198 protein-coding genes, 11 tRNA genes, 1 pseudogene and 2 riboswitches (1 of these 212 cut by a window edge) are annotated in these 230686 nt (G+C 43.9%); of the genes and pseudogenes, 90 read left to right on the top strand and 120 right to left on the bottom strand.

From position 1 onward, the window contains the following. Both ligA and dapA read left to right on the top strand, forming a co-directional pair. Positions 1-1837, top strand: partial view of an NAD-dependent DNA ligase LigA gene (ligA, locus tag QK890_RS01050; RefSeq protein ID WP_005777859.1) — the 3' portion only. Its footprint begins 161 nt before the window's first position; 1837 of the gene's 1998 nt are visible here — the last part of the coding sequence; its start codon lies off the left edge, out of view; the stop codon is at positions 1835-1837. A 103-nt stretch (positions 1838-1940) separates the two neighbouring features. After that, positions 1941-2834, top strand: coding sequence for a 4-hydroxy-tetrahydrodipicolinate synthase (gene dapA, locus QK890_RS01045; RefSeq protein ID WP_005806263.1), 894 nt, complete (start codon positions 1941-1943; stop codon positions 2832-2834). A gap of 217 nt (positions 2835-3051) precedes the next feature. Here the strand turns inward: dapA and QK890_RS01040 are convergent. From QK890_RS01040 to QK890_RS01015, 6 genes are all read right to left on the bottom strand, one after another. Then, positions 3052-3125 (bottom strand) — tRNA-Arg (locus QK890_RS01040). A 17-nt stretch (positions 3126-3142) separates the two neighbouring features. Then, a tRNA-Arg gene (locus QK890_RS01035) sits at positions 3143-3216 on the bottom strand. An 18-nt stretch (positions 3217-3234) separates the two neighbouring features. Further along, a tRNA-Arg gene (locus tag QK890_RS01030) sits at positions 3235-3308 on the bottom strand. Between the two features lie 79 nt (positions 3309-3387). Next, positions 3388-5640, bottom strand: coding sequence for a patatin-like phospholipase family protein (locus QK890_RS01025; protein WP_233481297.1), 2253 nt, complete (start codon positions 5638-5640; stop codon positions 3388-3390). 219 nt (positions 5641-5859) lie between these two features. Continuing rightward, positions 5860-7905, bottom strand: a complete 2046-nt coding sequence (htpG, locus tag QK890_RS01020; protein ID WP_005806267.1) for a molecular chaperone HtpG — start codon at positions 7903-7905, stop codon at positions 5860-5862. 124 nt (positions 7906-8029) lie between these two features. Further along, positions 8030-10564 (bottom strand): ATP-dependent Clp protease ATP-binding subunit, encoded by a 2535-nt coding sequence (locus tag QK890_RS01015; protein ID WP_367627120.1) that lies wholly within the window; start codon positions 10562-10564, stop codon positions 8030-8032. Positions 10565-10909: 345 nt separating this feature from the next. Between QK890_RS01015 and gyrA the strand changes: the two genes are divergently transcribed. Together gyrA and QK890_RS01005 are read left to right on the top strand one after the other, a co-directional pair. Then, positions 10910-13447 carry a DNA gyrase subunit A gene (gene gyrA / locus QK890_RS01010; RefSeq protein ID WP_005806271.1) on the top strand — a complete coding sequence of 846 codons (2538 nt, stop codon included), beginning with the start codon at positions 10910-10912 and terminating at the stop codon, positions 13445-13447. Between the two features lie 32 nt (positions 13448-13479). Then, entirely contained in the window at positions 13480-14694 is a 1215-nt protein-coding gene (locus QK890_RS01005; RefSeq protein WP_005777869.1) for a tetratricopeptide repeat protein, read from the top strand. 223 nt (positions 14695-14917) lie between these two features. Here the strand turns inward: QK890_RS01005 and QK890_RS01000 are convergent, their stop codons facing one another. From QK890_RS01000 to tsaD, 19 genes are all read right to left on the bottom strand, one after another. Further along, positions 14918-16039, bottom strand: a complete 1122-nt coding sequence (locus tag QK890_RS01000; RefSeq protein ID WP_022011368.1) for a universal stress protein — start codon at positions 16037-16039, stop codon at positions 14918-14920. Between the two features lie 80 nt (positions 16040-16119). Next, positions 16120-16404, bottom strand: coding sequence for a hypothetical protein (locus QK890_RS00995; RefSeq protein WP_005777873.1), 285 nt, complete (start codon positions 16402-16404; stop codon positions 16120-16122). 210 nt (positions 16405-16614) lie between these two features. Then, on the bottom strand, positions 16615-17451 hold the full coding sequence (locus QK890_RS00990; RefSeq protein ID WP_032539273.1) for a tetratricopeptide repeat protein: 837 nt from the start codon (positions 17449-17451) through the stop codon (positions 16615-16617). Between the two features lie 18 nt (positions 17452-17469). Beyond that, positions 17470-19293, bottom strand: coding sequence for a BatD family protein (locus tag QK890_RS00985; RefSeq protein ID WP_032539373.1), 1824 nt, complete (start codon positions 19291-19293; stop codon positions 17470-17472). A 35-nt stretch (positions 19294-19328) separates the two neighbouring features. After that, entirely contained in the window at positions 19329-20039 is a 711-nt protein-coding gene (locus QK890_RS00980) for a tetratricopeptide repeat protein (protein ID WP_175413947.1), read from the bottom strand. A gap of 8 nt (positions 20040-20047) precedes the next feature. Further along, entirely contained in the window at positions 20048-21073 is a 1026-nt protein-coding gene (locus tag QK890_RS00975) for a VWA domain-containing protein (RefSeq protein ID WP_005777880.1), read from the bottom strand. 13 nt (positions 21074-21086) lie between these two features. After that, on the bottom strand, positions 21087-22070 hold the full coding sequence (locus QK890_RS00970; protein WP_032531023.1) for a VWA domain-containing protein: 984 nt from the start codon (positions 22068-22070) through the stop codon (positions 21087-21089). A 51-nt stretch (positions 22071-22121) separates the two neighbouring features. Further along, positions 22122-23195 (bottom strand): membrane exported protein, encoded by a 1074-nt coding sequence (locus tag QK890_RS00965; protein WP_032539271.1) that lies wholly within the window; start codon positions 23193-23195, stop codon positions 22122-22124. An 8-nt stretch (positions 23196-23203) separates the two neighbouring features. Continuing rightward, on the bottom strand, positions 23204-24073 hold the full coding sequence (locus tag QK890_RS00960; RefSeq protein WP_005806284.1) for a DUF58 domain-containing protein: 870 nt from the start codon (positions 24071-24073) through the stop codon (positions 23204-23206). A gap of 56 nt (positions 24074-24129) precedes the next feature. Then, entirely contained in the window at positions 24130-25125 is a 996-nt protein-coding gene (locus QK890_RS00955; protein WP_005777888.1) for a MoxR family ATPase, read from the bottom strand. Positions 25126-25366: 241 nt separating this feature from the next. Beyond that, on the bottom strand, positions 25367-26770 hold the full coding sequence (locus QK890_RS00950; RefSeq protein WP_032539270.1) for an HU family DNA-binding protein: 1404 nt from the start codon (positions 26768-26770) through the stop codon (positions 25367-25369). Then, positions 26763-27053 (bottom strand): HU family DNA-binding protein, encoded by a 291-nt coding sequence (locus QK890_RS00945; protein WP_005777892.1) that lies wholly within the window; start codon positions 27051-27053, stop codon positions 26763-26765. Before QK890_RS00945 ends, QK890_RS00950 begins: the two co-directional genes overlap by 8 nt. 75 nt (positions 27054-27128) lie before the next feature. Continuing rightward, complete coding sequence (gene rimO / locus QK890_RS00940; RefSeq protein WP_032539269.1) at positions 27129-28427, bottom strand: 30S ribosomal protein S12 methylthiotransferase RimO; 1299 nt, start codon at positions 28425-28427, stop codon at positions 27129-27131. Continuing rightward, positions 28424-29383: a signal recognition particle-docking protein FtsY gene (gene ftsY, locus QK890_RS00935; protein ID WP_022011375.1), complete on the bottom strand. Its 960-nt coding sequence runs from the start codon at positions 29381-29383 to the stop codon at positions 28424-28426. The genes rimO and ftsY overlap by 4 nt, the downstream gene beginning before the upstream one ends. 150 nt (positions 29384-29533) lie before the next feature. Further along, positions 29534-29692, bottom strand: a complete 159-nt coding sequence (locus QK890_RS00930) for a DUF4295 domain-containing protein (protein WP_005777897.1) — start codon at positions 29690-29692, stop codon at positions 29534-29536. A gap of 19 nt (positions 29693-29711) precedes the next feature. Then, positions 29712-29900, bottom strand: coding sequence for a 50S ribosomal protein L33 (rpmG, locus tag QK890_RS00925; RefSeq protein ID WP_002560155.1), 189 nt, complete (start codon positions 29898-29900; stop codon positions 29712-29714). Positions 29901-29922: 22 nt separating this feature from the next. Beyond that, positions 29923-30183: a 50S ribosomal protein L28 gene (gene rpmB / locus QK890_RS00920; RefSeq protein ID WP_002560154.1), complete on the bottom strand. Its 261-nt coding sequence runs from the start codon at positions 30181-30183 to the stop codon at positions 29923-29925. Between the two features lie 121 nt (positions 30184-30304). Further along, complete coding sequence (locus QK890_RS00915) at positions 30305-31537, bottom strand: CinA family nicotinamide mononucleotide deamidase-related protein (protein ID WP_032539267.1); 1233 nt, start codon at positions 31535-31537, stop codon at positions 30305-30307. Between the two features lie 68 nt (positions 31538-31605). Continuing rightward, complete coding sequence (gene tsaD / locus QK890_RS00910; RefSeq protein WP_005777909.1) at positions 31606-32625, bottom strand: tRNA (adenosine(37)-N6)-threonylcarbamoyltransferase complex transferase subunit TsaD; 1020 nt, start codon at positions 32623-32625, stop codon at positions 31606-31608. Between the two features lie 200 nt (positions 32626-32825). On the opposite strand from tsaD, the gene QK890_RS00905 reads away from it, so the two are divergent. Next, positions 32826-37262, top strand: coding sequence for a translocation/assembly module TamB domain-containing protein (locus QK890_RS00905; protein WP_032539266.1), 4437 nt, complete (start codon positions 32826-32828; stop codon positions 37260-37262). Positions 37263-37370: 108 nt separating this feature from the next. On the opposite strand, the gene QK890_RS00900 is transcribed toward QK890_RS00905, so the two are convergent. From QK890_RS00900 to QK890_RS00875, 6 genes are all read right to left on the bottom strand, one after another. Further along, on the bottom strand, positions 37371-37751 hold the full coding sequence (locus QK890_RS00900; RefSeq protein ID WP_005820355.1) for a YccF domain-containing protein: 381 nt from the start codon (positions 37749-37751) through the stop codon (positions 37371-37373). An 88-nt stretch (positions 37752-37839) separates the two neighbouring features. Continuing rightward, entirely contained in the window at positions 37840-39333 is a 1494-nt protein-coding gene (gene proS / locus QK890_RS00895) for a proline--tRNA ligase (RefSeq protein WP_032531019.1), read from the bottom strand. A 179-nt stretch (positions 39334-39512) separates the two neighbouring features. Continuing rightward, a complete protein-coding gene (locus QK890_RS00890; RefSeq protein WP_005806300.1) occupies positions 39513-40277 on the bottom strand; it encodes a CDGSH iron-sulfur domain-containing protein in 765 nt (254 codons plus the stop codon). A gap of 84 nt (positions 40278-40361) precedes the next feature. Then, positions 40362-41096 carry a TIGR02757 family protein gene (locus QK890_RS00885; RefSeq protein WP_022011379.1) on the bottom strand — a complete coding sequence of 245 codons (735 nt, stop codon included), beginning with the start codon at positions 41094-41096 and terminating at the stop codon, positions 40362-40364. 132 nt (positions 41097-41228) lie between these two features. Then, the gene (locus tag QK890_RS00880; RefSeq protein WP_269096504.1) at positions 41229-44462 is read right to left on the bottom strand and encodes a S41 family peptidase; all 3234 of its coding nucleotides are present in this window, start codon (positions 44460-44462) and stop codon (positions 41229-41231) included. A 153-nt stretch (positions 44463-44615) separates the two neighbouring features. Beyond that, a tRNA-Gly gene (locus QK890_RS00875) sits at positions 44616-44688 on the bottom strand. Positions 44689-44754: 66 nt separating this feature from the next. On the opposite strand from QK890_RS00875, the gene cobU reads away from it, so the two are divergent. From cobU to cobC, 4 genes are all read left to right on the top strand, one after another. Next, the gene (gene cobU, locus QK890_RS00870) at positions 44755-45366 is read left to right on the top strand and encodes a bifunctional adenosylcobinamide kinase/adenosylcobinamide-phosphate guanylyltransferase (RefSeq protein WP_080546236.1); all 612 of its coding nucleotides are present in this window, start codon (positions 44755-44757) and stop codon (positions 45364-45366) included. 11 nt (positions 45367-45377) lie between these two features. After that, a complete protein-coding gene (gene cobT, locus QK890_RS00865; protein ID WP_367627119.1) occupies positions 45378-46415 on the top strand; it encodes a nicotinate-nucleotide--dimethylbenzimidazole phosphoribosyltransferase in 1038 nt (345 codons plus the stop codon). Positions 46416-46426: 11 nt separating this feature from the next. After that, positions 46427-47170 carry an adenosylcobinamide-GDP ribazoletransferase gene (gene cobS / locus QK890_RS00860; RefSeq protein ID WP_005806312.1) on the top strand — a complete coding sequence of 248 codons (744 nt, stop codon included), beginning with the start codon at positions 46427-46429 and terminating at the stop codon, positions 47168-47170. Positions 47171-47298: 128 nt separating this feature from the next. After that, on the top strand, positions 47299-47889 hold the full coding sequence (gene cobC, locus QK890_RS00855) for an alpha-ribazole phosphatase (RefSeq protein ID WP_005806314.1): 591 nt from the start codon (positions 47299-47301) through the stop codon (positions 47887-47889). Here the strand turns inward: cobC and cbiB are convergent. From cbiB to QK890_RS00840, 3 genes are read right to left on the bottom strand one after another with little or no spacing between them, the layout of a single operon-like run. Next, on the bottom strand, positions 47822-48778 hold the full coding sequence (gene cbiB, locus QK890_RS00850; protein WP_175413793.1) for an adenosylcobinamide-phosphate synthase CbiB: 957 nt from the start codon (positions 48776-48778) through the stop codon (positions 47822-47824). The two genes, cobC and cbiB, sit on opposite strands and share 68 nt — an antisense overlap. 31 nt (positions 48779-48809) lie before the next feature. Continuing rightward, positions 48810-49823 (bottom strand): threonine-phosphate decarboxylase CobD, encoded by a 1014-nt coding sequence (cobD, locus tag QK890_RS00845; RefSeq protein WP_044300207.1) that lies wholly within the window; start codon positions 49821-49823, stop codon positions 48810-48812. Then, positions 49816-51303 carry a cobyric acid synthase gene (locus tag QK890_RS00840; RefSeq protein WP_044300206.1) on the bottom strand — a complete coding sequence of 496 codons (1488 nt, stop codon included), beginning with the start codon at positions 51301-51303 and terminating at the stop codon, positions 49816-49818. The genes cobD and QK890_RS00840 overlap by 8 nt, the downstream gene beginning before the upstream one ends. Positions 51304-52434: 1131 nt before the next feature. Between QK890_RS00840 and QK890_RS00835 the strand changes: the two genes are divergently transcribed. The 7 genes from QK890_RS00835 to QK890_RS00805 all read left to right on the top strand — a co-directional run bounded on the left by QK890_RS00835 (position 52435) and on the right by QK890_RS00805 (position 59604). Then, complete coding sequence (locus tag QK890_RS00835; protein WP_005806323.1) at positions 52435-53226, top strand: hypothetical protein; 792 nt, start codon at positions 52435-52437, stop codon at positions 53224-53226. A gap of 680 nt (positions 53227-53906) precedes the next feature. Beyond that, positions 53907-54254 (top strand): hypothetical protein, encoded by a 348-nt coding sequence (locus QK890_RS00830; RefSeq protein ID WP_250727628.1) that lies wholly within the window; start codon positions 53907-53909, stop codon positions 54252-54254. After that, positions 54251-54574: a type II toxin-antitoxin system RelE/ParE family toxin gene (locus QK890_RS00825; protein WP_005777957.1), complete on the top strand. Its 324-nt coding sequence runs from the start codon at positions 54251-54253 to the stop codon at positions 54572-54574. The genes QK890_RS00830 and QK890_RS00825 overlap by 4 nt, the downstream gene beginning before the upstream one ends. A gap of 83 nt (positions 54575-54657) precedes the next feature. Continuing rightward, the gene (locus QK890_RS00820; protein WP_250712364.1) at positions 54658-56106 is read left to right on the top strand and encodes a TolC family protein; all 1449 of its coding nucleotides are present in this window, start codon (positions 54658-54660) and stop codon (positions 56104-56106) included. A gap of 15 nt (positions 56107-56121) precedes the next feature. Continuing rightward, a complete protein-coding gene (locus QK890_RS00815) occupies positions 56122-57120 on the top strand; it encodes an HlyD family secretion protein (protein WP_367627118.1) in 999 nt (332 codons plus the stop codon). Between the two features lie 137 nt (positions 57121-57257). Further along, positions 57258-58430 (top strand): ABC transporter permease, encoded by a 1173-nt coding sequence (locus QK890_RS00810; protein ID WP_005806333.1) that lies wholly within the window; start codon positions 57258-57260, stop codon positions 58428-58430. Further along, entirely contained in the window at positions 58414-59604 is a 1191-nt protein-coding gene (locus QK890_RS00805; RefSeq protein ID WP_005777963.1) for an ABC transporter permease, read from the top strand. Before QK890_RS00810 ends, QK890_RS00805 begins: the two co-directional genes overlap by 17 nt. Here the strand turns inward: QK890_RS00805 and QK890_RS00800 are convergent. The 6 genes from QK890_RS00800 to QK890_RS00775 form a co-directional block, all read right to left on the bottom strand. Then, positions 59567-61471 (bottom strand): PAS domain-containing sensor histidine kinase, encoded by a 1905-nt coding sequence (locus QK890_RS00800; RefSeq protein WP_367627258.1) that lies wholly within the window; start codon positions 61469-61471, stop codon positions 59567-59569. The two genes, QK890_RS00805 and QK890_RS00800, sit on opposite strands and share 38 nt — an antisense overlap. Before the next feature lie 36 nt (positions 61472-61507). Further along, positions 61508-62080, bottom strand: a complete 573-nt coding sequence (locus QK890_RS00795) for a cob(I)yrinic acid a,c-diamide adenosyltransferase (RefSeq protein WP_005777966.1) — start codon at positions 62078-62080, stop codon at positions 61508-61510. Beyond that, positions 62080-63414, bottom strand: a complete 1335-nt coding sequence (locus tag QK890_RS00790; RefSeq protein ID WP_044300202.1) for a cobyrinate a,c-diamide synthase — start codon at positions 63412-63414, stop codon at positions 62080-62082. Before QK890_RS00790 ends, QK890_RS00795 begins: the two co-directional genes overlap by 1 nt. Positions 63415-63485: 71 nt before the next feature. Continuing rightward, a complete protein-coding gene (locus QK890_RS00785) occupies positions 63486-64220 on the bottom strand; it encodes a DUF6064 family protein (RefSeq protein WP_367627117.1) in 735 nt (244 codons plus the stop codon). Positions 64221-64253: 33 nt separating this feature from the next. Then, on the bottom strand, positions 64254-64739 hold the full coding sequence (locus tag QK890_RS00780) for a threonine/serine exporter family protein (RefSeq protein ID WP_005777972.1): 486 nt from the start codon (positions 64737-64739) through the stop codon (positions 64254-64256). Beyond that, complete coding sequence (locus QK890_RS00775; protein WP_005806347.1) at positions 64736-65503, bottom strand: threonine/serine exporter family protein; 768 nt, start codon at positions 65501-65503, stop codon at positions 64736-64738. Before QK890_RS00775 ends, QK890_RS00780 begins: the two co-directional genes overlap by 4 nt. A gap of 810 nt (positions 65504-66313) precedes the next feature. Continuing rightward, positions 66314-66552: riboswitch (cobalamin riboswitch) on the top strand. 54 nt (positions 66553-66606) lie between these two features. On the opposite strand from QK890_RS00775, the gene QK890_RS00770 reads away from it, so the two are divergent. From QK890_RS00770 to cbiD, 12 genes are all read left to right on the top strand, one after another. Beyond that, positions 66607-68682, top strand: a complete 2076-nt coding sequence (locus tag QK890_RS00770) for a TonB-dependent receptor (RefSeq protein ID WP_250717686.1) — start codon at positions 66607-66609, stop codon at positions 68680-68682. Between the two features lie 3 nt (positions 68683-68685). Continuing rightward, a complete protein-coding gene (locus QK890_RS00765) occupies positions 68686-69603 on the top strand; it encodes a sirohydrochlorin cobaltochelatase (RefSeq protein WP_367627116.1) in 918 nt (305 codons plus the stop codon). Then, the gene (locus tag QK890_RS00760) at positions 69600-71954 is read left to right on the top strand and encodes a TonB-dependent receptor (RefSeq protein ID WP_367627115.1); all 2355 of its coding nucleotides are present in this window, start codon (positions 69600-69602) and stop codon (positions 71952-71954) included. Before QK890_RS00765 ends, QK890_RS00760 begins: the two co-directional genes overlap by 4 nt. Next, positions 71954-73426, top strand: coding sequence for a PepSY domain-containing protein (locus QK890_RS00755; RefSeq protein WP_367627114.1), 1473 nt, complete (start codon positions 71954-71956; stop codon positions 73424-73426). The genes QK890_RS00760 and QK890_RS00755 overlap by 1 nt, the downstream gene beginning before the upstream one ends. A 1-nt stretch (position 73427) precedes the next feature. Continuing rightward, entirely contained in the window at positions 73428-77366 is a 3939-nt protein-coding gene (locus tag QK890_RS00750; protein WP_250717692.1) for a cobaltochelatase subunit CobN, read from the top strand. A gap of 2 nt (positions 77367-77368) precedes the next feature. After that, positions 77369-77929: a hypothetical protein gene (locus tag QK890_RS00745; RefSeq protein ID WP_235330928.1), complete on the top strand. Its 561-nt coding sequence runs from the start codon at positions 77369-77371 to the stop codon at positions 77927-77929. 16 nt (positions 77930-77945) lie between these two features. Further along, positions 77946-78560, top strand: a complete 615-nt coding sequence (locus QK890_RS00740) for a MotA/TolQ/ExbB proton channel family protein (RefSeq protein WP_220576282.1) — start codon at positions 77946-77948, stop codon at positions 78558-78560. After that, positions 78529-78852 carry a DUF2149 domain-containing protein gene (locus QK890_RS00735; RefSeq protein WP_122142161.1) on the top strand — a complete coding sequence of 108 codons (324 nt, stop codon included), beginning with the start codon at positions 78529-78531 and terminating at the stop codon, positions 78850-78852. The genes QK890_RS00740 and QK890_RS00735 overlap by 32 nt, the downstream gene beginning before the upstream one ends. A gap of 196 nt (positions 78853-79048) precedes the next feature. Further along, a complete protein-coding gene (cobJ, locus tag QK890_RS00730; protein WP_250717694.1) occupies positions 79049-80458 on the top strand; it encodes a precorrin-3B C(17)-methyltransferase in 1410 nt (469 codons plus the stop codon). 32 nt (positions 80459-80490) lie between these two features. After that, on the top strand, positions 80491-81753 hold the full coding sequence (gene cbiE / locus QK890_RS00725) for a precorrin-6y C5,15-methyltransferase (decarboxylating) subunit CbiE (RefSeq protein WP_250717696.1): 1263 nt from the start codon (positions 80491-80493) through the stop codon (positions 81751-81753). After that, a complete protein-coding gene (gene cobM, locus QK890_RS00720; protein ID WP_250717697.1) occupies positions 81750-83549 on the top strand; it encodes a precorrin-4 C(11)-methyltransferase in 1800 nt (599 codons plus the stop codon). Before cbiE ends, cobM begins: the two co-directional genes overlap by 4 nt. A 1-nt stretch (position 83550) precedes the next feature. Continuing rightward, positions 83551-85452: a cobalt-precorrin-5B (C(1))-methyltransferase CbiD gene (cbiD, locus tag QK890_RS00715; RefSeq protein ID WP_367627113.1), complete on the top strand. Its 1902-nt coding sequence runs from the start codon at positions 83551-83553 to the stop codon at positions 85450-85452. A 134-nt stretch (positions 85453-85586) separates the two neighbouring features. Here the strand turns inward: cbiD and QK890_RS00710 are convergent, their stop codons facing one another. The 12 genes from QK890_RS00710 to QK890_RS00655 all read right to left on the bottom strand — a co-directional run bounded on the left by QK890_RS00710 (position 85587) and on the right by QK890_RS00655 (position 100980). Then, a complete protein-coding gene (locus tag QK890_RS00710; protein ID WP_220575640.1) occupies positions 85587-87146 on the bottom strand; it encodes an ATP-binding protein in 1560 nt (519 codons plus the stop codon). Positions 87147-87356: 210 nt separating this feature from the next. Further along, positions 87357-88256: a DUF4906 domain-containing protein gene (locus QK890_RS00705; RefSeq protein WP_122142166.1), complete on the bottom strand. Its 900-nt coding sequence runs from the start codon at positions 88254-88256 to the stop codon at positions 87357-87359. A gap of 117 nt (positions 88257-88373) precedes the next feature. Beyond that, a complete protein-coding gene (locus tag QK890_RS00700) occupies positions 88374-89423 on the bottom strand; it encodes a BF2992 family fimbrillin-A clan protein (RefSeq protein ID WP_032531028.1) in 1050 nt (349 codons plus the stop codon). A 10-nt stretch (positions 89424-89433) separates the two neighbouring features. Beyond that, positions 89434-91542 (bottom strand): fimbrillin family protein, encoded by a 2109-nt coding sequence (locus QK890_RS00695; protein ID WP_367627112.1) that lies wholly within the window; start codon positions 91540-91542, stop codon positions 89434-89436. A 111-nt stretch (positions 91543-91653) separates the two neighbouring features. Further along, complete coding sequence (locus QK890_RS00690) at positions 91654-92679, bottom strand: hypothetical protein (RefSeq protein WP_367627111.1); 1026 nt, start codon at positions 92677-92679, stop codon at positions 91654-91656. Between the two features lie 137 nt (positions 92680-92816). Then, positions 92817-94370, bottom strand: coding sequence for an Mfa1 family fimbria major subunit (locus QK890_RS00685; protein WP_367627257.1), 1554 nt, complete (start codon positions 94368-94370; stop codon positions 92817-92819). Beyond that, the gene (locus QK890_RS00680) at positions 94357-95409 is read right to left on the bottom strand and encodes a FimB/Mfa2 family fimbrial subunit (protein WP_122296037.1); all 1053 of its coding nucleotides are present in this window, start codon (positions 95407-95409) and stop codon (positions 94357-94359) included. The genes QK890_RS00685 and QK890_RS00680 overlap by 14 nt, the downstream gene beginning before the upstream one ends. Positions 95410-95585: 176 nt before the next feature. After that, on the bottom strand, positions 95586-97241 hold the full coding sequence (locus QK890_RS00675) for an Mfa1 family fimbria major subunit (protein ID WP_122296038.1): 1656 nt from the start codon (positions 97239-97241) through the stop codon (positions 95586-95588). Between the two features lie 24 nt (positions 97242-97265). Further along, positions 97266-98666, bottom strand: coding sequence for a hypothetical protein (locus tag QK890_RS00670; RefSeq protein ID WP_367627110.1), 1401 nt, complete (start codon positions 98664-98666; stop codon positions 97266-97268). Between the two features lie 8 nt (positions 98667-98674). Further along, on the bottom strand, positions 98675-99232 hold the full coding sequence (locus QK890_RS00665) for a DUF3575 domain-containing protein (RefSeq protein ID WP_032539246.1): 558 nt from the start codon (positions 99230-99232) through the stop codon (positions 98675-98677). Positions 99233-99267: 35 nt separating this feature from the next. Beyond that, positions 99268-99642, bottom strand: coding sequence for a hypothetical protein (locus tag QK890_RS00660; RefSeq protein ID WP_032544044.1), 375 nt, complete (start codon positions 99640-99642; stop codon positions 99268-99270). Positions 99643-100032: 390 nt separating this feature from the next. Continuing rightward, positions 100033-100980 carry a Tsr25 family tyrosine-type DNA invertase gene (locus QK890_RS00655; protein ID WP_186992650.1) on the bottom strand — a complete coding sequence of 316 codons (948 nt, stop codon included), beginning with the start codon at positions 100978-100980 and terminating at the stop codon, positions 100033-100035. A 206-nt stretch (positions 100981-101186) separates the two neighbouring features. Between QK890_RS00655 and QK890_RS00650 the strand changes: the two genes are divergently transcribed. Then, on the top strand, positions 101187-101561 hold the full coding sequence (locus QK890_RS00650) for a hypothetical protein (RefSeq protein ID WP_005806391.1): 375 nt from the start codon (positions 101187-101189) through the stop codon (positions 101559-101561). Positions 101562-101636: 75 nt separating this feature from the next. Here the strand turns inward: QK890_RS00650 and QK890_RS00645 are convergent, their stop codons facing one another. The 3 genes from QK890_RS00645 to QK890_RS00635 form a co-directional block, all read right to left on the bottom strand. Next, positions 101637-103214: an ATP-binding protein gene (locus QK890_RS00645; protein ID WP_367627109.1), complete on the bottom strand. Its 1578-nt coding sequence runs from the start codon at positions 103212-103214 to the stop codon at positions 101637-101639. Positions 103215-103375: 161 nt separating this feature from the next. Then, positions 103376-104929 carry an ATP-binding protein gene (locus tag QK890_RS00640; RefSeq protein ID WP_005778021.1) on the bottom strand — a complete coding sequence of 518 codons (1554 nt, stop codon included), beginning with the start codon at positions 104927-104929 and terminating at the stop codon, positions 103376-103378. A gap of 234 nt (positions 104930-105163) precedes the next feature. Next, the gene (locus QK890_RS00635; protein ID WP_367627108.1) at positions 105164-106372 is read right to left on the bottom strand and encodes a hexokinase; all 1209 of its coding nucleotides are present in this window, start codon (positions 106370-106372) and stop codon (positions 105164-105166) included. Positions 106373-106788: 416 nt separating this feature from the next. Here QK890_RS00635 and QK890_RS00630 point away from each other — a divergent pair, with 416 nt between their 5' ends. The 7 genes from QK890_RS00630 (at position 106789) to QK890_RS00600 (ending at position 111723) form a co-directional block, all read left to right on the top strand. Beyond that, positions 106789-107379: a hypothetical protein gene (locus QK890_RS00630; RefSeq protein ID WP_101604322.1), complete on the top strand. Its 591-nt coding sequence runs from the start codon at positions 106789-106791 to the stop codon at positions 107377-107379. 216 nt (positions 107380-107595) lie between these two features. After that, positions 107596-107907, top strand: a complete 312-nt coding sequence (locus QK890_RS00625) for a DUF4248 domain-containing protein (RefSeq protein WP_005778027.1) — start codon at positions 107596-107598, stop codon at positions 107905-107907. Positions 107908-107926: 19 nt separating this feature from the next. After that, positions 107927-108127, top strand: a complete 201-nt coding sequence (locus tag QK890_RS00620) for a hypothetical protein (RefSeq protein ID WP_250708844.1) — start codon at positions 107927-107929, stop codon at positions 108125-108127. A gap of 144 nt (positions 108128-108271) precedes the next feature. Continuing rightward, entirely contained in the window at positions 108272-108892 is a 621-nt protein-coding gene (locus QK890_RS00615; RefSeq protein WP_367627107.1) for a hypothetical protein, read from the top strand. 130 nt (positions 108893-109022) lie between these two features. Further along, the gene (gene dnaB, locus QK890_RS00610) at positions 109023-110387 is read left to right on the top strand and encodes a replicative DNA helicase (protein WP_367627106.1); all 1365 of its coding nucleotides are present in this window, start codon (positions 109023-109025) and stop codon (positions 110385-110387) included. A gap of 129 nt (positions 110388-110516) precedes the next feature. Further along, positions 110517-110996: an HU family DNA-binding protein gene (locus QK890_RS00605; RefSeq protein WP_367627105.1), complete on the top strand. Its 480-nt coding sequence runs from the start codon at positions 110517-110519 to the stop codon at positions 110994-110996. Positions 110997-111279: 283 nt separating this feature from the next. Then, positions 111280-111723 carry an N-acetylmuramoyl-L-alanine amidase gene (locus tag QK890_RS00600; protein WP_032539239.1) on the top strand — a complete coding sequence of 148 codons (444 nt, stop codon included), beginning with the start codon at positions 111280-111282 and terminating at the stop codon, positions 111721-111723. Between the two features lie 227 nt (positions 111724-111950). Here QK890_RS00600 and QK890_RS00595 read toward each other — a convergent pair. The 8 genes from QK890_RS00595 to QK890_RS00560 all read right to left on the bottom strand — a co-directional run bounded on the left by QK890_RS00595 (position 111951) and on the right by QK890_RS00560 (position 116318). Then, positions 111951-112023: transfer RNA gene (locus tag QK890_RS00595), tRNA-Gly, on the bottom strand. A 7-nt stretch (positions 112024-112030) separates the two neighbouring features. Further along, positions 112031-112112 (bottom strand) — tRNA-Leu (locus tag QK890_RS00590). A gap of 61 nt (positions 112113-112173) precedes the next feature. Beyond that, a tRNA-Gly gene (locus QK890_RS00585) sits at positions 112174-112246 on the bottom strand. Positions 112247-112268: 22 nt separating this feature from the next. After that, a tRNA-Leu gene (locus QK890_RS00580) sits at positions 112269-112352 on the bottom strand. A 37-nt stretch (positions 112353-112389) separates the two neighbouring features. Then, a tRNA-Leu gene (locus QK890_RS00575) sits at positions 112390-112471 on the bottom strand. A gap of 25 nt (positions 112472-112496) precedes the next feature. Continuing rightward, positions 112497-112569 (bottom strand) — tRNA-Gly (locus tag QK890_RS00570). A gap of 130 nt (positions 112570-112699) precedes the next feature. Next, the gene (nspC, locus tag QK890_RS00565) at positions 112700-113839 is read right to left on the bottom strand and encodes a carboxynorspermidine decarboxylase (RefSeq protein ID WP_032537980.1); all 1140 of its coding nucleotides are present in this window, start codon (positions 113837-113839) and stop codon (positions 112700-112702) included. A gap of 118 nt (positions 113840-113957) precedes the next feature. Further along, entirely contained in the window at positions 113958-116318 is a 2361-nt protein-coding gene (locus QK890_RS00560) for an ATP-dependent helicase (RefSeq protein WP_367627104.1), read from the bottom strand. A gap of 121 nt (positions 116319-116439) precedes the next feature. Between QK890_RS00560 and QK890_RS00555 the strand changes: the two genes are divergently transcribed. The 9 genes from QK890_RS00555 to QK890_RS00515 all read left to right on the top strand — a co-directional run bounded on the left by QK890_RS00555 (position 116440) and on the right by QK890_RS00515 (position 123913). Next, positions 116440-117057, top strand: coding sequence for a superoxide dismutase (locus QK890_RS00555; RefSeq protein WP_005778049.1), 618 nt, complete (start codon positions 116440-116442; stop codon positions 117055-117057). Between the two features lie 182 nt (positions 117058-117239). Beyond that, positions 117240-117332: riboswitch (TPP riboswitch) on the top strand. A 65-nt stretch (positions 117333-117397) separates the two neighbouring features. Continuing rightward, positions 117398-117595, top strand: coding sequence for a sulfur carrier protein ThiS (gene thiS, locus QK890_RS00550; protein WP_005806415.1), 198 nt, complete (start codon positions 117398-117400; stop codon positions 117593-117595). Positions 117596-117598: 3 nt separating this feature from the next. Beyond that, entirely contained in the window at positions 117599-118213 is a 615-nt protein-coding gene (locus tag QK890_RS00545; RefSeq protein ID WP_005778053.1) for a thiamine phosphate synthase, read from the top strand. Between the two features lie 128 nt (positions 118214-118341). Next, the gene (locus QK890_RS00540) at positions 118342-119118 is read left to right on the top strand and encodes a thiazole synthase (protein ID WP_367627103.1); all 777 of its coding nucleotides are present in this window, start codon (positions 118342-118344) and stop codon (positions 119116-119118) included. Between the two features lie 30 nt (positions 119119-119148). Next, positions 119149-120843, top strand: a complete 1695-nt coding sequence (thiC, locus tag QK890_RS00535) for a phosphomethylpyrimidine synthase ThiC (RefSeq protein ID WP_367627102.1) — start codon at positions 119149-119151, stop codon at positions 120841-120843. A gap of 11 nt (positions 120844-120854) precedes the next feature. Beyond that, positions 120855-121400, top strand: coding sequence for a hypothetical protein (locus QK890_RS00530; RefSeq protein ID WP_005820455.1), 546 nt, complete (start codon positions 120855-120857; stop codon positions 121398-121400). A gap of 1 nt (position 121401) precedes the next feature. After that, positions 121402-122526: a 2-iminoacetate synthase ThiH gene (gene thiH / locus QK890_RS00525; RefSeq protein WP_044300181.1), complete on the top strand. Its 1125-nt coding sequence runs from the start codon at positions 121402-121404 to the stop codon at positions 122524-122526. 15 nt (positions 122527-122541) lie between these two features. Then, on the top strand, positions 122542-123243 hold the full coding sequence (locus QK890_RS00520; RefSeq protein ID WP_195317667.1) for a HesA/MoeB/ThiF family protein: 702 nt from the start codon (positions 122542-122544) through the stop codon (positions 123241-123243). A 61-nt stretch (positions 123244-123304) separates the two neighbouring features. After that, positions 123305-123913, top strand: coding sequence for a thiamine phosphate synthase (locus tag QK890_RS00515; RefSeq protein WP_005778065.1), 609 nt, complete (start codon positions 123305-123307; stop codon positions 123911-123913). 80 nt (positions 123914-123993) lie between these two features. On the opposite strand, the gene QK890_RS00510 is transcribed toward QK890_RS00515, so the two are convergent. The 5 genes from QK890_RS00510 to QK890_RS00490 form a co-directional block, all read right to left on the bottom strand. After that, positions 123994-124509, bottom strand: coding sequence for an outer membrane beta-barrel protein (locus QK890_RS00510; RefSeq protein ID WP_005778068.1), 516 nt, complete (start codon positions 124507-124509; stop codon positions 123994-123996). A gap of 199 nt (positions 124510-124708) precedes the next feature. Beyond that, positions 124709-125278, bottom strand: coding sequence for a porin family protein (locus tag QK890_RS00505; RefSeq protein WP_005806429.1), 570 nt, complete (start codon positions 125276-125278; stop codon positions 124709-124711). A gap of 462 nt (positions 125279-125740) precedes the next feature. After that, on the bottom strand, positions 125741-126040 hold the full coding sequence (locus tag QK890_RS00500; protein ID WP_005938076.1) for a hypothetical protein: 300 nt from the start codon (positions 126038-126040) through the stop codon (positions 125741-125743). A 35-nt stretch (positions 126041-126075) separates the two neighbouring features. Then, complete coding sequence (locus QK890_RS00495) at positions 126076-126723, bottom strand: hypothetical protein (RefSeq protein WP_117694732.1); 648 nt, start codon at positions 126721-126723, stop codon at positions 126076-126078. Beyond that, a complete protein-coding gene (locus QK890_RS00490; RefSeq protein ID WP_005938081.1) occupies positions 126720-127094 on the bottom strand; it encodes a hypothetical protein in 375 nt (124 codons plus the stop codon). The genes QK890_RS00495 and QK890_RS00490 overlap by 4 nt, the downstream gene beginning before the upstream one ends. Positions 127095-127235: 141 nt before the next feature. On the opposite strand from QK890_RS00490, the gene QK890_RS00485 reads away from it, so the two are divergent. From QK890_RS00485 to QK890_RS00330, 32 genes and pseudogenes are all read left to right on the top strand, one after another. Continuing rightward, positions 127236-127427 carry a hypothetical protein gene (locus tag QK890_RS00485; protein ID WP_005938084.1) on the top strand — a complete coding sequence of 64 codons (192 nt, stop codon included), beginning with the start codon at positions 127236-127238 and terminating at the stop codon, positions 127425-127427. 12 nt (positions 127428-127439) lie between these two features. Then, positions 127440-127637 (top strand): hypothetical protein, encoded by a 198-nt coding sequence (locus QK890_RS00480; RefSeq protein WP_005938087.1) that lies wholly within the window; start codon positions 127440-127442, stop codon positions 127635-127637. 19 nt (positions 127638-127656) lie between these two features. Then, positions 127657-127869, top strand: coding sequence for a hypothetical protein (locus QK890_RS00475; protein WP_254883948.1), 213 nt, complete (start codon positions 127657-127659; stop codon positions 127867-127869). A gap of 11 nt (positions 127870-127880) precedes the next feature. Further along, entirely contained in the window at positions 127881-128150 is a 270-nt protein-coding gene (locus QK890_RS00470) for a hypothetical protein (protein ID WP_005938093.1), read from the top strand. Positions 128151-128153: 3 nt separating this feature from the next. After that, a tRNA-OTHER gene (locus tag QK890_RS00465) sits at positions 128154-128240 on the top strand. Positions 128241-128270: 30 nt separating this feature from the next. Further along, positions 128271-130241, top strand: a complete 1971-nt coding sequence (locus QK890_RS00460; protein WP_005938096.1) for an ATP-binding protein — start codon at positions 128271-128273, stop codon at positions 130239-130241. A gap of 27 nt (positions 130242-130268) precedes the next feature. Then, the gene (locus QK890_RS00455; protein WP_032945520.1) at positions 130269-131159 is read left to right on the top strand and encodes a hypothetical protein; all 891 of its coding nucleotides are present in this window, start codon (positions 130269-130271) and stop codon (positions 131157-131159) included. Between the two features lie 11 nt (positions 131160-131170). Then, a complete protein-coding gene (locus tag QK890_RS00450) occupies positions 131171-131920 on the top strand; it encodes an MBL fold metallo-hydrolase (protein WP_005938104.1) in 750 nt (249 codons plus the stop codon). Positions 131921-131971: 51 nt separating this feature from the next. After that, the gene (locus tag QK890_RS00445) at positions 131972-132151 is read left to right on the top strand and encodes a hypothetical protein (protein ID WP_005938107.1); all 180 of its coding nucleotides are present in this window, start codon (positions 131972-131974) and stop codon (positions 132149-132151) included. A gap of 88 nt (positions 132152-132239) precedes the next feature. Continuing rightward, the gene (locus QK890_RS00440) at positions 132240-132515 is read left to right on the top strand and encodes an HU family DNA-binding protein (protein ID WP_005938110.1); all 276 of its coding nucleotides are present in this window, start codon (positions 132240-132242) and stop codon (positions 132513-132515) included. After that, positions 132512-133129: a DUF4494 domain-containing protein gene (locus QK890_RS00435; RefSeq protein ID WP_032945517.1), complete on the top strand. Its 618-nt coding sequence runs from the start codon at positions 132512-132514 to the stop codon at positions 133127-133129. Before QK890_RS00440 ends, QK890_RS00435 begins: the two co-directional genes overlap by 4 nt. Further along, on the top strand, positions 133119-133532 hold the full coding sequence (locus QK890_RS00430) for a VRR-NUC domain-containing protein (protein ID WP_005938117.1): 414 nt from the start codon (positions 133119-133121) through the stop codon (positions 133530-133532). Before QK890_RS00435 ends, QK890_RS00430 begins: the two co-directional genes overlap by 11 nt. A gap of 11 nt (positions 133533-133543) precedes the next feature. Continuing rightward, complete coding sequence (locus tag QK890_RS00425; RefSeq protein ID WP_005938120.1) at positions 133544-134344, top strand: DUF4373 domain-containing protein; 801 nt, start codon at positions 133544-133546, stop codon at positions 134342-134344. Next, the gene (locus QK890_RS00420) at positions 134313-134978 is read left to right on the top strand and encodes a hypothetical protein (RefSeq protein ID WP_005938123.1); all 666 of its coding nucleotides are present in this window, start codon (positions 134313-134315) and stop codon (positions 134976-134978) included. The genes QK890_RS00425 and QK890_RS00420 overlap by 32 nt, the downstream gene beginning before the upstream one ends. Positions 134979-135000: 22 nt before the next feature. Next, positions 135001-135180, top strand: coding sequence for a hypothetical protein (locus QK890_RS00415; protein ID WP_117694728.1), 180 nt, complete (start codon positions 135001-135003; stop codon positions 135178-135180). Between the two features lie 2 nt (positions 135181-135182). After that, positions 135183-136507, top strand: a pseudogene (locus QK890_RS00410) (DNA cytosine methyltransferase). A 122-nt stretch (positions 136508-136629) separates the two neighbouring features. Next, positions 136630-136950 (top strand): hypothetical protein, encoded by a 321-nt coding sequence (locus tag QK890_RS00405; protein WP_175324222.1) that lies wholly within the window; start codon positions 136630-136632, stop codon positions 136948-136950. Next, entirely contained in the window at positions 136947-137819 is an 873-nt protein-coding gene (locus QK890_RS00400; protein ID WP_005938131.1) for a phosphoadenosine phosphosulfate reductase family protein, read from the top strand. Before QK890_RS00405 ends, QK890_RS00400 begins: the two co-directional genes overlap by 4 nt. Before the next feature lie 12 nt (positions 137820-137831). Then, positions 137832-138101: a demethylase gene (locus QK890_RS00395; RefSeq protein WP_117694721.1), complete on the top strand. Its 270-nt coding sequence runs from the start codon at positions 137832-137834 to the stop codon at positions 138099-138101. Beyond that, a complete protein-coding gene (locus QK890_RS00390; RefSeq protein WP_117694719.1) occupies positions 138098-138568 on the top strand; it encodes a hypothetical protein in 471 nt (156 codons plus the stop codon). The genes QK890_RS00395 and QK890_RS00390 overlap by 4 nt, the downstream gene beginning before the upstream one ends. Then, positions 138565-138966 (top strand): DUF551 domain-containing protein, encoded by a 402-nt coding sequence (locus QK890_RS00385; RefSeq protein ID WP_117694717.1) that lies wholly within the window; start codon positions 138565-138567, stop codon positions 138964-138966. The genes QK890_RS00390 and QK890_RS00385 overlap by 4 nt, the downstream gene beginning before the upstream one ends. A 2-nt stretch (positions 138967-138968) precedes the next feature. Next, positions 138969-139160, top strand: a complete 192-nt coding sequence (locus QK890_RS00380) for a hypothetical protein (RefSeq protein ID WP_117694715.1) — start codon at positions 138969-138971, stop codon at positions 139158-139160. Between the two features lie 2 nt (positions 139161-139162). Next, positions 139163-139573, top strand: coding sequence for a hypothetical protein (locus tag QK890_RS00375; RefSeq protein WP_117694713.1), 411 nt, complete (start codon positions 139163-139165; stop codon positions 139571-139573). Between the two features lie 2 nt (positions 139574-139575). After that, positions 139576-140016, top strand: a complete 441-nt coding sequence (locus QK890_RS00370; protein ID WP_117694711.1) for a hypothetical protein — start codon at positions 139576-139578, stop codon at positions 140014-140016. 2 nt (positions 140017-140018) lie between these two features. After that, a complete protein-coding gene (locus QK890_RS00365; RefSeq protein WP_117694709.1) occupies positions 140019-140369 on the top strand; it encodes a hypothetical protein in 351 nt (116 codons plus the stop codon). 2 nt (positions 140370-140371) lie between these two features. Further along, a complete protein-coding gene (locus QK890_RS00360) occupies positions 140372-140746 on the top strand; it encodes a hypothetical protein (protein ID WP_117694707.1) in 375 nt (124 codons plus the stop codon). Between the two features lie 2 nt (positions 140747-140748). Beyond that, positions 140749-141405 (top strand): hypothetical protein, encoded by a 657-nt coding sequence (locus QK890_RS00355; protein ID WP_117694705.1) that lies wholly within the window; start codon positions 140749-140751, stop codon positions 141403-141405. A gap of 2 nt (positions 141406-141407) precedes the next feature. Continuing rightward, positions 141408-141569: a hypothetical protein gene (locus QK890_RS00350; protein WP_178285460.1), complete on the top strand. Its 162-nt coding sequence runs from the start codon at positions 141408-141410 to the stop codon at positions 141567-141569. Positions 141570-141581: 12 nt separating this feature from the next. After that, the gene (locus QK890_RS00345) at positions 141582-141785 is read left to right on the top strand and encodes a hypothetical protein (RefSeq protein WP_117694703.1); all 204 of its coding nucleotides are present in this window, start codon (positions 141582-141584) and stop codon (positions 141783-141785) included. A 10-nt stretch (positions 141786-141795) separates the two neighbouring features. Beyond that, positions 141796-142032 carry a hypothetical protein gene (locus QK890_RS00340; protein WP_005938177.1) on the top strand — a complete coding sequence of 79 codons (237 nt, stop codon included), beginning with the start codon at positions 141796-141798 and terminating at the stop codon, positions 142030-142032. Positions 142033-142068: 36 nt separating this feature from the next. Further along, complete coding sequence (locus QK890_RS00335) at positions 142069-142494, top strand: hypothetical protein (RefSeq protein WP_005938179.1); 426 nt, start codon at positions 142069-142071, stop codon at positions 142492-142494. Between the two features lie 341 nt (positions 142495-142835). Then, complete coding sequence (locus QK890_RS00330; RefSeq protein ID WP_005938183.1) at positions 142836-145532, top strand: hypothetical protein; 2697 nt, start codon at positions 142836-142838, stop codon at positions 145530-145532. Positions 145533-145626: 94 nt separating this feature from the next. Here the strand turns inward: QK890_RS00330 and QK890_RS00325 are convergent, their stop codons facing one another. The 16 genes from QK890_RS00325 to QK890_RS00250 form a co-directional block, all read right to left on the bottom strand. Then, complete coding sequence (locus QK890_RS00325) at positions 145627-146157, bottom strand: hypothetical protein (RefSeq protein ID WP_117694736.1); 531 nt, start codon at positions 146155-146157, stop codon at positions 145627-145629. Positions 146158-146172: 15 nt separating this feature from the next. Continuing rightward, the gene (locus QK890_RS00320; protein ID WP_005938189.1) at positions 146173-146685 is read right to left on the bottom strand and encodes a hypothetical protein; all 513 of its coding nucleotides are present in this window, start codon (positions 146683-146685) and stop codon (positions 146173-146175) included. Positions 146686-146703: 18 nt separating this feature from the next. Continuing rightward, complete coding sequence (locus QK890_RS00315; protein WP_005938192.1) at positions 146704-147153, bottom strand: hypothetical protein; 450 nt, start codon at positions 147151-147153, stop codon at positions 146704-146706. Between the two features lie 2 nt (positions 147154-147155). After that, a complete protein-coding gene (locus QK890_RS00310) occupies positions 147156-147704 on the bottom strand; it encodes a DUF6808 domain-containing protein (RefSeq protein ID WP_032945481.1) in 549 nt (182 codons plus the stop codon). Continuing rightward, positions 147688-148293 carry an N-acetylmuramoyl-L-alanine amidase gene (locus tag QK890_RS00305; RefSeq protein WP_117694700.1) on the bottom strand — a complete coding sequence of 202 codons (606 nt, stop codon included), beginning with the start codon at positions 148291-148293 and terminating at the stop codon, positions 147688-147690. The genes QK890_RS00310 and QK890_RS00305 overlap by 17 nt, the downstream gene beginning before the upstream one ends. A 14-nt stretch (positions 148294-148307) precedes the next feature. Further along, a complete protein-coding gene (locus QK890_RS00300; RefSeq protein WP_032945476.1) occupies positions 148308-148667 on the bottom strand; it encodes a hypothetical protein in 360 nt (119 codons plus the stop codon). Continuing rightward, complete coding sequence (locus QK890_RS00295) at positions 148655-148900, bottom strand: hypothetical protein (RefSeq protein WP_032945474.1); 246 nt, start codon at positions 148898-148900, stop codon at positions 148655-148657. Before QK890_RS00295 ends, QK890_RS00300 begins: the two co-directional genes overlap by 13 nt. Further along, positions 148884-149390, bottom strand: a complete 507-nt coding sequence (locus QK890_RS00290; RefSeq protein ID WP_032945472.1) for a hypothetical protein — start codon at positions 149388-149390, stop codon at positions 148884-148886. Before QK890_RS00290 ends, QK890_RS00295 begins: the two co-directional genes overlap by 17 nt. Before the next feature lie 67 nt (positions 149391-149457). Beyond that, entirely contained in the window at positions 149458-150753 is a 1296-nt protein-coding gene (locus QK890_RS00285; protein ID WP_254455631.1) for an RNA-directed DNA polymerase, read from the bottom strand. Positions 150754-151194: 441 nt separating this feature from the next. Next, a complete protein-coding gene (locus tag QK890_RS00280; protein WP_005938215.1) occupies positions 151195-151506 on the bottom strand; it encodes a helix-turn-helix transcriptional regulator in 312 nt (103 codons plus the stop codon). A 4-nt stretch (positions 151507-151510) separates the two neighbouring features. After that, positions 151511-151855: a type II toxin-antitoxin system RelE/ParE family toxin gene (locus QK890_RS00275; RefSeq protein ID WP_005938219.1), complete on the bottom strand. Its 345-nt coding sequence runs from the start codon at positions 151853-151855 to the stop codon at positions 151511-151513. A 181-nt stretch (positions 151856-152036) separates the two neighbouring features. Continuing rightward, complete coding sequence (locus QK890_RS00270) at positions 152037-159974, bottom strand: hypothetical protein (RefSeq protein WP_367627101.1); 7938 nt, start codon at positions 159972-159974, stop codon at positions 152037-152039. After that, complete coding sequence (locus QK890_RS00265; RefSeq protein ID WP_005938225.1) at positions 159971-160609, bottom strand: hypothetical protein; 639 nt, start codon at positions 160607-160609, stop codon at positions 159971-159973. Before QK890_RS00265 ends, QK890_RS00270 begins: the two co-directional genes overlap by 4 nt. Positions 160610-160621: 12 nt before the next feature. Further along, a complete protein-coding gene (locus tag QK890_RS00260; protein ID WP_117572467.1) occupies positions 160622-161125 on the bottom strand; it encodes a hypothetical protein in 504 nt (167 codons plus the stop codon). A gap of 74 nt (positions 161126-161199) precedes the next feature. Further along, the gene (locus tag QK890_RS00255) at positions 161200-162642 is read right to left on the bottom strand and encodes a hypothetical protein (protein ID WP_005938229.1); all 1443 of its coding nucleotides are present in this window, start codon (positions 162640-162642) and stop codon (positions 161200-161202) included. Positions 162643-162683: 41 nt separating this feature from the next. After that, positions 162684-163475, bottom strand: coding sequence for a hypothetical protein (locus QK890_RS00250; RefSeq protein WP_117694696.1), 792 nt, complete (start codon positions 163473-163475; stop codon positions 162684-162686). A 120-nt stretch (positions 163476-163595) separates the two neighbouring features. On the opposite strand from QK890_RS00250, the gene QK890_RS00245 reads away from it, so the two are divergent. The 5 genes from QK890_RS00245 to QK890_RS00225 are packed head-to-tail and all read left to right on the top strand — an operon-like array spanning position 163596 to position 167175. Then, positions 163596-164030 (top strand): hypothetical protein, encoded by a 435-nt coding sequence (locus QK890_RS00245; RefSeq protein ID WP_117572600.1) that lies wholly within the window; start codon positions 163596-163598, stop codon positions 164028-164030. Further along, positions 163991-164509: a rhomboid family intramembrane serine protease gene (locus tag QK890_RS00240; RefSeq protein WP_117694694.1), complete on the top strand. Its 519-nt coding sequence runs from the start codon at positions 163991-163993 to the stop codon at positions 164507-164509. The genes QK890_RS00245 and QK890_RS00240 overlap by 40 nt, the downstream gene beginning before the upstream one ends. Beyond that, the gene (locus QK890_RS00235; RefSeq protein WP_117572462.1) at positions 164499-166595 is read left to right on the top strand and encodes a terminase; all 2097 of its coding nucleotides are present in this window, start codon (positions 164499-164501) and stop codon (positions 166593-166595) included. The genes QK890_RS00240 and QK890_RS00235 overlap by 11 nt, the downstream gene beginning before the upstream one ends. 24 nt (positions 166596-166619) lie before the next feature. Next, positions 166620-166973: a hypothetical protein gene (locus tag QK890_RS00230; RefSeq protein WP_117572460.1), complete on the top strand. Its 354-nt coding sequence runs from the start codon at positions 166620-166622 to the stop codon at positions 166971-166973. After that, on the top strand, positions 166951-167175 hold the full coding sequence (locus tag QK890_RS00225; protein ID WP_117572458.1) for a hypothetical protein: 225 nt from the start codon (positions 166951-166953) through the stop codon (positions 167173-167175). Before QK890_RS00230 ends, QK890_RS00225 begins: the two co-directional genes overlap by 23 nt. A gap of 62 nt (positions 167176-167237) precedes the next feature. Here QK890_RS00225 and QK890_RS00220 read toward each other — a convergent pair whose 3' ends face one another. From QK890_RS00220 to QK890_RS00200, 5 genes are all read right to left on the bottom strand, one after another. Next, a complete protein-coding gene (locus QK890_RS00220) occupies positions 167238-167702 on the bottom strand; it encodes a hypothetical protein (RefSeq protein ID WP_117572456.1) in 465 nt (154 codons plus the stop codon). Between the two features lie 21 nt (positions 167703-167723). Then, entirely contained in the window at positions 167724-169694 is a 1971-nt protein-coding gene (locus QK890_RS00215; RefSeq protein ID WP_367627100.1) for a hypothetical protein, read from the bottom strand. A gap of 65 nt (positions 169695-169759) precedes the next feature. Further along, the gene (locus QK890_RS00210; RefSeq protein ID WP_117740069.1) at positions 169760-186400 is read right to left on the bottom strand and encodes an LPD38 domain-containing protein; all 16641 of its coding nucleotides are present in this window, start codon (positions 186398-186400) and stop codon (positions 169760-169762) included. Positions 186401-186410: 10 nt separating this feature from the next. Beyond that, positions 186411-187490 carry a hypothetical protein gene (locus tag QK890_RS00205; RefSeq protein WP_117572450.1) on the bottom strand — a complete coding sequence of 360 codons (1080 nt, stop codon included), beginning with the start codon at positions 187488-187490 and terminating at the stop codon, positions 186411-186413. An 11-nt stretch (positions 187491-187501) separates the two neighbouring features. Further along, positions 187502-187981: a hypothetical protein gene (locus tag QK890_RS00200; RefSeq protein ID WP_117572448.1), complete on the bottom strand. Its 480-nt coding sequence runs from the start codon at positions 187979-187981 to the stop codon at positions 187502-187504. A 94-nt stretch (positions 187982-188075) separates the two neighbouring features. On the opposite strand from QK890_RS00200, the gene QK890_RS00195 reads away from it, so the two are divergent. Beyond that, positions 188076-188375, top strand: coding sequence for a hypothetical protein (locus QK890_RS00195; RefSeq protein WP_005938259.1), 300 nt, complete (start codon positions 188076-188078; stop codon positions 188373-188375). 706 nt (positions 188376-189081) lie between these two features. On the opposite strand, the gene QK890_RS00190 is transcribed toward QK890_RS00195, so the two are convergent. After that, positions 189082-190563: a phage integrase SAM-like domain-containing protein gene (locus tag QK890_RS00190; protein ID WP_117572443.1), complete on the bottom strand. Its 1482-nt coding sequence runs from the start codon at positions 190561-190563 to the stop codon at positions 189082-189084. Positions 190564-190826: 263 nt separating this feature from the next. Continuing rightward, positions 190827-193547 carry a pyruvate, phosphate dikinase gene (gene ppdK / locus QK890_RS00185; RefSeq protein ID WP_195341539.1) on the bottom strand — a complete coding sequence of 907 codons (2721 nt, stop codon included), beginning with the start codon at positions 193545-193547 and terminating at the stop codon, positions 190827-190829. A gap of 266 nt (positions 193548-193813) precedes the next feature. Between ppdK and rlmD the strand changes: the two genes are divergently transcribed. Together rlmD and QK890_RS00175 are read left to right on the top strand one after the other, a co-directional pair. Further along, positions 193814-195232: a 23S rRNA (uracil(1939)-C(5))-methyltransferase RlmD gene (gene rlmD / locus QK890_RS00180; RefSeq protein ID WP_032539960.1), complete on the top strand. Its 1419-nt coding sequence runs from the start codon at positions 193814-193816 to the stop codon at positions 195230-195232. Between the two features lie 10 nt (positions 195233-195242). Continuing rightward, the gene (locus QK890_RS00175; protein ID WP_005778080.1) at positions 195243-196160 is read left to right on the top strand and encodes an RluA family pseudouridine synthase; all 918 of its coding nucleotides are present in this window, start codon (positions 195243-195245) and stop codon (positions 196158-196160) included. A gap of 68 nt (positions 196161-196228) precedes the next feature. Here the strand turns inward: QK890_RS00175 and QK890_RS00170 are convergent, their stop codons facing one another. After that, on the bottom strand, positions 196229-196633 hold the full coding sequence (locus QK890_RS00170; RefSeq protein ID WP_005778083.1) for a hypothetical protein: 405 nt from the start codon (positions 196631-196633) through the stop codon (positions 196229-196231). 21 nt (positions 196634-196654) lie between these two features. Continuing rightward, complete coding sequence (locus tag QK890_RS00165; protein WP_005806437.1) at positions 196655-197098, bottom strand: hypothetical protein; 444 nt, start codon at positions 197096-197098, stop codon at positions 196655-196657. Positions 197099-197927: 829 nt separating this feature from the next. Here QK890_RS00165 and map point away from each other — a divergent pair. The 3 genes from map to QK890_RS00150 are packed head-to-tail and all read left to right on the top strand — an operon-like array spanning position 197928 to position 200791. After that, complete coding sequence (gene map / locus QK890_RS00160; protein ID WP_005806458.1) at positions 197928-198782, top strand: type I methionyl aminopeptidase; 855 nt, start codon at positions 197928-197930, stop codon at positions 198780-198782. Continuing rightward, positions 198783-200009 carry a DNA recombination protein RmuC gene (locus QK890_RS00155; RefSeq protein WP_032539963.1) on the top strand — a complete coding sequence of 409 codons (1227 nt, stop codon included), beginning with the start codon at positions 198783-198785 and terminating at the stop codon, positions 200007-200009. Positions 200010-200035: 26 nt separating this feature from the next. Next, a complete protein-coding gene (locus tag QK890_RS00150; protein ID WP_032539965.1) occupies positions 200036-200791 on the top strand; it encodes a DUF169 domain-containing protein in 756 nt (251 codons plus the stop codon). A 70-nt stretch (positions 200792-200861) separates the two neighbouring features. Here QK890_RS00150 and QK890_RS00145 read toward each other — a convergent pair whose 3' ends face one another. The 7 genes from QK890_RS00145 to QK890_RS00115 form a co-directional block, all read right to left on the bottom strand. Continuing rightward, entirely contained in the window at positions 200862-202508 is a 1647-nt protein-coding gene (locus QK890_RS00145) for a M56 family metallopeptidase (RefSeq protein WP_367627099.1), read from the bottom strand. Positions 202509-202512: 4 nt separating this feature from the next. Next, complete coding sequence (locus QK890_RS00140) at positions 202513-202878, bottom strand: BlaI/MecI/CopY family transcriptional regulator (RefSeq protein WP_005778094.1); 366 nt, start codon at positions 202876-202878, stop codon at positions 202513-202515. A gap of 149 nt (positions 202879-203027) precedes the next feature. Next, the gene (gene nhaA / locus QK890_RS00135; RefSeq protein WP_367627098.1) at positions 203028-204341 is read right to left on the bottom strand and encodes a Na+/H+ antiporter NhaA; all 1314 of its coding nucleotides are present in this window, start codon (positions 204339-204341) and stop codon (positions 203028-203030) included. Positions 204342-204385: 44 nt separating this feature from the next. Beyond that, positions 204386-205564, bottom strand: a complete 1179-nt coding sequence (locus QK890_RS00130) for a sodium:proton antiporter (RefSeq protein WP_005806466.1) — start codon at positions 205562-205564, stop codon at positions 204386-204388. A 144-nt stretch (positions 205565-205708) separates the two neighbouring features. Beyond that, the gene (gene lepA / locus QK890_RS00125) at positions 205709-207490 is read right to left on the bottom strand and encodes a translation elongation factor 4 (RefSeq protein WP_005806468.1); all 1782 of its coding nucleotides are present in this window, start codon (positions 207488-207490) and stop codon (positions 205709-205711) included. 125 nt (positions 207491-207615) lie between these two features. After that, positions 207616-207816 carry a winged helix-turn-helix domain-containing protein gene (locus QK890_RS00120; RefSeq protein ID WP_005778103.1) on the bottom strand — a complete coding sequence of 67 codons (201 nt, stop codon included), beginning with the start codon at positions 207814-207816 and terminating at the stop codon, positions 207616-207618. A gap of 146 nt (positions 207817-207962) precedes the next feature. After that, the gene (locus QK890_RS00115; protein WP_005806471.1) at positions 207963-208427 is read right to left on the bottom strand and encodes a C-GCAxxG-C-C family protein; all 465 of its coding nucleotides are present in this window, start codon (positions 208425-208427) and stop codon (positions 207963-207965) included. A 70-nt stretch (positions 208428-208497) separates the two neighbouring features. Here QK890_RS00115 and QK890_RS00110 point away from each other — a divergent pair, with 70 nt between their 5' ends. Further along, on the top strand, positions 208498-208908 hold the full coding sequence (locus tag QK890_RS00110; protein WP_005806473.1) for a secondary thiamine-phosphate synthase enzyme YjbQ: 411 nt from the start codon (positions 208498-208500) through the stop codon (positions 208906-208908). A gap of 1 nt (position 208909) precedes the next feature. Here QK890_RS00110 and QK890_RS00105 read toward each other — a convergent pair whose 3' ends face one another. Both QK890_RS00105 and QK890_RS00100 read right to left on the bottom strand, forming a co-directional pair. After that, on the bottom strand, positions 208910-209671 hold the full coding sequence (locus QK890_RS00105) for an exodeoxyribonuclease III (RefSeq protein WP_005778108.1): 762 nt from the start codon (positions 209669-209671) through the stop codon (positions 208910-208912). Positions 209672-209681: 10 nt separating this feature from the next. After that, a complete protein-coding gene (locus QK890_RS00100) occupies positions 209682-210935 on the bottom strand; it encodes an Nramp family divalent metal transporter (RefSeq protein ID WP_005806476.1) in 1254 nt (417 codons plus the stop codon). Between the two features lie 142 nt (positions 210936-211077). On the opposite strand from QK890_RS00100, the gene QK890_RS00095 reads away from it, so the two are divergent. Then, complete coding sequence (locus tag QK890_RS00095; RefSeq protein ID WP_005778111.1) at positions 211078-211470, top strand: hypothetical protein; 393 nt, start codon at positions 211078-211080, stop codon at positions 211468-211470. Positions 211471-211620: 150 nt separating this feature from the next. Here QK890_RS00095 and QK890_RS00090 read toward each other — a convergent pair whose 3' ends face one another. The 18 genes from QK890_RS00090 to QK890_RS00005 all read right to left on the bottom strand — a co-directional run. Then, positions 211621-211866: a TIGR03905 family TSCPD domain-containing protein gene (locus tag QK890_RS00090; RefSeq protein ID WP_005778113.1), complete on the bottom strand. Its 246-nt coding sequence runs from the start codon at positions 211864-211866 to the stop codon at positions 211621-211623. Then, entirely contained in the window at positions 211866-212603 is a 738-nt protein-coding gene (locus QK890_RS00085; protein ID WP_005778114.1) for a YebC/PmpR family DNA-binding transcriptional regulator, read from the bottom strand. The genes QK890_RS00090 and QK890_RS00085 overlap by 1 nt, the downstream gene beginning before the upstream one ends. Positions 212604-212701: 98 nt before the next feature. Beyond that, a complete protein-coding gene (gene pheT, locus QK890_RS00080) occupies positions 212702-215164 on the bottom strand; it encodes a phenylalanine--tRNA ligase subunit beta (protein WP_367627097.1) in 2463 nt (820 codons plus the stop codon). Between the two features lie 150 nt (positions 215165-215314). Continuing rightward, the gene (locus QK890_RS00075) at positions 215315-216268 is read right to left on the bottom strand and encodes a glycosyltransferase family 4 protein (protein ID WP_223126462.1); all 954 of its coding nucleotides are present in this window, start codon (positions 216266-216268) and stop codon (positions 215315-215317) included. Positions 216269-216384: 116 nt separating this feature from the next. Next, entirely contained in the window at positions 216385-217281 is an 897-nt protein-coding gene (locus QK890_RS00070) for an NAD(P)-dependent oxidoreductase (protein WP_220575651.1), read from the bottom strand. Between the two features lie 6 nt (positions 217282-217287). Further along, complete coding sequence (locus QK890_RS00065; protein WP_032540021.1) at positions 217288-218487, bottom strand: glycosyltransferase family 4 protein; 1200 nt, start codon at positions 218485-218487, stop codon at positions 217288-217290. Between the two features lie 11 nt (positions 218488-218498). After that, positions 218499-219356 (bottom strand): SDR family oxidoreductase, encoded by an 858-nt coding sequence (locus tag QK890_RS00060; RefSeq protein ID WP_220575652.1) that lies wholly within the window; start codon positions 219354-219356, stop codon positions 218499-218501. Positions 219357-219375: 19 nt separating this feature from the next. Continuing rightward, complete coding sequence (gene wecB / locus QK890_RS00055) at positions 219376-220506, bottom strand: non-hydrolyzing UDP-N-acetylglucosamine 2-epimerase (protein WP_234191728.1); 1131 nt, start codon at positions 220504-220506, stop codon at positions 219376-219378. Then, positions 220494-221516 (bottom strand): polysaccharide biosynthesis protein, encoded by a 1023-nt coding sequence (locus QK890_RS00050; RefSeq protein WP_005778130.1) that lies wholly within the window; start codon positions 221514-221516, stop codon positions 220494-220496. Before QK890_RS00050 ends, wecB begins: the two co-directional genes overlap by 13 nt. Beyond that, entirely contained in the window at positions 221486-222490 is a 1005-nt protein-coding gene (locus QK890_RS00045; protein WP_005778132.1) for a glycosyltransferase family 2 protein, read from the bottom strand. Before QK890_RS00045 ends, QK890_RS00050 begins: the two co-directional genes overlap by 31 nt. 11 nt (positions 222491-222501) lie before the next feature. Further along, positions 222502-223557, bottom strand: a complete 1056-nt coding sequence (locus QK890_RS00040; RefSeq protein WP_220576254.1) for a glycosyltransferase family 2 protein — start codon at positions 223555-223557, stop codon at positions 222502-222504. Between the two features lie 18 nt (positions 223558-223575). Continuing rightward, a complete protein-coding gene (locus QK890_RS00035) occupies positions 223576-224391 on the bottom strand; it encodes an alpha-1,2-fucosyltransferase (RefSeq protein WP_005778161.1) in 816 nt (271 codons plus the stop codon). Continuing rightward, entirely contained in the window at positions 224357-225679 is a 1323-nt protein-coding gene (locus tag QK890_RS00030) for a hypothetical protein (protein WP_220576253.1), read from the bottom strand. The genes QK890_RS00035 and QK890_RS00030 overlap by 35 nt, the downstream gene beginning before the upstream one ends. A 13-nt stretch (positions 225680-225692) precedes the next feature. Continuing rightward, a complete protein-coding gene (locus tag QK890_RS00025) occupies positions 225693-226607 on the bottom strand; it encodes a glycosyltransferase (RefSeq protein WP_234211168.1) in 915 nt (304 codons plus the stop codon). Next, entirely contained in the window at positions 226594-227769 is a 1176-nt protein-coding gene (locus QK890_RS00020) for an acetyl-CoA carboxylase biotin carboxylase subunit family protein (protein ID WP_005808190.1), read from the bottom strand. The genes QK890_RS00025 and QK890_RS00020 overlap by 14 nt, the downstream gene beginning before the upstream one ends. Further along, a complete protein-coding gene (locus QK890_RS00015; protein ID WP_005788126.1) occupies positions 227766-228803 on the bottom strand; it encodes a 3-deoxy-7-phosphoheptulonate synthase in 1038 nt (345 codons plus the stop codon). The genes QK890_RS00020 and QK890_RS00015 overlap by 4 nt, the downstream gene beginning before the upstream one ends. A 21-nt stretch (positions 228804-228824) precedes the next feature. After that, complete coding sequence (locus tag QK890_RS00010) at positions 228825-230009, bottom strand: Gfo/Idh/MocA family protein (protein WP_005788128.1); 1185 nt, start codon at positions 230007-230009, stop codon at positions 228825-228827. Positions 230010-230027: 18 nt separating this feature from the next. Continuing rightward, positions 230028-230686: DegT/DnrJ/EryC1/StrS family aminotransferase (locus QK890_RS00005; protein WP_367627096.1), on the bottom strand; the 659-nt coding region annotated here is incomplete at its 5' end.

The raw sequence follows: 230686 nt of genomic DNA, 5'->3' as shown, positions 1-230686 counted from the left end.
AAACTCACCTACTATGCGTGTAGGTAGCGATATCAATAAAAACTTTACTCAAGTAGCTCATAAATACCCAATGCTTTCATTGTCAAACACCTATTCTGAGAATGAAGTAACCGATTTCTATGACAGAGTACGAAAAGCATTGAATGAAGATTTTGAGATCTGTTGCGAGATGAAGTATGACGGTACCTCGATCTCTTTGACCTACGAAAATGGTAAACTTATCCGTGCCGTAACCCGTGGTGATGGTGAAAAAGGAGACGATGTAACAGACAACGTAAAAACCATTCGGAGTATCCCTCTTGTTCTGCATGGAAATAATTATCCGGATGTTTTCGAAATCCGTGGAGAAATCCTAATGCCATGGGAAGTTTTCGAAGAGCTAAACCGGGAAAAAGAGGCCCGTGAAGAGCCTCTTTTCGCTAATCCCAGAAATGCCGCTTCAGGAACTTTAAAATTACAAAACTCAGCAATCGTGGCTTCCCGAAAACTGGATGCCTACCTCTACTACTTGCTTGGCGATAATTTGCCTACTGACGGACATTATGAAAACTTGCAAGAAGCGGCTAAATGGGGCTTCAAGATTTCTCCTCTAATGCGTAAATGCCAAACATTACAGGAGGTATTCGATTTTATTAATTATTGGAACGTAGAACGTAAAAACTTAAATGTTGCTACAGACGGAATCGTACTGAAAGTTAACAGTCTCAAACAACAAAAAAATCTTGGATTCACTGCCAAATCTCCACGCTGGGCAATAGCCTATAAATTTCAGGCTGAACGGGCACTCACTCGCCTGAATACAGTATCTTACCAGGTAGGAAGAACCGGAGCTGTTACACCTGTAGCCAACCTTGATCCGGTACAGCTTTCCGGAACAGTCGTAAAACGCGCATCTCTACACAATGCAGATATCATCGAAGGACTCGATCTACATATAGGTGATATGGTTTATGTAGAGAAAGGAGGAGAAATCATTCCTAAAATCACAGGCGTAGATGTTGCTGCCCGTTTTATGATCGGTGAAAAAGTAAAATTCATCACTCATTGTCCGGAATGTGGCAGCAAGTTAATAAGATATGAAGGAGAAGCTGCCCACTATTGCCCGAACGAAACTGCCTGTCCACCGCAGATCAAAGGAAAAATAGAACATTTCATCAGCCGGAAAGCAATGAATATAGACGGATTAGGCCCTGAAACTGTTGATATGTTCTATCGTTTAGATCTAATTCATAATACAGCCGATCTTTATCAATTGACGACTGATGACATTAAGAATCTCGATCGTATGGGAGACAAATCTGCGGAAAACATCATCAGAGGAATTATGCAAAGTAAGGAAATTCCTTTTGAAAGAGTTATTTTTGCATTAGGCATTCGTTTTGTAGGTGAGACAGTAGCTAAAAAAATAGCTAAATCATTCAAAGACATAGTAGAATTGGAAAATGCAGATTTGGAAACTTTAGTCAGCATCGATGAAATCGGCGAAAAAATTGCCCAGAGTATTCTTAACTATTTTGCAAACGATTCAAACCGTAAATTAATTGACCGATTGAAAATAGCAGGATTACAGTTATACAGACCGGAAGAAGATCTAAGTGAGCATACTGACAAATTGGCCGGGCAATCCATCGTTATTAGTGGTGTGTTTACCCATCATTCAAGAGACGAATACAAAGATCTTATTGAAAAGCATGGAGGAAAAAATGTGGGAAGTATTTCCGCCAAAACCAGTTTTATCTTGGCCGGAGATAATATGGGACCTGCTAAATTAGAAAAAGCCAATAAACTGGGGATTAAAATTATGAACGAAGAGGAATTTCTAAAGCTAATATTGTAACATTTTTCTGCTATATTCTTATTTTATATATTATTATTGCTGTAAAAAAAGAAAATATTCGTACTTTTGCGAGCAAATTATTTAGAGATTATTATTAATACTCATGATACAGACTAGATTGAAAGGAATGGGGGTAGCGCTGATTACTCCTTTCAAAGAGGATGAAAGCGTTGATTACGATGCATTAATGCGATTAGTAGACTATCTGCTTCAAAATAATGCAGATTTTCTGTGTGTGCTGGGAACGACAGCCGAAACTCCAACTCTGAGCGAAGACGAGAAAAAGAAAATCAAAAAAATGGTAATCGACCGTGTCAACGGAAGAATTCCCATTCTATTAGGAGTCGGTGGAAACAATACACGAGCTATCGTAGAAACACTCAAAAATGATGATTTCACCGGAGTGGATGCCATCTTATCCGTGGTTCCTTACTATAATAAGCCCTCACAGGAAGGAATCTATCAACATTATAAGGCAATTGCAGGCGCTACAGAGCTTCCAATTGTATTGTATAATGTTCCCGGCCGGACAGGGGTTAATATGACCGCAGAAACGACTTTACGCATTGCTAAAGACTTCAAAAATGTCATAGCAATTAAAGAAGCATCAGGCAATATCACTCAGATGGACGATATTATCAAAAACAAACCGGCCAATTTTGATGTCATTTCCGGAGATGATGGCATTACTTTCCCTTTAATCACATTAGGAGCTGTAGGGGTTATTTCAGTTATTGGAAATGCTTTTCCACGTGAATTCAGCAGGATGACACGCCTGGCATTGCAAGGTGACTTTGCCAACGCCCTGACCATACACCATAAATTTACAGAGTTATTTAACCTGTTATTCGTAGACGGAAACCCTGCCGGAGTAAAATCAATGTTGAATGCAATGGGAATGATCGAGAATAAACTTCGTTTGCCACTGGTACCAACACGTATCACAACATTTGAAGCCATTCGAAACGTACTTAACGAGTTAAATATAAAATGCTAATAACTAAATCATTATAAGAAAGCAAAGAGTAAAGTTACATAAAAATTGACTTTACTCTTTTTTTGTATATCCAGACCTTTCCTCTGTCACACAGCCTTCTTCGTATTGATGTTTTTCTTGAAGAGAAAGACAGTCCATCAACTTACGTTGATCCCGGTATGATCCTAATGGCGGCATAACAAAAAAAGAAGGTACCCTTTTAAGACACCTTCTTTTGTGATCGCGACAGGATTCAAACCTGTAACCGGCTGATCCGTAGTCAGCTACTCTATTCAGTTGAGCTACGCGACCGTTTGTTATTTTTAGAGTGACCGCGACAGGATTCAAACCTGTAACCGGCTGATCCGTAGTCAGCTACTCTATTCAGTTGAGCTACGCGGCCATTAGTTAAACTTTAAAGTGATCGCGACAGGATTCAAACCTGTAACCGGCTGATCCGTAGTCAGCTACTCTATTCAGTTGAGCTACGCGACCATTGTTTTTGTTTAACGGGTGCAAAGATACGGACTTTTCTTGAATTTGCAAGCTTTCAGCAAACTTTTTTGCAAATAAATTATTCGATGAAACGATAGTTAAACAATTGCCAACCGAGCGTCAAACCGACATTCCACTCCCTTTTCGGTGAGCTATAATGATTTACATATGCCGAGATTGCACCAAACGGCAACTGACATACCACTGAAACTTCTCCCAAATATTCGAAACGAGAGAAAGCTTTTCCATAGTAAGCCTTATTAATTGGATTTCTTTCTATAGGAAAAATCGGTAAAAAGCCATAAAACTCTCCACGAACGTGAAACATCTGATTTAAACGATAAATAGGCCGTATCCCGGCTGCCAGATATTGATTGGCACGAAAAGCTTCATTATATGTTAATTTACTATGTGCAGTAGGTGCAAATTCACTGGCCTGCATCATTGTAGCTGTATAATTCTCTGAGAAGTTTTTAGACGCATATAATGCATCCAGATACCATCCTAATGTCCAATTTGCTCCCATTTTATGGTATTTCTCCTTCATATAGGATAACTGTAACCATGAATGTTTCTCTTCGGTAGATTTCCTGCTCTCAGAATTCACCCCAGGGCGAAAGCGTTCTTTCCCTGTAAATATCTGTGCAACGAGTGCCTCTCGTGCTCCTTGAGTAGGAAATTGTCTAAAATTCAATGTACTACCATTAAAACTTACTGAACCGCCAAACAAACGATATTCACTTTTATCATATTTGTCTTTATCGAAGTCGATTACATTATTTTGGAAATACCGGTCTTCTATTTGTGCAATTCCAAACCCAAGCTCCACTCGTTTACTTGAAAGAAAAGGAAGAGCAACTTTGAGTTTCAGAAAACGCTCATCTTTTTGATTAAAAGCCGGTTTATCATTTTTAGAGAAAAGCTTATCCTTCTTAAAATAATCGAAAGTACTGATCGAAGCAATAAAGCGATAAGAAGTAGGAATAGTAGTGGCAAAGTCTACTTTTGCCATAAACTGAGCATTATTATATATTTTTCCCAATTGTCCATCGAATGTAAACTCCTTCGAATAATAGTTAAGATTCTGATATGTAAGTCCCAGATAAATTTGGTTAGAACTGGTAGTGGACACATTTCCGCCCAAACGAACAGAAAATTCATTTTCCATCTTTATCTTCAAATGCAAATCGTAAGTATCATCTTCGGGGTTAAAAACTGCATGAGGAATAATCTCTGAGATCATATTATCAGATAATAGACGAAAATATCCCCGTTTTAAATCCTCATAGGTAAACTCTTTATCATCTGAAGTATGGAATTCTTTCTTTATGTAAACCTGTTGATGAGAATTAGCACCATCGATATATATATTTTTGAAACGGAGTTCCGGATAATTACTTTTATAAACCAACCGCCTCAGTCGTATATTATCCATATTTACTCTACGATGAACACGACTTTTGATAGAATCCATTAAGCCCATGGCCCGATCATATCCTATTTTCACCAGTTCATCCATTCGTTGAAAATCCATCAGATTAACATCGTTGTACTTAAATGTCATCAATATTCCAGCCGAATCCGGAAGAGAATAATCAGTCTTTTGCATTACCATATTCTCAATCTGACTCATCAAATCATTTTCTTTCGGTTTTCCCGGGTTGGTAGAAACAACACTACCTATAATTATATCCGGATGAAAATCCTCTCGCATGACATCTGTAGGAAAGTTATTATAAATTCCACCGTCATATGCCAATAAACTATCTATTTCAATGGGCTTAAACATAAAAGGAAAACTCATAGAGGCTCGTACTGCATCTCCAAGATCACCACGCTTTAAGACAAGTTGTTTTTTATTATACACATCGGAAGCTATACATCGAAAAGGCACAAACAACTTATCAAAATCGCCTTCACAAGTAGCAGTTGCCCGTGCGTAAAGATCGATAAAGACAAGGTTCATCTGAATTGGATTAACCACACTGGTTGGCAAAAACTGTGGCTTTAAATTAAGTGAATCTTTGAACGAAAAGCGTATATTGAAAAGTTCAGGAGTCGGAAGATTCTTTTTGAAATAATACATATATTTTTCTTCCACTTCACCAGAATACCAACGTTTAAAGTCATCTGACTTCAGCAATGTCTCCATATCATCAGGTGAATATCCCATGGCATAAAGAGACCCTATAATAGCTCCCATAGAAGTACCTGTAATATAATCAATTGGGATATTATTCTCTTCCAGGGCACGAATTATTCCTATGTGTGTCAGCCCCTTTGCACCGCCACCACTCAATACTAACCCAACTTTCTGAGCGTGGACAAGCATTGGTAAGAACTGTAAAAAGAGAAATAACAATAAAAAAACTTTCTTCATAAGGCTCAACAAAACATCGTGTAAATGGTTGATTTAACGTTCAAATATATACAATAGTTTCTAATCTATCGACTCTGACCGCACATTTATTAATAAAAAAAGAGCATTACGGACACTTTTATCGTGCGCAATGCTCTTTTAATTTATGTTATATGAATTAAATGTGATAGACTAAATCAACTCAATACTTCTTTTTACAAAATTATTCAAGGCTTCACCTTTCAGCATGTTGTTCTGTAATAATGCCAGGTCAATCAGCTGACGAACAACCTTATTCTTACCTGCGTATCCTGCAAATATCGATTCTTTTTGTTGTTTCAAATTATCCCATTTCTTATCCAAATCGTTAAGTTCATCTTTTTCAGCAACAGGAATATCTTCGTCTTTTTTACCTTCTTGTTTTTTCTTGAGTGCATCACGGCGTTTTGTCACTTCATCCAATTCAGCTTGTACCGGTGCAATAGCTGCGCTACATTCTTTCTCCTCGTCAGACAGCACTTCTTTTACCAGTTTGTGATCAGAATTCAATACCAGATTAAACATATCCGGCATTTCGCCATAAAAACTCATTCCAGCCTGAATATTTGCCATCTCCTTCATGCGACGCATATATTCACTTTGTGTAATCATTACAGGAGCACCATTTTCGCCTAATGCCTGAGTCATCACATTAAACTCAACCTTTTCCATCTTTGGCAACTGGCTCTTGAAAGCTGCAGTCAGAGCTTCTTGCTTAGTGGCTTCAAGCACTTCGCTTTTCTTATCTTCTTTCACAATCAGATTGTCAATAACATCACTGTCTACACGAGTAAAGCGAGATTTCTCCAGTTTTTGTTCGAGCATGCTCACCATTGCCACATCCAACTGCCCATCCATCAACAACACATTATATCCTTTATTTTTGGCAGCTTCAATATAAGCAAACTGTTCATCTTTATTATTGGCATATAAATAAACCAGATTCTTATCTTTATCTGTCTGATTATCTTTAATAAGAGCCTGATATTCTTCGAAAGTGTAATGCTTTCCATCCGTATCTGTGAATAGGGCAAATTTCTGTGCTTTATCATAGAAATCTTCTTGGGTAAGCATTCCATAATTAATAAAGATCTTTAAATCATTCCACTTTTCTTCAAACTGTGTACGATCATTCTTAAAGATAGACTGCAAACGATCTGAAACTTTTTTTGAAATATAAGTCGAGATCTTCTTTACATTTGAATCACTTTGTAAATATGAACGGGACACATTCAACGGAATATCCGGTGAATCAAGTACTCCATGAAGTAAAGTAAGGAAATCCGGAACAATACCTTCTACCGAATCGGTCACATAAACCTGGTTGCTATATAACTGAATCTTATTCTTATTTAAGTCAATATTGCTTTTTACTTTCGGGAAATAGAGGATACCTGTCAGATGGAACGGATAATCCACATTCAAATGAATCCAAAACAATGGTTCATCAGACATTGGATACAACTCACGATAGAACTTCTTATAATCTTCATCAGAAAGTTCACTCGGTTTTTTAGTCCACAAAGGAGTAGTATCGTTGACTACATTATCTTCAGTGGTTTCAACCTGCTTGCCATCTTTCCACTCTTTTTTCTTACCAAAGGCAATAGGTACAGGTAAGAAGCTACAATATTTTTTCAAGAGTGCAGAGATACGAGCTTCTTCAAGGAACTCTTTGCAATCATCATCGATATACAATACAATATCTGTTCCACGATCGGCCTTTTCTATCTCTTCAAGAGTAAATTCCGGGCTACCATCACAAGTCCATTTTACCGCTTGTGCACCTTCTTTATAAGATTTGGTAATGATTTCTACCTTTTTAGAAACCATAAAGGCGGAATAGAAACCTAAACCGAAATGCCCGATAATGGCATTAGCATCATTTTTATACTTTTCCAGAAAGTCATTTGCCCCCGAGAAAGCAATTTGGTTGATATATTTATCAATCTCCTCAGCTGTCAAACCGATGCCTCGATCGGAAATGGTAATAGTATCCTTGCCCAATGAAACATGTACGGTCAAATCACCCAATTCACCTTTGAACTCACTGATAGAAGCCAGTGTATTCAACTTCTGTGTAGCATCAACAGCATTGGAGACTAATTCCCGAAGGAAAATCTCATGATCACTGTACAAAAACTTTTTAATGATAGGGAAAATGTTCTCTGTTGTAACTCCAATATTACCTTTTTGCATAATAACGTGTATTTTTTAATTATCTGGTTATTAAATCGAATTATTTTTTGTAGAGATACAGACAAAAAAAATGCCAGACCCGAAGGTCTGACATTTTGACGTATACTCAAAGGAAATAACTTAGCTATTCAGTCGTTTTGGCTTCATGATTCATTTCCAACTCTCCTTTTTCTTCGTTCAAAGAAACAGTTATTGTATCTCCTTCTTTCAAAGAAGCCGAAATGATCAGTTCAGATAAACCATCTTCCAGATAAGCCTGAATTGCGCGCTTCAACGGACGGGCTCCATATTGTACATCGTAGCCCTTAGAAGCAATGAATTGCTTAGCCTTATCCTCGATAACCAGCTTATAACCAATCGAATCTATTCTATCATATAAGCCTTTTAACTCGATATCGATAATCTTCGTAATAGCTTCCAATGATAATTGATCGAAGATGATAATTTCATCCACTCGATTTAAAAACTCAGGCGCGAATGATTTATTCAAAGCCTTCTGAATTACACTTCGCGAGAATTCTTTATCGTCTAAGCGACTTTGTGTAGCAAATCCGACTCCACGGCCAAACTCCTTTAGTTGACGAGTACCAACGTTTGATGTCATGATGATTACCGTATTCTTAAAATCAACCATTCTGCCATAACTGTCAGTCAAACGTCCTTCATCCATTACCTGAAGCAGGAGATTAAACACATCAGGATGTGCCTTTTCTATCTCATCAAGCAAAACAATGGAATAGGGCTTACGACGTACTTTCTCTGTCAGCTGACCGCCTTCCTCGTATCCTACATATCCCGGAGGAGCACCAACTAAACGCGAAACTGTGAATTTCTCCATATATTCACTCATATCAATGCGAATCAACGCATCCGAAGAGCCAAACATATATTTAGCCAATTCTTTAGCTAAGTGGGTTTTACCGACACCTGTCGGTCCCAGAAACATAAAAGTACCAATTGGTTTATTGGGGTCTTTCAGTCCGACGCGGCTACGCAAAATAGCTCTTACCAACTTCTCGATAGCAGCATCTTGAGCAATCACTTTCGACTGTAAGTCTTCTTTCATACCGGCCAATTTTATACCTTCAGCCTGCGCCATCCTCTGTACAGGTATGCCCGACATCATAGATACAACATTAGCAATTTCTTCTGCATCAACCGTTTCGCGATTATCTTTCAAACGCTCTTCCCACTCTTTTTTCATCACATCCAATTGAGTGGTAAGTTCTTTCTCTTTATCCCGGAAACTGGCAGCCAACTCAAAGTTCTGCGATTTCACTGCATCATTTTTCTTGTTCTTAGCCTCCTCAATCAGTTTCTCCTGATCTTCAATCTCTTTCGGAACACTGACATTTGTAAGATGTACACGTGAACCGGCTTCATCCAATGCATCAATAGCCTTATCAGGGAAGTTACGATCAGTTATATAACGATCTGTCAACTTGACACAAGCTTCCAGTGCAGCATCTGTATAATTTACATTGTGGTGATCTTCGTATTTATCTTTAATATTACGAAGAATCTGCAAAGTCTCCTCAGCCGTAGTAGGTTCTACCATCACTTTTTGAAAACGGCGCTCTAAAGCACCATCCTTTTCTATATTTTTCCGGTACTCATCAAGAGTAGTAGCTCCGATGCATTGTATCTCACCACGTGCCAAAGCTGGTTTCAACATATTGGCAGCATCCATCGATCCGGCAGCTGATCCGGCTCCGACAATAGTATGGATTTCATCTATAAACAAAATCACATTCGGATTCTTCTGCAATTCATTCAAAATAGAACGTATTCGCTCTTCAAACTGCCCACGGTATTTAGTTCCGGCCACAACAGCAGTCATGTCAAGCGCTACCACACGTTTATCAAACAGAATGCGGGACACTTTTTTCTGAATAATACGAAGCGCCAATCCTTCCACAATAGCCGATTTACCAACACCCGGCTCACCAATCAGGATAGGATTATTCTTTTTACGACGACTAAGTATCTGTGCTAAACGTTCTATTTCACGTTCACGTCCTACAACAGGATCTAATCGACCTTCTTCGGCCGCTTTAGTCATATCCGTACCGAAGTTGTCAAGCACAGGAGTATCATTTGTCGGCTTTCTGGAAGCTGTCTGTGCTTGTTGCTGATGTTCACCCGCTCCATGAGCGGACCGAGACTGATTCATCTCATCTTCATCGTCATCATCCTCTGTGAATCCCATACCTGCACTGATATCAGGTTGTAATGACAATTGTTCAAACACCTGCTGATAGTCTACATGGTTGGCTTCAAGAACTGTAGCTGCCAAATTATCCTTATCTTTAAGAATAGCCAGCAAAACATGTTCTGTATCTGCAACTTGACTTTTCATCACACGTGCTTCTAAAATACATAATTTTAATATCTTTGCAGCCCCATTTGACAATGGAACGTCAGCATCAGGCAGCAGCATGTCATCTGCATGTTCTTTCAGTATGGCCTCAATCTGCTTCTTTATGTCGGTCAGGTTTGTTTTGAGCTTAGACAATATCTCGATTGCTTTTCCCTCACCATCGCGAAGCATGCCGAGCAATAAGTGCTCAGGGCCTATATAGCTACTTCTCAGGCGGTTGGCCTCTTCCTTGCTATATACGATAATATCGGAAACTTTTTGTGAGAATTGATTATTCATACTTTTCTTCCTTCTTCTAAGAGATTATTTACTTGCAAATATACGCATTTCATATCGTTTGCTTATGCATCATTTGCTTTATTTGTTATATAACAAATGTCGTGCCATTATTTCTTTCATTTCTATACATTATAATATAATAGAGCAATAAAACACACAAAAACTACTAAAGAAAAGAAATTGATACAGCCAGTATACAAGCATCATCATATTATAAGAACTAACTTCGGACCCTTTTAAAAAGCCTAAAAACTTTCTTCGTTAAAACTTTCGTATATCAAGGAAAAGTAGTACTTTAGCGTGGTTTTTCATAAGCCACAAATGTATAATTAATAATCTTTTTAAATGCTTGAACAAGACAGAATTATAAAGATTAACATTGAGGAGGAAATGAAGTCATCTTACATTGACTACTCCATGTCGGTCATCGTTTCACGTGCCCTTCCTGATGTTAGAGATGGATTTAAGCCCGTTCACCGTAGAATTCTTTACGGAATGATGGAACTGGGAAATACGTCAGATAAACCTTATAAAAAATCAGCTAGAATCGTAGGTGAAGTACTTGGTAAATATCACCCGCATGGAGATTCTTCCGTATATTTTGCTATGGTACGTATGGCTCAAGAATGGGCAATGCGTTATCCGTTGGTAGACGGACAAGGAAACTTCGGTTCTGTAGACGGTGACAGTCCTGCTGCCATGCGTTATACTGAAGCACGCTTGAATAAATTAGGTGAAGAAATGATGCAGGACCTCTACAAAGAAACTGTAGACTTTGAGCCTAATTTTGACAACACACTGATGGAACCCAAAGTGATGCCAACACGCATTCCTAACTTACTGGTCAACGGGGCTTCGGGTATCGCTGTAGGTATGGCCACGAACATGCCACCTCATAATCTGTCTGAAGTCATCGATGCCTGTGAAGCTTATCTTGACAATAAAGATGTTACTGTAGAGGAATTGATGGAATACGTAAAGGCACCCGATTTTCCGACAGGAGGATATATATATGGTATAAGTGGTGTACGTGAAGCCTACCTTACAGGACGTGGGCGTGTTGTCATGCGTGCAAAAGCCGAAATAGAGTCTGGACAAACACATGACAAGATCGTTGTTACAGAGATTCCGTACAACGTTAATAAGGCAGAATTGATCAAAGCAATCGCTGACCTTGTTAATGAAAAGAGGATAGAAGGCATCTCCAATGCTAATGACGAGTCCGACCGTGAAGGTATGCGTATTGTTATCGATATCAAGCGTGATGCTAACGCAAGTGTAGTGCTGAACAAACTTTATAAAATGACAGCATTGCAGACTTCGTTTGGTGTAAACAACGTAGCATTAGTCAACGGACGTCCTAAGATGCTGAATTTACGTGACTTAATCGTATATTTTGTAGAGCATAGACACGATGTGGTCATTCGCCGTACCCAGTTTGATCTACGTAAAGCTAAAGAACGTGCACACATATTAGAGGGGTTAATTATTGCTTCGGATAATATTGATGAAGTAATCCGTATTATTCGTGCAGCAAAAACACCTAACGACGCAATCTCCGGGCTGATGGAACGTTTCAAACTGAGCGAAATTCAAGCACGTGCTATTGTTGAAATGCGTCTGCGCCAATTAACCGGCTTGATGCAGGATCAGCTTCATGCTGAATACGACGAGGTTATGAAGCAAATAGCTTATTTGGAAAGTATCTTGGCTGATGATGAAGTATGCCGTAAGGTGATTAAAGATGAACTATTGGAAGTAAGAGCTAAATACGGTGACGAACGACGTTCCGAAATCGTATATTCTTCAGAAGAATTTAATCCGGAAGACTTCTATGCAGACGACCAAATGATCATCACCATTTCGCATATGGGATATATCAAACGTACACCATTAACTGAGTTCCGTGCCCAGAACCGTGGCGGAGTAGGCTCCAAAGGCACTGAAACCCGTGACGAAGACTTTATTGAGCATATTTATCCGGCAACAATGCACAACACTATGATGTTCTTCACTCAAAAAGGTAAGTGCTATTGGTTGAAAGTATACGAAATTCCCGAAGGTACCAAAAACTCAAAAGGACGTGCAATACAGAATTTACTGAACATAGATTCAGACGATGCTGTTAATGCATACCTGCGTGTAAAGAGCTTGAATGATCAGAAATATATTAATAGTCATTACGTACTGTTCTGTACCAAGAATGGTGTTATAAAGAAAACATCATTAGAACAATATTCGCGTCCACGTCAGAATGGTGTAAATGCCATAACTATTCGTGAAGACGACCGTGTAATTGAAGTACGTATGACAAACGGAAACAATGAAATCATTATCGCTAATCGTAATGGACGTGCAATACGCTTCCATGAAGCAGCAGTACGCGTTATGGGACGTACAGCAACTGGAGTTCGAGGAATCACATTGGATGATGACGGACAGGACGAAGTGATAGGTATGATTTGCATCAAGGATCTTGAAACAGAATCTGTAATGGTTGTTTCAGAACAAGGATATGGTAAACGTTCCGATATTGAAGACTATCGCAAAACGAATCGCGGTGGTAAAGGTGTAAAAACAATGAATATCACCGAAAAAACAGGCAAATTGGTTACAATTAAGTCTGTAACAGATGACAATGACTTGATGATTATCAATAAGTCAGGTATCACGATTCGTCTGAAAGTAGCTGATGTTCGTATTATGGGACGTGCAACTCAAGGAGTTCGTCTGATAAATCTTGAGAAACGTAATGACCAGATTGGCTCGGTATGTAAAGTAACGTCAGAGAGTTTGGAAGATGAAATTCCTGCAGAAGAGGGAGAGGGAAATATTCCAAGTAATCCAGAAACTGACACGTTGGTAAATGAAACAGAAGAATAGACATAATATTAATAATTAATCAAACAACAATCATGAAAAGAGTATTATTTTCAATGGTCTTACTGATGGCTGTAAGTTTTGCTTTCGCTCAAGAAAAGAATGTGAAAGAAGCGAAAAGTATTGCCGGTGAAGTAAAACCAGACTTCGCAAAAGCTGAACAGCTGATTAATGAAGCACTAACCAATCCTGAAACAAAGGATAATGCAGCTACTTGGGATGTAGCTGGTTATATCCAAAAAAGAATCAATGAAAAGGAGATGGAAAATGCTTATCTGAGAAAACCCTATGATACATTGAAGGTATACAACAGTGTACTGAACATGTATAATTATTTTGTTAAATGTGACGAATTGGCACAGATTCCCAATGAAAAGGGTAAGATTAAAAACAAATATAGAAGTGCCAACTCAAAAACGATTCTGGCAGAACGCCCCAATTTAATTAATGGTGGTATTCAGTATTTTAACCTAAACCAAAACGAAGAAGCATTAAAATTCTTTGCTGCTTACGTAGATGCAGCTACACTGCCTATGTTAGAAAAAGAAAATCTACTGGAAAAAGACACTATCTTACCGCAAGTAGCATATTATGCAACTTTGGCTGCCGATAGAGTAGGCGATAAGGATGCTGTCATGAAATATGCTCAATATGCCTTGAAAGATAAAGAAAATGGCCAATTCGCAATGCAGTTGTTAACAGACGCTTATAAAGCTAAAGGCGATACTGCCAAATGGGTAGAGAAGTTGCAGGAAGGTATTGTTAAATTCCCAGAAAATCAATATTTCTTTGCTAATCTGGTTGATTATTATAGTAGCTCTAACCAGAATGACAAAGCAATGCAATTTGCTAATGACATGTTGGCTAAAGATCCTAACAACAAATTATATTTGTATGTAAAAGCGTATTTGTATCATAATATGAAAGATTATGAGAAAGCAATTGAATTCTATAAGAAGACTCTTGATGTAGACCCTACATATGCAGAAGCATGCTCAAACTTGGGATTAGTCTATCTGCTACAGGCACAAGACTATGCTGATAAAGCACCAACAGATATTAATGATCCGAATTATGCTACAGCACAAGCCAACATCAAAAAGTTCTACGAGGAAGCTAAACCGTATTACGAAAAAGCAAGAGAACTAAAACCTGATCAGAAAGATTTGTGGCTGCAAGGTCTTTATAGAGTTTATTATAACTTAAATATGGGACCGGAATTTGAAGCTATAGAGAAACTGATGAATTAATCTCACTGATGGATTAATCAGAGATATAAATTACAAAACTTGTCTTTAAAAAGAGGTATCACAAGCTAAAGTGATACCTCTTTATTTTTCCAGAAAAATATAAGAAATAGTGTATTTATCATTATCAAAAAGGCAACTTACTATACTTAAGTAAGTTGCCTTTTTCTATTAAACATAATGTGGATTATTCCATTATTTTAAATCGTGCATTTTGAGAGCTTGATCATCCATTAATAACTAAGAGCGGTGTATCAGAATGAAATATCATCTTACGAGCTATGCCTGGATTAAATAAACGAGAAAATATATTCCGCTTATAAGAAGTTAATGTAATAATATCAATCTGATTTGTTTTAATGTAATTTTCTAAACTATTCAGAAAATCATTACTCATTACCACATCATAATGAATTTCAAGATCCGGGTATTGCTTCTGGAAATAGTCTTTAATGCCTGCCAGTTTTATCTCATTCCATGTATCTTTTACATCTGATAAGTGAATAAGAGAAACAGAAAAATGAAATGGATCAAGTCCATTGATAAATGAATCAAAAGCAATCAAATCACGCTGATCAAAGTTTGTCATAAAAGCTATCCGTTTCACTTCATTAAAACTATTAAATGGAGTATTCTCAGGGATAGCCAATACTGTAGTATGACTACGTTCTATCACTTCAGCGGTTACACTACCAATAAGATCAATATCTTTTTGATTTTTACCACGTGTACCCATTATAATGATTCTAGGACGATGTTCTTTATTATACCGTAATATTTCTTCCTCAGGAATGCCTTCTCGTAACACACAGGTATATTTCACATCAGGGAATTCGCCTGACGCTACCTTTTGTTTTATTTTCTCTGATAAAGCATTCAAATCATCATGAACTTTATGCAACACATTCTTTACGGTCTCTTCATCGCTAATCTGATAATTAAATACATCACCATATGGCAGTGATGAAGCATAAATTGGTGTAAAGTAAACATGTAATAATATTACCTCCGCATCATAAGATTTCGCGAAATTAAAGCCAAATTCACAAGCCTTCATCGAATAATTAGAGAAATCGACTGGAATAAGTACCTTTTTAGTACGGTGTTCTACTTTAGGCGCCTTCTCTCCCACTATACTTTCAGCAAGCCAAGCTGAACTTTCTGTGATTTTTAAAGCACGAGGCAAGTCGCTTTCTTTAATACGCAAACGCACACCAGATGACACAACCGGCTGTATTTGGTTAACATTGTGAATATACGTCTCTATACCCTCATTTTCAAGAACATTCTTCAATATCTGAGCTTTTGTATAAGTCAGAATAGCTAAAGTTACTAATTTGTCTTCCATAATTCGTTTGTTTTATTGAATTCAACAAATAAGAAATCCCAATTGTTTTTGCCAATTGGGATTCTGACTTTATCTTTTATTTAAGCCTGCATAGCTTCGGTAGCTTCTTCTTTTCTCATATTCAATTCATCCAATATCCTTAATGCCCGATCAAGCACAGTGGTATCATCAATCATAACCAATCCACCATCCGGACCAGGCTCAAGATGTATTCCGACACTTTTCCCCTCCTTAAAGTTATGACCACCAAAAAAATTTCTCACCGTGTCGACGTTTAAATTTAGTTCGTCGGCTATTCTATGCATGCTACCGCTAGGCAATGAATCTTTAATTTTACGAAGTTCATTAAATGTTATTGTTCTCATGTCTCATAAATTTAATGGTTAATACTACGTGACTATATTATCACGCTATAAACTTAAGAAAAAAAAAAGATAAAACAAAAAAAAGTGCCTCTTTTTTTTGCTAAAACAATCTAAATCAATAGTAACTTCTTATAATACAATAAAGTCCCTCTTCAATAGATCCAATACTATTAAAGAGGGACTTTGATAAAATATTTATAGATTCTATTCTCAAATAATTTCAATCGAACTAACCGGTACCCATCCTACCTTTCCATCTTCAAGACGAATTTCTTTCCAGTCTTTCATAGAGCTATCTTTAATATCAACTTTATGCCCTTCATGAAGAATAAACAAACTAGTACCATTCTCACTGGGTGTACTCCTAACCGTAACACTAGGATTCATTATGATTGCACTGTCCCGATTCAATAATTCTTTTTTTTGCTTAAAAGCAAAAACATTGGTCATTACAACAACTATTAGAAAGACTATACCTGTAATAAACCCCACTTTCTTCAATACCACTTGTTTTGAGAATATAAAGAAATAGAGAGATACGATTAGCAACAGGAAGCTCACAACACCGCATACAGCCCATGCATCTACGCTCATACTATTAATCAATGCTTTGGTCCACGTCACAAAGAACACCTCAGGCACAGTTTCCACCTTATCAACAGTCTTACTACGAGCTATCTCTAAATTAGCACGAATATCTCCGTTACCAGGTTGAAGTAATAATGCTCTTTCATAATTTAAAATAGCCTTTGCTATCTCATTGACTTTATAATAGCTATTTCCAAGATTATAGTATACATCAGCTGCTTCTCCTTTACGTAACAGTGATTCATAAATTTGAATTGCAGATGCAAAATCATTTCTTATATAAGCACTGTCGCCTTCAGATTTTGTAGCATCCTCTAATTTAGAACTGGAAAACTCCGTATTACGAATAATGACAGAATCTCCTTCCATCCTCTGAGTAGAATCTGTTACTAATGAATCCTGCCCGAAAGAAATCACTGCCACTAACAAGCCCAAAGTAAAAAACAATATTTTTTTCATGACTTTATCTTCTCTAATTTAGCGTTTTATTGAATTCTCCATCTTACTAACCACTTCCAACGATGATGAATAAACCTTATCCATGGCTTGGCTTTCATCTCCCGGTGCAAAACGTGCAAACTCACACTCATTCAGAGCAGCCAAGAAATCTTTTATCAACTCGTCACTGACTCCATGATTTCTAAGTTTATCTTCCACATTATCTTTTGACAAACGAGAAACCGGAATATTGAGTTTATCACTAATATACCCCCATAAAGCTTTAAGTACTTCATCATAAAATGCTTCTTTCTTATTCTCTGCAAGTAATTTTCCAGCCAACTTCATTCGTCTTGCAGCTACTTTATTAGCTTTCTTTGTACGCATCTTAGCTACATTTGCATTTTCTGCAGCTTGCTTACGGTAAACTATGAAGAATATAATAAATACAACAGCAGGAATAATGTAGAATAGCCAATAAAGTAAAGAACCGAATAAAAGACTATCTTTCGGCTGAAGTTTAACATCATTCAATTTTATATAGCGGATGTCTTCACCTAATATTTTCAGTTCCTCTTTATTAGTAAAGTTTGCAATAACCTGATCTGCATTTCCTGCCCCTTTTTCCACTTTGACTTCATAGTCTTCAGTACTCAGTGTTTTATAAGACTTTGACTTTATATCAAAATAACTGAAAGAAACTCCCGGAATCTTATAAACTCCAGCATGTCTCGGAATGGCAAGATATTCAATAACCTTACTCCCTGAAAGTCCTTCTTGAGTCAGACGAACTTTACTGTCCATCTTCGGTTCATATACATCAAAATCCTCCGGAAATTTTATTTCCGGGTTAGCTATTAATTTTAAATTACCAGTTCCTGAAATTACCAGCTTTACCGTTATAGCATCATTCGTCTTCACTTCTTTAGAATTAATAGAAGAAGTGACGCTAAACTCCCCTACTCCTCCAGAAAAGTTAGCGGGTTTACCAGCAGGCAACGGAGTTACATTAATTGTGATCTTGGGTGTCATGATTACCTTACTCACATTTACATAATTGCTACCACCATTAAAAAAAGCATCAAATGGATCATCAGATTGTACAGCTTTCGCGATAGTAGCATCAAAACGTGCAGGTTCAATCGTCAGCTTTCCGGATTGTTGAGGAAATAATACAAATTGACGATATACAGTCGTAAAATAATTCCTTCCCTTATAATGTTCCTGTGACCATTTAGCATTAGCCGGCATTTCTATTTCTTGAGAATGGAATCCTTTAAAATCAGGTAGTTTCACATTCTCAAATCGAAGTTGGGACTCACGAGTATAAATTTTAAAAGTTAAAAGGAAAGCCTCCTGTTCATATACATTAGTCTTATTGGCTGTAGCAGTAATAAGCAAATCCTGATTGGAAACGGAAGAGGATATCCCAGTTGGGCTACTTGATGACGAAGCGCTACTACTGCCAGTACTTCCTCCAGTCTTATCGGGAGGAAGAACCTTTATTTTTACCGAATTAGAAACCATCTGATTTCCATCTGCCGTAATCGTAGCACCCGGAATAGAATATTCTCCTTCAGCCGTGGCCATCAGAATATAAGTAAAAGTAATACTATTATTGGTAACCCCATTAATCGATTGCATACGTTGCGAACGATTAGGTCCCATTAATACATCAAATCCTTTTATAGAAGGCACACGAAAATCCCTTACCTTTATCGTATTTACTGTATACGATAACCTAAACTGGTCACCCACTACTACAGCATCAGGTGCAGATGCAGTAAATACTACCTTCCCATCAGCCCACGCCTGTGTAGTCACCGCTACCAGTGTAATCAATAAGAAAATCAATTTTCTCATTTCCTCTGAAGTTTTTATCATCAATTATTTTATTATTACCAATCCTTCTCTAAACGTCTTCCCTGAAGAGTCTGTTGCTTCTTCACTTTATCTTGAACACCTTTTTCATCTTGCATTACAGAATTAAGCAACTGCTCTGCATTTTCCTTAGACATTTCATTGTCGTTCTTCTCAGACTTAGGAGGTTGCTGCTGCTGTTTATCCTTATTTTGATCATTTTGCTTATTCTGATCTTTATTATCTTGTTGCTTTTGCTGATCATCTTTATTCTGATCCTGATTTTGGTCTTGGTTCTGTTGATTTTGCTGTTGATCTTTCAACAACTTTTGAGCCAATGCCAAGTTATAACGGGTTTCATCATCTTTCGGATTATTTCTCAAAGACATCTTATATGCTTCAACCGCTTTCTGATAATCTTTACCAGACTGGAATAATACTCCCATATTATGATAAATCTGTCCCAACTTGGCCTTATCTTTTTCTATTTGAGTTGCAGCTACATATTGCTCCATCGCATCTTTAAACTTTTGCTGTTGCGACAACGTATTACCCAAATTATACATAGAAACAGTTGATTTGGGATTCACCTCTAATGCTTTTCGGTAATTAACCTCAGCATCCACAAAAACACTGTCCTTAAAAAGACGATTGCCTTTACGGATATAATCACGCTCAGCCTTTTGTGCAAATGTACCCAGAGAGAGGGATAGCAACAGAGCGAATAATATATATTTACTTCTTGACATACACATTATTACTTATTAGAAAACAACCGAATGTTTTTAAACAATGGATTTTTACGATCTAAAATCAACATCTCTACCAATAATAAAAGCAATATCATCCAAGCAATTACTTGGAATTGTTCATTATATTCTGTATACACTTTAGACTCAACATCTGATTTAGCCATCTTATTAATTTCTTGATTAATAGCCTTTTGCGCAGAATTTGAGTTATCTACACGAACATAAATCCCATTCCCTACCTTTGCAATTTCCTGACACATAGCCTCATTCAAACGGGTCACAATTACATTGCCTTCACGATCACGGCGAAAATCGTTACTACCTTCAATTGGAATAGGAGCACCATCGGGCAAACCAACTCCCAAAACGTTCACTTGAATACCTTTTTTGGCAGCTTCTTTAGCAGCTTCAACAGCCCCGCCTTCATGGTTCTCACCATCGGTAATCACTACAATAGCACGTCCTACTCCTTCTTGTGGAGTAAAGCTGCGAGCTGCCAGACTGATCGCTGCACCAATAGCTGTACCTTGTTTAGATATTAACGAAGGATTAATAGATTCCAGAAACATCTTAGCGGAAATATAATCACTCGTTATGGGCAACTGAGTAAAAGCATCTCCCGCAAATACAATCATGCCCACTTTGTCATTCTCCATACCATCTACTAATTTAGATATAAGCCTCTTAGCTTTTTCCAAACGACTTGGCTGAACATCTTGTGCAAGCATAGAGTTAGAAATGTCCAATGCAATCATAACCTCTACTCCTTTACGCTTTACAGTTTCAAGTTTAGAGCCGAATTGTGGACGGGCTAACAATACCGCAAACAGACCTATGGCGGTAAATACCAACCAAAACTTTACATCCGGACGATATTTAGATACATCAGGCATCAGTTGTGCCATCAATACCGGATCCCCGAATTTACGAATAGCTTTCCTCCTTCTATAGTTAGAAAAAAGATAGAAGGCTACCAACAATGGTAGCAACAACAACAAATATAAATATGCAGGTTCTTCAAATCGAAACATCTTTCTATCTATTTTATGGTATCTTCTTCAATATTGAGTTACGTAACAGTAGTTCAAGCAGTACACATAAGAAAGCAGCCAGCGCAAACCAACGATATTCTTCCTGACGCTTACTATACTCTTTCACGTTCAATTTCGTTTTCTCCAATTTATCAATCTCTTCATAAACCTCTTTCAGTTTCGAATTGCTGGTAGCACGAAAATAGTTTCCATCCGTAATACCTGCTATTTGAGTAAGGGTTTTTTCATCAATTTCAACCGGCGTATTAATATACTGTACTGTTCCCCCAACCGGTACCGGATAAGGAGCCATACCATTTGTTCCCACACCAATAGTATAAACACGTATACCAAAACTTTTTGCTATTTCAGCAGCTGTCAATGGAGAAATATCCCCTTTATTATTTGTACCATCTGTCAGCAAAATAATCACTTTTGATTTTGCTTTACTATCTTTCAGCCTAGTTACTGCATTAGCAATTCCCATTCCCACTGCTGTCCCATCCTCAATAATATCGCACTTAATACCTTGAAATAGATTCAGTAATACAGCATGATCTACCGTTAAAGGACACTGAGTAAAACTTTCACCGGCAAAAAGCGTAATACCTATATTATCATTCGGACGGCCATTAATAAATTCCGCAGCTACATCTTTAGCAGCCTCCAATCTATTAGGCTTCAAGTCCTCTGCCAACATACTGGTAGATACATCGATAGCTAACATAATATCAATACCTTCGATTTCGCTGTTTTGCCAGCTATTGGTTGTTTGAGGGCGTGCCAAAACCAAGATGATCAATATTAGAGCAATGATGCGCAAACCAAAAGGTACATGCAGCAAATAGTTCCTATAACTTTTCGGTGCATGTGCATATACACGTGCATCAGAAATCTGAAGAGTCGGCTCCGTCTTCTTCCGCTTCATTATATACCACACAATATATGGTATAAGTAACAGCAGCAAAAACAAATATTCAATATTGGCAAAAACCATTCTATTTACAATTTACTATTTCTTATTTTATATGATAAAAGTCAAAACCTATTACGCAAACAAGTTATAGAGTTGTAACCCTATATATACAAAGGTTCCAATAAGAGCAGCCGACAAAAATACAATACCACATATCAGTAATATCTTTGTACGCAAAGACCTTTTCTCTATAATGGTGATTTCAGTAGGCTGTGGCTTCAGGTTCTCTTCTTCCGGTTGTTTGGTTTCATTAATAAAATCAATTGCATTAATTAAATTCGTATCATTTTCGTTCATTTGCGGATCATGCTTAGCGAATTTAACCAAATCGGCTGTCTGGAATAAATATTTTAAATCTGATATAGCTTCTTTATCATTAAATTCAAGCAATTTATCTATAATTTCAGATGAAGTCATTTCCAATGCATTAAAACCAAATCGATTCTTAATATATGTGCGAAGAGCATCTGTCAATTCCGTATAATATTCCTTTGGTTGTCCCTTTTGCCATATCTTCTCTGTCTTAATACGCTCTATCTCTTTCATTGCCAGTTGATGTGGAGGCAACTTAGGCTCAACCTTTATTTTACGAATAATAGGCTTATTATCACGGATGCGAACAATCAAATAAATGAGCAATCCTAACAGTGGTAATGCCAAAAAAGAGCAACCAATCAAGCCATACCAATCTTCCCATGCAAAAGGAGCCTTCATAACGGTCTTCTGACCAAAAAACTGATCAGGATGCAAAGTATCCACAGGCATTGAGTACACTTTCAATGCCAATGCTTTCGATTTATACTCTTTATTATCGATCTTCACACCCATAGGAGGAATATAATATAAAGCTGAATCAAAAGAAGTTACCGTATACTCCTGGGTAATTAACATTCTCTGGCGATCATTTAAATACTGTGTATCAGGTTTAGCAGTTTCCACAATTTCCACCCCACGTACCAGCGTATCTGTAAATACCGGAAAAACAGCTTTCTGCTTCACATCCATCGCTACTTGTAACTGCACTTTTGCCTGTTCTCCTATTAGAATTTGCAAAGAGTCTATTTTAGCATCGACAGTCACAGACTGTGCAGCAATTCTGCCAGAAACCAGAAATAACAATACTATCAGAAATATATTTTTATTCATCTTTCCTGTTAATTTCGTTTAGCAAATAAATTCAGTAACGCTTTCACGTAATCCTGATCAGTACGTACCGAAACAGAATCAACATTACTTTTTGTAAACGTTTCGTCTAACTCAGTTTGTTTATTTACCCACCATTCATGATGCGCCTTACGCACTCCGGCCGAAGATGTGTCTATCCACTGTTCATGTCCGGTTTCCGCATCTTTAATCCGCATCAAACCTACTGCCGGTAACTCAGCTACTCTCCTGTCATATACTTGAATAGCGACAACATCATGTTTCCTATTGGCTATGGTCATTGCATTCTTAAAGCTTTCCTGATCTATAAAATCGGATAAAATGAAAGCTGTACAACGTCTTTTCATGACATTCGTCAGATATTCCAGAGCAAGGCGAATATTTGTACGACGACTTTCGGGCTTAAAATCAATCAGTTCACGAATAATGTACAGAATGTGTTTACGCCCTTTCTTGGGAGGAATAAATTTTTCTATTCTGTCTGAAAAGAAAATAACTCCGATCTTATCGTTATTCTGAATAGCAGAAAATGCGAGAGTAGCTGCAATTTCTGTTACCATATCCTTCTTCAGCTGTTTTACGGTGCCAAATTCCAAACTACCGGAAACATCCACCATCAACATCACCGTCAGTTCGCGCTCTTCCTCAAACACCTTCACAAAAGGTTTGTTAAAACGCGCTGTCACATTCCAGTCAATGTCACGTATATCATCACCAAACTGATATTCACGCACCTCAGAAAAAGCCATACCTCTACCTTTGAAGGCCGAATGGTACTGTCCTGCAAAAATATTGTTCGACAATCCACGCGTCTTTATTTCAATCCGACGAACTTTTTTTAGAATTTCACTTGTTTCCATCTATTTAATTGAGAATTGAAAGTTGGTAATTGAGGATTATTCATTCTCAATTAAAATTAAGGCACTTCTATCTTATTCAATATTTTACTTACAATTTCATCAGAAGTTACATTGCTGGCTTCCGCTTCATATGTCAATCCGATACGATGCCGGAGGACATCATGTGCAACAGCACGTACATCTTCCGGAATCACATAGCCACGACGTTTAATAAATGCATAAGTACGTGCAGCCAAAGCCAGATTAATGGAAGCACGAGGTGAACCACCGAATCCAATCATATCTTTCAGCTCTTTCAAATCATATTTTTCGGGATAACGTGTAGCAAATACGATGTCTACAATATAACGTTCAATCTTTTCATCCAAATAAACCTGGCGTACTACTTTACGGGCTTCAATTATTTCTTCTGCCTTCAAAATAGGTTTCACATTGAATTTCTCTCCATTAATGTTTTGGCGAATAATTAATTTCTCCTCTTCCTGCTTCGGATAATCAATAATCACCTTAAGCATAAAACGGTCTACCTGAGCTTCCGGAAGCGGATATGTACCTTCCTGCTCAATCGGGTTCTGTGTAGCTAACACAAGGAATGGCTCAGGCAACAAGAATGTCTCTTTACCAATGGTCACCTGACGTTCCTGCATGGCTTCAAGCAGGGCACTCTGTACTTTGGCAGGCGCACGGTTTATTTCATCGGCCAATACAAAATTAGCAAAAATCGGACCTTTTTTCACTTGAAAGGTTTCATCTTTCTGACTGTAAACCATAGTACCTACAACATCGGCAGGCAACAAATCAGGCGTAAACTGTATGCGGCTGTATTTTGCATCGATCAACGAAGCCAATGTCTTGATTGCCAAAGTTTTTGCCAATCCTGGTACACCCTCAAGCAATACATGCCCGTCAGAAAGTAGCCCGATTAACAGTGACTCTACCAAATGTTTCTGACCCACAATGATCTGGTCCATGCCTGTTGTAAGATTGGTAACGAAAGCACTCTGTCTTTCAATCCGCTCGTTCAATTCGCGGATGTCAATTGATTCAGCCATAAATACTAATTATTTTATTGTTTAATTTCTTACTTATAATGTAAATGAAACCTATGTTGTAAGGCTTTTTAATTTCGATTCCAAAAGTACACTATATCTTTAACCATTCCAACTAATTTTTATTAAAAAACAATGCGAAGTCTTTAGATTAAGGTACTTTCATACGCTTTTGTATTTGTATAACATAAACACGGCACCCGGATGTATACAAGTTTATACACCCGGGTGCCATACAAAGCCGTTACTTTTTAACAAGTTCCGGTATTTTAAGTACAGTACCATATGGCACACTATTCGGATTCTTAATCACTCCCTGATTATGCTTAACAATATAAGGCCACAAATCTTTTGTACCATAGAAGCGTAAAGAGACCTTGGTTAAAGTCTCCCCCTCTTTCATCGTATAGGTAGTCTTAGTACCGGTAATTATGTAATTTACAGAATCCGGCTTAACAGGTATTGACACCACCTTCTTAGTAACCTTTTCCTGAGCAACCGATTTACTCTCCGATACTTTATCCGTTTTCACCGATACAGGTTTAGGATTCACTACCTGTTGTTTATCCTGCATTTTTGCCACCACTTCGGCTATAGTATCTGTTTTCATAACAGTATCTAACGGGACTTCCTTTATAGGCTCTTTTTTCTCCACCGCTTCAATTACGGTTGATTGCATTTCTTTTTTAGAAAACAAATCCGGATAATAAACAAAAACCAGAGCCGCACCACAAAGCAGCATAACAACCGCTATGATAGTTACCAAATAAGGGACAGGAGACTTCTCTTTTTTGAATTTAATTTCTTTTTGGGGGTACCTCTCCTTTCCCATAGGAACAATCGGAACTTCTGTTTTCTGAATCTCCCGAGCAATTATTTCTTCTGCAGTCAGTTTAGGAGCCTCGCCTTCTTCTATTTCTTTTTCCGCCTGCTCTTGTTCTTCCTCGAATCCTTCGTCAGTCTTATCTGGTTTAATGTCTTCCGATACTTCATCAACAGATAATCCTTCTATTTCTATGATAGTCTTTGTGCCCGTATCCTTGCAGGTTTCCTTTTCAACTTCTTCAGGCACATCAACCATTCGACTTCCAATTTCTATATTTTCCGTTTTTTTCGTATCCTCCTCAATATCCCCTGTAGTAGTCTCAGCATTCTCTGCGTTTTGCTCCAGCATACCCTCCGATTCTGCTGTTTCTATCTGCTTTGCTGCCTCTATAGGCTCTGTTTCAATTGAGACATCCTCCATAAACTGTGTTCCTTCTACTTCAGGCACATCCACCGGATCTCCCTCCAATTCCTCTATCGGCGTATCTTCCAATACAGTATTCTCATTCAGTACAACCGTCTCAAAATGAGAAAAAGGCCTATTAATAATATCCCGCAAAGAAGGATCAGGAGTAAAAGAAATCTTTGTATGTCCTTCTATCTTAATTCGTTCGCCTGTATTGATATTTACACTTTCACGGCTATTAACCCCTATCAGTTTAAATGTTCCCAGCCCCTTGATTTTCACGTACTGATCATTCTCCAGAGCCTGTTCTATCAACAGAAAAAACTCCCGAACAAAAACATCGGCATCTTTTTGAGGGACCCCATGCCTGCTAACCAGTAAATCAACAAGATTCTGTATAGTCAACCTTTCATTCATACGGAAATGCTTCTTTAAACTTATCCTTTAAGATTGGACTTGGCTTGAATGCCAACACCAGTTTGGGTGGAACCAACAAGCGTAGTCTGGTGACAGGATTGATGACAATACGCTCAGCCTTCTTTTTTACTTCAAAAGCACCAAATCCCTGTATTCCTATAGCATTACCTTCCTGCAGCTCCTGAATGATGTCAGACAGCAGAGTAGTTATCAAGTCAGAAGTATCTTTTGTATTATATCCTAACCTGCGCGAAAGTTCTGAAGTAAATTCTTTGTTATTCAAAATACTACAATTTTAAAAGTATGTTGCTATATTAGTCAATCCGAATGAAAAAAACAAATTCTTAGGGAAATATCTTTAGATAACTTTCGCAAAAAGATCGAATTCATCGGAATCAATCACCTCTATTTGATAAAAGTTACCAACCCTCAGACTATCTCCCTCGCACTTTATTAATACCTCAGGATCTACTTCCGGAGAATCAAATTCAGTGCGCCCAACATAATAATCACCCTCTATACGATCAATGATAACTTTCATTTGCCACCCCACCTTAGATGCACTAAGTTCAGCAGAAATCCCCTGTTGAATATCCATCAGTTCATCCAAGCGGGCCTGTTTCACTTCTTGAGGAATAGAATCTTCATAATTAGCTGCCGCATACGTGCCCTCTTCCTCTGAATAAGCAAAAGCTCCCATTCTATCGAAACGGACTTTACGAACAAACTCTTTCAATTCCTCAAAATCCTCTTCTGTTTCACCCGGATGCCCCACCATCAACGTTGTACGTAAATGAATACCGGGAACTTCTTTACGAAACTGTTCAATTAACCGATAGGTGTCTTCTTTGGTCACATGACGCCGCATACGTTGCAACATGTTATCACTAATATGTTGCAATGCTATATCCATGTATTTGCATACATTATCCCGTTCACGCATCACTCTAAACAAGTCTTCAGGAAAATGTGCCGGGTATGCATAGTGTAAACGTATCCATTCCACACCCGGAATCTCAGAAACACGCTCAATCAATTCCGGGAGCATTTGTTTCTTGTATAAATCGACTCCATAGTAAGTCAACTCCTGGGCAATCACCTGAAACTCTTTCACACCATTGGAAACCAAGTATCTCACTTCGTCCAAGATCTCTTCCATGGGACGAGACACATGACGTCCTGTAATGATTGGTATAGCGCAATAAGAACATTTACGGTCACACCCCTCTGATATTTTCAGATAAGCATAATGTTTAGGGGTAGTTAACGTACGTTCAATATGAAGTTCGTCATGGTAGGCTTTTCCCAAGTCCTGCAACAACTCTTTCCAGTTGAATTTACCATAAAACTTATCAACCTGAGGAATTTCAATCGCCAATTCTTTTAAATAGCGTTCCGAAAGACAGCCCATAACAAAAAGTTTTTCCAGACTTCCTTCTTCTTTTTCCTGGGCAAATTCCAGAATCATATTAATTGATTCTTCTTTCGCATCACCGATGAAACCGCAGGTATTGATAACTGCTATTTCTCCTGTCGGTTTTTCCGAGTCATGGGTAACATCATATCCGGCTTCTTCCAACTGACGCATCAACTGCTCCGAATCCACCAAATTCTTAGAGCACCCTAATGTTATGATATCTATAGTTTTTCTTTTCATGCATTCTCTCCAAATAAGGAGTCTACAAATTCTTTCTTGCGGAAAACCTGCAGGTCTTCCATACCTTCACCCAATCCAATATATTTCACCGGAATCTTAAACTGGTCTGAAATTCCGATAACAACGCCTCCCTTTGCCGTTCCGTCCAGTTTTGTTATAGCCATGGCAGTCACCTCTGTAGCCAACGTGAATTGTTTAGCCTGCTCAAAGGCATTCTGCCCGGTTGAACCATCAAGCACCAGCAACACCTCATTCGGAGCATCAGGTACCACCTTCTTCATTACATTCTTAATCTTCGTCAGTTCATTCATCAAACCGACCTTATTGTGTAGGCGTCCTGCTGTATCTATAATCACAACATCCGCATCATTAGCAACGGCCGAGCTTAATGTATCAAATGCAACCGAAGCGGGATCAGCACCCATTTTTTGTTTTATCACCGGTACACCTACTCTATCTCCCCAAATTACAAGCTGTTCTACAGCCGCTGCACGAAATGTATCGGCCGCACCCAAGTAAACAGATTTACCGGCTTTCTTGAATTGATAAGCAAGTTTACCAATGGTAGTTGTTTTACCAACCCCATTCACACCCACTACCATAATGACATAAGGCTTTTTCTCTACCGGAACATCGAAATCAGCAACATCATCCGAATTATTCTCAGTCAACAATGCTGCAATTTCTTCACGCAGAATTGAGTTTAGCTCTTGTGTATTTACATATTTATCTTCTGCCGCACGTTTTTCAATACGTTTAATGATATTAAGGGTAGTCTCTACTCCCACATCCGATGTGATAAGCACCTCTTCCAGATTATCCAGCACTTCATCATCCACCTTCGACTTGCCGGCTACCGCACGGGCAATCTTGCTGAATACACTTTCTTTGGTTTTAGATAATCCTTTATCTAAAGTTTCCTTCTTTTCCTTTGAGAAAAAACTAAAAAATCCCATGATTACAATTATTTGTATAATACATTATGCTACAAAGATATAATAAAACTGGCGTAAAGTAAAAATTGAAGCGAATAAAATTGGCAAAAAAAATCCCCTCAATGAATATCAGTGAGAGGATTTTTCAGGTTGCAATCTAATGCAACCGGCTTATTTCTTAAAAAAGTCTTGTACTTTTTCGTTAGGAACCATTTGTTCATCAAAAATGTAAGCTCCAGTCTTCGGAGATTTAACCATTTTGATAACCTTAGTATAAGCACGACCTTCTTTAGATCCTTCGTGCAAACTTGCTACTGTTTTCTTTGCCATGGGTTATACTCTTTCTTTTTTATTTAATTTCTTTGTGTACTGTTACTCTCTTCAGAATCGGGTTGTATTTTTTCAACTCAAGTCTTTCTGTAGTATTCTTTCTGTTCTTAGTTGTGATATAACGAGATGTTCCCGGCATACCGCTATCTTTGTGTTCTGTGCATTCCAGAATCACCTGAACTCTATTACCTTTTGCTTTCTTTGCCATAATCAGTTTCTCCTCTTACGTTTTAGCCAATAACTTTAATGGTTTTCCAATCACAATACCCTTTGGCAACTGCATCATTCAGAGCAGCGTCCAAACCTTTTTTATTAATAATACGCAAACCAGCAGCGCAGAGGCTCAGGCTGATCCAGCAGTCCTGTTCTACATAGTAGAACTTTTTGTTAAACAAGTTCAAATCAAAGGTTCTCTTAGTTCTTCTCTTTGAGTGTGAAACATTGTTGCCAATCATGGCTTTCTTTCCGGTAATTTGACAAATCTTCGACATTTCTATCTTATTTTTATAGTTTTAATCTATACTTCTTTCAAACAGAGCGCAAAGTAAGCACTTTTATAGATATAAAACAAGCATTTCTTAAATAAATTCATTATTCAGCAGTAATTTTTCTTCATTTCACCAATTTTCGAAGTAACAGAAGAGCATTATTACCTGCTCTCTCCACATTCATTTCTCTTCCGCGGTCAGTTTCCTGCTTCATAGTGCAAATTTCATTTTTATAGGCAGCAGCAATCCAGACTGTACCAACAGGCTTCTGCTTAGTACCTCCGCCAGGACCTGCGATACCCGAAGTGGCGACTGCACAATCAGTTTTCAGCGCTTCCATCGCACCTTTTACCATCTCAATTACGGCTTCCTCGCTTACAGCACCTTTCTTTTCAAGCGTTTCCATCGATACCCCCAGCAATTTCATCTTTACTTCATTAGAGTATGCCACTACACTTCCTTTAAAATATTCCGAACTTCCGGCAACCGAAGTAACACGGGCTGCAATACTTCCACCGGTGCAACTTTCTGCGGTGGAAAGGGTCAATTTCTTCTTTTTCAGAAGTTCCCCAATCAGAATCTCAATCGGTGTATCTTCTTCATCCAAAATATCTTCACCTAAAATGGCTTCCAATTTGGCGCTCTCAACATTTAAGTATGTCTCTACTTCCTGACGATCTTGTCCACGTCCTGTCAATCTCAAACGAATCAAACCGGGTTTAGGCAAGTAAGCAAGTTTAATACAGGACGGCAGCGCCACCTCCCAAGACTCCAGTTTTTCAGCCAGCACTGATTCCGGATAGTTTTGCACAGTAAAAGTACGATGTACAATGGCATCTGTATGAAACTTTGCGCACAAACGAGGAATCACTTCTTCACTCATTACCGTAGCCATCTCCTGAGGAACACCGGGCATGGAAACAAGCACTTTACCATCCTTTTCAAACCAACTGACAGAGGCACTTCCCACCCGATTATTAATGACCGTACAATTCTCTGGCACCATCGCCTGACTCTTATTCAACGCATTCATCGGTATTTTTCCAGCTAATACCCGCTTCACATTTTCAAACACAGCCTCACTGAAAATCAGTCTGGTACCAAAATATTCACAAAGGGTTTGTTTGGTGATATCATCCTTAGTAGGACCCAAACCACCTGTCATCAATACAATATCCGCCCTTTTCATCGAGGCATCCACTGCTTCGGTTATCTCTTCTGCACGATCACGTACAGACACTACACGAATAACTTCGATACCGACTTTATTTAATTCGCGTCCCATCCATGCCGAATTAGTGTCAGTCACCTGGCCTATCAGCAACTCATCACCGATGGTTATTATCTCTGCAAACATGACTTTTTTTATTTAGCTTTCTCAATATTATAGATATAAAGAAGAAGAAAGATCTACCCTCTTTTCTTTTATAAAGTCACACGTGAATAAGCCGGCAATTCCATAGGACAGAAGTCTTTATCCTGATATTTAAAATATCCCGTAATAGCGATCATTGCAGCATTGTCCGTGGTATAGCTAAACTTTGGAATAAAAATCTTCCAGCCATACTTCTCCGCATGCTCACGGAAAGCATTACGCAAACCGTTATTGGCGGACACACCACCTGCTACAGCTACCTCGTTAATCTTATACTGTTTGGCTGCTTTACGGAGTTTATCCATCAATATATCTACAACAGTCGCTTCAAGAGAAGCGGCTAAATCAGTCTTATGATGTTCGATGAAATCGGGATCTTCTTTCATCCAATCACGCAACGAGTAAAGAAACGATGTCTTCAATCCACTAAAACTATAGTCCAACCCCGGGATGTGGGGTTTGCTGAATGTATAAGCTTTCGGATTGCCCTGACGTGCCAAACGGTCAATAATAGGACCGCCCGGGTAACCAAGCCCCATCACTTTTGAACATTTGTCAATAGCTTCTCCGGCAGCATCATCAATTGTCTGTCCCAGAATCTCCATATCATTGTATGCCTTCACCAGTACGATTTGAGAATTACCCCCGGACACCAACAAGCAAAGGAATGGGAAAGTGGGTTGTTCATTCTCTTCACCCTTTTCTTTAATGAAATGTGCTAATACATGTCCTGTCAGATGATTAACATCGATCATGGGAATGTTTAATGAGCGGGCAAACCCTTTCGCAAAAGATACTCCCACCAGCAACGATCCCATCAGTCCGGGACCTCTCGTAAAAGCTACCGCACTCAATTCCTCTTTCGTCACCCCTGCACGTTTCAATGCTTCATGCACCACAGGTACTATATTTTGCTGATGCGCACGTGATGCTAATTCGGGTACTACACCACCGTAAGCTTCATGCACCGCCTGACTGGACACTACATTCGACAACAGAAAACCATCTTTTATTACCGCAGCCGATGTATCGTCACAGGAAGACTCAATTCCTAATATAATTGTACTCATACGCTTTTTGATATTTAAACGATGCAAAAGTAATGATAAAAGTAGGATTCATAACGAACTATTTTATATTTTTGTTCGCAAAATAAAAACAACCGCTTATCAGAACGCTGAAGAAGACTGTACGCTGGGTTATCGGTATTATATTAGGTATATATATCGGAACTATCATTTTGCTGAATATTCCTTTTATTCAGCGAAATATGACCACGTTTGTCGCAAAAGAACTATCCCGGACATTAGGTACTGAACTGACTATCGGTAAGATAGATATCGGACTATTGAATCGTATCATCATAGACGATGTGCTGCTCGACGATCAATCGGGCAAAGAGATGCTTAAAATTACTCGTCTTTCCGCCAAGTTTGATATTATCCCCCTATTCAACGGAAAAATCGCAATCAGCAGTGTACAATTGTTCGGCTTTAACATCAACCTGAACAAACCTACTCCGAATACGGACCCTAATTTCAAATTTGTCCTTGACGCATTTGCCTCTAAAGACACAGTAAAAACAGACAAGAGCCTCGACTTGCGTATCAACTCTATATTGATACGCCGTGGTAAGTTGGCTTACGATGTACTGTCGGAAAAAGAAACTCCCGGAAAGTTCAACCCCCAGCATGTCAAATTGCATAATATCATTGCCAACATCTCTCTCAAAGCACTTCAAGGCGATTCGATCAATGCGGCCATCAAACGGCTAAGCGTGGATGAACAATCGGGCTTTGAGCTGAGAAAGTTGAGCCTGAAAGTCATAGCTAATGACAGAGGCATGAAAATAGAGAATTTTGCTATAGAAATGCCGGGTACCGAAATGAAAATGGATACCATTCGGATGGAATATGACAGTTTGGGAGCACTCAATCATTTTGCCGATGAAGTCCGTTTCTCTTTCCGTACTCTGCCATCCTACGTGACCCTGAATGATATTTCAGCTTTTGTTCCGGCACTATCCAACTTTAAAGAAAAGCTGGATCTGGGCATCGATGTAGAAGGCACACTCAACCAGTTGAACTGCAAAACGCTGGAAATTAATGCAGGCGATAAATTCCGACTGAAGGGAGATGTCTCTTTACAGGATCTATCACGCCCGCAAGATGCCTATGTATACGGGCATCTTGCCAATCTATCTGCTAATAACGATGGAATCGGATTCCTGGTACGCAACCTGAGTCCGCATTACAATGGGGTTCCTCCTATTCTGCAGCGTTTAGGAAATGCTTCCTTTCACGGTGAAATATCGGGGTATTTCACAGATTTGGTCATGTACGGTCTGTTTCGTACCAACATTGGTTCTGTCCAAACTGACTTAAAGCTCAGTTCCGATAAGGCCAAAGCCTTGTTTTCTTATTCGGGAGGTGTAAAGACCACCGACTTCGAACTGGGACAGTTGCTGGATAACAAGCAACTGGGCAAAATTACCTTTAATCTGAATGTTCAAGGCAGCCACTACCGTAACCAGTACCCCGCCATCACGCTAAAAGGCCTGATAGCTGCCTTTGAATACAGTAATTATAAATATGAGAATATCACACTCGACGGAGAGTTCGAACGTGGCGGCTTCGACGGAAAGGTAGCACTGGATGATGAAAACGGTTCGATACATTTAAATGGTAACATTAATGTAGTCGAGAAAATCCCGACTTTCAACTTCAATGCTGTAATAGATAAAGTACGCCCGCACGACTTGAACCTGAGCAAGGATTATCCGGACGCAGAATTCTCTCTGAAGCTGAAAGCTAACTTCCGTGGCGGTTCCATCGATGAAATGATAGGTGAAATCAACATAGACAGTCTACAATTCACCGCACCCGAAAAGAATTACTTTCTGGATAATATCAACATCATAGCCACTCGACAAGACAAACAAAACCAATTGAAACTGACCTCCAGTTTCCTGAAAGCAAGTATTGAAGGTAATTATCTGTATCACACACTTCCGGCAAGCGTAATGAATATTATGCGGCGATATATTCCTTCATTGATCCAGCCGGATAAGAAGCCGATTGAAACGAATAACAACTTCAGTTTCGATGTCCACATATTCAATACAGAACTGCTGTCTACCGTATTCGACATCCCATTGAAGATATATACTCACTCGACTGTAAAGGGTTACTTCAATGACCAGGCACAGCGGCTGCGAGTAGAGGGCTATTTCCCCCGGCTACAATATCAAAACACGTTTATCGAGTCCGGACTGGTGCTCTGTGAAAATCCTACTGACCAGTTCAAGGCCAAGATACGGTTCAATAACCTGAAAAAAGAGAGTGCCGTAAGCATCTCACTGGATGCGCAAGCCCAAAATGATACCATAAGTGCCAACATCAATTGGGGCAATAATACCATCAATACTTATAGTGGACGATTATCCGCTGCTGCCAGCTTCTTCCGCAAGGCCGAAGAAAAGTCGGCACTGAAAACAGTCGTAGACATCAAGCAGACAGACATTATCCTGAACGACACTTTGTGGCAGATTCATCCGTCACAAGTAGTAGTAGATTCGGGCAAAGTAGATGTAAACGATTTCTATTTCTCGCATAAAGACCGTCACATCCGCATCGACGGACGCATCTCGGAACATGCCGAAGATACACTGAAGGTAGACCTGAAGGACATCAATGTGGGTTACGTATTCGATGTGGTAGATTTTGACGATGTGGACTTTAAAGGAGATGCCACCGGAACGGCATATGCCAGTGGCATTTTGAAGGAGCCGGTCATGAATACCCGCTTACATTTTAAAAACTTCACTTTCAATGATGCTTCTTTGGGAGCAATGGATATTTACGGAGCATGGGAGAACGACAAACGTGCCATCTTCCTGGATGCTCACATGGAAGAAGAAGGGCTATCGAAAACGCACGTCATCGGGCACGTCTATCCGTTAAAGCCGGAAAGTAAACTGGATTTGAATATAGAAACGGAGCATACAAACATTCAGTTCCTCCAATATTTCATGCGTTCCATTGTCGAAGACCTGCATGGACGTACCAGCGGCAAAGCTCATTTCTATGGAAAATTCAAGGAACTCAACATCGAAGGGGATCTGATGACAGATGCGTCGTTGAAGATAGGAATATTAAACACATCATTTGCCGTAAAAGACACTATCCGTCTGTCCACCACCGGTATCACTTTCGACAATATACATATCGCAGATATGGAAGGGCACCAAGGCACGATGAACGGCAAACTGAATTTCAGGCATTTCAGGGATTTGAGCTATCACTTCGAATTCAACGTGAACAACATGTTACTGATGGACACGAAAGAAAGCTCTGATATCAACTTCTACGGAAAAGTGTATGGAACCGGCAATGCGATGCTGGTTGGCAATCCGCAGGAACTGCAAGTCAATGCAGCCGTCACGACCAACCGCAATACCAATTTTGTCTACATAACCAATGCCACTGCTTCAGCAGCCAGCAACCAGTTCATTAAGTTTATCGACAAAACTCCGCGCAGATTCGTTCAGGATTCCATCAATGTAATATCAGAATATGAGCGGCTGCAGCAGGAGATGGAGGAGGAAGAGACAAAAACGGATATCCGCCTGAATCTGTTGATAGATGCTACTCCGGACGCTACTATGAAAATTATCATGGACCCCATTGCCGGAGACTACATCAGCGGTAAAGGCTCCGGCAACATACGGACAGAGTTCTTTAATAAAGGAGATGTGAAAATGTTCGGAAACTACCGCATCAGCCAGGGTATTTATAAGTTCAGCTTGCAGGAAGTCATCCGCAAAGACTTTATCATAAAAGACGGAAGCAGTATCACTTTCAACGGTCCCCCGTTGGATGCGACGCTCGATATACAAGCCAGTTATACGGTGAACTCTGCTTCGCTGAATGACCTGATCCCCGATGCCGCAGACCCGATCACCCAGCAACCCAATGTAAAGGTGAATTGCATCATGAACCTGACCGGAATTCTCTGGCGCCCCAATATTAAATTAGGTATCGAACTCCCCAACGAACGGGACGAGATACAGACGCTGGTACGCAATTACATCAGTACGGAAGAGCAGATGAACATACAGATACTCTATCTGCTGGGTATCGGCAAGTTCTATCCACAGGAGAGTACCGGAGGCACCCAAAACTCCAATATGACATCGTCAGCCCTATTCTCTACCCTGTCCGGACAGTTAAACAATCTGTTATCGCAGGTATTCGATAACAACAACTGGAACATCGGAACGAATCTCAGTACCGGTGACAAAGGCTGGACGGACATGGAAATAGAAGGTATCCTGTCCGGGCAGTTATTGAACAACCGTCTGATTATTAATGGTAATTTCGGCTACCGGGATAATCCGTTAGCTAATACCAATTTCATCGGAGACTTTGAAGCGGAATGGCTGCTCAACCGCTCAGGAGACATACGTCTGAAGGCGTATAATGAAACGAACGACCGTTATTATACACGGACCAACCTGACTACCCAAGGAATCGGTATCATGTACAAAAAAGATTTTAATAAATGGAGTGAACTTCTCTTCTGGAATAAATGGAAGTTGAGAAACCTGAGAAAGAAACAGGCTGCCGCACGGGACAGCATCCCGAATGACACGGTAAAAGACATCACCAAAGCTAAATCGGAAATGAAAAGAGAGCATCCAATGTGACGCTCTCTTTTCTTCAGTCTTTATTTTCGTATGTCTCTCTTACAAAGAAAGAATACAAAAACGGAAAGTGTATGAATACCGAAAAGGGATGTGAAGAAGATAGAACGATTAAAAGCCCTTATCGACAATAACCTTTCCGAAGGGAGTCAGAGCCAGTCCGGCAAGTTTGAAGTGTTGTCTCCCGAATGGTATACCAATGATTGTGATACAAAGCAGAATCCCCCATCCCAGGTGAGAAAGGCTGATCCAAATTCCACCAAGAAACAGCCAGACTATATTCATTATGATACTGAGGCAACCTCCCGAATCGGGGGTGCTCCTCACCTCTTTGCCGAACGGCCATAAAGCAAGCCCAGCCAGTTTCAGAGTCTGAAAGCCAAATGGAATACCAATAATGGTAACCATCATCAAGAGACTTGCAATAAGATACTCTATCGCAGTAAAAATGCCGCCACACAGCAGCCAGATAAGATTCAAGAATGGATTCATAGGCTATTAGAATAACGGTAGTAAAGAAAAAGGTCGGAAGTTCATTTAGGTACCTCCAACCTTTTTTCCTTATACCTTATATTAATTATTAATAAGAACGAGCAAATATCACACGGCAAGCAGAAGGTTTGCCGGTTACCATACACTTACCGGGCTCTTTGTCACCTTCAACAAACGAATCGAACGGGATACAACGAATAGTAGCTTTTGTCTCTTCCTTGATCTTCTCTTCTGTTTCCGTAGTTCCGTCCCAATGAGCCAGAATGAAACCGCCCTCTTCGATTTTTTCCTTGAATTCATCGTAGCTGTCTACCTTAGTGATACGTGAATCGCGATAAGTACACGCTTTCTTGTAAATGTTGGCCTGAATCTCTTCCAACAGATTTTGAACATATGTCTCGATACCATCGCAAGTAACGGTCTCTTTCTCCAATGTATCGCGACGCATCACCTCCATCGTATTGTTTTCCAGGTCGCGTCCGCCCATTACCAGACGAACCGGTACACCCTTCAGTTCATAATCGGCAAATTTGAAGCCCGGTCGTTTGTTATCGGCATTATCATATTTGACCGAAATGCCCAATGCCTTCAGCTTCGCTACAATACCTTCTACCTTGGCATCAATCTGTTTCAGCTGCTCGTCATTCTTATATATAGGAACGATCACTACCTGAATCGGAGCCAGATGCGGAGGTAATACCAGACCGTTGTCATCCGAGTGGGTCATGATCAATGCACCCATCAGACGGGTAGAAACACCCCATGAAGTAGCCCATACGTACTCAAGCTTATTTTCTTTATTAACAAACTGCACATCAAACGCTTTCGCGAAGTTCTGTCCCAGGAAGTGAGACGTACCACTCTGTAACGCCTTGCCGTCCTGCATCATCGCTTCAATGGTATAGGTGTCAAGCGCACCGGCAAAACGTTCATTGGCCGACTTCACCCCTTTCACCACCGGAACCGCCATGTATTTCTCTGCAAAGTCAGCATATACATTCAGCATACGGATTGCTTCTTCTTCTGCCTCCTCACGTGTTGCATGTGCCGTATGGCCTTCCTGCCACAGGAATTCTGCTGTACGGAGAAACAGTCGTGTACGCATCTCCCAACGGAAAACGTTTGCCCACTGGTTGCATAAGATAGGCAGGTCACGATAAGACTGAATCCAGTTTTTATAAGTATTCCAGATGATTGTTTCGGAAGTCGGACGGATAATCAGTTCTTCTTCCAACTTTGCAGCAGGGTCAACCACCACACCCGAACCATCTTCGGCATTCTTCAGGCGGTAGTGAGTAACTACGGCACACTCTTTGGCAAAGCCTTCCACATGCTCAGCTTCACGACTCAAGAATGATTTTGGAATCAGCAACGGGAAATAAGCATTCACATGTCCGGTTTCCTTAAACATATCATCCAGCTGACGTTGCATTTTCTCCCAAATAGCGTATCCGTAAGGCTTAATCACCATACATCCGCGTACAGCCGATTGCTCTGCCAAATCGGCTTTCACTACCAAATCATTATACCACTGCGAATAGTTTTCGCTGCGTTTGGTCAGGTCTTTCAGTTCTTTTGCCATTATATTTTTCTTCTTTTAAAGTTTTCTATCTTCAAAACAGGATGCAAAAATACTAAAAATGGGTGAACTGTGATCATTCTTTATCTATAATTTTAAGAGGGAACCCGGCAGGGCAGTTCATAAACAAGCCGGTTTATCGATTGACAACCGGCTTATTTATGATTTTTCAGAAAGCAGAATCACCACTTCTTGCCTTTTTCTTCCAACAGAAGTCCGTCACTGAATCCCATGGAAGCATGCGTACCGTCGCAAAACGGTTTATTGGACGACTGTCCGCAACGGCACAAAGTCACCCTGTTTCTGATTGTATAGCTTTTGCCATCCGCACTCTCTATGCGGATACCGCCTTTTACCCAGATAGGTCCGCTCACTCTGATTCCAGGATCCTCAATAATACCGATAGAGGGCTCAAAAGGCGGTTCGAAGACTTTTTGCGTCTCTTTGTCCCAAACGACGAGCCGCCCGGCAGGACAATGGCCGGCCTCGCGACGGACAAGTTCACGCTCTTCTTCGGTTTCAGCGAGTTGTACCAGATTCCAGATTCGGCCGCGTGCATCGCAGAAACGGGCAAAAGCACAATACTTTTCGTTATCGGCAAGCACCATGGCGGGGCCTTCCAATTCCTCGGCTTCTTCAAGTAACGGACGTTTGTTATTGGTTTCATTAGAGTCCCAATCGGTGGCACGCTTATGAGAACCGTCACAGAAGGGTTTATGGCGGGAATGCCCGCAACGGCACAGAGCTACCGGAGTGGCCGAACTGTCGAAACTCAGCCCGCGTTGATACACCCACGAAGAACCTTCTTCATTGGGAAGAATAATTTCCTGGTCAATGGGAGGATTACCATAAACAAGATAAGGGCCGTCAGGAGTTATTTTGATATAATACTTCTCGGGTGCTTGCCGACTGCCCTCTTCTACTAAAATTTCTTCTTTCTTAGTCATAATTTTACGCCATAAGGAGGTTTAACATATCCTTTATCGCTTAAAGAACAGATAGTCAAACTAAAAAGTTTCTTATAACACCGTCTAACTTCTTACGGATTCGTTGATACCAAACCCGAAAAGTGCAAAGTCTCCCTTCACCGGATCATCCGGCCATATCTCCCGCAATGCATCGGTAATACAACGCGCAGTCTTCAGACATTTACGTGCATCGGTCAGTCCAAGATCGACTGAAATGCGATGCACATGCGTGTCGAGAGGAATAATCAGATCCGAAGGATCAAAACTCCGCCAGATACCCAGATCCACAGGAGAATCCCGACGAATCATCCAGCGCAGGAACATACACATCTTTTTCGCTTCGGAAGCACTTGCCAAAGCAGGCATCCCATTGATATGTCCGAACACGGATTGCAGTCTTTCCAACGGAGTACCCCAAGAAAGCGAATGGCACAAATGCGACTCCAGGTCTTCATGTTCCTGATAGGCCGCATACAAAGCCTGACAAAGTAAATAGAAATCATTCCAGGAATAATAACGATAGAAGCTGGTTTTTACTCCTCGATATTTCTTCCACTCCTCACTAAGTATATACCGGTAAGGAGCATTCGAGAACAGTTCACGGTCAATCCGGTCGCCGCTTTTGATAATAGCCTTCCGGTTTCCGGTAGCAATCCAAGAAGCTACCAGGGCAGAGATCTCAATATCGGCCTTGCCGGTATAGCGATGTGGAAACTGTACAGGGTCATCCATAATAAATTCGGCTACCTCGTATTTATCTGCCAAAAATGCAAGTTTATTCTTTAGTTCTTGTTTCATAAACGTTAGAAGGTATTGTATCAAAAAGAAACACCACAGATTACGCGGTTCTATACATGACTCTGATAATGAGTCTGTAAAAGTACGTGGAATCTGTGGTGAAAACCTCTTACTGCAATCTCAGTAAGTTTTTTATTTGCTAAAATCTCTCGGAGCTGGTACCGGAGCCAATGGTTTACGGTCTTGAAGCTGTTTCATAACCTCTTCGATGGCTCTGTTCAGCTGTTGATCCTCTCCATTCCACTCTTTCACCGGATCATTATCGATCAGGATATCCGGGTCCACACCATGGTTTTCGATAATCCATTGTCCCGTCTTCGGGTCATAACTGGTAAAGAACGGAACACGTATGTCTGTTCCATCCATATATGGCAATGAACCACTAATGCCAACAATACCTCCCCAGGTACGCGTACCTATCAACTTGCCCAATCCAAGTGCGCGGAAGCCCCACGGGAACAGGTCGCCATCAGAAGCGGAGTATTTATTAATCAAACAAACCTTCGGTCCCACCTGTACAGCATCAGGCACTGTTCCCACATGGCTGGTACCTCTACCCATAGTCAGGCGATAAGGTTCACGGGAAAGACGTTCCAGGATCATTGGTGAAACATTACCTCCACCATTGGCACGATCATCAATAATCAACCCTTCTTTATCAAGTTGCGGATAGAAATAGCGGGCAAACTCGTTCAAGCCTTCCGGTCCCATATCCGGAATATAAATATATCCGATACGTCCGTTGGAAGCCTGGTCCACTTTCTTTATATTATCCTGTACCCAATTGTAATGTATCAAAGGATATTCATTGGCAAGCGGACTGATCACAACCTTACGTGCTCCGGAAAGCTGAGGTTTGGCATTCAACGAAATTTCAGTAGGTATCTCTGCTTTACCCACCAGTAAAGAATACATATCTTTAACTGTATTGGTCGGCACACCGTCAATAGCTACGATGTACTCTCCTGCTTTCACATCAACCCCCGGTTCCGTAAGCGGAGAGCGCAGTTCTTTGCTCCAAGATGCTCCGGGGAATATCTTCTCCAGACGGAAAAAGCCACTCTTGTCGCGGGTAATCTCCGCACCAAGCAAACCGGTATTGATCCGTTTGGGCTGTTCCGTTTCTCCCGGATTGACATAAGCATGCCCACAGTTCAATTCACCTATCATCTCACCGATAATGTAATTCAGGTCTAAACGAGTTTTAACGTAAGGCAGCAAGACCGCATATTTTTCTTTAATTGCTTTCCAATCTACACCGTGCATGCTCTCCTGATAGAATCCGTCACGATAGGCACGCCAAGCTTCATCAAAGATTTGTGCCCACTCTTTCGGATAATCCACAGTAATCTTCATATTGCTTAAATTGACCGGAGTGGTCAGTTCTGTCTTACCCGAAGGAAGATTGGTCACATAAATCTGACGGCCTTTAAAGAAAAGTGCCTTCTTACCATCGTAAGTAACATCCATCGAAGCTCCATCGGCAATCGATTCCTCTTTCTGACTTACCAAGTCATACATTTTCGTACCACCACGTCCCCAGTAGTACACCTTGTTGCCATCCGAATAGAAGTTACCATAATAAGACGGAGACAAGGGCAATCGAACAATGCGATCGGTAATGCCATCCGGATCGAACTTCACCAACGAAGCATCAGCCACCTCCTTCTTATCTGCCGGTTTCTTATCCCCGCTTTTGGGTGTAGCATTAGATGCAGCCACTTCCGCATCTTTCTGCATGAAAGGAGACGATGTATCTTTAGACAGCAAAGCGATGTACACACCATACATATTATTATATACATGGTTCCATTCCAATGATCCGTAAGTCGGATTAAAATCACGGGCAGAAGAGAATATCAGATACTTTCCGTCGGCACTGAACACCGGAGAAGAAGAGTTATACCATTTGTCGGTCACCGGATATTCTTTCTTTTCCGCAATATTGTAGACATATACGACATTGATTTCATTTTTACCCATCCGTGTATAAGTCAACCACTCACTGTCCGGAGAGAAAGTAACTCCACCCGGCACTCCCATCGGATCTTGCAATAATAATGAAACTTTCCCGGAAGCCACATCCAGCAGATTAACTCGGTTCTTACGATCCATATACACTATCTTCTTAGAATCCGGACTCCATTTAAAGCCACGGATATATGTATCGTTCTTATGGGTTAACTGCATCGGTTCGCCACCTGCCGCATTCTGCAGATAAAGTTCGGTTTCGCCTGTAGCATCAGAGATATAAGCAATCTGTGTTCCGTCCGGTGACCACTGTGCGTCACGGTCGTGAGCTCCCGGCGAACGAGTTATATTTTTTGTAACCCCTTTCTCTACCGGCAGATTGAATACTTCACCCCGGCTTGTCACTACCATTCGTGCTCCATCCGGCGACAGACTGGCCGCAGTCACATAATTCGCTCCGTCTTTCAAATCGGTACGGGCATAGATGTTATCCGAAGCCAGTGTAATATTTACCTTTTCAGCCTTCCGGGTAGCGGCATCCATCTTATAAATATATCCACCGTTCTCAAAGACAATGGTATTTCCACTGGCACTTGGGAACTTCACATCATACTCAGTAAAATCAGTTACCTTGGCAGTCTGTTTAGTCTTCGTATTGTATACAAAGATATTCATGATGCGGTCACGATCGGAAAGGAAAAAGATTTCATCGCCAATCCACATCGGAAAAATGTCCTGAGCTACATTATTGGTAATGTTCTCCACTGTTTTGCTGTTCGGATTATACACCCAGATATCATCCGCCATACCGCCTTTATAATATTTCCAGGTACGGAATTCACGCATCACCCGGTTGTATGCCAATTGTTTTCCGTCCGGTGAGTAACTACAAAATCCGCCCTCCGGAAGAGGAATTGCTTCTGACAATCCGCCTTCCTTGTCCACTGTAAACAGTTTGCCGGAAAATCCATCACTGATACGGTTACGGTATACGATGCGCTGTCCGTCCGGTGTCCAGGTCATGACAATGTTATTGGGTCCCATACGGTCACCCAGGTCATCGCGGCTATTGGTAGCCGTATAGGTAACTCGTAACGGTTCACCCCCTGTCGCAGGCATGGTATACACTTCTGTATTTCCATCATACTGTCCGGTGAATGCAATCGTTTTGCCGTCCGGAGAAAACCGGGGAAACATTTCGTATCCCACATGGGAAGTCAGACGCTGTGCCTCACCTCCCGCAGCAGGCACTTTATACAAATCGCCCGCATACGAAAATACGATCTCCTTTCCGTTCGTAGCAGGAAAACGCAGTAATCGTGCTTCTCCCGCAGCCGATAACAGTACAGGAGCCCCCGCCAGAACGAAGATAGATAAGATTAGTTTCTTATTCATGTGATTATCTATTAAAATTGATTCACAAAGGTAAGAAAAGAACAAAGAGTGAAAGAGGAAATACACAAAAAAACCGCAGATTCCATCATTCTTTTCTCACAAAAAGATCAAGGGAACCTGCGATATTTACTTTTGACTTGAAAACATGAATTGAGCGGTAGGCGAGGGTCGAACTCGTGACCTGCGGCTTGGGAAGCCGCCGCTCTGCCAACTGAGCTACTACCGCAATATAATTGCTTCCGTTTTGTAAAGCAGTGCAAAGATAAATATTGTTTCTGAAATACCCATGGCAATGGCACAATATTTTGCATCCGGGAACGGAAATATAAAATATTACCGTACATTTGCTAACCGAAAATACACAGATAGATTCATGAAACAGATCATACTTATCACCGGAGGGGCCCGTTCGGGCAAAAGCAGCTATGCCGAACGGTTAGCATTATCTCTCTCCCCCAATCCGGTCTACCTGGCCACCTCACGCATCTGGGACGAAGAGTTCCGTCAACGGGTGTTACGTCATCAGGCCAACCGGGGACCAGAATGGACCAACATAGAAGAAGAAAAGGAACTGAGCCGCCATTCTTTGCAAGGGCGTGTAGTGCTGATCGATTGCGTAACACTCTGGTGTACCAATTACTTCTTCGACCTTGAAGCGGATACAGACAAGGCACTCGCCGCCATAAAAGCCGAGTTTGACCGGCTGACAGAACAGGAAGCCACCTTTATCTTCGTCACCAACGAGATCGGCATGGGAGGCACCTCAGAAAACCTTATACAACGAAAGTTCACCGATATGCAGGGGTGGATGAACCAGTATATTGCCACCCGGGCCAATCAGGTCTTATTAATGGTATCGGGCATTCCCGTGAAAGTAAAAGATGAAAAACAAACGATAGACTAACCCTATATAAAATGAAAACATTTCAAATCACCAGACCGGACGAAACAATCCGGGAAGCATTGACTGACAAAATAAACAATCTGACCAAGCCCAAAGGTTCTCTGGGAACACTTGAAGAACTGGCTTTGCAAATCGGGCTTATCCAGCAGACACTGACTCCCACGCTGAAATGTCCGCAGAACATTATATTTGCAGCCGATCATGGCATTGTCGACGAAGGTGTCAGCCTCTCTCCCAAAGAGATCACTTGGCAGCAAATCAGCAACTTCCTTCATGGAGGGGCAGGTGTCAACTTCCTCTGCCGCCAACACGGATTCGAATTAAAGATCGTGGATGCCGGAGTGGATTACGATCTGCCTTACGACAAGGGAATTATCAATATGAAAGTACGCAAAAGTTCACGCAACTACCTGTATGAAGCGGCCATGACGGAAGAAGAGATGGACTTGTGTATAGACCGCGGGGCAGAGATAGTCCGCCGGTGCCACGCCGAAGGATGCAATGTGCTCTCCTTGGGTGAAATGGGAATCGGCAACACTTCATCCTCCTCTATGTGGATGACCTGCTTCACCCGTATTCCCCTCGAACAATGCGTCGGCGCCGGAAGCGGACTCGACAATGCCGGAATCCGTCATAAATACAGCGTATTGCAGCGGGCACTGGACAATTATCAGGGAGACGGAAGCGTACGCGACCTGATTCGTTACTTCGGCGGTCTGGAAATGGTAATGGCGGTAGGTGCCATGCTTCAGGCAGCCGAACTGAAAATGATTATCCTGGTGGACGGATTCATCATGACAAACTGCATCCTCGCGGCATCCCGGCTTTACCCTGAAGTAATGCACTACGCCATCTTCGGCCATCAGGGAGACGAGACTGGACACAAGCTTCTGCTTGATGCCATGAGAGCCAAGCCGTTATTGAATCTGGGTTTGCGCCTTGGAGAAGGGACCGGAGCCATCTGCTCCTATCCTATCGTAGACTCTGCGGTGCGGATGATCAACGAAATGGACAACTTTGCGCATGCGTCCATCACCAAATACTTTTAAAGAAGCCCCACATGAATATATTAGCAGCATTTATCTTTTTCACCCGTCTCCCCTTCTGGCGCATCCGGGAAGTTCCGGCAGAATGTTTTAAGCACGTGGTGCCTTACTGGCCCCTTTCAGGATGGCTTACGGGCGGCGTCATGGCGGGGGTACTCTGGTCGGCCGCACAGGTCCTCCCCTTCACCGTTGCCGTATTGCTGGCACTTACCAGCCGATTGTTGATTACAGGCGCATTGCACGAAGACGGGCTGGCGGATTTCTTTGACGGATTCGGCGGAGGCACCAGCCGGGAACGTATCCTCTCTATTATGAAGGATTCGCACATCGGCAGTTATGGGGTCATCGGATTGATCGTATACTTCTTCCTGCTATGGAATCTCCTGACAAGTCTTCCTCTCTCCTTCGCCTGCTCTGTACTGATTGCAGGCGACACTGTGAGCAAGTTGACTTCATCACAGATCATTAACTTCCTGCCTTACGCACGGAAAGAAGAAGAGAGCAAGGCGAAGGTGGTTTATAATAGAATGTCGCAAGGAGAATTTGCTTTCGGACTTTTATGCGGAATACTTCCTTTGACGCTCCTGCTTCCGTACAGGTATTGGATTGCCATTATATTCCCGCTGGCAGTGTTGTATCTACTATACAGGCTGATGAAACGAAAGTTACAAGGGTATACAGGCGATTGCTGCGGTGCACTGTTCCTTTTAAGCGAACTGTCCTTCTACCTGGGGGTAGTTATTCTTATATTCATATAGTTTGATTCACCACAGAGTTCCACTGAGATGATTTATCTCTTAAACATCTTATAGACAAGAATTTAAAAACCGGTGAAACTCTGTGTTACTCTGTGGTGAATCAAACTCATACTTAAACCAATAAGATCATGGAAATCATATTGATCCGACATACCTCTGTCGATGTTCCCAAAGGCGTCTGTTATGGCCAGACCGATGTTCCCTTACGGGATAGTTTTAAAGAAGAAGCCACAATCACGGCTCAACAGTTGCAGGATGATGTGTTTGATGCCGTATTCACAAGTCCTTTGAGTCGCTGCACCCGTCTGGCAGAGCACTGTGGCTATCCGGATGCCATTCGTGATGCCCGTCTGAAAGAACTGGACTTCGGTGAATGGGAAATGAAGGAGTTCGACAAAATAGATGATCCGCGACTGCAAGAGTGGTATGACGACTATTTCCATGTAGCAGCCACAGGCGGAGAATCGTTTATGATGCAACTTCAACGGGTCTCCGAATTTCTGGATGAAGTGAGCAGGCAAAAGTACGGGCGCGTGGCTGTCTTCGCACATGGCGGAGTACTGATTTGTGCACAGATCTATGCAGGAACATTAAAGATGGAAGATGCTTTCGGCGCACTGACACCTTACGGTGGAATAGTCCGGCTGCAACTTAACCCAAAGACAGCAGAACAGTCAGCCACACCAACGCGACCATCAACGTCTCTGCCTTCTGATTGACGGATACCGCTTTCCTCATATCCGCTGTTGTCAATACCCGTTCGTTATCACCGATGAACGGTTTCCAGACCTCCTCCCCGAAGTAATAATGCGGACCGCCGAACCGGCAATTCAGGATACCTGCCAATGCCGCCTCCGGATAACCGGAGTTGGGACTGGCATGGCGACTGCCGTATTTACCCACAAACCTGAATAAAGAAAGCCGTCCGCTGACGATTATCATCAACAGAGCCGTCAGGCGGGCAGGAATGTAATTGGCGACATCATCTATCCGGGCCGCTATACAGCCGAACTGACGATAGCGCTCGTTTCGGTAACCAATCATCGAGTCGAGCGTGTTCACCATCTTATACGCCATCATGCCGGGTACTCCCAGCACAGCATACCAGAAAAGGGGTGCAATCACTCCGTCACTCAGATTTTCCGCCAAGGTTTCCAAAGCCGCCGTGCGCACTTCCTGCGCAGATAAAGCAGAAGTATCCCGCCCCACGATACGCCCCACCTGTCGGCGTCCCTCGTCCAACGAACGGTCCACCGCCTCGAAAACCATCCGGACCTCACGTATCAACGTCGTTCCAGCCAGGCAGCAGAATATCAGCAGGGTCTTTATCAGAGCCGTCAATACGATGGAATACTCTTCGGTCACCCTGAGAAAGAAGCAAGTGAAAAGATAGACTCCCGCAATCAGCACTGCCGATACCAGCCCACCTTTCCAAACGCGGGCACTCCCCACATTCATCGACTTTTCTCCCCAGGCTATCAGTTTGCCGAATCCCACCACAGGATGCGGCAACCAAGCAGGGTCTCCCAACCAGCGATCCAGCAGCCAAGCTAAAGGCAAGGGGGACAGCCGGCAGAAATATACAAGGCAAACAAACCAAAAAAACATCTCGTCCATACGATACATCCTTAATCTGTCATTATTCCGCCATCCACTTCGCAATGGCCCTCACCAGTTCATCATTCTCTTCCGGTGTCTGGGTGGCAACTCGGAAGAAACGTTCGTCCAGCCCTTCGAAGTTGGAAGCATCACGAATCAGAATTCCTTCTTCACGGGCCAGATACTCTTTCAAGGCAGCAGCTTTACCGAATCGCAAACAAACCAGCATAAAGTGCGTATCGGTAGGCCATACTTCCAGTCCGCCTATCGCTTCAAGCGAACTTTTCAGACGGGCACACTCTGCCAGATAGTCCTTCATGGAGAGAGCTTCCGGAATGCCCTCGGAAAGCAAGTAGAGACCTGCCTCGATGGCAAGCTGATTGACCGACCAAGGCATGCGGTTCGTACGCAGACGAGCCATCAGCCCCGGCTGCGCAGTTACGTATCCCAGACGGAGCCCCGGTATGGCATATCGCTTGGTCATGGAATGCAAGAGGATCACATTGGGAAATCCGGCAGCTTCACGTGCGGTGAAGAGTTCCTCCAACGTAAAGTATTCATACGACTGATCGATCACGAAGCAAACCTGCGGATGTTTCCTGATCAGTTCGGTCAGGCGCTCCTTACCATGCACCTCTCCTGTCGGATTATTCGGGTTGCAGAGCCATACCATACGCACGTCCTCCGGCACTGCCTCCAGCGTATACAGGGATGTGACCCTATGCCCGTGCATGCGGCAGGCATCGGCATATTCGCTGAACGTAGGCATCAGGATGGCCGTATTCGTCCCCCGGAAGGTTTGCGCTATCAGATAAATGGCTTCTGTGGCACCATTCGTCACGCAAACCGAAGCGGCAGGCAAAGCGTGACGGTCGGCCAGACGGGTCTCTAATGTATAAGGTTCCGGTTCGGGATAAGCGGAAATGGCGGAGATACGCCCGCACAAATGCGTCCGCAGCCCGTCAAGGTTTACCTTATTATATACGTTCGAACTGAAATTACTCCGTATCGGGTGGAGGTATTTATAAGAATCGTCTCCGTGTCCTTCAATCATTGTCTGTCAATATTTGATAGATAAGCGGCAGGTCGACATGCTTGCGGACGTGGGCTGCCAGTTTATCGTATTGTTCTTCTTTAAACGCTTTATAGTCGAAAGTGGTCTCCTTCAGCTTATTGGCGAAAGGTTCCAGCAGATAGTCGATGACCGAAGGATTGTCGAGAATGCCATGTACGTATGTCCCCATACAGGTACGGTCGGCAAAATATCCGTCCTCCCTTCCGTCTGCCAGATGGTTGAGTGGCGAAGCGGGAACATCGGCAAGGGGCGTCGTTGTGCCCATGTGTATCTCGTATCCTTCACAGGTCTCGCTGCCTTCAAGAAAGTGGAAACGTACCTGCCGCGTAATCTTTTCCCCCTGCATACGGGTGCTGACGGGCAATAATCCCAATCCCGGCAAGCGTTCTATCTCACCTTCCACATGATCGGGATCGCAAACCTCCTGCCCCATCAACTGGTAACCTCCACAAATGCCCATCACCGTGGCACCCTCCCGGTGGGCACGGACGATGGCCTGCGCCACTCCGTTACGGCGCAACTCATACAGATCGGACAAAGTGCTTTTCGAACCGGGCAACAGGATGATATCAGCTTTCATCAGTTCGTCCGTATTGTTGGTATAGAACAGATGCACACGCGGATCGCGTTCCAATACATTGAAGTCGGTAAAGTTACTTAAATGCCGGAGCAGCACTACGGCCACATTCACTTTGCCTTGTCCGGCACGGATATTCTTGGTCTGAAGCATCACCGAGTCTTCTTCCTCAATATAGATATCTTTATAGTAGGGCACCACCCCAACCACCGGAACACCACAGAGATCTTCCAGCATCTTTACCCCCGACTCGAAAAGGCGGATATCTCCACGGAATTTATTAATCAATATCCCCTTGATATGCTTCCGCTCTTCCGGCCGAAGCAGCATCACCGAACCGTAAACACTGGCAAACACTCCCCCACGGTCTATATCCGCCACGAGAATCACATCTGCTCCGGCATGCATAGCCATAGGCAGGTTCACCAGATCGCTGTCACGAAGATTGATCTCGGAGATGCTCCCCGCCCCCTCCATCACTACCGGATTATATCGGGCAGCCAAACGGTCGAATGCGGCATGAACCTCTTTTCGCAATTCCTCCCGCCCTTCACGGCGGAAATATTCGTAAGCATTCCGGTTACCGATGGGGCGCCCGTTGAGCACCACCTGTGAAGTATGATCGGACGATGGTTTCAGTAGCAACGGGTTCATATCCGTATGGCAAGGCACGCCTGCGGCCTCGGCCTGCACAGCTTGTGCCCTTCCTATTTCAAGTCCCTCGGGAGTGGCATATGAATTTAATGCCATGTTCTGTGCCTTGAATGGCGCCGGATGATAACCGTCTTGCAGGAATATGCGGCAAAAAGCTGCGGCAATGATGCTTTTACCCACATCACTACCGGTTCCGGCCAACATTAAAGGGTGTAAATTCTTATTCATATCGTGTTTGTCACGTTAATGGGCGACAAACTTAGTGAAAATATTCGGGGGGGACAAGTGGGGGTATCAAAAACTCACCACAGAGAACACAGAATAACACAGAGAGGGGGTGTGTCGAAACTCGTATTCACAACAAATTTATACAGATAAGTATCATTAGTTATCAACAGATTAAGTTTGCTCTATGGAACTCTGTGTTACTCTGTGGTGAATAATGACACATCCCCAATCCATGCAGAGTGCTTCCATGCGGAAGTCATAACAGTCTCAACTTTCTTGTCACATTCTTTGCTATTCCCACAAGATTCTTTATCTTTGTCACTTAAAAGCCGAAGAGAAATGCGGCATATTGAAACGTTTTTTGCGGAAAGAAAAGTACCAAATTTAATTAATGCATAAAAACAAGAACTTCAATAAATCAGTTTCATACGTGCGACGTAGGGTCGGGCGTGTGAACATATTTATGAAGTTCTAGGTATTGGTACTACCTCTTTCCGCGTAAATATGAACTCAGCGCCCGACTTCTTATATATTAAGGTATACATAAGGATGTGGACGTTCATAAGAATGACAGGCCAATCAAAAAGGTAGTCGATCGTGTAAACATATTTATTAAGTTCAGGGGTATTGGTAGTACCTTTCATCCGATAAATATGAACTCAGCGCTCGACTTCTTATATATAAAGAGGTATACATCAAGATATAAGCATTTATAATAATCAGAAAAGCATAAACAGCCCCCTTATTGACTGGTAACCTCCTCACTGAGGTGTAGTTTCCCTAAACTTTCTTGTCACATTCTTTGCTATTCCCACAAGATTCTTTATCTTTGTCACTTGAAAGCCGAAGAGAAATGCGGCATATTGAAACAATTTTGCAGACGAAGAAAGTACCAAATTAATTTAATGCAAAAACTGTATATCAATAAATCTGTTTCATGCGTACGACGTAGGGTCGGGCGTGTGAACATATTTATTATATACAGGGGTATTGGTACTACCTTTCGTCTGGATAAATATGAACTCAGCGCCCGACTTCTTATATATTAAGGTATACATAAGGATGTGGACGTTCATAATAATCAGAAAGGTATGAACAGACCAATCAAAGAAGTAACAAGGAGGGGCAGGCATGGCTAACTGGATAACCCTTAAACAACTGTCGGAGAAACGCGGTATTGCCGAATCCGACCTCCGCACATGGGCAAACTTGGGATATATCGCTTCATCGAGGATAGAGAACGTCCTAATGATTGATGACGAAAGCCTGACCCAATATCTTGATGTTCACCAGACCAAAGATTTAGGTGAGAATTATCTGGAAAAGATCATCAAAGAAAAGGAACTGGAACGTGAAGTACTCCTCTCACAATGTGACGACGAACTATTTCTATTGAAAACCCAGAAACTACACCAACCGCTTTTCCATATCCTCATTCAGGAACTCGGTCAGTTGATTACGGACGATCACGAACGGGAAATATTCCTTTCCGTCTCCAGTGGCGAACCCATCGCACGGGTGGCGAAACGTAACAAAATGACGTATGCACGAGTGGCGACTAACTATAGTTCCATCCTCCGGACTCTGGGCGAACATAAGGGGCGAATCGCCACATTTCGCAGTCGGACGATGGAACTGATGTTCGATAAATGCAATACGGTCACACCCGTAAATACTCCCCTATCAAACCTTGTCGGCGCGCATGCCTATAATGTTTTATATGGAGAGATGGGATTCAGGACAGTACGCGACCTTCTGCAATACACCACCCAGAACGGATGGCAAAGCCTGAGACGCTTCAAGGGCATGGGACTGGTTACGTATAAGAGTGTGATGAACGCACTAAGGGATGCCAACTTCATCATTGTCCGCAAAGACGGAAACATCGAGCTGTCACCAGAGATCGCTGCGCTGGTAATATAAAAAAGATAGAACCGAGTATCCCGAAGGGAATTGAGACAGACACAAAGTACCCTTTTATCAAAATGATAATCCAAACGCTTCAGATTCGCTTTTTCCCGTACAAAGTACCAAGGATGGGCAAAAATCGCCGTATTTTCGCATCAAGAGAATACCGTTAGAAACCAATACATCAATTATGAGAACAAAAGGATACCTATTTTGCATTATCGTTTAACAACAGAAACAAAAACCAATAAAATATCATATTTTTATCAATCATCAACCTATCACTCTACGAAAGCAACCAGAGAAATAGGACCACTGTTTTCACTCCCAAACAAGAACAATATATGTAATGGAAGAAAACATATAGAGATATTGGGCAAAACTCTTATTCATTTTTGAAAAACGCAACCGTCTTTCGGAGCAAATGCTTACTTCTTTTAGTCGAAATGCCGGCTCTTCCTCCTCCCAAGCCCGGCTTTCCGGGCGAAGAAGCGGAAAGTTCAGGGACATTCTCTCCTATATGGGCAAGAAGATGAAAAGGGATAGTTAGCGGAAAAGGCCATTAGCCGTCTTTTTGATTCCGAAAACGTTTTATAGACATCAATTAGGCAAATGAAATTAATTCTGAACGGAACCTTATTCGCTATCAATTAATTTATTATCTTTGTATTCATACTAAAAAAACAAGACGCATTATGAAGGAGTCTAAAAAATACAAGCAACAAGAAGAGGAAACAACCAAAGTATCCGAACCGGTAGTAGCTTACAATAGTATGGCTTATCTTGAATTAGAAGCAGAGAAAGCAGAATTGATCCGGACTATTGCCAATATAGACAGTAAAGAGATCATCGACAAAGTGAAGCAGAAACTTCACGATGTGCTCGGTTTGAGAGAGAAAACTGCTGTTAAGAAAGCAGTTCCCTGCCAGCTCACAGAAGATGAAATTAAAGAAGAAATAGAACAAGCAATAGATGAAATACAACAAGGACAAATCATCAGCAGCCAAGAAATGCACACTACTTTTAAACACTATCTATTATGATGAAGATAGCATGGACAATTCAAGCACAAAGAAGGGTTATTGAAATTTTAGAATACAGCCAACAAGAGTTTGGTAACAAAGCAACCGATCGCCTGGCAAGAACCATTGAACAAAAAACATTGCAACTAATCAATAACCCATTTCGAGGACCTGTAGAACTGATACTTGCCAAAGAGAAAAAGATTAGCTGCCGATACTTACTCGTAAATCCTTATAAAATTATATATTATGTAGATGAAAAGGAAGAAAGCATATACATCGTAACTTTGTTCCATACTCACCAACATCCTTCTAAGTTGGACAAAGAAGTCGAATTATAAAGACGGCATTCCCTTACATTTTCTGAACAAACCTCCCCCCTCGTCTGTTACAAGGACTCATAAACCTAAACCGTAACAGACGTATGGAAAAAAAGAAAATACCTGTCGCGCTGATGATAGCGGCAGGAATACTCTTATACAGCAACACCGTTCTGGCGCAAAGCCTCCCTCCCACGCGGGAAACTTCGCAGCAGCAACTCAGCTTTGATGAAGCGTTGCAACTGCTGCACAAGGGCAACCAAAGCCTCAAGATAGCCGACAAAGGTATCGACATAGCCCGTGCCGAACGGGGAAAGCTCAATGCCTTCTGGATGCCCAGCCTGCAATCGACCGGTGCCTTTGTGCACCTTTCCGAAAAGATCGAAGTGAAACAACCTCTTTCCCAGTTCACCGATCCGGCCAAAGACTTTGTACATACCATCCTGCCGGATGATAAGATCATATCGTCCATACTCGACCAGATTGGTACGAACACACTTATTTTCCCGTTGGCGCCGCGTAACCTGACCACTGTAGACCTCACCGCCGAATGGGTGCTCTTTGCCGGGGGCAAACGTATTCATGCCACCAAGATAGGCAACACAATGATAGACCTCGCCCGTGAAAACCGGGCACAGGTAGACGCCACGCAGCGCACGCTGCTTGCCGAAAGTTATTACGGCCTGCGCCTGGCGCAGGAAGTCGTCAGTGTCCGCCGGGAATCGTACCAGGCACTGAAGCTCCATTACGAGAATGCGTTAAAGCTGGAGGCCACCGGCATGATAGACAAGGCGGCACGCCTCTTTGCCCAAGTCAACATGGACGAGGCACTGCGCGAGCTGGAAGCCGCCCGCAAGGAAGAGGCCGTGGTGCAACGTACGCTGAAAACCCTGCTCAATCTGGAAACAAGCGGAGACATCACACCTTCCTCTCCCCTGTTTATCAACGATACCCTACCTCCCAAGGTGGAGTTTTTGCAGGTGGTAGGCATCAGCAACTACCTGCTCAACCAACTGAACCTTCAGGAACACATGGCCAAGCAACAGGTCCGGATAGACCAGAGCGGCTATCTGCCCAATATCGCCCTCTTCGGTAAGCAGACGCTTTACTCTCATGGCATACAAAGCAATCTGCTGCCTCGCACCATGGTCGGCATAGGTTTCACCTGGAACCTTTTCGACGGACTGGAACGGGAGAAGCGGATCCGGCAATCGCGCCTGACCCAACAGACTCTCGCATTGGGGCAGGAGAAAGCACGTGACGATCTTTCCGTCGGAGTGGACAAACTGTACACCGGTCTGCAAAAGGCGCTCGACAACGTGCGGGCACTGAACACTACCATCGAGTTGAGCGAAGAATTGGTGCGGATGCGGAAAAAAGCCTTCGCCGAGGGAATGGCAACTTCAACAGAAGTAGTAGACGCAGAAACTCTGCTATCGAAAACAAAGGTGGCCAGACTGGCAGCCTACTACGAGTATGACGTAACCCTGATGAATCTGCTGGCACTGTGCGGCATACCGGAACAATACTCGAACCTGCAAAATAATCAATAAAACAATAATAAAGAGATGGAGAAGTCAGAATCTAAAAAAGGCAGAACCTTAAGCATCGCCTTCATCGCCGTACTTGTGGCAGTAGCCTTGTTCACTGCCATCGGAATGATTGCCATGCGCCGCCAGCCCCTGATCCTGCAAGGTCAGGCCGAAGCAACCGAAATCCGTATCAGCGGCAAACTACCGGGACGCATCGACACCTTCCTGGTGGACGAAGGCGAGTGGGTGAAACAGGGTGATACGCTGGTGGTCATCAACAGTCCCACCGTAGAGGCGAAATACCGCCAGGTGGACGCATTAAAGCAAGTGGCTGTAGAGCAAAACAAGAAGATAGATGCCGGAACCCGCCGGCAAATCATAGCTACGGCGCAGCAACTGTGGAACAAAACCCAGAGTGACCTGGCACTGGCACGGACAACGTATAACCGCATCCTCACCTTATACAAGGACAGCGTGGTCACCTCTCAACGCAAGGACGAGGTAGAAGCCATGTATAAAGCGGCTCAGGCAGCCGAGCGTGCGGCCTACGAACAATACCAGATGGCAGTGGACGGGGCGCAGAGTGAAGATAAAGCTTCGGCCCGCTCCATGGTAAACGCGGCCAACAGCACGGTCGATGAAGTTTCATCACTGCTGGTGGATGCCCGCCTGATTGCGCCGGAAGACGGGCAGATAGCAACGATCTTCCCCAAACGGGGCGAACTTGTGGCACCGGGCACTCCGATCATGAATCTGGTAGTGATGGACGACGTGCATGTCGTTCTCAATGTAAGGGAGGACCTGATGCCAAACTTCTGCATGGGAGGTACATTCATTGGAGACGTGCCGGCCCTCGCCGAAAAGGGAATCGAGTTTAAAATCTACTATATCAGTCCGCTGGGGAGTTTTGCCACCTGGAAGTCGACCAAACAAACAGGAAGCTACGACTTACGGACTTTCGAGATCCACGCCCGCCCTACCCGGAAAGTGGAAGGGTTGCGTCCGGGGATGTCGGTATTGGTGGAGATCAAATAGAGAATAGAAATGAATACGATTCGCCACAGAGGACACAGAGGGCACAGAGAAAATATATTTTTCTCTTTAATATTCTATAAACAGAAAATTTAAACTCTGTGTCCTCTGTGGTGAATCAAACTCAAAAACCAATCATTATGCAACAATCCCCTATCACCCGTGTCGTACAACGTGAGTGGCGACGGATGACCTCACGGCGCCTTTACTTCGGCGTCTGCCTGGTGCTTCCGCTATTCACGCTTTTCTTCATGGCTACCATATTCGGCAACGGACAGATGGAGAACATCCCCATCGGCATTGTCGACCAGGACAATACGGCCACCTCGAGGGATATTACCCGGCGGATGTCTGCCGTACCCACCTTCCGGGTGGTTCGTCACTTCGTCGACGAAGCCGAAGCACGCAAAGCGGTACAGCAGAAAGAAATATATGGTTACCTTTCCATTCCTCCACGCTTTGAGCAAGATATGATATCGGGACAGGACGCTACGCTGAATTATTATTATCACTATGCACTGCTCTCAGTGGGAGGCGAGCTGATGGCCGCCTTCGAAAGCTCGCTTGCTCCCGTAGCCCTCTCACCTATCGTGATGAAGGCCGTGGCACTGGGCGTAAACGAACAGCAGATAGAAACCTTCCTACTCCCCGTACAAGCCAACAATCACCCGATTTACAATCCATCGCTGGACTACTCGGTCTACCTGAGCCAGCCCTTCTTTTTCGTACTCTTCCAGGTGCTGGTACTGCTTATCACGGTATATGCCGTGGGGAGCGAAATCAAGTTCCGTACGGCCGGCGAATGGTTACAGGCGGCCGGGGGTGACATCACGATAGCCGTTATCGGCAAGTTGCTGCCTTATACACTTATTTTCAGCCTGATCGGCATACTGGGCAACTTTGTCATGTTCGGCATCCTGCACATACCTTTTCAAGGGAGCTGGTTGCTACTCAATGGAATGACGGTACTTTTCATTATCGCCACCCAGGCACTGGCTCTGTTCATCTTCTCCCTGTTTCCTGCCGTGGCAATCATCATCAGTATCGTATCCATGGTCGGATCGCTGGGGGCTACCTTGTCCGGCGTCACCTTCCCGGTACTCAACATGTATCCGTTGGTGCGAGACGCCTCTTATCTGTTCCCCGTGCGCCATTACACCGAGATTACACAAACCATGCTCTACTATGGTGGCGGATTCATCCACCTATGGCCTTCGGCAGTGATACTTTGTATCTTCCCGCTATTGGCATTGGCGATGCTCCCTCACCTCAGACGAGCCATAATCAGTCGTAAATATGAAAATATCCGGTAAACTATCGCAGATTTCCTTCATCATCACACGTGAATTCCGTGCCATCAGTACCAGTTATGCCGTACTGTTGGTGCTGATGGGAGGTATCTTTGTTTATGGGCTGCTCTATAATTATATGTATGCTCCCAACATCGTGACCGACGCTCCCGTAGCAGTTGTCGACAACTCGCACAGCAGCCTTAGCCGCCAATACATCCGTTGGCTGGACGCCACGCCGCAAGTAGCCGTCTATGCACAGGCAATGGACTACCGGGAAGCCCGCGAATGGATGAAAGAAGGCAAAGTGCAAGGAATTCTGTATATTCCGCATGATTTCGAAACCCGCGTCTTTCAAGGACGGGAAGCAGTATTCTCGCTATACGCCACCACAGATGCCTTTCTCTATTTCGAGGCGTTGCAGGAAGCCACTTCACGTGTATACCTTGCCCTCAATGATGCCCACCGCATGGATGGTGCCGTATTCCTTCCTCCGCAGGGACTGCTTGCCGTAATGATGGCTAAACCTGTCAACATAGCAGGCACGGCACTCTATAACCACACCGAAGGGTATGGCTCCTATCTGATTCCGGCTGTCATGATGGTCATTATCTTTCAGACATTGCTGATGGTCATCGGTATGCTGACGGGCGACGAATATCAGCACCGTGCCACAGAGCCGTTACTTCCGGGATTCAGGACGACCGGTAAAAACGGGCTTTGGGGAGCGGCAACGCGCCTTGTGGCGGGAAAAACATTTGTATATTGCGGGCTTTATGCGATCTTTTCCATGTTCCTGCTCGGGCTGTTACCCCACTTCTTCAGTATCCCCAACATTGGGAACGGACTGTACATCACCGCCATGATGGTGCCTTACCTGATGGCAACCTCTTTCTTCGGGTTGGCCGCCTCGCGTTTCTTCACCGATTCGGAAGCCCCACTGCTGATGATCGCTTTCTTCTCGGTGGGACTGATTTTCCTGTCGGGAGTCTCCTATCCGTTGGAACTGATGCCCTGGTATTGGCGTATGATGCACTACATCATCCCGGCCGCACCCGCCACTCTCGCCTTCGTCAAGCTGAACTCGATGGGGGCCGATATGGCAGACATACAACCGGAATACATCACCTTATGGATACAGGTCGTTGTTTATTTCGGACTTAGCGTGTGGGTATACAAGAAGAAACTGGAAGCGTAAACCAGAAGCGTGAGCCCTTCCCAAATTCGGAAGTGACGCCGATACGTCCGCCCATCTTTTCGATAATGCTCTTGCACAAAGGAAGGCCGAGGCCCGTACCCTGTACGAAACTGTCTACTTTCATAAAGCGGTCGAAAACTGCCGTCTGATTCTCAGCAGAGATACCGATGCCGGTATCTTCTACAAACATTTCAAGCTGCCGGGCGGCATCGATCTGATAACCGATGGTGATAGTGCCCCGGTGCGTAAACTTAATCGCATTGCTCACGAAATTGGTAATCACCTGGTTCAAGTATCCGCTGTCGGCGTTGAACCAGGCATCGAGCGGTGAGTCTTCATCGATCCGTAACTCTACTCCTTCGGGTACTCTATCCTTCATCTTCTGTAGCATCATGGCACAGAACTGATAAAGATAAACAGGCTTCGGCATATACTCAAACGAACCTGCATCGATCTTAGAAAGGTCGATGATATCGGAGAACAGTTGCAGGAGCAATACGTTGTTTTTCTGTATGGTCTGACGGAACTCTTCCTGCTCCGCCGGATCGTCCACTGTCATCAGAAGGTCGGAAAAGCCGACAATGGCATTAAGCGGCGTACGTATTTCATGGCTGATATTTGCCAGAAAAGCGGACTTCAACCGGTTGGACTCTTCCGCTTTATCGCGGGCTGCCCTGAGCTCTGCCTCTGTTTCTTTCTGGACCGTTATGTCATAGTTCACCTCTACTAATTCCAGTCTCGGATCGGGCGACTGGTAGGAAGTCACCATGGAAGATTTATGTATCCAGTTCCATTCGTCCGAACCCTCTGCCCGGCGGATACGCAGATCACCGTCAAAGAAACGTTCCGTACCCGCTTTGGCCTTTTCATAGAAATCGAGTACCAACTTCCGGTCATCGGGGTGCATGTACGAAAACACACCGATAATATCCGTCAGCGGCGTGTCATGGCTTTCACCCAGATTCCTGTACCACTGGCGGATGGCGTATCCGGTGTGATCCAGCAGGTTGATTTTCGCATATCCCACCTTGGAATAGTCGGAAATAATAGAGAAGAAGTTCTCAAAGTCATGCACTTTGCTCAGTGCATTATTGCGTTCGGTATTATCTATATTCATCAGCAGATAGTTCGACAGATTCCCTTCCGCATCATAGAGCATCAGGCTCCGCACATCAAGATCGGCCATCCCTCTCCGTTCCGACCGGAAGAGCCTGCGTTCTTCGTCGAAGTTATAATGCAAATGAAAACTGCCGGGACAGCCGGCTTGAAGGCTTTCAAGCATATCCTGAGTCACATTGGGACTCTCAAACAGGCTCAGGCCGATGATCCGGTTCTTGTCTGTTACTCCGAATATCTCGAGGTTCCGGTTATTGCAGTCCAGCAACACGCCCTCCTTATTATATAGCTCAAGACCGACCGGAATGTTGTTGAATATATCGTGAAACAACTTATCGCTACGTTGGCTCCATACGCACTGATAGCCTTCTGTCTCCGGGTTTTCTATCCGTTGGCTATATCCGGTAGCAATCAGCTGTCCTTCTTCATTTTCCTCTTCCATGCTCAGTGCGCAGTGCATCCAGAAGATGTTACCGTGGCTGGAAGATACGGGAAAGGTCTGTTCGAATACTCCTTTTTGGGGAATGGACATGAATTCGTCCGTAATGCGTTTGCGATAGTCCCGGCGTACAGTGGACATTAATTCGTCTATGCTCAACAATTCACTGCTGACTTCCAGTGCCTTAAGCAGGGTTTCCGCAATAAGGCATTGTCCTGTGTTAAAGTTCACTTCCCACCATCCGATTTGTGCATCGGCACAAATCTTATTCAGTTTGGCTACATTGTCCAAAGGAGTTTTGCTAATCATTATGTTTGCTTTGTTTTGACAGAATTTGGGATAGGCTTCTTATTTTTTCTTTTTCTTATATGCGAACGACTGCCAGCGCTCTTCCGGCCAGTCCTGTTGTTGCATGTCGTAGCGTGCCATAACAAAAAACAGGTCGGACAAGCGGTTGATAAAGCTCAGGATTTCTTCCGGGACGGCATCTTGCCGGTTCAAAGTCCAAAGACGGCGTTCTGCTCTTCGGGCAACTGTGCGGGCAAACTGCAATTGGGCAGAAACCGGTGTGCCTCCGGGCAGCAGGAAGTAACCATTCTCTTTCAGCTCGGCCGTCATCGCATCCATTTCCTGCTCACAGAAGGTTGCCAGATGGGGTGATAGACTGTTCGGGTTCTTGTCGCGAATGGCCGACGGAGTCGCTACATGACTCATAACCACCATCAACTCCCGCTGGAGGGTATGCAGCAACCTTTGCCAATCATGTGTTTGCGGAAGCAATGAACGGATTATGCCGATCACCGCATTCAACTCATCGATGGTTCCGTTTGCTTCAATCCGGATATCGTCTTTTTCTACCCGTTCTCCACCATGAATACCGGTTGTTCCCCGGTCTCCGGTCCGTGTATAGATTCGTTTCATTATTCAAATAATTTAAGTAAATCAATCTCTCCCCAGTATAGATGCGTGTAACTGGCTATCACGTTTTTGTATCGGAACACAGGTGTACCGACAGGTATTCCCTTGGCATTGTATACCTGAGTGACAGACTCCGGCAGTTCTTCCGTCTTCGGTTCGAATTGCGTATAGTGGAACTCGTGGCCGCGAAGATGCTGTCCGTTATAATCGAAAGACCGATACCCCAACGTCAAACGCCTGTCGGCTTTACGGCTTGAAATATAGAAAGGAAATACCCCTGTTTGCGGTCCGGTCGCAATCCCCGGATGTTCCGGCCGGTCGAAGAGGATACCTTTAGAAAGGTAAATCATCCCTCCGCATTCGGCAAGCACGCGCCCGCCCGCCTCTGCATAGTTACGGACAGACTGCATTCTTCGCCAAGCCCGACTCAGCCGGGTATGACATTTCTCCGGATAGCCTCCGGGAAGATAGAGCAGATCGGTTCCTTTCGGCAACGGACGATTGTGTTCAGGATTGAAAAAGGTAACGGTTCCCAAACGGCGAAGTATATCCAGATGTTCCTGATAGATGAAAGAAAAAGACTCTGCACTGCATGCCACGGATATTTTTAAATCTCCTTGCCGGAAAGTATCCGGAGTAGAAGGTATGGGGGCAGGAAGCATTGTCTCTTCAAGCAGGCGGGTATAGTCGATGTGTGTTTCCATTAAGGCGGTCAACTCTTCAAGTGCATCCGTCCCTCCCGAACGGCTGAAGTCCAGCCCCAAGTAACGGGACTCCTGCACCAGATTCTCCCGCTTAGGCAAATATCCTAAACAGGAAATACCCAGTTCGCTACATACTTCCTGTAGCATTTCGTAATGACGGGGAGACCCTACACGGTTAAAGATAACTCCCGCTATTCTTATCTCAGGACGGAAATGAAGGAAGCCCGAAAGCAGAGGAGCCATCGAGTAGGCCGCCGACTTGGCATCGACTACCAATACGACGGGTAAATTCAGCAAGCGGGCTATTTCGGCCGAAGAACCCCGGTCACGGTCATATCCGTCATACATGCCCATCATCCCCTCCACAATACAGGCATCGGCCCCTGTGGCATAGCGGGCATAAAGTTCCCCCACATGCTCTGCCGAAGCCATAAAGGTATCCAGATTAATGGAAGGACGCCCACAAACTGCCGTATGATATTTGGTATCGATATAGTCGGGCCCGCACTTGAAAGGTTGTACTTTCAACCCTTTCTTTATCAATAATGCCATTAATCCGCGACTGACCGTTGTCTTTCCGCTGCCCGAAGAAGGGGCTGCTATCAGAAACTGAGAAATCATCCTACACTCCATATTGTCAGTTTTTATCCTGCAAAGATACGGATATTTCTCTCTAAGGGTATATCTTTGTCTGTAAAAATGCGCTATGGCTGCTGAGTCGGCACCAGTTCCAAAAACATGGTCGTGGTCAGTAAAATCCCGATAGATACGCAGACAAGAATAAGTAACCAATTAATATATTTTGCTTTAGGCTTGGTATCGGCATGCAGATTGTTGAGGAAATACTCCCGGAAAAAGAGGTATAATGCGGGAATCGTTGCACTGGCCAGCAGAAAATCTTCCGGAATATTAAAGAAGTAAGTTTTCGACAAACCGATAAGAGACCAATGGCACAGGAACAATACCAGAAACATATTCACTTTGCGCGAGAATAACAGAAGCAGACCGATGGTAAAAACGGTTACCGAGCAAGGCATCACCGGCGATGTAATGCCGGGAAAAACAAGTCCCCTTGCGACAGACACCAAAGGATATACGAATGGCAAAGCCAACAGCACGTACGAAAGCATATCGTATTTATGCGTACGCTCAAAAGTGGTATATCCGGTGATGGCATCCCACACCCATATCGTAGCCATAACAATCCAAAACATAGCCAATGCCCCGTTATAGCTGCGCTCGTCACAACAGATGGCATAGTATGCGATGGCAATCCACAAATACAGAAAAACCATATACAGTTTCATGCCCATCTTTACCCATGGACGGGGATTCTTTATTAGCATCACTGTCAGCAGCAAGCCGGCAACAATGATCAGCAACTGATAGATCCAGGTAGCAGAATTATAATACGCAATAGTTTTCCAGAATATCTCCATAAAATATAGATTCTTATTAAACAGATTAATTTATTAATGCCGCGTCAGGGAAAATGCTTTGTGAGGAAACAGGAACATGGGGAAAGTGGCTCCCACCGCCAACATAAAGATAACGGTACAGGTCACCAGTCCGTTGGCAAAGAATGTCTCCATGTATTTACCCAGCCGCTCCGGCTCGTTCATTGTTTGCAGACTCATAATCAGTGAAAACACCATGTTATAAGCAAACTTACCCGGAATCATCGGAAGCAATGCCGGTATATAGAGTACGGTCATCGGGCAATATACTTTCTGCCCGAGCCACAAGCTGCCGAAACCGATAATCAATGCTCCGAACAAAGAAGCCGTAGCAATATCCACCCCCAGAAAAGTCATCAGGCAATAACGGCAGGCATGTCCGGCAGCCGCAAGTAACGCAATCATCTTGAAAGCCCGCAACGGTGGATCGGATATAGCCCCAAAACCAATACCCGCAATTGCTGCAAAAAATCCATCGGAAAGAATATCTAAAGCTATCATATCAAACTGTTTTTAACCATTAACAATGTAAACGAAAGACCTATCGCAATGCTGACAATCAGCAGGGCAGCCTCCGTCAACCGGGCAAATCCCGTGAGGATATATCCTTCTACAATATCGATCACACCGTTGATCAGCGGCACGCCCGGTACCAGATAAAGCACGCTGGTTGCAAGGGCTATCTCAGAGGTAGTGTCAAAAATAAGTGCTGTCGACGCACATAATGACGCAACAAAAGCGGAAACAATAAAAATGATATAATGATTTATTTTCTTCTTCTGCATCTGTTGCTTCAGGAAAAGTCCCGTGATAGTAGCCGAAAAGACAATGCTCATAGAAATGATATCACCACCAAACAACTTACAGAACGAAGCATTGGCGAATCCAACCAGCAAAAGCACAAACAACGGATCTATTTTCGGTGCCGATATAATTTTATTGAACTTGTCCGCCATCTCGTGTAAAGGCAGATGTTTGTCATAAACCTCCCAACTCAAAGCACTCAATTCAGAGTTGTGTTCAAAACTGATCGGATGGGCAGGAATATCAATTACTTCGTTACAGGCCTCACCCGTTTCGTTATCAATAATGGTCAGGATAATGTTTTTATGAAAAACACTCAACTTCACATCCACCCCATAGGCTTCTCCGATACGCTTCGAGTTACGGATGACACGTGAGGTGTGCACACCTGCTCCCATCAGATGGGCCGAATATCCGGCAATGAACTTGGATATGGAAATCAAAGATTCATTTGTAGTCATAATGCTCACTTTTTTAAATCGGGCGCAAAAGTACAAAAAAGATAGGAAAGAGAGACATGATGCAACCTTTCATTTTATCCAAATCTTGTTTCGCACCGCTTTCCTGCTTCCATTCAGCATCTTCCATCATTGACATTTTGACATTCTGTCATCTTGTATTTTCTATGTGGCTTGTAGCGCATTTTTCGGAGTCTGTCCCAGGCTTCTCCGGAAAAAGCGCCGTATTTACAATTCTCCAAAAACAAAAGAACATTCGTGAACATATCTTCCAAGCAAATTAAAATATATCCACTGCATTTTGTAGCATAAAGCATATAAATAACTGATATTACAATCCAAACGATTAATCCGGCCGAGCATCGAGACGGAGTCAACCAGCATAAGAAACAGAGCTTTTAGTGCCTTTTTTTAGAGTGTTAACCTCACCCGGATACAATGTTAACTTCCTCTGAACGCAATGTTAACTTCCTCCGAATACGATGTTAACTTCATATAAAGACAATATTAACTTCCTAAAGGCAAGAAATCGATCATCTCTGATCATCCAAAGTATATTTAATCACAAAACAGTCCGGATATCGTATACTAATGCCATATTTATGCGGACTACTTTTCTATTTCACACATATAGAATTCTTCCCTTGTTTTAAAAACAGAGTAAATCCCTTCTTTCTGCTACAAATAAGCAGTAAACCGCGTCTTTTTGACTGAAAGACATCCGCCTTTCCCAATATAAAAGGCTTCACTTCTCCGATATACCTATAAATAAGTATATTCTTTAATTTATTTCTATATAAACTAATAAATGTATATCTTTGTCCCCGCTTAGGTGATGCAGTCGAAGCATTCCGTTCGATGCATAAAAGGGAATCCGGTGAGAATCCGGAACAGTGCCCGCTACTGTGATGCCCATATACTCCGCATTCTGTTCAAAGGAGGAAAGGAAAGCATTTCTACACATACCACTGTCGATGCCGGAAGGCAAGGCGGGAAGGTTGCTTTCTAAAAAAGGGATAGTCAGGAAACCTGCCGAGCAGACATAGATAACAGTGCCGTCCCGGGGTCAGGAAGGCCGTTTATTAACACATTATTCAAAAACATCAATGGACAAAAGATGCTTACTGACCATTCTCTTGGGAGGATGTGCAGCGGTGGGTGCGTTTGCACAGCAACACGCAACAGGCAAAGACAAAGAGATGACTGTGGACCTGAACCCTGTAGTTGTGACAGGTACCGGTACACACCAAAGACTGAAAAACACACCGGCTCCGGTGGAAGTAGTAACTGCCAACGAAATAAAGAAAGCCGGTATCACAGACTTTCAGCAGGCAATGACCATGCTCGTTCCTTCCCTTTCATTCTCTACCAACTCAATGGGTTCTTACCTGATGATGAACGGCCTCTCCAACAAATATGTACTTATACTGATTAATGGCCGAAAACTGACAGGAGACACATCCAATAACATCGACCTTTCGCGCATCGACATGAGCCGCGTGAAACGCATCGAGGTGCTTGACGGCGCAGGTTCATCGCTTTATGGTTCTGATGCCATTGCAGGTGTAATCAACATCATCACCAATGAACCGAAAGAACTGATGCAGGTGACTTCTACCACCCGATATGAAGATCATCGCCAACTGACACAAATGGTAAATGCGGACATCGCTACCGAAAAGTTCGGTTCGTATACCTCCTACAAACATGAACAAAGCGCAGGGTGGAGAAACAGTGACTTAGCATACGTAACAGATAGTAAAACAGGAGCAGTATCAACTATTCCCACCGTATCGCCTACATCCAATGGCTTCCACTCAAATTTAGTAAATCAAAAGTTCACTTTCCAACCGACTGAGAAGCTCTCTTTCTATGCTAATGGAGGTTACTACTGGAAATTAACAGATCGCCCTGTATACGATAAAAGCATCGACGGAGGTTCTAAATATGACTTGCATTACGAATCATATAACTTCGGTGTAGGCGGACGCTATAAAATCAATAAGCGTTCTTCTATTCAGTTGGATTTGATGAATGACAACTACATGCAAAATTATAAATATACTGTGGCTGATGACAAAAGCAAGATTGCCATCGGAGACTATGCCAAAACTAAAGAACAACATTTCTATGACGCAGAGTTAAAAGGTATCTTCAATTTTGCCAGAAACAATATGACTGTAGTCGGAGTAGATTACCGTTCAGAAAGCCTGGACCGTCCCAGTGCAAAGGTAGATAAGTCTGTGTATACAGCATCTGCTTATGCGCAACACGAAATTAAATTATGGAATTGTCTGACCGGTATTGCCGGTGTACGCTACGATTATCACGAACTGGCAGGAGGACGCTTTACTCCGAAAGTGGCTGTGATGTATTCAGTAGGTGCTTTCAATATTCGTGGTACTTATTCTACCGGTTACCGTGCCCCTGGTCTGGATGAACTTTATTATTATATGAATAAAGGCAAAACGATCACACAAGGTAATAAAGATTTGAAAGCAGAACACAGTAATTATTATTCTGTTAACTTGGAATACAATACAAACCGCTTAAATGTCTCTGTTACCGGTTATTTGAATTATATAGATGATATGATTAATTCTACTACATATAAACTTGCAGATCTTCCTAACGGTGAAGAGTTACGTGCTCAGGCCCAAAAAGAGTTCAACCTGACAGACTCTGAAACAAAAGCGTTAGCTAACTACAAACTCTACGGCAACCTCGATAAAGGTGTTGTCAGAGGTTTTGAAGTAAACGCAGCCACCAACCTCGGCGCAGGCTTCAGCCTGAACGGAAACTATGCTTACGCTTATGCACGTGGCAAGAGTGTGGACGGTGTATGGGGTAACATTGAACGCTCGGTACGCCACACAGGAACCGTAGCGGGGAATTACAGCCATTCCTGGGATGACTATCTGCTGAACATCAACATCAACGGACGTTTCCAGAGCAAACGCTTCCATCCGGGACACAGCTATGGTGACGCTCCGGGTTATGGGGTGTGGAACCTGAACGTAAAACATTCACTGACAGGATTCGAACACCTGGGACTGGACTTCGGCATGGGTCTCGACAACATTTTCAACAAACGTGATACCCGTCCCAATGGCGTTAACTACGCACTTCTTTCTCCGGGACGTATGGCATATGTAAGTTTAACTCTCCGATTCAAGAAATAACCAATGAAAACATCTATTCTCTCTTTACTCTTGTTAGTTTCCCTCTTCTGCTCCGCGCACGAAGGGGGAAACTTCGTGGCCTCCGATATGCTGGCCACCATGCAACCGGGCGATAAAGCCGCCCTTCTTATGGTACATTTCGGCACTACATACGATGACACCCGTACCAAAACCATCGATGCTATCAATGCCAAAGCCAAAGAAGCATTCCCGCAACTGGAAATGCGCGAGGCTTATACTTCACGTATTGTCATGCGCCGCCTCAAAGCTCGCGGCATTGAGAAACCCAGTCCACTGGAAGCACTGTTGAAACTTCTCGGAGATGGCTATACACATGTCATTGTGCAGAGTACTAACATTATAGAAGGTGTTGAGATGGAGTCGTTGAGACGTGACGTAGCCTCAGTAGCGCCATTCTTTAAAGAGATCCGGGTAGGTAACCCGCTTCTTTATTCGGTAGAAGACGCTGAGGCTGTGGTGGATATCCTGGGCAACAGCAAGCCGGAAAAAGGCAGTATGGTCCTCGTCGGACATGGCACTTATACCCCAAGTACAGCTACTTATGCCATGATCGACTATATGCTGAAAGCCAAAGGATTGAAAAACTTTCATGTAGGTACCATCGAAGGTTACCCTACATTCGACACCATGCTTCAGCAACTGAAGGATAACAAAACCAAGCAAGTGACATTGGTTCCCTTTATGTTTGTAGCAGGTGACCATGCCAACAACGACATTGCCGTCGACTGGAAAGAAGCTCTTGAAAAGGAAGGCTTGAAAGTAGATGTACGTATGCAGGGATTGGGTGAAATACCCGCTATCCAACAACTGTTTATCGACCATGCCCGGTTTATGCTGAAGCACAAAATGGTGGACATTATGAAGAAAAAAGCCAAATATGCAAAAGACAAAGACAAATGAAGAAAATAGTATTATTCGCATTAGGAAGCGCTTTGTTGCTTCCTTCGCAAGCACAACAGCAAAACAAAAAGTATACCAACTTCAATGATTCTATATTCTCAATCAACGAAGTAGTAGTGGCAACCAACTACAGACGAAAGACCGATGCCCTGAAACTGGATGTTCCCGCCAAGTTCATTCCTATTTCAACCAATTCAATCACTTCTGGGATGCTTGAGAAACGAAACATCCGGGACATACAGGAAGCTGCCCGTTTCCTCCCAGGTGTACGCTTCCGCACCTCCTACGGAGCCTTTACGCAGTTCTCCATCCGTGGGTTCGATAATTCCGTGATTATGGTGGACGGAGTACGTGACGAACGTTCATCCATCGACAATTCCTATCCGTTTATGGACCTGTCTTCCGTTGAAAGTATCGAATTGCTGAAAGGTCCGGCTTCGGTACTTTACGGACAGTCCGCCGTAGGTGGCGTTCTCAACATTGTCCGTAAAGCTCCCGTAAGCAAACAAAGCGTATACGCACGTCTCGCTTATGGCAGTTATTATAACAAACAGGCTACAATGGCATTAGGCGGCAAACTGGTAGGTCCCCTAAACTATCGTGCAAGCGTCAACTGGCAAGATCAGGAAGGATGGAGAAGTAATGCTACCAAACGTCTTTCCGGATACCTGGCCCTTGGCGGACATCTGACTGAAAGCGACGAACTGGACATCCGTATCGGCGCCAACCGCGATTTCTATCCGACCGAGATCGGTTTACCTCCCACAATGTCTTATGATATACTCTCAGCCACAGACGGCAGCAAATACCTAAGCAAAGGAGATGCCCTGCCCGGACTGAACAAAAAAGCCCGCTACAACAGTGAATCGGACTTTATGTACAACCGTGGTTTCAACGTATCCGCCATGTATAAACACACCTTCAGCGAAGCGTTCAAGCTGATGGACAAACTCTCTTATACTTATGACGATATTGATTACTTCGGTACTGAGTCATTGGACTATCTGACAAGTGACAGCCCTATCTATGATCATTATTACATGACCAAAGACAAGCAAGGTAACGACACCAAAAAGTATATCTGTCTGGATTCCATCTATTACAGCTATCCGCTACGCTTCTCACATATCGCTAAAACAGTGAACAACCAACTGGAAGCAAGCGGTAAGTTCTATACCGGAGACGTTGTGCACAACTATCTGGGCGGTTACTCTTTTGTATCCCTGATGCGTGACTCTTACATGGCTTATGGTGGCGGAAGTACCGGAGCTACCGGCCCCGGAGCCACAGGACACGGTTCGGTATATAATCCACACAGCATTGGCTGGATGGAAGCGCCTTTCAGATTTGTCACCGCACAGAAAACATTCACCCACGGATTTTACCTGCAAGACCTGGTGGAGTTCAGTGATAAACTGAAAATGATGCTGGCAGGACGTTATGACCTGTTCATGTACAAGACCGCCAACCTGAACACCAGCGACGGAGGACGCCATTATGACAAACCGGATGACGATGCATATAACAAAATCACCAACGGTGCCTTCACGTTCCGTGCCGGATTGGTGTATCTGCCTATTGACAAAGTGTCCATTTATGGTTCATACGGTACTTACTTCAAACCTATCCGCGCATTTTATGACGCTAATACCATTTACATTGATAAAGATGGTAAAGAGTTTATTCCGATAAATGGTAAAGAGGTATTCAAGCCGGAGAAAGGTTTCCAGGTAGAAGTGGGAGCACGATACGAAATCACACGTACGTTGCAGGCTAACGTAAGCTTGTTCTATATTAATAAAGATAATATCCGCCAGACTCTTGCAAACAAAGGAGACATTGCCAATGGTGTAGAACTGGACAAAAAAGTTGTAGGGCAAGTGGGTAGAATGGATTCCAAAGGATTCGATATTGATATTACCTGGAGTCCTATTTACAACCTGTCTATGAGTGCCGGATACGGATACACCGACGCCAAAGTGCGTGACCTGGCCAACAACCCTTATATGCAGACAAACGCAAGCGAAGGCAAGCAGTATGCTTATATCCCTAAAAATACTTTCTACGCTTTCGGTGCCTATACGGTTTCAAAAGGTATGATGAAAGGTTTGGGAGTGAATCTCTCTACCAGTTTCCAGGACAAAGTGTACCGCAACTCAGACAATACAAGTTCGTTCGATGCTTACTGGCTGACCGACCTCGGTCTCTCTTATACATTAAAGAGCAATGTGCGTCTGGGAGTCAATGTCAACAATCTGTTCAACAAGGAATACTGCAACCAGGCACTTGGCAATCAATTGATACCAAGCATGCCACGTAATTTCATGCTTTCTGCGTCTTATACTTTATAATGATGATCACGAAATTGATGTATACCATTCACAGGGTACTGGGCACACTGCTCAGTATCCTGTTTTTAGTTTGGTTCCTGTCAGCTTTTGTCATGATGTACCACGGATTTCCACGTGCATCTCAAGCTGAAAAATTAGAGAAACTGGAACCCCTGTCTCCTTCACTGCCTTCTGTCGGCGAAATCACTTCCCGACTGCCCGAAGGTGAAAAAGTGAAAGGAATCCGGATAGACCGATACCTCGGACAGACCATCTTCCACATCCGCACGGACAAAGGTGAACATAATCTGCCCGCTGACTCTGCTCAGGTACTACCATCTGTAGACGGATCCCGTATCCGCCGGACAGCGTCCCTATGGTGCAGTGCGCCGGTGGAGCGGATAGATACGCTGAACCGGCTCGACCAATGGGTTCCGTTCGGTAGCCTGAAGAAGGAGTTTCCCATTTATAAGTTCCATTTTGCCGATGCGGAGAGACACCAGTTATACATCGGCTCACAAAGTGGAGAAGTATTGCAGTTCACCACCCGTAACGAACGTTTCTGGGCATGGCTGGGGGCTATTCCACATTGGGTTTACTTCACCTGGCTCCGGCAAGATGCCGCTTTATGGAGCGTCACGGTGATCTGGCTGTCGGGCATTGGCTGCCTGATGACGATTGCAGGACTGTGGGTAGGTATCGACATCTGGCGCCGCTCACGCAAACAGGGAAAAGGTTTCTCTCCCTATCGCAAAAAGTGGTATCACTGGCATTATGTGACGGGAATCGTTTTCGGTCTCTTCGTGCTGACATTCTGTTTCAGCGGAATGATGTCGCTGGCAGAAGTTCCGTCCTGGATCAGCAAACCGGTATTGGATAAAAATCCCACACGCGAAATAAAGAAAGGAGCACCGAGGTTAGAGCAGTATGTGCTGGATTACCGCCGGATATTAACCGAATATCCCGACGTACGCCAGATAGAATGGAGTAATTTCCGCTCACAACCTTACTATATAGTAAAACGAAGTGAAGGAGATCTATATATCGATGCATCGGACTCCCTATCGCGCCCGCTGAAACTGGACGAAAAGCAGATAACGGATGCCGTGAGAGCCATACATGGTGACAGTGCCCGGCTACATGTAGCACTGATCAACGAATTTGAAACCTACTACAGGGATATGAGCCGGATGTACCGTGACCGCAGTCTGTTGCCCGTCTGGAAAGTCACTGTCGGCGACGCAGACAAGAGTTGTTACTACATCCATCCAGAAACGGCCACCGTACGATATGTGAACGATACGGCCCGTTGGAAATACTGGATGTACACTGCCCTGCACCGCTTACGCATACAGGGGCTGAACTCTTCGCCTACACTCCGTAAAACCGTTCTTTGGGTACTATTGCTGGGCGGTACTGTCTGTTCGCTGAGTGGTGTAGTGCTCGGAGTGAGGTACATCGAACGTAAATGCAGAAAGAAAATAAAAAGATAAAATGAAAGTACTGACCTTCTTTCACCATAAGAAAACACTGTATATAGCCGGAAGCATACTGCTTCTGGCTACTGCCTTTACTATCGGTTATCTGCACTGGATGGCTCCGACACAGATTCTGATCGTAAATCCGTTGCCCGCACAGGCAGCCGACATTGTACTGAACAATGACAGCCGTCACATTCAGGTCACTTGCATACAAACCGAAGATCTGAAATCACTCAAAGGTTATGACGCTGTTGTGCTCTATGGGCGGAGCCTCAACCTGACCGACAGCCAAACAAAGGAGATAGAACGTACTGCTTCTGCCGGTGTTCCTGTTTTCACAGTCTCGCTACGCAACTTCAACACTGTCATTAACCGTAACATCACCTCCGACGAAGAAGCGATGTTGCTCCGTTATTTTGGCGATGCCTGTCGTCAGAATTACCGGAACGGATTACGTTACCTTCGCCGGATCGCCACTCCTTCACGTTGGAGTACAGAAGCGTTTGACGCCCCTCTGCGTTTACCGAACAATCTTTTCTACCATCAGGAATATGGCAAATACTTCAACACTCCCGAAGACTTGGAACAATATTTGCGACAAAAGGGAATCTACCACGAAGGGGGACGCAAAATCGCATTTATCTCAGGTATCAGTTTCCCGATGGAAGGAAACCGTGCCCATGTGGATACCTTAATATCACGAATGACACAAGCCGGATTTAATGTTTACCCCATCGCAGGCAAAGATAAACGTACCGAAATGCTGCGTAACCTCCATCCGGATGCAATGGTATACCTACCCATGGGTAGATTAGGCAACGATTCGCTGATAAACTGGTTACATACGGAAAACATCCCGATTTTCAACCCTTTCCCCCTGATCCAGTCACGGGAAGAGTGGCTCGATCCGATGAAGCCCGTCAGCGGAGGAACCTTGACAGCCCGTGTGCTTGTTCCCGAAATAGACGGAGGAATGACTCCCCTACTGATTGCTACACAAAACCTTCACGAAAGCGGTTATTATCTTCACGAACCCGAAATGGAAAGGGTTGACAACTTTATCAGTCACCTGCGCAAGCATCTGGATCTGCGTACGAAGCCCAACCGCGATAAACGAATTGCTATCTGCTATTTCAAGACACCGGGCAAAGACGCACTGCTTGCCAGTGGCATGGAAGTAATCCCCTCTCTCTATAACTTCCTGAAAAAGCTGCGCTCCGAAGGATATGATGTAAGCAATCTCCCTCCCACTGTCGAAGAGTTCGGCAAACAGATTTACCGGGACGGAGCCGTTATGGGTTCATATGCGGCAGGAGCCCAGGAAAAGTTTCTGTCGACAGCACATCCTGTCTGGCTGACCAAAACGCAGTATGAAAAATGGGCTCACGAAGTGATTGATGCAGAAAAATACAAAGAAGTAACCGAACGTTACGGCGAAGCCCCCGGCCACTTGCTGACCGGAAAGAACGAACAGGGCGAAGAGCAACTTGCCATCGCTTGTCTTCGTTTCGGCAATGTACTTCTCTTCCCCCAACCCCGTCCGGCACTGGGCGATGACGATTTCAAACTGGTACATGGTATGCCTGTAGCACCACCGCACAGTTACCTGGCACCTTATTTATATGTACAAAAAGAGTTCCGGGCGGATGCCTTGATTCATTTCGGCACTCACGGAAATCTGGAGTATACCCCCGGAAAAAATGTAGCTCTTTCGCATAACGACTGGGCAGACGCATTAGTGGGAGATTTACCCCACTTTTACTATTATACAACCGGAAATGTCGGCGAAGGTATCATCGCCAAACGCCGTACTCATGCCGTACTTGTTACCCATCTGACTCCCCCTTATGTAGAAAGCGGAATGCGCCAACGATATGCGTCTTTGCTGGAAGACATTCACAAGATACTTGCCGAAGGAACAGAAAAGAACCGGATATCTGGATTACGCATCAAAAAAGAAGTGGTTAAACTTGGACTGCACCGTGATCTCAAACTCGACTCCACACTCAGCCGACCTTATACAGACGAAGAGCTGGAGCAGATCGATCTCTTTGCCGAAGAAATAGCCAATGAAAAGACAATCGGAGCCTACTACACATTGGGAGAAACTTATTCGGCCAGAGACTTACTGACTACCACTCTTGCCGTCAGTGCCGACCCTCTGGCCTATTCAATGGCAAAGCAAGACCGTGATAAAGGGAAAATCACTACTGAACAGTTGCAAGACTTCGGCTACATAGCCCATCATTATCTACCTGTTGCCAAACAACGGCTGATTCCCCTTTTACAGAATCCGCCCAAAGATACCGCAAGCATTGCCCCTGAACTTCGGGACGCACTTCGTTACCGCTCGCAACTGATAGCCTCCACCGATAACGAGCTGTCTGCCATGCTGCGCGGTCTCAGTGGAGGAACCGTATTCCCTGCACCGGGAGGAGACCCTGTTCTCAATCCTAACGTGCTACCTACCGGAAGAAATATGTATAGCATCAATGTGGAAACTACTCCCGGCGTAGCTTCGTGGGAAGACGGGAAACGATTGGCGGAAGCCACCTTGAAGGCATACCGTGAGAACCACGACGGAGAATATCCGCGTAAAGTAAGTTATTCTTTTTGGGCAGGTGAATTTATCACTACCGAAGGAGCTACACTGGCACAAGTATTCTGGATGCTCGGCGTAGAACCCATCCGTGATAAAATGGGACGTGTAGTCGACCTACGCCTGGTACCTTCGGCAGAATTAGGACGTCCAAGGATCAACGTTGTCGTACAAGTATCAGGTCAATTGCGTGATATAGCGGGATCGCGGCTGACCATGCTTACCGATGCCATCCGACTGGCTTCATCTGCCGATAGCGAATCATTCCCAAACTACGTGTCGTCGGGCACACGCCTACAAGAAAAGCTACTGGTTGAAAAAGGCGTTTCCCCCAAGAAGGCACGTGAAATGTCAGTCATGCGTGTGTTTGGTCCTGTCAATAGCGGATATAGCACCGGCATGATGGCCTATACGGAAAAGAGTGACCGATGGGATAATGAATCGGAACTGGCAGACGGCTATCTCAACAATATGGGGGCAGCCTACGGAGATGAAGAAAACTGGGGAGAGATGCAAAAAGACCTCTTTGCCTCGGCACTCTCCGAAACAGACGTAGTGATACAACCCCGGCAAAGCAATACTTGGGGTCCACTCTCCTTAGACCATGTATATGAATTTATGGGAGGCCTTTCGCTAACAGTAAAAACACTGACCGGCAAAGAGCCCGATGCACTGATGGCAGACTATCGGAACAGGAATAACAAACGGATACAGAACGTCAACGAAGCCATTGCCGTAGAAGCAAGGGCTACCATCTTAAATCCTACTTTCATAGAAGAGCGAATGAAAGGCGGTGCCACCACGGCCCAGATGTTCGGTGAGATATTCCGTAACATCTTCGGGTGGCACGCTACCCGCCCTTCGGCTATAGACAAGGAGATTTTCAATGACCTGTACAAGATGTATATCCTTGACGAGAACCATCTGGGAATCCGAAATTATTTCCAACAGGTAAACCCCGCTTCCTATCAGGCAATGACTGCGGTCATGCTCGAAAGTGCCCGCAAAGGTTACTGGAAAGCAGATGACGAACAACTGAAAACAACCGCACAGCTCCATGCGGAAATCACCCGTGAAGCAGGAGCAGCCTGTACGGAATTTGTCTGTGACAACCGGAAACTCCAACAGTTTATAGAGAATAAGTTGACGCCATCCGAAGCCGGAAGCTATCGGGAAATTATGCAGGACATTCTTCAGGGAACCGGTACAGACGGAAAGAACATCGTACTGAAAGAGGAGAAACTGACCCAAGCCGAAAGCCGGGAAAAGAATATCGTCAATGGTATACTGACAGGGGGAATTGTTCTTATTATCTTTGCCGGAGTGATATTTCTATTAAAAAGGAAGAAGTAATCATGGAATCTGTCATTCATCTGCTGATGGGCTTCATTGTCCTGAATTTCATCCTGAAGATAGGATTCTATCCACGATGGGGAGTCTGGCTGGCAGGTATTGGCTGTGCAGTTTTCCTACTTGCCATAGGTGAGTGGGCTACGGAGCAATCAGCTACGGAGATAGCCTCCCTGTTTGCTTCCCGCTCCCGGATGCTGACCTTTTCTGTGTACATCACACTTGAGGCCTCCGTAATGATTGCCTTCTGCTTCAACTGTTTCGCTAAAGTTTTACCACACCCGACTCTCTTCCGGGAGACAGTCAGCCGGATATTGAATCTATATCCCGGTCTACTTATGGCAGTTGTTCTCGCCTATCTGTTGCCCCAACTGTTTTTTACCTTTCCGGGAATCAGTTTCAGGCTTATCACTGTCGTATGTTCAGTATCGGTTTTCATACTGATACCCATCATCAGTTTACTACTGAAAAGTATATTGGGAGAGACAAGACTCCGGCTTGAGATGCTCTTCATCACCAGTTTGTTTGTTGTATTGTTGAGTATCATTGTCACAGGAAATAACTAAATAACAAATATAATTAATGGAAACAATATCAAATGCACTATTCTGGATATCCAACGGATTACTCGTTCCGGTGGTAGTTTTGCTATTGCTGTTTTTTGCAAGAGCAATCCTGCTGGCAGGGGGCTTTTTTGGAGAATTCTACCGTAGAATAAATACCCAGAAGAACTTTGCCCGGCAATTGGAAGAGTTAACTCCCGAAAACGCCGGAGAAAAGATAGGACTTCTTGTGGGAGATAACAACACTCTTCTGCAACAATGCCTCGTCAAGCTATACTCCCACCGGGAGAATACAGCCTATTGCGAACGTCTGCTTGCCAATTTTGAGGTAGATGCTGAACAGGAATTAGGCCGGTCACGTACCTTTGTCAAATTAGGCCCGATGCTTGGATTAATGGGAACCTTGATTCCCATGGGGCCTGCACTTGTCGGCCTGGCTACAGGAGACATTGCCTCGATGGCCTACAACATGCAGGTAGCCTTTGCAACCACAGTTGTAGGCATGGTAATAGCCGCCATTGGCGTGATTACCCTACAAATCCGTCAACGTTGGTATGCCCGCGAAATGAACGATCTCGAGTTTATAAGTAAAACCCTTTATAATGCGAAACAGACTCCTGCACAGCCAGAATGATACCGACCCGATGGGAACGGTAGCTAACTTATTTGATGTAGCAATGGTATTTGCCGTGGCACTGATGGTAGCACTCGTCAGCCGATTCAATATGACCGAGATCTTCTCAAAGGAAGATTATACCATGGTAAAGAATCCCGGAAAGGAAAACATGGAAATCATTACCAAAGAAGGCAAAGAGATTAAACGATACACTCCTTCCGAACAAAAAGAATCGTCCGGCAAGCGGGGCAGGAAAGTAGGTGTAGCCTACGAACTGGATAACGGAGAAATCATTTATGTTCCCGAATAAAAGGCTAAAAACGGATTAATCCTTATCTTTGCTACATAGTTTTTCTAAATCAGGAATAGGAAATGAATCAGGTTCACCACAGAGGACACAGAGGGCACAGAGTTTTAATCTCTTGTTTATATGGATGTTTAAGAGAAAGATATTCTCTGTGCCCTCTGTGTCCTCTGTGGTGAATAATACTCAAAACCGATAAATTATGAAACAACCCAAGATAATCGTAGCCGGCATCGGGCCGGGAAGTGAACAAGATATTACCCCTGCGGTACTCGCTGCCGTGAGTGAAGCAGACGTAGTGGTGGGATACAAGTATTATTTTCGTTTTATCCGTGACTTTGTCCGTCCGGATGCCGAATGTATCGACACCGGAATGAAGCGCGAACGGGTTCGTGCCGAACAAGCTTTCGAATACGCCGAACAAGGCAAAACAGTCTGCGTCATCAGTTCGGGCGATGCAGGTATTTATGGCATGACTCCCTTGATATATGAAATGAAACGCGAACGACAGAGCGATGTGGAAATCATCGCCTTGCCCGGAATCAGTGCTTTCCAAAAAGCTGCCTCCCTGCTGGGTGCTCCGGTAGGACACGATTTCTGCGTCATCTCCCTCTCCGACCTGATGACTCCGTGGGAACGCATCGAACGCCGTATCATCGCCGCCGCACAAGCCGATTTTGTAACTGCCGTCTACAACCCCAAAAGCGAAGGACGCTACTGGCAGCTATACCGCCTCCGGGAATTGTTTCTGCAGGAAGGGCGCTCGCCGGAGACTCCGGTGGGATATGTCCGCCAGGCAGGCAGAGATGAACAGGAAATACACGTAACGACTCTTTCCGCATTCGATCCGGAAGAAGTAGACATGTTCACGGTCATCATCATTGGTAATTCGCAAACCTACTCTTTCGGTGAAACGATGATTACTCCCCGCGGGTATTATCGTGAGACAAAAGAAGACGCAACCGGCATCGGACAGGATATTATGATACGCAGTTTCCGTACCATCGATGGAGAATTGAAAAACAAAAACATCCCGCTCGACCATAAATGGGCTTTGCTCCATGCCATCCACACAACGGCGGACTTTGATATGGAAAAACTACTCTACACCGACCCCGGTGCAGTGGCTTCACTTTATCATGCCATCGGTGAGGGAAAATTGAAAACGATTGTCACAGATGTGACCATGGCTGCATCCGGCATTCGCAAAGGTGCCTTGCAACGTCTGGGTATCGAGGTAAAATGTTACCTGAATGATGAAAGGGTAGCAGAAATGGCTGCCTCTAAAGGCATCACCCGCACACAAGCCGGTATCCGCCTGGCCGTAGAAGAACACCCGGACGCTCTATTCGTATTTGGCAATGCTCCCACGGCACTCATGGAACTGTGCGACCTGATCCGCAAAGAGAGAGCACAGCCGTCCGGCATCGTTGCCGCTCCCGTAGGTTTTGTCCACGTACAGGAGTCCAAGCACATGACCAAACCCTTCGTTCACATCCCCAAACTGATTGTAGAAGGCCGTAAAGGAGGCAGTAACCTGGCAGCCACACTGGTCAACGCCATCCTCTGTTATCCGGATGCCGAACAATTAAGACCGGGAAGAGACGTTTAAAAGGAGAGAAAACCCATTAGAAACTTAAAGACATGACAGATCACCATCATCCCACCCAATTCATTGTCATCGGTCTGGACGACAGCCCTGCTCCTTATCTCCCACCCTCGATACAGGTACTGATACGCGAGGGTAAGGTCTTTTCAGGGGGCTTGCGTCACCATGACATCATCTCCGCCTTCCTTCCCGAAGGGGCGGAATGGATCGATATCACTGTCCCTCTCGACGCGGTATTTGCCCGTTACGAGGCCTACGACCACATTGTTGTCTTCGCTTCGGGCGACCCGCTCTTTTTCGGATTCGCCAATACCATCCGCCGGCGTTTGCCCGAGGCGAGGATACAACTTTATCCTACCTTCAACTCCCTGCAAACACTGGCTCACCGATTAGTCATGCCTTATGACGACATGCGCACCGTATCCCTCACAGGGCGTCCCTGGCATGAATTTGACCGGGCACTGATAGAACGCACACCGAAAATGGGCATTCTCACCGACAGGGAACACACCCCTGCCGCTATAGCCCGACGTATGTTGGACTATGGCTACACTCATTATACGATGTACGTCGGCGAACATCTGGGCAACCCGGAACGGGAACGTATCCGCCGGCTGGAACTTCAAGAGGCGGCAGAACTGACTTTTGAATATCCCAACTGCCTGATTGTCCATCAGTACCCCGACACCTATACTTCCCAGCACCAGAGAGGAGATATACTCTCCCACCCCGGAGCGCGTATAAATCTCCCTCCACTCGGAATCCCCGATGAAGAGTTCGAACTGCTGGACGGGCGCACCAGGATGATCACCAAAGCTCCCATCCGTCTGCTTACACTCAGTGCGCTGGAACTGAATCGCCGCGTCTCTTTCTGGGATGTCGGTTTCTGTACCGGCTCCGTATCCATCGAAGCCAAACTGCAATTCCCGCACCTGCACGTTACCTCCTTTGAGATCCGTCCCGAAGGACAAAGACTGATGGAGGTCAACAGCCGGCGTTTCGGCACTCCGGGCATCACCATCCTCATTGGTGATTTCCTTGAAGCCGACCTCGACACCATTTCCCGCCCCGATGCCGTCTTTATCGGCGGGCATGGCGGACATCTGAAGGAGATGATTGCACGCATCTCCCATTACCTCCTTCCGGGAGGATGCATTGTCTTCAACTCCGTATCCGAAGAAAGCAAGTCGCTCTTTATCGAAGGGATAAGAGAAGCCGGACTCCGGCTCCTCAGCGGAACAAGAATTGCCGTCAATGAATACAATCCCATTGAAATACTCAAAGCCGAACAACAATGAAAACAGCTATTATCGTAATATCAGAAGCCAGCATATCCATGGCGAAAACCCTCAAGCAGGAACTACCTGAGTCTGAAATTTTCTCTACCATCGCAAATGCCGACTGCCGGCATATCCCGGCCCTTCAGGAGGCAGTTCCACAACTGTTCCGCGACTCCGACGCACTTATCTTTATCGGGGCGATGGGCATTTGTGTGCGTGCCATCGCTCCCTGCATTGAAGATAAGAAGACAGATCCCGCCGTGCTATGCGTAGACAGTACGGGACGCTACGTCATTTCCGTACTCTCCGGACACGTCGGCGGTGCCAACGGACTCACCCAATATGTGGCAGGCATTCTGGGTGCCGAACCTGTCATCACCACCCGTAGCGACCGCACCGGACTCTGGGCACTCGACACCCTCGGAAAGAAATACGACTGGCAGGCAATCCCCGGTGAAAACTGCGACATGAACCACCTGATCTCCCTTTTCGTCGACTGTGCACCGACTGCCCTGTTACTCGATATTCGTGACGAAGGCACTGCCCAACTGGAACACACCTTGCCGTCACACGTAGATGTGTTCTATAACTTCAAGGACATAGATACCGGCAAATACCGCCTGTTGCTGCTCGTCACTCCTTATTTGTATGAAACTTCCGGCATGCAAGCACTCTACTATGTACCCAAAGTGCTGCACATGGGTATGGGACTGGCACGCAACGCCGGCCCGAAGAATGCCGTCATCACCCGCCTGATGAACACCTTACTGGAGGCAAACATCATACCTGCCGCCATTCGGACCATCTCCTCCATCGAAGAGAAAAAGCATGAAGAAGTACTGAAACTGCTTGCCGATGCTTATGAACTGCACTTGTATACAGCCAGCCAACTTAGCCAGGTAGATGTACCTACCCCAAGCGAGGTAGTCGATAAATACATGGGTACGCCCAGCGTATCCGAAGCCTCAGCCTTGCTGGCAGCCGGAGGCGGCCCGCTGATTCTGCCGAAGCAGAAATGTGAGAACTTTACCGTTGCCATCGCCCTGGACAGCGCAGCCGTACGCCAAGGGCACATCGAAATTGTGGGAGCCGGTCCCGGCGATCCCGAACTGATTTCGGTACGCGGACGCCGTTTCCTTGAAGAAGCCGACCTGATTCTCTATGCCGGCAGCCTCGTCCCGCGCGAACTGACCGAATGTGCCAAAGCCCGAGCCACCATACGCAGTTCGGCGTCCATGACTCTTGAAGAACAGTTTGCCCTGATGAAAGAGTTTTACGACCGCGGACAGCTGGTAGTCCGCCTGCATACGGGCGATCCCTGCATCTATGGTGCTATCCAGGAACAGATGAACTTCTTCGACCGATACGGCATGCATTATCACATCACTCCGGGCATCTCGTCATTCCAGGCCGCGGCCGCTGCCTTACAATCACAGTTCACCATCCCCGAGAAAGTACAAACCATCATCCTCACCCGAGGCGAAGGACGCACGCCCATGCCCGAGAAAGAGAAACTCAGCCTGCTGGCACGTTCGCAAAGCACCATGTGCATCTTCCTAAGTGCGGGTGTGATCGATCAGGTTCAACAGGAATTACTTGAACATTATCCTCCCACTACCCCCGTTGCCGCTTGTTATCATCTGACGTGGAAAGACGAACGCATCTATCGTGGCGAGCTGAAGGATCTGGCACAAATCGTAAAGGAGAACAACCTGACACTGACCACCATGATTGTCGTAGGCGACGCCATCGACAACCGTGAAGGATTATCACGCCTGTACTCACACCAATTTAAACATCTATTCCGTAAGTAAAATGATACTGATATTAGGAGGAACAACCGAAGGAAGGAAGGTCGTCGGCATTGCCGAAGAAGCCGGAAAACCTTATTACTATTCAACCAAAGGAGACGAACAGGAAATCAGCCTGCAACACGGAATACGGCTCACAGGTGCGCTGACCCAAACCACCATGAAAGCCTTTTGCCGAGAGAACGGTATCCGCCTGCTGGTGGATGCCGCCCATCCCTTTGCAGAACAACTGCACGCAACGGTCACCGCCGTTTCACAGGCACTCGGCATCCCTTGCGTTCGGTACGAACGCATGTATGATGACCTGTTCAAGCTGTTTAATGAAGAGATGTACGATGAATATCCGCTCAAACTGAGGGAAAAGTATGAAGAACTGTTAGAGTTACTCAACGAAGAAGGTATACATCGGGTACTTGCCCTGACCGGGGTCCAGTCCATCCCCAAACTAAAACCCTTCTGGAAGAAAAAGGAAAGTGAGTGTTACTTCCGCATTCTCGACCGCGAAAGCTCCCGCGAGATAGTCCGGAAGGCAGGCTTTCCCGAAGACCGCCTGGTCTATTATACTCCCGGCAAAGAGAACCTGCCCGAACTCCTCCGGCAACTCTCTCCGGAAGTCGTTCTTCTGAAAGAAAGCGGCGTGTCCGGAGGATTCTCCGAGAAAGTGAACATCATTACCGAACAGGGAATCCGTCTTTATATCCTTCTTCGCCCTTCTCTGCCCCCGTATGACCAGACAGTGAATGGAGTGAATGGAATGCGCCGTGCCATCGAGCACTTTCTGCCCGACTTCCTGCCCCTGCGCAGCGGACTTACCACCGGGACATGCGCAACCGCAGCCGCCAGCGCAGCTCTGCGGAAACTCCTGTCGCCCATACCCGGAAATATAATAAAAGATGTTTCCGTTTTGCTCCCCAACGGAGAAAAGATTGCCGTCCCTGTCCATTCCGTTACCGGCTCGTTCACTGACCGGCGCATGGAAGTCTCCTGCACTGTGATCAAAGACGGAGGCGATGATCCCGATGTCACGAACGGGCTACCCATTGTAGCTACCGTATCCATCGATATTTCTGAAGAAAAGCCGCACACCGGAGGTGAGCGGCAACAGGTTATACAAATCCACGGCGGACAAGGTGTAGGTACCGTCACCCTACCCGGATTGGGACTGGAAGTAGGCGGACCGGCCATCAACACCACTCCCCGGCAAATGATTACAGAAAATCTGCTGCACATCCTTGACAGACACACCCCCGTGCCCACTGCCCCCATACATGTCACCATCTCTGTCCCCGGAGGCGAAGAGGTTGCCGCTCGCACCTTCAATCCCCGCCTCGGTGTTGTAGGTGGCATTTCCATTATCGGCACCAGCGGTATTGTGAAGCCATTTTCTTCCGAAGCATTTGTCAATTCCATTCGTAAAGAAATGTCGGTAGCCCAGGCTACAGGTTCTCCCCGCATCGTCATCAATTCGGGTGCCAAGAGCGAGAAATACATCCGCAACCTCTACCCTGAATTACCCTCACAGGCTTTCGTCCATTATGGTAACTTCATTGGTGAAACCATCCGGATCGCTGCCGAACTCGGCATCCTGCAACTCACGTTGGGGGTTATGATCGGTAAAGCCGTAAAGCTGGCAGAAGGACATCTCGACACGCATAGTAAAAAAGTAACGATGAATAAAGCATTCCTGAAAGAGATAGCCCGTCAGTCCGGGTGCAACACTGCCACTGCATCAGCCATCGAAGGCATCACGTTGGCACGGGAACTTTGGGAACTCCTGCTCGAAGCGGAACTTCAGACGTTTTGTTCATTACTGATCGAACAATGCCATCACCATTGCGACCCACTGTTGCCCAACGGAGAACTGACTATTCTGCTGATAACGGAAGAAGGGAAAGTGATTCGTTAAAGAAAAGAATAACCCACATACTATTTAGATAAGTCCGAAACTCACCACAGAGGGACACAGAGTAACACAGAGTGAATATTAAGTCATTATTAATAATCTGTGTAATCTGTGGTGAAAGAGACTTTTAACATCCCTTATTCTACCAGCCACCGATCCAAATTCCTTTTTTCGGCACTGAACTCCACCCCAACTTTCACGAGTTTTCTTCCATCCATCAGATAAGGAATCAGATATCCTTTATCATCTATTTGTTGCAAAGCCCGCTCGGCCGTTCCGTTTAGTTTAAATTCAAAGACATAAATATAATCAGCTGTTTTAACCACAGCATCCGCACGCCCTTTGGCACTTCTGACTTCTACTTGGGTAAACTGCCCCATCAATTTAAAAACCAAATAAAAAACAACCTGATAATGACGTTCGGTGGCGGCATTGAGTTCATAAGGAAAATCGGCAAAGAAAGCTCGCAAGCGTGTAAGGAAAGCATCCACTTCACCTTTCCGTAACTCTTGTACAAATCTTCCGATATAAAAATTCTGTTCTTCCTCAGCTACAGGAGTATAATAAGATACAAGAAAATTCAGAAAACCGTACTTAACCTCCTCATTAGGGAAAACTAACCGGTAAAGCTCAAACTCTTTATCATATCCCTTAATCGTCAGATAACCGCTTTGATAAATCAATGCTATCGGATTATTAACTTCGATCCGATATTCCATAAATGATGAAGCGGCTACTTCCACCCCATCTATCAATGTACGCAGATCGTAATCACTTTTCTGCAAAAGTTTGACCAGGAAAGTGGGCGTACCCGTCTGAAACCAATAATTGCCAAATTCAAGTCTACTGAATGAACTAAGTACACTAAATGGATTGAATACTCCTTCTCCTTTAGGATGAAAATGATAACCGTCATACTTCCGGGCCATCATTTCAATAGCCTCTTCCGGAGTCATATCATTTGCTTCTGCCAGTTGTTTAAGTTCGGGTACAAAAGTTGTCGTAAGCTCTTCTCGCGTAATTCCACATACAGTAGAGTACGCAAAATCAAGGCTGATATCGTTCAGCTGGTTTAAATCACTAAATACACTGACTTGTGCGAACTTTGTTACTCCGGTCAGGAAAACAAAACGCAGATAGCGGTCAGCGCTCTTCAATACTCCATAAAACGCTTTTAAAGTATTACGATATTCATCCAGCAATTCCCCATTGTCCAATGCCTGCAAGAGAGGCTTGTCATATTCGTCAATCAGCACGACTACTCCACGACCGGTAAGTTCGGATGCACGACGGATCACACCGATAAAACGTTGTGACAAGGTCTCTTCATCCACCCCATGTCCGTACTTTAACTCCCACTGCGTCAACTGGCTACTCAATATCGCATGTAACGCCTGAAGCGAATCGTATTTTTCGGCATTTAGATCCAGATGCAACACTGGATACTCTTTCCACTCCGTCTCCAGCTTCTCTATGGCAAGTCCTCCAAACAGTTCTTTCTTTCCTTTGAAATATGCTTCGAAAGTAGAAAGCAACAGACTCTTACCAAATCGACGAGGACGACTCAGAAAATACGGAATACTGGTGGAAGCTATTTTCCACAATAGTGCTGTTTTATCTACATACAAATATCCTCCCTCACGGAGTTTCTCAAATGTCTGTATCCCTATCGGAAATTTACGGTCTAAGTCGATCATTTTTCCTCTATTTTAAAGGTTCATGCAAATATACAAATATAGATTAATATAATATGGGAATATGAGAATATTACTTTATAGGAATATAAGAATCTATATAAACCGAGCAAGTCCACCTTTCCCCACCGGGAAAGCATGGACCTGCAACAAACAAAACAAGCAAGGGGAAGCGTCTGTCGCAGATAGCTTCCACACGATTAAGATATATGATTATTCTAAAATGATATTGAATGTATAGTTATTGTTTCGGCGGAGAGAATAGTCATTGATATCACTCCTGCCCAGATCAATGTTTTTTGTATACTCAGTCCCCCCTTTCGTTGCTTTTATTTGGAGTTGCGTGCGTTCATTCTGGTCTGTTCCTGTGGTTACATTCTCCGCCATATAATAATAACGATAAGAAGAAGTTGTTCCCAATGTTCCGGCAGTGATCACCTCTTCCGTATAATCACCGCTTTCCGGTGCCAGATACGTATCCGAAGGGAATAGATAACCTTTGGTCTGCGCCCGCTTCAATTGAATTTTCACGTTGCTGAATACTCCTGCCGTCTTGGCCGAAACAGCTATGTTGAGCCTGCATACCAGACGTCCCAATACCACATTCACAGCGGTGGTTCCGGTAGTAATCTCTCCTTCATAATAGCCGAAAAGACATACATTCCGGTCAGCACTCCGTTCTTTCATCCAGCCCATATCTACCACCAGACTTTTGAAACCATTCAGGTTATCTGGCCACGCGGGAGTCTCCGCATCTGTCAGATTGCCTACTATGCAAAGGGTACTGCGCCCGGTCCTCAGTGTGACTCCTTCAAGCGTTGTATTGAGCACCGGTGTGGTCAGCACTATCCGTTCACTGCCGATCAGGATGCCTTCACGGTCAAACTGCAGAATCCACAAATTACCAATCAGGTTTTCATAATCGGGCGCCATCGGCTGCTCCGCACGGGTAACCGCATCATTGGTAAAAGAAGCGGCAGTGAGCCCAACCGACACTTTTACCACGTCCTCTTCCTGATCCATCGGTTCATGGGATATGCAGGCACCCAACGTAAGCAGACAAACACTAAAAACGATATATCCAAATCTTTTCATGGGACTATTATTAAGTATTACTCTAATTTGTTCATTTCACCACAGATTACACAGATTAACACAGAACTTTTAATCGTAGATATCAACGAGATAAATTATAAATCTGTGTTAATCTGTGTAATCTGTGGTGAGCTCTTATGTATCCATTTCCACATTTTCCGTCCACGAACGGTTTTGCCAGGTCAGCACAGTCACCCCGTTACTGATCTTCACCGTAGCGGTATAGTTATACGAATGCCCTGCTGTCAGATACAAACCGGTCAGTAACATCTGATACTGAGTGGGGTTACCATTCACTTTCAGATTCAGCAACACGCTGATAGAGTGCGAACGTGCATCTGTGGGCAATATGCCGGTATGTGCCATCAGGCTGTTATCGGCATTTTGGGTGGCTTGTGTAATACGTACCGATGCACTCTGGTCGCCCACTTTCACGGGCAGCACCTCTCCATTCACCCAGTCAAAACTGGTTGTATTGTCCAGTGGTTGCTGTATGCCACTGATTTCAATTCCTTCGGCAAGCATCTCCAAGGAGTGTACACCCTCACCCGCTTTGACAGTAAACTGCATCCGTGCCGTCTGGTTGATGATGGGGGGCAGATACAGGGTCTGAACATTGTTCAATGTACCCCCTTCATCAATTTTCGTAATGGTCACCGCCGTCATGGCTGTTTGCGTATACCGGTCGTCGGTCGCAAGCAGATATTCTCCATTACCGATATTGACAAAACCCTTTGAGTTTAAGGCCTTGGCAGGTGACAGGATTCTGAAGTAATAAGTACCCGCCTTCATATAAAGAGGAGTGCTACTTGAAGATATTACCGTCCCGTCGTCGTCTACCTCGCAGGGATAAAGCAAACTGCTGCCTGACGTACCGGCGTTACGTACCAGATAGGCTTTGGAATACTCTTCCATTAAGTTCTTGGTATTATCATATACCACCAGTCGTATCGTACTCCCGTCTTCCAGCAGATAAATCGGTTTATCCTGCAATGTTTCACTATCCTGTGCCGTTGCACGGGTACGGACCGAAGGAAGCATAGAAGCGTAATATCCGCCGGCAATGGGATTCACCTGTACCAGTTCCTCCGTATTCTCCTCTTCGGGAGAGGCAGGGACACATGCCGTACAGAGCAGAACCATGATTACATACAACCAACTTTTGAAGACAATCATTCTTTTCATACTTACCATTTTATTGTGAAGTGACATCCCGCACACAACGGATAGAAACGCCGGCAGCCCTGTTCGTAGAGTATACCGCAAAGTAACGACGGCCGGTATTGCCTATATATTTAAAAGAAGCAGCATACATATAAGCACCGTTAGGGGTCGATGTTGCATACACTACCTCAGCACCGGCATTATACAGTGCCGCTTGATCAGGATAAATATAACCGGAAACAGGCAGATTGATAAAATCACTGGGATGCTTCCAGTCATAATCCGTATTACAGGTACTTATATTCAGGTCGGCATCTTTATCACATGGAAACCTCGCTATTGTGACATAAGCACGGTATCGCGTTCCATTAGCATCCGTTACAGACTGATTGTCCCCAACCATGTTCAAAGCCCACATCAGGCGGTAAGCTTGTGGAGTTCCCTGGTACTTAATGGCATAAATAGTCCCATACGTACTCGTATTTACCCGCTTACAGACATAAACCGTTTTAGCCCCTGTTTCCGGATCATTCTGAGCGGTTTCTTTCCAAGCCGTCCCGCTATGGCCGTTTATAAATGTCAAGTCGCCATATTTTTCTCCTATAGGCATAATCCCATCAAAGTCTTTTTTAGTAGGCACGCGCCAGCCCATCGGACAAGGGTCATTCTTTGTGTTCTTCCAATAAGTAGAACTGGTAGCAGCAGTATTATCCCAATCACCGCCGACACTAACGTAACTAAATGTCTTACCGACATCTCCCGGATTAAGTGCTAAGGTAGCCACCGCAGGCCGCCCGATAGGACCATCGTTTTCATGCCCCACTATCTGTGGCAAAGGTCTTGCCCCTCCGTTTTGGTCAACACAACTTTTAGGTCTCAAATACTCCTTTCCGTCACTTCCCCTATATTTTATTGTTTTAGTCAAATAATACGGAATACTTCTTCCTAATTGATATACATATCCTCTGGCTCCTTCCCATCCTTCGGCGGTTGTCATATCCGCACTGGTAGCTCCGAGATTCCGGTCCATCCACATGACACCGTTAAAAGTCAGGGGTTGCCCCAGATATTGCGAATCATCATCATGTTCGATCCAATCGTACCGACGAGGAATAATAGTAATAATCTGTACATCACTGTTAGTGATCGTAATGGTGAGTGTATACTCGTAATTGGGCAGGAAGCGGAAAGGCTCCGTCACGGTTGTGCCGTCTTCATCTTTCTGAACGATCCCGTCATCTCCCATAACCGGAACACGAATTTCATACGTATCCGTTCGATCTCCACTGTTCGTTCCCGTCGTAGCTACATTTATTTTAAGTCCCTCCGTAGCCGTGGTTAGAGTCGGGAATATCAGGCATTCGGCAGCCGCACTGCCCGATTGCCCGTCTATAGTTACAGACTGCACACTTTCCGTCACAGCTTGAGAGAATCCGCTGCCCAGAACCGCACGGTCACTTTTCCCTCCCGTATGGCTGTATTCTCCGGTCGAAAGCAAGAGCGCTCCTTCGCTATAATCACTGACAGAAATACCCTGCAACCGGATATCTTGCAATACATCCGTACCCGTTGAACCGCTTTCCGGTTTTTGCTTCACCACCTCAAACTTCAACTTAGACAAAGTATGCTTGAAGGGTAAGGTAATCACTCCCGAGTTGATACCCGATTGTCCTGTCAGCACAGCACGGCGCAAGTCGGGCAGTGCTCCTCCGGTAGAGGAAGTGACGTTGCAAACAGGTACGCCATCTGCTTCGGAACCGCATACCGGCAGAGTCGTATTACCGTATGTCAGTGCATAAAAGTCGAGGATTCGGCCTTCAAAACGGTCTTCGTCAGTACCTGTACTCAGATATTCTATCTGATGTGTGCCGTCCGCATCCACGACCTCCGTGCCCTCCTGCCCATTCATCGTAGAGAGTCTGCCGCTCCACGAACTCCCTATAAGTCCGTATAGCCGGTATTTAGTGCCGGCTGTGAAATGATTCACCGACACATCTCCCGCACGGGTGATGGCCTGCTCTTCACTCGAGGAGAGTGTAAAGCTGTCACCACCCTGCGCAGGTATGTGTTCCTCTTCGGGAGTGCAGCCGGTAACCAGTACCGCTACGGTTGAAAGAAAGAATCGTATTATTGTTTTCATATATTCAGCTCTTTTTATTTAGATTCACCACAGAGGACACAGAGGGCACAGAGTTGGAGTATTTAAGTTTACAGCCCCTCCCCTGTTCACCGTTCCCTGTTCACCGTTCATCTATGTACTTGGAACCGGTTCAGGAACCACCACGGGAATGGTCATTTTTCCTCCATCCCCCCACTCTTTCTCTTCGCCTTCCAGCGTAAAAGAGTCGATATCAAAATTGAGAGTGGTTCCATACGACTCTCCGGCCTGCAACTGAGTTACCGGGGCTCCGGATTGATCCATGAAATTCAGATTGCCATCCAAAACAGGAAAGCTTGCCTTTCGCGCTCCGGTCGTAAAATTTACATCCTTGGCCACATCCGCTGTCAACGTAAGCCCCGGTGTACCCAAAGAGGAAATATCGGTCAGCAAGTCGTTCGTCGCACAGGGTATCAGATAGAATACCGCAATTTGCGTATCTTCCGTACTCAATATCTGACCGGGATGATCGATAACCAAATCGGCGGAAGCCGGAGCCGCTACATAGTGTTTCACCCCCGTATCCCATTTCACCCCTCCGCACACTAACCGTGAGGGTACTTTCAACTTGAGGTTCTTGACATACAGCTTACCGACCGTGTTGTCCGTACGCCTTGCCTTGAGCACGATGCGTACAGTGGCATGCGCGAACTCCAACGCCCGTCCGAAAGGTTGCTTCCTGCTGCCCGTAACTCCATTCGGAGTAACCAACACATCGGTCAGCCCTGCTCCCGAAGACGGTAACGAATAGGTGCCGTGACCATCTGCCATAGTCATGGCCGAAGGGCAAAGTCCCATCACCACCACCCGGGAGTTATCAGCCGGATAATCCGCTTCCGTATTATAGGGTGCATCGGCGTAATCACCGATCCCTCCTGCCGGAGTGGAGATTTTATAAGGAGAGCCCAATGTCCCCACACTGAAATCCGTCTCTTTCCAGAACAGCAGTAACGGAGTGCTTTCACTGCCTGCCACCCCATCCGTACGAGTGAGAGCTACCTCCATGGGTATCTCCTGTTCGTACTCTCCTTCTCCGGATGCACACGAGGCAGACAACAGACACAGGCAAAGCAGCAGGCATGCCCGGCAGAATCCACTCTTTTTTTCTTCTTTATTCATAGTTGTATGCTTTCTTTTTCAGCTTTCACCACAGAGTACACAGAGGGCACAGAGAACATATTTTTCTCTTCAATACCCTATAAACAAGAGATTAAAACTTCGTGTCGCTCTGTGGTGAATCATATTTATTTTCCTTTCTACGTCGGCCTGACTATAATTGTATTACCCGAACTCGTCACCCAGTCCGTCACTTTCATCGTGGCACGCATCGGCTGCGGCAAAGCGGCCGAAGGCAGGCTAAACCGGGTAATACACAGCAGATAATAACGGTTGCGCAAAATGCCGGAATCCGTACTGAAAGCAATTGTGCCGTCGGTAGCAATTGTGCCGTCTATATAAGTGTAATAATAACCGATCCCGCCTTCGTAAGCGGTAAAATCAGTACGTTTCAGGGTACCCGCACCGATGGCGGCCTTCATGCCCGCATAGCTGTAATAGTCACTCCCGTTGGTAAAGTAAGTGCCTGCCGCATGTGCTTCCGCCTCGGCAAGTGTCGTCGTTGCGGGCAAGTAAGTAGCGGCATCGGCGGGAGATGTCAGGGTTTGCGTGGTTCCGGCCCCGGTAACAATCTGTTTGGGGACAAACTTCGCCGCTACCAGCAGATGGGTAGCCACCAGGCGGGGAATCTCCGCTTGGGTTGAACTGAGCGTTCCTGTCAGATCCAGCCCGCCTTCAAGAGAGGCGGTAGAAATGGCAGTCGTGTTCTCCGGACAATACAGTCCACCGGTATAAGCGCCGCTTGTCGAGGGGACAGTGGCCGTAGCATTGTACCGGGGGGCGTCATACGCTTCCGGAGCGCTACCTTCTGCCCAGACACTGCCCAAGGTACGGTAAGCGAATTGCTGTTCAGACACATCGGGCGCCGACACATAATTGCCGCCACCATCTTTTACCACATACGGGTCTACTTCATAGTTAGGATCTTTCCCATCCGAAGGCGCATTCAGATACACCTTCCGGTTCACCGTATTGAGGGCATACCGCACTTCCGACAAACGAATCCAGCCCGGATCATCCGCCGGACGAGCCGCATGATCGGACATCCGTACATACGCCCCTCCGTCGTCCGTATAGGTATCGCACACCAGCAGTACTTTAGCCACCACCCTTTCGAGCGCGACAGGCGAGGCCGTAAGATCTATATTCACATCGGTACCCGCACTGACCGTTACGGCATCGGCGGTTTTTCCGGTCATGGCAATGCCCTCCGCCTGACGGGCAAACTGTCCGATCACTTCGTCATATCCGTCTCCGGCAGCGGTATACAATCCCAGGCCTTCCGCCTGCCCGCAAATGGCATGCACCTGGCCGGGCAACAGATTGGCACCCACATAGACCTTCTTCCGTCCGGGAGCAGTCGGTATGCGGGCCTGATACACGTCCGTCGTACCACTTGTCGCGCCGTAAACCACTTCGTACTGCACATCATTCCAATCTTCGTTTCCGCTCCCGTCGACCGATACCAGAAAAACGGCGACAGAAGAGATCTTCTCCTCAACTGCTTCGCCCGCCGATACGGCCGCCCGGGTACTTGCTCCCGCCACCCGCACCGAGAAACGGACACACGCCGTCACCCGGTCCGTCCCTGCCGGAGTGCCCGGCATATCGGTATCGTCGGAGCATCCACATGCCAGCAGGCAGAGCAGAAACCGAAAAAACAAGATAAATATGCTGCCTTTACAGTTGTGCATCATTCAGTCTGATAATCCATCCGTTAATGTTCAGCGCCTCCAGCCTTCCCATCGGGGTAAGGTAGAAAATCACATTGAACTGATCTTCGTAATCAAGGTAATCCTGGTCGCTGAGCTCCACACCGCTGCTCTCTTCAAACAAAGGACGCGTCATCAGCAGATAATGCGTCAGGTCGACGTCCACTACTTTCTGTCCCGAGGTGCGGTCAGTCACCACCAGACGGGCCTCCTGCCCTGCCAGTAAGCGCAATGTATTCAAGCGGGCACGTGCCAGACTGACTTCTCCCGTACGGGTGGCCGCCGGTTCCGTTTCGGACGCGGACTCCGTATGGTAGGCGGCATAAGTCACCCGGTTGCCCGTTATTATCTCGTTGTCGGCATTCAGGTGACCGTTATCCACCAACAGGGTAAAGTCATAATCATCGGCATCCAGCCCCTCGCCCGAAGTGTCGTGCAGGGTGATGATGAACCGGTTGCTGTCCTTCAGCATCGGCACACTGACCGATGTCAGTTCCGAAGGCTGTATCCGGCTCAACCGGACATGCCCATACCACAGGTGTCCCAGTTCGTCATCCTGACGTCCGTCCCCGTCACGTTCCAGCCAGAGGACCAACTCGTCACGGGTCGAACTGCCCGGTGTGAGCTGCGGTATCCGGTAATGCCGGTTGTCCCCTCCCGCCCAGAACACCAGTTCGTAAACATCTCCGTCTTTATATTCCAGTGGCAGGGTAATGATAGATCCATTTTCAGTCAGCGATTGCCTGTTTTCAGTGTGCAGGCAGACAAACTGTCCCTGTGCGTCGAACACGTAGAGGGACAATGTGTCAATCTCGTCGGTGATGATGCCTATCCCGCTACCGGGCTGTATCTGTGCATGCAATGCAGGCTGAAGACGAATACGAAAACCACTGGGACAGTCGCCGCGATCGTCCTTGGTCCACGAGCAGGCGGATAAGCCCGCCAACAGGCAAAACCATAAGAACGGCAGAAGCCGACTGCCGGAATGGGAGAAACAGGAGGTCTGAAAGTTATCGGACATGGTTGGGAAAATTTTATGATTGAACAGGGGGTTCACCACAGAGTACACAGAGGACACAGAGTTTTAAGCTCTTGTTTATAGGGTATTGAAGAGAAAAATATGTTCTCTGTGCCCTCTGTGTACTCTGTGGTGAAAAACCATCTCAAAGCAATTACTTTATAACAGAAAACAGTGGGTTAACGTCCCAATACGGCACTATTCGTGCGTACTGTCCAGGGTTTGATACTTAACTTCACATTCAGCAATACGGTGGTCGGATCATCGGTTTCGGTATCGGTGATGATATCTTCGGTTACACCGTCTTTGCCCACACCTTGAATACCGGTGACGGTTACTTGATAGACATTGTTGCGGACAATGCCGAACTCCATCACGTCTTCTGCCGTATTTTCCGAAGGGATGTGCTTGATCCAATACGGATAATAACAAACGAACTTGCCATCGGCACTCCCTTTTTTGAAGCACTGGACGTCGTTCTTCTTCAGGTCAGCAGGGGCACCACTGGCAGAACTGGAAGTAGTTCCGTCCGCCAGCAATACGCCGGCTTCCTTCAGCGCTGCAATATCCTTGTAAAAGATGCCGGAATGATAGAAGATTTCAGACATGCCGGTAAATGTGGAGTTCTCTTCCACACCACCACTACCAGCCTTTTTTTGCATCATTTTACTCGGAGCTATTTCCGCTTTAAATACGATACCGGTTGTATATCCGTTCTTCTGTTTTTCCTTCAGCATCGTGTTTTCATAGCAGTAAGCGGCGACTTTGGTTTCTGCCGCACTGGAAGAATAACCCGGCATAGCCGTATAACTTCCCCCAAAAGAACCGAAAGACGACAAGCTGAATGCGCCTGATGCTTGCAGATACCAGTCGGCATAGCTACCGGCTAAAGCTGCAGGTGTGCCGGCGTAAGTTTTACTATACGTTTTCGGATCTACCACATACGGCAATGAAGTGCTTGAGTTACCATAATTTGCCTCGGTCAAAGGATTCGTTGCAGAGCCTTCTTTATCCACATGACGGAAATAATACCCCTCTTTCCGTGCGTTGACTACATAATAGTCTTTCAGGGTGATATTCGTAATATTGCCGATAGCAGTCACTGTGGTAGAAAAGCTGGTATACACATTAGCGGCAGAAGCCACATTGGCTCCTCCCGCCGTCACCGTAATCTTTCCCATCATACGCTCTACCGTTGCCGCAATGGTTTGTTCCGGATCTTTGGTGATCGTCTGGGCAATATAAGGAAGAGTATTCGTTTTATCACTGTTGGGAGAACGGCTCGCCATCACCAGTCCGGCCTCCGGCACAGCGGCTATCACGCCCGTAGCGTCAGCCGTTGTCTTTGCAAGGAAATCGGCTTCGGTCAAGCTATTCTTGCTGGTGTTATCCACTCCATTGACCGTACCGTTCACCACAATGTAAATACGATAGTCTCCCGGTGTCAAGGCTGTTTTCTTACTGGTCCATACAATCGTTTTAGCGTCGGCAGTGCTGGCTGTCATTTGTGTAAACTGGTTGATGGAAATAATCTCTTTCAACGTAGCGCTACCAAAGCTACTACCCGCTCCTCCCGGAAACAAATACAGGTTGGCGGTCTTCACTTTGTATTCATCCTCCGTACCGGCCTCCGTATCTGTACCGCTATCATCTGCTGTCGTACCGGCTCTTGTTTCCGCCACGCCGTTCGGCACGGCAATGGTCACTGTGGTATAAGCTCTCGCTTCTTCCGGATTCTCTCCGCCCGGGATGTCCGTATCGTCGGAACAGGCGGACCAGGTTGTCAGCAGCAAAGCAGCCAACCCCATCATACTCATGTACTTTAGTCTTTTCATTTCTTTTTATATTATGTGATACACTTATTGCGTTATACCGGTTGTCGCGGCCCGTTGTTCCGCATTCATCTTTTTAAGGTTTTCTTCCGCCTCCCGGTTTCCGGCTTTCGCCGCTCTATGCAGCCATATCCCGGCCTCTTTGTCGTCTCCGCACAACAGATGGCATACTCCCCGTACGTTCCACGAACGTTCGTCCGCCTCTACTGTTTTCAGCAGCCGGAATGCTTCTTCATAATCCCGCACCCGAATGGCGGCTATCGCACGGTTCACCGTATCCGCCACACTGTCAGGACGGTTGGCATACTCCACACGGATGTAGCAGGCATCGCGCAACTGCGGATAGAGCACATCCAGCACCGAACGATACGGACGCCCTCCCGCCAGAGCTTTCAGCCTGTCGTTCCGTTCTTCCTCCGGATGGCTGCGGAGAATGGCAAGCACCTCCTCTTTATACGTCATGTCGCTTTCATTTACCAGTTCGGCCAGCCTGCCCCAGTCTACTCCCCCGGCATTCAGTTCAAACAACGATACAGGCAGGTTCATACGGACCGAGAGAGCATGTCGCAAAGCCTCGGCACGTTTCGCCGACAACTTCCGGTTCAGCTCCGTCGCTCCTTCGGGCGAAGCATATCCGGTGATCGAGATACCTTGCAGGGATGCGCAACTGTCCGCACGCAGCAATCCGATGGCTTCCGTTATCCGGCGCAGGTTTCCGGCATTGGCCGAGTATAGTGTATCCACCACTGCCGACGCCGCACGGAAACGAATACCGATGCCGCTTTCACGCAGGGGACGGCTACCTGCCTCACACAAGAACGGATAGTCAGCCGCATGTTCCGCTACCGACCGGCTCACCTGCGGAGCAACCTCACAAACCGAGGGACGATAGGGCAAAGCCACCGGAAAAGCACCGAAGGAAACGACGCTCCCCACCGTCTGTACCCGGCAGCAACCTTCCCGGTCGATGTCGAGCCGCAGGTTCAAACCACTCTCCATCCACGGAGCATAGCGCAGCGTATCGGTATACAAGAAGGTATCTCCATTGCGGGCGGTCAGCCGATGACCCGCCTCACCGGCACTGCCTTTCAAGAGACGTTGTTGCCTCGCCCTGCGTGCCATGATGCGCCCCGTCACCACAAACGGGCTGAGCAACACACTATCCGAGGCATTGCCCAGACAAGGGGTAATCACCCAGCGGTGACGGGCACGCACTGCGCGGGGGGCTATCTTTATGGCAAACGAGACATATACCTGTCCACCCGCACGCTGCATTCGGACAGCAGTAAGGGCCACTCCTCCGGACGGCCCCGCCGCACGGGCAGACGGCATGCCGGAACACAGGGCAAAGGCCGCCAGGCAACAGGCTGACGCCAAAGCCTTCCGAAAGCATATTCTTAAACGGGTCGATCGTATCTTCTCTTTCATAAAACTTTTCATTTTAGCATATAAATCAAGCTGATGCCCACACGGGTCGGTGCCAGGAAGTTTTTCTTATCCGCTCCCCGATATTCGCCACAGGCAGGGCAATTAAAGCGTTTGTACTCGGCATGTACCCATCCCGCGCCTACGGTAGCCTCCAGATTCCAGCGTTTGCCCAGCACCCACGAGTAGCCGTATGAAAGCCCTGCCATCACCGCCCACCCCTCGTAGCGGGAAGAGGCCGAATGGGAGACAAAAGGCAGACGCACCCGGCTCAGGTTGTACTCTCCCCCTCCGGCATGCACGCCCAGAAAATGCCCGTAGAACGATTGGCAAAGCCAATAGCGCGCCTCCCCCTGTGCCATCCAGAATTTCCACTTCCGGTTGTTCTCAAAGCTCCACGGACAGGCGCTTCCCGAAACATCGAGTGTCCATCGGGAGGCCAACGCCCACTCGGCGGCAAGCGAAGGAGCGGTCGCGACATCGTGCAGCAAATTGGTTTTAACTGCTGCCCTTTGTGCCAGCACGTTGCCCGAAACAAGCAAAAGCAATATGAATAGTTGTTTTTTCATTCTGTTAGTTTATCTGAAACAAACCGGCAATCCGTTCATAAATCGGTCAGAGGTATCTCCGACAGGTAGACGCGGGTCATCTGGTTGATGATCCCCAACTTATGGGCGGCACGGTGATAGCGTGCGTACATTTTCTCACAATCCGGTTGATTGCAATTCAGATGTTGGTCCGTGGCTTCCATTACATGGAGCAGGGAGATTTGGAAGAGGGGACGGGTCAGCTCATAGATTTCCGGAGTGACATCACCGGCATGATCCGCCTTGACACGTATCAGCCCTGCGGATTCCAATTGCCCCAGAAGTTCGCCAAGAGGCTTACAACTACATTCTAATTCCTGGAAGTTTACTGTTTCCTGAAGGGAAATATGACGCAAGACAGATATGGCTGTCAAAGTTAACGGCGTAAGCATAAGCTATTTTGTTTTGTTGTGTGATCGTCCGTTACTTTGTAGGTAACGGCAATTAACATAAAATAGATTCGGATAGCGTTCCTGACAGGACACTGAGATTTAAATAATAAAAAACATCTGATGATGGCAATAGAATATTCATCCGCGTTAAATAACAGTAAACGTGGCCAACCCCTCTTATAGTTTTTTTAGGAGAAAATAGGGAAAACTAATGCAAAGCATGCATCTTTTTTAAAATTAATTGCCTTTTTTATAAAAAACTTGTCTTTTTATTTGTTTGTGTGAAAAATAATATCCAATTTTGCAGCAATAATTCATTGCCGTTACCTACAAAGTAACGGTCTATACACTTCTCTGATTACAAGCATAATACACTCTATTTTTCGTTTTTCAAACCGCATTCAGCACATACCGGATTATCTTCCTGTTTGTCCGATCTACTTCCCTGTCCCCGAAAGGCTTCAGGTAAGTTTCGGTCACCTTCACCGAGGAGTGTCCCAACGCACGGCTGATAACTCCTACGGGAGTCTCCTGATGAAAAGCGACCGTGGCCCACGTATGGCGGGCGGTGTATGAACTGAGCCTGCCTCCCAGTTTCAACTCCACCGAAACCCGTTCCAACTGCCGGTTCAGGTTACGCAGGGCACATTGATATTCCTGATAAGGAGTGGGATTTTTCTTTGTATGCCGCTTTCGGGTACGGGGTTGCCCCAGGATAGGCAGCAGATAGCTCGGATGGCAGTTCTCAGCCATCCTCCTGTTGATAATTTCCATCGCCTCATGCGGTACGGTGATGGTCACCTCCTGTCCCGTCTTGTGGCGGCAGTAGGTCAGCACTCCTTTATCGAGATTATTCCTGCGCAAGTGAGCCAGATCGACAAACGGGATTCCCCGAAGCATAAACATCAGCACAAACCAGTCGACGGCTTTCCCTGAAGCGTCTCCATCCGGATGTCCTGCCATCCGGATCATCTGCCCCACTGTCCCCGGACTGACAGCACGTTTCACGTCGGAGCGCGTACCGGTGTATACCTTATCGAAAAGCCCGGTCACATATCCCGGGCGGCCTTTCATCCCTCTGTTGTAGCCCGCACGCAAGGCACGCATGTAAGTCGATACCGTGTTCCAGCTCAACCGTTTTCCCAGCAGCCAATGTTCATACTTGTCCAGAAACACCGGACTCACCTCTTCGAATCCGATCTCCTCTTTTCCTGCACTCTCCCTAAGCGTACGCAGCATATTATGGTAGATACGCCGGGCCGGTTCACGCCCCTCTTCTTTGAGCCTTTCGATCTCAGAAATCATAAATACTGTTAATGTTTCATTCATCTTATCCATTGTTTTTAGTTTACAAATCTCCTTTAGATATAAATTGTGTAAATAGCCGGATAACAGAATCTATATCTTTACAAAAAACATCTAAAGAGACTTTGCAGAACAATCCCCGGGACGATATGCTATACTCTTTTTGTATATCTTTGCCGATCCTAACGTCGTTTTAACAAACATTGGCATCCGCCATCCCATACAAACCTCAAAGTAAAATGAAAAAGAGCATCCAGGACCTGAAAGAGTCATTAAGAAAGAAGGAAGAGAAACAACAGCGACTGCGTGAAAAAGAAGAATCGATAGAAAAAGACATCCGTGTGCTGCGCTACCTGATAGTTAGGGAGGAACAAGCCGCCTCACCACAAGCCCCCCGGAAACGAAAAATCACCCGAAAACAGGTAGGCAGCTTTTTCAGCCGGATCGCCCTATTTTATGAAGACCTGCAACGACGCCTGAACCTCCGCATCACTTACCGCTGCTTCTGCCGCTGGCTCTGCACCCGCTACGAGTTTGAGTCACGCTATCGCGACCGCCACAAGCTGTCGCCTTGCACGGTACTGGGATATTTTAAGAGAGAAAGAGGTGGATGAAGGGGAAGTAGCCTCTGCTCTTTAATTTCGTATCGCCCGTACACTTCTGTGAGAATCCGTGTAATCTGTGGTGAGTTATCCTCCTATCACCCACTTCCCAATATTCCGTTCTTCCTTCTCGAAGGCTACACCCACCTTCACTACTTTCCGCCCGTCCGACTGATAGGGCAGCAGATATCCCTTTTCATCAATCTGCCTCAAGGCAGCCTCGGCGCTGTCGTTCAGCTTGAACTCAAACACGTAGATGTAGTCCGGTGTCTTCACCACCGCATCGGCACGCCCCCGGGCACTCCGGACCTCCGTCTCCGTAAACTGCCCCATAAGCTGGAAGACGAGGTAGAACACCGTCTGATAATGCCGCTCCGTGCGGTCGTTCAGGTCGTAGGGAATACCGGCAAAGAAGCAGCGCAGGCGCGTGAGGAAAGCGTCTACATCGCCGCTCTCCAACTCGCGGATGAACTTGCCGATATAGAACGAGGTGTCTGTCTGGGCTATAGGAGTGTAGAAGGGACTGACGAAGTTGAGGAAACCATATTTCACCTCCTCGTTGGGGAACCCCAGCGTGTACATCCGGAAGCGCTCGTCGTAGTCCTTAATCGTCAGATATCCGCTCTGATAAATCATGGGTATCGGATTGTTTATATCCGCGCGGTCGTCGCTCAGCGAAGCCTCATTCACCTCAATGCCCTCCATCTCCCTCAGGTCGAAATCGGTCTTCTGCAGCATCTCCACCAGGAAGGTGGGCGTGCCGCTCGCAAACCAGTAATTGCCATACGAACGCTTCTGCAAGGCACTCAACACGCTGAAGGGATTATACATGGAGGTGAATTCCTCGTCTTTGGTGAACCGGTATCCGTCATATTGGCGAGTCAGCCGGTCCATCACCTGCCGGCAGGTCGCATTACTTTTCACTGCCAAGGCTTCCAATTCGGGAGAGAAGGTAGCTTCTATCTCCGCACGGGTCATACCGCAGAGGGTGTTATAGTCGAGGTCGAAACTGATATCGTTCAGTTGGTTCAGATTACTGAAAATGCCCATTTGCGCGAACTTGGTCACTCCGGTGATGAAGACGAACTGCAACCAGGGGTCGGCACTTTTAAGCACGGTATAGAAAGCGGTCAGCGTCTCTCTGAAATCGTGTTGCAACTCCTGATTGTCGAACGAACGCAGCAAGGGTTTGTCATATTCGTCGATAAGCACCACCACGCGGCGCCCCGTCTGTTCGCAGGCGCGCCGGATGACGGTCATGAAACGTCCGGAGTGCGTAATGCCTTCTCCTCCCGTCCGGTATAACTCTTCCCACTGCCGCAACTGCCGCTCAAGTATATCGACCAGCCCCTCACGACTGTCATACTTCTCCGCATTGAGATCAAGATGCAGCACGGGATATTGCAGCCACTCTTTTTCCAATTTCTCGATAGCCAATCCGCGGAAGAGTTCCTTCTTACCTTGAAAGTACGCCTCGAAAGAAGAAAGCAACAGGCTTTTGCCAAAGCGGCGGGGACGGCTCAGGAAACAGGGATTGCCCGCTTGAGCCAGTCGGTAAATCAATGCGGTCTTATCTACATAAAGGAAATTTTCGGAGCGCAGTTTCTCAAAACTCTGTATCCCTATCGGGAGTTTTCTAAGCGGGGCATTGATCGGTGTATCCACGGGGCATTGAAGTTAGTCTTTTGCAAATGTACACAATTATTTTTTAGATTCTCACACTTGGTTACAAGAATGTAAGGGATGCAACAATTGCCCCTTCTTTATTATCCTTATACCCATGAATACAAAGATAACATTTTCTTTTGTATTTTACGTATTGTGTCTTAAAATTCAACAATCCACTTTTCAATGTTGCGGGTTTTGGCACTGAAGTTTACACCAATCTTAAAAAGTTTACGGCTGTCTGCCGCAAAAGGTTGCGCATAATGTTTCTCGTTGATCTGGCGGAGAGCTTCTTCAGCGGTACCATCCAGTTTGAATTCCATCACATAAATAAATTTATCTGTTTGCAAAACGAGATCGATGCGCCCTTCACTTGTGCGATATTCCACATTGGTATAGAACCCCATTAACTTGAAGACAACGAAAAGCACATTCTGGTAATGGAGTTCCTGTTCGCGAATTATCTCGTAAGTGGTATCCGCAAAGAAACTTTGCAAACGGCGGAAGAAAGAGTCATAGTCTCCGGCGCGAATCTCACGGACAAACTTCTGAACTTCAAACGGAGCTTCTACCTTATCGGTATTCGCATAGTAGGGAAGCAGGAATTTCATGAACCCCTCCTCCACTTCACGGTTCGGGAATCCCAAACGGTAAATTCCAAATTCACGGTCATACCCCTTAATGGTAAGGTAACCGCTTTGATAAATCACAGGAATAGGATTGGTAGAGGAAGAGTCGATGCTGTTCAATACATCCGCATCGGTTTCCACATGCGCCATTTTATGAAGATCATAGTGATGCATCTGCAACAGTTCTACCAAATAGGTAGGAGTACCCGTTTCAAACCAATAATTTCCAAATTTCATTTTATAGAACGTATTCAGCAGGCTGAAAGGATTGTAAATGCCGATCGAATCTTCCACAAAATGATACCCGTCATAGCATTCCTTCAATTCACGGCACACCTCTTCATAACCCATCCTCTGCCTGTCGGCAAGTTCGTACAACTCTTGCTCCAGATTGGTCCGTATTTCCTCTTCAGTGATGCCGCACAATGCCACGTAACGTTCGTCCATCGACAAATCAATCAGATTGTTCAAAGCACTGAACACACTCACTTTACCAAACTTGGTGACACCGGTCAGAAAAGCAAACCGGATGTATCCATCCATTGTTTTGATGGCTCCATAAAAGGCTTGCAACGTCTTGCGAAACTCTTTTTGCAATTCTTCATCCCCGATGGATTGCAGCATAGGCTTATCATATTCGTCGACCAGAATGACTACACGATGCCCCGCCTGCTTGCAAGCACGCTCTATGACACCGGCAAAGCGCAGAGACAAAGATCGCTCCGAAGGTTCAGCTCCATAGAGTTTCTCCCATGCCACAATTGCTTTCTCCAATATATCCTCAAGACTTTGCAGTGAGTCATATTTCTCTATATTCAAATCCAGATGCAATATCGGGTGTTTTATCCATTCTTTCTCGAGCTTTTCCATCGCCAGCCCTTCAAAGAGCTCCTTTTTTCCCTGAAAATAGGCTTCGAGGGTAGAAACAAGCAAACTTTTTCCAAAGCGACGGGGACGGCTCAGAAAATAATAACTCCCGGTCTTTACCATTTGATAAACCAATGCTGTTTTATCAATATAGAAAAGGCCCTCTTTACGGATTTTCTCAAAATTCTGTATCCCGATAGGATAGATTTTATTGCTCATATTCTTTTATTCCGGATAAATAACAGACAAACTTATAAATACAAAGATAACATTTTCTTTTGTATTTTACGTGTTGTGTCTTAAAAGAATGGTTTTGAGTTCACCACAGATTACACGGATTCTCACAGATTAATAATTTATTTTACTGAGAGTTAAATTAAAATATCTGTGTTAATCTGTGTAATCTGTGGTGAGTTATATTCATTTCTGTTCCGTAAAATAACCCAAATACAATCAAGTCAGTGCTGCAATACCGGTTCCTATTAGGTTGGCATTGCTCATGTTATTGATATGAACTTCCACATCTTCCAGTTGGAGTTCGCGAAGAAGTTCCTGCAATTTCTCCATCACAAGAATGTTGTAACTTTTATCTTTCCGGCTCTCACTCCAGAAGAGGCTTCCTTCGGCTATCAGACAAATCCGATGAATATCTTTGTTGTATGATTTCAGCAATGCGATCAGTCCGGCAAGGGACGCGGCAACCAGTTGGGCCGATCTGCTATAGATCCAACGGGCCACCTGCACATAGATATCTTTGTGGATATCCGGATAGTTCATGATGGCAGTCAGCTTCCGGGCATCGAACTTTTCTTCAAATTCATCCAACGGAAAGGCCGCTTTCAATATATCCCCTAAATACATGCCGGACACCGCTTTCTCAAAACGCTGTTTGCCCATGCTGTCGGACATTGCATCCACCGTATCATCCACCGCTGTCAAGAATGGCGGATGAAAGTTGCCCGACTCCAGATTGACAGGAATCAAACCCTCTACGCTGTATGCCAGATCCAGTTTCTTTATCTTGTCAGCGGGAATAAAAGTGGCCATATTCGTACCGGTCCCGACAATCAGGCCGATATAGGCGTCGTAACTCTTGTCGGTAAGCCCGGCAAACAAACTGGCGATCGTGTCATTCAGAACTTTGATGCCTGTAAACTTTATTTTATTCTTTTCATTCAGATAGTCGAGTAAAGGTTTCCCCACAAACTGCCCGACCATTTTCCGGATATCCACTCCTTTGGTCCAACGAAGCAGCTTTGCATCTCCTCCGGGCACTGATTCGGCGGGATAAGAAAAACAATAGCCAATAGGCATTTCCTCTTCCCGTTTTATCTCCACAATCAGATCGGCCAATTCTTTGAACAGTTCTTCGCGCGTATAGCCGGGCGACTTCATGACTGACATGTCTTTCTTCCAGCCATTGTTCGGGTAGATGACCGGCTTTTCTCGCGTGAAATCGACAATCGCCACCCGGTAGTTGGTACCTCCCAGATCGAGGACTAAGGCCTTCCCTTTGACATCGGCCGCCTTGGGCAGAATAAAGGTAGGAATACATTGTATCTCTGCATTTTTTTTACTTAATCCTTCTTCCACTTTCTCCCGGAATGCATAGGCAATTCCTTTGAGTTGTTCGTTGTCCAGTTTGAAAATATTCTTTTCCATGGTGTTGGTTTTATGTATGGATGATCTTTATTTCTGTAAATAACAACTGAGAAGGGTTTTTGCTCAAAACCGGGATAAAAACGATTTCACCACAGAGGACACAGAGTCTCACAGAGTTTTTTTAGACAGATGAACAAAAGAACAGATGATTCTTTATTGGTTCATCTGTTCTTTCGTCTGAAAACAAATAGAGCGCAGCTAATTAATCTCTGTGAGACTCTGTGCACCTCTGTGATGATGGTATAAAAAAAGCCATTTGGTATCTTCGGAAGAAAGTTTGCGGGATTGAAAAAAAGAATAGTTTATCATTGAAAATCATGAAGTATCTTTACCGTGTAAGCTTACAGAAAAATGACATAGGCGGATTCTGAAAAGCCTTGGAGAGAGTAGGAGAAAATTTAATAATTAAGATTATAATGGCAAAAACTCAACAGTCTAATGAAAAAAAAATTATTGAATCAGAAAATAGAGACGAATATGAAAATGGGCGCCCGGTTTTTAAAGCGGATAACTGGGAAGGGGTATCCAGGTATGCAAATTGCTATGCATATGCAATGAATGTAATAACTGTAAAAGAAGATGAACATTTGTCACCCGGAATGCTCAGTAATCAAGATACTAACTATTCGGAACATACTATCGAAGAGCTGAAAAGAATATTTGTGGAGTATATAAAAGCAGACATCCAAACAGGCAAAATTGAAAAAGCCACAGATTTTATTCCATGTGGAATAGATACGGAGCTTAATGGAAATGAATATAAAGTAGCATTGGCATTCGCTCCTTCTCCGGAGAATGAAAACAAACTGAAAGATTTTCATTTTTACCGTGAAGATAGTAATGGACTATGGTCTCATAAAGTGGGAGAATCGTCTATTATCTGCCAAAAAGACGCTTCGGATAAGTTCATAAGCTCCTCTAACCCACCGGAAAACTGCAATCGAAATCATAGAGAAATAGGAAACTATTCTGTATTTGTAGGTTATTTCAAAGTTGTCCATAGTTAAAAATGACCCTGTTTCACCACAGAGTGACACAGAGTTTCACGGAGTTTTTTTAACAAACAGAGTACAGTTAATTAATCTCTGTGAGACTCTGTGTACCTCTGTGGTGAAAGAACAGAACAAAATCCATGTAAGCATTCAGTTCCGTTACATAGTAAAAAAGTCTTTCTCGATAAGCAGAGAATATGCTACTTTGCCACGTAAACAAAAACAACAAGAATGAAAGACTTAAATTTTGACTGGCTGCTGAGTGGAAGCTGCCTGCTGTCGGACGTGGCGATGGCGTATTTTACAACTTGTGTTTATCCCCGCTCGGCGGGCAGACAGATGCGTGAGCAGATAGAACGATATCCGGACTTGCATGCCGAACTACTGGAAGCAGGATACAAACGCTCCAATACACTGCTGACGCCCCGGCAAATCTGTATCGTGATACAGCATTGGGGAATGCCCGACACGGTGTACCAATGGCTACGCGAACATCCGGAGGATCGGGTCCAAAAACTGTTCGCCGATCGCAAATTCGACTGATATATGTTAATATATCTTTTTGCTTATTATTTATTTATGTGCAGGTCTGCCTGTTGGCGGCTTCCGGAACATCCTCCGTAAACAACTGACGGACAACGGACTACAAGCCCGAAAGCATGTTGGTGTCCGTGTTGGTGATTTGGAGGCTCTGAATGACGGCAACAGAGGGTCTGAAAGGGTGAAAACAAGGCTCGGTTTCACCCCGGCAGAGTGTGCGTAGGACGGCAATAGGGATCGTCGTACACTTTTGCACCAATCTGCACCAATCTGCACCAATCTTTTGCATCCTTGCCCTTCTATGCGTAGCTTTGTCATGCCGTTCGGGAAAGGACGGCACATTCAATAACCTTTAAAACGAAATTCCATGAACGCACCGACCGAGACAATTCTGAAAAAAGGATATATCCTGATTCCCAAATCCATGATCGAAGATTTCTTCAAAACCGGATCGCAAACCGAGGGCTATCTGGAAGCATGGATACAGGTATTGACGCGGGTCAACTACTCCGATACGGAGGTTTGTGTACAAGGCAACCGGATCGTTTGCCGGCGGGGTGAAACCGTATATACCTACAAACAGTGGGAAAAGACACTGGGATGGAGCCGATACCGCACCCGCCACTTCTTCGAAACGTTGTTCAAATCCGGAATCATGGAGGCGGTAGAGAATCCCGCCGGAATCACCCTGCTCCGGGTAACAGACTATGACCTCTGGACCGGACATAAAAAAGCCGTCACCACCCGGGACAGCCATGCGACGGAAGGCTTTGCCGGCTTCTGGGATCTTTATCACCGGATCACCCAAAAAGATAAGATAAACATAGCCCGTGCCCGGAAAGAATGGAAAAAACTGACGATAACGGAAAAGAAACTGGCACTGGAAAACATCGAGGAGTATTACACCCACCAAAAGGACATACGCTTCTGTAAACAGGCAGCCACATATCTGGAAGATAAGGCGTTTCTGAACGAATACGAATTTTAGAAGTCACCACGGATTACACGGATTAACACAGATTACAAAGTTATTCTGTTGATATTTAAAATTAAAAATCTGTGAAAATCCGTGTAATCTGTGGTGAACTATACCCCAAACCATATACCATCCAAACATTATGTTACAACCCCAAGCACCCGAACTCGAGGAAACCATCCTCGGAGCCTGCCTGATTGAAAAAGAAGGCATGGCACTGATTGACGAACTGCTGAAACCGGAAATGTTCTATGTCACCCGTCATCAACTGATTTACGCCGCATTGCAGGCGATGTTCCACGCCGGTACGAACATCGACATCCTCACCGCCACCGAGGAGCTTCGCAAACGTGGAAAGCTGGACGATGCCGGAGGGCCGTTCTACATCACCCAACTGAGCAGCCGGGTGGCAAGTTCGGCACACCTGGAATATCACGCACGCATCGTTCACCAAAAGTACATCCGAAGGGAAATGATCGTGGGATTCAGCAAACTGCTGACACTCTCCGGCGACGAAACCATCGACCTGACAGACACGTTAGTGGATGGACACAACCTGCTGGACAGGCTGGAAGGGGCATGTGGGCACAACAGGCAGTTGCGCGATATGGACACGCTGATGCAGGCAACCCTGACCGAAGCGGAAGGACGCATGCAGAAAAATAAGGACGGAGTGACCGGAATCCCCACCGGACTGGCCGAACTGGACAAGATGACAGGAGGATGGCAAAACAGCGATCTGATCACTATCGCTGCCCGTCCGGCAGTGGGAAAAACCGCCTTTGCACTCCATCTGGCAAAAGCTGCGGCAGCGGCCGGACACCACACGGTGGTGTACAGCCTCGAGATGCAAGCCGAGCGGTTGGGCGACCGCTGGCTCCTATCGGCAGGAGAAATGGACCCATACCTCTGGCGAAGCGGAAAGCTATCACAGGAAACATGGCTACAGGCCCGGCAAACGGCCGGAGAACTGGCAAGGCTCCCCATCTGCGTAAACGATAACCCGGATATGAGCATGGACCGTGTACGCTCGAGCGCCCGGTTGCTGCAAAGCAAAGGGAAGTGTGACTTTATCATTATCGACTACCTGCAACTGTGTGACATGCGCACCGAACAAACCAACCGGAACCGGGAACAAGAGGTGGCACAGGCAAGCCGTAAAGCAAAATTGCTGGCCAAAGAGCTGCACATCCCGGTCATCTTGCTAAGCCAACTCAACCGTGGCTCCGAAAACAGGGCGTACGGACGTCTGGAATTAGCCGACCTGCGTGAGAATGGAGCCATCGAACAGGATTCCGACCTGGTGCTCCTCCTCTATCGTCCGGCACTGGCACATCTGGCAACAGACAAACAAAGCGGATATCCGACGGAGGGACTGGGAGTAGCCATCATCGCCAAACACCGCAACGGGGAAACGGGAAACGTATACTTCGGACACAACAAGAGCATGACAAAAATCGGCGACTACGTTCCGCCCATGGAATGGATAAAAAAGAATGCCAGATAGAGGCTCCGTTTTCTTAACCTACACATCGTTATTTTCATCATTTTACTTGACTTTACCTGTTTGATTTCGTATCTTTACGTAGTGATTGAGACAAGAAATTTATTAACCTAAACCTTAACTTTTTATTGTATGGAAGTATCAGTGGAGCGCTATCAGCGCAAGAAGTATGTCAATCAGGAGAACTCTCCCATGTTGTATTACATCCGCCAAAAAGCGGGAACAGCCAAAGTTATGGATATCGATGCACTGGCGGAAGATATCCAGACCAATTGCGCCCTGACAACGGGCGATGTGAAACACACCATAGAGGCACTGGTGGAACAGCTGCGAAAGGTGCTGACGCAGGGAAACAAAGTGAAAATAGAAGGACTGGGAACCTTCCACATGACGCTGACCTGCCTGCCAGGCGAAACCGAGAAGGAGTGCACGGTGAAGAATATCAAGAGGGTAAACGTGCGGTTCATACTCGATAAGGCAATGAAGCTGGTGAACGCCAGCCGGAGCATGCCCCGAAGCCCGAACAACGTGACGTTTGCCATGGCTTCGGCAGGCGCTCCGGAAGGCGGAGGAAGCGGAGACGGGGACATTGTGGACGACCCGACGGCATGATTGCTCACCACAGAGGACACTGAGTTCACAGAGGAAGAATTTTTAAGGTCTTTACATAAAACGGAGAATTAAAACTCTGCGCCTACAGCCATGACAGAGTGACATTTTACCCCTCAATGTAGAATGAAAGCTCTGTGGCCTCTGTGGCCTCTGTGGTGAAACCGTGAAACAACGAAACTTAATACAGCAAAAACAATGAAGAAAATACAAAAAATACTGGAATGTCTACTGGCATTCCTGATGTTTCTCCGCGGGGGGAACACCGAAAAATAGAACCGGAACTATGAGAGAAATCAATCTGATTGTTATTCACTGCTCCGCAACCAGAGAAGACCGCTGCTTCACGGAGCATGACCTGGAGGAGTGTCACCGAAGACGGGGATTCGAAGGAGCGGGCTATCACTTCTACATACGCAAGGACGGGAAGATCATCACTACCCGACCGGTGGAACGGGCCGGGGCACATGCCAAGGGATTCAACGCACACTCCATAGGCATCTGCTACGAAGGAGGGCTGGACTGCAACGGACGACCCAAAGACACCCGGACAGAATGGCAAAAACATTCGATGCGGGTACTGGTGAGAGTATTGCTGAAGGAGTATCCCGGAAGCAGGGTATGCGGACACAGGGATCTGAGTCCGGACCTGAACGGAAACGGAGAGATAGAACCCGAAGAGTGGATCAAGGCATGCCCGTGCTTTGAGGTAAAAGAGGAAAGCTTTTAAATTCACCACAAACTTCACCACAGAGTACACGGAGTACACAGAGTTTTATTGCTAATGAACGGAGCTCACCACAGATTACACGGATTGTCACAGATTGAGAAATAGATAAATCTGTGTTAATCTGTGTAATCTGTGGTGAAGTTTGTGGAATCAGCATGGCACTGACCCGGTAAACGGTAAACAAAAAAAGGAAGCTGAATCAAATGATTCAGCTTCCTTTTTCTTTGAGCGGAAAACGAGACTCGAACTCGCGACCCTAACCTTGGCAAGGTTATGCTCTACCAACTGAGCTATTTCCGCAATGTAGTGCCCAGAACAGGACTCGAACCTGCATGCCTCTCGACACACGCACCTGAAACGTGCGCGTCTACCAATTCCGCCACCTGGGCATTGACTAATCAGGAATCTGCTGTTTAAATGGAGAGGAACAGATAACCGACGTTCTTGTTGAGCGGAAAACGAGACTCGAACTCGCGACCCTAACCTTGGCAAGGTTATGCTCTACCAACTGAGCTATTTCCGCAAAACAACTTTAATAAAGAATGTGAAGAGAAGGAGACTCGAACTCCCACGACAGTAATGTCACTACCCCCTCAAAGTAGCGCGTCTACCAATTCCGCCACCTCTCCAATCTCGATTAAAGCTTTGAACTATTCTCACCTTTTGTGCCCAGAACAGGACTCGAACCTGCATGCCTCTCGACACACGCACCTGAAACGTGCGCGTCTACCAATTCCGCCACCTGGGCAAAAGGTTTCCAACATTTCAAAGAGAGCGGAAAACGAGACTCGAACTCGCGACCCTAACCTTGGCAAGGTTATGCTCTACCAACTGAGCTATTTCCGCATTTGCAACCGTTGTTTCTCGATTGCGGTTGCAAAGGTAGGCATTTTCTTGATATCTGCAAGCATTCGGGATACTTTTTTCTCAGGAAAATGTGCATTTTGTTTTTGCCAAACGACAAATGTTTTGATTATCAACTCATTCTATTGCGATAATCTTCATAGGAAAATTGCTTGAAGATTTCAGCATTTCCACTCGCCGTCCACAAAGCAATGGCAGGATGGTGGATCCCGTTGAACATATTTGTTTTTACCATCGTATAATGTATCATATCTTCAAAAACGATACGTTCGCCGATCTGCAATTCATGATCGAAACTCCAGGAACCCATATAGTCTCCGCTCAGGCAGGAATTACCTCCGAGCCGATAGACAAACGGTCCCTCCTCTCCCATCACCGCCCCGCGAACGGCCGGTTGATAAGGCATTTCCAGACAGTCGGGCATGTGACAGGTAAAGCTGACGTTAAGAATGGCGGTACGGATACCACGGCTCTCGACAATATCTACCACCTCGGAAGTCAGTACCCCGGTTTGCCAGGTGAAAGCCGAACCGGGCTCAAGGATGATGCGCAAATGCGGATAACGTTTCTTTAAGCCCTGCAACAAGCCTATCAGGTGCCCGGTATCATAATCTTTACGGGTCATCAGATGTCCGCCTCCCAGGTTGAGCCACTTTATCTGAGAGAACCACGGGGAGAACTTCTCTTCAAGATGTTGCAAAGTACGCTCGAGTTCGAACGAAGATGATTCACAATGGCAATGGCAATGAAAACCCTCGATCCCCTGCGGCAACTGTTCGGGCAGCAGATCGGCAGTGATGCCGAAACGGGTGCCGGGAGCGCACGGATTATAGAGTTCGGTCTCCACTTCGGAATATTCGGGATTGATGCGAATGCCGCAAGAAATATCACTGCCTCCGGCCACGGTCATCGGGTAGAACCGGTGGAACTGCGCCATGGAATTGAACGTGATATGACTGCTGCAACGCATGATTTCCGGAAAGTCGGCTTCGGTATAAGCCGGAGAATAAGTGTGTGCCTTACTGCCGAACTCTTCGAGTGCCAGGCGCGCCTCGTAGACGGAGCTTGCCGTGGAATGTCCGATGTATTCCCTGAAAATAGGGAATGAACGCCACATGGCAAAAGACTTGAAAGCAAGGATGATTTCAACTCCGGCCCGGTCGGCCACACTCTTTATCAGACTGAGGTTCTTTCTCAGCAATTCTTCCTCCATGATATAGCACGGAGAGGGAAATTGGGTAAAATCTATCATAGTCAACTACAAGGTTCACCACAGAGGACACAGAGGACACGGAGTTTTTATTTTCCAGGTTTATAGAAAGATCTTAAATTCTTCCTCTGTGAACTCTGTGTTACTCTGTGGTGAATAATTATTCTATTACTTTAAATCTCGCAAAACGCAGCAGCAACTGTTTATCGCCCGCATTACGGAAATGGATCGTTGCTTTGGCATTGTCGCCCAAACCTTCGACACGAATCACCTGGCCTATGCCGAAACGCTCGTGTTCAATGGTCTGCCCGGGTTGTACACCTATAATGCCGGCTCCGGGAGCTGCCGATGGGGATACCGTGGTACCGCTCACCCTCTTCAAGTTACGGGGGACGGTCGGGGCAATGATCTGCTCCTTCGGACGTTCACGCTGCGGACGGTCGGCAGACGGACGGGCAGAAAAACGCTCGGCAGACGGACGGCGGGAGTATCCCTCCTCCATTTCGCGGCGGAAACGGCCGGCTCCTTCGTCAACGCTACGACCTAAAGCTGCCTCCTGCGGAAGTTGCAGGAAGCGGGTGTCGATATCCCTCAGGAACCGACTGGGACTGCCGAACTCCATCTTTCCGTAACGGAAACGGGTTTTGGCAAACGAGAGGAAACAGTGTTCCTCGGCACGGGTGATGGCGACGTAGAACAGGCGGCGTTCTTCTTCCATCGCGCGCGGTGAATCGCCCGCCATGCCACTGGGGAAGAGATTCTCTTCCAACCCTACCACAAATACATTGCGGAACTCCAGCCCTTTGGCAGAATGCACCGTCATCAAAGTCACCTTCTCACCATCTCCCTCCTTATCGGAATCCTGATCGGTGAGCAGGGATACTTCGGAGAGAAAGTCGATCAGTGAAACATTTGTGTTCCCCTCTTCCTGACGCATGGCACAGAAATCATTCATACCGTTCACCAGTTCCTCGATGTTCTCTTTGCGGCTCAGGTTTTCGGGCGAATTGTCCTGACAGACGTCATTGATAATGCCGGACTGGCGGATGATTGCCGTACCTATTTCATAGGCATTCTTCTCCGCCACCTCGGTCATGAACTGTTCGATCAGTTCACGAAAGCCTTGCAACTTGGTGTGTGTATTTTTATTAATAGTAAGTCCGTAAGTGATGGGGTCGCACAGCACAGTCCACAGGCTGACATTGTTCTCGGTGGCGGCTTTGATAATCTTCCCCACCGTAGTATCACCGATGCCGCGTGCCGGATAATTGATAATCCGCTTGAACGCCTCTTCATCGTTGGGATTGACCACCAGACGGAAATAAGCTATGATGTCTTTTATTTCCTTACGCTGATAGAAAGAGAGGCCGCCGTAAATCTTATAAGGCATGCTCCGCTTACGCAAGGCCTCCTCGAAGACACGGCTCTGGGCATTGGTGCGGTAAAGGATCGCAAAATCAGAATAGCCATAATCGTGTTCGCGACGCAGCTGGGCGATTTTATTGGTCACGATATCACCCTCTTCCACATCGCTGTAGGCTTGGAATACACCGATGGCTTCCCCCCGTTCTTTCTCGGAGAAAACCTCTTTGGGGATCTGCCGCTCGTTCTTTTCGATCAAGCTGTTGGCTGCACGGACGATGGTTTGGGTAGAACGGTAATTCTGCTCCAGCTTGAAGACTTTTGTGTCGGGATATATCTTGGTGAAATACAAAATATTGTCGATGTCGGCTCCCCGGAAAGAGTAGATGCTCTGCGCATCGTCACCCACCACACAAACACGCTGATTCTCCTTAGTGAGCTGCAACACAATGCTGTGCTGCGCATAGTTGGTGTCCTGATACTCGTCGACAAGCACATAACGGAACTGCTCACGATAGCGCGCCAGCACTTCGGGAAAATCGCGGAAAAGAATATAGGTATAGACCAGCAAATCATCGAAATCCATTGCTCCGGCTTGCCGGCAACGCTCCCAGTAACGGCTGTAAATGTCGCGTATGGCAGGCATCTTGGCCGCAGCATCTGCCTCGTAAGCCTCCTTGTTGGCAGCATAGCCCGAAGGAGACACCAAATGGTTCTTGGCATTGGAAATGCGAGCCTGTACACTGCCGGGTTTATAGGTCTTTTCGTCAAGCCCCATCTCCTTGATGATGGAACGGAGCAGGCTCTTGCTGTCCGCCGAGTCGTAGATGGTGAACTGTGACGTAAATCCGATGTGGGATGCCTCGGCACGAAGAATACGGGAGAACACCGAATGGAATGTACCCATCCAGAGATACCGTGCACGCTGTTCGCCCACCTGCCGGGCAATGCGCTCTTTCATCTCACGGGCGGCTTTGTTGGTAAAAGTCAGTGCCAGGATGTTCCAGGGATTGTAACCGTTCTCGAGCAGATAGGCTATCTTATAAGTAAGTACGCGTGTCTTTCCGGAACCGGCACCGGCAATGACCAGTGAAGGACCATCACCGTAGAGCACCGCTGCACGCTGGCTTTCATTAAGTTCTTCGATATAGTCGGGCATAAAATTTATCTGTTAAATCTCTATTCACTGGCAAAGATAGAGGAAAGTTTGGACAACTCCGAACATTTAGGCCCTATATCCCGTTATATATTTATAGAAATGAAATAAAAGATTTGAATTTATGAATACATTATTAATGTCTTTAATATTTACAACCATGACTTACGAAATGCCTAAACTTCCGTACGCAAACAATGCGCTGGAACCTGTAATCAGTCAGCAGACCATTGATTACCATTATGGTAAACATCTTCAAACATATGTAAACAATCTCAATAGCCTCGTTCCGGGCACCGAATTTGAAGGAAAAACAGTAGAAGCCATCGTAGCTTCGGCTCCCGACGGAGCCATCTTCAACAATGCCGGACAGGTGCTGAACCACACACTCTACTTCCTGCAATTCGCACCGAAACCGGCGAAAAACGAACCGGAAGGTAAGTTGGGAGAAGCCATCAAACGCGACTTTGGAAGCTTTGAGAACTTCAAGAAAGAATTTAATGCGGCTGCCGTAGGATTGTTCGGTTCGGGATGGGCCTGGCTGTCTGTGGATAAAAACGGGAAACTGCATATCACCAAAGAAGCCAATGGAAGCAACCCGGTGCGTGCCGGACTAAAACCGCTACTGGGATTCGATGTGTGGGAACACGCTTATTATCTCGACTATCAGAACCGGCGGGCCGACCACGTAAATAAACTGTGGGAGATCATCGACTGGGATGTAGTGGAAAAACGACTGTAATTCAGAAGTATTCACCACAGAGGACGCAGAGGACACAGAGTTTCAAATTCGGGAAAAGAACGAATTTGACTCTGGTGTCCTCTGCGTCTTTTGTTTCCTCTGCACCACTCTCTGCCTACTCCGTGGTGAAATAATCCCTGATTTACTTTTTTCTTATCTCCTTTTTCACTTACTTTGCTCCCGTAAAGACAAAGGGGTGCCACCCGGTGGCTGAGATCATACCCTAAGAACCTGATGCAGTTAGTACTGCCGAAGGGATTGTGTATTTCTTCTTATCGTTTCTCTCCGCATGCACTCTCTTTGTATTTACTTTCATTTATCTATAAATACATATACGAATATGAAAGTACAAGTGAACAACAAAGAAGTGGAAACTACCGCAAGCACCATCACCGGGCTTGCCACGCAATTGCAACTTCCCGAAAACGGCATTGCCATCGCTGTGAACAACCAAATGATCCCACGTCCGCAATGGAACGAATTCAGCCTGCACGAGAATGACAACCTGATTGTGATTAAAGCAGCCTGTGGAGGATAAATCATGCTGAGCCTGCAATTTATCACTCACCAGACCGGGAAATACTCTTATTTCGAATCGGCATGTATGGCCCTCGAAGGAGGATGCAAATGGATACAACTGCGCATGAAAGAGGCATCTCCGGAAGAGGTGGAAACAGTAGCCCGGCAGCTGAAACCTCTTTGCAAGACACACGGAGCCATCCTGATTCTTGACGATCATGTGGAACTCGCCCAAAAACTGGAAGTGGACGGAGTACATCTGGGCAAAAAAGACATGCCTGTCAGCGAAGCCAGAAAAATCCTGGGCGAAGCATTCATCATCGGAGGTACAGCCAATACTTTTGAAGACGTGAAAATGCACTTCAGCGCCGGTGCCGACTATCTGGGCATCGGCCCGTTCCGGTTTACTACAACCAAGAAGAACCTCAGCCCCGTACTGGGACTCGAAGGATATACCTCTATTTTATCGCAAATGGATGAATGCGGCATCCGGATTCCGGTAGTTGCCATCGGAGGCATCGTAACGGAAGATATCCCTGCCATCATGAAAACAGGCGTAAACGGCATCGCCCTCTCAGGAGCCATCCTGCAAGCGCCGAACCCGGTAGAAGAAACAAGAAGGATTCTAAACATATAAGGAAATGAATCGGACTCACCACAGATTACACAGATTTTCACAGATTAATAATTTATTTTACTGAGAGTTAAATTAAAGAATCTGTGAAAATCCGTGTAATCTGTGGTGAGCTCAAAACAAAATCAGAAATGGAAAAGCTAATTATTGCGGGACGTGAATTCAACTCCCGCCTCTTCCTGGGAACAGGAAAGTTCAACTCAAACGAATTGATGGAACAATCGATACTGGCCTCGGGCACCGAAATGGTAACAGTGGCCATGAAACGTATCGACATGGGGAATTCGGAAGACGACATGCTGAAACATATCGTGCATCCACACATCCAACTGCTGCCCAATACCTCGGGAGTGCGCAATGCGGAAGAAGCGGTGTTTGCCGGACAAATGGCACGCGAAGCCTTCGGGACCAACTGGCTGAAGCTGGAGATACACCCGGATCCGCGCTATCTGCTGCCCGACTCAGTAGAGACTCTGAAAGCAACCGAACGACTCGTGAAACTCGGATTTGTGGTACTGCCTTATTGCCAGGCCGACCCGGTGCTCTGCAAACAACTGGAAGAGGCGGGAGCGGCCACAGTGATGCCGTTGGGAGCACCGATCGGAACCAACAAAGGTTTGCAGACCAAAGAATTCATCCACATCATTATCGAACAGGCGGGTATCCCGGTAATAGTGGATGCCGGAATCGGTGCGCCGAGCCATGCGGCAGAAGCGATGGAGATGGGAGCATCGGCGTGTCTGGTAAATACTGCCATTGCCGTAGCCGGCAACCCGGTAGAAATGGCAAAGGCCTTCAAGCAGGCAGTCGAAGCAGGACGAATGGCCTATGAAGCAGGACTCGGCATGCAGACTACCGGATTGGTGGCAGAAGCAAGTTCACCGCTGACGGCATTTTTAAACGAATAAAAAAACAGTCCCACCTCTAATAACGAATTTATGGAACAAAGAATAAAATTCCCCCGCTCCGAGAAAGTGTACCTGTCCGGAAAACTTTTCCCCGAAATCCGCGTAGGTATGCGGAGAGTAGAGCAAGTGCCCAGCACCACTTTCGAAGAAGAGAAGAAAATCATAACTCCCAACCCACGCGTATATATCTATGATACAAGCGGACCTTTCAGTGACCCGGACATAGAGATTGACCTGAAAAAAGGTCTCCCCCGGCTACGGGAAGAATGGATACTGAAAAGGGGGGATGTAGAGCAACTTCCGGAGATCAGTTCGGAATACGGACGGATGCGGCGGGACGACAAAAGCCTCGACCCTCTCCGCTTTGAGCACATCGCACTGCCCTACCGGGCCAAATCCGGGAAACATATCACCCAAATGGCATATGCCAAACAAGGTATCATCACTCCGGAAATGGAATATGTGGCTATCCGCGAAAACATGAACTGTGAGGAACTGGGTATCGACACTCACATTACTCCTGAATTTGTACGCCGGGAGATAGCCGAAGGACGGGCGGTTCTGCCTGCCAACATCAATCATCCCGAAGCCGAACCGATGATTATCGGCCGTAACTTTCTGGTAAAGATCAATACCAACATCGGTAACTCCGCAACCACGTCGAGCATCGACGAAGAGGTGGAGAAAGCGATGTGGAGCTGCAAATGGGGAGGTGACACGCTGATGGATCTTTCAACGGGAGAAAACATACACGAAACACGGGAATGGATCATACGCAACTGCCCGGTTCCGGTGGGTACGGTACCCATCTATCAGGCACTGGAAAAGGTAAACGGCAAAGTAGAGGACCTGTCCTGGGAACTGTATCGCGACACACTGATAGAACAGTGCGAGCAGGGAGTGGACTACTTCACCATTCATGCGGGAATCCGCCGGCACAATGTGCACCTGGCGGAAAAGAGGCTTTGCGGAATCGTATCCCGCGGCGGGAGCATCATGAGTAAATGGTGCCTGGTGCACGACCGCGAGAGTTTCCTTTACGAACACTTTGACGACATCTGTGATATTCTGGCACAATATGACGTAGCGGTATCATTGGGAGACGGTTTGCGCCCGGGTTCCACCCACGATGCCAATGACGAGGCACAGTTTGCCGAACTTGATACCATGGGCGAACTGGTGGTGCGCGCCTGGGAAAAGAACGTACAAGCCTTCATCGAAGGGCCCGGACACGTACCGATGCACAAAATCCGCGAGAACATGGAACGCCAGATCGAGAAGTGCCACAATGCCCCGTTCTATACACTCGGCCCGTTAGTGACGGATATTGCACCGGGATACGACCACATCACCTCTGCAATCGGTGCGGCACAAATAGGCTGGCTCGGAACAGCCATGCTCTGCTACGTGACGCCCAAGGAGCACCTGGCATTGCCCGATAAAGAAGATGTACGCGTCGGAGTGATCACCTATAAGATTGCCGCCCATGCAGCCGACCTGGCCAAGGGGCATCCGGGAGCCCAGGTACGGGACAATGCGTTGAGCAAAGCACGCTATGAATTCCGCTGGAAAGACCAGTTCGACTTATCGCTCGACCCGGAACGCGCATTCTCTTATTTCCATGCCGGACGACACACGGACGGAGAATATTGCACCATGTGCGGGCCGAACTTCTGCGCAATGCGACTGAGCCGGGATTTGAAGAAAACTAAAAAACAAGAATAAGACCAACTGTCATGGAAAGAACAGACGAATACCGGAAAGCATTGGATGTACCCATCTCCGAACTATCCATAGACCGGATCATTGAGGAGATCCGCCGGCAGCCGGAGAACTTTGAGGCCCTCTATCATCTGACGACAGACGAGAAGCGATTGGTCTCCTGGCGGGCACTGTGGGTATGCGATAAACTTTGCAGGCAATACCCCGATTGGTTCGCCCCGCTCCGGGAAGAACTGACCGGAAGGCTGGTGACCTGCAAACACGATGGTTCCAAGCGCCTGCTTCTCTCCATACTCTACCATGCTCCCGCCGAAGAAATCCCATCGGTTGAATTGCTTAACTTCTGTCTGGATTGCATGCTGTCTCGCCACGAAAGCATAGGCGTGCAATCCTTAGCCGTCCGAATGGCCTACCACCTGTGCAAGCACGAACCCGAACTGCTCAACGAACTGCGGACCATACTGGAAAGCACAGATACGGAACTGTATTCGACCGCTGTAAAAACAACTGTGCGGAACACATTGAAGAAAATAAATCAGAAGAATAAAAAGAAAAAATAAAATGTTTTCAGATGAATTAGAAAAGATTTCCTGGGAAGAGACGACTAAAATCATCTATTCCAAAACCGACGCCGATGTGCGCCGCGCATTGTCAAAGGAACATTGCGATGTAAACGATTTTATGGCATTGATTTCGCCGGCTGCCGCCCCCTATCTGGAGACTATGGCGCGTCTCAGCCGGAAATATACGCTGGAACGCTTCGGAAAGACAATTTCGATGTTCGTTCCACTCTATATTACAAATTCTTGTACAAACTCGTGTGTATACTGTGGCTTTAACCACAATAATCCGATGAAACGGACCATCCTTACGGAAGAGGAAATGGTAAACGAGTACAAAGCGATCAAGAAACTGGCTCCGTTCGAAAATCTGCTGTTAGTAACAGGCGAAAATCCTGCCAAAGCAGGAGTAGATTACATTGAACGGGCCCTCCTGCTGGCAAAGCCTTATTTCTCTAATCTGCAAATTGAAGTAATGCCACTTAAAGCAGAAGAATATGAACGGCTTACGTATGCCGGACTGAATGGAGTCATCTGCTTTCAGGAGACTTACAACAAAACCAATTATAATGTGTATCATCCCCGTGGTATGAAATCGAAATTTGAGTGGCGTGTCAATGGTTTTGACCGTATGGGACAAGCAGGTGTACACAAAATAGGCATGGGGGTACTGATCGGTCTGGAAGAATGGCGCACGGATGTCACAATGATGGCCTACCATCTGCGCTATCTGCAAAAGCACTACTGGAAAACGAAATATAGCGTCAACTTCCCCCGGATGCGCCCCTCGGAGAACGGAGGTTTCCAACCTAATGTTGTGATGAACGACCGGGAACTGGCACAGGTGACTTTTGCCATGCGCATCTTCGACCACGATGTGGATATCTCCTACTCTACCCGCGAAAGCGCAGAGTTCCGTAACCACATGGCTACGCTCGGGGTGACTACCATGAGCGCCGAAAGTAAAACGGAACCGGGAGGCTACTTTACCTATCCGCAGGCACTGGAGCAGTTTCATGTCAGCGACGAACGGAAAGCCGTGGAAGTGGATGCCGCACTGCGTTCACTGGGGCGGATACCCGTTTACAAAGACTGGGACACGGCACTGACCCTGACTCAATGCTAACGATAAAGACGAATCATGGAAAGATACAACAGGCAAATCATGCTTCCGGAAATAGGAGAAGCAGGACAAGCAAAACTCAAAGCTGCCAAAGTATTGATTGTGGGCGTAGGAGGACTGGGTTCTCCCATCGCCCTCTATCTGGCGGGTGCAGGAGTAGGTACCATCGGACTGGTGGATAACGATGAAGTAAGCCTCAGCAATCTGCAAAGGCAGGTGCTCTATACGGAAGAAGAGGTAGGAGACCTGAAAGCGATTTGCGCTTCACTGCGGCTCAGTGCCCTGAACCGGGAAATAGAGGTAAATGCCTGTCCGGGACGGCTCAGCAAAGACAATGCCCGTGAATTGATAAGGCAGTACGACATCGTAGTGGACGGATGCGATAACTTTATCACCCGATATCTGATAAGTGACGTCTGTGTAGAGTTGGGAAAACCCTATGTATACGGTGCCATCTGTGGTTTCGAGGGACAGGTTTCTGTCTTTAACTACGGGAGCGGGACACAACGGAAAACATACCGTGACCTCTATCCGGATGAAGAAGAGATGTTGCGTATGCCTCCCCCTCCCAAAGGGGTAGTCGGAGTAACACCGGCAGTGACGGGCAGTGTGGAAGCAACCGAAGTCCTGAAGATTATCTGCGGATTCGGCGAGGTTCTGGCAGGCAAACTATGGACAATTGACTTACGGACATTACAATCTAACATATTTTCACTATAAAGGTTGGTTTCTGAGTAAGTTAATTACTAACTTTGCTAAACTTAACAGTTTAACAACAGAAATGAAACTTATCGTAGTAACGACGCCTACTTTCTTTGTAGAAGAAGATAAGATTATCACTGCTCTCTTTGAAGAGGGATTGGATATTCTGCATCTCAGGAAACCGGAAACGCCGGCTATGTATTCGGAACGCTTGCTCACACTGATTCCGGAAAAATATCATAAACGCATTGTCACCCATGAACACTTCTACCTGAAAGAAGAATTCAACCTGATGGGAATTCACCTGAATGCCCGCAACCCGAAAGAGCCGCATGACTACTCCGGGCATATCAGTTGTTCCTGCCACTCGGTGGAGGAAGTGAAAAACAAAAAACACTTTTACGACTATGTGTTTATGAGCCCGATTTACGACAGTATCTCAAAAGAAGGATATAACTCGCCTTACACGGCTGAAGAATTGCGTCAGGCAGGTAAAGACAAAATCATCGATGGCAAAGTAATGGCTTTGGGAGGCATCACGCCGGAGAATATACTGGAAGTAAAGGATTTCGGATTCGGAGGTGCAGTGGTTTTAGGAGACTTGTGGGGTAAATTCGATGCCTGTTCCGACAGAGATTATCTGGCAGTGATAGAACACTTCAAGAAACTGAAAAAGATGGCGGACTGAGTCAAAGAATAACGGACTAAATAAAATAGGGTGACTTCCTTATGAAGGGAAGCCACCCTATTTCGTTGAAACCTATTTGATTAAAATTCGTAATGGAATCCGAATGTTAAGTCTTCGCTACTTGCGCTAAAGCCGAATCCGCTGTTATTCATATAGTCGTCCTTATAACCCAAGAAACCACATTTGGCAACCAAACTGAAATGTTGGTTCAGTTTTATGGCAATACCCGGTTTCAGACCGATCTCAAAACCGTTTATTGCATCTCCGCCATCTTTCACCTTAGTGGTAGCAAAGCCAAACCCACCATCAATAAACAGACGTACAATCTTGTTCTCGTAATAAGAAAAGCGTGCATAAGGAGCAATAGCAAAAGAATTAATCGTTTTATGACTTATATAATCATGGTTAAACTGGAGTTCAACGCCCAGTGCCCATTGTTCACTCAGGTTGTATCCGATTTCCGGAGCGAGCTTGAAAGAAGTAGTATTAGCGTCATCATTACGCCACAAACCTACGGTACCTCCCATGTAAATGTCCTGAGCTTTGACAGATAAAGTTGCAATAGCAACAAATAAAAACAATACAATCTTTTTCATCTTCTTAGTAGTTTTAATTAAATGTACCTATTTTGAAAACAAACAAAAGAATTATTTCACTTTTGTTTCGGGGCGCAAAAGTATAGTATATTCATTAATTAAACAACTATTTCCGCCATTATTCGCTGAGTGAATATAAAAGAAAAGCCGCTTGTAGTTGATTTACAGCGGCTTCTCTATTTTAATATTTATCGGTTTCTCAGAACTTATAACCTACACTGATCGAAACATTCAGATTTTTACCATTTACGTCGTCCATTACATCGACAAATCCGAACTGGCCGTCAAGCCCTGCGATGATCTTGCCAAACTCCGCGGCAACACCGATACCCAAACCTACATCGCCACGTTTCAGCAGACCGTCGTCGCCAAAGGTATCAACTTCCAAACGTCCTTTACCTAAATCGACTTTAGAATTACCCCCGATACCGCAAGCAAAATAAGGACCGGCACTCAACACAATATTGGTATTATCGGCCACTTTGAAACGCGCCGCAGCCATAACCGGCAGTTCCAGATAAACAGCATTCACACTCAGTTCATCCTTCTTGACACCTTTGGAAGATACGAACAAAGAGGGTTGCAAAGACCAGATTTCATTAAATCCATACTCCATACCACCGCCTATCTTGAATCCTACTTTGGCATTCATGTCAAAATCACCGGTATAATTACTGATATTCATTCCCACTTTGGCATTCCAGCTCACTTGAGAAAAGCCCACAACCGAAAAAAGGGCAAACAATACAAACACAAGATTTCTTTTCATAATTCTGTAATTTTAGTTTGTTAAAAATATAATAAGTAAGGTTTCATAAGATAAAGGAAATATTTTTATTTGAATTATACAAATATTCACTCTACATTTTATCCACTCCCCCTGCTTCTGCTTTCTCTTATTCTGTTTCCATAAAAAAACGAGGCTACCCTTTCACGGGTAGCCTCGCCTAACCAGTTATCTGAAATCTATTTAGTCTTCGATAGCTGCTTGTGCCGCTGCCAAAATAAGATACTTTTCAATGAGTTATATAATACTTCTCAACAATATTCGTTTATTCAATTTCTTCGTATCTGTCTATTATGATTAATGTTTTCGTCCATTTATCGAAGAACTCGCCGCTACCAGTCTTGATATATTACCCATTTAAGGCAAATAGATAAGCCACAATCAACACAAATACGAAAAACGATACTTTTAATCATCTTAAAGGTTTGAACGCTTTAAAACGGATTATTTACGTTCGTTCACCTGCTTTGATTTAATCAATTCATTGTAGATTGTATGGGCAAACTCCCCTGTGAAATATTCTGCCCAATTCTGATAAGTTAGGCAAATACCGGTTCGAGGGTCTTCATAATCCATGGTTTCCCATATATCTTCCAATTCTGCATAAACCTCATTGGGATTATTCCCAAGAGCGTCCACCACTTCTTCGGAATAACAGTTTACCAATGTATCTATCCAATCTCCACAATTATCACAACCATCTTTGTAGATAGCATTGAATGCGGCTTTTTTCAATTCATCCATAAAAGGCTCTGTTTTACAATATGGGTACTCTCCGTTCATTGCTTTTCTAATGTGCCGATATTTTTATGTTCAGGAGATAATTCTGTTAACCTACATTCGTTACCACCAAGCGCGGCTTCAAACATATAATCACTATTTGACAAAGTTATGCTTCTACCATTGCTTTTGCAGGAGAATACTCCCTTGTAATTTTCTGTCTCTGTATCTTGTTTGGAATATTTTTCTCCAATTGGCTCAGTACGTATTAGTGTAAATTTTTGAAGTTTACAATATGGATATCCGTTGACCGTAATAGCATTTTCTGATACTTCAATCACTCCGTAAGTTCCCTGCTTAAAAACATATTTATATACACAAGTTGCCTCAAACATTTTATCTGTTCTTTTTTCTGTTTTTATATACAGATCAGCTTCGGATTCTCGCATGATTAAGTCGTAAGTAGTTTCTGTCTTCACAGTGTAATCACCAGCTTCTATAGGCTCTCCTTTTCCTACTTCCACTTTTTCAAACTCAACATTATGCAATATGACATCAGAAAAAGAATCTTCCGGAGTAATAGCATCTATAGCCTCCATACTCAAAAATACACCCGAATAGCGTTCAGCGCCTTTCTCGTCATCTTCACTGCAAGCACATAACAGTAAAGAAGTAATAAGACATATTATTCCAACTATATATCTCATTTTTTTCCCTCTACTAACTTTTCATAAACCTTAATCAACCTCTCCTTTTCAGCCAACAATTCTTCCAAATGCTTCACTCGTTCTACAAGAATAGCATCTGTGCCTACAGACACGTTGCCCATCATCGAAGCAGGACTAAAATCGCCGTTTGTTTCAACTGTATTATTTGATAGTCTTGATACTTCATCATCAAAAAAAATTCGTATGTCAGCTTTTAATAGAAAAGCAATCTTCTCTAAGTCTGCCGCTTGAATCTTATTGTTTCTAATGCATCTATGTAGATTTTGTTCGCTCATTCCAACATCAGCAGCAAGTTTCTTTAATCCACCACCTCTGTTTTCGCTCAATTTTCTAACAATTTCTAAATTCATGATTTACAGGAACTTGAATTAGTCGACTAATATTTAATTTCGCATACACTAAATTTTATGACGAAAATATTTGTTCGCCACGAATAAATATATTAGTTTTGCACTATAAAGTTAAACAATAACCCATAAAAAACAAATAAAATGGCAGAAAATCAAGTAAAAGTACGTCCAACTTTAACGGATTTGGAAGTAGGTAAAACGGTTACTTTCCCCATTGAAAAGACTAAGAGCGTCCGTGCTCAGGCTTCCGATCTCGGACTTATCCTGAATCGTAAGTACCAGACAGAAACGGACCGAGAAAAGCGTATCATAACAGTAATCAGAATATCGTAATTTGTAATCATCATGAACAAATTTGTAAATATTTCACAACTGATACTATCCTGCATCATGCTTTTTGCGGTGGTTGTCAGCATTGTGGCACATATCATACTTGGAAACATCGCATCGTTCATTGGCTATCTTGTATCAGCTGTATTCATCTTTCTCACATGGAAACTGGTACGTATATCATGGATGGAGTTTCAAAATGAAAACAAATAACCTCTTAACTTACAATATCATGTCTATCAATTTCAAAAAATTAAATTCTCAAATCAAGCCTCTTAAACCGGAAGCAAGACACGTGGGCTACATCTTTATTGCTACAGACAAGCAAAAGAGAGAAAGTCTGGTTAACTCTATTGCCAAGCCCGGTTCTAAACGTTCCCTAATAAAAGTGCTTACATATTTCATTAAAACCGATGAAAATTATCGTGCAGAGTATTCACTTTAATCCGTAATCCTATGCTCACTATTGATTTTCCCGATAAATCCGTTACTTATGACACTTTCGTCCGCGATGTAGCGTCCTCTGTAGTCCGTATGCTTGCCGATACACACAATGACCCCGAAATGGTCAGCCAGCGAAAAGCATACGCTATGTTTGGGCGTGGCAATGTGGATAGATGGCGCAAGCAGGGTAAAATAACCCCCTGCAAGCGTCCGGGCAAAGTTGAATACCGCACAATCGAACTGCGTACACTACAAAGGTTACAACAAGACTATTTCAAATGATAAGGGAGGATAGCTCAGCGGATAGAGCGGCGGTACGTACCCAAATGGCCAAGATGCAGCAGGACACAGGTTCAAATCCTGTTCCTCCCACTATTTTTTCACTATTAAAAATCAAAGTAGATGAAAGCAATTCAGCTAAAATCAATCACGCTTCGCAACTGGCGTGGAGAAAAAGAAAGGACAACACAGTTCCATACAGATGGCACTGTTACACGTATCTGTGGTCGTAACGGTCTCGGCAAGTCCAGGCACATGGATGCGTTCTGTTGGCTGCTTTTCGGCAAGGACAGCAAAGACCGTAAAGACTTCAACTTGCGCACCACAGACGAAAAGGGCAATCCCCTACAGCATTGTGAATGCTCCGTAGAGGGAACATTAGTCGTTGATGGAACGGAAATTACCATCAAACGAGAGTATAAGGAGCAATGGGTCAAACCTCGTGGACAAGTAGAGGAAGTGTTCAAGGGGAATGTCACCGAATGCACATGGGACGGCGTACCTGTTCGTGTCAATGAGTATAAGGAACGTATAAATGCCGAAATCATTGATGAGAACCTTTTCAAGATGCTAACCAATACCGAGTATTTCCTATCGTTAAAACAAGATGTTCAACGTGAAGTGTTAATGTCCATTGCCGGAGCCAAAACAGACAACGAATTGGCGCAGGGAAATGCAGAATTTACCGCTCTCGTAGACATGTTGAGTGGCAAATCATTGGCGGATTATCGTCGGCAGATTGCCGCAGAGAAAAAACGTCTAAAAATGCAAGCGGATGAAATCAAGCCACGTATCGACCAAACGGACAAGATGAAACCAGAAGCCGAGGATTGGAACTCATTGGAAGAAATGCTCACCGACAAAAAGAAAGAGCTGGAAGAAATAAACGAACTTCTGCATTCTGAAGATGCTCGCAAGCAATCTGCCATCGATAAAAAAGCTGCGCTGAACCGTGAAAAACGGCAAATCGAACAGCAACAGAAGGATATTCTTGCCGCAGAAAGGAGAAGTCGTCAGGAGGAAGCCGATAAGCAGAACGAAACACGTAATGAAATCGAGAAAGAGTTGAAGAATATTCATTCCGAACGATCGGATTGCAATATAGACATTACCCGTGCAAAAGAACGCATCAAGTATTTGAACGAAGAAATAACTAGAACAACAAGCAGACTTGAAGAATTACGTTCCGAATGGGCATCCATTCGTGCCACACAGTACACCGGTGATAATATCTGTCCTCATTGCGGCCAGCCTTTACCCGACAATATGATACAAGACGCTCTCCAAAAGTTTGAAGAATATAAACAAAACAGGCTCAAAGAGAATCAATCACGTGGAAAATCCCTGTCGACACAAGTCGAATCATACCGAGAGGAATTAAACAGGCGTAATGAAGAACTTGTAGAGCATTCCAAAAAGATTACTGCCATTGACGAATGTATTGCAGGGCTGTATGATCGTCTGAAATCCACCCCGAAAGCAGCACCGTCCGCCATCAACGAAAACGAGCTGCCTGCGTATGCAGCAAACCTAAAACGTTTGGATGAGATAGAAAAAGAAATAGCAAATATCACATATACTCAGACAGATACCGAACTGTCCGAACGTGCCGAGTTGGTGAAATCTGCTATTAAGAACTTGGAAATCCAACTAAACAACCGTACCATTATCGCCAACTATGATAAAGAAATAGAGCGTCTTGAAAAGGAAGGTCGTGAACTCGCACAGAAGATAGCCGACATAGAGAAACGTGAATATATAGCTGCTAAGTTTGCCAAAGCTCGCATTGATGATTGTGAGAGCCGTTTGAACTCGCTGTTTGGCATGGTACACTGGAAACTTTTCGATACCACTCTTGACGGAAACGAATACGAAGTATGTATCCCTATAATTGATGGTGTGTCCTATGGTACGTGCAATACAGCAAAGCAAGTGAACGCAGGTATTGACATCACCAACACATTGGCAAGGCATTACGAAGTCTATGCTCCAATGTTCATTGACCGTGCCGAAAGCGTGAATACATTCATTGCTTCCAACGCACAAATGATATTCTTGCAGGTTACAACAGACAGTCAACTAACAGTAAAATAAATAGTTAAATCTTTAATTATTAGAATTATGAACGAAAGACAAATCACACCGGTTACACATCAAAGTAACGTTCCTGTTGGCATCAACTTCTTTGACCCGACAACCATTGAAACGCTCAACCGTTTCTCCACCATGTTTGCCAATTCCAGTCTTGTACCCGAAAGTTACCGCATTGGCGGTGTTGTTGGCGGTAAGACCGGAGAAGGACCTAAAAAAACGGTCTCTGAAGCCGAAGCAGTAGCCAACTGCGTAATCGCATTCGATGTGGCCACACGCATTGGCGCATCCCCTCTTATGGTAATGCAGAACTTGTACATTGTATATGGTCGCCCATCTTGGTCGTCCAAGTTCCTAATTGCCACTATCAATACTTGTGGACGCTTTGAACCACTGAAGTTTGAATTGACATCAAATGGAGTTTGCAATAACGGTGTGGCAAATGTCAAGTGTGTGGCATGGACTACTCCTAAAGGTGTTACGCATGATGAGAACGGAAAACCGGTTACATCAAAATCACCACTTGCCTTACGTGGTACAGCCGTTACCATACAAATGGCGATTGATGAGGGTTGGTATAGCAAAAACGGCAGCAAGTGGCGTACTATGCCCGAACAGATGTTACGTTACCGTGCCGCCTCGTTCTGGTGCTCTACATACTCACCGGAACTGTCAATGGGTATGCGTACCGTTGAAGAAAATGTAGAGGACGCCGATTATGTCGATGTTACAGAACAGGTTGCGAAAGAAATTTCCACGCAAGCCAACAAAGGCACTATCAGTTTTGATGATGCAGTAGCTCCGGTTTCCAACGAAGTTCCGGCAGGTGTTGACCCTGAAACAGGAGAAATTAAAGAGCCCCAAGGTGAAACAAGTACCGAAAACCAAGCCTCAACCGAGGATGATGGACCGGGCTATTAATCCTATTTGAAATGAAACTTCATGTGTTAGGTTCTTCATCATCAGGCAACTGTTACCTCTTCCAGTCTGAAAAGACTGGTGAGGTACTTGCAGTGGAAGCCGGAGTTAAGTTCAACAAAGTAAAAAAAGTTCTTGACTTCAATCTAAACAGCATTGTTGGTTGTATCGTCAGCCATGAGCATGGCGACCATGCCAAATGTGTGGGCGATTTTATAAACGCCTGCATACCTTGCTATATGAGTCAAGGCACAAAACATGCGCTTGGTTTCTCTTCCAGCTATTGGGCAAAAGGGCTGTTGCCATTCGAACAAGTTGTGATAAATGGATTTAGAGTGATACCGTTCCCTGTACAACATGATGCTGCGGAACCTTACGGATACCTCATCCGTCATGAAGAGTGCGGAACAGTGCTGTTTGCCACAGACACCTATTTCCTAAAATACAAATTTCCCGGTCTTAACAATGTAATGTTGGAGTGCAATTATAGCAAGGAAATTCTTGATGCAAATTTCACTGCCGGGCGCATTGACAAGAAACGCTACGAACGCACCATTAAGTCGCACATGTCCTATGATAACTGTCTCCTCACATTGCAAGCCAATGACCTGTCTCAAGTATGCAACATTCTACTCCTGCATCTGTCCGACAATAACAGCAATGCTACGGAGTTTATCCATGGAATAGAAAGATTATATCCAGAGATAGAAATAACAGCCGCTACAAATGGGCTTTCGTTAACATTTAACAAGAATCCCTATTAGCATTTGTGATTATGAGGAAAAATAATAGTAACCAGTAAATAAAGAAGTAATATGAGAATCTATTTTGATATAATATTTATTGTTTTGAATATCATCATTTTTGCTGTTAACTTTCATTTTGCTTTAGAATCCAAATCCTCTAAAGCATATACGTATGCCATTTTAGGAATGAGTTTTGCCATTGCAGCCATCGTCCTACTTCTATCTGCGGATTTAAATCAAGAATCATAATGAAAAAATCAGTTGAAAATACTCAATACAAAACTGAGAATTGTAGACCAAACAATAGTGATCTATCATTTTAATAAAAATAAAAACAATGAGAAAAATTGAGATCGTTGAACATGTTATCAACAATACGACTATTAGTCGCTCACAGGCTATTCAAGCCGTAGATTGTGCTTTTGATGCTATTGAGAAAGCACTTTGTAAAGGTGAAAGTGTCTATATACGTGGTTTTGGCACTATCAAGACTTATATCACAAAAGAAAGGAAAGCCCGTAATATCTACAAGAGAACAACGGTAATCATTCCGGCAAGACGAACAGTAAAACTTGTAGTCAGTAAACAACTCAAAGAAAAAATGAACTCATGATGCACACGTGGTTTGAATGTAAAATCCGTTATGAAAAGACAATGGATAACGGAATGAACAAGAAAGTAACAGAACCCTATCTGGTTGACGCGCTCAGCTTCACGGAAGCGGAAGCACGCATCATTGAAGAAATGACACCCTTTATTTCCGGTGAGTTTACAGTTTCCGACATTAAACGTGCCAACTATAGCGAGCTCTTTCCCTGTGAGGAAGACAGTGCCGACCGCTGGTTCAAGTGCAAGCTGTATTTCATTACCTCAGATGAAAAAAGTGGAGCAGAAAAAAAGACGGCTACCAACGTACTGGTACAAGCAGCCGACTTGCGTGATGCAGTAAATAAACTGGATGAGGGTATGAAAGGCACAATGGCCGACTACCAAATTGCATCGGTAGCGGAAACTGCCATTATGGACGTCTATCCATATGCCGCAGATGAGTCCATTACGGATACCATCAGTGAAAATGCCAATTCGCCTGTTGTACGAAATTTCATACAATCTCTCCCCGAAGGTTGCAGGACAACGATAACCGTTGGTGGGAAAAAAGTTGTAGTAGACAAGACCGGAAAAGACACCATTGTTACACCCGAAAAGCAAAGCGACAATGACACTTGAGGAAATGCTTCAAATGGAAAGGAAACGAAAAAAGAAGCAAAAATATGACGATGAGGAACATCGCATACAATGCTCTTGCGTAAAGTGGTTCAATTTGAAGTATCCGAAGTTAAAAGGCCGGTTGTTTGCTGTGCCGAACGGAGGAAGACGTGATACTGTTACAGGTGGCAAATTGAAAGCTGAGGGCGTAACAGCCGGTGTATCCGATTTGATTCTGTTGAAAAGCAATCGTGATTATGGTGCGCTGCTCATTGAAATGAAAAAGAAAGGCGGCTATCAATCTCCATCACAAAAAGAATGGCAAAAGATAATATGTGAAAACGGAGAATACAAATATGTTCTGTGCTTTTCGCTAGATGATTTCATTCGTGAAGTGGATGATTATTTGAGAAATGAATTTTAAAAAAGTCAGATATGGCACGAACTTTTAAAAAAGGTCTTGACTATTTCCCTCTGGATATAGATATATTTAACGACCTTAAAATAAGAAAACTAATCAAGTATCAAGGTGGAAAAGCTATAACGGTATATGCTCTGCTGCTCTGCAATATCTACAAGAGTGGGTATTATATGAAGTGGGATAAAGAGTTGCCTTTCATTTGCTCGGAGCTTACGGGATTTGAGGAGGCATATATATCAGAAGTAATCAAAACCTGCCTGACACTGGGGTTGTTTTCAAAAGAATTGTTTGACGCTGAAAAAGTATTGACTTCTAAAGGTATTCAGGAAAGGTATAGTCGTATATGCGTACAGTGCCGTCGTGTTTGCTATATTGGGGATTATAACCTAATCGAGAAAAGAAAGCCCAAACAAACTGAAAAACTGCCACGAAAGAATGACAATCCACAAACGATACAAGGTAGTACAACAGTGCAAAACGAACTGCAATACGAGCCTTACTCCATGACTATCGATGAAGAAATTGCCGAACTGAAAAAAGACGAGTGTTGGCTTGACCAATTACAAGTGCTTCATGCAACGAATATTTCCTCTTTGCGCAGCAGTCTTGACGACTTCCGGGTGCAATGCCTGGCAGACGGGAAAGACCGGCATTCTTCCTTACAGGATGCCAAACAGCACTTCAACGCATGGTTGAGAATTGTAAATGATAAAAATAAAAGAAAAGATGATAAAGTTAGACCCGAAAGCAGAAATCAACGCAGAGGTAATCTTCTCAAATCTGATGAAGAGAAAACATATGGTAACTCGTTTTAGATTGCCATATACCGCCAAGCAAGTTTACGCTATGCTATATGAAGCGTGCCGGGTGGAAGTTGCTCATAGGCATAGGGAATTTAATGCCACCGAACAATACAAAAAGCACCTTTGGGACATTTCCAATTGGATTACATCGGAAGCCTCCACTTTCGGATTGTTCCTTTGCGGCGATGCCGGAAATGGGAAAACCACCATTCTGCGTGCATTGCAAAACCTTATAAACTACTTGCGCTCTGATGAGGGGTATAACAGCAATGCGGATGCATATCCGATACGCGGCTACATGATGGTATCGGCTAAAGAACTCGTCTTGCTGGCTAAAGCGTATAACAATCCCACACGCGACAACACCTCCGATGTGGCACGCTACAAAAGGCTGCGCCAAATCGAAATACTCGCAATCGACGAACTCGGCTCCGAACCGAAAGAAAGCATTCATTATGGCGATTACGTAACCGCCGCCATGGATATGCTGTCTTTTCGCTATGAAGAGCAGTTCTGTACGCTGGTCTCATCCAATCTTACGGCAAAAGAAATTGCAGAATATTACGACGAACGAATTGCAGACCGTTTCCGTGAAATGATGCTAATCATCAATTTCGGCAATGAGCAGTCATTCAGAAAACAGTAAACTAATTAAAAACATTATGACGATGAATACAGATTATAGTTATTGTTCGGGCGTTACCTGCTCAATCCGCAAGAGTTGTAAACGCTATTTGCCCGATCCACCCGATACACGTTTGCAATGGGTATGGCCAGCATACAATCCGGGAACAGACAAATGCAAGTACTATGAACCAACTAAAGTAGCAAAAACAAAAAATCCGTAATCATGGAAAAGAATAAGTTTACCCATGGTAGTTTGTTCAGCGGCATCGGTGGTCCGGAAATAGCTGCCGAGGAAATGGGCTGGAAAAATATGTTCCATTGTGAAATAAACCCGTTCGGGAGAAAAATACTTGATTATTGGTTCCCAAACAGCAAAAGTTATGAAGACATCACGAAAACAAATTTTACAGAGTGGCGTGGAAAAATCAATGTCCTCACCGGAGGTTTTCCCTGCCAGCCTTTTTCTTGCGCCGGACAGCGAAAGGGAGCGGAAGATGACCGCTACCTCTGGCCGGAAATGCTACGAGCGATACGGGAGATTCAGCCCGATTGGGTTGTTGGTGAAAACGTTGCTGGAATCCTCTCAATGGTACAACCCGGCAGTGAAACTGCGTTGGGACGTGAAGAATCTCTGTTCGGAGAGGTTGACCGAAAAAGAATATTGCATCGGCAGGAATACGTCGTCGAAACAGTGTGTAACGACCTTGAACGTGAAGGATATTTCGTCCAACCGGTTGTTATTCCGGCTTGTGTGCCGTCGGAGCGCCGCACAGAAGAGACCGTGTCTTCTTTATTGCCCACCGTGCAGACGCAGGGGTTAAAGGTATGCAACGAAAATGGGAAGACAACATTCTATCCGGTAGGACTGCTTCCGACACCACGTGCCGTGGAAGTGGTGGAACACCCCATGAAAGCTGCTGCGAGAACGAAAGACAGAACGGGTACGAAACTCAACAACCTTTCGTCAGGGGCTGCGTTCGGGCTTCTTCCCACTCCGATGGCGAGCGATGCAACAACCGGAGCGATAATTGGAAAGAACGACCAATTTGTTACGACCAGAAACGGGACTCCGAGGAGAATCAATCAGAACGGACAGAACGGAAGCGTAGGACTTGCGAGAATGGTTCGGTTGCTTCCTACTCCCAATGCCCGGGAAGCGGACAAGTACAGCAAGAAATACAATCCGAACAGTCAAATGGGCACAGCTTTGACAGCAATGGCGGTGAATGGGATGCTCCCTACTCCAGCAGCGAGGGACTATCAACCCTCCGTTTCCCCACAAGCATTGAAAAGAAAAAATGGGAAAATGAGGACGGATGCTCTGTGCAACCTGCCGGTAATGTTAGGAGAGCATCATTCGCAGAACGGTGGAAAAACTTCCCAACTCAATCCCCTGTTTGTAGCCGAGATGATGGGATTTCCACCAGATTGGACGGTATTGCCTTTTCAAAGTGGCGGCAGGAATCGATAAAGGCATATGGCAATGCGATTGTCCCACAAGTAATGTATGAGATATTCCAAGCTATTCAAGAAACTTATAATCAATAATAACCATGGACAATTCAATTTATAAAAAATGCACAGAGTGCGGGCAAACAAAGCATATTTCAGAGTTCAGCAAATCATATCCTAACAGGTGTAAAACTTGTGTAGCAGAACACACGAGACAAATGAGAGCTGCTGAAAAACTTAAAGCTAAAGTAAAGGCTACCGGCGAGGTCATAGATGTTGAACCGTCAGGTACTATGCAGGTTTTATGCGGTTCATTCATAACGAAAGACGGTCGAAGAATGCCCGGAACAGCACTTGAATTTGAAAAAGCCATAGACTGGGAACAACGCAGATACGAGATTGCGAAAGAGATAATGAAAGGATTTTCAGCCAATTCACATAATCAGTGTGTGGATGCAAGTAGCGAAACGTTAGCCCAGTGGAGCATTAGCGGTGCTGATGCTCTTATTGCAGAATTGAAGAAAGGAGGTAAAGGATGAAAGTAATAGTTTCATTCAGTGGTGGCAAAGATAGTCTTGCATCACTTCTTTGGGTGCGTAATAACCTAACAAAAGATTTTATTACAGTATTTTGTGATACAGGTTGGGAACACCCATTGACCTATAAATATATCGAAGAAGTACAGGAACAACTGGGCTTAAATCTCATTACCGTCAAGTCAAAGAAGTTTAACGGCATGGTAGATTTGACAAAAAAGAAATCACGCTGGCCATCCTCGCAACGGAGATTCTGCACATCTGAATTGAAAACCATTCCGATGATTGACTACATACTCGATGAAGTAAACGATGATGTTCTGATTATACAAGGAATACGTGCTGCCGAGAGTGCCAAGCGTGCTGAAATGTCCAAGCAATGTACGTACTTCAAGTATTATGTGCAGCCATACGGTAAGGACAAGAATGGTAAGGACAAGTACCACACCTATCGTCGTAAAGATGTATTGGCATTTCGAAAGAAATATGCTGATGACCTATTGCGTCCTGTATTCGATTGGTCGGCACAACAAGTGATTGACTATATACTTGAAAATGGAATACAGCCTAATCCGCTCTACCGAATGGGCTACAAACGTGTTGGTTGCTTTCCTTGCGTGATGGCTTCACAACAAGACATTTACAATATCAGCGTACAAGAGCCAGAAAGAATAAGCTACATTGCAGGTCTCGAACAACAGTTCAACAGCAGTTTTTTCGGTCCTGATAAAATTTCATCTAAGTATTATAAGGGTGAATATCCTCTAATCAGCGATGTTGTTCGTTATGTACAAAGTAAACGTGCAGGTGGTTCTCTGTTCGATGATGATGTGGCAACAAGTTGTATGAGCTACTATGGGCTTTGTGAATAAAAAAGGAATGGTATGGCAAATATAAAAGACAATAAAAAAGGATTCAAGGTAATTCAAATAAGTCGGAAAGAACTTGTAGAGGAATTAGGGCAATATGGTGCAATGGGAATTTGTGACTACTGCAACGAAACTGCATCTACAGGCTATTACATAGCTGTGTTAAATCAATGGTTTTGCCCGAAATGCTATCAAGAATGGTATCATCGCGCTACTTATTATCCGGAAGATGCAAAGGTAGAAAACAGAAATTTTGAGTTTTACAAAAATATTTTTGGGTTATGACAAAAATAAAACTGAATTGGACATACGCCAAAGGCGAATTAGATACTGATACATTGAAAATGGTTTGCATCCCGGCAAGAGGAAAACGTGTGTTCGGTCCTGATGAATTGGACGCAGAACTTTGTATAAAGGACGGCATGAATTACCAAATAGCCGAAATCCACTTGGGCGATGTGGAAAGTTCAAACATCCTTTGCAAAGAGATAGCAAGGCGTTGGAATGAGTTCGAGGAATGGCACGAGTGTAAAGAGAATACGGAAGATGCGCCGGAACGAAATACCCCATGCTTGCTAAGGACTGAGTGCAAGGAAATAACCACAGGCATTGTAGAAGTTGGTTATCTTACATCTGTTTGGGGTGAATATGGATGGACTGAAGATTATCTTGACGACTTTGATGAATCCGAATTTGAAGTTACTATCACTCATTGGAAACCGATTAACAAACCGAAAGGAGTTGAAGAATGAAACGAGAAGATATTGAAAAGGCGGCAAAAGATTATTCCATAGGTAAAACATATTTTCGGAGAAACGTTCTCAAAGAAGTGGATGCGGACAATTATGTTCTACGCAAGGGTAATTGCAGTGAAGACTTCATAGCTGGTGCAGAATGGCAGGCAAAGCAATCCCCGTGGATAAGCGTTGAAGATAAACTGCCTTCTTTAAACCAAAAAGTAATAGTTTATAATGGGAAACAAGTATATATATCTCATAGGACAGAAAAAGACTACGCAAAAGATACTAATTCCTTCTTGTATGGATTGCAGACCTATAATGTTGTAGCTTGGATGCCCATCCCCTCTTTCGATGAAATACTCGAAGTCAACAGGGATGTACTAGAACGGATTAAAGAGAAAGGAGATTGAATATGTATATAGCAAGAGACAAAGATGGTGATTTGTATCTTTATAAAAAGCAACCCGTGAAGTATTCGGAAAGTTGGCAATTATGTAGTGACAATCCCCATGATTTCTACAAGATAGATTCTTCTTTATTTCCCGAAGTAAAATGGGAAGATGAAGAGCCGACAGAAGTTGAATTGGTAAAGAAGGAGAAATAACGATGAAATCAAAACAAGTATTATCAGTTGAACAAATGAAACATTTACAGGAGATTGGACTTGAATTAAGAAATACAAGTATGCTCTTGTGGTACAAACAAATGCTTGGTAAAATACCTATTTCAGATTGGGAATTATCGGTTTGGCGTGAAAGCCTATTTAGTGAAGATCATGTATACCCTGCTTACACCTTGCAGGACATTCTTGACAAGCTGCCGAAACGTATAGAAACAGAAGATTATGAGTTTGAATTATACATATATTACCATGAAAACGGCGTCAGCGTATTTTACGATGATGGTGATATTACTCAACTTGCATTCTTTAGTAAGCCTACACTTCTGGAATCAGCCTACGAGATGCTGTGTTGGTGCATTGAAAACGGATATGTTAAAGTTGGAAAGGAGGAATAACTATGGGATTTACAACACCGTGCTTTATACGCAAGAGCACCTATAAACTTAGAAAGAAATTAGAGGAGTTGGGATATAGATTGTTTGGGGCGGAACTTAACGAAGACTTATGTATTTTCACTGAACCCGAATACGGTCTATATAGTGTTGAGTTTTTCAGTAACATTCCACATCCTGACGAAACCGATAGTGTTGATTGCGGAACCAACGAAGAACTTTTCTTGGCTATTGCTGCATTGAGAGATGATACAAATGAAAATCAGTGGTTTATTTGCGATGTAAATCATTGGGATAGATCGGACAATGGAGAAGCAACAGTTTATGCTGAAATAGGAGAATGGATTTTTTGTAAATCCAATGACGATGATTGTGCACGAGATAATCATTATCACAAGGCTACCGTAGAAGAGCTAATCGAACACTTTAAAGAAAAGGAGGAATAACCATGCCAACAATACTAAAAGAAACTTATCCAACAGCCAAGAAAGAGCATATATGTGAGTTTTGTGGCTATAAGATACAGCCGGGACAAAAATATGTTCGCCAGACAAATGTATATGACGGAGTCGTGTATGACTTTATCACACATCAAGAATGTAAGGAAGTTGCCCATGAATTGAGAATGTACGATGATTGTGATGACAATGGATTATGCGGAGAACAGTTTAGGGAAGAATTGGACTCATACGTATACGCCAATCATTACGATGATGAAGCGGATGATATTTGTTCTGATTGGCAGTTATCTCACTATGAGATAGCGAAAAAGGTATTGAAAGAACTTAAAAATGAATAGTCATGACCGAAGAATTTGTAACATTAGAGACAGCAAAGATTCTGAAAGAGAAAGGGTTTAATGAGCCATATTCGCTTGCTATTAATGTTGAAGATAGCAGACAATATACGACCAGTAGAACAAATAGTGAGTTACCGATAAAAGTATGTACCCAACCGCCACAATCCATCGCCCAAAAATGGATACGTGAAACCAAGGACCTACATATTTCCATCATTAGAAACGCTTGCGGCTATGGCTATGATATATGCAAAGCTGATAATGGCACTCATATAACCGATGGAATATTTAAAGGTCCTAACGATGGCGGTCAGTGGGACACCACCTATGAAGAAGCATTGGAAGTTGGAATACAAGAAGCATTAAAACTTATATAATCATGAAGAAAATAATGTTCTCGGATAAATTTGGCTTAACCCAAGCCGTATTGGAATGTCGGAAGACTATGACGAGAAGAATAATCAAATGCCCTAGAACTTTTAAAGGAGAATGGGTCGCAGGATTCAATATACACAGAAGTCCTTCTGATAAAGAGATAGTTGGCTTTCCTTGTATGTACGATGCAGATGAAAGGGAGTTTGATATGGGCGAGATATTGCCGAAATATGAACTTGGAGAAGTTGTTGCCATTGCGCAAAGTTATATGGATGTTGACCGATTTCATAGAAAAGGGAAAAATGCAGCTTACTTAGAATACTTGGATTCTATATTGCCTGAACTGAAATTACATCCCGGTTGGACTAATAAAATGTTTGTGAAAGCCGACCTAATGCCCCGCCATATTGAATTTACAGATCGTAAGGTTGAACGCTTACAGGACATTAGCGATGAAGATTGCTTGAAAGAAGGGATATATGAAGATTCGGGTGATGATGAGTTTCCGCCATCTATATTTTATGAATTTGAGGGAAACAAAGACAATGGATTTGATACTCCACGTGAAGCCTTTGCCGCCCTCATAGATAAAGTCTCCGGTAAAGGCACTTGGGAAAGCAATCCCTATGTTTGGGCGTATGAATTTGAATTAATGAAATAATCATGAGCATTGCAGAAGATATTATAGACGGTTGGTGTTGCCAACTTTGTGGTGTGTACTTTGAAGAAAAACACGGTTACCCTGTTGTTTGCGAAAGCTGCTACAACGAACTATCAGAAGAAGAAAAGAAAGATTATCAATTAGCAACCCATAAAGAATTTTAATGTATTTATCATATGGATGCAAAAACATTCTTTACCAAGGTAGTCCTGATGCGCAAAGCACAGAAAGACTATTTCAAGTGTCGCACCCAACAAAACTTGCGGAAATGCAAGGCACTTGAAACGGAAATTGACGGAGAAATTGAACGTGTAAATAGTATTACCGGAATTTCTTCCGTTTCCAAAGAACCCCGACAGACAAATTTATTCACTGATTAAATCATACAATATGAACTCAACTGTATTAAAAGAAATCATGGCATTCCTTTTCGGACGCAAATATTATGCCAACATTGTAGCAACAAAAGGAACAACAAAGCAAGAAATCTGTTCTTACATTTTTGCAACAAAAGAAGCCGCCAACCGGCATCGACTGGAAATCGAAACAACTCTGTCATTCCGGTTTGTCGAAACAGTTTCTTTCCGTTCACGCCGGATATATTTCGATTCGTCTGTAAAAAGTTAAACCATAATAATCTGTGAATCATTCTATTTTCGTATTATGATTATCAAAAAACTAAAAACATGGTGGCAGTCACGTAACTACTATGTGATTGCCGATGGTAACGACAATTCAATCACGCTATCCAAACGCTTGTTTCTCCATATCAAAGGTAAGGCGAAAAAGGGCGATGCAGCCCAAGTGTTTGTTTTCAGAATTGCCGGACAAGATTCTTTCGGCTTCACCGTCAATCCAAATATCGGACAACCGACTCAACTATGCGATATTCAATATAATGACAAGTATAAGTGCATAGGCTTTGAAAGTCTGTGCCCGTCGGTCGGTCTTATGCTTTATGAGCATGGGTTACCCGGTGATAGTATAGTCAAACTGTCTGTGTCTATACATCATACAAGCAAAGGTCTCATCTATTATCAAATTGAAAAGCCCAATGGAAAGTATATTAGGAAATACAAGAAAGGCTGATATAGTATTCTATTCTTCGGGAAGAATAGACATTACATCTCATATAGCCAAGCAACTTCATCTCTCGCGAGGTGATGTCCTGGATATTATGAGTGAGAACGGAGAATTATATCTTTATGTCAGATACCGCTCACCAACCGGCGGTCGGCATGAAGCATGTGTGTTTCCATCCAATAGGCAAGGGAAACATTTCAGAGCCTCATCTAAAAGGCTGTGCTCCGCCATACTTGATGTGTCGGGTGTAACAGACAAGGCGAGATTATGCGTTGGAGAGCCTAAGGAAAGCCAATATCATGGCACATTGCTACCAATCATTACCAAACTCCTTTTGTAAGAAAGATATGATTAAAGAAATAAAATACAACGGGTATTCTGCCAACCCATCGGACTATGAGTGCGCCGATGGGGACTTGGCAACATCGATAGGTGTTATTCCCGAAAACGGTGCACTTAAACCCATATTGCCGCCATCCGAAGTATTACAATTCAAAGGTGGTGATTCGGTTATGTATATTCATAAATCGGCTAACTTCAAGCACTATATCATCTTTAACAACAATTCTATCAGTTGGTGGAATGGTTCTGACGCACATCAGCCTGTTTTTCTTCGTTCATTTAACGAGGTATATCAGGTAACAGCTATTGGCAATACGCTTCTCATCTTGTCAACTGACGGTATGCATTATTTTCTATGGAAAGGAAATAATGACGGATATTTATATCTTGGTACAAAAATACCTGAATGCCCACTTTCATTTGGGTTGCAGGGTGAAATGGTTCGGACAGATGAGTTTTCAATATCATTTGATGCTATTAGTGAAGGCAGCATTTGGAATGAATTCTCTGATAACAATAAAACGCGAATTACAGACCAAGTACTTGCCCATATCAATAAATTTATTGCTGAAAGGTCTACAAATAAGGGCAAATTCATTTTTCCTTTCTTTGTAAGATACGCCTATCGGCTATACGATGGAACATTGACAATGCACTCGGCTCCGATTCTGATGATTGCTTCATCAGACCTTGCACCGCAAGTTTTTTGGACACACCTGACGGGAAAGGGAAAGTATACAGATGCACAACTTCGAATATGTGGAATGATACACGACCTTGATTGTGCCGTTGTTCTTCAGTCTCGCCTTGATATGCTTAAAAATTGGAAAGATATAGTTCGATCTGTTGATGTGTTTGTTTCAAAACCTATTTATACTTATGACCAAAACGGAAAATGTACAAGATTTGCACAATCGGAAAACTATAATTCTTATTGTGTATGCAAACATATAAATCAAGCAGCTTCTACCTCCAAATTTCCAATTCGTTATCAACATCATACATTCAATAAACTATATGCCTTTACATTTGACCCCAACGGACTGACTTATCCAAGTGGACGTTTGATGATTCCTCGTAGAAGTATTGATGATGTAAAAGAGGATATTCGTTCAACATCGCAATTCTACCTGCTTGAAAGTCTCCGTATTGAACAACTTTCCACTACACGTACAAAACTGGTAATCGAAGAAGATTATCTACAGTCATTGGTAACACGAGAAGTTATGACAGATGATTATGACAGTCATGATAAATTGCTTCCACATTATTCGTTTGTTTATAATTCAAGACTTAACATCGCAAACATTCAAAAAGAATTATATAACTTGTATAACACAGGAGCGATGATTACATATACCAACGGATATGTTGCTAATTTTGATGGAATGTCCCCTACTTATTTTGATGGAACAATGCCTGTTTCTGTATACTTCTATATCAAGCAGGATGGTCGGGACATAGTGGTCAATGGAGAATCTTATCAAGCGTCAATATTGGATCCGCCATTGCTGTTTTTGTTCTACCCTAATATAAACGCATACAAAGCAGTTATTGTGACGCATTATGGATTACCACAATATTATGAAGTGCCACTTGAACAGCACAAATTCCTTAACGGAGCTTTTTATTTTGCCGGTTGGGAAAATCCTCCGACAGGACTTAGTGATTATCCTACAGCAAGTCCCCGTGAACAGCGAATAATTGATTTACCGAACAAAATATACACATCGGAAATCAATAATCCATTTCACTTTCCGGTTCTCGGTATCAATACAATAGGTACTGGCACTATTCTTGGTATATCTTCGGCTGTAAAAGCTTTATCAGAGGGACAGTTCGGTCAGTTTCCACTTTATGCTTTTACATCAGAAGGTGTATGGGCCTTAGAAGTATCAAATACGGGATCATACTCAGCACGGCAACCTGTAACACGGGAGGTTTGTATAAATACGAACAGTATCACACAAATTGATAATGCAGTGCTGTTTGCCACCAATAGAGGTATTATGCTGATAAGTGGTTCTACTGTGCAGTGCATATCAGAAAGTTTAAATGCGGAAGATTTGTTTTCTATTTCTGATTTGCCAAGATCGGATAAACTTCTATCAGTTTATAATGGAAAAGCAAGCGAAAATGAACGAACGGCTCTTGACGATATTGCTATGATTCCGTTTTTTGATTTTCTTGCCGCTTGCCGGATGATATATGATTATACCAATCAGCATATCATTGTGTATAACCCGGCTGTACGCTATGCTTATGTGTTTTCGTTGAAGTCAAAGCTTTGGGGAATGATGCTGTCAGACATAGTGAACAATGTCAATTCGTATCCGGAAGCATTAGCAATGGCTGACGGAAACAGACTTGTGGATTTTTCTACATCATCTGCTGAAAACATAACGGCATTAGTGGTTACCCGCCCTTTCAAAATGGATGAGCCAGATGTGTTCAAGACGATAGATACCATCATTCAACGTGGATATTTTAAGTCGGGACATGTAGTACAAGTACTGTACGGTTCGAATGATTTGTTTAATTGGCATACTGTATGGAGCAGTACAGACAAATATATGCGTGGTTTCAGAGGAACACCGTACAAAGCATTTAGAATTGCACTCATTTGTACACTTGACAAATCCGAAAGCCTGTTAGGATTTAGTGTCCAGTTCAATCCCCGTATGCTCAACAGACTACGATAAATGAAACATATAGGTCAGTTATTTTTAAGGTTATCAGATTGTTTATAAGGAGAAAGAGCCGGTATGCGTGATGCACCCCGGCTCTTGTCTATTCTTAAAACGGTTTTAGTTTTCGTCTTATCTTGCCTTTTCGTGAAACAAGGGAAGTCTGTATCTTGATTCGGATATTTCGGGCTTTATCTTCCCAGTTGGCTTGGCTGCCTGGATTTGTTATGCTCATCCAGTCGGCAAGGACCTTGCAGACCATATATTCGTGTATCAGATGTTTTAGCAATTTCACGGTAGACAATGAAAAATTCACAGGCAAAACAAGGGTTATGAGGTATTCTTCCGGCACGGTCATAACATTATCAAGGGGTTCCTGCTTATCGGAAATTTCTTCTTTCGTATAAGGAAACAACATTTCCACGCATTCAGAATGCACGAGGTTAAGTATTCTCGTAACTCTGTCCACATTACCGTCCTGACCGATGTCGAATACTTGATGTCTGGCGTGTTCATCTTCCGCTTGCATAATGTCGCCCTCTACAAAAGAATAATTCTCCGCATCGTAAAGCAGTTCTTCCCTTTTAAATACAAGTGTTACCGCTTTTGTTTTAGACTGGCTGTTTTGACAATATACCATAGGCTTGAACATCAATTAATCATAAGTCGGTCTTTCCGGACGGCTGCGTTTGTAGAGTGCACGCTTCACGTTTTCAAGACTCACCCCGGAGTGTTGTATATACGCATTGGCATCTTCCGGACTGGTTATGGCAAACCACTCTCCAAGTGCCATATCTACAAGATATGAATGTATGCCATTTCCCAGTGCGTCCGCCGAAGCGTTGTTATAGTTAGACGGAAGCAAAAACTCCAATGAAAGTTTACCGTTATTATCTATCTCTTCATCCATCAGGTTATCGCTTGTTGTATTATCCTCATTGAGATACTCTCCAAGCAGACTTTTTAAAGAGGAAAAGGCATTGGCCAACGAACGACGTATCTGATAGCTGTTTTCATCGTCATCACTTGCTTGCATATTGGATGCGACTTGATAGCTCTTGCCGGCCGCTTCTCGTGCCTGTCCCGTCAAATACGCTTTGTTCTGAATATCATAGACAAGTTCTTTGACCTGTTGTGTCACGGTTAATGTTTTCTTATTTTCTGCCATAATATTTTGAATTAATGATTATTCGTATGTCGGGCGCATGGGCTTTCTTTTGAAAAATGCCTTACGCATTATATCCTCCATATAGGTAGCAGCTTCCGTTGCATATCCGGCAGCTTCTTCCTTATTGGTAAACGTGTACCACTTTGCAGTGACATTCATCACGAAGAATGAAAACAAGCTACGCTGCATACTTTCTTTTAGAGCTTCATCGAATGAATTCGACAGCCCCAACGAAAGCCTGTATTCACTGTCAGCTTCCGTTTCGTCAAGAAGCATTTTCTTTAAACTGTTGCATATGGTATTCTTACTCTCGCACCAAAAACGTTCAAGCATGCTTTTATCCTCATCCGTCGTAAATATACGATCGTAGGCAAGCTCATCATCCATTTTCGCACCGGTGTACGATGTGGTCTTTGCTACCTCTTCATATACTTTTTCCTTATTGACCGTTAATATAATATCTATCATAATCAGAAATCAAACAAATTATACGATAAACCTACACTAAGACATGGAGAAAATTGCGGCGTTTCTCTCAGTGTTATTCCATATCCTACCTGTAGACTGATACTGAACTTTTTCTTCTTGGGTTTGGGATAATTACCTGTTACGGTCATTATATCACGCCCGGCAAAAAGTATCAGGCTGTCAAGTTGTGGATGAAAGCCACTTACATAAGCCCGATATGTGTCTGTTTCATACATCTTCTGCGTAATGGGGATTTCAACCTCAACACTGTCTTTGTCTTTATTTGGAGGTTTAGTCGTATCTGCTACGTCCGGAGTCTGTTTCGTACTATCCGGTTTTGCAGTAGGAAGAATCTGCGTGATGTATTTAATAACGGTACTATCCTTGGGTACAGGCTTGTAATAGGGTATGGTATCGAAAACAGTTATTCTTGTGGTATCATTTATAGGTAACTTTTTATTCGATATGCAAAAACGCACATTAAAAAACAGTGATGTGAAAAATAATACCACAAACAATATTGCTACAATATCTTTAAACCATTTTACCATACTTCTGAATATATCTGGTTATTGCCTCTACATGGGTTTTAACAATAGCTTGTTTGCCTTCTTCGGAACAAAGGTACAGGACATCATCCTTGTTATCCTGAAAAAAGTTTTCCGTAAGTACAGCCGGGCATTTTGTCTTACTCAAAATATAGAAGTTTTCTTCCCAGTCAGGATCGTCGTCAGAATTATCTTTGCGTATTCTTTGACTGATAAAGTTTTTTTCAGCTTCTTCATACAAGAAAGTTGCCAGTTTATCAGCCTTTGTCTTGCCTTTCGATGTATAAGCGCTCCATCCTCTTGCGTTCATCCATTCTGCACCGTTTCCGGCAGCATTGCAGTGGATAGAAACAAGAACTACATTGGCCGTTCCATATCGTCCGCAAACTTCGTTTACACGCCTTGCACGTTCTGATAGTGGAACATCTACTGTTTCCCGAACAATGCGTTCGGTATCATAACCTCTTGCGGAAAGTTCATGTGCTATTCTATCTGCAATTTCACGTGCATAAGCATATTCACGCAACGAACCGTCAGGACTACGTTTTCCGGGAGTGTTTTCACCATGCCCGTTATCAATCAATATCTTCATACTTATTTATTTGGTTAATATTCACTTGGTGGGACGCGGTCTGCACAACCATGTTTATTGCATTTCCGGAATTCCAGTGCTTGATTCTGAACGGCAAGCTCGCTGTTCTTTTCGCTTAGCTCGCGGATAGCGTCACGATACTTGGTTATCTCGGCGTAAAGGTGGTCAATTTTGGCGTCCAGTTCGACAACTCGCTTTTCCTTCTTCTCGTACAATTCTTTCCATTCAGCAGCATAAGCTGTGATGTTATCTGCTTCGGTTTTTTCAGCCTCGGCATCTGCCTTTTTCTTTTTGCTTCTAAGCAATAACAAGGGCAATATAACTAATGTGATGAGCGAACCGACAACTTGGATAATCGTGCTTAGTTGTTCCATATTAAAGTTCCTTCTATTAGTTGTCCTATCATTGCTCCGGCTACTGTAAGACCAAAGTCAATCCAATCCCATCTACCGCCATGCACCTTGTCTTTATATTCCAAAGCACCTGCTGTCAAAACTCCGGCATACATTGCGGTAAACCAACCAAATGCAAAAATGCCGATAATCAGTCCTCCTATGAGGTGTTTCCACCTGTTACTCATTCCGAGCCATTCAATCAACTTTTTCATCGTTATTACTTTTTAAATTAAATACCGTCCAATCCACTTCATCCTTTTCTTTCCACCCTTCCTGAACAGTCTTTATCACATAGGCGCACGCTGCTTGGGAGAACGCAATAAAATCATCTGCATTCTCGAAAGTATGATAGATGGGCGTACCATCTTCCTGTTCATTGATTTTTAGAATAAGCGGATAAGGAATCTTTTCACTACGTTCTATAGCGGAAAAGTTTAATTGGTTTTCGGGTGAAAGATATACTGCTTTCCCGTTCCAGACAAAGCCGTTTATAATCTTTTCCTCCGTAGCCGTGTTTATAGCGGACACAACAAGTTCCTTGACTTCGGAAAGTGTGGGTTTATGGTCGAATGTATGCCGGTACTCCCAGCCATTCTCACTATTCTCATCATCTTTCCCGAAGCCATAAAACAGTATCCACTTGGAGCGTCCTGTACGTACAAGACAATCCTGCCGCTTCTTTGTGCCGTAAATCTTTTCCATTGCATGAATTTTGATTTACGACAAAAGTAGCGGATACCGAGCGGATTAGTATGTTATCTTTTTCCCGTCAGGTAAAATTGTATTTTCGTTTGCCTCCGTCAAACATTTCACATTTGAGAACTGTTTCAAATGGAAAGCCGTCCTCAATATCGCTGATTTGGTCAAGAATACCTTTCATCTCAACCGATGCAGTAAAGAACTTTCCCCATTCTTGAGTCCTGGGATTGCGGAACGATACCAGATAACGGTCTTCCCCCTCTTTGGTGTCTATTCCTGTTTCAAAATCATGTATCTCAATTGGAATATTTACGATGTCGCTCAAACGCATAACCTTGCCGGGAAAGCGTTTTTTTCCATCTGCTGGAGTGTACGTAACACCCATTTCGGAAAATTTCTTCATGTTGTTCTTGGTAAGTATATAAAATAAATGTTTGCAATCTGCATGGCAGGCCATACCCTTGAATGAACCGATTATTTGCTGTCTCCGTTTCCGTGATTTAATCTTGGAAAGTTTTCGGGCTGCATTTACTTTTGTCCGTTTTCGTAGCAATGTATAGTCGCCGTAGTTGACAAAGCCAAGGGCATCCATACCGGAGGATATGGGAGCCACTTTTTCGCTTGGTTTTATTGTCAGCCCTATTTGAGCTGCTTCATAGTGTAGTTTGTCCCGCAATTTCCACAAATCACGTTTACTCTCACCGAGAATAAAGATGTCATCACAAAAACGGAAGTAATGTTTTGCACCATATTCATCAATCATCCGGTGATCAATATCATTATGGTAAAGGTTTCCAAAGAATTGTGAGGAACGCAGTCCTTTGCTTATGCCATGCTTCCCGTTGGGATATAGTGCTTTGACAAAATTTTCAAGAATAGGCAATAAGACAGGGTCTCCGACATATCGCCTGATTGTGGAGATTAATATATCATGGTCAATACTGTCATAATATCCTTTATAATCGCTTTGATAATAATAGTGTATATTGGGGTTCTCTGCCAATGTATCCTGCACCTGATGGAACAGACCATGCGGTCCGCGTCCTTGTATGGATGCAGCCGTTGTTTCTATCAATAGGGGTGAAAGATGCTTTTCCAACGGCTCCATAATCGCATTGCTTCCAATACGCTCTATGACTGACGGGGCTTGCACAATTCTTACTTTCGGTCCGTCATCCACAGTAAACGACTTGAGGTTCTTTATACGGAATGTGCCGTTACCTATCTGTTCTTTCAGCGCATCAAGTATCTTATGCTTGTTTTTTACATAACGGGCCATTCTTGGTGAACATTCAATGCCATCTATTACAGCTATCTCTCTTTGCCGATTTCCGCTTCGGGTATCTGCACTTCTCAGATTTGCCATGACACGCTTGAATGACCTTTCCAAATTCTCATCGGATATAATCTCCGGTATGAGATTATATAACGGATAACAGACCGCAGTTGCAGCTACGGCCGGTTGGAATAAATCGTATATATCGCTGACCGCCTTCCGGTCTCGTGGGGAGTGGTCCAACCTCTCCCCACATGTGGTTAAAGATATGTTCCGGCTTTCCATTAATAAATATATATTATCATGCTGTTGCCGAGGCTCGAATCCCTCGGAGAATGGCGGTGGTAATCTCGTACCTGTGCAGGGTCTCCGATTAATTTAACCAACAGAATTTCAGACGCGCCCCGTAGTTCGTGTTCGAGTTCGATGAAGCGTTGTTCGCGTTCGCATAAGCGAGACCGCTGTTCGCATTCGAGTTGTTGCCGGACCGCAAAACACAACGGCGCGAGGGATTGTCCGCCTTTTATTTTTTTAAAGAGTTATGCTTCCTAAACCGGAAATACTCAAAGACGCCTTCATACCCATGGCCTTAAACACTCGCGCAATGGTGGAAAGGGTCAGATTACGTCCGCTTTCTATCTTGGATACTTGTGAACGCTGTACACCGATTTTTTGTGCCAATTCCTCTTGGGTCATGTTTTGGGATTTACGGGCTTTTTTTATGGCTTCCCCAATCAAAAATGATTGCAATTCAGCTTCATACTTATCCCTGTGCGGTGTACCGACCTCACCTATATGTTTATCCTTAACTTCATCAAGGGTATAAAATTTAATTGCTTCCATATACTTATTTTTTTGAGTTGAAATATAATATTCTGACGGCTTCCGCCTTGTTTATCTCTTTGCGTGGGGTCTTTTGTGTTTTCTTCACAAATCCATGCGTGGCAATGACCAACGTTTCCGCGTCGGTGTCCCAAAAAGCCAACAGACGATATTGAATACCTTTATACAGGGTGCGAAACTCCCAAATGTCAGTATCATCTAATTTCTTGAATAAATCTTTGTCCATATAACCATTGGCTACCTTATCTACATTATAGATAATTTTATCCTTAACATCTTGGCGCAGAGTGTCAAGAAATGCATCGGCTTCACTCGACATTATTACTTTGAATCTCGTTTTCAATTCCATATCTTATATCATTCACAATGCAAATATAGTGAAAATGTTCTATATATGGAACGTTTTACAGACAAAAATACAACCACATAAAAATTAGTTTCAAAAATCGACTCGCTTACGCGAGAAAAAGAAAGAGGGAGCAGCCTACGGCTCTCCCTCCAACGCTTTTTTCGAAATCGCGAGGTCCGCTCTATTCAATTATAACGAATTTTCCGCGGAAGGCCAGACGCGCCCCGTAGCTCGCGTTCGAGCTCGATGAAGCGTAGATCGCGTTCGCATAAGCGAGACCGCTGCTCGCATTCGAGCTGTAGCCGGACCGCAAAACACAACGGCCTCGGCTTCCACTTATCCAAAATCCTGCTGCATAATGTGTTACATACATACTTGTATCTCCCTTGTGTACTCTGCTGGGCAATACATCGCACTTGGCACCATGTACTATGCGCACGACACAATTTCCATTGGAAGCGTCAACTGTTTTAACAGTCCGTTCGGTTTTGTTTACGGGGTCATAAATATGCGCTGTATAATCTATTGGATATGAACTGTCGTTCTCCGTGCATTTTGCCTTGTAGAACGCTTCATAGCTCGGCACATTAAAAGCGATATAGTCCATCCATTCTGAATCACAACCCACATAATGCTTCAATCCAAGTATGGAGTTGAGCGTATTGCCGGTATTATTGCTGTCAGCCATGCCAATGGAATCCAGTTTATTCAGAATGCTGTCATGTCCGCCATTGCCCACAACCGACTGTTCGTTGGTTGTTCCGCTCAAAGCCCACCATAGATTGCTAATCTCTTTATGCTGTTCGTAATCCTGCAACTGATAGCCAACTCCACGTAAGCGGCAGATGTTTTGGAAATCCTTTGCCGTGTAATTCAAACCGCCGATAGGCATCTCAATAGGATTACCCTCACTGTCGTATTTCCATTCGTTAGATGTAACGGACGTCCCGTTGCCTTTCTTCGAACGTATATCACCGGAAAGGCTGCGTGGCATCTTCAAACCGTCAACGGTAATAGGATATACACCGACCAGACTGTCGTTGTCGCCAACCGTGTGTTCGGTCCATTCAGGTTCTATGGCTTCAATACTGCTGCTGTCTACAACAAGGCACTCTATGTCGCCAATGTCACGGAAAGAAGTGAAATAAAACCATTTTGCACCGTTAGGTATGTCACAGAACACATAATCACCGATGTTGAAGTCAAAATAGGTATGGCTTACAGACATGATGAACGTACTGAGCACACGGTTGTTTTCGTCAGTGAACACGCCTCCAAGCCGGGCATGGTTCAGACCGGGCCATCTTACCTGCTTCATTCCTCTCACATCCATCTTGTAGCTGTTCGTATTGGATGCGGTGGTTATGACATCCTCGCCTATGACTTCACCGACAACAGCATCAATCGCATACACTCCGGTATTTTCCATATATAGCAATTCCGACAACAGGGATTTTCTGCTATGCAATGCAGTTGAGAGCGGTTCGGTCTCTGTTATAGAAGGGAAAAAATACTTTACTTGGTTCTTGTAGTCGTTCACTCCCTTGTACCAATGGTGCGGAGCATGCCAGAATATATCAAAGCCCTCTCCGGCGGCGTCCGTTATGTCAAAGCTGCTGCCGTTTTTCAGGTAGTTGAAATCCGTATCGCTTAACTGCACGCCTTCCATCTGGTTTTTCTTCGTGTTGAATGAGCATTTATAGGCATGGCATCCTTTCTTGATGGCAAGGGTATGCCCGCTTGGAATATATGTGTTGCCATAATCCGCCCCCGTCTTATTTTCGGGATTGCTATACTTCTCACACGAATCATTGTCTACCGTATCGCTGATTTTCACAATAGAGAACTGCGAATTATGAAGTTCAAGTTGGGGAAAATACCGGACAAGCTCTTCGATTTCGTTCTGCTCTATCAGTTCGACCAATATCCATCGTCCGGTTATTCCGCTACACTGTCCTTTTTCATCGTACGCATTACCATTCGCATCCAATCCTATAGCCCCACCGTTTTTTATGGAACGAAGCATTTCAACACTCGCCGTAGCATTTACGTTGGGAATACGGACGGTTTTCAATTCACTTGCATTGACCACCTGTTCCAACAGAGTCATCGTATCAATATACGGACATTCATTCACGAATATTTTTGTAACCTTACTGACACCACCAAGAGAAAGCCCGCCGGGATAAGTCAGATTAGGCAGATTGTTCAATACAAGTTCAGTGATAGTACCGGGAAGGGCAAGCGTACTTATCGGAGAAGTTTCAGCAAACGTTATTGCAGACAAAGAAGTATTATCGGCATGCACACTCTCCATTCGTGGACACTTTGAGCAATTGACGGTTATAATTTCCGTGTTTCGAATATCCAATGTAGTGAGAAACGGCATGTCTCCTAAATCCAAATTGGTAAGAAATCCGGTGTTTCCGGGCGACATTTTCCATTCCTTATGATTTTCACTACCGAGATACAGTTCCTGTAGCAACGACATTTTTGAAAGGGTATTCCCGAATTGAGGGTCAATACTTACTTCACTTAAATCTATCATGCTCATGCGGTCTGCCTGATATATGTACAGCATGATGTTTTCCCCATGCTGGAAATCTGTGAATGTACCGCTTTCCCCTGCCTTCAGAAAGATTCCCTGTGTAATGTTTCCACTATCGTTACCGATACCGAAATACCCACTCTTGGCCGCTTTAAATCTGATGACTGCACCTTCTTTTGCACCGATACGTCCACCAATATAACCGCTTTCCGCCTTGAAATCCCCACAGCGGTAGTATCCGTCACGGATGCGCCAGCGTTGTTCTATAAAAGCGGGAAGAGATGTCAGCCCCAGCCCTTGCAATGCATAGAAATAGAGGTCGTTATATCCTGTATATTTGATATACTTCCGTTCTCCGTCATAACTTGAAACAACTTTAGGCCATTTTTTCATTATCTGTTTTACAAAATAATAGTCAGCCCCCTTGGGAGAAAACGGTCCGGCACCGATTCCAAGTGTATCGGGAAGCGAACGCATCGTATCTGCTATTGCAGGCAATGTAATTGTATTGGCATTTTGGTCTACATCCATAGTCTGCTGACCACGTATATCATTCCAAAGCACGCTTCCTCTTCCGGCGTATGCACTGTTTGTCAGGTCACCGGGGTCAACTTCCGGGTCAATGGTTTGCCCGCCGTCATTATCCTTACCGTTACAGGTATCACAGTCATAAACTTTATTAAGATACATTCTTCGTGCTTCCATACCGTTTGCTCCGCTATAAACACCGTCCTTGACGCTGCAGCCGTCTTCAAGGAAGAACATCGGTTGCATGTTTTTCGCCTGTTGGTCGACAGCGGCAAGATAATCGGTGAAAAGATAATAGGAAACCAATGAGTACGGATTGATGTATTTCCACATCTCTGTCTTCCAAATTTCCTGCCATTTCCCTGCGAGTTCTTCCTTGGCATAATCGCAACTATCACAGAATTTCAGGACTTGATAAAGGTCATAAGGGACTTTCCGTCCCATAGCCAAGTCTATCTGTAGCTGGTCATCGTCTATCATGCATTCAAAGTACCTTGTCCACATCGGATAAGTATCCTGTCCGAGTTTGAGTTTCGTTACCCACGAGGACTCTGCGGTAGTAGGTTCCATCATATCTTCAACGCTGCCAACCCCTTGCCACCAGTTCATTCCATCATATGTGAGCAATTCGTAACCGCTTACCGGATTAAGGACCTTGCCTGTAATCTTCCACTTGCCGTTTTCCTGCTTCATCTCTCCGGCTTGTCGCGTCCACTCTCCCCGTTCGTATGACATAAACCGGTAGTCCTGTCCGCAATATAGGGAAAGAAGATAAAGCTTTTCTTTATCGGTGGTAATATCATTCTTAAAACGTGTTTCTATCTGGTCGAGGCTTTCGCCATTTTGTCCGAAATATTCCACAAAATCTCCATAGTTCACGCAGCCTTTATTGTAACCGGGAGTATCTTTAAACCCAAGCGCAACCTGTTCTCCCTTATCCTCTTTCCAGTTTCCTTTTGCATGAAACCATGCGTCTGTCAAGCTTTCCTGTGTAGCACGGAATGCGGCAATGGGATGATTGGCTGTCGAGTGATTCATTTCCAATCCCTTTAATGATATGTCACTCTTTGCCCAAGTTCCATCGAATGAACGCTGAGCGGGAGTCAGGTAATTACTTCCGAGTGCACGAAATGTGGCATTCATCAAACCGCACACACCGCAGTCGTTGGCATTGGAGCTGTCGGAATAATCCACTTTCACCGTTATTATTTTTACCGGAATAGAATCTTCGCCTACACGGACATAACCTATTTTCATCAGTTTATATGATATTTGAGCATCTTCACTGTCATAATCCGGATAAATAGGAGTTACCTCCCAACCATCATTCTTTTGAAGATAGAAACGGTCGTTCTTGATAGGCCGTTTTGCCGAAGTGGTTCCCTGCCTGCGCCATTGCACATTGATAGCCTTAAAACTTCTCCACGGCATAGTCGGATGATAATAGAACAACGTACATTTGAACTTCTTGCTTGTATCAATATCACCGTCAAACGTGTCAAAGGTTTGCTGGTCTGACACGACCACATAATAAGGTATGCCTTTTGCGGAAAGGGCTTCTATTGTCGGACGATTCTGTGTATCAAGCACATTCTCCGCTTCATACTCCTGTATCATTGCTGAAGTATCAGTCAACTTGCACAAATAGTTTCTAAAAGCTTGCGCCCATTCATAATGACTGTTGTAGGCAAGTACATAATACAAATACAGGTCTCCTTCCGTTCCGTCAAATGTTATGGTTTTTGAATTAAGGATAGCACCGCTATTACTGATATATCCTATACAGCCGACCTCTTCACCATTCAAATACAGTTTGATACAGGAATAATTGCTTCCCCCACGTGATACATAAATGGTAGATGGTTCTACAACTACGGCCATGGTAATTTTTTCACCTTGTCGGAATGAGCGTTCCACCAAAGCCGGTTGTCCGGTCTTGCAGTATATCGCAGCTTTATTTCCACAGACATAGAAACCGGCTCCGCTATCAGGGTCATAGCATTCTATCAGCTTTGAATCAGCTTCCTTGATATTTTTGGTGGCAAAGGCAAATTGGATGGCACATCCGCTCGTAGTTTCCACTGATGCGTTTCCAAAAGGATGGTAATCCAATATTTCAGCTGTTACATTTTCTGCAATACGCAAAGAACGCTCCTTAAGAAAGTCTACAAATCCGTTGCTTGACCAGTTTGCACCTCGTACATCCATTGTCACTCCGTTATGTGTGATAGTATGATCGCTCTCACTGTTGCTACGTGTAGAAAAATCATATCCGAACAAAGCACCGTCCTTGATCGCTATATCAATGGCACTCCCTTTTATCGTAACCTTGATTTCATTGGTGGATACACCGCCACTTTCGGCATGTACGGTAATACTTTGGCTTCCGTCCGTACTATATCCGCTTATCTGCTTGTTCACTGTAACCGTTTCGGCAATCATAGCTTCCACAGCTGTAACTTTCTCCTCGCTGTAGAAAACATCTACATGCGTTTCAGTCTTGCCGGGAGTATACGCAGCCACCTCTACGGTAAGGTTGTCATATAAACGTAACGTGCCGTTGTTCTTGTCATTGAACCTGATGGCGACGATGGGAGTATTACTGTTTTCGTCCACACACATGATAGCGGAATAGATGGTGTTTCCCTTTACTCCGGATTTCTTCTCCGTACCGTATATTCGTACAGGATATGCGCCATGCGAAAGTCTTTCTCCGCCACCGAATACATTTGTTGGATTGACAGAGATGCCTTTGGTATAACTGTCGCTTACCGTTGCTTCACCAAGTTTCTTCCATTCTCCATTATAGAACATCTCCACTACTGCAAGAATGGATGAAGTGTTATTAGGGAATTTATAGAATTGTCCGATATTTTTTGCCGGACCACCTGCAACAAGGATAGTATCACTTGTGTAATTCAAAGCCATGGGTTGTTCTACGGTAATATCCACAGCCATAATGGTAATGGCTTTTTTCTTGGTATTTCCATCCGAATCTGTAGCTTGTACAAAGAAGCTTTTGCTGGCGGCACTGCTGAAATAACTTGTGAAGTCAAGTTCAAACTTGTAATCGGTCGCACTTGCAGAGCCTACAGTGTTCATATCCTCACTGGATAATGTCAGTCCGGTGCCTGCATCAATAATAGTGATGTTACGAATGACACCAAGCACCTCGTTACCATCAGGATAGCTGACACTACGCAAAGCTACATTGATTTTTATCTCTGAGCCGAATGCCATAATAGGAGCGGCTTCCTCGAAATAGATAGACAATGTACTATCCTCACTGGAGCCGCCACCACCTCCATTTTTGGGTATTTTAAGCACAATATCCTCTATCTGTCCGCCATTCAGATTGGTGGCTTTGTAGTAAATGTAGTCTTCATCACTTTCTTCATCAAATCCGCCGATAGCTTTCTCCTGCATTATGTATGCCCCGCCTGTGGAAAGGGCATCTTTTCCTCCCTCTGCCGGTTTGTCGGATGTTTCCACCTTGCTTCCGCCACTGCCGAATGCTACCCACGGTTTCAGATCATCAGGGCTGATGTCACTCTTATCGCGTGTGAACTGATAGGCAAGCCATACAGGTGCGCCATTTTTATCACTTTCCGCAGTCTTGAATGTAAGGACGATACCGCTTTTCAAATAAGAGAACCCGCTTTCTTTCTCAAGGTCAACAACAGCTTTTATGGCTGTTCCCAAAGTATATTCTCCATCTCCGCAAAGGTCGTTCACGTTGATGGTGTTGCCTACGTTTCCACCACCGGAAGTCCCGAAATCCGTCCAGTTGTTTTCTTTACTCCAATCAGAGGTATTTGTCCATTGTTTTGAAACCCATCCGGCTTCTGTAAGGAATATCAAGACAACACCCGGAATCTGCAAAGCAGAAGCATATTCAGAAGTCGCACACCTGTCAAGTGCTACGGAAAATGTTATCTCCCTATCTGAAAGGTCAAACAGATGATTGACATTCACAACGCTACGCGATACGACTTGTTTATTGAGTGAAAGTATTGCCTTCTTGTTTTCTTCGACCTGCTTCATATCTTCCTGTAACTTCGCACCTTCATCACCGGGGAATGCAGTAGAGCTTGTATGTCCGAGAGCAAGGTCGGAGCCAATTGAAGTCAGTTGCTTACCGCTCCAACGATAACTTTTTCCATCTTCTTCACATAGAAAGACTTTGCCGGAAGAGGGTATTCGCCCGTTTGTACTTGCCGTACCGAAAACATCTGCATCCAACCAGTTGTTATAATAAGTAGCAGTCTCGGATTCTCCGATTGTCGGAACGTATGCAAGCACAAAGCAACCATGTTCCTTATCATATACAACTTTACAACCCTCATCGTTGGAATTTTTGTCTATGGATTCATTTTTTACAGTAATGCCTACGGAAATGCCATAAAAATCTACCACGTCATCAATGTATCCGGGCAAATGTCGGCTCGGTACTTTCCCTTGTTCGTCAAGAGGGGCGATTCCTCCGTTTTCACCTTTTGATTCTTTGAAAGAGTTCAGTTGGCTTCCAACTTCATTCGCCTTGTTGTTTGCCTTGTTTGCAGTATCCTTGGTCGTGTTTACTTGGTCTTGCAACGAGTTGACACTATCACCAAGCGTGGTGAGGTTGGTGTCTTGCGCTTTGTTGCGGGCTTCTATATCCGTAATGTCGTCCTGCAATTTGGTAATATCCTCTTGCAGTTTTTCTACGGCTTCGTTATACTGACCGCTGTCTATGGTCGGGTTGCCTCCACTCTGTCCGGTCGGAACCCATTCTCCGCCATCGCCCACATATATGGGAGCTGGTAAGGAAACACCCACAAGTGCCCACCATCCGTCATGTGGTAAAGGATAAGCCGCTTTCAGTTTTTCGATGGTCGTGAACAGTCCTTTGCTCACTCCCTTGATATTTTTTGCCTCAAGCCAGCCGTCCACCATTACGTTTCCTTTCAAGTGGGTCTTTCCCTGAACGGTCGCGTCACCACCTATCGCTGTATTGCGACCAACGGAGACATCACCGTCTATATGCTTTGATTCGTAACTCATATTAATACAGATTTAGCCAATTCGTTCAATGCGGCACTTTTTTCCGTATCGCCGAATGTCGTTAATACTAATGCAGCTATGGTATATATCACAGCATCATAACATTTCTCACAGATTTCTACCGCGCCATATTTGTCTATTTTCGGGTAAGGCAGATATACAGCACGGCTCACTTTCGCTTCTGTCGTTTTGCATGAATAAAATTCCATCACTCTTCCTTCCGGTCGTATGGATATGGCGCATACAGGCCGTTGACACGTTCCTCTTATGCCTTTAAATCGGGAAGACTGTTTTTCATATTCAGGGTCATCGGTGTTTATGGGATTAAATACCGCACGCTCCCAATCGTTCATTTGGAAAACGACAAAACGCATGAAATCTTCCGGCAGTAATATCCATCCGCTTTCATGCTCTTTCCAATATATGGCATCACCGAAGTTGTGTCCGCCGTCAAGCAAATAGGACGGTGCAGAGCTGTGCACACGCTTTACTGCTTCCAAAATCTTTGATGCAATGATGTCGTCAAGTGCAAGAGTGTCCACATCGCCTATAATCTTCAACGTATCGCTGTTCATGTTTTGGTCCAGGGCGGTGCGTACATCCTCCTGTATTTTGTTCTTCTGATATACAGCCATAAGCCCTTATCTTTATTCCAGACCTTCAAACTCAATTCCGTTTGCTGCTGCCTGCTCCATGATTGCCTTGGTCGAGCGCATGGAAGTGCGGCTGATACCGAAAGTGTCTGCAAGGTAATCTTTTGCACTTGCAATGTCGCTTACTTTGACTTTGCGAGATGTCGTATTGTTATCCCCTGCGTCTTCTTGCGGCATTTCGTCCTGTCTGCCGGTTTCGTTGGCAGGCGTGTCTTCACCATTGTGCGTACTTTCGGAATGAAGTTTTTCAGATGAACCGTTTTTAGACGCTTTTCCGGCTGTTTCTACTGTCTCGGATTGCCCGTGCACAGAATGAAGTTTGAACAGTTTGCCAAACTTGTAATGGTTCTCAACAGACTTCTGTATGTCCTCGTTGTCGGTAGTGAATACACTGCTTCCGTTTGACAATGGAACGAATGCGATATGCAGGTTCTTCTTGCTCGGAAGTACCACATTAATACTGATATTGGTATTCGCCTTGTAGGTTTTCGTAATCATATTCTTAAAAGTAAAAAGGGGACGGGACACCTTATCCCATCCCCGGTAATTAATAATTCTTTATGAACTCTTTATTATGCCGCATTTAAATCTTGGGCGGGTGCTTTAGCCAGTCTCATACGTGCATGTGCCTTTGCATAGCGCAGATACAGGCAGCTCACCTCTTGGATAACTACCGCATCGGTACGGCGGATACCGGCCTTTTGCAAGTCGAGTACGTTACGTGCCCAAGACACATGTGTTTTTTTGGAAAGATATTCCGGATCCATTGCAAAGCCGCAATCACTCATTCCGTTTACATCGAACAGTTCATGATGTATGGTCAATACTTCTCCGAAATCAGTATCCCAAGATTTGAATTTCAAGTTCCATACCTCCACGGTATCTTTCAAGCGGAATTTTTCGCTCTTTATCTTGGAGAATGCAGAGAGCATATCACTTCCACAAAATAAAATCTTACGCTTGTTACCGATGCCGGTACCAACAAAAAGGTCTTTGGTAATATCCACAAGGTTTTCATCGGTAATTATGGCGCATTTCTTGTCAGTATCCCATTCGCCCACCTCGATGTCCTTTCCGGCCATCCACCAGATACCACCTGTAAACCAAGTGTTCATGCCGTCCTTTGCAATGTGCTTGATAACCTGCTTCACACCGAACAGATAAGTATTTTCCATTGCGAGGCGCATATCATATACACCGTCTTCTTCAATGTCTGAGAAATTCCAGTTCACTTCTTTGGCGGCAATCTTGTCAAAAGTTGATTGCTCTACCTGAATCATGAAGTTCTGACAATACTGGGTTTCAGGCATAGGGATATTATTGAATCGTCCTGTCTGAACATCCAATTCCCCACATGCTTTTCCCATGCGTACAAGCGTTGTTCCTTGTGGAATTTCCGGAACAAGAATCGGCTGTTTGCTTGAATCATCCATTTTGCCATTTACGGCATACACTGTAGGAAGATTTGTTGAGCTGTCCTTTCCGCACACACAAAGCACGAGGTCCGGAACGTTGCTGTCATCTTCCGTATATTTCGTTCCGTCCGGTTTGGTGATGGCACTGACACCGACTACCCTAATGGTATCATCCAACGTGAACATATTCAAATCATCTACCGGCAACGACACGCTCGCACCGCTGAGCATAGCTTCCAGCTTTTTGTTGGTACTGCATTTGATTTCACGTGTACCCACGCTGTAATACTTCACTTCAAATGAATTGGTGGAGCTTGATTTTGCATAACGGCTGATTTGGTCAATTGGAGTAGCCATCGGACGGATTTTCACGATGCGTTTGTCCACATCACTCAAATAGAAATTTGGGTCACCGGTTTCACGCCCTCCTGTTTCAGTGGAAATACCGTCTGTTCCACCCGTACCGTCCGCACCGGCTGTTGTTTTACCCGCATCAGGCAGGTTCGATGCTTCTGCCATCATGACACCGCTTGATGCACCCGTCACAAACGCCAATATCATCAGCGTAATGCGACAAAAGAAACTCATTGTTTTCTTCATTGCTCGAAATTTTAAAAGTTAAAAATGTAATTGGTTTATATTTATCTGTTTATCGCCTTGCGTTTTTCACCGCCACGCTCCCAAATGTTCTGTGTACCATCATAACGCCCGATTGCACCGAGGTCAGGCATCTGTCGTGAACCGCCACTGCCACCACCGTTTTTACCGGCAAGGTCGGCTGTACCGTCATTTTTGCCTGCTTTGCGTAGTTTTTCTTCAATCTTGCTGTTGCGCCCCTTTACTTCACCCTCGTGTCCGGCAGCTTCCACATCGCTGTCGTGCCTGATTGCTTTTATGGCCATTTCTATACTTTCACGTGTAAACTTACCCATGATTCCGTCACGTACAATGCCTACAAGGAAATCCATTGCGCTGTCGATGTCCTCATCCGGCAATCCTTCTTCCTGTTGCATGGTTTCAAGGGTGGTCAGGGTTTCGTCGAGGTTCTTCTGATACTCTCCCTCGTACTCTTTCTCTTGGGCGATTCGTTCCGCAAATTCCTTGTTGGCGGTTGCAAGTGCCTCCTGCTTTTCGGGGTCTTCAAGTGCGGCCTTGAAATCATCCCCGAATTTGCGCACCATACCGATGATAGGGTCTTCGCCTTTTCTCCAGTCAGTAAGGAAAGCGGCACTTTGCGGGTTGCTTGCAAACAGGTCGGACAGCGCTTTTTCACGTTCCTTGTAACCGGACAATTCCTTGTCGTAACCATCGTAATCGTCATTGATTTGACCGAATAACGCTTCATCATCGGCAAATTCTCTGTCCGGATACTTTGCTTTCAATCGCTCTGTGTATCGCTCGCGATTGCTCTTAACTTCCGTATTATTAGGCATAATTCAAAAATTTAATTTATAGTCAGATTCTACAAGACAAAAATAGGCAGGGAAAGCAGAATGTCATGTTTATCTTTTTACGCTCCTATTGGTAACTTTGGTACTATAACGGGAAGAAAAATGAAGCATAAAGGAGCAGTTATGGAATACTCTATGGAGCGTATGAACGACTTGATGAGAGCATACGATGAATACATTTCATCGTGTGATTATATCCGTATGCCTGAAGTGTATAAAGTAATTGTAAACATGCCGTCCCGGAGGTTTTGGGTCAGCGATATTCGTGCAGCATTGGTCGTTTCCGTCATGATGAGGGGTGAGAACGATTTAAGCGGTATGCGGCCGTTGAAGAAAGAAATGTATGAGGAAATTCATACAAGGGTTGTCGCTCTCAAATCAGAATACCCGGAACTTACCATTTCTGAGCTGTGTGCTAAAGTGATTGCTCAACCCGCACCGAAATTCTACCTCACGCCGGGTAGTGCCAAGATGATGATATGCAAGGCTAAAAAACGATGGATGCAAGAAAAGTTGAGAAGATTACGGCTCTCCTGATTTCTGCCATGATTGTGTGTTTGTCATTTTCAAGAGAATGGGATTGGCAAACTGTCGGCATTTACGCTGGAAGTAATATGCCAGAACGCTTGCTGTATCCGTTTTTCCATACGAATATGTTTCATGCCTTGCTCAATTCATGGTGTTTATTATCGATTATTTTCATTTACGATATTGGGATAGGAAGATTGCTGTCAGCCTATATGATTGCTGTTACAGTTCCAGTTGATACCCTTGGATATTTCACGACAATGGATTCGCCAACGGTAGGATTGTCCGGATTGGTTTTCGCCCTGTTTGGTTCAATATCGTTTGAGGTATTACGTAAACGGTATTATCAGTTATGGATGCTGTTTTACCTTGTGGCAGGCTTCCTGTTTCCGGGCATAAATGCCGTATTGCATCTTTGGTGTTATGTATTGGGACTCATCATGGCTCTGCTAAACAAGCCTGTTAAAATCATGCACCATGAAAGATAAGGCCATCAAGGACATATTGACAGAGAATGAACGCCGCAATGCGATTGTATATGCAAAGTTCAATCCAATTACCGGAGAAGGTTCTGTCGGTAAACGTGTAAAGTGTACCATCAGTGACTTTCCTATACATACCCAGTGGTTACCGGAACGTATCATGAAAGTGCCGCTTGTACGCCAACTCATCGAAGCCGGTTCTATTTCCAAATTTCTCACGGACTACATGGGCGTGGAAGACAATCAGGATGATCGCTTGAAGGTCATAGAGCAGTTTGTACGAATACGCAGCCGCGAGGATTTTCCGTTTTGGGCGGCAACATTTGTCTATATCAAGGCCAAAGGCGGCGGTGAGGATGTCCTGTTTCGTCTGACAAGACCTCAACGGCGTTTTGTGGATCGGCTTGAGAAATTGCGTATTGCAGGGAAACCGATACGCATCATCCTGCTTAAAGCACGGCAATGGGGTGGTTCCACCACTTCACAGCTTTATATGGCATGGTTGCAGTTGCTTCACAAAACCGGCTTAAACTCACTTATCATTGCACATCAGGGCGCAGGCTCCGATGAAATCAAGGATATGTTCGACCGGATGATTAAAAGTTATCCTGTCGAAATGCTCTATAAAATTGATGAAGCCTACAATGAGAACGAGCCGAAGATTGTAGGAGTGGGAAAATCGGGAAGTATATCGCGTATTCCGCAGCGTAACTGCAAAATCAAGATTGGTACGGCTGAACGCCCGGATTCGTGTCGTGGCGGTGATTACAATCTTGTACATCTCTCCGAAGTGGGAATATGGAAGGCTACGGAGGGAAAGAAACCGGAAGACATTGTGCGCTCCGCCTGTTCGGGTATTCTCCTCAAGCCCTACACCATGATTGTTTATGAAAGCACAGCAAATGGCACCGGGAACTTCTTTCATCGCGAATATACTGCCGCAAAAGAAGGGAAATCCCAGTTCGAGGCAATGTTCGTTTCATGGTTCGACATCGAGCAATATACACTCGCTTTTGATTCGGACAAAGAAAAATGGGATTTTGCAGAATGGCTTTATCAGAATCGGGACAATGAAAATACAGATTCCGAACGTGAGGAATGCGGTAAGTATCTTTGGTCGCTGTGGGAAAAAGGTGCTACGCTCGAAGCTATCCATTGGTACATAGCCGAACGCAGGAAGTACAATGACCATGGGCAGATGGCTGCCGAATTTCCGTCTGATGATGTGGAAGCCTTCGTACATTCGGGAGCACGTGTGTTCGACAAATACAAGGTCGATGCAATGCGTAAGACCTGCAAGAAACCTAAATATGTCGGTGAAGTCTGTGCCGATGCGGATGAGGGCAAGAACGCTTTGCAGAACTTGCGTTTTGTGAAAGACAAACAGGGATTGTTGCATATTTGGGAGTTGCCGGAAACAGATGAAAAGGAAGTTGTTACAAATCGTTACCTCACGATTGTCGATGTGGGTGGACGTTCCAATAAAGCAGACTTCTCTGTTGTTCTTGTGCTTGACCGTCTGTTTATGATTGATGGTGGCAAGCCTGTCGTAGTGGCACAATGGTACGGACATTGCGACATCGACCAGCTTGCGTGGAAAGCGGCACAAATAGCGGCTTTTTATGACAATTCACTCTTGGTGATAGAAAGCAACACCTTGGAAACGCATGACAAGGAGCGGCAGGTAGATGGCGACCAGTCACAGTTCATCCTTAATCAAATCAAAGAGATTTACCCTAATCTCTATGCACGTGGTCAGTCCGAAGAAGCCGTACGCGAGGGATTGCCTACCAAATACGGCTTCCATACCAATGTCTCAACCAAACCAATGATTATATCAACCTTAGTCAAGGTTATTCGTGAGAATTTATACACAGAACGTGACGAACGTTGCCTGGACGAATATTTGTGTTACGAGAAAAAACCGAACGGAGCTTTCGGAGCGATTACCGGTAAACATGATGACTTGCTAATGACAAGAGCCATAGGCTTGCATATATGTTTCTTTGAAATGGAAATTCCAAAGATTGTGCTTCGTATCGGACGATTTGTTATCAAAAAGAAAAAAGCTGTTTCAGCAGCTACAATATAAGTTTAACTATAAAAACAAGGAACAATGAACATTTTCAGAAAAATCAGAGCTTCGCTTCGTTTACGTGAAGCAGTCAGACAGGCAGACGAAAAACACAAAGAAACTGGAGAACGTTACTACGTTATGCCTGCCGGTGGGAAAAAAGGTCAACTTATCATTATGGATAGAAAGAATTTCCGTAAGTTGAAACAGAAAGGCTACATCAATCATAATACGTTTGTGGGCGACCTTGAACGCGAATGCTTCTACTGCACGACTTATGGAAACGGTTCAGCTATGCTTCCTTCTGCTGTTATTGCATTGAAACGAAAACAGTATTTCTCATGGCTTGATTCATTTTCAAATACCAAAGAGAATGGGAAAGTACGGAAACATTGACGGTATAGCCACACTGACCAACGACCCGCTCGCACTTGACAATATCAATAAGTTCAAAGTTGGGGACCGGGTAATATGCAACGATAATGGTGTCATTGGTACGGTCAAGGAATTGGATATTCCGAATGAAGCCTGTGTTGTTGATTTCGACAATGGAGAGGAAGATGTCTGGATAGAGAAATTCCAACTGTCCAAAGAATAATAATAATTAGACATGAGGGTGTGCCAAATATCTTCAGTTGATACACCCTCATACTTTATCCGCTAAACATGGGCTTGTTTGATTCTTTTCTCGTTGCCTCTTGACCAAATATCATCTTCGGTTTGGCCATATGTCGCAAGTTGCTCTATTTCTCTCTTTTGTTGTTCCTGCCAAGGCTCAAACTCTATAATATCTCTCATAAGCCATGAATCCCACCGTCCTCTGAAACAGATACCCCGGTCATCAAGGTACACATCGGCTATGATTTTTCCGCTTGCATGTTCAGGTTGATTCGGGTTCTCGTTTATATGGTCGTATGAAATATTGTTTTCTTCCAACCACTTTTCTAATTTTTCAGTTTTCTTGCGTGTCGTAAATATGATGATAGTCCACCCGTTTTTCTTTAGGGTGGCTGTACCTGTATCTGCGTTCGGTATTATCTGCCCGAATACATCTTCACCCTGCCAACCTTTGCTGTAGTCATGTATGACACCGTCAAAGTCTATACAAATAGTTTTCTGTTCCATGATGTCGTTAAATTAAAATTATTACCTCATTGCATTGTTCAGTTTGTTCACGGCCTGCATATTCGCTCCTTGCTGCGCTTGCGCCATCAGTTCGGGAGAAAGACCGTCGGGCACTTTGCCCTGCTCCAACTGTTCCTTCTGTGATTTGATACTTTGCAACAATTCATCTGCAAACGGGAAATCTCCATGCTCAAGCAGCTGCTCTACACTGATTGCCTGAGACTGGTACAACTGCATAAGCATATCGTTAGCAAGATGCCTGTATGCCGGTGTTGAAGTGCTTTCGGTAATGCTTAAATCAAATTCTACATCACGTATTTTCTTCGGGTCATATTCGATTTGTGCACCACTCTTACCTGCAATATTGAAAACACGTTTGCTATCATAAAACTGCTGCATATTCTTCACATCCTTATATGCTCCGTCCACTACAAAACAACTGAAGCATTCAAGCAGGTCGAGCAATGACTTCGTGGCGTTTTCTGTCTGTTGGTTATAGTGCGATGCACTTTCACCGGAATACCCGGGCTTTCCTTGTAATGCGCCCGTAACTCCCGATATATCTTCAAAAAATTTGAGTTGCATATTAAGCAGTTCCGCAATGCCTATATTTGTGGAATTATTGGCCACCTGTTCCGGCACTTTTCCGCTTTTGCTCGGCTTGTATACGATGACACCGTTAAATTCTGTCCAGCTCTCTGCAATATCGTCAATGCTCACACCATCAGGCAAGCAATCTTCGGGCATCATCAGCACGCCTTTGGCACTCGCCCGCATTATCCAGTCATAGAGGGTTATCAATCGGTTGGTATATCGCTGTTGGTCGATTACATCAGCAACGAATGAATGGATTTCACCATCAATGAACGGATATGCCTTGAAAACATATGGATGGCTTCCATGCTCGTAAGGCGTTTCCCCCTCCCTCAATATGTCGCCAAAAGGAGAAAGGTAATAGAAATACCAATAATCGTCCACAAACCAAGTAGCTTTTATCAACGGAACCTCATCTTCCGGCATACCGGCTTCCTTGGCCATACGCATACGTTCTTCATTTTCAGTAAGCACCACTTGTGCGTAATCTTCTTCGTCTATTTTGAAAATATCGCCGTTTTGGTAGTCATGGCAACGGTATCTCGGTTTTTGCTCCTTGCGCCATATCTCTATCACACGGCATCGTCCTGGTTCGCTTGTGAATAGAAAATCGTAGTTTTCCAAGCGGCTATACCCGAAACGCTCCGCGTATGTGGCTATGTAATCTTTCCTTGCCGCCCACTTGTAAATGTCACGCAATTGTCTGTATTCCTGCGGACTTGATGCGAACTGTTCACACAACTGTCCGAAAGAAATGTCGTGAACTTCTCCAAGCACGGAAACATCCCAACCTCTGAAATCTCTCATGTTGTTGTCGATAAAGAAATTATTGGGTTGCACATAGTCCGTCCAACAATCCTCTTTTCCATTACGCCAACCGTACGATTTACGGTGAACGATAAAACCGCTTATCAGGAACTCTTCCATAGTTCGGGCATATACATCGTTCATTCGGTTAAGCTGCATGTTGCATTGAAGTATCGTACTCATCGTTTCACCAAGTTTCTGTTCATCCCGATCACGTGCGGTACAGGTCGGTTCTTTACTTTGGCTTCGATACACGCCAAGCACGCTTCGCACAAGCCTACGGATAAGGTTGTTTTTCAAAGGCACGTTGCCTTGACTTTTAATGTATTCTTCCTCGCTCATGGATTTTCCGTCCACACAAATCATATCGTCCCATTGGAAACCATAGGTATAGCGTTTGTTTCGCTTCCGGTCTTTCCGAAAGTCGTCCATCTGGCTCCAATAGTATTGTGCTTCCATAAGAATGTCAAATGCCCTGCGGTCACCATAACGTTTTACAGAAACAACAGTATCTATCTCGGCGGCATCATTTCTTCCCGGAGCTATACGGCTCATTGGCAGCAATTTTCTTTCGCTTTTATTTATATGCATATTTTTATCATTTTAATGATTGCGCGGAACAAATATACTGCTCCGGGCAATCATCCTATGTTTAACTATTTACGGGTTTTGTTCATTTCTTCTATCATTTCCTTTTTGAGTTCATTCAATTCAGCCTCAATATTCTTACGTTCCTCATCATCAACTGTGTCATTCAGTTCATTATAGAGGTCGTCAATATCCCTACGATAATCCTCAAAAATTTCATACCGCTCGTATTCGGGTGAATTGTAAAGGAAATCAATCTTTTCCGCATAGTCAAATATGTCGTTGTCGGTATCTTCCTCATAGTGCTTTAATCGGGATTTCAATCGGTCATGCTCCTCTTTCAATCGGAAATACTCATTGTTCACAGCCCTGTACTCGGTGCGTTCGTCCCCGGCTTTGACCAGTCTGTTTACCAACAAGAAGCTGCGAGGGTCGTACTCTCGGTTGTCTGTAATGGTTTCTGCGGTCTTGCTCAATTTGTCGATTGTTCCGAACACGCCACCGAAATAACCGTTCAGCATATATTCAATCTTTGCCGGATTAAAGTCAATCGTTCCTTTTGTATATGGGTCTCCACCCGTAGCTTCATTCATGGCATTGGCCAATCCGACAATGTATTTATTTGCGCTCTTATACGCCTTTGTCCATTCGGGCATATCTTTGTTGTAAGGTGTGTCTTTATAAAGTGGCATACCCGTCCAACTCTTTTCTGCAACGTAGGCTTCCCACAAGGGTTTGTAGGCACTCGGTACAAAGGCATTCAATCCTCCGCCGCCCTCCAAGAAATCAATAGGTAATATCTGTGTAGCCTGTCCTGTTATGGCTTCGGCAATTTCTTCGCCTGTAAGATGTTCCTTTCCGTTAAGAACGGAAATCATCAGTTCGCCCATGCCGTAAACAGCCCTGTATTCTACCGGAAGAGGAATTGATACCCAACTGTTTCCTGCCCTGAAAAGAATATTGCTGCGCCTTACATATTCGGGAAGATTATAGTATGCGTTCTTGTCATCATCGTCATCATCATCGCCACCCAAGTAGGCAACAATGGCACCAAGAAGGAACATCGCCGCAATACCTGTAAAAGCTTTGGCAGGATGGCGTTTCATCTGTCGTCCAAAGTTTGCCGTACCTTGAATGGCTGCATTCCAAAACACATAGCCGCTACGACCAAGTCCCGATACCAATGCACTGGCATTACCAGCCTTTGTCTGCCCTGTACTGTCATAGAATTTTGCTCCGCTGCCTTTCTTGTTGAAGTTTACGCTTATCTCCTTTGCATCATAGATGGCTCTGTCAATGCTCCTGCCCATTTCGCGTGATGTCATGAAAGCGGCAAAACGGGCGCAGTTCTCAACGGCTCGGTTGTACTCATCGAAACGTTCGCCCAACAAGTCCCATGCTTTTTTTACAGGAATCTTGCCGTTCGATTTTTTCAGTTCCCTGCGTATGTCGTTCTTATGTTGTTCAATGTCCCGGATATTGGCATAGCCTGTTTCTCCTCCGTTCATCATGAACTGATGAAACATCGCTTCCGTCTTGTTACTCATGTCAAGTGTCCCTTTGCGGTGCTTAGCCAAGAGTTGCTTTATTCTTACAGGGTTGGCATACATATAATTACGATGAAAACGCAGTGCGTAGTTCGGGCTTTCCCTTATCCAAGTCATGGTATTGGTGTATAGCATATCTCGCATGAAGTTCGATACAATGAAGTCTGGGTTACGTGTGGTATAGAACGCACTCAACTGTCGGTTGATATTTTCTCCTGCACGGAGAATAGCTCCGATTGCCCCCGACATATCATTGTCGGGATTTGTCTGTCCGTTCAGTGCCTGTGCTGCGCGAGGATTGCCGTTAATGGTAATCACATAGTCCCTGCCGCCACGTTTCACTACAATTTGGTGCTGCCTCATATCCCGGCTTTCCACAATACGGTAAGGAATATTCACGGTATCCTTGCCGTGCTTGTACCGGTCAGGATATTGTTGCGCCAATGACTCCATTTTAGTTTCAAAGTCCAGCATCTTCCGTTCTACCACTTCGGGAGTATCTGTACTGTCTATGTTGTCAGGAAACACTGGCTTCCATTCGTCGGCCACCGTATCGTATTCTACCCAAATGTCGCTCACACTGACAAGGTCGCTCGAATGGTTGAGGGCGAAATTAAGGAAACGCTGTTTTACCAATTTGTTCCGGTTGCCCTGCATGATAGCACCTTCTGCCATTGATTGCAGGTTGGCAAACGGGTCATCCGCTTTCGACCTGCGTCCTTCCGCTTTCTTGATAGGAGCATTGAATGCACTTTGCTTGTGCGTCAGATATGCGTATGCTTCAGAACTGGTCTTTTCGTCAAAACCACGTAGTGGAATGTAAAAATCATACATATCTGAAATCTTGTCAAAGGTCGCTTTGCTCATCATACCACATTCGTATGACTTTGAAAGTATTGCTTTGCTCGCGGCATTGACTTTTTTCCAAAGGTCGGTAGTGTCGTGTGCCTGTTCGTAATCGTTAACCATTATCTGTGCTTCCGTTTCGGCATCAGTAATATTATCCATACCTGTAAGGGCTGTAAGTCCGGCATAGTCGGTTTGGTCTGCATCGGTTGCTCCGTTATTGATTGCTTCATTACGCATATATGTATTGCGTTCAAGTCCGTGTTTCGCCATCATGTAATCAGTCAATTCCTCACGCTCTGCCTCAGTCCTGGCAAGTTTGGCAACCTCATCAAGCATGGGCTTGAACAGGGTGTGGGCAAATGCATCGGCTTCGGCTTTGTTCACACTTGACAGACGGTTTTCTCCCAAGTATGCGTTTTCAAATCCGTCCACATCCTCAATGTTTGTTTCCTTGCCAAGGATTGCAGTCATGGCTTCTTTCAAGCCGAGCATACTGTCCTGTAATGCTTCCCGTGATTGGAACATACCGCTTTTTACACGCCTTTCATAACGGTCACGAGCCAACTCCCTTTCATGTATTTCCGGGTCACCGGTACGGTATAGTGCATCATCACTTTCTGCAACAGTCAGATGATGTGGGTCGGAAACCGCATAATTTCCGACTTTCAGTTCATACTGCTTTGCCACATCAGCGGCTTCTCCCAATATGTTTCTGTATCTGCCCGGTTCCGCAAGGTTCTCGTAACTGCGCCACAAGATGTAGCGAAGTTCGTTATCCGATAAAGTAACCCCTCTGAAATCCTCAAAGCCTATCTTATGAAGCATATTCAGGAAGAAATCCTTTATCTGTTGCCACCAACTTGCGTTGATGTTCTCAAATTCGGTATCTTCTGCAAGCGAAGCCAGATATTCTTCAGTAGCCTTATGGAAATCCCAACCGTTTTTTGCAGCCATATCTACAATGCGTCTGCGTATGTTCTCATCGGCATTGTTGAATACATTATCAAGGAATGTATCAAAATGTTCTCCGAACAACTGGCGCAAACCATAGTGCGCCACAGCCTCATGCAGCAGTGTCTGCTCAACATCAAACGTACTTGTATGGTTGGGAATGACAATGGTTATCTTCCCTGTACTCTTCGAGTAGAAGCCTTTTGCACGCTGCTTCTTTCCATCCAAGACGGAAGCATCAGTAACAACCTCCACATTGTCAAGATGCAGTTTCTCTGCAAGGCTTTCCACACGTTCTGCCATTCTTTGGCGTTCACGCCGTGCAAATTCCCTCCGCTGCTTTGCCGTTCTCCTTGACTGGCTGAGCTGTTTTGCTATCGGATCATTCTCATAACTGACTTCATCATCGGTATATGCACCATCACCTTCGCGTTTTAATTCATCATCTTCTTCTGAGGTAGAAATATTATTTGCCGTTTCTACAGTGGCATCCATTTCAGCATACTTGGCTTCCTTTTCCTCCAACTCTTTTTTCATCAGTTCGGCATATTCCTCTAACTGTGCTTTCGCCTGTGCCAATTCTTCTTCATACTCGAATGGCTTGCCCTCTCTTGACAGGAGTTCTTTCAATTCGGCTTCATTATGTTTTTTGCTTCGCTCTCCGGCACTCAATATCTCGGCAAAATCCTTTCCTGTAATCACATTGTCTGTAATATCCTCAACGGCATTGCGAAGCAGGTTTTGGCGTACCGGCACATCTTCAATGCCGAGTTCAAGACAAGAGTAGGTCATTCTACGCTCAACATCATTGAAAAGTGTTGCACCGTCACTCATGGTTTTCCTTGCCAGTTTTGTTGTGACCACAAATGAAAAATCGCCTATCTGTATAATCAGTTCCCGTTTTTGTTCTCCTGAAATCTCACCGTCTTTCATCTGCTTCATTTCGGCAAGGACACTCTTGTTGTATTCCTTGAAAAAATCATCCATTGTATCAACAGAAGTAAAGCGATGTTTGCCGATTACAATCTCCTTGAATTGTCCATCGGGGAATGACGAGCGTACTGCCTCCAAGTACCTGCCGTTGTCCTCAATGCGCTTTTCCGCATCCTTGATAAAGGCTTTCAGTCTTGGCTTGGCATTATGGATATAGGTTTGGTCTGTTTCCCATTGCTTTTTGCGGCTTGCATACTTGCGCACATTCTTTTCCGCATTGTTTTTCAGCATGGCATATTCACTGCCAGAGAGCTGCGCAACGGTATCGCCAAACACATCTTCTTCCTCTTCAAGCACACGGTTGGTCATGCTGTTGTTCATCATCTGCTTGCCGTTCATGATACTGTCGGCAATCGCTCCCTTTGTTTTCAAGCGTTGGTAGGCGGTAACATCCAAACTGTCCTCAACTCCGAAACGCAAGATGCGTACAGGCTTGTTCATGTCCTTATGCAAATTTCCCTGTCGCAAAATGCGTCCGTTGCGCTGGGTATAGTCCATAGGACGGTTGGGCGCATCCAAATGTATCAGCGTGTGCAGTCGTTCCTGAATGTTCACGCCTGTACCGAGCGTAAAGGTTGAACCGAGAATCACGCGAACCTCACCACGGTTTACCTTTTCAAAGATTTCAAGTTTCTTCTTGACAGTCATTCCCGACCTCATTACTACAATCTCATCAGCAGGAACTCCCTCTGCGATCAGTTTATTTCTGATGTCATCATAAAGATTGAAGCCGCTCTGCTTATTTTGATAATTGTCGGCAAAAATGGCAACCGTACCTTTGTAGTCGGCTGTTTCTTTCAGTGAGCGCAAAGTCTGGCGCACGGCTTCATTGGTCTTGCTGTTTTGGTCGTCCTCTGCATCTGACTGCACCAATCGGGCATCCACGGCAGCAGCTTTGGCAATACCGTACATCGTGAGCGGAATATGGCTGTTCTCTTTCTTCTCTTTGCCGCTCATCTGCTCATAATGTTCAAGTTCGCTCTTTACGAACTTCATGATACTACGCAATGCACGTGTCTGTGGCAGATAGAGGTCTTGTGCCTTTCCTCCCTCCATTTCAGGTATTTTGTCCTTTACGCCACCGGCTTCTTTGGTAAGGACAGTATCGGACACTCCAGACCATATACGCACCAGTTCGGGCAGGTTCACGTATCCGGCAAAGCGATTGTTCTCCTTGAACTTTCCGCTTGTGGTGAATTCCAACATTTGCTGAATGTTACCGAAGTTGCGTACAAAGTCATCAAAGTAATAGATACCGTATTCTTTCATTGTATCGGCAGGCATGAGATAGCGCATGAACGTCCAAATCTCTGCAGCGGTATTGCTGATAGGCGTACCTGTGGCAAAGATTACGTTTCGTCCGTTGTTCTTTTCTAAAACAGCCTGTGTTTTCAAGAATACGCCTTGTGATTTTTTGCTGTATGACGGGTCCACACCTTTCACTCCACGCTGCATGGCAGTGGCAAATCCAAGGTGCTTGTATTCGTGGGCTTCATCCACAAGCAGGGCATCAATGCCCATGTCGTCAAAGTTCTCCACATCGTCAGTACGGCGGTCAAGCATTTCCATTGCCTTGACTTCTGCATTCTGCAAGGCTACGGCACGTTTTTTCTCATCGTTGGCGGTGCGTTTCTTTGAAGCATTGTCTGCAAGTCCGGCAAGCTGTTCCTCCAACAATTCGATTTCACGTTCGGCTTGCCGGGTAATCATGTTCTTTCCGTCCGGGTCTTCCTCTTTCATCTGTTCAAGAATGAGCATCTTCTCCTCAATCTTGTCCTGCACGAAAGTCATTTCTCTTTCCTCGCTGTCGGGAATAAATTCAAAGGTCGATTGCGGAACGACAATCATATCCCAGTCATTGTAGCGTATCTTGGCATAGAAGTTCTTTCTGCCCTCCGCACTTCGGTCTGCCTCTTCGAGTGTCAGTATCTTGGCATTCGGGTACAGTTCCTTTGCACTTGCAACAAATTGACCGACGGTGGCATTCTGCACTACAATCATCGGTTTGCGGGCAGTACCTAAACGGCGCATTTCCATCGCTGTGGAAATAAGGGTAAAGGTTTTTCCTGTTCCTACCTCATGGGCAAGTAACAACGGTTGCTGTGTGCCTCTCACGATGGCTCTGCCTTGATGAGGACGCATCTTGAATTTGTGTGAAGCACCTCCAAAATACTCCGGCACAAACTCGTCCGGTATGCTCATAGGCACAAAGTTGTTGAACATATCGTTATAGATACGTTCCATACGTTCCGACATTTCCGGGTCGCTTTGCATCTTCTGCCTTGCCCAGTCCTTGAAATCTTGACGGATTTCATCAATCTTGGCGGCACAAGCCTGTGTCGCTTCTTTATCGGTAATTGTTTCTGTCGTGCCGTCATAGTGTTTCTTGGTGGTGGAAACTGTAATGCTTCTGTTCTGAATAGCGGCTTCTATAAGGGTGTGTCCCATGATGGTTCGACCGAGCATTTCACTGGTTACGCCCATGGCACGGTTCTTTTCGTAGTTGGTAAAATATGGCTCTTTCATAAACCAAGTACCGCCTACTGCTGTAAAACGGACATCTACTTCCGTTCGTTCCTTTACGAAATCTTCATATAGTTTCGGGGCAATCCAAGAACTGCCGAGGGTAAAGTCAATCAAGTGTGCAGGTATTTCCATTGGCATAACTTCCTGCAACGCCTTGATGTTGCGGTCAAATTCTCCATTCTCGTTGTTTTCCTCTGCCTGACGCAGTTTTTCACGGATATTTCCGCTCAAGTACTGATACGATGCTTCTATCTGTCGGCTTACAGGATTTTCGAAACCGTAGCCGTTCTCGATGATTTCTTTCTTCACCTCCCCGATACCTGTACCAAGTTGTTCAGCGATGTAAGGTATATCCACACGGCCGAATTTGAAGATACTTGCAATGATACCGTCCTTGACATTGGCAGGGGTGGGTTCTTTCTCTTTTTCAACGACACGTTTTCTGAATACATCGGTCTTGTCAAATTTCTGTATCCGATTTCCTTTTTCATCTGCCGTTTCTTCAAACTTTTCAAGGGCAAATACATTGGCATAGTCTACATCATTGCGGAGAAACGCAATGGCGGTGTTCTTGTTGAAGTGTCCGTATGTGCTGACAAAATCATCGTATGCCTTGTTGAGTTTGTCAAGCAAGGGTTTCAGCCCCTCATCGCTTTCATTCTCGGTCTGATAGGAAAGGACTTCTGCAAGGGCTTCCTTGATAGCGGTGTACGCCTCGAAACATTCCACTTTCGTATGCCCCTTTACCTTATTAGCATTTACTTCGAGGAGTTGTGCGCTTGCTGTCGAGTTGATGTACAGCTTTCCGTCTTTGACAAACACTTCGCCAATCTTCTTGCCGGGCATTGCATCAGTGATAACTTCTGTGTTACGCTCGCCAAATTCCTCCGCACGGAACGAGCGGACAAATTCAGCCAACATTTCTTCCTGCTTCTTATCCTGTTTAGGGTATAAGCCCTTGCTTGTCGGGCGGAATGTGTCGCCTTTCTCAAATGCAAAGTGCATTTCACCCGCCATGTTTTCGGGGTGTTCAATGAAATAGCGGTTGTAGTCCATCGAAAGCTGCTTGATGACCGGTGTTTCCTTGCCTTTTACCTTACGTGTTTCCCCGGTGTCATATTCAGCCATGCGCTCTCCGCTCACATCGCTTACATCAATGGCATGGGCAGACTTCTGTTCGTTCACACGCTTGCGAATAACAACGATGTCGGAGGTTACCCCTGTGCCACCGAAAGTCTTGTTGTGCATACGGAAAGCACCCACGAAATCTGCTCCTCCCTCGCTCACAATCCAATCACGGAGTTTCTTGCTGTTATCAAGCGTACCGTTGGATGTGATAAAGATACCCAAACCGCCCTCACGCAGTTTGCGCACATTCTTTGCAATACAGAAATCGTGTATGTTGTGGAATTTCTTCGACAGGTCTTTGTCGCCTGTGGTGTCGTTCACACGGAGTCCTGTAACGAAAGGAACATTGGTAATAGCCAAATCCACACTGCCGTTAGGTATGCGGGTCTGTTCAAAGCCCTGTATTTCCACTTTGGCATCAGGATAGAGGAGCGAGAGGATGCCTCCCGAAGTTCCGTCAATCTCTATGGCATGGATGTCACTACGCTCACTGATGTTTGTAGGCATCTGTCCCAAGATATTGCCGATACCGGCAGAACCTTCAAGAATGTTTCCACCATTGAAGCCCATTTGTTCGGCAATGTCCCAAAGCGTATCCACAACGTATGCCGGAGTGTAATAGGCACTATTTGCACTCATTACGGCCTCTTGATATGCCTTTTCACCAAGCAACTCACGGAGCTTCTTTGCAATGGGATTAGGAGCATACGATGTACCTTCGTTGAAAGCCTTGCCCAAGCCACCCCAGCCACTGAACTTGCGAAGAGTCTGCATCTGTTTTTCTGTAGCCCGTTCGCCGCTTTCAAGCAACTGTTTTGCCAGTTCGATAGCCTTGATATTGGCTTCGATACGGGCATCTACTGACGTCGGAGCGTGGTCTTTACCACGTTCCGAATGGTTGTTATGGGTATTCTTCTTCTCAGTTATGGCATCTGAAAGTCGAGGTCGCACAATCCTATTGACTGCATCGCTTGTTCTTTCTCCTTCGTTGTCAGTTCCTCTACCTGCTTGTTGTTCGCTTTCGCTACCTGTTTCAGTGCCTCTTGATAATCCTTGTCCGTGTCGATTACCGTTGGCTGACAATCCTTCGGAGCGTTCTGCATCAGTTCTCTGTAATCCATGTTCGTTGTTTTTATTGTTATCAATCAGATCGTCAAACAAGCCCAGTTCATTTGACTGCTGTGAATTTACTGCTTTTTTCTCATTCTTCTTACGTGCAGGGCGACTTTTTTTGATGCGTTCCTGTGCAATCTCTGCCTCTTGCTCCACCTCGGTCTCTCTTGTTACGGTTTCGGCGGTAGCAAGCGCATCAATACTTTTCTTATCGAAATTCGCCACATCGAATTGTTGTACCTCATCGTATGGAGTCATGTCTGCATCCAGTCCGTTCTCTGCCACCTCCGGCAAATCTCTCGCACCATTGTAAAATGCTTTAAGGTAAGGGCGTATGGCATCGCCCAAGTCTGCAATCATGGCCGTTGCATACTCGGCAAACTTACGTGAACCTTTCTCCAAATGGTAAACAGCCATCTCTGTTCCAATGGCAAGAATCTCAGGGTCTATACCTATATTCATTTGACCGAGCAACTTCTTACGCATACGCTCACGAAGTTCTGCATAACGCTCATCAGTAACAAGACGGTTACCACTCGCTTCAGTCTTTTTCTGCGAATTGTCTTGTTGTTGCTCACTCCGCATATCGTTGATAAGAGTTCGGACTTCATTAGCAAACTTATCTGCACTATCTTTAGTCAGGAAAATAATATTTCCTTCATGATAAACGTCTCCACCACGCTTCTCTCCTAAATCCATCACAGCCTGTTTTTCCGCATCAATCATCTTCATCAAAGTACGAACAGAATATCTGTTATCCATTTCCTTGTCAACAACGAAATCTGTCCTTTTGTCACGAATTTCATCCTTTGCCTTGCGATCAAGTTCTCGGGTCTTAATTTTATTTTCGAGCGAAATGCCAACTGCATCCAAAACTTCTTGCATACCGTTCTGAGGATTGCGAAGAATGTCTAACATTTCCTCTGGGCTGTTGGTTGTCTGACGAAAACGTGCATCACCAATAGGTATGGGACCGCTCACATCATCACGACTTAATGTAGTTTCCCCTGTTTCTTTATCAACAAAAACAGAGTATTGCCATATAGGAGTATATTCCTGCTTTTCCTCCTGCTTCGTGGCTTTCTGTTGTTGAGGTTCTGAAAACTGCACATTGCCGTCATTTACTTCTGACAAATCAGACAAAGACAAAGGTGGTTGTGATTGTGCATCGGTTGCATATTCTGCCAAGCGTTCAGCATCTTCCTTGCTCCGCATCATGAAGCCTTGCTTTTCCTTGTCCCACCAGCCTTTCAGTTGTTTGGCAAACATTGTGGTGTGCTTCCGAACAGTATCTCTTAATTTATTATTGAACTTCACAAGGTGCATATCCAACACCTTACCCCTTTTGGTGGTATATTGTGCCTGAGTAATGGTGTATGCAGCATCAGTCGGTGTTGTCGTTTCTTCATTGGAATTGTTTTGTTCCAATTTCCGCTGTTCAGTAAAGAGGTCGTTTATTTCGGAAATAATGCGGGCTTCCTCAAATATATCACTCTGACCATGTGCGGCTTCTTGTTCCTTGTGCAGTTCTTCAATGCGTGATTTGATTTCAGAAAGTCTGTCGACTTGTGTACTTGAACTCTGTTCCTCAACACTTTTGACTGATTTGTATTCAGCAAACGCTTTAGTCTTACGGTGGCTACTATCTATCCACTTCTCGAAATCCTCCAAGTTTACGGCAGTTACCACTGTCTTGTGATTATTTGCCCAGTCGCTGTCATAATTCGCGAAGTAAGCAGCCTCGGCATCGTCAGTCTCATTGAAACCAAGCATTACCTTATGCTCATCAAAGCTGCCGTCCTCATTATACTGGTCCACCACGAACACCCTGCGTCCGTTCCACCCGTCAATATCGTCAGAGAGGAACACGTCTATGTGGTCTCCATCCACGCCCTCCGTGCCACGAATGTAGCCGTAGGTGTTCTGCATGATCGTTTCCCACTTGTTGCCCTCTGTGTCTATTCCACTACGAACGGATCCTTTCGGGTTCTCAATGGTGATATTGAATGTACCAACCTGCACATGACCTTTCTTATAATTGCCTGCTTCTTTCTGTTTCTCCGTAGGAGTAGTATCGGTTTCTTTCTCTGCCACTGCAACAGCATTGGCTAAAGACAAAGATGCATCAATATAATTAAGAACATCCAATAAATCTCCGAATGTTTGACCGTCATACTCATAAGCGCTACCTATATAATTACCTTTCGTATCAGGTGCATCAACTTTTATAACTTTATGAGTACCATCAACAATAATTGTCTGTTTATAAGTATCGCCATACTTTCCGCTTTCAATCCAATCATCTTCTTGAACTTCAATACGTCTTGCTATTTTTGCACTAAGTTGATTGTCAGTATCATCAGAAAACAGCATTTCTTCTTGTGATAAAGAAGATTCTATTTCGCTTTGTCCACCAATGCTTTCAGTTCTTCCTGTATCATCAGTTGTCCCATTTCTGTTCTCAACTCGTTCTCTTGGCGCAAGAGTTCCATTGCTTCCTTGCTGCCCTCGTTGGCTTGTTGCAGTATCGCCAACCAATACATTGCTTCGTTGTTGTCCATTGTAATCTAAATTAAATGTTTCTTTAATAGCCTGTACGAGCGTCCGAGGGGTATTGTCCGGTTGTTCGAACAGAGTTTCTTCCTGTGTACCTTGTATAAGGTCATAAATCTTGCCGAATGTATTTTGAATGAAGCTTTGGCTTTCACCTTTATACATTGCGGCCAAATGCAGGACAAAGTTACTGAATTTATCAGCAGGGAGATAACTTTCCCCAGTGACATCATCCATTTGATACTGGCGTTTCCAACTTTCTACGGCAGTACGTGCTTCCTTGAAGTTCTTTGCCTCTGCAAACATTTTATCTTGGGACAAAGCATAGTAAGCACGAACGGAATTCTGTATCTCATCTACCATTCGTTCACTGTTCGGACTATCATAATCACGAAAAGCAGTGGCAAGAATAGCTTTTTGTGCTTTTACCGGTAATACGTTGAACATTTCCTCCAACCGTGTACTACCGTCCTTGAATATGCTTTGATACATGATACCACGCAAATCATTCTTGGATTCGGGAGTCAAGTTACCCTTGCTGTCAAACGCACTCTTGTATTGTGTGGGAGTAATGAAACCTCTTTGGCTCATCCATTTCAAAACATTAGCACCATTGGAATCCACAAGTCCGGCAAATGACATTTCATCATCCGAAGTCCTAAGCAGCAAGTTGGCAAACGAACGCATTTCGGCTCCCATGCGCTGCAAGGCGTTTTTAGGTTTGATGCGTTCAACACCTCCACTTTCTGTGTCCTGTGCCACATACTGGCCAAGACGGATAGCCTCTGCATCGTCCACATCAACCATGTTCACAAGGACAGGATGCTCCATAGCCTCAATGTCTTCTGCTTGTAATCCAAATTCTTCCGCATGGTCTTTCAGATACTGCTTGTAAAGAGCCGCCTGTTCCGGATGGTTCTCCCACATGATACGAAGTGCGTCACTTCGGTTATTGCCCTGTATGGCTTCGCCCCGTGCGTTCACGGTAGGTGCGCCTGTATAGGCGGTAACAGAAGATGTGATTTCTTCGGGGCGTATGTTTCCGGCAATCTTTCGTGCAGACAATACACTTGCCTCGTCATTCCGTTCTTTTGGCTGCGCTTCGTCAATAAAGTGCAGAGGGTTGCGCACGCCTTGAATATGGCTCGGTTGCAACAAGTTTACATCAATCACGGCTACACGACCACCTACAATGGCATCATCACTGAATTTTACGGATACCTCCTTTCCCTGCAATGCCTGTACAGGCTCTTGTCTGTCTATCTTATGACCGTTCATGCGTCTGTAACCTCTTGCCCGTGCATCCTGCGGCTTGTCGTCCACCATGTCCGGCACTCCGTTCAGGGCTTCACGCTCGATGCGTTCCGCTTCCTCACGTTCGGCACGTAACTTTTCTTCTTCTGCCTTTCGCAATGCGGCTGCTTCATCGGCAATACGTCTGCGTTCATCATCCGCTTCCATTTTTCTGCGTTTGGCGGTACCGGCTATCTTCTGCCAAACGAGCAATTCCTGTTTGGCTGCATCAATCGCCGCTTTGCGTTCTTTCTCGGAAGCAATCTTTTCGGCAATGGAGTTGCCACCTTTCGATTTGGCTTTCTCCAACTTCTTCAAGGCTTCTTCCTTGTCGGCAACCATTCCATCGGCTACGGTCTGTGCCATATCCTCATCACCCTCAGTCTGCTCCACAATGGCATCCCAAGCTGTGTCGCTGTCGGCCTGCTCATATAGTGGATTTCCCTGCTCATCCTTTGGTATTCTCTGCATGGCAGGAATATTTTGAGGGGCATTGTTATCATTTTCGGGAATATTTTCCGCACCATTGTTGCTCTCATTCTCGACAGGGCGTTCAAACGCTACTCCGTTATGCTCCAACAACATATTGTCAAGTTCATCACGGGTAAACAGGTTCACACGCTTGCCGTTGATAGGGGCTTCGGTAAATACCTCATACTTGCCATCCGCATCAGCATCTGCTGTGATATTGCCACGGACGGTAACGCCGTTCTCATCGGTAAGCGAAACAATGTCATTGAGGGCGTATTGTGGTCTTTCAGCCTCTTGCATCTCCTGTTTCCGTTCGGCATTCTCAATGGTTCTCTGCTGCTCGAACTGCGCCACACGTGCCAAATTTGCCGCATCAGCCTGTTGCTGTATGGTTTCTTTTGCCAACGGGAAGATGTTCACGCCGTCCGAAACGTTAACTGTGCCGTCCCCATTATCCACAATACCGTCCTCGTTGGCTATAATCTGTACTTGCATCTGTGAACCATCCTGTCCGGTAATAGTATAGGCATCACCCGGATTGAATGTAACCTTACCGTCTATCTTATCAGCCGCTTCACGTGCGAACTGCTCCACAATGGCTTGTTCTGCCAATTCTTTTTGCTCGTTAGGGTCTTGCGATTCATCAAGAGACAATACTGCATCAGGTGATACTTGTTCAAGTGCGCCGGTTTCCGAATCGCGAATGATGATGCTGTTGTCCGAATCAGTTACGCTCACACCGCTACCATCGTCATAAGGTACAAGCTTGCCACTGATTACATACACCTTCCGCTCATCCTGCTTCATCGTTGCCCCCTGTATCATGCCGGTATTACGGTTCACACGTGCATCTATCATTGAGTTGCTCTGCTCGATACGACCGTCTATATCATCACGTACACGTTGTATCATGCCGTTATACACCTGCTTGGCATTAATATAATCGATTACGGAAACCTTATCTTCATCATTCCATTGTTCGTTGCCATTCACAAACTCTAATGTGGCAATCGGATTTTCTTCAATCATTGCAAACATGCTCTCATCCACGAGGTCTGCAACCCTTGCACGCTGATACTCATACATGTTCTTTGCATCGTTCATCTCCTGCGAAGAAATGATATTATACCCGTCGAGATAACTGTCATTTGCTTGTTGTACACTTTCGTTTCGGTTGCCGCCACGTGATTGAGCCATAGAAGCAAGGTTAAATCCTCGCAAATTCAACGAGCGTTCCATATAATCCAGAACGGCAGCTTTCTCATTGATGGTAAAATCTTTATCACCGGCAATAAGTTCCGCAACTTCACCGATATTCTCATTGGTAGTAAGGTCAAGCGTCGCCTTTAATGGCTCCCATACCTCTTTGCCGAGTAATTCATTCACTTTTGCGTCCGCTTTATTTACACCATGCTTCATGGAAGTATAATTTGCAGCAGACAAAGTATGTTTTCCTGCGCCCATCAATCCCATAGAGAGTGCCATGCCTCCCCAAATGTCACCATGAAATTGGCCACTGGCAAACAAATTGGTACGTGTACCGTCCGGATTCTGTTGATAGGCATCATCAAGATTGAGCATGGTGCGCCACAGTTGTCCATAGTATTCTTCCGAAACCTCACCGACATAATCACTCATACCCATTTTGTTGAACATCTGATGAGTTTGTCCCATGATACCGTTCAACGCACTTGCGTCAGCCTTTGAAAGCACTGCACCGATACGTTTTGCACCTACAACATTGGCGAGTTTGCTCATATTCCCAAGAGTAAAGACCGGATCAAGATGTGCACCGAACATTTCCGAATAATTCTCAATGATGGCATTGGCTTCACTTTGCCAAATGGCATCCCCCCAAGTCTTGTCGTTGGAAAAATCATAGTTGCCGTTCTCATCAACAACCACATCACCCAGTTTACGGTCAATAATGTCAGCAGTAGTTTTCCCTGCCTGTACTGTATTGGCCATAAGTGGAGCGCGTACAAGCAAATCATCTGCAGTTGTACCGAGTGCTTTGATGGTCCAGTCGGTTGCATACCGTCCCAAACCTTTGGCTCCATTTTCTTTGATATAGGACTTGAAACCCTGCTGAGCCATTTTTTCAGCCGTTTCTTTGCTTATAACCTTTGTTGCAAGTCTGGTACTTCCTTTGGAGAAAGAGGACAATCCGTTAAATCCTCCACCTGTCAATACGAAATCCAGCATGAAGGACGGCATATAGCCTGTCATTACACCTGCTCTGTTCCAAAAATCTGCATTTCCGCTGTATCTTTCCTCTGCTTGTTGCTTCTCATGGATTGCGCCCATCATTGCATCATGCGCTTCACGTTCACCCTCTGTGGCATTTTCTTTTTTCAGTTCATCGGCATTCATCATCGTAAATGCGTCACGCATATCACCCATACCGAAATCCCACGTGCGCACATCACCCATAGTGCGACCGAAACCACGCCAAAAGCCTACATCTACACCGTTTTCACGGTCTTTCTGTTCTTCAAGGTTCTTAATCAGTTCCTCTGTTTCACGAATGGCTACGGATAACGCACGGTTTTCCTTGTCAGATTGTTGGCGGGGCGTATAAGTGGCAGCTCCCAGTATGGCAGCGAGAGGGGCTTTGTTGTTTTCTGTCTCTTCTGCCCATTCCTTGTGTACTTCTGATGCTCTTTCCTCTTGCTTGGCTTTCAACTCCTGCAACCGGAGGTTTGCCTTGCGCAACTGTCCGCCTATGGACATATCGGCAGCTTGGCGGTACTGAAAGCTTTCCATGTCAGCCAATGACTTGCTGTAATAACGATTTCCGGCAGGAGTGAGGAACGTTTTCTCCAACTTCCCACTTTCAGGATTGAATATCATCTTTCCCTCTTTGGTCTGCAAGCCGGGATTTATCCCATATTCCTGCATATTGTCTATGCGTTCGTTGAATGTTTGTGTATGGGATTTCACATCGTTCATAATACGGTCGGTTTCGGTCAACATCGCTACTTTCTCCTTTTCTGTAGGTCGCCATGTCTGTTCATTAGCAGGTGAAATGGGTTCTTCAACCGTTCCGGAAGCACTGTTTCCCGATTGTTGCGATGAGGTTCGTTCCTTTCCAAACCCTATATTGCTTTCAAATTCTTCAAACGGCTCCATATCATAACCATCTTTTACAAGAGCGTCGTAAGCCGCTTTACGTTTGGTTGAATCTAACAGGTTCTTGCGAAAATCTTCTTCGCTCTCCATGTCGTAACCATCAGAAACAAACGTATCATACAGTTTTTTTATCTTATCCTTTTCTTCAGGCATAGTATTTTATTTATGATGTTGGACTTTTCTTTTTATTATCGGCCGTTGGACTTTTTTTCTGTGGCTTAGAAGAATGTCCTTTACCGGGCTTTGTCGTTTCAGATGTCTTGACGGTTTTCCCTCTTCCACTTTTGACCTCGGTGGTCGAAGCCTGAGTTTCTTCGTTCCATGTTCCATTGTCTATGGCGTTCTGACGCATGGCTTCATACGAGTGTGCAAAATGCTTGTTACCATCGCTGTCATACCACGGATATTCTCCGGCCTTTCCACTGCCACCACCTCGGTTGTAATATTCTGCTCTGGCATTGGATGCGGAAGCGGAAGCCTTTGAAGCACCAGCTTTAGCCTTTTCGGTTTCAAGCCTTGCCTTTTCAAGTTCTTCTGCATATTTTGCTTCAATTCCTTTGCGTTTGGCTTCAGCTTCGGATGCGGATATTTTATTGCCTTGCAGTTGGAGATTCAATTCAAACATCTGCCTGTCGCGTTCCTCTTTGGCATCGTTCCGTATGCGGTTATAATCGTCAAGACCAAGCTGCCTTTGCCACTTACGTTCACGGTCATCCCTTTCTTCATCAGCGATTCTTGCCCTCATCAGCCCCTCATAATATTCTTTCTCCTTGCCTTCACGTTCTTTCATCAGCTTGTCATATCTCACTTTGGTACGTTCTGACATGGTATTCTTACCGGTATACATATTTGGAGCGTACTGCGTGGTGAAGAACAAGTTCGAGAGTGCCGATATACCATCACCAATGGCTGCGAATATCTGTTCACGTTTCTGCTTCTTCTTTTCTTTAGCAAGTTCCTCGTCCGTTGGCGGTTTATAGGGATTGAGTTTTTTGTACAATTCAGCGTATGAGAGACTGCCACCGTTCACATCGGCTTGTTTGGCCGGAGGTGCAGCGACCGTTTCAGATTGGGAGCCGGTAACGGCAGGAGCCGCAGCTGCTTGTTGTTCCGTCCATTTCTGTGTACCCTTTGCCGGGGATGATACGGAAGGAGCGTCTTGCTGCTGTTCGTGCCATTCCTTAGAGCCTTTGGGCGGAGGCGTACCACCTCCGTTTCCTAAAATATCATCCATTGTTGCCATATTGAAATAGTTTAGAAAGGCATTTGACTTACCGCGTTAGTTACTCCTTGTACAGCTCCCGATATGGCATTGGCCTTGCCTTGCTCAATGGCGTTAAGCTGTTCCACTAAAGCATTGTCGTTTTGCATATAAGTGGCTTCGATATTGTCCTTACGTGCTTCTGCATCAGCGGCAATCTGTGATGTTGCATCGGCAAGAGCCTTGTTGTTCGCTTCTTTGGCCGCTGCCACACTTTCATCAGTACCGCCCATGACGGCTGCACTACCGGCAGCGGCTTTGTTACGTTGTTTTATACTCTCTTCAGTTTGCGTAAGGATGCGTTGTGCATCAGCCCGCTGAGTGGCATCCTCGTTGTACCGCCTGTCGTACCAGTCCTGATTCTTTTGCCGTTGAGCCTCAACATTACGTTTTGCTTTCTTCATGGCCTTGGATGCCTTGATCCCACCGAAAATGCTGCCTGCAGCACCTATGGCACTTCCTATTAAACCCATAAGACTTTATTTGATTATTAAAAGTTATACCTTGCGTGCGAAAGTAAGCCGTTATCTTCGCATCATCATTTTATCTTTTTACATACAAATCATTATGGCAATAGGAAAAAAGACTGGAGGGCGGCAAAAAGGTACGCCCAACAAAATAACGGCACTGGCAAAAGGGATGATTGAGAAATGGCTTGAAGCGCACAACACTATACCCGAAGGAGATGTGACGCCACTAATAATGCAGGACTTCATGGAACTTGACCCCAAAGACAGGGTGAAAGTGTCGACAGAGTTCATTAAAATCATCATGCCTAAGAATATCAGCATAGACGATGGCGAGGTCAAACTCACCATTGAGGACAAGCTTGTCAAACTTGCCGGAGAAGAAGACGAGGAAGAATAATCTATTACCCTCTACTTTAGATTGTCTTCATGTCAAGGGAACCCCAACCCGAAAAGGGGACGATTTTACTGATTTGCTTTGAAGCGATGTTCGAGAGAATGTCGCTTTTTTCATGTCCGGACCGTAAAATTTCTTCGGAAGAAAAGGGCATTTCTTCCGAAGAAATAGCAATAAATGTACAATTATACCCCATTTCTTCGGATTTCTTCGGAAGATATTGCCTTAATTGTACAGAAAAGGGGTATTTCTTCGGAAAAAACACGCATAAATGTACATTCTTGTACAGATTGAATTTTTTATGCGAAAATCAGCTCAAAAGCACCTCAAAAATCTTCTGAAATGGCTGAAATGAGCTATTTTTTGACATAATTTCAGAAGATATTACATTTATTTCTTCGGAAGAAATAACCATAAATGTACAGAAAAGGGGTATTTCTTCGGAGGAAACAGCCATAAATGTACATTTCTTCGGAAGAAAAGGGTATTTCTTCGGAAGAAATAGCAATAAATGTACAATTATATCCCATTTCTTCGGAAGATATACCATAAAATAAATATATATATCTACTACTACATCTACCGCGCGTGCGTGCGCACGTGAAGAAATTTTCGATTTTAGGGCAAGAATAAAAATTGAATAAAAAAGAAAGCCTACAAAGAAAAATACCTTGCAGGCTTATATCATTTCGTGAAGTCACAAAAAAAATCAGAATCCTTTCCCTTTCTGCCGTTGGTACACCACCGTCTGGTCTTTGTCGAGGTTGACGATTTTGAACATCACCATTGAACGGTTCGGAATATCATCCGGCAGCATAGTTACGAGCCGGGCAATCACCTCGTCCACATTGTTGAAGCCTACATCGGTCAGTTCCGCCACCTTTTGCCCGTTGTGGTATGCAGCCGCATTCACCATATAGCGGTATGACAAGCGGAAATGCACATCCTCCTGTTTCTGCTCACGTACAGAAGCCTTACCGGAGAAGAAAATGAAATCAATTACTTTCTCGTTCAGTTCCCAAGCAGGGGAGAAGTCAATCTTGATATACCCTCGTGTTACGTTGTGTCCATTGCTATGGTTCATGCCAAACGCCACTTCCGAGATAGAGGCACGTACATCATTCTGAGCTACTGTTCCCCATGTATGCCGGAACGTGTAAGCCGAATACCACTCTTCCTTTGGCATTCCCATAGCCTTGCATAATTGCCTTATCCCACTGTTGACATTGGCGCAAAAACTGTCCGATGTAGTCATGCGCTGATAGAAATTGAACAAACGCTCATCATCTTTTGCCGTGTTCATGTACTTTTCAAATAGCGGCTGGATGATTGCTGGCACCCGCATTTCCATATACGCACCATCCGCACGGAACTTCTTCGTTTTGGCCCGTTGGTAGTGGATAATTCCGTTCCGGTAATCCTGCTTTCTTAGATTGTACAGATCAATCGTGTTGATTCCTGCAAGGCAAAGCACCATCATAGCAACATCACGCCCGAACTCCGTCTGTGGATATTTCATCTTACTTTCCGGCAGAGGGAATGAAAAGAACTCCCGACATGCTTCGGGGGTAATGGCAAGCTTCTCCGCACGATCAGCCGTTGGTATTTCCACTTTCACCCATGGGTTGACTTTGATACGGATTATACCGTTATCGTAATCGTTGTACTCCAACATGGCGGCTTTAAATACCTGACGCATACAGATTGGATACATTTCCTTTGCCCTATGCGTCTGTTCAAGCGACTTTATCCATTTGTTCACCTGCGTAGAGGTCAACTGAGCGAACATCACTTGGTTGGTTCCGATGAACCGTTCCAGATGTTGTAGGGCAAGCTTGTAGTTCTTGGCATTCCTTTCCTGCCCACGGTCAATCATTCTGTCGATATGCACTCTCGCATAATCCGAAAAACAAATATCGTCATTGCCGTTCGTAAGAAAATCCACCACTTCCTTGACCGTCCAATGTTCAATGTCTTTTTTGTTGAGCCGCTCGTTATATTCCACTATCCGCCCGGCACAATACTGAAGCACGTAGGGGTCTTCGATTTCTTTCGCTCTGGAAAGTTCTTTCTTCGTGACCATCTTGTCGGTCTTCATGAATTGTGTCCCCCTATGGTGGGTAACTCTGATATAAACCGGATAAAATCCGTCCTTGCGTTCTTTTTGAACACACGCTTTAAATGTTGCCATATCGTTCTATGTCTTTATTATGTTATTATTTAAATTTATTCCAAACAGCTTCCAATGTCTTAACTTTCTGTAATATCATCAATTACGGCTCTAAACACGCTCTAAACACCCAACGAAAAGCACAACAACATTCTCTAAACATTTGCGTTTATTACGCTCATTTTCCGTGCGGAATGAACGTACCTTTTAAAAATACAATAGGCGGTAAGCCTTTGTAAATGAAAAGCATACCGCCTATTGTATTGAGTATCAGCTATATCGTGCTATTCCTCGATTGCCGCTTGTGCCGCTGCCAGACGTGCAATAGGCACACGGAACGGAGAACAACTAACGTAATTCAAACCTACTTTATGGCAGAACTTCACAGATGAAGGCTCACCGCCATGTTCACCGCAGATACCGCATTTCAAATCCGGACGGATAGCACGCCCTTTTTCGGTTGCCATACGTACCAACTGGCCTACACCATTCTGGTCGAGTACCTGGAACGGATCTACCTTCAGGATCTTCTTCTCCAGATAAACCGGAAGGAAAGAAGCGATATCGTCACGAGAGTAACCGAAAGTCATCTGAGTCAAGTCGTTGGTTCCGAACGAGAAGAACTCGGCAGACGAAGCGATACGGTCGGCAGTCAGAGCTGCACGAGGAATTTCGATCATGGTTCCGACCTTGAAGTCGATGCGGTCTCCCACCTCTTCGAAAAGCTTTTCTGCTTCGGCACGGATCACACTTTCCTGCTGCTGGAACTCGTAAAGAATACCTGTCAGCGGCACCATGATTTCGGGATGTGTTTCTATTCCTTCTTTCTTCAGTTCAAGAGCGGCACCCAAAATAGCACGAGTCTGCATCTGTGTGATTTCGGGATACGTATTTCCCAAACGGCAACCGCGGTGGCCCAACATCGGGTTGTGTTCGCAAAGTGATTCTACACGCTGCTGGATATATTGCAGGCTTACCCCCATCGTATCGGCCATTTCTTGCTGTCCTTTCAGATCGTGAGGAACGAATTCATGCAAAGGAGGATCGAGCAGGCGTACGGTCACCGGACAACCGGACATAGCCTTAAAGATACCTTTGAAGTCGGCTTGCTGATATGGAAGGATCTTAGCCAGTGCTTTACGGCGCCCTTCAGCATTTTCTGCCAGGATCATTTCACGCATAGCCTTAATTTTTTCACCTTCAAAGAACATGTGTTCCGTACGGCAAAGGCCTATACCTACCGCACCGAAGTTACGGGCAACCTCAGCATCATGCGGAGTGTCGGCATTAGTACGTACTTGCAGGCGGGTATATTTATCGGCCAACTTCATCAAATCGGAAAAATCACCCGATAACTCAGCAGCCTTCGTTTCTACTTTACCTTGGTAAACTTCACCCGTACTACCGTTCAAAGAGATGAAATCACCCTCTTTCAGCAACACGCCGTCCACTTCTACTGTACGGGCTTTATAGTCGATGTTCAGTGCACCGGCTCCCGAAACACAACATTTACCCATACCGCGGGCAACCACGGCTGCATGTGAAGTCATACCTCCGCGTGCGGTCAAAATGCCTTCAGCAACTGCCATACCGGCCAAATCTTCCGGTGATGTTTCAATACGAACCATTACGACGCGTTTTCCGGCAGCATGCCATTCGGCAGCGTCGTCAGCAAAGAATACAATCTGACCGGTAGCAGCACCCGGAGAAGCCGGCAAACCGCGAGTCAACACTTTAGCCTGTTTCAAAGCAGACTTATCGAATACCGGGTGGAGTAATTCATCCAGCTTATTGGGTTCTACACGCATCAGGGCAGTCTTTTCATCAATCATTCCCTGACGGAACAGATCCATTGCGATTTTTACCATGGCAGCACCGGTACGTTTACCGTTACGTGTCTGAAGGAACCAAAGTTTGCCTTCCTGAACGGTGAACTCCATGTCCTGCATATCTTTATAGTGATTTTCGAGCTTAGTCTGCAATTCATCCAGTTGTTTATATATTTCCGGCATTGCTTCTTCCATAGAAGGGTATTTCGAAGCACGCTCTTCTTCGCTCACACCGGCCAACTGAGCCCAACGCTGAGAACCGATCTTCGTGATCTGTTGCGGAGTACGGATTCCGGCAACAACGTCCTCGCCCTGTGCATTGATCAGGTATTCACCATTGAAAAGGTCCTCACCTGTGGCAGCATCGCGTGAGAAGCAAACACCTGTAGCAGAACCATCGCCCATATTACCGAATACCATTGCCTGAACACTTACGGCAGTACCCCATTCGTCAGGAATTCCCTCCATCTTACGGTACAGGATGGCGCGTTCATTCATCCATGAATTAAATACGGCACAAATTGCTCCCCAAAGCTGTTCGTATGCACAAGTCGGGAAATCCTTGCCGGTCTGTGCTTTTACAGCAGCTTTAAATTTCTTCACGAGTTCTTTCAGGTCTTCTACCTCAAGCTCGTTATCCAATTTCACGCCTTTGGCATGTTTCACCTCTTCGATGATGGCTTCAAACGGATCTTGGTCTTCTTTGTTAACAGGCTTCATACCCAATACTACATCACCATACATCTGTACGAAACGGCGGTAAGAATCCCATGCAAAACGGGCATTTCCTGTTTTACGGGTCAAGCCTTCAACCACTTCATCGTTCAAACCCAGGTTCAGGATCGTATCCATCATGCCCGGCATGGATGCACGCGCACCCGAACGCACAGAAACCAGCAACGGATTCTCTACGTCACCAAATTTTGAACGCATCAGGTTCTCTATATTTGCAATGGCTTTTTCTACTTCTTCTTTCAGGAGAGATACGACCTTTTCCTGTCCCATCTCGTAATATTCGGTACAAACGTCAGTTGTAATTGTGAAGCCCGGAGGTACGGGGACACCGATCAGATTCATTTCGGCAAGGTTCGCACCTTTACCCCCAAGTAAGTTTCGCATACCGGCTTTTCCTTCTGCCAGTCCATTACCAAAGGTATAAACTCTTTTTTTGTCCATAATACGATTTTAAAGTTATTAGTTGTGATTCTTTTCTGTTCGCAAATCTAAGGATATTTCGCAAACCAGAAAACTTTTATATGAAAAACTTTCTATCAAAATGCAATTTCGACATTGCAATCTGCATTATTTCACTTCATATAGAGAAATACGAAAAAAAATACCTACTTTTGCGAAAGATTTTATTAATATGGCGTAGAATGGTGATTTTATATATTCACGCTTTATACATAAAGAAATCATTTTAATATAATTCAAGGAGTATTGTGGCTAGAAAGAAAAAAGAACTTCCCCTGCTGGAGAAGGTGACAATAACGGATGTGGCTGCCGAAGGAAAAGCCATCGCAAAAGTAAATGACCTGGTAGTTTTTGTACCTTACGTAGTGCCGGGCGATGTGGTGGATCTGCAAGTCAAAAGAAAAAAGAATAAATATGCCGAGGCCGAAGCGGTGAAGTTTCACGAACTCTCGCCGATACGTGCCGTTCCTTTTTGCCAACACTATGGCGTATGCGGCGGATGCAAATGGCAGGTATTGCCTTACGCCGAACAAATCAAATACAAACAGAAACAGGTGGAAGATAACCTCCGTCGCATCGGCAAGATCGAATTACCGGAGATCTCTCCTATCCTGGGATCTGCCAAAACCGAATTTTATCGGAACAAATTGGAATTTACCTTCTCAAACAAACGCTGGCTGACAGCAGAAGAAGTGAAACAGGATGTAAAGTACGACCAGATGAATGCAGTGGGATTCCATATCCCGGGAGCATTCGACAAAGTGCTGGCTATCGAAAAGTGTTGGTTACAAGACGATATTTCCAATCGCATCCGAAACACAATCCGTGATTATGCTTACGAGCACAATTACTCTTTCATCAACCTTCGTTCACAGGAAGGAATGCTCCGCAACATGATTGTGCGTACTTCAAGTACCGGCGAACTGATGGTAATTCTGATTTGTAAAATTACCGAAGAGCATGAAATGGATCTCTTCAAGCAGTTATTGCAGTATGTGGCCGACCAATTTCCGGAAATAACCTCTCTCCTATACATTATTAATAATAAATGCAACGACACCATCAATGATCTCGATGTACACGTATTCCGTGGCAACGACCATATCTTTGAAGAGATGGAGGGCCTGCGTTTCAAAGTGGGACCGAAATCGTTCTATCAGACCAATTCGGGGCAGGCATACAACCTCTATAAGGTAACGCGCGACTTTGCCGGATTAACGGGTGGAGAACTGGTGTATGACCTGTATACCGGAACAGGAACCATTGCTAACTTTGTATCGCGACAGGCACGGCAAGTGATCGGCATCGAATACGTGCCCGAAGCCATTGAAGATGCGAAAGTAAATGCGGAAATTAATGGAATAGAGAATACGTTGTTCTTTGCCGGAGACATGAAGGATATCCTGACTCAGGACTTCATCAATCAGTATGGACGTCCGGACGTAATTATCACCGATCCTCCCCGGGCAGGAATGCATCAGGATGTGGTAGACGTAATCTTGTTTGCCGAACCAAAACGAATTGTATATGTTAGTTGTAATCCGGCAACGCAAGCCCGTGATCTTCAGTTGCTCGACGTTAAATACCGTGTGAAAGCAGTGCAACCGGTAGATATGTTCCCACATACCCATCACGTGGAAAACGTAGTGCTGCTCGAACTTAAATAAGGAAACGAATATGAAAAGAATGAAACGAACTCCGGCCGAAAAGGCACGTGCGCAATATACAGGTTATCTGGTGAAAGAGCCTATGGAACTAATGGACTTCCTCGCAGCGAAAATGCCTGATGCCAGCCGTACCAAGCTAAAGTCACTGCTCAGCAAACGAATCGTACTGGTTGACAATGTGATTACGACACAGTTCAACTTCCCTCTGCAACCGGGCATGAAAGTGCTTATCAGCAAAGATAAGAATAAAAAGGAATTCCGTCATCCGCTGCTGAAAATCGTCTATGAAGACGCTTATATCATCGTAGTAGAGAAAAAAGAAGGCTTACTCTCTGTTGGCACCGACCGGCAAAAGGAACGCACAGCACAGCATATCTTAAGTGAATATGTGGGGCGTTCGGGGCGTGGAAACCGTATTTTTGTAGTTCATCGTCTGGATCGTGACACCTCAGGATTGATGATGTTTGCCAAAGATGAAAAGACACAACGTACACTGCGTGACCACTGGCATGACATCGTGACGGACCGTCGTTATGTAGCAGTAGTTACCGGCGAGATGGAAAAGGACAGCGACACCGTCGTATCCTGGTTGACAGACCGTACCTTATATGTCAGTTCAAGCAGCTACGATGACGGTGGTTCCAAATCAATCACCCACTATCGCACTATCAAACGCGCCAATGGATATTCATTGGTAGAACTGCGACTGGAAACCGGACGTAAAAATCAGATACGTGTACATATGCAGGATTTAGGGCATCCTCTGATCGGAGACGGGCGTTACGGTATCGACGGCGGCCCCAATCCTCTCGGGCGTCTGGCGTTGCATGCTTTCAAACTTTGTTTCTATCATCCGGTAACAGATCAGCTGATGGAATTTGAAACTCCTTATCCCCCGGCATTCAAGAAATTGTTTCTCAGAAAATGATACTAAAATGGGCGTGAAACAACTATTTCACGCCCATTTTGATATATCCCACCTGTCAAATATAAGTATTATTCCATCCTAAGCTCAAAATTAAATCCCGGTGCATTGTCCGAAAGATAAAAGATACCGCTCAGCCGATCTCCGTATACTCTTACGTCATCCATAAAAGAAATACCGTTAGTTCCGTAATCCAACACTAAATTACGATTATAAGAGTCGCCCCAATACCACCGGAAACGATACTGATCATACAAAGCGCCGTCAGAAGCATAAAACTGGGTTTCCACCCCAAAACCGTCAAGCCCGAATTCAAAGGTACTAAACAAGGCTTCACCGTTATCGGCATTCATCCCCACATCGCCTGTCCATGCCCGTCCGGCAATGACATATTCAATCTCTCCCTGATCGTCTTCACAGGATGCCAATCCGACAGCCAGCAGCAGTACCAGCAGAATCTTTAAATAGCCTTTCATGTTTCTATCTCCTTCTCTAAATTAGTTTCTGTTGTATTTTGAATCAACAAATACAACGACCTTTCCGTTCAGCTTTCCGGAAAGATTATGTTCGCGCACCCACACATTATCAAAATAAGTCATCCCGTTTACGCCATAGTCAAAAACAATTCCTTCCATCGAATCGTCTATCCAGGACCAAGTCAGATTATTTGTTTCTGTCCGGTAAGGTTGGTTTTCATTCAAATGATAATAAGCATAAGTTTCTGCCAGCCGTCCGCTATCATCAAACTTCAATGTATGGCGCACCCATTCATCCGCATCATTTTTATCAGAATCATTCACCCAAGTCTTTCCGCATAACTTTGCATTACTGTTTCGCAAATAATCATCTGAATAATACTTGTCGCCACAAGAGCTCAAGCCTACTATAGCTACCAATAAAAGCAGCGTCTTCATAAAATTCAATGTCTTCATAAGTGTCATTTGTCATTAAATTAATAATACAAGGGACAAATATAAGGATTGTTTTCTAATAAAAAGGAAATAGGATTAATAAAAACATTTCAAACAAATAAAAACCACATTGTTCGCTTCGGAGGCATTCTGTTTACCTTACCTGAATTTTCAAAAAGAAACCTTTAAGAGGAAGTAAGCTACAGATTGCTTCATTTATAGAAGAATCGCTAACTCTATATAGAAACAAAAGTCCTCAGATAGAACTTATATTTAATAGAAAACGGATAAAAAAAGAAATAACATACACTTTTATCACTATCTAATGATAAATATGCAAAAACACTTAGACCTTTATTAATATCCTCTAAGTCTTTTGTTAACTTCATCCAAGTCTTTTATTAACTTCGTCTAAGTATTTTGCTAACTTCATCCGAGTATTTTGCTAACTTCATAATCCCCAAAGACGTTTCCCACTGTATAAGACCACTTTTTTTATTTATTAGCACTCGCAGAAGCAATCATACAAAAATAACATATACGTGCATAAACATAGACATTCATAACACAATAAACGATATTAGAACTATCAATAAACGATATCACAGTAAAACAATGGAATAACATTCTTTTTGAATTATACAAATTCCGCTATTTCGCGTTCTTTTCCACAAGGATTGATATAGGACCTGAAAAATCAAATCTGAGCAGCATTAAAATACAAAATGACAAAATGAGTTATTGAGTATTAATTGCTACTTTTCACCTCCGACTCGCAGAAATAATCTTTCCCGATACACAGCATTTCCCCTTTTTATTCCCTACATTTGTGCTACGAATAAAAAATCAAGATAGTAAAATGAAAAAGTTTATTAAAGGAGTCCGGTTTACTCCTTCCAATTATCCGGATGAAATAGAAGATAAGATACAGAAATACAGAAAACAAGGCTATAAACTTCCCCCACGCAAAGTGCTCCGTACGCCGGAACAGATTGAAGGTATCCGTGAAAGTGCCAAAATCAATACGGCGCTGCTTGACCACATCGCGGAAAACATTCGTGAAGGAATGCCTACAGAAGAGATCGACCGATTGGTTTATGATTTCACAACAGCTCACGGTGCTATTCCCGCTCCTCTTAATTATGAAGGATTCCCTAAAAGCGTCTGTACCAGTATCAATGATGTGGTATGCCACGGAATACCCAGTCCGACCGAATTTCTGCAAAGCGGAGATATAGTCAACGTGGACGTATCGACTATTTACAAAGGCTATTTCTCCGATGCATCACGTATGTTCATGATCGGTGAAGTCAGTCCGGAAAAACAAAGACTGGTGCAAGTTACCAGAGAGTGTATGGAAATCGGTATAGCAGCCGCACAGCCTTGGGCACGGTTAGGAGATGTGGGTGCCGCTATTCAGGAACATGCCGAGAAGAACGGTTATAGCGTGGTCCGTGACTTATGCGGGCACGGAGTAGGTATCAAATTCCATGAAGAACCCGACGTAGAACACTTCGGACGCCGGGGAACAGGAATGTTAATTCTTCCGGGCATGACTTTCACCATCGAACCGATGATCAATATGGGAACGTATGAGGTCTTTGTCGACTCTGCTGATGACTGGACAGTCTGCACAGACGACGGATTGCCGTCTGCACAATGGGAAAATATGATTCTGATTACTGAAACCGGAAACGAAATATTGACTTATTAAATGGAACTGACTCTCCTCTTGATTATTGCAGCCTTGCTGGTTGTCCAGCTTGTATTGACACTAACCCGCAACAATCGCTCGCAAAGCGAAGAGATGCAACGGGCATTGCGTCAACAAATGCAGGAAAACCGGGAAGAGTTGAATCGCAGCATTCGTGAGTTGCGCATGGAAATGACGCAAACCCTGAATCAGGGTTTACAACAGTTGCAGGACGCCATGCATAAGAACATGATGACCACCGGAGAACTGCAACGCCAGAAGTTCGACGCAATGGCACGTCAGCAGGAAACGCTGATACAGTCTACTGAGAAGCGTCTGGATGACATGCGCGTGATGGTTGAAGAGAAATTACAAAAGACTCTTAACGAACGTATCGGACAGTCCTTCGAGATAGTCCGTTCGCAACTTGAAAACGTGCAAAAAGGCCTGGGAGAAATGAAGTCTCTCGCACAAGATGTGGGTGGTCTCAAGAAAGTTCTGAGCAACGTGAAAATGCGCGGGACCTTTGGAGAAGTCCAGTTAGGTGCTCTTCTGGAGCAGATGATGAGTCCTGAACAGTATGAAGCAAATGTCAAGACCAAGAAGAGCGGAACCGAATTTGTAGAGTTCGCCATCAAACTTCCCGGGAAAGACGATGCAAACAGTACCGTTTATCTGCCAATCGATGCAAAATTCCCAAAAGATGTTTACGAGCAATATTATGATGCCTTTGAGGCAGGTGACGCTGTACTGATGGAATCATGCGGGCGTCAACTGGAAACAACCATAAAAAAGATGGCAAAGGATATTCATGACAAGTATGTCGACCCACCGTTTACAACGGACTTCGCCATCCTGTTCCTCCCCTTTGAAAGCATTTATGCAGAAGTAATCCGCCGCACAACTTTAGTGGAAACACTACAAAAGGATTTCAAGATTGTCGTAACCGGACCAACTACTCTGGGAGCCATACTGAACAGCCTGCAAATGGGATTCCGGACACTTGCCATACAGAAGCGTACTGGTGAAGTATGGACTGTATTGGGAGCCGTAAAAACAGAATTCGGAAAATTCGGAGGACTGCTTGAGAAGGTGCAGAAGAATCTGCAAAGTGCAGGTGACCAATTGGAAGAAGTAATAGGAAAACGCACCCGCGCCATCGAACGCAAGCTCCGGCAGGTCGAAGAGCTCCCACACGAAGAAAGCCGGAAAATCTTACCGATTGACGATGGCGGAGAAGATGATTAATTGATAAAACAACGAGATATAAGGTCATGGAAACAACACTTAAGGATCAGTTCATTACCTTGTGGAATACTTATTTTCCACAAGCCGGACTCCCCATAGCATTTGAATACTCGGCAGATACACAGAATCTTCCGGTAGTGGAAGCTCCGAAAGGACATCGGTGTATCATTGCCCAACTGACACAAGTACAACGAGGAAAAACTCTCTGTATACAGGCAGATTCTGTGGGATGCCGGGGTGGGAAACGATATACAAGCTTTACGGACAAGATGTTCCCCGGGTTTGAATGTTTCCTTTCACACAATGGGCAAGGAGAAGGAGAACGATACAAACAAACGCCGGAATTGGCTGCGGAGGCTCTGGCACAGTTACCCGTACTTCCTATCAAGGGGGAAAACCTGATTTTCAAGCGTTGGGACAAACTGGAAGCAGAAGACACACCGGAAGCGGTTATTTTCTTTGCATCTGCCGATGTTCTCTCCGGATTGTTCACACTGGCTTGTTTTGACAATGCAGATCCTGATGCAGTGATTGCTCCTTTCGGTGCAGGCTGTGCCTCCATTATCTATCATCCGTACCGGGAACAACTGGACGGAACCAATCGGGCAGTGTTAGGATCATTCGACCCTTCGGCACGCAAATGTATGAAATCCGACCTTTTGTCTTTTGCCATTCCATTTAACAAATTCAAAAAAATGGTGTTGCAAATGGAAGAAAGCTTTCTGAAGACAGCTACGTGGGACGTAATCAAAAAGAGAATGGGCAAATCCAATCAGTCTTAAATAAAAGAGCTATTCCGGAGAGTTGTTTCACCGGAATAGCTCTTATCAAAGTAACCGAAACCGGTTCTTCTTACCAGTTCTCTCTGAGTATCTGTTTCATTTTCAACACTGTCCCCATATTACATTCACGATCAACCTTGACCCTCACACTAAGTTTCCGGCCATCTTTCAGTTTCTCCCGATAATCGGTTACCGCCTGTTGTAACTCCTCTGCCGTAGGATTCTTCAATTCTTTAAGCAAATCCTTACCGGACATAAAATTCAACTCGATCCCACTCAGACAATCTCCATTTTGGGAGCCAAACTTCTTCAAATTCTCATATTGCGAAACAACGATGGGGAATTCCTTGTCAAGAAAATCTTTACTATCATTACCCGAAGCAATAGCAATGCTGTCACGTATTTCGGTATATGCATCGTAAACCGCCTGCAATGCCTGCCTTGCTTCATCCACGTTGGTTCCTCTGTCACACCAGAACCCAACAATCTGTTCGTCTTTACGACCAGACTTTTCTTTCTCTCTCCGTTGTTTATACAAAAGCTTTTCCTTAACTTTATCCTTCAGATTTTCTTTGAGAACATAATCTCCATCGAACAGCATCACATTCCTGGCATTCATTAGCAATTGATTCATCCGGTTCTCAGGGGTAGTAGGGGCAACCTTCTTTCCAAATTTCCGAAGGTTGTAGGCCTCCTCTTCATTCCTCAACAGTTTCGACAGAGTTTGATAATCCATTGCTTGTTTCTGGTGCAGTCCGGGCACTGTCTGTACAAATGTCTCCTTCACTTCGGGCCGGGCGAACGCATAAAGCGTTCCGGCCATCACGGGCACAAAAAGCAACAGCTTCAAACGTGCCCACCCATTGGTTCTTTCTTTCAACATCATGGTGATTCGGTTTTTAAGTTTACTGTGATTGAAACCGTTGGCCATAGAGTAGAGCCTTGTACCAACAGCCTTTTTCACTAACAAAAGTTGATATCTCGTTGCATCGATGCCATTATTTATCACTCCGTCGTCTGCCTCAAATTCGTGAACTTCCTGTAACTCACGTTTCAACAGCCACACGGCCGGATTAAACCAGAATAGAATGAGAAGAAGTTGAATCCACAATAAATCCAGCGTATGCCAACTACGCAAATGCATCACTTCATGCAGCAGAATTTCTTGTGAATGACCATAATCCGCTTCAGAAATCACAATAACCCTCCCCCAGCTAAAAGAACCTACCGTTTGAGAAGTCAATGCCAATGTATACTTTCCGTATCTGCTCCTCCTGGCATGTAATATCAGACGCCACATACGAATCGCAGACAGTACAAAGCCTAAGAACACTACGACGCTCCCTATCAAATAGACAACTCCCCCTACTCTTATTAATTCATACCGGAATGTGATATCAGGAGAAGTATGTCGTACCCTTTCAGGCGAGTTTGCCAACCGCCCCATTCCTCCTTCCTGAACCAACTCCAACGAAGAATCGGAATAACCTTCTTCCACCAATACACGATGGATGACCTGAAAAGGAGTATGGAAGAGATGCTCTTCCTCAGTAGTAAACTCCATCAAAGGGAGGACGACACATACCGACATCCCCACCAGCAATGTCAATCGGTTAAAGCGAAAGAAAGTGCTGCGGCTCAGCAACGCCCGATAAAACACATAAAATAATATCAGGCAGAAAGCTGACTTGAGCAGGTAAAACAAGAAAGTTCCCATAAGATTATTTTTTACGTCCTTGTTCTATCTGGCGAATCAAAGCTTTCAGGTCTTCAACAGATAACCCTTCTTCCTCAATAAATGCCGATACAACATTGGTGTAGGAATTATCATAATATTGGGAAACAACTTCATGAAGAGCGGAGCGCTTATACTGCTTCTCTGAGATCAAGGCAAAATACTGATAGGTATTGCCATAAGCTTTATATCCGACAAACCCTTTCTCTTCAAGACCCCGTACGATAGTAGATACTGTATTATAATGGGGTTTGGGCTCGTCATAATACTTCAGAAGTTCACGGACAAACATTGCACCTTCTTTCCAGAATATGCGCATGATCTCTTCTTCTTTGGCAGTAAGTCTTTTCATCGTAATTAAGAATTAAAAGGTTCTGATACCACAAAGATAATAAATCATTCAGAACAAACAACTGCAACCATTAGTTATTCAACTAATGCCATAAGTTATTTAACTAATCTTAGCAGGAGATTAGAAGACTACCTTATTATATAAGAAAATCATCTTTTCCGGGGCAAGACCCAATGCAAAACCAGATATCCCAATATACCTGCTATTACCGTACCGGACAAAACACCGAGTTTAGCTTGGTTCAACAATACGGGGTGAGTGGAGCCAAACGAAAGATTGGCAATAAAAAGTGATACCGTAAAACCAATGCCTCCCAATAATGCCACTCCGGATATGTTCTTCCAGTTCATCCCTAAAGGCATTGGAGTGAGTCCACTCTTGATGGCCAACCATGTAAAAGAATAAATCCCAAGAAACTTGCCAGCCAACAGCCCCAGAGCAACCGCATAGGTAACTCCGCCAATGACCTCGCCTTCACCACTGAACATAACACCGGCATTGACAAAAGCAAATAATGGAAGAACAAGGTAATTCACCGCACCATGAAGATTATCTTCAAGTGATTGAAGCGGACTGATGACTCTGTCGGAAGCCGACTCAACCTCCTTCAGCTTAGCTATCTGCTGGTTGGTCAATACGATATTGTTTGCTCTCATTTCGGGGAATGTACTGATAATACGCCGGATACGCTCAATATAAGTACCGACATTCAACTGAGGTTTAGCGGGAATGACAAAAGCCAGAATGACACCGGAAATCGTACTATGGATACCAGATTGCAGGAAAAGATACCAGATAACCACCCCAACGACTAAAAAGAAAATCTTATTAGTGGCTCCTTTCTTACCTATAAAATATAACAGTACGTAAAGTAATGCCGCCCATAACAAATACTCATAAGCCACATGTAAACTGTAAAAGATAGCAATCACCAAAATACCTCCTATATCATCGACTACCGCAAAAGCTGTAAGGAAGATTTTCAAACTTAGCGGCACACGCTTGCCCAACAGACTGAGTACTCCCAAGGAAAAGGCAATATCGGTCGCCATGGGGATAGCCAACCCTTGTCCTCCTTCAGTGCCCGGAGCACAAATCATGGAATAGATTACAACAGGCACTACCATTCCGCCACATGCGGCTATGAATGGCAGTGCAGCTTTACGAAACGAAGAAAGCTCACCTACCAGCAACTCCCTCTTAATCTCCAACCCGACCATCAGGAAAAAAATCGTCATCAATCCGTCATTGATGAACTCAATCATTGTCAGATTGTGTCCCGCATGCGAAAGTAAATTAAAGCCTCCGATACGGAAATGAAGTTCGTGCGACAAAAATTCCTGATACACCGGTGCCACAGGAGAGTTAGCAATTACCGCAGCAGCAATCGCTGTTACAAATAATAAAATACTCGCCGTAATATTCATCGACGAGAAATCCTTCATCGAACGTAAAACTGTCATAATATGTATTTATAGAATTAGGTTTAAGTAACTTTATGCCTTTGCTAAGTTGTATAACTCCGCAATGCCAACTTCTTCACCCATAGAACAAAGATGCCGGTCAGGATCAGGTTTAACACGATCGTAAGCACTGAGATCACTAAAGCAGGGCCACCCAGATTGTATCCAAGGGCAATAAAAATAATTCCGGCTCCTACTTCACCACGGGTAAACATACCGATAGAAAGTGCCAGTCGTTCGCTGAACTTCCGGTCCCGGTAAAAGAATACGGGGAATAACTTACCTATGTTTGAAAGCAGTGAAACAATCAACACATGCAACGTTATCATTCCCCATGACATCATTTCCTGTGAGCCTGTCACCGAATGGGTTCCGGCATGCGTCTCTGCAAAGTTCACCCCAATAAAATGCGGCATACTGAGTCCGACTAAAAACATAAACAGGAACGAGACTCCCGTCGAAATTTTGTGCTCCACCGGAGTATCTATCTCTTTGTGTTTCATGATCATACCCAGAACAAAAGCCGGCAACAGCACTTCGATATGAATGCTGCCCTCTTCGCCATACAACTGCTTGCTGAAGTAATAAACAGCCTGTGTAGCAACAAAAACAAGTACCGAATAGCCCATTATCGCTTTCCAGTCCTGACGCCAGTTATATTTGCCCAACTGTTTCCAACCTAATGAAAGCAGCAAAAAGACGATAAAGATAACCACAATCAGTTGCCAGCGCATACCGATCATCATTATCTGCAGAGGAATCATCAATAAAATCGTATCAAGGTCATCGAAGATAGCCAGCACCTGAATCTTTTTATAAATCCAACTTGACTTAAGTCCGATAGCAGCGAGCATTGTGAAAAGGATACCTGCCGACGTAGGAGCGGCAAAACGGCTTAACAGCAAATTCTCTTTCCACGCCTCCCAACTATTCCAAAACTCAGGAGGAAGAAGTACAAACACATAATAAAGGGCAATCAGGAACCAAGGCATAGCGGCAGTAGCCATCGCAATAAAATAATCTTCAGCGTAACTTCGCCAACGGGTCTTATCTACTTCAAACTCACGCCCGACATTAATCATGATAAAACTCAGGCAGACATAAAGAAGAATACTAGATACAGTTTTTACAGCAGCATATCCTTCACCTGCCAATGATGGCAGGAATTGTGATAGTAAAAGGCCAATAATCAAAAAGGCCGAAAAAGACAGAACTTTTCTCATTTTTATTGTTTATCGTTGTTTTAAAGGCAATTGCCAGGGAAAGCTCTGCGGACAGATGGCAATTACCTGGTATATTAGAAACTGGCTGCAACGAAATTTGTTCAGAAAGATTTCTGCTTTTTATCACGTTGCAGCCCTTATTTCCTAATCCAGTTTAAGCACGGCAAGGAACGCCTTCTGCGGCACTTCCACGTTACCGATCTGCTTCATACGTTTTTTTCCTTTTTTCTGCTTCTCAAGCAATTTACGTTTACGGCTGATATCACCTCCGTAACATTTCGCCGTAACATCTTTACGCACAGCCTTGATCGTCTCACGTGCTATGATTTTGGCACCGATGGCAGCTTGGATGGCAATCTCAAACTGCTGCCTCGGAATCAGTTCTTTCAATTTTTCACACATCCGGCGTCCCATATCGTAGGCATTATCGAAGTGAGTCAAGGTGGAAAGCGCGTCAACCGATTCGCCATTCAACAGAATATCCAGTTTCACCAACTTAGACGGACGGAAACCATCCGGATGATAATCAAACGAAGCATAACCTTTCGAGATACTCTTCAATCTGTCATAGAAGTCGATCACAATCTCGCCCAAAGGCATATTGTAAAACAGCTCGACGCGGTTTCCAGATATATATTCCTGCTTCAACAGCTCTCCCCGCTTGCCAAGGCAAAGCGTCATGATAGGTCCGATATAATCGGTAGTTGTAATAATGGAAGCTTTGATATAAGGCTCTTCTATGTGGTCAATCATTGTCGGATCGGGCATACCGCCGGGATTATGAACTTCCGTCATATTGCCTTGCTTATCGTAGATATGATAAGATACGTTAGGAACCGTAGTAATGACGTTCATATCGAACTCACGATCCAGACGCTCCTGTACAATTTCCATGTGAAGCAACCCCAGGAAACCGCAACGGAAACCGAATCCCAGCGCCAAAGAAGATTCCGGCTGGAAAGTCAACGAAGCATCGTTCAACTGCAACTTCTCAAGCGAAGCCCGCAGATCTTCAAATTCCTCGGCCTCAATAGGATAAACTCCGGCAAACACCATCGGCTTCACCTCTTCAAATCCGGCAATCGCTTTATCACAAGGACGGGCTACATGGGTAATCGTATCTCCCACTTTCACCTCTTTCGAGGTCTTAATACCGGAAATGATATATCCAACATCCCCCGTCCGTAATTCTTTACGGGGAACCATTTCCATCTTTAACACTCCAATTTCATCGGCAACGTATTCCTTTCCGGTATTAAAGAACTTCACTTTGTCCCCCGCACGGATAACTCCGTTCGTGATTTTGAAATAAGCTATAATTCCACGGAAGGAGTTGAATACAGAGTCGAAGATCAAAGCTTGCAACGGTGCGTCTTCATCACCTTTCGGATGAGGTATACGCTCTATTACTGCTGCCAGTATTTCTTCAACCCCCATACCCGTCTTACCGGATGCACGGATAATTTCATCCCTCTTGCATCCCAGCAACTCTACAATCTCGTCTTCCACCTCTTCGGGCATGGCACTCGCCATATCGCATTTATTAATGATCGGAATGATTTCAAGATCGTGCTCAATAGCCATATAAAGATTTGAGATGGTCTGTGCCTGGACCCCTTGTGATGCATCTACAATAAGCAACGCACCTTCACAGGCAGCTATCGAGCGGGACACTTCATACGAAAAGTCAACATGACCCGGAGTATCAATCAGGTTCAAAATATACTTTTCCCCCCTGTATGCATACTCCATCTGTATGGCGTGACTTTTAATTGTAATCCCCCTCTCCTTCTCCAGGTCCATATCATCAAGCATCTGCCCTTCTGTCACTTGAATGGTATTAGTGAACTCCAACAAGCGGTCCGCTAATGTTGATTTACCATGGTCGATATGAGCTATGATGCAAAAATTTCTGATTTTATCCATCTGATACTATTATCTTAATTTAATTTGGTGCGCAAATATACACAAATGCCAGAACATAAAAAAATGCGCTGATAACATATCATAATGTATCAACGCATTTTTTTATTGGGGAAGTAGCCCACTCCTTAGTTCAATGTAACGAAGATTTCACCTTCGATTTCCTGAGTAGAGATCTTGTCTTCTCTCAACAGCCATCCGAGGCCAAGGAACAAATCTTTATCTACCAACTTAGTCGCTTTCTTAATCTGCTTGGCAGTCAGTCCTTCTGTTCCATTCAGTGCATTCCAGATTTTACCTGCAATTTCACCTGCTTTTTCTTTCAACATTTGCTTTAGAAATTTTAGTTAGACATGAGTTAAAACCTGAACAAATCAGATTTTATTTCGGCTGCAAAGATAGTTATAATTATGTTATATAACAGATTATTAGTAAGTTTTTTCTCTTCTTTGTAATGAAAACATCAATTTAACAGCTATTTTTTCTGTTTTTCGAGATATTCAGCCCATATTCTGGCTGCTTCTTCTACCATTTTCGAACAAGGTCTTTTGGCATAGTACTGTTCTGTCCGGGCCTCCGGTTCGGATGAAACCGGCGCTTTCTTCTTTAAACCAAGCAGTTCGCCACAATTCAACGAACCATTTCGTTTCTTGAATTCGGCTGCAAGCTCTTGCACCAAAGCATAATTGGCAGCCTTCCCTTCACGATCGGCTCCGTCGACAGCTCCCTTCTCCAATCCGGCAAGCAGAAACATGCCACAAGCCGCTCCGCACGTTTCGCGCATGCGTCCGATACCTCCACCGAACGAAGCAGCCATACGCAGTGCCTGTTCTTCAGTAAATCCATACATATCGGCAAAAGCAGCTACTACAGACTGCGAACAATTATAACCGCTCTTAAAAAGCTCAGAGGCCCGGTTTATTCTATCTTCCAGTGTCATTTTATATCTTTTTAATTTCTTGCAAATTTATTAAAAAAGTATCTTTGCCGGCAACTAACCAATGATTTTTATGGCAACAACTTTCGATATACGACTGCCGCACTATCCGCGCGGCTTTCATCTGATCACTCATGACGTCCTCTCCCTTATCCCTGAATTACCGGAAAACGGACTGTTGGTCGTGTTCATCAAACACACCTCGGCAGGCATCACCATCAACGAGAATGCAGATCCGGACGTGCGCCATGATTTTAATACGTTTTTCAACAAACTGGTACCCGATGGGGCACCTTACTTCATCCATACCGAAGAAGGACCGGACGATATGAGCGCACACATTAAGGCGTCATTAATAGGAACATCGGTCACCATTCCCATCCGAAACCACCGGCTCAACCTCGGAACCTGGCAGGGCATTTACCTGTGTGAGTTCCGTGACGGAGGAGACAGACGCAAACTGAGTATCACCATTCTCGAATAATTCAGCCGACTTCCAATGCCATCGGACAATGGTCGGAATGAACCGCATTGTTCAAGATAACGGCCTCTTTCAATAAAGAGCGCACCGGTTCGCTTACCATACAATAATCAATTCTCCACCCCTTGTTCTTAGCGCGTGAGTTGAAACGATAACTCCACCAGGTGTACTCTTGCTTTTCGGGATAAAGCGTGCGGAAGGAGTCGATAAACCCTGCGGACAGGAAGCGAGTCATCCATTCCCGTTCTTCAGGCAAGAAACCACTGTTGGTGGCATTACGTACAGGATCATGAATATCGATGGGTTCATGACAAATATTATAATCCCCGCAAAGAATCAGATTCGGACGGGATTTTCGCAGTTCGGTCACATACTTTTGGAACGCTTCAAGCCAAACCATCTTAAAAGCCTGACGTTCATCTCCGCTCGTACCCGAAGGATGATAAACACTTACCACCGACAAGTCGCCAAAATCCGCACGGATAAAACGCCCTTCATTATCATACTCTTCGATACCCATCCCATATTCGATGTGGTCGGGCTCGATTTTGGTCAATATGGCCACTCCGCTATACCCTTTCTTCTGTGCAGAGTAAAGATATGCTTTATATCCAAGCGCCTCGAATGCCTCTGCCGGATATTGGTCGGGTTGCAATTTGGTTTCCTGCAAACAAAGCACATCGGGATTCTCTTCTGCCAACCATTCGGGCAACCCTTTATTCACCGCGGCACGAAGTCCGTTCACGTTATAAGTTATAATTTTCATCGTCTATATTTTATGAGAACAACAACATGATATTCAATACAGTCACTATCGCAGCAATGGCATAAAGCACAAACGTGCTCCATCTGCTGTTTACATAATCTCCCATCACCTTACGCGAAGAGGTCAGACCTACCTGTAAGAAAACGGTAAACGGAAGCTGGATACTCAGCACCATCTGGGAAATGATCAACCCCTTAAACGGATCACCAATAAAGAAGATCAGCAGCAACGCAATGCCCAACGATAAAATGACTCCTACCTGAGAGTGGCTGTCCTTGATGTGATAAGATTCACCAAAGATACCGGCAAAAATAGATCCGGCTGCCATCCCGCTGGTGATTGTAGACGAGATACCTGCCATAAGTAATGCCAGAGCAAAAACAATGGCTGCATTGCTACCAAGCAAGGGTTCAAGCAATGACTTTGCCTGTTGCAATTCTTCCACCTGGATACCGCTTTTAAAGAAAGTAGCGGCTGCCAGCAGAATCATAGCACTGTTGATGGCCCATCCCACAATCATGGAAAAGAGGGTATCAAACAGTTCATACTTTAATACCTTTTTTATAGATGCATCATCTTGCTTGTTATATTCGTGGCTTTGAATCACCTCCGAATGGAGGAAAAGATTATGAGGCATCACCACCGCTCCCAATACACTCATAATGATAAGCATACTTCCTTTGGGTATAGACGGTGTCACCCAACCTTCGATTGCCATAGGCCAGTCAATGTCTACCAGAAAAAGTTCATAAATGAACGACAGCCCGATCACCGATACAAAAGCGATAATAGAACGTTCGATTTTCTTATATGAATTTGTAAAAAGCATAATGGATACAAAAACAGTTGTCAGCACCGCTCCCCAGATAATGGGAATATCAAGCAGCATCTCCAGAGCGATAGCCCCTCCCAGTATTTCGGCCAGCGATGTGGAGATGGAAGCGAGTACGGCTGTACCCAGAATAGGGCGTGATACCCACTTAGGAGTATACTGTGTGGCAGCCTCCGAAAGGCAAAGTCCGGTCACAATCCCCAAGTGGGCAACATTATGCTGCAATACGATCAGCATGATGGTGGACAGCGTGACCACCCACAACAGTGAGTAACCAAATTCTGAACCTGCTGCAAAATTAGAAGCCCAGTTGCCCGGATCAATAAAACCTACAGTAACCAATAAACCGGGACCAATATATCTGAAGACGTCCAAACCTCCCAGATAGCGTTTGTGGTCTTTACTTCTCAAATCTTTAAAAATATTTTTCATAAGGATGTCATGTCTCTTGTTTTTCCTCTAATTTACAGAATGTATCTACAAAGATAGCTATTAATAACAAGCAAGAACCTTGTTCGGTTCACTTTTAACAACTATCTTTGTTCCATATTCACACATTAAAAAGATTAAGCAAATGAAAAAAATCATTCTCGGAGCTTGCGCTGTTCTTTTCACGCTGGCTTCTTGCCAACAAGCTAAACAAAAGGTTTTCGAACTGGCTTCTGAACAAGTAAACAAACAGTGCCCTATCACTGTAGATGAAATGACAAGAATGGACAGTACCACTTATTCGGGCAAAGACAATACATTTACCTATTTCTATACCCTGAGCGGACAGGCTGACGATCCTACCATGTCGGAACAATTAAAGAAATCACTTGAAGAAACGCTCCCGGAAACTATAAAGAACACTGAAGAGATGAAAGTGTACAGAGAATCAGATGTGACGATTAAATATATTTATCTGTCAGGTAAAACGCAAGAAGAGCTGATGCAGGTAACAGTTACTCCCGAGATGTATAAATAAGAAGCTGTATTCTATTTAAAAATAAGGGAGGCGATGAACTGACAGTTCATCGCCTCCCTTATTTTTAAATAGAGCCTTTAAATGGTGCAAACAGAAGCTACGTTCGTAGTTGACAAAGGCTCTGTTTACCCCGAATACAGACTTTGTTTTTTAGAAACCCATCTCGTGCAAAGCACGGCATAGTTGGTCGGGACATGAAGTAGAACGAGTCCCGCAACGGACCCCTTCAAGTCTCGTGATCACCTCTGACACAGGCATTCCCGTCACCAAACGTGAAATGCCCTGCAAGTTGCCGTTACATCCACCCCAAAAAGCAATTTCCTTCACGATGCCATTCTCAACATCCAATTCAATGTTCGTGCTGCAAGTGCCCTTGGTTTTATAAACGTATTTCATTATTCTTCGCCTTCGTCCTCAGCAGGTTTCATGTTTGTGTACACATTCTGTACATCTTCATCCTCTTCCAGACGCTCTACCATCTTATCGATCGTGGCACGTTGTTCCGGAGTCAGATCCTTTTCATCATTCGGAATACGGGTAAACTCAGCACCCTTCACTTCGAAACCATTCTCTTCAAGATATTTCTGAATCTGGGCAAATGACTTCGGATCACCGTAAAGTGTGATTTCATCACCATCTTCATCATATTCTTCTTCTACTCCGTAATCAATCAGTTCCAGAATCAGATCATCCATGTCCACACCTTCTTTCTTTGTGATAGTGAACATTGACTTCCAGCTGAACATAAAATCAAGGCTACCCGAAGTACCCAATGTTCCGCCAAACTTATTGAAGACACTGCGAACATTAGCCACAGTACGGGTCGTATTGTCTGTAGCAGTTTCTACAAATACTGCAATACCAAACGGACCGTAACCTTCATAATTCATCTCTTTGTAGTCCTTCTGGTCCTTGCCCATTGCATTCTTGATAGCGCGTTCCACGTTATCCTTCGGCATATTCTCACGTTTGGCAGTGGCAACTACTGCACGCAGATGCGGGTTGTTTTCAGGATCGGGACCACCGGCTTTTACAGCGATAGCAATTTGTTTACCGATTCTCGTAAATGTACGGGCCATGTTGCCCCATCTTTTCAGCTTGGTAGCTTTTCTATATTCGAACGCTCTTCCCATTGGTTTAAAATATTTGCCTCACCCCGCCTCCCCTATCCCGATAGAAGAAGCGAGCGTGAGTTTTATTAATTATTTAATTGTTATTTTTATGTTCCGTATTATCTGAGCTTTGCTCCCAGTTTATCTTCAAGGTTCTTCACCAGTTTCGACATGATTTTATCAATCATTTTATCGTTCAGAGTCTGACTCTCGTCCTGAAGCAGGAAGCTGACAGCATACGATTTCTTACCGGCTTCAAGATTCTTGCCTTCATAAACATCGAATAAAGAAACTTCTTTCAGAAGCTTTTTCTCCGTTTCATAAGCTATCTTCTCGATCTCGGCAAACTGTACTTTCTTGTCCAGCAACAGAGCAAGGTCACGTTTTACGGCCGGGAACTTAGAGATCTCTTTATAGCTTACTTTCACTGAACGGATGGCTTTCATCAACTCTTTCCAGTTCAGGTCTGCATAATAAACTTCATTATCGATATCAAAAGCTTTCAGCAGTTTCCTGGTAATTACACCGAACGTAGCCAGTCTCTTGCCACCTTTGGTGTTCACAGTCAAGGCTGTAGAATAAATATCGTCACTCAGGTTACCCACCACCAGTGTATGCAATTCCAGTCCCAAACGTTTGAGAATATTCTCTACGTAGGCTCTCAGTTCATACACAGAACTGTTTTCATCTGCATGTGCCCAAGAGTTTGATACCATCTTACCGGTTACCCACAAGCCCAAATGGTAGTCTTCTGAATAAGGAGCCAATACCTTTTCCGGATTCTTCTTTTCTGCATCAAAATGGTAACAATTACCGAATTCAAAGAATTTCAAGTCGGCATTCTTACGATTTGCATTGTGAGCAATGCTTTCCAAGCCACCGAACAACAATGTCTGACGCATGCAATTCAAGTCTGCACTCAAAGGATTCAACAGCATCACCAGATTCTTGGCAGCATAAGTTTCCATACCATCGTAATAGGCTGCCCGAGTCAAAGAGTTATTCAGTATTTCGTTGAAACCGCAACCAACCAGTTGTTCGGCTACCAGATTCTGTAACTTATTCGACTTGTCACAATCCCCTTTAGTAGTCAGACTCGACTTCAAAGTCGATGGAATTTCCACATTATTGTATCCGTAGATACGCAGGATATCTTCGATTACATCACAATCACGCTGTACATCTACCCGATAAGGAGGTATTGCCAATGTCAGTCCTTCGGCTGTCTCGTTCATGATTTTCATTTCAAGACTGGCAACAATGCTCTTAATCGTCTCTACCGGAATCACTTTACCAATCAGGCTGTGTACCTTTTCGTAAGTCAACTCGACAATAAAATCCTGTGCAGGAGCAGCACAGATATCTTTAATCTCCGAAGAAATGGTACCTCCGGCGAGTTCTTTCACCATCATGGCTGCCAGTTTCAGACAGTAGATAGTGATATTCGGATCGATACCTCTTTCGAAACGGAAAGAAGCATCTGTATTCAGACCATGGCGACGGGCAGTCTTACGTACCCATGTCGGATGAAAATAAGCACTTTCGATAAACACATCCGTTGTGGCCTCTGTAGAACCGGAATCAAGACCTCCGAAAACACCTGCAATACACATGGCATCTTCTTTGTTGCAAATCATCAGGTCACGTTCATTCAGCTTACGTTCTACTCCGTCCAGTGTAACAAACGGTGTACCCTCCGGCATTGTTTTCACAATCACTTCGCCACCTTTTATTTTGTCTGCATCAAAGCAGTGAAGCGGCTGTCCGAAAGCATGAACAATGTAGTTAGTAATATCCACTACATTATTAATAGGCCGCAATCCGATGATACGTAACTTATTCTGCAACCATTCCGGGCTCTCTTTTACTGTAACGCCCTTCACGGTAACGCCTGCATAACGAGGACATGCTTCACTGTTTTCCACAGTTACCTTGATATCCAGATCATGATTTTCGACAGCAAAAGCATCGACAGACGGATTGGTTAATACAGCTTGTTTACCATTCTGTATCAGATAAGCATACAAGTCACGCGCCACTCCATAGTGTGAACAAGCATCCGCACGGTTCGGAGTAATATCTACTTCAAGTACATAGTCGCTCTTTACATTATAATAATCTTTGGCAAGTGTTCCCGGCACTGCGTCTTCCGGCAATACAATGATGCCGTCATGTGATGTTCCGATACCAATTTCGTCCTCAGCACAAATCATACCAATAGACTCTACACCACGAATCTTCGACTTCTTGATCGTAAAACATTCGTCACCATCATAAAGCTTCGTGCCCAGAGTGGCAACAACTACTTTTTGTCCGGCAGCGACATTAGGTGCTCCGCACACAATCTGAGTAGGTTCGCCGTTACCCAAATTTACGGTTGTGATGTGTAAATGGTCTGAATTCGGATGTTCAACGCAAGTCAGCACTTCGCCAATCACGAGGCCTTCCAGTCCGCCTTTAATCGTTTGAACTTCTTCCACTCCACCTGTTTCCAGTCCGATAGAAGTCAGCGCAGCCGCCACTTCATCGGGCGTCAGATCGAAATTGACATACTCTTTCAGCCAATTATAAGAGATATTCATATCATTAAGTTTTTTATGTTTTCAAAAGTGACCCGCAAAGTTAATAAGATTTTTTGGTTGACAGGGAATGAATGCTTATAAAAAAACTCCCGGTCACCTTTAAAAAAGGATGGCCGGGAGGCTTTTTTCATCAGACTTGCCACCGAAGCATCATTCTGTCATCTGATGCAGGTGGAAATATTTCTTCATAAACAAGACATACACTACACTTAATACGATGATTGCTCCCATCAAATAGCAATAACCATTGCCGGGAATTAACAGATAGCCAACTATAACTACAGCTTGTGACATCATATAAATCAATGAAACCACCACATGTGGAATTTTCAATTCATTTGCCATCAACTGGTATAGATGCTTGCGATGCGGCAAACCAATATTTTCATGTAACATAAGCCGATGGATAATAGTCAGTACACTGTCTACTCCATACACCGCAAGCAAAACGATCCAACTAAAATCCCCTGTCCGGATTATTAATTTGCCTATCAAAAAAAGAACAACGAAAGCAATACTGACCGATCCGACATCTCCGGCAAAGCATTTTGCTTTCTTGCGAAAATTGAACAAATTAAATACCAATACCGCACAAAGCATAGTGTATATAAGATACCCTTCCACAAAATGAACCATTTGCATATTGACAAAGGCTAAAGCAAGTAATACAATTAAAGAATAACCTCCTGTTATGCCATTAATCCCGTCCATAAAGTTATAAGCATTAATAATTCCCGTACAAACAATCAGGGCAACAAAGACCGTCCACCAAGGCAAACTGAACAATCCCCATTGATAGAACATTAAAGCCATTGCCGTAAAATGAAAGACTAAACGCAATCCTTGTGAGGTAGAACGGATATCATCCACAAAACTGATAAAAGTAATCAAGGTCAAGGCCAATATGAACCAGGGATATTCAAAATGGTTTGTCAGAAAATAAACCAACGCCCCCAAATAAAAGATAATTCCCCCACCCCGCAGCGTGATCCGGGTGTGCGAACTACGCTCGTTAGGTTTATCGATAATGTTACATTTATCAGCGATACGAAAATAAAGAAGTTCTACTAAGAATAGCAGAACTAAAATCATCAAATAATACATAAATTATTCATTCTTGTCTATTAAATGAAACCAAAACTGAAGCCCTAAAAAGACTAAAGCTGCCAATCCGATCAAAAGCCCTATTATCGAAAGAAGAATATCCACCACACTTTCTTCTATTCTATTCGAAAATTCTCTAAAACATTCATAGGTTTCCATCCAAGTTCTCGTACTGCCTTTTCATTACTAAAGGTCAAAGAGCTTGTGATTTTGCGAAGTTTCAAAGAATTAATCGGAGCTTTTGCTCCCAGACAGTCGCCCATTACAGCCATACTTTTAGCCAACCAATAAGGAATAGATATTGGTGTTTTTTTATTCAATTGCTTACATATCACCATCTCCAACTCACGAAAACTCGGCTGGTAACTGTCACAAACATTATATATTCCACCCTTTTCTATTAACATAGGAAGAAGATTTGCAATATCCTGAACCATCAGAACACTCTTTCTTGCTTTTCCTCCTGCAATACTCAGATACTTATTAGTTTTAATCCCATGAATCATCGCTCCTAAATTTCCCGGAGGATTAGGTCCGGCAATCAATGAAGGACGGAGTATACTTAACTTTACATTATACATAGCACACCATCCTTCCAGGTATTTCTCAGCCTTAATCTTACTCAAAGCATAAGGAGTCGTTCCATTTAAAGGATGCTCTTCCGTGATATTCTCACCCGAATCACAACCATAAACAGCAACGGTACTAATAAAAATGAAAGCTTTAGGAATACCACTTTGTTCCAAAGCGGTACACAAATTCTTAGTACCTTGTAAATTTACATCAAAAAAGGCCTGTTTCTCCTCTTCTGTTTTAGGAGTAGAATGCGCTTTACCTGCAGCATGCAGCACAATATCAAATACCTCTGTAAAGACAGGAATATTCCGAGCTATATCTATCTTATAATCATCTTGGGGAGTAAGTCCAACCGTTTTGATTACATACGTCTTTTCCAAAAGCTGATAGATGTTTCTTCCCAAAAATCCGGAGGCACCGGTAAATAAGAGTTTCATTAATCTTTAATCAAATAACTGATAATATTTATCTAATATAATTTCCTTTGCAAACACTGTATCAGCCACACATCTGGCATTACTCCGGAAAGAGGATAATTGGTCACGAGATTCATAAACCGACTCAAACATATCTTTCAATGCAGATGGGTTATTTGGTTCTACAATCCAACCCAGGTTAAATTCTTTGATACACAAAGCAATTTCCGAATCCGCTTCTCCCACCATTAAGATAGGTTTTCCGGCTGCCATAATATTGTAAGATTTTGAAGGTACCCCAAGACCATACATACCGTCACTCAAAGTTACAATAGACACATCACAAGCGTTTAAAAAATCATTCTGCATAGAACGGGGTTGAAATCCTGACAATGTTACGTTATTCCTAACAGAGGCAAATTTCTTGATTGTTTCATACTTGGCTCCTCCACCAATGAATACAAAATGAAGATTGGGATTTTCAACTAAGGAAATGGCGCTCAATATATTATCTAATCCTTGGGCATGCCCCAAATTACCGGCAAATTGAAAAATAAACTTATCCCGACAAGCTAATTCGGCATACATACATGTCTCCTTTTTGTCTAAAGGAAAAACCTCCTTATTATCCGCCCAATTAGATATTAAGGCTATTTTCATGTCTTTATGGACCTTAGAACGAATCACCCGGGCCATATCCCGACCAATAGAAATACAAACATCTGCTTGAGAATACGCTCGATCAAAGAAAAATTTCAAGCTATGATACAGCCGGGAAGAAGAGTTCATCTTACCGATAGCAACCAAATTTTCCGGAAAAATATCATGAACAAGCAGGTAATACTGAATCTTTTTAATCCGTTTTATCCAAGGAACAAATAACAAAAGAAAAGCGGGATTAGTAACGACGAGCAATTTATCGCCTCGCTTCACATTTTTCAAAATCTTAAACCAAAGTCGGATACTCGAGTTCAATAACCGGAATGTTCGCTTTGCAAAATTGTTTTTATCGATATTCCCACTTAATACACGATGAATGATGACACCATTATGTTTCTCTAATTTAAGTGATTTATATTCGTCTGTTTCATTATATCTGGCATCCGTACAGATCACATGGACCTCCATTCCACTCTTCGCCAAATACTCAGCTATTTCTGTCATATAATACCCTGTAGAAGTAACAATCGGATAATAATACTCAGAAGCAATCCAAATTCTCTTCATTATGAAAGTATTTAATAAAATGAATACAATGATTCATTTTCCTGCATCCAATCATATTGTTCCCGAAGCATCTCTTCATATCCGGGTACAACATAACTAAATCTTGCGGACTTTGCGATCGACTTGTCTATTCCATTTCCATCAAATGGCAGGATCTCAACATCTTGTTTGTGCCATATACGGGAAAACAGATGTAACAAATCATATTTACTTATACCAAGGCCATTACTCAGTTGTATCAAACCGGTTACTCCCTGATCGATGGACACATCAATGGCTTTCGCCAATTCCAGAGTGGTCACACCTCCCCAAATAGCAGTCTGGAAACCATTCACACAACCATGCTGATGCATAAACCAATGAAACAAGCCTTCGCCATTCTCCTTCAATTCAGGACCTATGATAGAAGTACGGATTGTCAGATCTTTGTCATTGATTATCTCACCGAGTGCTTTGCTACGACCATAAACATCGTCAGCATCCCGGAAATCAGTTTCTGAATAGTTGCCTTTTTTACCGGAGAAAACACAATCCGTACTGATATGAATCAACTTTACTCCCACTTCATCCGACAGTTTCTTGAGCAAATGGGGGAACCATGCATTTATCAGAATAGCATTGTCCGGATGTTCTCTGGAACCTCTTATCAATACGCCAATACAATTCAGGATAAAATCGGGACGGACTTCACGAACGAGCCGACTGACAGCATCCCCATCCGTCACATCCACAACGATACTATCATCAGTCAATTGGGTACGATAAACTACATTCACAAGATCGTATTTCCCCGTACATTGCAGATAATAATAAGCCATATGCCCGGCCATACCTGTGGCGCCGAACAACAGAATCTTCTTTTTAACCATAAAAAATGAAAAACAGGAACTAGATTTCTTTATGCCAAACCGTACGGTTGATATAATCTGTATAGGAAAGAATGATACGGACTACTTTTTTAGATACATTATCCGAAGCATAATCAGGAATAGAGTGAATTACGTCTGCACCTTCTGCATACTGGGAAGTTACAATTTCGATAGACTCCAGAATACGGTCACTATTCAATCCGGTCATGATCAGCGTCCCTGCATCCATACCTTCAGGTCGCTCGTGTGCCTGACGGATAGTTATAGCCGGAAAATGAAGAATAGAAGATTCCTCCGTGATCGTACCACTGTCAGAAATAACACAAAAAGCATTCTGTTGAAGTTTGATATACTCCATGAAGCCAAAAGGTTTCATAAACTCAATCATCGGATTGGAATTAATAAAGCCTATAGATTCCAACTTTTTGCGGGTACGGGGATGAGTGGAAACAATCACCTTTTTATGATACCTGTCCACAATGGCGTTCAGAGAAGAAAGCAGATCGGAAAAGTTCTTCTCGGAATCCACATTTTCCTCACGATGCGTACTTACAATAAAGTAATCACCTTTTTTCAACCCCTCTTTTTCTAAAACATCATTCTCTTCTATTTCCGCCTTATGATAGATCAAAACCTCTGTCATTGGCGATCCGGTTTTGATCACGGTCTCCGGACGTAACCCTTCAGCCAGCAAGTATTTACGTGCATGCTCTGAAAGAGGCATATTGATATCACTCAAATGATCCACAATCTTACGATTGATCTCTTCAGGAACACGCTGGTCAAAACAGCGGTTACCAGCCTCCATATGAAAAATAGGAATCTTACGCCGTTTTGCGGAAATCACGGAAATACAGCTATTAGTATCACCATACAACAATAAAGCATCCGGTTTCACTTGATCCATCAATTCATCCGATTTACGGATTACATTGGCTATCGTCTCTGCAGCATTCTTTCCGGCAGCATCCAGAAAATAGTCCGGCTTACGGATGCGAAGTTCCTGAAAAAAGATTTCATTCAGTTCATAATCGAAATTCTGACCGGTATGGACCATAATATGTTCAGTGTATTTGTCCAACTCAGCCATCACACGGCTCAACTTTATGATCTCAGGACGAGTTCCGACAATCGTCATTACTTTAAGCATACATCCTCCTTTATCATATCAAGTTTCAATAACAACTGTTTCATACCGTCCACATCCAAACGATGGGTATTATGTGAATGGTAGTCCTCGAATTTAGAGACCTTCTCTTGGCCTTCCACAAAATATTTATCATAATTAAGATCACGGGCATCACAAGGTATCCGATAATAATTACCCATATCTTCCGCCTTGGCCATTTCCTCACGAGTCACTAATGATTCATAAAGTTTCTCACCATGGCGTGTACCGATAACACGTACGGGGGTATCCTTTTTGTAAAGTTCCTTTAAAGAACGGGCTAGCGTATCAAGAGTAGCTGCAGGTGCTTTTTGGACAAACAAGTCGCCATTATGCCCGTGCTGAAAAGCATAAATCACCAGATCAACCGCATCATCCAGTGTCATCATAAAACGGGTCATGTTCGGATCGGTTATTGTGATATCCTTACCGGCCTTCATTTGCTCCACCCACAAAGGGATCACTGATCCGCGGCTTGCCATCACATTGCCATAACGGGTACAGCAGATAGTAGTTTGACCACCCTCTCCCATTTGACGTCCTTTAGCAATAGCGACCTTTTCCATCATGGCCTTACTGATCCCCATGGCATTGATAGGATAACAAGCCTTATCCGTCGAGAGCACAACTACATTCTTGACTCCATGCTCAATGGCTGAATCAAGCACATTCTCAGTACCTAATACGTTTGTCCGGACAGCTTGAACAGGGAAAAACTCACAAGAGGGAACCTGTTTCAGTGCAGCGGCATGGAAAATATAGTCCACCCCATTCATCACTCCATCCACAGAACGTTTATCACGCACATCACCAATGTAGAATTTCACCTTCTTATTTTGAAGGTGATGGCGCATATCGTCTTGCTTCTTTTCATCACGGGAAAAGATACGTATCTCTTTGATATCGGAATCCAAAAATCTTTTCAATACGGCATTACCGAAAGAACCTGTTCCACCAGTAATTAAAAGAACTTTATCTTTAAAAAGCGACATAATTGTTTATTCTTATATATAAAATATGGTATCTTTAATAAAAGAAAAAAAAGTCCAAAAGGAAATCTTAATAAAAAAGCAAAAACACTTTTTTTCTCCAAAGATCTTAAATAGTCAGTATTCAAAGCTCTATAAAACTCACACCTTCTAAGTAATGAGACAGGAGAATTCAATAACATTAATGCAATGTTAAATCTTAGGATTGTCAAATATCCAAAATATTCTTTTACAATATTAGTAGCAGCAAAGACATCATTATAATCCTTAGAAATAATATTTAAAATATAAAATAAAGATTCTATTTTAGAATTAGAGTTTAATGATCTAGTAATCGAATTCTCTCGAATTTTGTAGATGTACGTACTATCAGAAATAGCTACAACCCTTGAAGCTATTTTAGATAAACGATATGACCAAATAATATCTTCATGTAACAGATTTGGAGTAAACTTAACATCACTCAATTCTAAAAAAATTCTCTTGTATAATTTATTACATGCACTAACATTCCACTCACGCATTAAAAAAGATCTCAAAATTTCTTGACCTCTCTTTTCTCCCATTTGTAGAGTAGGGATATGTACAGAAGCATCTACACCAACTAATTTTATATTTGCAATCGTAAAATCAGCATCTACGTTAACAATTCTATCATAATGTTTTTCAATACAATCTTGCGTTATCTCATCATCCGAATCCATAAAAAAGACATACTCTCCCCTAGCTTTTTGCAAACCAGTATTTCTTGCAACAGAAAGGCCCTTATTCTTTAAATGAGTATAAATATATACATCTTTCTTGCGTGGATGATCTTTTAGAATTTCTCTAATAATATTCATACTATTATCCTGTCCGCAATCATCAACTATTATATATTCTATAGATTTGAATGTCTGATCTAATGCTGACAGCAATGTTTCCTTTATATATAATTCAACATTATATACAGGAATTACAATAGAAACTTTATACATTAGCATCCTAATTAAGAACAAAAAATATATCTATTTTTCAATATCATCAACCGCATAAAATAAGGACTTAATAAAAACGAACAATTAGCTAGTAAGAATACAATAGATAATATTTTTAGCTTTATATCACCTTTACAAAAGATTATCCAAAAAATTGTCAACTGTTTCATTCTTATCATATTATTAAATTCTTGCTTAGCTATTTCATTCTTTGTCACTATTTCAGCAACCTTAGTTGTTATTGCTTTAAGATTCTCTTTTATAAGAGAAAATATATTCATTCCACATGTAGTTAATACCGAATAATCACCTATAAATAATCTATTTACTTCCTCATTCATTGTAAATCCAAAGAAAAACAATTGTTGTTGCTGTGATATGAACAAATGGTTATATAACATCAAATCTCTTTTAATTCGACTTTCGCCATTTCTAGTTAGTCGATATTTTAATAAGGGGATTGGTATTACACCCAACTTATACCTATTTCTTATAAGCCTACACCATAATTCATAATCTTCGACTACTAATGCAGTTTTATCATCTTTATATTTATTATTCTTGAAAACGCTGGCTTTTCCCATCACTGACGGATGCACTAAAAAAGAACCGAAAATTGTATACAAACTTAATATTGTAGAATTGGTTAACCCTATAGAATGTATTCCTTTTATCCTACCTTTAGAATTCATCAAATAAACTTGACTCCCACAGATATCCAAATCTTTTTCTAGAATAAATTTGAGTTGATGTTCAATACGATTAGGTAAAGCAACATCATCAGCATCCATTCTAGCAATATAATCTCCAGTCGCCAAATCAATAGCTTTATTAAGAGTTTTTATAAGCTTCAAATTACATTCATTTGTGACGACCCTCACATTATTATATTGAGTAGCATAATTTGATAACAGCACCGAAGTATTATCTATCGAACCATCATCCACACATATTATTTCTATATTCCTATGCGTTTGAACAATTATGGAGTCTAATGCCTCTGACAAATACTCTGCAGCATTATAACACGGAATAATAACACTTACTTTAATTTTACTAATATCCATTATAACAACATAAAATTATCAAATTCGAATCCAACTCTCTGTAAATATGTTAGGATCTTTAAACAAAGACTTAAACCATCTAATCGGAGCAATCATTATTTTATCAGAATGTTTATTTAGTTGAGCAGCCCACCAACTAAAAGTACTATTAGCAATTATATTATGATGACATAGGCTCATCAAAAACATATCTATATAACTATCTTTTCCCTTGTTATTATTCACAAAAGTTACATTAGGCACATTTATTATACTTTTTGCCCAATCTATATCATCTGAAAACACAAAAAAGAATGGCTCATCAACACATTTCAATATATACTCTATAGCTTTCTGATAATATTCCTCATTACAAATATCGCCGTATATATTTCTATATTTTGGAAGAAGATAATCACCGCGTCTTATATGTATACTAATAGAATTATTTGCCTGAATCTTAGTCATTATAAAAGAATTTGTAACATCTAATTTCAATGGCCATCTAAAATTCAATACAATATCAACATCCTCCCAAAAACATTTATCCTGCCAAAACCCCTCAAATAATACACCATTGACATCCAGACGCCCATCTGTTGATATATATTGTCTGTTTTTAAAAATCTTATTTATTAGCTTAATAGATTTTACAATTAAATCTGTACTCAAAGATGAATTTGGTAGCTTTACCTCAAAGACCTTCTCTATTTCAAGTCCATTGTGGGCTCTTAATCCCTTTTTAGGGTAATAACCATAAATATTATCTTTATCACAACGCATATCTAACCAAAGATAAAACACATATTGAAAAAGTTGATTACCTAATCCTCCTTGAAAAGTTACAATTTTCATTTGCATTTATTTTTACACATATAATTTTTAACAAATAGAGAAAAATTAGCAATATTAATATTTCTAACATTTTCTGCATCAAATTATCGCCAAAACTTGGAGTTAGAATTAATTGAGGAAAAAATAATAAATTAAAGCCAATAGCTTTTAACCAGTAAGAAGGGTGGACAAGAAAAGTTAAAATGATTCTCAAATATAAAAAGTTAATGAATATCGAAATAATAACAAACATCCACCCCTGCCACAAGGAAACTAAAAAGGCAGAGGTACCGACATTTGCGTACTCAGAATTTCCCAAGTTCAACAATTCAGGTATTCTTCGAGATGGTGTACCAGCAACAGTACCATTATAACTAGTTGGAGTTGGCTTCGCATTCCAAATAGCCCGAGGCATATATTTAAAAAGGCTTCCAACATAAGGCTCATACCCAGCAAATCCTTCACCATCTCTCGTAATAAGAGTTGTACTATATGCTATACTATTCAATTTGAGATTCAAATGATATAATGTCAATTCTGCAATTGATTTCATATCAGACGAGTCCAATTGGGAACCTGATCTCTTAGCTGATAAAAATGGCAAAAGAAGCGAAGCACATAGTAAAAGAATAACCAAAGGCGAAAAAAAAGATAAATATCTCCCACGTTGTATATAATGCCATTTTTTTATAATATAAAGCCATATGAAAATCACTAAATATATTCTCGCACCACCAATAAATGATGAGTATAAAGTAGATAATATGATAAAGAAAAGAAAAAAGCGATTCTTCTTATTATGACTACCACAAAATATATTAACATAAAAATATGAAGATATATAAGTTGAAAAGAACGATAAGAGAAAAAAAGTACCATTTTCCACCGTATCAATATCATTATTTTCTAGATAGTTTGATCGAAAAAACAAATTATATAGAAATAATGACAATGAATATATAATCAAGATATTCTCTTGTACTTTAACGTTTGAAGCCTCTTCAAACGTTAAAATTGATTTCAATTTCCACTTTAAAGAAAATCTAAACAATAACAAAATTAATAAATAAAAATAAACTTCACCTATTGCAAACAAATTATACTCTTCAATTTCTATCCCTACCATTGATTCAAAAAAATACCAATAATCACAATTGCTTAAGAGTATAGGTAATGTATACCATAATGTAAAGGAAACCAAAAGGACTAAGGTAAAAAATATAGGTACTCTATTACTTTTATGCAATGAAAAAAGTAATAGATAAATCCCTATAATTCCACAAAAGAGAACAAACAATCTAAAACTCATAATAATTAGAAATTTATTTTTTCACAAATTTCTGTTTTGTTCGAGAAAATATATTAATGTTTGTTTTAATCAAATCTTTAGTAAATGCTTTATAAAGGAAATAAATAAAAAGCGTAAAGTTACCTCTTTTTATAGCACACGAGGCATAACTCACAGATGCAGATACATATTGATAAATTAAATCTTTTCTTATTTTAGGATAATAAAATGACATTCTATTAATTTGATTAAGCATAGCCTTTTGACTCTTTATGGAATTTAGATGGGTCATAGTAACACCTTGACTATGTATTCTATAAACTCCCATCATATCACTGATATAATGAATACGACCGTGTTGTGACAAATTTATAAATATATTAAAATCACCACAAAAGCCACCTATTTTATTACAAAGCACCCAATCTAAACTTATTTTCCTATAAAGAACGCTACAAGTAGGTACAAGCCAATTATTTATAATATCCCATGCAGATATTTCTGATTTAGCTATATTAACAAAACGACTTGTATTTCCATTCTCTAATTTCCAAACACTATGGAAACACATAGAATAGTCCGTATGACTTTCTAAGAAATCTACCTGTTTTTGCAACTTTAACGGATCTATCCAATAATCATCTCCTTCACACATTGCTATATATTTCCCCCTTGCCCGAGGCAGATTGTATACAATGTTTATATCCAATCCTTTGGAATACTGATTTTCAACCTGATAAATGGGCTTAATTATATCAGGATATTTAGCCTCGTATTCTTTAATTATTCCGGCTGTATCATCAGTAGAGGCGTCATCATGAATTAAAACCTCAAAAGGAAAATTCGTTTTCTGTATTAAAAAGCCATCTAAACATTGCCGGATGTAAGATGAATGGTTATAAGTTATACAGAAAATGCTTACTAAAGGGGGAGTATCAATATTCTGCATATATTCGATTATATTGATCAAGCATTACATGATTCATCTCCTCCTTTGAATCAAACTTAAAAAATAAGAAAGCCAATGGTTCCGACATATAATCCTTAATATAATCTCCAGATCTCCAAAGGATACATTCATCAAATATATACTTTCTCAAATCATCAGGCACGACCAAGCTTTTCACCACACCATTTTGAGTTCCCATGATAGTTCTATAGGCCCAAAACCCATGTTGCTGGATATCTACAGGGAAATGACTACAATCAAGACCACAATGTGTTCTTGCCTCCCAATAGTCCCAATTTATTCCTGTCAATTTCTCAGCAGGAATCATATACAGGTTACCAAGGATGCGCCTCATAGCCTCAATGATATATGGTTTACCATCTTTAATTCTATATTGCATTGATAGTATTCCATCTTTTAACCCCAAAATATTAACCATCTTTTCCGCTTCATTTATTAAATGATCTCTGACACAATCAAAATTATCAGCCGGATAAGTATCTATTTCCACACGATAAGGATTCACAAAAGAATATTCATTATTCGTACAATAGGCTACAACCTTCTTATTAAGAATGAAAGTACAACATGCGTGTTGTGAACCATCAATATAAGGTTCAATAACAATATGTTTAATTCTCGAGTGTTCGAAAGCATTTCTTATTGCACTTTTAGCTTCTTCATAGCAATCGGCTTTCGCTACTCCTCTACCTGCACTTAAATCTGTAGGTTTCACTATAATCGGATATTCAGCCTTATCAAGCCACTTCACCGCATCCTCTTCCTCAAAGAAATATTCTGATTGAGGGGTTGTTATACCGTATTCTCTAGCAAATTTCTTAAAACGATCTTTATGATGCATGATTAAAGTGTTTTCATAACTATCATGACCGGGAAGTCCCATTTCTTCCGCAACATAAGCAGCTGTAATCACCCCTATATCATTACAACAAGCACAAATGGCATCTATGTTTAATTTCCGAGAGAGAGCTAATACTTCCTCCTTACAAGAGTAATCCATCTGGATATATTGATTTACATACTTTTCACCAACTAAACCTGGACGATTGCCAATTGACACTACATAAAAGCCCATTTCTTTTAATGCCAAAATCAACCTTAAGTCATTATGGCTTGTATTTAAAATAAGTACCTTTTTCATTTCGTAAACTGTTTCAATTCATTGAATAACTCTAAAACTAAAGTTTCTGTTTTTTCCCAACCCAGACATGGATCTGTAATAGACTGTCCATACACATTTCCTCCAACCGGTTGGCATCCATCTTCAATATAACTTTCAATCATCAAGCCTTTTACCGAAGACAATAATCTGGAGTCACGTTTCATAGAAAGTAAAACATCTTTAGCAACATTTATTTGCTCTAAAAAATCCTTATTTGAATTACTATGGTTACAGTCTATTATAAAAGCAATATTTTCTAGGTTTCTTTGTTGGTACAAATCATAAATACGAATTAAATCATCATAATGATAATTTGTATTAGCCTTTCCATTCACATCTAAAAAGCCACGTAAAACAGCATGTGTACATACATTCCCATGTGAAATAACCTCCCAGCCATTATATATAAAATGGTGAGGATGTTGGGCTGTTACAATAGAATTCAACATTACAGAGATATCACCACTTACAGGATTTTTCATTCCTACTGGAACATTTAAGCCACTGGCAGTCAACCTATGTTGTTGATTTTCTACAGATCTTGCCCCAACCACGACATAGGACAATAAGTCTGATACATAACGGATAACTTCCGGATACAACATTTCATCCGCACCAAATAATCCGGTTTCTTCTATAACTTTTTTATGAAGCCTGCGAACAGCTAATAAACCTTCAACAATATCCTCCTCGCGATCTAAAAAAGGTTGATGCAACAAACCCTTATAACCATCTCCTATTGTTCTAGGTTTACTGGTATAAATCCTAGGAATAATCAATATCGTATCCTTAACCTCTTCTTGAAGTTTGGCCAAACGCTTCGCATAATCAAGTACAACATTTTCTCTATCGGCAGAACACGGACCAATTACCAAAATAAATTTATCCGATTTGCCTTCGAAAATATCCCTTATTTCTTTATCACGTAAAATTTTGCGTTTTGAATATTCTTTATTTAAAGGATATTTCAACATCACCTCCTGAGGCGTAGGTAATTTTTTTAAGAAATCCATAACATTCTTCTGTATGATTAATTATATAGTGTCTAATTCTACTTTACACCCCATTTCTGCTGACATATATGCTGCATAAATTATTCTAATGGTATCATATGCCAGATCGAATCCAGCCTTAGGATCTCTATCATAAAAAATAGCTTCCATAAAGTCACGCATTTCATCTGTATAACCTCTGATTATTTCATCTTCAAGAAAAGGCTTATTCCAACCGATTTTGGACGGTAACATCTCTGATATATACACATTATCTAAATTATCTTCATCTAGAAAATAAGTACTCATTAAATCTGACATAGTCAATGTACAATTTATGGCAGCGTCATTACAATATAACTCTACATAATTTTTACTTCCTCCCAACAAAGTATCAGTAGCTATAATGACAGCCCGCGAATCATCAGTAAAATTTAAAATTACAGTACCACAATCTTCAACATCGACAGGATTAGCCGCAATATGCCTATGTTCGTAATCAGATAAATTGGGGGTAATACGTCCCATATCAGCTATGACACTTTTTACCTTTATGTCAATACCATGTGCTTTAGCTTCTTGTTGTTTTAACCATAAAATAGCTGATAAAGGATGTGAACCTGTCCTTATGAAAGTACCTCCGCCCGTTTTATCCCATTCACCCGCAACTGGAGAACTAGAACCTTTAAGACTTTCTTCACCTTTTGCATATAAAATACGACTTTTCTTTGCTGTAATAATCTCCGCAGCTTTTAATACGGCTGGTGCATATACAAAATTTTCCGCATACATAAACTTCTTTCCTGATTTACGAATAATCTGGCGTAATCTTCTTATAGACTCAAGAAGTTGTAAATACATTACTTTTTTAGAAACATTGATCCCAATAGGATATTCATCTCCTGACATGCCGAAATAGCCTGTCAAAGGTTTTTCACAAATAACATGTTTCCCGGCCAACATGGCTCTTTCAATCATTTCTTCATGTACATATGGCGGGGTACAAATATCTATCACATCGATATCTGGATCAGTCAACAAGTCCTCAAAATCATAGGAGGTTTCTTCAAATCCATATATAGCTTTTGCAACTTCCAACTGCTCTTTGCGTCGGGCCACAATCATTTTAAATCGGAGTGGAATACCCGTAAACCTTTTTAAAGCATTTATATGTAACTCTGTGGCACGCCCTGCACCAGCCATTCCTATACAGATTTCATTTTTCATATATACAAGTTTATAAATTTAAGACCTATTGCCTTCAAAAATTACTGATGTTATTCTATCAAGTCCACTAAAAGTCAAACTGTGATGCATGGGTAAACAAATCACACTGTTTGCTATCCTATTCGCAATGGGCAAATTATCCGGATGTGCGGATTCCAGTCCACGATAAGTGGAAAATTCACTTATTAACGGATAAAAATACCTTCTGCCGAGTACGTCATTCTCTTTCAACTTGAAGTAAAGTTCATCACGAGTCAGACCATATTCCTCAGCATTTATAAAAATAGGAAAATAAGAGTAGTTGTGACGGACACCAGGCATATCCTCCATGAAACGGATACCGGGGATATCTTTCAAAGCATCACGATATTGAACGGCAACTTTATGACGAGCCTCAATGGCGGAATCAACTTGTTTCAAATTCAATAGTCCATAAGCGGAACGGACTTCATCCATCTTACCATTAATACCAGGGGCAACGATCGTCGTTTCACCGGCAAAGCCAAAATTCTTCAGATAATCAATACGTTTCTTGGTCTGTTCGTCGTGGCAGACCAGAGCTCCACCTTCAATCGTATTATAGACCTTCGTAGCATGAAAACTCAGAGTGGACATATCACCGGATTCAAGTATTGACTTGCCGTTTACCTCTACACCAAATGCATGGGCAGCGTCAT

This window comes from Bacteroides sp. NGMCC 1.200775, from assembly GCF_040798045.1.
Classification (GTDB): domain Bacteria; phylum Bacteroidota; class Bacteroidia; order Bacteroidales; family Bacteroidaceae; genus Bacteroides; species Bacteroides hominis.
The sequence above is the reverse complement of the archived record's forward strand: the minus strand, read 5'-3'. Positions and strand labels throughout refer to the sequence as shown.

Coding starts and splice junctions, on each gene's coding strand:
- QK890_RS00900 (WP_005820355.1), bottom strand. CDS start 37,751: ATGAATCCATTCTTGAATCTTATCTGGCTGCTGTGTGGCGGCATTTTT.
- QK890_RS00750 (WP_250717692.1), top strand. CDS start 73,428: ATGAAAGTACTGACCTTCTTTCACCATAAGAAAACACTGTATATAGCC.
- QK890_RS00545 (WP_005778053.1), top strand. CDS start 117,599: ATGCTGAGCCTGCAATTTATCACTCACCAGACCGGGAAATACTCTTAT.
- QK890_RS00810 (WP_005806333.1), top strand. CDS start 57,258: ATGCAACAATCCCCTATCACCCGTGTCGTACAACGTGAGTGGCGACGG.
- QK890_RS00430 (WP_005938117.1), top strand. CDS start 133,119: ATGACACTTGAGGAAATGCTTCAAATGGAAAGGAAACGAAAAAAGAAG.
- QK890_RS00780 (WP_005777972.1), bottom strand. CDS start 64,739: ATGATAGCTTTAGATATTCTTTCCGATGGATTTTTTGCAGCAATTGCG.
- QK890_RS00490 (WP_005938081.1), bottom strand. CDS start 127,094: ATGAATTTAGAAATTGTTAGAAAATTGAGCGAAAACAGAGGTGGTGGA.
- QK890_RS00355 (WP_117694705.1), top strand. CDS start 140,749: ATGAAGAAAATAATGTTCTCGGATAAATTTGGCTTAACCCAAGCCGTA.
- QK890_RS00980 (WP_175413947.1), bottom strand. CDS start 20,039: ATGTCAAGAAGTAAATATATATTATTCGCTCTGTTGCTATCCCTCTCT.
- QK890_RS00985 (WP_032539373.1), bottom strand. CDS start 19,293: ATGAGAAAATTGATTTTCTTATTGATTACACTGGTAGCGGTGACTACA.
- thiS (WP_005806415.1), top strand. CDS start 117,398: ATGAAAGTACAAGTGAACAACAAAGAAGTGGAAACTACCGCAAGCACC.
- QK890_RS00475 (WP_254883948.1), top strand. CDS start 127,657: ATGTCTATCAATTTCAAAAAATTAAATTCTCAAATCAAGCCTCTTAAA.
- QK890_RS00510 (WP_005778068.1), bottom strand. CDS start 124,509: ATGAAAAAGATTGTATTGTTTTTATTTGTTGCTATTGCAACTTTATCT.
- QK890_RS00170 (WP_005778083.1), bottom strand. CDS start 196,633: ATGAAAGGCTATTTAAAGATTCTGCTGGTACTGCTGCTGGCTGTCGGA.
- QK890_RS00345 (WP_117694703.1), top strand. CDS start 141,582: ATGGATGCAAAAACATTCTTTACCAAGGTAGTCCTGATGCGCAAAGCA.
- QK890_RS00710 (WP_220575640.1), bottom strand. CDS start 87,146: ATGATCGACTTAGACCGTAAATTTCCGATAGGGATACAGACATTTGAG.
- dapA (WP_005806263.1), top strand. CDS start 1,941: ATGATACAGACTAGATTGAAAGGAATGGGGGTAGCGCTGATTACTCCT.
- QK890_RS00445 (WP_005938107.1), top strand. CDS start 131,972: ATGAGAATCTATTTTGATATAATATTTATTGTTTTGAATATCATCATT.
- QK890_RS00905 (WP_032539266.1), top strand. CDS start 32,826: ATGACCACGTTTGTCGCAAAAGAACTATCCCGGACATTAGGTACTGAA.
- QK890_RS00965 (WP_032539271.1), bottom strand. CDS start 23,195: ATGAATAAAAATATATTTCTGATAGTATTGTTATTTCTGGTTTCTGGC.
- QK890_RS00995 (WP_005777873.1), bottom strand. CDS start 16,404: ATGAGAACAATAACATTTAATGAACTTCGTAAAATTAAAGATTCATTG.
- QK890_RS00335 (WP_005938179.1), top strand. CDS start 142,069: ATGATTATCAAAAAACTAAAAACATGGTGGCAGTCACGTAACTACTAT.
- QK890_RS00635 (WP_367627108.1), bottom strand. CDS start 106,372: ATGGAAAAGAATATTTTCAAACTGGACAACGAACAACTCAAAGGAATT.
- QK890_RS00425 (WP_005938120.1), top strand. CDS start 133,544: ATGGCACGAACTTTTAAAAAAGGTCTTGACTATTTCCCTCTGGATATA.
- QK890_RS00760 (WP_367627115.1), top strand. CDS start 69,600: ATGAAGAAAATAGTATTATTCGCATTAGGAAGCGCTTTGTTGCTTCCT.
- QK890_RS00200 (WP_117572448.1), bottom strand. CDS start 187,981: ATGGGTTTAATAGGAAGTGCCATAGGTGCTGCAGGCAGCATTTTCGGT.
- QK890_RS00970 (WP_032531023.1), bottom strand. CDS start 22,070: ATGGTTTTTGCCAATATTGAATATTTGTTTTTGCTGCTGTTACTTATA.
- QK890_RS00175 (WP_005778080.1), top strand. CDS start 195,243: ATGAAAAGAATGAAACGAACTCCGGCCGAAAAGGCACGTGCGCAATAT.
- QK890_RS00915 (WP_032539267.1), bottom strand. CDS start 31,537: ATGTTTGCAGAGATAATAACCATCGGTGATGAGTTGCTGATAGGCCAG.
- QK890_RS00460 (WP_005938096.1), top strand. CDS start 128,271: ATGAAAGCAATTCAGCTAAAATCAATCACGCTTCGCAACTGGCGTGGA.
- QK890_RS00975 (WP_005777880.1), bottom strand. CDS start 21,073: ATGTTTCGATTTGAAGAACCTGCATATTTATATTTGTTGTTGTTGCTA.
- QK890_RS00665 (WP_032539246.1), bottom strand. CDS start 99,232: ATGAAAAAACAACTATTCATATTGCTTTTGCTTGTTTCGGGCAACGTG.
- QK890_RS00265 (WP_005938225.1), bottom strand. CDS start 160,609: ATGGCTGTATATCAGAAGAACAAAATACAGGAGGATGTACGCACCGCC.
- QK890_RS00195 (WP_005938259.1), top strand. CDS start 188,076: ATGGCAATAGGAAAAAAGACTGGAGGGCGGCAAAAAGGTACGCCCAAC.
- QK890_RS00840 (WP_044300206.1), bottom strand. CDS start 51,303: ATGAATAAGAATTTACACCCTTTAATGTTGGCCGGAACCGGTAGTGAT.
- QK890_RS00960 (WP_005806284.1), bottom strand. CDS start 24,073: ATGGAAACAAGTGAAATTCTAAAAAAAGTTCGTCGGATTGAAATAAAG.
- rimO (WP_032539269.1), bottom strand. CDS start 28,427: ATGAAAAGAAAAACTATAGATATCATAACATTAGGGTGCTCTAAGAAT.
- rpmB (WP_002560154.1), bottom strand. CDS start 30,183: ATGTCGAAGATTTGTCAAATTACCGGAAAGAAAGCCATGATTGGCAAC.
- thiC (WP_367627102.1), top strand. CDS start 119,149: ATGGAACAAAGAATAAAATTCCCCCGCTCCGAGAAAGTGTACCTGTCC.
- QK890_RS00650 (WP_005806391.1), top strand. CDS start 101,187: ATGAAAAAGAGCATCCAGGACCTGAAAGAGTCATTAAGAAAGAAGGAA.
- QK890_RS00240 (WP_117694694.1), top strand. CDS start 163,991: ATGGATGCAAGAAAAGTTGAGAAGATTACGGCTCTCCTGATTTCTGCC.
- cobS (WP_005806312.1), top strand. CDS start 46,427: ATGAATATATTAGCAGCATTTATCTTTTTCACCCGTCTCCCCTTCTGG.
- QK890_RS00670 (WP_367627110.1), bottom strand. CDS start 98,666: ATGAAAGAGAAGATACGATCGACCCGTTTAAGAATATGCTTTCGGAAG.
- QK890_RS00305 (WP_117694700.1), bottom strand. CDS start 148,293: ATGAAGATATTGATTGATAACGGGCATGGTGAAAACACTCCCGGAAAA.
- QK890_RS00695 (WP_367627112.1), bottom strand. CDS start 91,542: ATGAAAACAATAATACGATTCTTTCTTTCAACCGTAGCGGTACTGGTT.
- lepA (WP_005806468.1), bottom strand. CDS start 207,490: ATGGATAAAATCAGAAATTTTTGCATCATAGCTCATATCGACCATGGT.
- QK890_RS00555 (WP_005778049.1), top strand. CDS start 116,440: ATGAATACATTATTAATGTCTTTAATATTTACAACCATGACTTACGAA.
- QK890_RS00245 (WP_117572600.1), top strand. CDS start 163,596: ATGAAGCATAAAGGAGCAGTTATGGAATACTCTATGGAGCGTATGAAC.
- QK890_RS00955 (WP_005777888.1), bottom strand. CDS start 25,125: ATGGCTGAATCAATTGACATCCGCGAATTGAACGAGCGGATTGAAAGA.
- QK890_RS00095 (WP_005778111.1), top strand. CDS start 211,078: ATGAAAAAAATCATTCTCGGAGCTTGCGCTGTTCTTTTCACGCTGGCT.
- QK890_RS00060 (WP_220575652.1), bottom strand. CDS start 219,356: ATGGTTAAAAAGAAGATTCTGTTGTTCGGCGCCACAGGTATGGCCGGG.
- QK890_RS00105 (WP_005778108.1), bottom strand. CDS start 209,671: ATGAAAATTATAACTTATAACGTGAACGGACTTCGTGCCGCGGTGAAT.
- QK890_RS00680 (WP_122296037.1), bottom strand. CDS start 95,409: ATGTCCGATAACTTTCAGACCTCCTGTTTCTCCCATTCCGGCAGTCGG.
- QK890_RS00440 (WP_005938110.1), top strand. CDS start 132,240: ATGAGAAAAATTGAGATCGTTGAACATGTTATCAACAATACGACTATT.
- QK890_RS00400 (WP_005938131.1), top strand. CDS start 136,947: ATGAAAGTAATAGTTTCATTCAGTGGTGGCAAAGATAGTCTTGCATCA.
- QK890_RS00065 (WP_032540021.1), bottom strand. CDS start 218,487: ATGAAGAGAATTTGGATTGCTTCTGAGTATTATTATCCGATTGTTACT.
- QK890_RS00660 (WP_032544044.1), bottom strand. CDS start 99,642: ATGCTTACGCCGTTAACTTTGACAGCCATATCTGTCTTGCGTCATATT.
- QK890_RS00500 (WP_005938076.1), bottom strand. CDS start 126,040: ATGGATGAATTGAAAAAAGCCGCATTCAATGCTATCTACAAAGATGGT.
- QK890_RS00420 (WP_005938123.1), top strand. CDS start 134,313: ATGAAGAGAAAACATATGGTAACTCGTTTTAGATTGCCATATACCGCC.
- QK890_RS00120 (WP_005778103.1), bottom strand. CDS start 207,816: ATGTTGAAAGAAAAAGCAGGTGAAATTGCAGGTAAAATCTGGAATGCA.
- QK890_RS00435 (WP_032945517.1), top strand. CDS start 132,512: ATGATGCACACGTGGTTTGAATGTAAAATCCGTTATGAAAAGACAATG.
- QK890_RS00675 (WP_122296038.1), bottom strand. CDS start 97,241: ATGAAAAGACTAAAGTACATGAGTATGATGGGGTTGGCTGCTTTGCTG.
- QK890_RS00765 (WP_367627116.1), top strand. CDS start 68,686: ATGAAAACATCTATTCTCTCTTTACTCTTGTTAGTTTCCCTCTTCTGC.
- proS (WP_032531019.1), bottom strand. CDS start 39,333: ATGGCAAAAGAACTGAAAGACCTGACCAAACGCAGCGAAAACTATTCG.
- QK890_RS00260 (WP_117572467.1), bottom strand. CDS start 161,125: ATGATTACGAAAACCTACAAGGCGAATACCAATATCAGTATTAATGTG.
- QK890_RS00830 (WP_250727628.1), top strand. CDS start 53,907: ATGAAGGAGTCTAAAAAATACAAGCAACAAGAAGAGGAAACAACCAAA.
- QK890_RS00930 (WP_005777897.1), bottom strand. CDS start 29,692: ATGGCAAAGAAAACAGTAGCAAGTTTGCACGAAGGATCTAAAGAAGGT.
- QK890_RS00210 (WP_117740069.1), bottom strand. CDS start 186,400: ATGCCTGAAGAAAAGGATAAGATAAAAAAACTGTATGATACGTTTGTT.
- QK890_RS00455 (WP_032945520.1), top strand. CDS start 130,269: ATGAACGAAAGACAAATCACACCGGTTACACATCAAAGTAACGTTCCT.
- QK890_RS01005 (WP_005777869.1), top strand. CDS start 13,480: ATGAAAAGAGTATTATTTTCAATGGTCTTACTGATGGCTGTAAGTTTT.
- QK890_RS00470 (WP_005938093.1), top strand. CDS start 127,881: ATGCTCACTATTGATTTTCCCGATAAATCCGTTACTTATGACACTTTC.
- QK890_RS00745 (WP_235330928.1), top strand. CDS start 77,369: ATGGAATCTGTCATTCATCTGCTGATGGGCTTCATTGTCCTGAATTTC.
- QK890_RS00820 (WP_250712364.1), top strand. CDS start 54,658: ATGGAAAAAAAGAAAATACCTGTCGCGCTGATGATAGCGGCAGGAATA.
- QK890_RS00020 (WP_005808190.1), bottom strand. CDS start 227,769: ATGAAAAAGGTACTTATTTTAAATACAAGCCATAATGACTTAAGGTTG.
- QK890_RS00405 (WP_175324222.1), top strand. CDS start 136,630: ATGAGAGCTGCTGAAAAACTTAAAGCTAAAGTAAAGGCTACCGGCGAG.
- QK890_RS00290 (WP_032945472.1), bottom strand. CDS start 149,390: ATGGAAAAGATTTACGGCACAAAGAAGCGGCAGGATTGTCTTGTACGT.
- QK890_RS00700 (WP_032531028.1), bottom strand. CDS start 89,423: ATGAAAAGAATGATTGTCTTCAAAAGTTGGTTGTATGTAATCATGGTT.
- QK890_RS00230 (WP_117572460.1), top strand. CDS start 166,620: ATGAACATTTTCAGAAAAATCAGAGCTTCGCTTCGTTTACGTGAAGCA.
- QK890_RS00375 (WP_117694713.1), top strand. CDS start 139,163: ATGAAATCAAAACAAGTATTATCAGTTGAACAAATGAAACATTTACAG.
- QK890_RS00640 (WP_005778021.1), bottom strand. CDS start 104,929: ATGAGCAATAAAATCTATCCTATCGGGATACAGAATTTTGAGAAAATC.
- QK890_RS00495 (WP_117694732.1), bottom strand. CDS start 126,723: ATGAGATATATAGTTGGAATAATATGTCTTATTACTTCTTTACTGTTA.
- QK890_RS00785 (WP_367627117.1), bottom strand. CDS start 64,220: ATGGAGATATTCTGGAAAACTATTGCGTATTATAATTCTGCTACCTGG.
- QK890_RS00520 (WP_195317667.1), top strand. CDS start 122,542: ATGGAAAGATACAACAGGCAAATCATGCTTCCGGAAATAGGAGAAGCA.
- QK890_RS00310 (WP_032945481.1), bottom strand. CDS start 147,704: ATGGTAAAATGGTTTAAAGATATTGTAGCAATATTGTTTGTGGTATTA.
- QK890_RS00275 (WP_005938219.1), bottom strand. CDS start 151,855: ATGGAATTGAAAACGAGATTCAAAGTAATAATGTCGAGTGAAGCCGAT.
- QK890_RS00295 (WP_032945474.1), bottom strand. CDS start 148,900: ATGAAAAAGTTGATTGAATGGCTCGGAATGAGTAACAGGTGGAAACAC.
- QK890_RS00225 (WP_117572458.1), top strand. CDS start 166,951: ATGGGAAAGTACGGAAACATTGACGGTATAGCCACACTGACCAACGAC.
- tsaD (WP_005777909.1), bottom strand. CDS start 32,625: ATGAGTACAATTATATTAGGAATTGAGTCTTCCTGTGACGATACATCG.
- QK890_RS00385 (WP_117694717.1), top strand. CDS start 138,565: ATGAAACGAGAAGATATTGAAAAGGCGGCAAAAGATTATTCCATAGGT.
- QK890_RS00350 (WP_178285460.1), top strand. CDS start 141,408: ATGAGCATTGCAGAAGATATTATAGACGGTTGGTGTTGCCAACTTTGT.
- QK890_RS00270 (WP_367627101.1), bottom strand. CDS start 159,974: ATGAGTTACGAATCAAAGCATATAGACGGTGATGTCTCCGTTGGTCGC.
- QK890_RS00655 (WP_186992650.1), bottom strand. CDS start 100,980: ATGGATAAGATGAATGAAACATTAACAGTATTTATGATTTCTGAGATC.
- pheT (WP_367627097.1), bottom strand. CDS start 215,164: ATGAATATCTCTTATAATTGGCTGAAAGAGTATGTCAATTTCGATCTG.
- QK890_RS00685 (WP_367627257.1), bottom strand. CDS start 94,370: ATGCACAACTGTAAAGGCAGCATATTTATCTTGTTTTTTCGGTTTCTG.
- wecB (WP_234191728.1), bottom strand. CDS start 220,506: ATGCTTAAAGTAATGACGATTGTCGGAACTCGTCCTGAGATCATAAAG.
- QK890_RS00050 (WP_005778130.1), bottom strand. CDS start 221,516: ATGTCGCTTTTTAAAGATAAAGTTCTTTTAATTACTGGTGGAACAGGT.
- htpG (WP_005806267.1), bottom strand. CDS start 7,905: ATGCAAAAAGGTAATATTGGAGTTACAACAGAGAACATTTTCCCTATC.
- QK890_RS00560 (WP_367627104.1), bottom strand. CDS start 116,318: ATGCCCGACTATATCGAAGAACTTAATGAAAGCCAGCGTGCAGCGGTG.
- QK890_RS00165 (WP_005806437.1), bottom strand. CDS start 197,098: ATGACACTTATGAAGACATTGAATTTTATGAAGACGCTGCTTTTATTG.
- QK890_RS00380 (WP_117694715.1), top strand. CDS start 138,969: ATGTATATAGCAAGAGACAAAGATGGTGATTTGTATCTTTATAAAAAG.
- QK890_RS00950 (WP_032539270.1), bottom strand. CDS start 26,770: ATGAATGAAAGGTTGACTATACAGAATCTTGTTGATTTACTGGTTAGC.
- cbiD (WP_367627113.1), top strand. CDS start 83,551: ATGATACTGATATTAGGAGGAACAACCGAAGGAAGGAAGGTCGTCGGC.
- QK890_RS00100 (WP_005806476.1), bottom strand. CDS start 210,935: ATGAAAAATATTTTTAAAGATTTGAGAAGTAAAGACCACAAACGCTAT.
- gyrA (WP_005806271.1), top strand. CDS start 10,910: ATGCTTGAACAAGACAGAATTATAAAGATTAACATTGAGGAGGAAATG.
- QK890_RS00190 (WP_117572443.1), bottom strand. CDS start 190,563: ATGGCAACATTTAAAGCGTGTGTTCAAAAAGAACGCAAGGACGGATTT.
- QK890_RS00480 (WP_005938087.1), top strand. CDS start 127,440: ATGAACAAATTTGTAAATATTTCACAACTGATACTATCCTGCATCATG.
- QK890_RS00315 (WP_005938192.1), bottom strand. CDS start 147,153: ATGATAGATATTATATTAACGGTCAATAAGGAAAAAGTATATGAAGAG.
- QK890_RS00505 (WP_005806429.1), bottom strand. CDS start 125,278: ATGAAAAGAAATCTTGTGTTTGTATTGTTTGCCCTTTTTTCGGTTGTG.
- QK890_RS00790 (WP_044300202.1), bottom strand. CDS start 63,414: ATGGAGTGTAGGATGATTTCTCAGTTTCTGATAGCAGCCCCTTCTTCG.
- QK890_RS00235 (WP_117572462.1), top strand. CDS start 164,499: ATGAAAGATAAGGCCATCAAGGACATATTGACAGAGAATGAACGCCGC.
- QK890_RS00280 (WP_005938215.1), bottom strand. CDS start 151,506: ATGGAAGCAATTAAATTTTATACCCTTGATGAAGTTAAGGATAAACAT.
- cobD (WP_044300207.1), bottom strand. CDS start 49,823: ATGATTGAAGGACACGGAGACGATTCTTATAAATACCTCCACCCGATA.
- QK890_RS00540 (WP_367627103.1), top strand. CDS start 118,342: ATGGAAAAGCTAATTATTGCGGGACGTGAATTCAACTCCCGCCTCTTC.
- cbiB (WP_175413793.1), bottom strand. CDS start 48,778: ATGTTTTTTTGGTTTGTTTGCCTTGTATATTTCTGCCGGCTGTCCCCC.
- QK890_RS00130 (WP_005806466.1), bottom strand. CDS start 205,564: ATGAGAAAAGTTCTGTCTTTTTCGGCCTTTTTGATTATTGGCCTTTTA.
- QK890_RS00075 (WP_223126462.1), bottom strand. CDS start 216,268: ATGTATTATTTGATGATTTTAGTTCTGCTATTCTTAGTAGAACTTCTT.
- QK890_RS00115 (WP_005806471.1), bottom strand. CDS start 208,427: ATGACACTGGAAGATAGAATAAACCGGGCCTCTGAGCTTTTTAAGAGC.
- QK890_RS00205 (WP_117572450.1), bottom strand. CDS start 187,490: ATGGCAACAATGGATGATATTTTAGGAAACGGAGGTGGTACGCCTCCG.
- QK890_RS00740 (WP_220576282.1), top strand. CDS start 77,946: ATGGAAACAATATCAAATGCACTATTCTGGATATCCAACGGATTACTC.
- QK890_RS00835 (WP_005806323.1), top strand. CDS start 52,435: ATGGCTAACTGGATAACCCTTAAACAACTGTCGGAGAAACGCGGTATT.
- QK890_RS00140 (WP_005778094.1), bottom strand. CDS start 202,878: ATGAAAAGACTTACTGCCAAAGAAGAAGAGATCATGCGCATATTCTGG.
- QK890_RS00825 (WP_005777957.1), top strand. CDS start 54,251: ATGATGAAGATAGCATGGACAATTCAAGCACAAAGAAGGGTTATTGAA.
- QK890_RS00155 (WP_032539963.1), top strand. CDS start 198,783: ATGGAACTGACTCTCCTCTTGATTATTGCAGCCTTGCTGGTTGTCCAG.
- QK890_RS00360 (WP_117694707.1), top strand. CDS start 140,372: ATGACCGAAGAATTTGTAACATTAGAGACAGCAAAGATTCTGAAAGAG.
- QK890_RS00145 (WP_367627099.1), bottom strand. CDS start 202,508: ATGGGAACTTTCTTGTTTTACCTGCTCAAGTCAGCTTTCTGCCTGATA.
- QK890_RS00735 (WP_122142161.1), top strand. CDS start 78,529: ATGCGAAACAGACTCCTGCACAGCCAGAATGATACCGACCCGATGGGA.
- QK890_RS00025 (WP_234211168.1), bottom strand. CDS start 226,607: ATGCAGAATATTGATACTCCCCCTTTAGTAAGCATTTTCTGTATAACT.
- QK890_RS00415 (WP_117694728.1), top strand. CDS start 135,001: ATGAATACAGATTATAGTTATTGTTCGGGCGTTACCTGCTCAATCCGC.
- QK890_RS00085 (WP_005778114.1), bottom strand. CDS start 212,603: ATGGGAAGAGCGTTCGAATATAGAAAAGCTACCAAGCTGAAAAGATGG.
- QK890_RS00605 (WP_367627105.1), top strand. CDS start 110,517: ATGGAAGTATCAGTGGAGCGCTATCAGCGCAAGAAGTATGTCAATCAG.
- QK890_RS00030 (WP_220576253.1), bottom strand. CDS start 225,679: ATGAGTTTTAGATTGTTTGTTCTCTTTTGTGGAATTATAGGGATTTAT.
- ftsY (WP_022011375.1), bottom strand. CDS start 29,383: ATGGGATTTTTTAGTTTTTTCTCAAAGGAAAAGAAGGAAACTTTAGAT.
- QK890_RS00775 (WP_005806347.1), bottom strand. CDS start 65,503: ATGACTACAAATGAATCTTTGATTTCCATATCCAAGTTCATTGCCGGA.
- map (WP_005806458.1), top strand. CDS start 197,928: ATGAAAAAGTTTATTAAAGGAGTCCGGTTTACTCCTTCCAATTATCCG.
- QK890_RS01025 (WP_233481297.1), bottom strand. CDS start 5,640: ATGCTTGTCCACGCTCAGAAAGTTGGGTTAGTATTGAGTGGTGGCGGT.
- QK890_RS00365 (WP_117694709.1), top strand. CDS start 140,019: ATGCCAACAATACTAAAAGAAACTTATCCAACAGCCAAGAAAGAGCAT.
- QK890_RS00220 (WP_117572456.1), bottom strand. CDS start 167,702: ATGGAACAGAAAACTATTTGTATAGACTTTGACGGTGTCATACATGAC.
- QK890_RS00390 (WP_117694719.1), top strand. CDS start 138,098: ATGACAAAAATAAAACTGAATTGGACATACGCCAAAGGCGAATTAGAT.
- QK890_RS00215 (WP_367627100.1), bottom strand. CDS start 169,694: ATGCATATAAATAAAAGCGAAAGAAAATTGCTGCCAATGAGCCGTATA.
- QK890_RS00795 (WP_005777966.1), bottom strand. CDS start 62,080: ATGAAACGAATCTATACACGGACCGGAGACCGGGGAACAACCGGTATT.
- QK890_RS00625 (WP_005778027.1), top strand. CDS start 107,596: ATGAAAGACTTAAATTTTGACTGGCTGCTGAGTGGAAGCTGCCTGCTG.
- QK890_RS00880 (WP_269096504.1), bottom strand. CDS start 44,462: ATGAATAAGAAACTAATCTTATCTATCTTCGTTCTGGCGGGGGCTCCT.
- QK890_RS00530 (WP_005820455.1), top strand. CDS start 120,855: ATGGAAAGAACAGACGAATACCGGAAAGCATTGGATGTACCCATCTCC.
- QK890_RS01000 (WP_022011368.1), bottom strand. CDS start 16,039: ATGGAAGACAAATTAGTAACTTTAGCTATTCTGACTTATACAAAAGCT.
- QK890_RS00320 (WP_005938189.1), bottom strand. CDS start 146,685: ATGGCAGAAAATAAGAAAACATTAACCGTGACACAACAGGTCAAAGAA.
- QK890_RS00285 (WP_254455631.1), bottom strand. CDS start 150,753: ATGGCAAATCTGAGAAGTGCAGATACCCGAAGCGGAAATCGGCAAAGA.
- QK890_RS00805 (WP_005777963.1), top strand. CDS start 58,414: ATGAAAATATCCGGTAAACTATCGCAGATTTCCTTCATCATCACACGT.
- QK890_RS00250 (WP_117694696.1), bottom strand. CDS start 163,475: ATGCCTAATAATACGGAAGTTAAGAGCAATCGCGAGCGATACACAGAG.
- QK890_RS00450 (WP_005938104.1), top strand. CDS start 131,171: ATGAAACTTCATGTGTTAGGTTCTTCATCATCAGGCAACTGTTACCTC.
- QK890_RS00255 (WP_005938229.1), bottom strand. CDS start 162,642: ATGAAGAAAACAATGAGTTTCTTTTGTCGCATTACGCTGATGATATTG.
- cobJ (WP_250717694.1), top strand. CDS start 79,049: ATGAAACAACCCAAGATAATCGTAGCCGGCATCGGGCCGGGAAGTGAA.
- nhaA (WP_367627098.1), bottom strand. CDS start 204,341: ATGACAGTTTTACGTTCGATGAAGGATTTCTCGTCGATGAATATTACG.
- cobC (WP_005806314.1), top strand. CDS start 47,299: ATGGAAATCATATTGATCCGACATACCTCTGTCGATGTTCCCAAAGGC.
- cobM (WP_250717697.1), top strand. CDS start 81,750: ATGAAAACAGCTATTATCGTAATATCAGAAGCCAGCATATCCATGGCG.
- nspC (WP_032537980.1), bottom strand. CDS start 113,839: ATGATAGATTTTACCCAATTTCCCTCTCCGTGCTATATCATGGAGGAA.
- QK890_RS00630 (WP_101604322.1), top strand. CDS start 106,789: ATGGCAAAAACTCAACAGTCTAATGAAAAAAAAATTATTGAATCAGAA.
- QK890_RS00010 (WP_005788128.1), bottom strand. CDS start 230,009: ATGAAAAATGAAATCTGTATAGGAATGGCTGGTGCAGGGCGTGCCACA.
- QK890_RS01015 (WP_367627120.1), bottom strand. CDS start 10,564: ATGAATAATCAATTCTCACAAAAAGTTTCCGATATTATCGTATATAGC.
- QK890_RS00325 (WP_117694736.1), bottom strand. CDS start 146,157: ATGGTATATTGTCAAAACAGCCAGTCTAAAACAAAAGCGGTAACACTT.
- QK890_RS00340 (WP_005938177.1), top strand. CDS start 141,796: ATGAACTCAACTGTATTAAAAGAAATCATGGCATTCCTTTTCGGACGC.
- QK890_RS00395 (WP_117694721.1), top strand. CDS start 137,832: ATGGCAAATATAAAAGACAATAAAAAAGGATTCAAGGTAATTCAAATA.
- QK890_RS00110 (WP_005806473.1), top strand. CDS start 208,498: ATGGCAACAACTTTCGATATACGACTGCCGCACTATCCGCGCGGCTTT.
- QK890_RS00515 (WP_005778065.1), top strand. CDS start 123,305: ATGAAACTTATCGTAGTAACGACGCCTACTTTCTTTGTAGAAGAAGAT.
- cbiE (WP_250717696.1), top strand. CDS start 80,491: ATGACAGATCACCATCATCCCACCCAATTCATTGTCATCGGTCTGGAC.
- QK890_RS00035 (WP_005778161.1), bottom strand. CDS start 224,391: ATGAAAATTGTAACTTTTCAAGGAGGATTAGGTAATCAACTTTTTCAA.
- QK890_RS00370 (WP_117694711.1), top strand. CDS start 139,576: ATGGGATTTACAACACCGTGCTTTATACGCAAGAGCACCTATAAACTT.
- rpmG (WP_002560155.1), bottom strand. CDS start 29,900: ATGGCAAAGAAAGCAAAAGGTAATAGAGTTCAGGTGATTCTGGAATGC.
- cobU (WP_080546236.1), top strand. CDS start 44,755: ATGGCACAATATTTTGCATCCGGGAACGGAAATATAAAATATTACCGT.
- QK890_RS00755 (WP_367627114.1), top strand. CDS start 71,954: ATGATGATCACGAAATTGATGTATACCATTCACAGGGTACTGGGCACA.
- QK890_RS00885 (WP_022011379.1), bottom strand. CDS start 41,096: ATGAAACAAGAACTAAAGAATAAACTTGCATTTTTGGCAGATAAATAC.
- QK890_RS00090 (WP_005778113.1), bottom strand. CDS start 211,866: ATGAAATACGTTTATAAAACCAAGGGCACTTGCAGCACGAACATTGAA.
- QK890_RS00300 (WP_032945476.1), bottom strand. CDS start 148,667: ATGGAACAACTAAGCACGATTATCCAAGTTGTCGGTTCGCTCATCACA.
- QK890_RS00070 (WP_220575651.1), bottom strand. CDS start 217,281: ATGAAACTCTTATTTACCGGTGCCTCCGGATTTTTGGGAAGAAACATC.
- QK890_RS00045 (WP_005778132.1), bottom strand. CDS start 222,490: ATGTATAAAGTTTCTATTGTAATTCCTGTATATAATGTTGAATTATAT.
- ppdK (WP_195341539.1), bottom strand. CDS start 193,547: ATGGACAAAAAAAGAGTTTATACCTTTGGTAATGGACTGGCAGAAGGA.
- cobT (WP_367627119.1), top strand. CDS start 45,378: ATGAAAACATTTCAAATCACCAGACCGGACGAAACAATCCGGGAAGCA.
- QK890_RS00890 (WP_005806300.1), bottom strand. CDS start 40,277: ATGACTAAGAAAGAAGAAATTTTAGTAGAAGAGGGCAGTCGGCAAGCA.
- QK890_RS00485 (WP_005938084.1), top strand. CDS start 127,236: ATGGCAGAAAATCAAGTAAAAGTACGTCCAACTTTAACGGATTTGGAA.
- QK890_RS00150 (WP_032539965.1), top strand. CDS start 200,036: ATGGAAACAACACTTAAGGATCAGTTCATTACCTTGTGGAATACTTAT.
- thiH (WP_044300181.1), top strand. CDS start 121,402: ATGTTTTCAGATGAATTAGAAAAGATTTCCTGGGAAGAGACGACTAAA.
- QK890_RS00040 (WP_220576254.1), bottom strand. CDS start 223,557: ATGGATATTAGTAAAATTAAAGTAAGTGTTATTATTCCGTGTTATAAT.
- dnaB (WP_367627106.1), top strand. CDS start 109,023: ATGTTACAACCCCAAGCACCCGAACTCGAGGAAACCATCCTCGGAGCC.
- QK890_RS00015 (WP_005788126.1), bottom strand. CDS start 228,803: ATGGATTTCTTAAAAAAATTACCTACGCCTCAGGAGGTGATGTTGAAA.
- QK890_RS00615 (WP_367627107.1), top strand. CDS start 108,272: ATGAACGCACCGACCGAGACAATTCTGAAAAAAGGATATATCCTGATT.
- QK890_RS00600 (WP_032539239.1), top strand. CDS start 111,280: ATGAGAGAAATCAATCTGATTGTTATTCACTGCTCCGCAACCAGAGAA.
- QK890_RS00330 (WP_005938183.1), top strand. CDS start 142,836: ATGATTAAAGAAATAAAATACAACGGGTATTCTGCCAACCCATCGGAC.
- QK890_RS00815 (WP_367627118.1), top strand. CDS start 56,122: ATGGAGAAGTCAGAATCTAAAAAAGGCAGAACCTTAAGCATCGCCTTC.
- QK890_RS00690 (WP_367627111.1), bottom strand. CDS start 92,679: ATGAATAAAGAAGAAAAAAAGAGTGGATTCTGCCGGGCATGCCTGCTG.
- QK890_RS00990 (WP_032539273.1), bottom strand. CDS start 17,451: ATGAAAAAAATATTGTTTTTTACTTTGGGCTTGTTAGTGGCAGTGATT.
- QK890_RS00770 (WP_250717686.1), top strand. CDS start 66,607: ATGGACAAAAGATGCTTACTGACCATTCTCTTGGGAGGATGTGCAGCG.